This window comes from Chitinasiproducens palmae (assembly GCF_900095735.1).
Lineage (GTDB): Bacteria > Pseudomonadota > Gammaproteobacteria > Burkholderiales > Burkholderiaceae > Chitinasiproducens > Chitinasiproducens palmae.
This window is the reverse complement of record NZ_FNLO01000002.1, coordinates 13,626-244,311: the sequence shown is the minus strand read 5'-3', so window position 1 is coordinate 244,311 and position 230,686 is coordinate 13,626. Positions and strand designations below refer to the sequence as shown.

The 230,686-nt window shown below is 65.4% G+C and carries 200 protein-coding genes and 2 pseudogenes; 101 read left to right on the top strand and 101 right to left on the bottom strand.

Annotated features, from left to right (window positions below):
• Positions 1-447 precede the first annotated feature (447 nt).
• Both BLU54_RS04230 and BLU54_RS04225 read left to right on the top strand, forming a co-directional pair.
• Positions 448-2,310, top strand: a complete 1,863-nt coding sequence (locus BLU54_RS04230) for a clostripain-related cysteine peptidase (RefSeq protein WP_235837785.1) — start codon at positions 448-450, stop codon at positions 2,308-2,310.
• 793 nt (positions 2,311-3,103) lie between these two features.
• On the top strand, positions 3,104-4,474 hold the full coding sequence (locus BLU54_RS04225; RefSeq protein WP_091905112.1) for a pyridoxal phosphate-dependent decarboxylase family protein: 1,371 nt from the start codon (positions 3,104-3,106) through the stop codon (positions 4,472-4,474).
• A gap of 132 nt (positions 4,475-4,606) precedes the next feature.
• Here the strand turns inward: BLU54_RS04225 and BLU54_RS04220 are convergent, their stop codons facing one another.
• Entirely contained in the window at positions 4,607-5,545 is a 939-nt protein-coding gene (locus BLU54_RS04220) for a LysR family transcriptional regulator (protein WP_091905109.1), read from the bottom strand.
• Between the two features lie 108 nt (positions 5,546-5,653).
• On the opposite strand from BLU54_RS04220, the gene BLU54_RS04215 reads away from it, so the two are divergent.
• The 3 genes and pseudogenes from BLU54_RS04215 (at position 5,654) to BLU54_RS04205 (ending at position 8,233) form a co-directional block, all read left to right on the top strand.
• Complete coding sequence (locus BLU54_RS04215; protein ID WP_211435298.1) at positions 5,654-7,024, top strand: SGNH/GDSL hydrolase family protein; 1,371 nt, start codon at positions 5,654-5,656, stop codon at positions 7,022-7,024.
• Between the two features lie 547 nt (positions 7,025-7,571).
• Positions 7,572-7,868 (top strand): annotated as a pseudogene (locus tag BLU54_RS04210) (type II toxin-antitoxin system RelE/ParE family toxin).
• Between the two features lie 2 nt (positions 7,869-7,870).
• A complete protein-coding gene (locus BLU54_RS04205; RefSeq protein ID WP_091905103.1) occupies positions 7,871-8,233 on the top strand; it encodes an addiction module antidote protein in 363 nt (120 codons plus the stop codon).
• A gap of 218 nt (positions 8,234-8,451) precedes the next feature.
• Here the strand turns inward: BLU54_RS04205 and BLU54_RS24120 are convergent, their stop codons facing one another.
• The 3 genes from BLU54_RS24120 to BLU54_RS04195 form a co-directional block, all read right to left on the bottom strand.
• Positions 8,452-8,982, bottom strand: a complete 531-nt coding sequence (locus tag BLU54_RS24120) for a fumarylacetoacetate hydrolase family protein (protein WP_235837784.1) — start codon at positions 8,980-8,982, stop codon at positions 8,452-8,454.
• Entirely contained in the window at positions 8,894-9,388 is a 495-nt protein-coding gene (locus BLU54_RS24115) for a hypothetical protein (protein ID WP_235837783.1), read from the bottom strand. Before BLU54_RS24115 ends, BLU54_RS24120 begins: the two co-directional genes overlap by 89 nt.
• 568 nt (positions 9,389-9,956) lie before the next feature.
• Positions 9,957-10,409 carry a MarR family winged helix-turn-helix transcriptional regulator gene (locus tag BLU54_RS04195; protein WP_170845013.1) on the bottom strand — a complete coding sequence of 151 codons (453 nt, stop codon included), beginning with the start codon at positions 10,407-10,409 and terminating at the stop codon, positions 9,957-9,959.
• A gap of 399 nt (positions 10,410-10,808) precedes the next feature.
• Between BLU54_RS04195 and hppD the strand changes: the two genes are divergently transcribed.
• Together hppD and BLU54_RS04185 are read left to right on the top strand one after the other, a co-directional pair.
• On the top strand, positions 10,809-11,855 hold the full coding sequence (hppD, locus tag BLU54_RS04190) for a 4-hydroxyphenylpyruvate dioxygenase (protein WP_170845012.1): 1,047 nt from the start codon (positions 10,809-10,811) through the stop codon (positions 11,853-11,855).
• A gap of 1 nt (position 11,856) precedes the next feature.
• Entirely contained in the window at positions 11,857-12,180 is a 324-nt protein-coding gene (locus BLU54_RS04185; protein ID WP_091905095.1) for a YciI family protein, read from the top strand.
• A gap of 140 nt (positions 12,181-12,320) precedes the next feature.
• On the opposite strand, the gene BLU54_RS04180 is transcribed toward BLU54_RS04185, so the two are convergent.
• From BLU54_RS04180 to catA, 3 genes are all read right to left on the bottom strand, one after another.
• Complete coding sequence (locus BLU54_RS04180; protein WP_091905092.1) at positions 12,321-13,892, bottom strand: GTPase; 1,572 nt, start codon at positions 13,890-13,892, stop codon at positions 12,321-12,323.
• Positions 13,889-15,130, bottom strand: a complete 1,242-nt coding sequence (locus tag BLU54_RS04175; protein WP_170845011.1) for a GTPase — start codon at positions 15,128-15,130, stop codon at positions 13,889-13,891. The genes BLU54_RS04180 and BLU54_RS04175 overlap by 4 nt, the downstream gene beginning before the upstream one ends.
• Positions 15,131-15,605: 475 nt before the next feature.
• Positions 15,606-16,541 (bottom strand): catechol 1,2-dioxygenase, encoded by a 936-nt coding sequence (gene catA / locus BLU54_RS04170; RefSeq protein ID WP_091905086.1) that lies wholly within the window; start codon positions 16,539-16,541, stop codon positions 15,606-15,608.
• 175 nt (positions 16,542-16,716) lie between these two features.
• Here catA and BLU54_RS04165 point away from each other — a divergent pair, with 175 nt between their 5' ends.
• Together BLU54_RS04165 and BLU54_RS04160 are read left to right on the top strand one after the other, a co-directional pair.
• Positions 16,717-17,610 (top strand): LysR family transcriptional regulator, encoded by an 894-nt coding sequence (locus BLU54_RS04165; protein WP_091905084.1) that lies wholly within the window; start codon positions 16,717-16,719, stop codon positions 17,608-17,610.
• A gap of 141 nt (positions 17,611-17,751) precedes the next feature.
• Positions 17,752-18,870 carry a muconate/chloromuconate family cycloisomerase gene (locus BLU54_RS04160; protein ID WP_091905081.1) on the top strand — a complete coding sequence of 373 codons (1,119 nt, stop codon included), beginning with the start codon at positions 17,752-17,754 and terminating at the stop codon, positions 18,868-18,870.
• Positions 18,871-19,304: 434 nt separating this feature from the next.
• Here the strand turns inward: BLU54_RS04160 and BLU54_RS04155 are convergent, their stop codons facing one another.
• Positions 19,305-20,459, bottom strand: coding sequence for an ABC transporter substrate-binding protein (locus tag BLU54_RS04155; protein WP_235837782.1), 1,155 nt, complete (start codon positions 20,457-20,459; stop codon positions 19,305-19,307).
• A 246-nt stretch (positions 20,460-20,705) separates the two neighbouring features.
• Positions 20,706-21,248 (bottom strand): 4-hydroxyphenylacetate 3-monooxygenase, reductase component, encoded by a 543-nt coding sequence (gene hpaC / locus BLU54_RS04150; RefSeq protein ID WP_091905077.1) that lies wholly within the window; start codon positions 21,246-21,248, stop codon positions 20,706-20,708.
• 230 nt (positions 21,249-21,478) lie between these two features.
• Between hpaC and BLU54_RS04145 the strand changes: the two genes are divergently transcribed.
• Positions 21,479-22,108, top strand: a complete 630-nt coding sequence (locus BLU54_RS04145; RefSeq protein ID WP_091905982.1) for a response regulator transcription factor — start codon at positions 21,479-21,481, stop codon at positions 22,106-22,108.
• A gap of 86 nt (positions 22,109-22,194) precedes the next feature.
• Here BLU54_RS04145 and BLU54_RS04140 read toward each other — a convergent pair whose 3' ends face one another.
• From BLU54_RS04140 to BLU54_RS04130, 3 genes are all read right to left on the bottom strand, one after another.
• Positions 22,195-22,938 (bottom strand): SDR family NAD(P)-dependent oxidoreductase, encoded by a 744-nt coding sequence (locus BLU54_RS04140; RefSeq protein WP_091905075.1) that lies wholly within the window; start codon positions 22,936-22,938, stop codon positions 22,195-22,197.
• A 78-nt stretch (positions 22,939-23,016) separates the two neighbouring features.
• Complete coding sequence (locus tag BLU54_RS04135) at positions 23,017-23,403, bottom strand: hypothetical protein (protein WP_091905074.1); 387 nt, start codon at positions 23,401-23,403, stop codon at positions 23,017-23,019.
• A gap of 27 nt (positions 23,404-23,430) precedes the next feature.
• Positions 23,431-24,633, bottom strand: a complete 1,203-nt coding sequence (locus tag BLU54_RS04130) for an acyl-CoA dehydrogenase family protein (protein WP_091905071.1) — start codon at positions 24,631-24,633, stop codon at positions 23,431-23,433.
• 220 nt (positions 24,634-24,853) lie between these two features.
• Between BLU54_RS04130 and BLU54_RS04125 the strand changes: the two genes are divergently transcribed.
• The gene (locus tag BLU54_RS04125) at positions 24,854-26,329 is read left to right on the top strand and encodes an ATP-binding protein (RefSeq protein ID WP_091905980.1); all 1,476 of its coding nucleotides are present in this window, start codon (positions 24,854-24,856) and stop codon (positions 26,327-26,329) included.
• A 401-nt stretch (positions 26,330-26,730) separates the two neighbouring features.
• Here the strand turns inward: BLU54_RS04125 and BLU54_RS04120 are convergent, their stop codons facing one another.
• On the bottom strand, positions 26,731-27,489 hold the full coding sequence (locus BLU54_RS04120; RefSeq protein WP_091905068.1) for a GntR family transcriptional regulator: 759 nt from the start codon (positions 27,487-27,489) through the stop codon (positions 26,731-26,733).
• Positions 27,490-27,567: 78 nt separating this feature from the next.
• Here BLU54_RS04120 and BLU54_RS04115 point away from each other — a divergent pair, with 78 nt between their 5' ends.
• From BLU54_RS04115 to BLU54_RS04100, 4 genes and pseudogenes are all read left to right on the top strand, one after another.
• The gene (locus BLU54_RS04115; protein ID WP_091905978.1) at positions 27,568-28,842 is read left to right on the top strand and encodes an MFS transporter; all 1,275 of its coding nucleotides are present in this window, start codon (positions 27,568-27,570) and stop codon (positions 28,840-28,842) included.
• A complete protein-coding gene (locus BLU54_RS04110) occupies positions 28,839-29,753 on the top strand; it encodes an amidohydrolase family protein (RefSeq protein WP_091905066.1) in 915 nt (304 codons plus the stop codon). The genes BLU54_RS04115 and BLU54_RS04110 overlap by 4 nt, the downstream gene beginning before the upstream one ends.
• 13 nt (positions 29,754-29,766) lie before the next feature.
• Positions 29,767-32,454 (top strand): aconitate hydratase AcnA, encoded by a 2,688-nt coding sequence (gene acnA, locus BLU54_RS04105; RefSeq protein WP_091905063.1) that lies wholly within the window; start codon positions 29,767-29,769, stop codon positions 32,452-32,454.
• 512 nt (positions 32,455-32,966) lie between these two features.
• Positions 32,967-33,320 (top strand): annotated as a pseudogene (locus BLU54_RS04100) (EamA family transporter); the annotation flags it as partial.
• 140 nt (positions 33,321-33,460) lie between these two features.
• Here BLU54_RS04100 and BLU54_RS04095 read toward each other — a convergent pair.
• Positions 33,461-34,411: a LysR family transcriptional regulator gene (locus BLU54_RS04095; protein ID WP_170845010.1), complete on the bottom strand. Its 951-nt coding sequence runs from the start codon at positions 34,409-34,411 to the stop codon at positions 33,461-33,463.
• Positions 34,412-34,563: 152 nt separating this feature from the next.
• On the opposite strand from BLU54_RS04095, the gene BLU54_RS04090 reads away from it, so the two are divergent.
• From BLU54_RS04090 to BLU54_RS04045, 10 genes are all read left to right on the top strand, one after another.
• A complete protein-coding gene (locus BLU54_RS04090) occupies positions 34,564-35,229 on the top strand; it encodes an aspartate/glutamate racemase family protein (protein WP_170845009.1) in 666 nt (221 codons plus the stop codon).
• Positions 35,226-35,987 (top strand): cysteate racemase, encoded by a 762-nt coding sequence (gene cuyB / locus BLU54_RS04085; protein WP_211435297.1) that lies wholly within the window; start codon positions 35,226-35,228, stop codon positions 35,985-35,987. The genes BLU54_RS04090 and cuyB overlap by 4 nt, the downstream gene beginning before the upstream one ends.
• 11 nt (positions 35,988-35,998) lie before the next feature.
• Entirely contained in the window at positions 35,999-37,513 is a 1,515-nt protein-coding gene (gene hydA, locus BLU54_RS04080; protein ID WP_235837781.1) for a dihydropyrimidinase, read from the top strand.
• Between the two features lie 23 nt (positions 37,514-37,536).
• Positions 37,537-38,493 (top strand): N-carbamoyl-D-amino-acid hydrolase, encoded by a 957-nt coding sequence (locus BLU54_RS04075; RefSeq protein WP_091905051.1) that lies wholly within the window; start codon positions 37,537-37,539, stop codon positions 38,491-38,493.
• Between the two features lie 53 nt (positions 38,494-38,546).
• Complete coding sequence (locus tag BLU54_RS04070; RefSeq protein ID WP_091905049.1) at positions 38,547-39,764, top strand: MFS transporter; 1,218 nt, start codon at positions 38,547-38,549, stop codon at positions 39,762-39,764.
• 1,375 nt (positions 39,765-41,139) lie between these two features.
• Positions 41,140-42,051: a LysR family transcriptional regulator gene (locus BLU54_RS04065; RefSeq protein WP_091905046.1), complete on the top strand. Its 912-nt coding sequence runs from the start codon at positions 41,140-41,142 to the stop codon at positions 42,049-42,051.
• 170 nt (positions 42,052-42,221) lie between these two features.
• A complete protein-coding gene (locus tag BLU54_RS04060; RefSeq protein WP_091905043.1) occupies positions 42,222-43,541 on the top strand; it encodes an MFS transporter in 1,320 nt (439 codons plus the stop codon).
• A gap of 30 nt (positions 43,542-43,571) precedes the next feature.
• Positions 43,572-44,612, top strand: a complete 1,041-nt coding sequence (locus BLU54_RS04055) for an amidohydrolase family protein (RefSeq protein ID WP_091905040.1) — start codon at positions 43,572-43,574, stop codon at positions 44,610-44,612.
• Positions 44,609-45,277 carry an RraA family protein gene (locus BLU54_RS04050; RefSeq protein WP_091905038.1) on the top strand — a complete coding sequence of 223 codons (669 nt, stop codon included), beginning with the start codon at positions 44,609-44,611 and terminating at the stop codon, positions 45,275-45,277. Before BLU54_RS04055 ends, BLU54_RS04050 begins: the two co-directional genes overlap by 4 nt.
• Positions 45,278-45,344: 67 nt before the next feature.
• Positions 45,345-45,743, top strand: coding sequence for an eL43 family ribosomal protein (locus BLU54_RS04045; protein ID WP_091905036.1), 399 nt, complete (start codon positions 45,345-45,347; stop codon positions 45,741-45,743).
• A gap of 70 nt (positions 45,744-45,813) precedes the next feature.
• On the opposite strand, the gene BLU54_RS04040 is transcribed toward BLU54_RS04045, so the two are convergent.
• The 4 genes from BLU54_RS04040 to BLU54_RS04025 form a co-directional block, all read right to left on the bottom strand.
• Positions 45,814-46,938 carry an ATP-binding protein gene (locus tag BLU54_RS04040; protein WP_091905033.1) on the bottom strand — a complete coding sequence of 375 codons (1,125 nt, stop codon included), beginning with the start codon at positions 46,936-46,938 and terminating at the stop codon, positions 45,814-45,816.
• A 181-nt stretch (positions 46,939-47,119) separates the two neighbouring features.
• A complete protein-coding gene (locus BLU54_RS04035; RefSeq protein WP_170845008.1) occupies positions 47,120-47,662 on the bottom strand; it encodes a MarR family winged helix-turn-helix transcriptional regulator in 543 nt (180 codons plus the stop codon).
• 377 nt (positions 47,663-48,039) lie between these two features.
• Entirely contained in the window at positions 48,040-48,489 is a 450-nt protein-coding gene (locus BLU54_RS04030) for a PaaI family thioesterase (RefSeq protein WP_170845007.1), read from the bottom strand.
• Between the two features lie 23 nt (positions 48,490-48,512).
• Positions 48,513-49,472, bottom strand: a complete 960-nt coding sequence (locus tag BLU54_RS04025; protein ID WP_091905024.1) for a hydroxymethylglutaryl-CoA lyase — start codon at positions 49,470-49,472, stop codon at positions 48,513-48,515.
• 324 nt (positions 49,473-49,796) lie between these two features.
• On the opposite strand from BLU54_RS04025, the gene BLU54_RS04020 reads away from it, so the two are divergent.
• The 7 genes from BLU54_RS04020 (at position 49,797) to BLU54_RS03990 (ending at position 57,957) form a co-directional block, all read left to right on the top strand.
• Positions 49,797-50,570 carry an enoyl-CoA hydratase/isomerase family protein gene (locus BLU54_RS04020; RefSeq protein WP_091905021.1) on the top strand — a complete coding sequence of 258 codons (774 nt, stop codon included), beginning with the start codon at positions 49,797-49,799 and terminating at the stop codon, positions 50,568-50,570.
• The gene (locus tag BLU54_RS04015) at positions 50,567-51,766 is read left to right on the top strand and encodes a CaiB/BaiF CoA transferase family protein (protein ID WP_091905018.1); all 1,200 of its coding nucleotides are present in this window, start codon (positions 50,567-50,569) and stop codon (positions 51,764-51,766) included. The genes BLU54_RS04020 and BLU54_RS04015 overlap by 4 nt, the downstream gene beginning before the upstream one ends.
• A gap of 32 nt (positions 51,767-51,798) precedes the next feature.
• Positions 51,799-52,599, top strand: coding sequence for an enoyl-CoA hydratase/isomerase family protein (locus BLU54_RS04010; protein ID WP_091905016.1), 801 nt, complete (start codon positions 51,799-51,801; stop codon positions 52,597-52,599).
• Positions 52,592-54,256, top strand: coding sequence for an AMP-binding protein (locus BLU54_RS04005; RefSeq protein WP_091905013.1), 1,665 nt, complete (start codon positions 52,592-52,594; stop codon positions 54,254-54,256). The genes BLU54_RS04010 and BLU54_RS04005 overlap by 8 nt, the downstream gene beginning before the upstream one ends.
• 66 nt (positions 54,257-54,322) lie before the next feature.
• Positions 54,323-55,666, top strand: a complete 1,344-nt coding sequence (locus tag BLU54_RS04000; protein ID WP_091905010.1) for an MFS transporter — start codon at positions 54,323-54,325, stop codon at positions 55,664-55,666.
• A 54-nt stretch (positions 55,667-55,720) separates the two neighbouring features.
• A complete protein-coding gene (locus BLU54_RS03995; RefSeq protein WP_091905007.1) occupies positions 55,721-56,668 on the top strand; it encodes an NAD(P)H-dependent flavin oxidoreductase in 948 nt (315 codons plus the stop codon).
• Between the two features lie 275 nt (positions 56,669-56,943).
• The gene (locus tag BLU54_RS03990; RefSeq protein WP_211435296.1) at positions 56,944-57,957 is read left to right on the top strand and encodes a quinone oxidoreductase family protein; all 1,014 of its coding nucleotides are present in this window, start codon (positions 56,944-56,946) and stop codon (positions 57,955-57,957) included.
• A gap of 57 nt (positions 57,958-58,014) precedes the next feature.
• Here the strand turns inward: BLU54_RS03990 and BLU54_RS03985 are convergent, their stop codons facing one another.
• Positions 58,015-58,995 carry a LysR family transcriptional regulator gene (locus BLU54_RS03985; protein WP_091905004.1) on the bottom strand — a complete coding sequence of 327 codons (981 nt, stop codon included), beginning with the start codon at positions 58,993-58,995 and terminating at the stop codon, positions 58,015-58,017.
• 221 nt (positions 58,996-59,216) lie between these two features.
• Here BLU54_RS03985 and BLU54_RS03980 point away from each other — a divergent pair, with 221 nt between their 5' ends.
• From BLU54_RS03980 to BLU54_RS03960, 5 genes are all read left to right on the top strand, one after another.
• Positions 59,217-60,236: a PDR/VanB family oxidoreductase gene (locus tag BLU54_RS03980; RefSeq protein WP_091905001.1), complete on the top strand. Its 1,020-nt coding sequence runs from the start codon at positions 59,217-59,219 to the stop codon at positions 60,234-60,236.
• A gap of 188 nt (positions 60,237-60,424) precedes the next feature.
• Positions 60,425-61,735: an aromatic ring-hydroxylating oxygenase subunit alpha gene (locus tag BLU54_RS03975; protein WP_091905972.1), complete on the top strand. Its 1,311-nt coding sequence runs from the start codon at positions 60,425-60,427 to the stop codon at positions 61,733-61,735.
• Positions 61,735-62,238, top strand: coding sequence for an aromatic-ring-hydroxylating dioxygenase subunit beta (locus BLU54_RS03970; protein WP_091904998.1), 504 nt, complete (start codon positions 61,735-61,737; stop codon positions 62,236-62,238). The genes BLU54_RS03975 and BLU54_RS03970 overlap by 1 nt, the downstream gene beginning before the upstream one ends.
• A gap of 319 nt (positions 62,239-62,557) precedes the next feature.
• Positions 62,558-63,121: a nuclear transport factor 2 family protein gene (locus tag BLU54_RS03965; RefSeq protein ID WP_091904995.1), complete on the top strand. Its 564-nt coding sequence runs from the start codon at positions 62,558-62,560 to the stop codon at positions 63,119-63,121.
• Positions 63,118-64,275: an amidase gene (locus BLU54_RS03960; RefSeq protein ID WP_091904992.1), complete on the top strand. Its 1,158-nt coding sequence runs from the start codon at positions 63,118-63,120 to the stop codon at positions 64,273-64,275. The genes BLU54_RS03965 and BLU54_RS03960 overlap by 4 nt, the downstream gene beginning before the upstream one ends.
• Before the next feature lie 735 nt (positions 64,276-65,010).
• Here the strand turns inward: BLU54_RS03960 and BLU54_RS03955 are convergent.
• Positions 65,011-66,279: an MFS transporter gene (locus BLU54_RS03955; protein WP_235837780.1), complete on the bottom strand. Its 1,269-nt coding sequence runs from the start codon at positions 66,277-66,279 to the stop codon at positions 65,011-65,013.
• Positions 66,280-66,774: 495 nt separating this feature from the next.
• On the opposite strand from BLU54_RS03955, the gene BLU54_RS03950 reads away from it, so the two are divergent.
• The 5 genes from BLU54_RS03950 (at position 66,775) to BLU54_RS03930 (ending at position 71,627) form a co-directional block, all read left to right on the top strand.
• Positions 66,775-68,103, top strand: a complete 1,329-nt coding sequence (locus BLU54_RS03950) for an MFS transporter (RefSeq protein ID WP_091904986.1) — start codon at positions 66,775-66,777, stop codon at positions 68,101-68,103.
• Positions 68,104-68,160: 57 nt separating this feature from the next.
• Positions 68,161-69,384 carry an acyl-CoA dehydrogenase family protein gene (locus tag BLU54_RS03945; RefSeq protein WP_091904983.1) on the top strand — a complete coding sequence of 408 codons (1,224 nt, stop codon included), beginning with the start codon at positions 68,161-68,163 and terminating at the stop codon, positions 69,382-69,384.
• 18 nt (positions 69,385-69,402) lie between these two features.
• On the top strand, positions 69,403-69,954 hold the full coding sequence (locus tag BLU54_RS03940; RefSeq protein WP_091904967.1) for a flavin reductase: 552 nt from the start codon (positions 69,403-69,405) through the stop codon (positions 69,952-69,954).
• The gene (locus BLU54_RS03935; protein ID WP_091904964.1) at positions 69,923-70,630 is read left to right on the top strand and encodes an EthD family reductase; all 708 of its coding nucleotides are present in this window, start codon (positions 69,923-69,925) and stop codon (positions 70,628-70,630) included. Before BLU54_RS03940 ends, BLU54_RS03935 begins: the two co-directional genes overlap by 32 nt.
• A 76-nt stretch (positions 70,631-70,706) precedes the next feature.
• Positions 70,707-71,627 (top strand): LysR family transcriptional regulator, encoded by a 921-nt coding sequence (locus BLU54_RS03930; protein WP_091904961.1) that lies wholly within the window; start codon positions 70,707-70,709, stop codon positions 71,625-71,627.
• Positions 71,628-72,037: 410 nt separating this feature from the next.
• Here the strand turns inward: BLU54_RS03930 and BLU54_RS03925 are convergent, their stop codons facing one another.
• The 3 genes from BLU54_RS03925 to BLU54_RS03915 form a co-directional block, all read right to left on the bottom strand.
• Positions 72,038-73,405, bottom strand: coding sequence for a DUF4097 family beta strand repeat-containing protein (locus BLU54_RS03925; protein WP_139169475.1), 1,368 nt, complete (start codon positions 73,403-73,405; stop codon positions 72,038-72,040).
• A gap of 294 nt (positions 73,406-73,699) precedes the next feature.
• On the bottom strand, positions 73,700-75,421 hold the full coding sequence (glgP, locus tag BLU54_RS03920) for an alpha-glucan family phosphorylase (RefSeq protein WP_211435295.1): 1,722 nt from the start codon (positions 75,419-75,421) through the stop codon (positions 73,700-73,702).
• Between the two features lie 82 nt (positions 75,422-75,503).
• Positions 75,504-76,487, bottom strand: coding sequence for a 2-hydroxyacid dehydrogenase (locus BLU54_RS03915; RefSeq protein ID WP_091905968.1), 984 nt, complete (start codon positions 76,485-76,487; stop codon positions 75,504-75,506).
• Between the two features lie 546 nt (positions 76,488-77,033).
• Here BLU54_RS03915 and atpG point away from each other — a divergent pair.
• The 4 genes from atpG (at position 77,034) to BLU54_RS03895 (ending at position 80,767) form a co-directional block, all read left to right on the top strand.
• Positions 77,034-77,897 (top strand): ATP synthase F1 subunit gamma, encoded by an 864-nt coding sequence (atpG, locus tag BLU54_RS03910; protein ID WP_091904955.1) that lies wholly within the window; start codon positions 77,034-77,036, stop codon positions 77,895-77,897.
• Positions 77,898-77,965: 68 nt separating this feature from the next.
• Positions 77,966-78,394 (top strand): ATP synthase F1 subunit epsilon, encoded by a 429-nt coding sequence (gene atpC, locus BLU54_RS03905; protein WP_170845006.1) that lies wholly within the window; start codon positions 77,966-77,968, stop codon positions 78,392-78,394.
• Between the two features lie 92 nt (positions 78,395-78,486).
• Entirely contained in the window at positions 78,487-79,749 is a 1,263-nt protein-coding gene (locus BLU54_RS03900; protein ID WP_091904948.1) for an MFS transporter, read from the top strand.
• Positions 79,750-79,801: 52 nt separating this feature from the next.
• Entirely contained in the window at positions 79,802-80,767 is a 966-nt protein-coding gene (locus BLU54_RS03895) for a bifunctional enoyl-CoA hydratase/phosphate acetyltransferase (protein WP_091904945.1), read from the top strand.
• A 13-nt stretch (positions 80,768-80,780) separates the two neighbouring features.
• Here BLU54_RS03895 and BLU54_RS03890 read toward each other — a convergent pair whose 3' ends face one another.
• From BLU54_RS03890 to BLU54_RS03805, 17 genes are all read right to left on the bottom strand, one after another.
• Positions 80,781-81,497: an MgtC/SapB family protein gene (locus BLU54_RS03890; RefSeq protein ID WP_091904942.1), complete on the bottom strand. Its 717-nt coding sequence runs from the start codon at positions 81,495-81,497 to the stop codon at positions 80,781-80,783.
• Positions 81,498-82,649: 1,152 nt separating this feature from the next.
• The gene (locus BLU54_RS03885; protein ID WP_139169473.1) at positions 82,650-83,270 is read right to left on the bottom strand and encodes a hypothetical protein; all 621 of its coding nucleotides are present in this window, start codon (positions 83,268-83,270) and stop codon (positions 82,650-82,652) included.
• Between the two features lie 487 nt (positions 83,271-83,757).
• Complete coding sequence (locus BLU54_RS23105) at positions 83,758-84,672, bottom strand: flagellar motor protein MotB (RefSeq protein ID WP_170845005.1); 915 nt, start codon at positions 84,670-84,672, stop codon at positions 83,758-83,760.
• Positions 84,669-85,520 (bottom strand): flagellar motor stator protein MotA, encoded by an 852-nt coding sequence (motA, locus tag BLU54_RS03870; protein ID WP_091904932.1) that lies wholly within the window; start codon positions 85,518-85,520, stop codon positions 84,669-84,671. Before motA ends, BLU54_RS23105 begins: the two co-directional genes overlap by 4 nt.
• Positions 85,521-85,667: 147 nt before the next feature.
• A complete protein-coding gene (locus BLU54_RS03865) occupies positions 85,668-86,921 on the bottom strand; it encodes a flagellin N-terminal helical domain-containing protein (protein WP_091904930.1) in 1,254 nt (417 codons plus the stop codon).
• A gap of 217 nt (positions 86,922-87,138) precedes the next feature.
• Positions 87,139-88,218, bottom strand: coding sequence for a hypothetical protein (locus tag BLU54_RS03860; RefSeq protein WP_091904927.1), 1,080 nt, complete (start codon positions 88,216-88,218; stop codon positions 87,139-87,141).
• Between the two features lie 3 nt (positions 88,219-88,221).
• The gene (locus BLU54_RS03855; protein WP_091904925.1) at positions 88,222-89,133 is read right to left on the bottom strand and encodes a flagellin N-terminal helical domain-containing protein; all 912 of its coding nucleotides are present in this window, start codon (positions 89,131-89,133) and stop codon (positions 88,222-88,224) included.
• Between the two features lie 14 nt (positions 89,134-89,147).
• The gene (locus tag BLU54_RS03850) at positions 89,148-90,503 is read right to left on the bottom strand and encodes a flagellar hook-associated protein FlgK (RefSeq protein WP_091904923.1); all 1,356 of its coding nucleotides are present in this window, start codon (positions 90,501-90,503) and stop codon (positions 89,148-89,150) included.
• A 91-nt stretch (positions 90,504-90,594) separates the two neighbouring features.
• Positions 90,595-90,936, bottom strand: a complete 342-nt coding sequence (locus BLU54_RS03845) for a hypothetical protein (RefSeq protein ID WP_091904920.1) — start codon at positions 90,934-90,936, stop codon at positions 90,595-90,597.
• Positions 90,937-90,960: 24 nt separating this feature from the next.
• Positions 90,961-92,028, bottom strand: a complete 1,068-nt coding sequence (locus BLU54_RS03840; protein ID WP_091905966.1) for a flagellar basal body P-ring protein FlgI — start codon at positions 92,026-92,028, stop codon at positions 90,961-90,963.
• A 149-nt stretch (positions 92,029-92,177) separates the two neighbouring features.
• The gene (locus BLU54_RS03835; RefSeq protein ID WP_091904917.1) at positions 92,178-92,825 is read right to left on the bottom strand and encodes a flagellar basal body L-ring protein FlgH; all 648 of its coding nucleotides are present in this window, start codon (positions 92,823-92,825) and stop codon (positions 92,178-92,180) included.
• A gap of 164 nt (positions 92,826-92,989) precedes the next feature.
• Positions 92,990-93,775: a flagellar basal-body rod protein FlgG gene (flgG, locus tag BLU54_RS03830; RefSeq protein WP_170845004.1), complete on the bottom strand. Its 786-nt coding sequence runs from the start codon at positions 93,773-93,775 to the stop codon at positions 92,990-92,992.
• Between the two features lie 69 nt (positions 93,776-93,844).
• Complete coding sequence (locus BLU54_RS03825; RefSeq protein WP_091904907.1) at positions 93,845-94,567, bottom strand: flagellar basal body rod protein FlgF; 723 nt, start codon at positions 94,565-94,567, stop codon at positions 93,845-93,847.
• Between the two features lie 3 nt (positions 94,568-94,570).
• Positions 94,571-95,719, bottom strand: coding sequence for a flagellar hook protein FlgE (locus BLU54_RS03820; protein WP_091904904.1), 1,149 nt, complete (start codon positions 95,717-95,719; stop codon positions 94,571-94,573).
• On the bottom strand, positions 95,716-96,474 hold the full coding sequence (locus BLU54_RS03815) for a flagellar hook capping FlgD N-terminal domain-containing protein (RefSeq protein ID WP_091904901.1): 759 nt from the start codon (positions 96,472-96,474) through the stop codon (positions 95,716-95,718). Before BLU54_RS03815 ends, BLU54_RS03820 begins: the two co-directional genes overlap by 4 nt.
• A gap of 1 nt (position 96,475) precedes the next feature.
• Positions 96,476-96,883, bottom strand: a complete 408-nt coding sequence (gene flgC, locus BLU54_RS03810; protein ID WP_091904898.1) for a flagellar basal body rod protein FlgC — start codon at positions 96,881-96,883, stop codon at positions 96,476-96,478.
• A gap of 1 nt (position 96,884) precedes the next feature.
• Positions 96,885-97,223, bottom strand: a complete 339-nt coding sequence (locus tag BLU54_RS03805) for a flagellar basal body protein (protein ID WP_091904894.1) — start codon at positions 97,221-97,223, stop codon at positions 96,885-96,887.
• An 82-nt stretch (positions 97,224-97,305) separates the two neighbouring features.
• On the opposite strand from BLU54_RS03805, the gene flgA reads away from it, so the two are divergent.
• The gene (flgA, locus tag BLU54_RS03800; protein WP_170845003.1) at positions 97,306-98,034 is read left to right on the top strand and encodes a flagellar basal body P-ring formation chaperone FlgA; all 729 of its coding nucleotides are present in this window, start codon (positions 97,306-97,308) and stop codon (positions 98,032-98,034) included.
• Here the strand turns inward: flgA and BLU54_RS03795 are convergent.
• The 15 genes from BLU54_RS03795 to BLU54_RS03730 all read right to left on the bottom strand — a co-directional run bounded on the left by BLU54_RS03795 (position 98,012) and on the right by BLU54_RS03730 (position 110,342).
• Positions 98,012-98,875: a glucosaminidase domain-containing protein gene (locus BLU54_RS03795; protein ID WP_170845002.1), complete on the bottom strand. Its 864-nt coding sequence runs from the start codon at positions 98,873-98,875 to the stop codon at positions 98,012-98,014. The genes flgA and BLU54_RS03795 overlap by 23 nt on opposite strands.
• Positions 98,862-99,464, bottom strand: coding sequence for a hypothetical protein (locus BLU54_RS23590; protein ID WP_170845001.1), 603 nt, complete (start codon positions 99,462-99,464; stop codon positions 98,862-98,864). The genes BLU54_RS03795 and BLU54_RS23590 overlap by 14 nt, the downstream gene beginning before the upstream one ends.
• Positions 99,461-99,802 (bottom strand): flagellar biosynthesis anti-sigma factor FlgM, encoded by a 342-nt coding sequence (locus tag BLU54_RS03790; RefSeq protein ID WP_139169470.1) that lies wholly within the window; start codon positions 99,800-99,802, stop codon positions 99,461-99,463. Before BLU54_RS03790 ends, BLU54_RS23590 begins: the two co-directional genes overlap by 4 nt.
• Before the next feature lie 22 nt (positions 99,803-99,824).
• Positions 99,825-100,553: a FliA/WhiG family RNA polymerase sigma factor gene (locus tag BLU54_RS03785; protein WP_091904883.1), complete on the bottom strand. Its 729-nt coding sequence runs from the start codon at positions 100,551-100,553 to the stop codon at positions 99,825-99,827.
• A gap of 4 nt (positions 100,554-100,557) precedes the next feature.
• Positions 100,558-101,001, bottom strand: a complete 444-nt coding sequence (locus BLU54_RS03780) for a flagellar basal body-associated FliL family protein (RefSeq protein ID WP_091904881.1) — start codon at positions 100,999-101,001, stop codon at positions 100,558-100,560.
• Between the two features lie 62 nt (positions 101,002-101,063).
• Positions 101,064-102,317, bottom strand: a complete 1,254-nt coding sequence (locus BLU54_RS03775) for a flagellar hook-length control protein FliK (protein ID WP_091904878.1) — start codon at positions 102,315-102,317, stop codon at positions 101,064-101,066.
• The gene (locus BLU54_RS03770) at positions 102,314-102,670 is read right to left on the bottom strand and encodes a hypothetical protein (RefSeq protein WP_091904876.1); all 357 of its coding nucleotides are present in this window, start codon (positions 102,668-102,670) and stop codon (positions 102,314-102,316) included. The genes BLU54_RS03775 and BLU54_RS03770 overlap by 4 nt, the downstream gene beginning before the upstream one ends.
• Position 102,671: 1 nt before the next feature.
• Positions 102,672-103,070, bottom strand: coding sequence for a flagellar export chaperone FliS (gene fliS, locus BLU54_RS03765; protein WP_091904874.1), 399 nt, complete (start codon positions 103,068-103,070; stop codon positions 102,672-102,674).
• A gap of 22 nt (positions 103,071-103,092) precedes the next feature.
• Positions 103,093-104,436, bottom strand: a complete 1,344-nt coding sequence (gene fliD, locus BLU54_RS03760) for a flagellar filament capping protein FliD (protein WP_091904871.1) — start codon at positions 104,434-104,436, stop codon at positions 103,093-103,095.
• Complete coding sequence (locus BLU54_RS03755) at positions 104,436-105,002, bottom strand: flagellar export protein FliJ (protein ID WP_091904868.1); 567 nt, start codon at positions 105,000-105,002, stop codon at positions 104,436-104,438. The genes fliD and BLU54_RS03755 overlap by 1 nt, the downstream gene beginning before the upstream one ends.
• A complete protein-coding gene (locus tag BLU54_RS03750) occupies positions 104,999-106,306 on the bottom strand; it encodes a FliI/YscN family ATPase (protein WP_091904865.1) in 1,308 nt (435 codons plus the stop codon). Before BLU54_RS03750 ends, BLU54_RS03755 begins: the two co-directional genes overlap by 4 nt.
• Positions 106,303-107,061, bottom strand: coding sequence for a flagellar assembly protein FliH (gene fliH, locus BLU54_RS03745; RefSeq protein ID WP_091904862.1), 759 nt, complete (start codon positions 107,059-107,061; stop codon positions 106,303-106,305). Before fliH ends, BLU54_RS03750 begins: the two co-directional genes overlap by 4 nt.
• On the bottom strand, positions 107,058-108,392 hold the full coding sequence (locus BLU54_RS03740; protein WP_235837779.1) for a FliG C-terminal domain-containing protein: 1,335 nt from the start codon (positions 108,390-108,392) through the stop codon (positions 107,058-107,060). Before BLU54_RS03740 ends, fliH begins: the two co-directional genes overlap by 4 nt.
• A complete protein-coding gene (gene fliF / locus BLU54_RS03735; RefSeq protein ID WP_170845000.1) occupies positions 108,377-109,960 on the bottom strand; it encodes a flagellar basal-body MS-ring/collar protein FliF in 1,584 nt (527 codons plus the stop codon). Before fliF ends, BLU54_RS03740 begins: the two co-directional genes overlap by 16 nt.
• Before the next feature lie 55 nt (positions 109,961-110,015).
• Entirely contained in the window at positions 110,016-110,342 is a 327-nt protein-coding gene (locus BLU54_RS03730) for a flagellar hook-basal body complex protein FliE (protein WP_235837778.1), read from the bottom strand.
• Between the two features lie 741 nt (positions 110,343-111,083).
• Here BLU54_RS03730 and BLU54_RS03725 point away from each other — a divergent pair.
• From BLU54_RS03725 to BLU54_RS03690, 8 genes are all read left to right on the top strand, one after another.
• Entirely contained in the window at positions 111,084-111,944 is an 861-nt protein-coding gene (locus BLU54_RS03725; protein ID WP_139169468.1) for a hypothetical protein, read from the top strand.
• Positions 111,945-111,947: 3 nt separating this feature from the next.
• Positions 111,948-112,283: a FliM/FliN family flagellar motor switch protein gene (locus tag BLU54_RS03720; protein ID WP_091904850.1), complete on the top strand. Its 336-nt coding sequence runs from the start codon at positions 111,948-111,950 to the stop codon at positions 112,281-112,283.
• 113 nt (positions 112,284-112,396) lie between these two features.
• Positions 112,397-113,149: a flagellar type III secretion system pore protein FliP gene (gene fliP, locus BLU54_RS03715; RefSeq protein WP_091905962.1), complete on the top strand. Its 753-nt coding sequence runs from the start codon at positions 112,397-112,399 to the stop codon at positions 113,147-113,149.
• A gap of 2 nt (positions 113,150-113,151) precedes the next feature.
• Entirely contained in the window at positions 113,152-113,421 is a 270-nt protein-coding gene (locus BLU54_RS03710) for a flagellar biosynthetic protein FliQ (protein WP_091904847.1), read from the top strand.
• Between the two features lie 5 nt (positions 113,422-113,426).
• The gene (gene fliR, locus BLU54_RS03705) at positions 113,427-114,206 is read left to right on the top strand and encodes a flagellar biosynthetic protein FliR (protein ID WP_091904845.1); all 780 of its coding nucleotides are present in this window, start codon (positions 113,427-113,429) and stop codon (positions 114,204-114,206) included.
• Positions 114,196-115,341: an EscU/YscU/HrcU family type III secretion system export apparatus switch protein gene (locus BLU54_RS03700; protein ID WP_091904842.1), complete on the top strand. Its 1,146-nt coding sequence runs from the start codon at positions 114,196-114,198 to the stop codon at positions 115,339-115,341. The genes fliR and BLU54_RS03700 overlap by 11 nt, the downstream gene beginning before the upstream one ends.
• Positions 115,338-117,428, top strand: a complete 2,091-nt coding sequence (locus tag BLU54_RS03695) for a flagellar biosynthesis protein FlhA (protein ID WP_091904839.1) — start codon at positions 115,338-115,340, stop codon at positions 117,426-117,428. Before BLU54_RS03700 ends, BLU54_RS03695 begins: the two co-directional genes overlap by 4 nt.
• Positions 117,429-118,087: 659 nt before the next feature.
• Complete coding sequence (locus BLU54_RS03690) at positions 118,088-119,110, top strand: winged helix-turn-helix domain-containing protein (RefSeq protein WP_091904836.1); 1,023 nt, start codon at positions 118,088-118,090, stop codon at positions 119,108-119,110.
• A 66-nt stretch (positions 119,111-119,176) separates the two neighbouring features.
• Here BLU54_RS03690 and BLU54_RS03685 read toward each other — a convergent pair whose 3' ends face one another.
• A complete protein-coding gene (locus BLU54_RS03685) occupies positions 119,177-119,962 on the bottom strand; it encodes an AraC family transcriptional regulator (protein WP_091904833.1) in 786 nt (261 codons plus the stop codon).
• A gap of 258 nt (positions 119,963-120,220) precedes the next feature.
• Here BLU54_RS03685 and BLU54_RS03680 point away from each other — a divergent pair, with 258 nt between their 5' ends.
• Positions 120,221-122,395, top strand: a complete 2,175-nt coding sequence (locus BLU54_RS03680) for a TonB-dependent siderophore receptor (RefSeq protein ID WP_235837777.1) — start codon at positions 120,221-120,223, stop codon at positions 122,393-122,395.
• Positions 122,396-122,423: 28 nt separating this feature from the next.
• Here BLU54_RS03680 and BLU54_RS03675 read toward each other — a convergent pair whose 3' ends face one another.
• Positions 122,424-123,593, bottom strand: coding sequence for a cupin domain-containing protein (locus tag BLU54_RS03675; RefSeq protein WP_139169464.1), 1,170 nt, complete (start codon positions 123,591-123,593; stop codon positions 122,424-122,426).
• On the opposite strand from BLU54_RS03675, the gene BLU54_RS03670 reads away from it, so the two are divergent.
• Positions 123,592-124,068, top strand: coding sequence for a MarR family winged helix-turn-helix transcriptional regulator (locus BLU54_RS03670; protein ID WP_091904827.1), 477 nt, complete (start codon positions 123,592-123,594; stop codon positions 124,066-124,068). The genes BLU54_RS03675 and BLU54_RS03670 overlap by 2 nt on opposite strands.
• 329 nt (positions 124,069-124,397) lie before the next feature.
• Here the strand turns inward: BLU54_RS03670 and BLU54_RS03665 are convergent, their stop codons facing one another.
• Positions 124,398-125,189, bottom strand: a complete 792-nt coding sequence (locus BLU54_RS03665; protein ID WP_091904824.1) for an SDR family NAD(P)-dependent oxidoreductase — start codon at positions 125,187-125,189, stop codon at positions 124,398-124,400.
• A 137-nt stretch (positions 125,190-125,326) separates the two neighbouring features.
• On the opposite strand from BLU54_RS03665, the gene BLU54_RS03660 reads away from it, so the two are divergent.
• Complete coding sequence (locus tag BLU54_RS03660; protein ID WP_091904821.1) at positions 125,327-126,625, top strand: MFS transporter; 1,299 nt, start codon at positions 125,327-125,329, stop codon at positions 126,623-126,625.
• A 27-nt stretch (positions 126,626-126,652) separates the two neighbouring features.
• Here BLU54_RS03660 and BLU54_RS03655 read toward each other — a convergent pair whose 3' ends face one another.
• Positions 126,653-127,600: a dihydrodipicolinate synthase family protein gene (locus BLU54_RS03655; RefSeq protein WP_235837776.1), complete on the bottom strand. Its 948-nt coding sequence runs from the start codon at positions 127,598-127,600 to the stop codon at positions 126,653-126,655.
• Positions 127,584-127,931 (bottom strand): hypothetical protein, encoded by a 348-nt coding sequence (locus BLU54_RS03650; protein WP_091904819.1) that lies wholly within the window; start codon positions 127,929-127,931, stop codon positions 127,584-127,586. The genes BLU54_RS03655 and BLU54_RS03650 overlap by 17 nt, the downstream gene beginning before the upstream one ends.
• 198 nt (positions 127,932-128,129) lie before the next feature.
• Between BLU54_RS03650 and BLU54_RS03645 the strand changes: the two genes are divergently transcribed.
• A complete protein-coding gene (locus BLU54_RS03645; RefSeq protein WP_091904816.1) occupies positions 128,130-128,948 on the top strand; it encodes a helix-turn-helix transcriptional regulator in 819 nt (272 codons plus the stop codon).
• Between the two features lie 17 nt (positions 128,949-128,965).
• Here the strand turns inward: BLU54_RS03645 and BLU54_RS03640 are convergent, their stop codons facing one another.
• Entirely contained in the window at positions 128,966-129,355 is a 390-nt protein-coding gene (locus tag BLU54_RS03640; RefSeq protein ID WP_235837775.1) for a DUF2000 domain-containing protein, read from the bottom strand.
• A 256-nt stretch (positions 129,356-129,611) separates the two neighbouring features.
• Positions 129,612-130,559 (bottom strand): LysR family transcriptional regulator, encoded by a 948-nt coding sequence (locus BLU54_RS03630; RefSeq protein WP_235837774.1) that lies wholly within the window; start codon positions 130,557-130,559, stop codon positions 129,612-129,614.
• Between the two features lie 132 nt (positions 130,560-130,691).
• Between BLU54_RS03630 and BLU54_RS03625 the strand changes: the two genes are divergently transcribed.
• The 3 genes from BLU54_RS03625 to BLU54_RS03615 all read left to right on the top strand — a co-directional run bounded on the left by BLU54_RS03625 (position 130,692) and on the right by BLU54_RS03615 (position 136,696).
• Positions 130,692-134,150, top strand: a complete 3,459-nt coding sequence (locus BLU54_RS03625; protein WP_091904802.1) for a molybdopterin-dependent oxidoreductase — start codon at positions 130,692-130,694, stop codon at positions 134,148-134,150.
• Between the two features lie 102 nt (positions 134,151-134,252).
• Positions 134,253-135,188 carry a bifunctional Delta(1)-pyrroline-2-carboxylate/Delta(1)-piperideine-2-carboxylate reductase gene (gene lhpI, locus BLU54_RS03620; RefSeq protein WP_091904799.1) on the top strand — a complete coding sequence of 312 codons (936 nt, stop codon included), beginning with the start codon at positions 134,253-134,255 and terminating at the stop codon, positions 135,186-135,188.
• 68 nt (positions 135,189-135,256) lie between these two features.
• Complete coding sequence (locus tag BLU54_RS03615; RefSeq protein WP_091904796.1) at positions 135,257-136,696, top strand: short-chain fatty acid transporter; 1,440 nt, start codon at positions 135,257-135,259, stop codon at positions 136,694-136,696.
• 212 nt (positions 136,697-136,908) lie between these two features.
• Here BLU54_RS03615 and BLU54_RS03610 read toward each other — a convergent pair whose 3' ends face one another.
• Together BLU54_RS03610 and BLU54_RS03605 are read right to left on the bottom strand one after the other, a co-directional pair.
• Positions 136,909-137,820, bottom strand: a complete 912-nt coding sequence (locus tag BLU54_RS03610) for an alpha/beta hydrolase (protein ID WP_091904793.1) — start codon at positions 137,818-137,820, stop codon at positions 136,909-136,911.
• A gap of 108 nt (positions 137,821-137,928) precedes the next feature.
• Positions 137,929-138,876 (bottom strand): AraC family transcriptional regulator, encoded by a 948-nt coding sequence (locus BLU54_RS03605; RefSeq protein WP_091904790.1) that lies wholly within the window; start codon positions 138,874-138,876, stop codon positions 137,929-137,931.
• A gap of 96 nt (positions 138,877-138,972) precedes the next feature.
• On the opposite strand from BLU54_RS03605, the gene BLU54_RS03600 reads away from it, so the two are divergent.
• A complete protein-coding gene (locus BLU54_RS03600; protein ID WP_091904787.1) occupies positions 138,973-139,725 on the top strand; it encodes an SDR family oxidoreductase in 753 nt (250 codons plus the stop codon).
• Between the two features lie 467 nt (positions 139,726-140,192).
• Positions 140,193-141,542 (top strand): MFS transporter, encoded by a 1,350-nt coding sequence (locus BLU54_RS03595; protein ID WP_091904784.1) that lies wholly within the window; start codon positions 140,193-140,195, stop codon positions 141,540-141,542.
• Between the two features lie 263 nt (positions 141,543-141,805).
• Here the strand turns inward: BLU54_RS03595 and BLU54_RS03585 are convergent, their stop codons facing one another.
• Complete coding sequence (locus BLU54_RS03585; protein ID WP_091905954.1) at positions 141,806-142,831, bottom strand: methionine synthase; 1,026 nt, start codon at positions 142,829-142,831, stop codon at positions 141,806-141,808.
• 116 nt (positions 142,832-142,947) lie between these two features.
• Positions 142,948-143,931 (bottom strand): DUF1852 domain-containing protein, encoded by a 984-nt coding sequence (locus tag BLU54_RS03580; protein WP_091904778.1) that lies wholly within the window; start codon positions 143,929-143,931, stop codon positions 142,948-142,950.
• 858 nt (positions 143,932-144,789) lie between these two features.
• Here BLU54_RS03580 and BLU54_RS03575 point away from each other — a divergent pair.
• Positions 144,790-145,707: a LysR family transcriptional regulator gene (locus BLU54_RS03575; RefSeq protein WP_091904776.1), complete on the top strand. Its 918-nt coding sequence runs from the start codon at positions 144,790-144,792 to the stop codon at positions 145,705-145,707.
• 367 nt (positions 145,708-146,074) lie between these two features.
• On the opposite strand, the gene BLU54_RS03570 is transcribed toward BLU54_RS03575, so the two are convergent.
• The 4 genes from BLU54_RS03570 to BLU54_RS03550 form a co-directional block, all read right to left on the bottom strand.
• On the bottom strand, positions 146,075-146,320 hold the full coding sequence (locus BLU54_RS03570) for a hypothetical protein (RefSeq protein ID WP_139169460.1): 246 nt from the start codon (positions 146,318-146,320) through the stop codon (positions 146,075-146,077).
• A 492-nt stretch (positions 146,321-146,812) separates the two neighbouring features.
• Positions 146,813-147,196, bottom strand: coding sequence for a hypothetical protein (locus BLU54_RS03560; RefSeq protein ID WP_139169458.1), 384 nt, complete (start codon positions 147,194-147,196; stop codon positions 146,813-146,815).
• Positions 147,197-147,268: 72 nt separating this feature from the next.
• A complete protein-coding gene (locus BLU54_RS03555; RefSeq protein WP_091904764.1) occupies positions 147,269-147,781 on the bottom strand; it encodes a ferritin-like domain-containing protein in 513 nt (170 codons plus the stop codon).
• Between the two features lie 9 nt (positions 147,782-147,790).
• Positions 147,791-148,102: a hypothetical protein gene (locus BLU54_RS03550; protein WP_139169456.1), complete on the bottom strand. Its 312-nt coding sequence runs from the start codon at positions 148,100-148,102 to the stop codon at positions 147,791-147,793.
• Between the two features lie 190 nt (positions 148,103-148,292).
• On the opposite strand from BLU54_RS03550, the gene BLU54_RS03545 reads away from it, so the two are divergent.
• The 4 genes from BLU54_RS03545 to BLU54_RS03530 all read left to right on the top strand — a co-directional run bounded on the left by BLU54_RS03545 (position 148,293) and on the right by BLU54_RS03530 (position 153,344).
• Positions 148,293-148,940, top strand: a complete 648-nt coding sequence (locus BLU54_RS03545) for a LysE family translocator (RefSeq protein WP_091904758.1) — start codon at positions 148,293-148,295, stop codon at positions 148,938-148,940.
• Between the two features lie 284 nt (positions 148,941-149,224).
• A complete protein-coding gene (locus BLU54_RS03540; protein WP_091904755.1) occupies positions 149,225-149,734 on the top strand; it encodes a sigma-70 family RNA polymerase sigma factor in 510 nt (169 codons plus the stop codon).
• 3 nt (positions 149,735-149,737) lie between these two features.
• The gene (locus BLU54_RS03535; RefSeq protein WP_091904752.1) at positions 149,738-150,745 is read left to right on the top strand and encodes a FecR domain-containing protein; all 1,008 of its coding nucleotides are present in this window, start codon (positions 149,738-149,740) and stop codon (positions 150,743-150,745) included.
• Positions 150,746-150,857: 112 nt separating this feature from the next.
• Entirely contained in the window at positions 150,858-153,344 is a 2,487-nt protein-coding gene (locus tag BLU54_RS03530) for a TonB-dependent siderophore receptor (protein WP_091904749.1), read from the top strand.
• Positions 153,345-153,391: 47 nt separating this feature from the next.
• Here the strand turns inward: BLU54_RS03530 and BLU54_RS03525 are convergent, their stop codons facing one another.
• The 4 genes from BLU54_RS03525 to hisD form a co-directional block, all read right to left on the bottom strand.
• A complete protein-coding gene (locus BLU54_RS03525) occupies positions 153,392-154,417 on the bottom strand; it encodes a LacI family DNA-binding transcriptional regulator (RefSeq protein ID WP_235837773.1) in 1,026 nt (341 codons plus the stop codon).
• Between the two features lie 192 nt (positions 154,418-154,609).
• Positions 154,610-155,377: an SDR family NAD(P)-dependent oxidoreductase gene (locus tag BLU54_RS03520; RefSeq protein WP_091904743.1), complete on the bottom strand. Its 768-nt coding sequence runs from the start codon at positions 155,375-155,377 to the stop codon at positions 154,610-154,612.
• A gap of 113 nt (positions 155,378-155,490) precedes the next feature.
• Complete coding sequence (locus tag BLU54_RS03515) at positions 155,491-156,882, bottom strand: GntP family permease (protein ID WP_091904740.1); 1,392 nt, start codon at positions 156,880-156,882, stop codon at positions 155,491-155,493.
• A gap of 196 nt (positions 156,883-157,078) precedes the next feature.
• Positions 157,079-158,386, bottom strand: a complete 1,308-nt coding sequence (gene hisD, locus BLU54_RS03510) for a histidinol dehydrogenase (protein WP_091904737.1) — start codon at positions 158,384-158,386, stop codon at positions 157,079-157,081.
• A gap of 485 nt (positions 158,387-158,871) precedes the next feature.
• Here hisD and BLU54_RS03505 point away from each other — a divergent pair, with 485 nt between their 5' ends.
• Positions 158,872-161,004, top strand: a complete 2,133-nt coding sequence (locus tag BLU54_RS03505) for a C40 family peptidase (protein ID WP_091904734.1) — start codon at positions 158,872-158,874, stop codon at positions 161,002-161,004.
• Between the two features lie 264 nt (positions 161,005-161,268).
• Here the strand turns inward: BLU54_RS03505 and BLU54_RS03500 are convergent, their stop codons facing one another.
• The 4 genes from BLU54_RS03500 to BLU54_RS03485 form a co-directional block, all read right to left on the bottom strand.
• Positions 161,269-163,686: a catalase gene (locus tag BLU54_RS03500; protein WP_091904731.1), complete on the bottom strand. Its 2,418-nt coding sequence runs from the start codon at positions 163,684-163,686 to the stop codon at positions 161,269-161,271.
• A gap of 634 nt (positions 163,687-164,320) precedes the next feature.
• Positions 164,321-165,088 carry a LysE family translocator gene (locus tag BLU54_RS03495; RefSeq protein ID WP_235837772.1) on the bottom strand — a complete coding sequence of 256 codons (768 nt, stop codon included), beginning with the start codon at positions 165,086-165,088 and terminating at the stop codon, positions 164,321-164,323.
• Positions 165,089-165,131: 43 nt separating this feature from the next.
• Positions 165,132-166,436 carry an MFS transporter gene (locus BLU54_RS03490; protein WP_091904725.1) on the bottom strand — a complete coding sequence of 435 codons (1,305 nt, stop codon included), beginning with the start codon at positions 166,434-166,436 and terminating at the stop codon, positions 165,132-165,134.
• A gap of 664 nt (positions 166,437-167,100) precedes the next feature.
• The gene (locus tag BLU54_RS03485; protein ID WP_091904722.1) at positions 167,101-168,480 is read right to left on the bottom strand and encodes an NAD(P)H-dependent oxidoreductase; all 1,380 of its coding nucleotides are present in this window, start codon (positions 168,478-168,480) and stop codon (positions 167,101-167,103) included.
• A gap of 126 nt (positions 168,481-168,606) precedes the next feature.
• Here BLU54_RS03485 and BLU54_RS03480 point away from each other — a divergent pair, with 126 nt between their 5' ends.
• A complete protein-coding gene (locus tag BLU54_RS03480) occupies positions 168,607-169,500 on the top strand; it encodes a LysR family transcriptional regulator (RefSeq protein WP_091904719.1) in 894 nt (297 codons plus the stop codon).
• A gap of 125 nt (positions 169,501-169,625) precedes the next feature.
• Here the strand turns inward: BLU54_RS03480 and BLU54_RS03475 are convergent, their stop codons facing one another.
• Together BLU54_RS03475 and BLU54_RS03470 are read right to left on the bottom strand one after the other, a co-directional pair.
• Entirely contained in the window at positions 169,626-170,006 is a 381-nt protein-coding gene (locus tag BLU54_RS03475) for a lysozyme inhibitor LprI family protein (protein WP_091904717.1), read from the bottom strand.
• Positions 170,007-170,110: 104 nt separating this feature from the next.
• A complete protein-coding gene (locus BLU54_RS03470; protein WP_091904714.1) occupies positions 170,111-170,848 on the bottom strand; it encodes an N-acetylmuramoyl-L-alanine amidase family protein in 738 nt (245 codons plus the stop codon).
• A gap of 190 nt (positions 170,849-171,038) precedes the next feature.
• Here BLU54_RS03470 and BLU54_RS03465 point away from each other — a divergent pair, with 190 nt between their 5' ends.
• Positions 171,039-171,560 carry a TrbL/VirB6 family protein gene (locus BLU54_RS03465; RefSeq protein WP_211435294.1) on the top strand — a complete coding sequence of 174 codons (522 nt, stop codon included), beginning with the start codon at positions 171,039-171,041 and terminating at the stop codon, positions 171,558-171,560.
• 294 nt (positions 171,561-171,854) lie between these two features.
• Here BLU54_RS03465 and BLU54_RS03460 read toward each other — a convergent pair whose 3' ends face one another.
• A complete protein-coding gene (locus tag BLU54_RS03460; protein ID WP_091904707.1) occupies positions 171,855-173,417 on the bottom strand; it encodes an FAD-dependent monooxygenase in 1,563 nt (520 codons plus the stop codon).
• 305 nt (positions 173,418-173,722) lie between these two features.
• Between BLU54_RS03460 and BLU54_RS03455 the strand changes: the two genes are divergently transcribed.
• On the top strand, positions 173,723-174,481 hold the full coding sequence (locus BLU54_RS03455; RefSeq protein ID WP_091904704.1) for an SDR family NAD(P)-dependent oxidoreductase: 759 nt from the start codon (positions 173,723-173,725) through the stop codon (positions 174,479-174,481).
• 9 nt (positions 174,482-174,490) lie between these two features.
• Here the strand turns inward: BLU54_RS03455 and BLU54_RS03450 are convergent, their stop codons facing one another.
• Positions 174,491-175,375 carry a LysR substrate-binding domain-containing protein gene (locus BLU54_RS03450; protein ID WP_091905952.1) on the bottom strand — a complete coding sequence of 295 codons (885 nt, stop codon included), beginning with the start codon at positions 175,373-175,375 and terminating at the stop codon, positions 174,491-174,493.
• 321 nt (positions 175,376-175,696) lie between these two features.
• Here BLU54_RS03450 and BLU54_RS03445 point away from each other — a divergent pair, with 321 nt between their 5' ends.
• Entirely contained in the window at positions 175,697-176,986 is a 1,290-nt protein-coding gene (locus tag BLU54_RS03445) for a ribulose-bisphosphate carboxylase large subunit family protein (protein ID WP_091904701.1), read from the top strand.
• 13 nt (positions 176,987-176,999) lie between these two features.
• A complete protein-coding gene (locus tag BLU54_RS03440; protein ID WP_091904698.1) occupies positions 177,000-178,445 on the top strand; it encodes a four-carbon acid sugar kinase family protein in 1,446 nt (481 codons plus the stop codon).
• A gap of 464 nt (positions 178,446-178,909) precedes the next feature.
• Here BLU54_RS03440 and BLU54_RS03435 read toward each other — a convergent pair whose 3' ends face one another.
• The 4 genes from BLU54_RS03435 to BLU54_RS03420 all read right to left on the bottom strand — a co-directional run bounded on the left by BLU54_RS03435 (position 178,910) and on the right by BLU54_RS03420 (position 184,713).
• On the bottom strand, positions 178,910-180,811 hold the full coding sequence (locus BLU54_RS03435) for a TRAP transporter large permease (protein WP_091904695.1): 1,902 nt from the start codon (positions 180,809-180,811) through the stop codon (positions 178,910-178,912).
• On the bottom strand, positions 180,808-181,839 hold the full coding sequence (locus BLU54_RS03430; protein ID WP_091904692.1) for a TRAP transporter substrate-binding protein: 1,032 nt from the start codon (positions 181,837-181,839) through the stop codon (positions 180,808-180,810). Before BLU54_RS03430 ends, BLU54_RS03435 begins: the two co-directional genes overlap by 4 nt.
• 178 nt (positions 181,840-182,017) lie before the next feature.
• Positions 182,018-183,130 carry a zinc-binding dehydrogenase gene (locus BLU54_RS03425; protein WP_091904690.1) on the bottom strand — a complete coding sequence of 371 codons (1,113 nt, stop codon included), beginning with the start codon at positions 183,128-183,130 and terminating at the stop codon, positions 182,018-182,020.
• Positions 183,131-183,246: 116 nt separating this feature from the next.
• Positions 183,247-184,713 (bottom strand): aldehyde dehydrogenase family protein, encoded by a 1,467-nt coding sequence (locus tag BLU54_RS03420; protein WP_091905950.1) that lies wholly within the window; start codon positions 184,711-184,713, stop codon positions 183,247-183,249.
• A gap of 358 nt (positions 184,714-185,071) precedes the next feature.
• Between BLU54_RS03420 and BLU54_RS03415 the strand changes: the two genes are divergently transcribed.
• The 3 genes from BLU54_RS03415 (at position 185,072) to BLU54_RS03405 (ending at position 188,300) form a co-directional block, all read left to right on the top strand.
• Positions 185,072-185,983 carry a LysR substrate-binding domain-containing protein gene (locus tag BLU54_RS03415; protein WP_091904688.1) on the top strand — a complete coding sequence of 304 codons (912 nt, stop codon included), beginning with the start codon at positions 185,072-185,074 and terminating at the stop codon, positions 185,981-185,983.
• 176 nt (positions 185,984-186,159) lie between these two features.
• Entirely contained in the window at positions 186,160-187,317 is a 1,158-nt protein-coding gene (locus BLU54_RS03410) for a CaiB/BaiF CoA transferase family protein (RefSeq protein ID WP_091904685.1), read from the top strand.
• A 56-nt stretch (positions 187,318-187,373) separates the two neighbouring features.
• On the top strand, positions 187,374-188,300 hold the full coding sequence (locus BLU54_RS03405; RefSeq protein WP_235837770.1) for an HpcH/HpaI aldolase/citrate lyase family protein: 927 nt from the start codon (positions 187,374-187,376) through the stop codon (positions 188,298-188,300).
• Positions 188,301-188,478: 178 nt separating this feature from the next.
• Here BLU54_RS03405 and BLU54_RS03400 read toward each other — a convergent pair whose 3' ends face one another.
• The 3 genes from BLU54_RS03400 to BLU54_RS03385 all read right to left on the bottom strand — a co-directional run bounded on the left by BLU54_RS03400 (position 188,479) and on the right by BLU54_RS03385 (position 192,526).
• A complete protein-coding gene (locus tag BLU54_RS03400) occupies positions 188,479-189,273 on the bottom strand; it encodes an SDR family NAD(P)-dependent oxidoreductase (protein WP_268874490.1) in 795 nt (264 codons plus the stop codon).
• A 460-nt stretch (positions 189,274-189,733) separates the two neighbouring features.
• A complete protein-coding gene (locus tag BLU54_RS03390) occupies positions 189,734-190,981 on the bottom strand; it encodes an erythromycin esterase family protein (protein WP_328586093.1) in 1,248 nt (415 codons plus the stop codon).
• A gap of 216 nt (positions 190,982-191,197) precedes the next feature.
• Positions 191,198-192,526, bottom strand: coding sequence for an MFS transporter (locus BLU54_RS03385; protein WP_407919396.1), 1,329 nt, complete (start codon positions 192,524-192,526; stop codon positions 191,198-191,200).
• Between the two features lie 194 nt (positions 192,527-192,720).
• On the opposite strand from BLU54_RS03385, the gene BLU54_RS03380 reads away from it, so the two are divergent.
• From BLU54_RS03380 to BLU54_RS03370, 3 genes are all read left to right on the top strand, one after another.
• Positions 192,721-193,431: a GntR family transcriptional regulator gene (locus BLU54_RS03380; RefSeq protein WP_235837769.1), complete on the top strand. Its 711-nt coding sequence runs from the start codon at positions 192,721-192,723 to the stop codon at positions 193,429-193,431.
• 47 nt (positions 193,432-193,478) lie between these two features.
• On the top strand, positions 193,479-194,612 hold the full coding sequence (locus BLU54_RS03375) for an isocitrate/isopropylmalate dehydrogenase family protein (protein ID WP_091904673.1): 1,134 nt from the start codon (positions 193,479-193,481) through the stop codon (positions 194,610-194,612).
• A 94-nt stretch (positions 194,613-194,706) separates the two neighbouring features.
• Positions 194,707-194,994 (top strand): putative quinol monooxygenase, encoded by a 288-nt coding sequence (locus tag BLU54_RS03370; RefSeq protein WP_091904670.1) that lies wholly within the window; start codon positions 194,707-194,709, stop codon positions 194,992-194,994.
• Between the two features lie 70 nt (positions 194,995-195,064).
• On the opposite strand, the gene BLU54_RS03365 is transcribed toward BLU54_RS03370, so the two are convergent.
• The gene (locus BLU54_RS03365) at positions 195,065-196,483 is read right to left on the bottom strand and encodes an MFS transporter (protein ID WP_091904668.1); all 1,419 of its coding nucleotides are present in this window, start codon (positions 196,481-196,483) and stop codon (positions 195,065-195,067) included.
• 80 nt (positions 196,484-196,563) lie between these two features.
• Complete coding sequence (locus tag BLU54_RS03360; protein WP_091904665.1) at positions 196,564-197,715, bottom strand: mandelate racemase/muconate lactonizing enzyme family protein; 1,152 nt, start codon at positions 197,713-197,715, stop codon at positions 196,564-196,566.
• Positions 197,716-197,843: 128 nt separating this feature from the next.
• Here BLU54_RS03360 and BLU54_RS03355 point away from each other — a divergent pair, with 128 nt between their 5' ends.
• Positions 197,844-198,764, top strand: a complete 921-nt coding sequence (locus tag BLU54_RS03355; RefSeq protein ID WP_091905942.1) for a LysR family transcriptional regulator — start codon at positions 197,844-197,846, stop codon at positions 198,762-198,764.
• A gap of 655 nt (positions 198,765-199,419) precedes the next feature.
• On the opposite strand, the gene BLU54_RS03350 is transcribed toward BLU54_RS03355, so the two are convergent.
• The 3 genes from BLU54_RS03350 to BLU54_RS03340 form a co-directional block, all read right to left on the bottom strand.
• Positions 199,420-200,865, bottom strand: a complete 1,446-nt coding sequence (locus BLU54_RS03350; protein WP_235837768.1) for an FAD-binding oxidoreductase — start codon at positions 200,863-200,865, stop codon at positions 199,420-199,422.
• Positions 200,837-202,150 carry an MFS transporter gene (locus BLU54_RS03345; protein ID WP_091904661.1) on the bottom strand — a complete coding sequence of 438 codons (1,314 nt, stop codon included), beginning with the start codon at positions 202,148-202,150 and terminating at the stop codon, positions 200,837-200,839. Before BLU54_RS03345 ends, BLU54_RS03350 begins: the two co-directional genes overlap by 29 nt.
• 96 nt (positions 202,151-202,246) lie before the next feature.
• Positions 202,247-203,677 (bottom strand): sulfatase-like hydrolase/transferase, encoded by a 1,431-nt coding sequence (locus tag BLU54_RS03340; protein WP_091904658.1) that lies wholly within the window; start codon positions 203,675-203,677, stop codon positions 202,247-202,249.
• Between the two features lie 175 nt (positions 203,678-203,852).
• Here BLU54_RS03340 and BLU54_RS03335 point away from each other — a divergent pair, with 175 nt between their 5' ends.
• Positions 203,853-204,794 (top strand): LysR family transcriptional regulator, encoded by a 942-nt coding sequence (locus tag BLU54_RS03335; RefSeq protein WP_091904656.1) that lies wholly within the window; start codon positions 203,853-203,855, stop codon positions 204,792-204,794.
• Between the two features lie 57 nt (positions 204,795-204,851).
• Here the strand turns inward: BLU54_RS03335 and BLU54_RS03330 are convergent, their stop codons facing one another.
• The 4 genes from BLU54_RS03330 to BLU54_RS03315 are packed head-to-tail and all read right to left on the bottom strand — an operon-like array spanning position 204,852 to position 209,380.
• Positions 204,852-206,090, bottom strand: a complete 1,239-nt coding sequence (locus BLU54_RS03330; protein WP_091904654.1) for an NAD(P)/FAD-dependent oxidoreductase — start codon at positions 206,088-206,090, stop codon at positions 204,852-204,854.
• 55 nt (positions 206,091-206,145) lie between these two features.
• Entirely contained in the window at positions 206,146-206,499 is a 354-nt protein-coding gene (locus tag BLU54_RS03325; RefSeq protein WP_091904650.1) for a RidA family protein, read from the bottom strand.
• Positions 206,500-206,524: 25 nt separating this feature from the next.
• The gene (locus tag BLU54_RS03320) at positions 206,525-208,063 is read right to left on the bottom strand and encodes an amidase (protein WP_091904647.1); all 1,539 of its coding nucleotides are present in this window, start codon (positions 208,061-208,063) and stop codon (positions 206,525-206,527) included.
• A 30-nt stretch (positions 208,064-208,093) separates the two neighbouring features.
• Positions 208,094-209,380 (bottom strand): MFS transporter, encoded by a 1,287-nt coding sequence (locus BLU54_RS03315; RefSeq protein ID WP_091904644.1) that lies wholly within the window; start codon positions 209,378-209,380, stop codon positions 208,094-208,096.
• Between the two features lie 151 nt (positions 209,381-209,531).
• Between BLU54_RS03315 and BLU54_RS03310 the strand changes: the two genes are divergently transcribed.
• Positions 209,532-210,194 (top strand): cupin domain-containing protein, encoded by a 663-nt coding sequence (locus tag BLU54_RS03310; RefSeq protein ID WP_091904641.1) that lies wholly within the window; start codon positions 209,532-209,534, stop codon positions 210,192-210,194.
• Between the two features lie 298 nt (positions 210,195-210,492).
• On the opposite strand, the gene BLU54_RS03305 is transcribed toward BLU54_RS03310, so the two are convergent.
• Positions 210,493-211,392, bottom strand: coding sequence for a LysR family transcriptional regulator (locus BLU54_RS03305; protein WP_170844999.1), 900 nt, complete (start codon positions 211,390-211,392; stop codon positions 210,493-210,495).
• A 144-nt stretch (positions 211,393-211,536) separates the two neighbouring features.
• Between BLU54_RS03305 and BLU54_RS03300 the strand changes: the two genes are divergently transcribed.
• The gene (locus BLU54_RS03300) at positions 211,537-212,862 is read left to right on the top strand and encodes an MFS transporter (RefSeq protein ID WP_091904636.1); all 1,326 of its coding nucleotides are present in this window, start codon (positions 211,537-211,539) and stop codon (positions 212,860-212,862) included.
• A 155-nt stretch (positions 212,863-213,017) separates the two neighbouring features.
• Positions 213,018-213,713: a DUF1028 domain-containing protein gene (locus tag BLU54_RS03295; protein WP_091904634.1), complete on the top strand. Its 696-nt coding sequence runs from the start codon at positions 213,018-213,020 to the stop codon at positions 213,711-213,713.
• A 53-nt stretch (positions 213,714-213,766) separates the two neighbouring features.
• Here BLU54_RS03295 and BLU54_RS03290 read toward each other — a convergent pair whose 3' ends face one another.
• Together BLU54_RS03290 and BLU54_RS03285 are read right to left on the bottom strand one after the other, a co-directional pair.
• A complete protein-coding gene (locus tag BLU54_RS03290) occupies positions 213,767-214,027 on the bottom strand; it encodes a hypothetical protein (protein WP_091904631.1) in 261 nt (86 codons plus the stop codon).
• 114 nt (positions 214,028-214,141) lie between these two features.
• Positions 214,142-214,945, bottom strand: coding sequence for a GntR family transcriptional regulator (locus BLU54_RS03285; RefSeq protein WP_235837767.1), 804 nt, complete (start codon positions 214,943-214,945; stop codon positions 214,142-214,144).
• Between the two features lie 179 nt (positions 214,946-215,124).
• On the opposite strand from BLU54_RS03285, the gene BLU54_RS03280 reads away from it, so the two are divergent.
• The 15 genes from BLU54_RS03280 to BLU54_RS03210 all read left to right on the top strand — a co-directional run bounded on the left by BLU54_RS03280 (position 215,125) and on the right by BLU54_RS03210 (position 230,431).
• On the top strand, positions 215,125-215,958 hold the full coding sequence (locus BLU54_RS03280) for an alpha/beta fold hydrolase (protein ID WP_091904626.1): 834 nt from the start codon (positions 215,125-215,127) through the stop codon (positions 215,956-215,958).
• Positions 215,959-216,030: 72 nt separating this feature from the next.
• Complete coding sequence (locus BLU54_RS03275) at positions 216,031-217,389, top strand: metal-dependent hydrolase family protein (protein ID WP_091905941.1); 1,359 nt, start codon at positions 216,031-216,033, stop codon at positions 217,387-217,389.
• Positions 217,390-217,648: 259 nt separating this feature from the next.
• Positions 217,649-218,707, top strand: coding sequence for a substrate-binding domain-containing protein (locus BLU54_RS03270; protein ID WP_091904623.1), 1,059 nt, complete (start codon positions 217,649-217,651; stop codon positions 218,705-218,707).
• A gap of 7 nt (positions 218,708-218,714) precedes the next feature.
• Complete coding sequence (locus tag BLU54_RS03265; protein WP_091904620.1) at positions 218,715-220,346, top strand: sugar ABC transporter ATP-binding protein; 1,632 nt, start codon at positions 218,715-218,717, stop codon at positions 220,344-220,346.
• Positions 220,343-221,377: an ABC transporter permease gene (locus BLU54_RS03260; protein WP_091904617.1), complete on the top strand. Its 1,035-nt coding sequence runs from the start codon at positions 220,343-220,345 to the stop codon at positions 221,375-221,377. Before BLU54_RS03265 ends, BLU54_RS03260 begins: the two co-directional genes overlap by 4 nt.
• A gap of 120 nt (positions 221,378-221,497) precedes the next feature.
• The gene (locus BLU54_RS03255) at positions 221,498-221,914 is read left to right on the top strand and encodes a RidA family protein (RefSeq protein ID WP_091904614.1); all 417 of its coding nucleotides are present in this window, start codon (positions 221,498-221,500) and stop codon (positions 221,912-221,914) included.
• A gap of 139 nt (positions 221,915-222,053) precedes the next feature.
• The gene (locus BLU54_RS03250) at positions 222,054-222,935 is read left to right on the top strand and encodes a fumarylacetoacetate hydrolase family protein (RefSeq protein ID WP_091904611.1); all 882 of its coding nucleotides are present in this window, start codon (positions 222,054-222,056) and stop codon (positions 222,933-222,935) included.
• Positions 222,936-223,226: 291 nt separating this feature from the next.
• A complete protein-coding gene (locus BLU54_RS03245; protein ID WP_091904608.1) occupies positions 223,227-224,513 on the top strand; it encodes an aromatic ring-hydroxylating oxygenase subunit alpha in 1,287 nt (428 codons plus the stop codon).
• Positions 224,510-224,983 (top strand): aromatic-ring-hydroxylating dioxygenase subunit beta, encoded by a 474-nt coding sequence (locus BLU54_RS03240; RefSeq protein ID WP_091904605.1) that lies wholly within the window; start codon positions 224,510-224,512, stop codon positions 224,981-224,983. Before BLU54_RS03245 ends, BLU54_RS03240 begins: the two co-directional genes overlap by 4 nt.
• A gap of 74 nt (positions 224,984-225,057) precedes the next feature.
• Positions 225,058-225,708 carry a MarR family winged helix-turn-helix transcriptional regulator gene (locus tag BLU54_RS03235; RefSeq protein WP_091904602.1) on the top strand — a complete coding sequence of 217 codons (651 nt, stop codon included), beginning with the start codon at positions 225,058-225,060 and terminating at the stop codon, positions 225,706-225,708.
• Between the two features lie 27 nt (positions 225,709-225,735).
• On the top strand, positions 225,736-226,053 hold the full coding sequence (locus tag BLU54_RS03230; RefSeq protein ID WP_091904599.1) for a non-heme iron oxygenase ferredoxin subunit: 318 nt from the start codon (positions 225,736-225,738) through the stop codon (positions 226,051-226,053).
• Positions 226,050-227,366: an NAD(P)/FAD-dependent oxidoreductase gene (locus tag BLU54_RS03225; protein ID WP_170844998.1), complete on the top strand. Its 1,317-nt coding sequence runs from the start codon at positions 226,050-226,052 to the stop codon at positions 227,364-227,366. Before BLU54_RS03230 ends, BLU54_RS03225 begins: the two co-directional genes overlap by 4 nt.
• Positions 227,367-227,486: 120 nt before the next feature.
• Entirely contained in the window at positions 227,487-228,845 is a 1,359-nt protein-coding gene (locus BLU54_RS03220; protein WP_091904594.1) for a uracil-xanthine permease family protein, read from the top strand.
• A gap of 78 nt (positions 228,846-228,923) precedes the next feature.
• Positions 228,924-229,574, top strand: a complete 651-nt coding sequence (locus BLU54_RS03215) for a cysteine hydrolase family protein (RefSeq protein ID WP_091904593.1) — start codon at positions 228,924-228,926, stop codon at positions 229,572-229,574.
• A gap of 257 nt (positions 229,575-229,831) precedes the next feature.
• Positions 229,832-230,431, top strand: a complete 600-nt coding sequence (locus BLU54_RS03210) for a hypothetical protein (RefSeq protein ID WP_235837766.1) — start codon at positions 229,832-229,834, stop codon at positions 230,429-230,431.
• The last annotated feature ends 255 nt before the right edge of the window (positions 230,432-230,686 follow it).

Genomic DNA, 230,686 nt, shown 5'->3' with positions numbered 1-230,686 from the left:
GCCCGCACCGCTCACATGCGCTTTTCGAAGTCATGCAAAGCGAAAAATCAGAAGAAGAATGCGGATCAGGGAGACAGACATGACGAGCAGCCCCATCTTTGTGAAGCGACGAATGTCACGGCATGAAGCGGTTCCGCGTGCCGCAGGCCACGCCAGCTCAAAGCGAAACACGGCCTAACCCGTAGAGCCGGCGTGGCGCGAAGCGCGCCTCTCTGCTCAGGACGCAAGAGGCCGCTTCAGCGGTGCTGCCGGCACCAACTAGCAAGTTGCTTCATCGAAGGAAACGTACACGCTTCACGGCGGTCTTGACCCGCCGTGTCGTTGGACGCGTGCGTCCGTTCGCCTCGAAGGCTTTAGCGGACGCCGGGGCTCGGGCAGGGCGGGGCGTTGTACGCAGTGCATCGACATCACGTCGTGGATCTTTCAAACAACCAATCGGAGTTCAGCGTGAGAAGAGTCATCTTGAAAGCGGCCGTACTGCTGTCCGTCGCCTGTCTCGCTTCCTGTGGCGGAGACACGAAAGAGGCGCCGCCGCAGCCGCAACCGCAACCGCAAGCTGCGACGACCGTGATGGTCTATATGGTCGGGTCGAATCTCGAAAGCAACAATCAGCTGTCCGCGACAGGCAACCTGAAGGAAATGCTCCGCACGTCATTGCCGGCGAATACCAATGTTGTCATCGAGACCGGTGGCGCAAACGTGCAGAACAATCCATCGAGCCCGGTGCCGAACTGGATCAATGTGAAGCGGCACGTATTGTTGGGCGGACGCCTGCAAGAGGTGGCCGACCTCGGCACGCCCGATATGGGTGCGGCCACCACGCTCTCCGATTTCATCTCTTGGGCGGGCAAGACGTATCCGGCCACGAACTACAAGCTCATCCTCTGGGACCACGGCGGCGGCTGGACCGGCTATGGCGGCGACGAAAACAAGCCGGATGCGCTCGGAAGAAACTCGATGCTGTCGTTGACGTCGTTGTCGACCGCCTTGCAGACTGGCACCTCGAACGGCGCGGTTCACTTCGATGTGATCGGCTTCGATGCATGCCTGATGGCCACGGTCGAAGTGGCCGACGCGCTCAAACCCTACGGCGATTTCCTTCTCGCGTCGCAGGAGCTTGAGCCAGGTTCCGGATGGAACTGGACGACTGTCATCGCTTCAGCGGACCAGGACGCCAAGACGTTCGGCAAGACCGTCGCTGATGCCTATGTCAGCAAGCAGGCTGACGAGCAACAGTTCGGCACCTTGTCGCTGATCGATCTCACCAAGGTCGCCTCGGTGCAACGTTCGATCGAATCGTGGTCGGGCTCCGTGCTGAAAGAGGTGCAGGGCAGCGATACCACCTGGCCTAACCTGGTCTGGAAGCGCGCGGTCTCGATGGCGTTCGGCGGCACCGGCAACGGCACCGACAGCCGTGACGACCTCGATCTCGTCGACATCAAGCAATTTTCGCAAGCGATTGGCGACACCACGCCTGGCTCCAAAGACGTGGCCAACGCGGTCAGCGACGCGGTGATTTATCGCAACGCAACGGCTAACTACAGCAGTGCGTCTGGCTTGTCCCTCTATTTTCCGTCGCGTTCGCTGCGGAACACGCAGTCGTCTGCGGACTATCAGAAGAGTGTCGCCTTCTCGCCCGTCTATCGGAGCTTCGTCAAGAATTACGTGGCGGCGCTGGCTCAGAAGCCACATGTCTGGGACATCGACTCGTATGTCGGACAAGGCAAGCTCGTCGCCGATGCCCATAGCGATGCAGGCGTCATGTTCGTGGATACGCTATTGCTCTCGAGTGTCGATGCAAACGGCATAGCGACGATGGTGGGCAGCATGCCAACCTATCACAGCAACAACTTCGCGGCGAAGATCACCGTCAGTGCACCGCTGTCAGGCAACTGGCTGACCCTGCGGGGCAACCCGGTGATTCTCGGCTACATCGGCGCGGACGACAATCGGCAGTACTGGGGGGTGCCGATCGAGCTCAACGATACGCTGACGTATCTGATCTATACGGCGAAGCCCGGTACCGATGAGCAGGTGTGGACAGCGATCGGCACCACGTCCTCATTGAAGGACCAAGTGCCGCGTCTGATGCCGCTGCCGAGCGCGACGGACAGGATCCGACTGCTTGCCGCCAAGATCGATACGACGACGGCTCAGGCGAGCGACCTGCTGCCGAGCACGCCTGTTTTCTCGGCAAGCAACTTCGATCTGTCGATGAGCGCGGTACCGGCGGGGTACAAGCAGGCCGCAATGTTGACGGACGGCGTCTGGTCGACGAAGGTTTCGACCGTCTACTCGCGACTCGACTGAGCAGGACGAGCGACTCGGTCGAGAGAATCAATTGATCGGGTCGCTCGACCGGATGGCTCGCTAACGGTGGGGGCGCCACGGTTGCGGTGGCGCCCCCGTTTCACATGGCGTGGCGCGTGCCTGTCCGTGATGCTCGCAGACGCCGTGAGCCGCGGTGTCGTCAAGTCGGGCGGGGAACGGCGCACGCGTTCGGGCGTGGTGATGGTCGGCGAGTGAGATCGAAAGCGATGTACCGCTGATCTGCTTGGATAAGCGCAGCAGCGCTGAAGTGTGTTCGCTCGGACCGCTCGTCGTAAGAAGTTGATTGCATCGGTTGTACCTGCGCCATTCAGTGATAGAGGCGATCGCCATCTCCGCTCGTAACGATATATACTGACTTTAATACTGCAACCCAAATTTATAACTTGCGACGATCAACTATTGGCAAGGTCAGCAGACGTATCGCAGCGCGACGCCTTCACCCGAGCATCGAATCCGCCTATCCGCACGGCAGGTCGGCCCCACAACCCGACATTCCCATAGCCCCATAGCGAACGTGGAATAAACAGCTTCTCTTTGACCCGAACCGGGTGCTCGATGCGCCAACGGAACGTCAGCGCGGCACAAGGGGGGGCGTCGGCCTTCTGCTGGCACGGGTATTTGCTGGCACCATCAGTGACGTTGCCGGCCGTCAGGGCGTATGTGCGCTGGGGGCGACGGTCAGCGTGTTGGCGATATGGTTTTGGTGGATGACGCGGCACCTCACGTCCACCGTAGAGGGTCAAACAGAAAATACCGGTGGAGGGAATCTGGCATGAACGAAGTCGAGTTGTTGGCCGACGCCGATGCACGCGGCCGGCAGTACACAGAGGCCAATCGCAATCGTCGGGTCTTTCCGTCGGACCAGGCTATCGCTGCGTTGACTCGCTTTGACGAGCCGCTGCCAGAGGAGGGTGCCCGTTCCGAGGAGACATTGAGGTTGCTCGATGACGTCGGATCGCCGGCCACCACCGCATCCAACGGCCCGCGCTACTTTGGTTTCGTGATTGGCGCCTCGTTGCCCGCCGCCGCTGCCGTTGAACGGTTGATGCTGGCATGGGATCAATGCGCTTCGACTTTCGATAATTCGCCGATTTCAGCAACCCTCGAGCGCGTGGCCGCCGGCTGGATACTCGATGCGTTGGATCTGCCGCGCGAGAGTGCGGTCGGCTTCGGTACCAGTGCCACGGCCTGCACGCTGACCGCGTTGGCGGTGGCCCGGCGCGAGTTATTGGCGAGGCAGCATTGGGACTTCGATCGTCAAGGGTTGCACAACGCGCCGGCAATCAGGGTGGTCGTATCCGAGCTGGTTCACATCACCGTTAAAAAGGCATTGCGCGTGTTGGGGTTCGGGCTTGATCAGATCGTTTATGCGCCGGTCGATGCGCAGGGACGGGTCGACACCGCCCGGCTGCCCCTGCTGGACGCACGCACCATCCTGTGCCTGCAGGCGGGTGAGGTGAATACCGGCGCGTTCGACCCGTTCGACGAAATCATTCCTCGTGCACGACGGGCGGGAGCATGGGTTCATGTGGATGGCGCGTTCGGTCTGTGGGCGCGCGCCTCGTCGCTGGCTCGCCTCACGTACGGCGTCGAATTGGCCGATAGCTGGACGACCGACGCGCACAAGTGGCTGAATACGCCTTACGACTGCGCGATGACGATTTGTCGCGATGCGCGCGCGCTGGCCGAGTCGATGAACAGCGACGCTGTCTATGCGAGCGCCAGCGTGGACGCGCAGAAGAATCTGACGCTGGAGTTTTCGCGGCGTCCTCGCGGGATCCCCGTCTGGGCAGCGCTGCGCAGCCTGGGGCGACAGGGCGTTGCCGCGTTGATCGAGCGGCATTGCGCACAAGCGCGTCGGATCGGGGAGGGACTGGCGGCCATCGGACTGGAGGTGCTCAATCAGATAACACTCAATCAGGTGCTGTTCCGGTGCGCGAGCGATGCACAAACGCTGGCGGTGCGTGAAGCAGTGCAGGCATCCGGCGAGGCCTGGTTCGGGGGCACGATTTGGCACGGCCGACCTGCCATGCGCATCAGCGTGTCGTCCTGGCGCACACAGGACGCCGATGTCGAGACGCTATTGGCATTGATCGCCCGAACAGTGCGTCAGCTTCACGGCGATCATCCGTGCGGTCCGTGACCCAGTGCCCGCATCCGTGCTCTTATCGTCGAGCGGATTCGTCGAGCGGATTCGTCGAGCGCGCCGTGCGATCCGGCCGCGAAGCCAGCACGCCGTAACGGCGTCGGCCCTGGTATGCGTGACAGCTGTAGGTTAAAGCTGTAGGTGGACATCGGCACGCCAAGCGCTGCCGATGTCCACGTGCTCGGTCAGGAAGTCGAGGAAGGCACGCACGCGCAAGGGCAGGTGGCCACCTTGTCCGACATAGACAGCGTGCACTTCCTCGATGTCGCCGGGGTTGCACCCCTCCAGCACGGGTCGTAATCGACCCGCCGCGATGTCGTCTCGCACCTGGAAGGCCGCAAGTCTTGCCAGCCCCAAACCGGCGACCGCCAGGTGACGCAAGGCTTCGCCGTCACTGGCCTGTGCGTTGCCGGTAACTGGCACTACCACCGGCTGTGAGTCCCAGCGTAGCGGCCATCCGGCCTGGGCGCGCGCATAGTTGGCGCCGATCCGATTGTGCGTCAGCAACGCGTCCGGGGTAGTCGGCGTGCCGTTGCGCGCCAGATAGTCGGGCGAGGCAACGATAATCATGGGCGTACCGCCCAGTTTGCGCGCGACCAGGTTAGAGCTCTTCAGCGGACCGGCGCGTACGGCCACGTCCGTGCGTTGTTCGAGGATGTCGATCACCTCGTCGGTCAACACGAGGTCGAGCGTCACTTCCGGATGACGTGCGAGGAACAACGGCACCAAGGGCAGCAGGAAGTGGTGTCCGAACGGCACGTTCGCATTGACGCGCAAACGGCCACGAGGCGACGTGCGTTCGCCCGCACAGCGCTCCGCCTCTTCAAGATCAGCCAGAATGCGCACGCCACGCTCGTAGAAAGCGCAGCCTTCCGCGGTCAGCTGCAGGTGGCGGGTCGAGCGATTGAGCAATCGTGTGCCCAGCCGCCGCTCCAGCCGCGCGACCAGCTTGCTGACCGCGGAAGGCGTCATGTCGCAAGCACGCGCGGCAGCCGAAAAACCGCCTGACTCCACCACGCGCACGAACACCTCCATTTCGCCAGCGCGGTTGACGTCGAGTCGTGCCATCTCTGCTGTCCTTGAATTCGAAGCACAAGTGCTGTTCCCGCCGCAGTCTATCTGAATCTGGTCTTTCAATTCATCATTGATGCGTCCAAGGCAAACCGATTCACTTCAATGCGGCTGTTTCCAAATCGTTGTCTGCGTTCGATCCCGTCAATGTTGCTGGGCTTGCCGTTGAGTGCTGCCGTCGCGGCGACTCCGTCGTCGTCGGTCGAGCAGTCCGCGGCTCCCTCGGCAGCATTGTCAGCTACGTCGTCGGCGAGCTGGGTGGTCAGTTGGCAGGCAAGCCCCCAGCGCGTATGGGAGAGCGGCTTCCTGTTTCCAACCAATCTTCCCGCGACGATACAAGGACAGACAATCCGCCAGATCGCGCGGCTCAGCGTTGGAGGGCATCGTGCGCGCATCGTCCTGTCGAACGCGTTCGGGCGCGAGCCGGTATTCGTCGGCAAGACAACGCTCGCCCGAGTTGCTCCTGATGGCGCAGCGCTGAGCGACCCACCGCGCCAGGTGACGTTCGGCGGCAAGGAAGCGGTATTGATTCCGCCGGGCGCCTCCTGGCTCAGCGACGCGGTCGAGGTCCCGCTCCGGTCGCTGACACAGGTCGCGGTCAGCCTGTACTTGCCGCGCCCGACGCACGTCGAAACCTTCCATTGGGACGGACGACAGACCGCCTGGATCGCGCCCGGAGACCAGGCCGCCGCCATTTCGCTTACGCCTGCCAACGGCCCGCTGCTTGCAACGACCGCGCGTCCCTTGCTGGCCGGCATCCAGGTGGACAGCGATCGGCCCGCGCAAGCCGTCGTCGTGCTCGGCGATTCGATCACCGACGGCGCCACGGCCAGTGTCGACAGGGACACGCGCTGGCCGGACTTCCTGGCCAGGCGCCTCTGTGCGCGCGGCGTCGCCGTTGCAAACGCCGGCATTTCCGGTGCGCGCCTCCTCTCCGACGGGATGGGTACGAACGCGTTGGCACGCTTGGACCGGGACGTGTTGGCGCAGCCAGGTGTACGAAGCGTGATCGTGATGCTGGGCATCAACGACATCGCCTGGCCGGGAACGGCATTCGCGCGGCAAGCGCGAACGCCGACGCTCGACGAGCTGAGCGACGGCTATCGGCAGCTCGTGGCGCGCTCGCATGCACGCGGTGTCCGGGTGGTGGCGGCAACGCTTACGCCGTTCGCAGGCGCGTTGCCCGGCACACCGCTCGAAGACTACTTCAACGACCACAAAGATGCGCTGCGTGAGCGGGTCAACGATTGGATTCGCCACAGCGGCGTGTTCGATGCGGTTGTCGATTTCGATGCCGTCCTGCGCGATGTCGACCACCCGACCCGGCTCGCCCCAGCCTACGACTCAGGCGACCACCTACACCCGGGGAACGAAGGCAACAAGGCGATGGCCGATGCGGTGGACCTGGACATGCTGCTGCCGACCATCGGGAACGACAGGGCGGCTGCGTCGTGCCCCATCCTCAGCGGACGGTGAGCCATGCGCTTCGATTCCTAGCGTCCGGGACGACTTGAACTGCCGATCGCATCGTCATGCCACCGAGGACTCGGGCGCGGCCCGCGGCCGGCAATCTGCCGACGGCGCTGCTGGCTGTCCACTACGTCCAGCGCGCCTCGGCAGGCTTCATCGTCAGCGAAAGTACACCGGTCGGTCAGCCGGGGCGGCCGTATGCGTGGACGCCGGCATCCACACGCCCAAACAAATCACCGGCTGGCGGCGTAGCACCGCGACCGTCCATGCTTCCATCTTTAGAGATGCAGCGTCTAAGTGTAAGGACTGCCGCATTCCTTCGGTGTTGCATTCGCCCGCTACGCCCACGGCCCGGGGAACTGGCACCGCCCACGATCCGGTCGCCGGCGCGCAGCGATGAGTGGACGCCGCTTCGCTTGTCATGCCCGCAATACTCGTTGATTTGAATCAAATGCGTCCAGGTGCCAACACCGAGCCGCCCGCCCGTCCACGGTCCGACAATCTGATACAAGAGCGCGCAACATATGTGTCCCTCATGAGTTACATTCTAAGAATGTACAGCGTCCTGACCACCCCTCAGTTCGACAAGTGGTTCGTCGGGCTCCGTGACCCGATCGGCAGCGCGGCCATTTCCCTGCGCATCTAACGAGCCAGACTCGGCAATCTGGGACAATGGCGTTCGGTCGGCGCGGGCGTCAATGAACTGAAAATCGACGTCGAACCGGGCTAACGCGTTTATTTCGTTCAGCGCGGAAAGATCGTCATTGTTTTGTTGTGCGGCGGCAGCAAGTCCACGCAGAAGAAAGATATCAAGCTAGCGAAGCAAATAGCCAACGAACTGGAGGACTGAAGATGAAGGTCAGCGAACTGGCCGAATTCGACGGCTCGAAGTATCTGTGTGACGAGGAAACGATTCGTCAATACTTGGCACAAGCATTTGAACATGGCGAGCCTCGTTTAATCCAAGCTGCCCTTGGCAACGTCGCTAAGGCGCGCGGCATGACGGCACTCGCTCGTGAATCGGGCGTGAAACGCGAAGCCCTCTACCGTGCACTGTCCGAGAGTGGAAACGCGGAGTTTGGAACGATTATGAAGGTCATTGCAGCGTTGGGCATGCACTTGACGATTGCACCGACAGAACCGTCAGCGCCCGCTGCACCCACAGGTGTGGCGATGCCGAGACGCTCGCGCCCCCGCACGGCGGCACACGCTTAAACCTGCGTTGTCCGGGTCTGGCGGACGCAACGCAGACCTGTGAAAACGGCATACGCAGGCGCTTTCCGCAACCGGTCGCATGCGATATTCACGGCAGCCACCGTGACAAACCACGCCTTTGGAGGGCATCGCCCCAGGCGGTGGGCAATCGCACCGAAACCGCTCTCTCCGAGTCGCTCGGTGCGGATGCGAGGCGGTCGATCGGGGAATGCCGCGCGTCAAGACGCGCGACAACGCACACGTTGTTCGATACGGCCGAACACACTTGTGCCGTCCGCTGCGAAGGCTTCGATGCAGACCGTATCGCCGTTGGCGAGGTACGGAGAGGGCATCGCGCCCTCGATCATTTCGACCGCGCGACGCTCTGCAATACAGCCGTAACCGCTGCCCGGCCGGCGGTTCGACACAGTGCCCGCGCCCAGCACCGTTCCCGCGCACAGCGGTCTGGTACGTGCCGCGTGATGAAGCAGATCGGCGAACGAGAAATGCATGTCTTCTCCGGTGCGCAGGGTCCCGACGGTCAATCCGTTATGCGAGACGTGCAATGTTAGGTGCGCGCGTTCGCCGTCCCACTGCGGGCCTAGCTCGTCGGGCGTGACGAAGACTGGCGCCATTGCCGTGGGCGGCTTTCCATGCACGAAACCGAACCCTTTCGCAAGCTCATCCGGTATCAGCCCCCGCAGCGAAATGTCGTTGACGAGCCCGAGCAGCCAAATCGCCCGCGCGCATTCCGCTTTCGACGCGCCCATCGGAACGGGGCCCGTGACGACCACCAGCTCGGCTTCGAAGTCGGCCCCACCCTACGTCGAGGACGTCGATTGAATCGTTCCATGAGAGGAAAGGCGCCGACATCCCTTGATACATGATGGGATCGTCGAAAGCTAACGGTGGCATCGCGACGCCTCGCGCACGGCGAACCAGTTCCGCGTGGCGCAGGTATGCACTGGCGTCGAGCCATTGATAGGCACGGGGCAAGGGCGCGTCGAGCGCGTGCCAATCGAGCGCCTGTACGTGCGCAGCGGTCCGCTCCGTCAAGCTGCGGCAGTCGTGCTGAACCCGTAACGCGACATCGGACCAGCGGTCCAGCAGCTGCTGCAGGGAGCCGGCAGGGCCCGCGGTCGGCCGCATCTGCTGCAGTTGACCATCGACCAGCATCAGTTCTCCGTCGGGCGTACCGTTGCGACGCGTGGCAAGTCTCAAGCGCACCTGGGTGCTGTCGGATTGTGGAAACGGTGCAGGCTCAACGTCTCACGCCGGCACGCCGCAAACAGCATCATTTGCCTGCCGTTGCGACCGCGCTACACGGCGTCCCGTCACTGCCACACGGGGCGCGCGACGCTTGCCGAACGGTGTCGAACGGTGCCGAGAAGTGCCGAAGAGCTGTTGACGTATCGCGCCGGGATTCTCCGTCCGAACGACCGATCACCGCAATGGCGGCCGTCCTTCAGTCGAACGTGGCTGCGGGCCTGCGTTTAGCCAGCCACGGGTGGAGTCGTCGCCGTGCCGACACACCTGAGGCGCCGGCGTTCGCTGGCGGCTATCCAAGCGAAAATCTCCGTGAGCGCTGTACCGAATAGTAAATTCTCGATAAAACTATTGCAAAATGAAACTAATATGTCAAAAGTTTTGGTGCATGCCAGACCACGCGCTGTTGAGTGGACGAACATAGCGGACGGCTCCGACGTGCTGGAGCCGCCCTGCGATATCGCCCGTCAGCCCGCCATCAGTTGCCCTTTTCGACGTTACGCCACAAGCGCTGGGTAAGCGCGGCCAGGGTCTCTCGTTCTGCCTCGGACAAGCCTGCCAACAGGTCGCGTTCCGCCGCGAGGGCGACCGGGATGATCTCTTGATAGACCATATTGCCCTTTTTGCTGAGTCGGAGCGTGACACGCCGGCGATCGTCGGTGTCGATGCGTCGGATCAGCAAACCTAGGTCTTCCAACTGGTTCAGCGCACGGGTGACGCTGACGCTGTCCATCGCCGCACGCTGCGCGACCTCCTTGGCCGACAGCAGGGTAGCCGCGTCGCCGAGGTGCGCCATGACCCGCCACGCGGCGGCGGATATTCCGAATCGCTCGCTACAAACGGCATGAAGTTGCGCGCTTATGTGATTGACGATAAAAGATAATCGGTACGGAACCCATGCGTCGAGGGCAAGCCGTGTCGTGTCGGTCATGGCAAACATCCAAAACGGGATCGACGTAATTATTTCATAGCGAAAAGGATTTAGGGACACCTATGTTCAGGGGTGTCAGGACGTTTTCAGGTAGGTCGTCTGAGGGCCGCGACCGATGCCAGCATTGCTGCTTGCAAGTCGATGGCGACGCCTCCTTCGCACACCCTTGCATCCTTCGGACCGCATGCATGACGCTAGTCATCCATGCCGTGGCTCCTCCCAACACAACACCGGACAAATAATTGCAAAACGAAACTTATTGCATATGAAAACGATAGTTTCTATCATGCTGATGAAATGAGACGCGAGGTCGGCGAAGCGGCGCATGTGGCTGACAGTGCTTGCCACGGACGGCTCGATCCGTCCCGACGATCTCGACAATCCCCGGATGGAGGAGACATGGTCCAAGGCGAAGCAGTGGATGTCATCGATACCGCGTTCATGGAATTCGCGAGCCGCGATCTCGATGCGCTCGTCGAGACCTTCGAGCGTCTCGGCTTCAAGGCGGCGGGACGACATCGCGCGGCACGCATGGTCTGGATGCAGCAAGGCGGCGTGACGATCATCGCGAACGGTGAGCCGGGAACGCACGGTGCGCGCTTTGCCGCTGCGCACGGACCGGCCTGCGCCGGCATGGCTTTCCTGGTCGCCGACAGCGCGGATGCTATCGCAACGGCGCGCGGGCTTGGCGCCGAGTCGGCTATCGATGCCGCCAGCACACTTGCGCCGGGCGCAGCACTGCGCGGCATCGGCGATAGCGCGCTTTATCTGGTCGATGGGAAAGCACTGGACACGCTGAAGTCGCAGTTCGAACTGACTTCGGTGGCGCAACCGGTCGCGCCCTTCCTTCGCATCGACCATGTCACGCATTGCGTGCATCCGGGGCACATGGCCGAGTGGGTCGCGTTCTACAAGCGGATCTTTGGCTTCGAAGAGGTGTTCAAGTTCGTTGCAGGTGACGCGCAGAACGGCTTCGACACGGTCGCGGTGCGCGCGCCGGGTAATGCCGCCTGCGTGACTGTCATCGAGCCGATGGGCGCGGCTTCGCAAATTCAGGCGTTCATCGACGAATACTGCGGCGAAGGCATCCAGCATCTGGCGTTGGCAAGCGGCGATCTTTATCGGACCGTCGAACGCCTGACGAATGCGGGCATCGATTTCCTGCCAACGCCGGCTGCCTACTATGCGGCGCTCGACGAACGCGTGCCGGGTCACGGCGAAGACGTGGCGGAACTCCAGCGTCTGAACATGCTGCTCGACGGCGCGAATACCGGGGAGAACCCTGACGCAAGCGCCCGCTTGCTGCTGCAGATTTTCACCCGCACGATGGTGGGCCCCATCTTTTTCGAAGCCATCCAGCGCAAGGGCGATACGTCGTTCGGTGAGGGCAACGCCAAGGCACTTTTCGAAGCGATCAAGCGCGAGCAGCAGAGCGAGCAGGTCTGAGATGACGTATCTGATCGACTGCCTGTATCGTCCCGGCGGCGCCGAGGAACGGCTCGCGCTACGACGCGAACACATCCATCACATGCTCCAGTGGCTCGATCGCACGGTGTTCGGAGCCGCGCTATTGGGCCCCGACGGCGGCCAGCCCAAGGGCATGGTGGTGGCACTGAACGTGGCATCCGAGGCCGAGGCACGGCGTTTCGTCGCCGACGAGCCGTATAGCCGCGCGGGCCTGTTCGCAACGGTATCCGTCGATGCGCTGGCGCAGGTGACGCCGCCCTACACCGGGGACGTTCTCGCACGCGCGCTGCAGGACTGCGGATAGAGCGCCAACGCGGCGAAGCTCTCGGGTGCAAGTCGTCTCGGATAGTCGTAGCGCCACGCGCGGCCTGACGCTCGGTGAGCGAGCGCCGACGTGATCGACCGCCGATCCCCAGCGATCGATTCCGCCACAGGAAGACCCGCTCAGGTGTGTCTTAGCCGTTGCTTTACCGCCTCGAGGGCGTCGCACTGGGCTTCAATACGGTCGATGCACTGCCGACTCTCGCTGATGATCCTCTCGACGTGATCGCGGAAGATGCCCGCTGCGATGCCGGACAACGAGACGATACGCCGACGAATCAGCTCGGTGAGCGCAGCGTGGACACGCTGGAAGTCGGCGCTGATCGTGTCGGCTGGCAGGACGGCAGACCCTGCATATTTCGTCAGGATGCCGTCGACGTCGCCGTGGTCGGGGCGAAGATTCGCTGGCGGCAGGTCGCAGGCCACCTCGCACTCCGGCAGTTGCCGCGCCGTCTCGTCCAGCAACGAAGCATCCAGTGCGTTCGACACGCGTTGCAGCACATGCAACGCACCGCCGCCAGCCAGGGCCTCGTCGAGCCATTCGGGAAGTACCGGGATCAGCGTGCGCCAGACGCTGTTTGCCAGCGCCGACTGCCGATCCGGCAGAGCCAGCAAGAGTCCTTCGGCAACGCGCTGCGTTTCGACAAGCGCTGGGATGATCGTTTCGCGTAGCCGGCCGACCACATTTTCTTCAAGATGATGCAGGCGTACCTCGGCCGACTTGCGCCGTTTGTAACGGATCGCTGGCGCGACGAGCGCGGAGAGCGCCGCGAACAGAACCTCGAAGCCGGCGTCCGTCAGGGCCTGCGTGGTCTGGCCGCCCTGGCGGGCCATGTGCGAAGAAACCGAGACGGGCGTCGCGACCAGCGCTTCGTCGACTGCCATCTCGCGGAGCTTGTGCCTTGCCCTGGCCTTGACGTCGCGGGCCTGCTCGTCGCGATTCTCGGCGCTCTTGTTGCGAAGGCACTTGACGATCCTGCCGTCCAGTTCGTCTTCGTCATACAGGTCGCTCCGTGTAATCACAGGCAGCAGCGGCTTGTGGCGGCGCAGCTCATGGGCGAGGGCGTCGAGTTCCTGCACCTGTCCGGGCGACGCGGAGCTCGTCAGCCAAAGCATGCCGTCCGCGCTGTCCGTGAGACGGCGGGTCAACGACGCATTGTCCTCCGTTATCGAGTGCAGCCCGGGCGTATCGAGCAGAACCAGGTTGCCGCCGAGCCGCACGCCTTGCAGCGTCGCGGTCGTTTCCGTGGCGCCTTCCTCGAATCGAGCCTCGGTGTCGACCGCGCGCACGCCGTCGAAGCGGAAGAAAGACACGGACTCGCCTCGCGACAGAAAGCGCTCGGCCAGGAAATTGCAGAACGAGCTTTTCCCCGCATTGAACTTGCCGTAGACCAGGAGCAGTACCTTGTCGTCGAAGTGACCGGCGACGGTGTTGGCCAGCGAGCGCTCGTGCCACTGTGCGAGCCACGTCGACTCGCTTTGCCGCAGGAGCGTGGCCACATTTTCGATACAGTCGACGAGGCAACTGTCTTCGCGAAGGCCGCTTGCCGCAACCTCGAGCGACTGCAGGATTCGACGCAGGCCCGCGAACCAGGCGTCGAGATCGTCGACATCGCCCGCGCGCGGCGCGCCTGACACGCGCATCGTGTTCAGCTCGGCGATGAAGCGCGCTTCCTCCGAAACCGTGGCTTTCATCCGTTTCGTTCCAGGCGACGCAGTGCGTCCATCGCGCGCGTGAGCGCCGCCAACGACGCCGCTGCCGCGTCGATGCGAGCCGCCAGGGCCTTTCTGTCACGCGACAGCTCATAGTAGCGGGCGAACTCGCGCTGCAGCCGCTCCCGGCCGGTCAGCGAGGAGAATATCTTGCGAAGGTCGTCGCGGAATTTCACCGATACGCCCATCACCGCGACCACCACCGTGTTGAGCGCCCGGGCCACGGTTTCCTGGTCAGTCGGAATGGTGACCACACCTTGTCCTGCCAGGAACGCATCGATTTCGATACAGGCTCGGGAGTAGGCGACTTGAATCCGCGCACGCTCAACTTTTCCGGCGGTCAGGCGGTAAGCGTCCTTCGCTTTGTCCGGGATCACCGCATGGTCCTGTCCAAGCGACGCGAGCATGGACTCGATGTCCCGGCTGACCTTGCCGATGACTTTACTCAGCCCGAGATCGAAGGCTTGCCTTTGGCGATGCTGTCGTTCCCGGTCACGTCCGAGTGCCGCGTCCGTTTCATGAAGCAACGCGGCGACTTCGTCGGTCAGCTCTCCGAGCAACAGCGACGTCTCGTGCACGCGCGCCGCCGGGGTCGCGGCGACGGCCTCCTGGATCCGTCGCAGCAGGGAAGGCATGTCACTCTGCTCGATAAGGAGTCGCTTGCCGTCCTGTTGTCCCTTGCGGAAGCGCGTCGACGAGATCCGCTGAATCGTCAGGCCGGGCACCTGTCGCGCAATGTTGCCGACCACCTGGTCGAGTTCGTCGTCGCCCGGCAGCTGATCGATCTGCGACAGGACGAAGATGGTCTGACGTTGGGTTTGTGCTGCGTCGGCGAGCAGTTGACCGAGCAGGGTAAGCTCGGCGGCGTCGAGCTCGCCTTCCTTCGCCGCATGCACGAAAAGCCGAACGTCGGCGTGCAGCCATGCCGCATGCAGCGCCTGACGATCGTCGCCGCTTGCGACGTCGGCGTCGAGACCCGGCGCATCGAGCCAGAGCACCCCCTCATGTAGCGTATCTGCCAGCCGGACGGTTTCGCGTCGATCGGCCACGGCGAAGACTTCGCTTCCAACAAGCTCGTTGAGCAGGCGGCTCTTGCCGTGGTTGTATTTGCCAACCACCGTGACGACCGGCTCGCCGTTGCGGAGCAGCATGCCGAGGCGCGCAAGGGCGTCCGCCCGGTGCGGCAGGACGCGCAGGACGTCGCCGTTTGCATCGGTCATAGGGTTTTCGGATACAGCCATTTGCCAAATTCGGAACCGGTAGTGCAGGCTGGCTCCACTAGAGGCCACTTTTCAACCGGAGGCGGAGGAATCGGCGGCGGGAACGCACGCCGCCGGTCGACCTAGCGCGTTGCGCGCACCGACAGCGCACCGACAGCGCGACGTCACAGCGCATACTCGTCGATCCGCTCGGCACGCGCGGTTTGCATGCTCGCCAGCATCGCGGGTGCCCGTTGCGTCGGACCGGATCGCGCCCGACCGCAGGTCACGCGTCCGCCAGTCGCTAACGGGAAGGCTGTCGGCGGAAGCACGGCCCGACGCGTTCGCGTTTTTCGAGGCAACCGATGATCTGCCGATCGACGCCCGCTACGCCGCGGACGCGGACTGCCAGCAGTGCGCCGCGACCGGCTTGCGCGCGGTCTTCGCGTCCGACGCGCCGGCTCACTGCGCGCGGGCGCCGCCGTCGCAAGGCTGCTTACGCAGCCGCCGACGCCCGCAGCCGATTGACGATCTGCGTGTCCTTGCCCTGCACCAACGGCGTGAGCTGGATGTCGAACTCGATTTCCTTGTACGCGTCCGTCTTCAGGCCCAGCGCAGTGCCGCCGGTCTTTTCGGTCACCGGCGGCACCAGGTCCTCTCGCGTGGCGTAGGCGAAGTCATCCCAGATCAGCGGATCGCCTTCGATGTTGATCTGCGTCGTGAGCTTGCGGGTCCGCTCCGACGTGACAAAGAAGTGAACGTGCGCCGGACGGTTGCCGTGACGGGCCAGCACGTTGAGCAGTTGTTGCGTGGCGCCCTGGGGCGGGCAGCCGTAGCCGACCGGCATCAGCGTGCGAAATTCGTATTTGCCGTCGGGCCCGGTGCGGACCGCCCCCCGCAGGTTGAAGTCGCTCTGCGCGCCAGTCGGATCGAAGTGCGAGTAAAACCCTTTCGAATTGCCGTGCCAGCACTCGATGACCGCATTGTCGACCGGCTTGCCGTTCTGATCCTTGATCGTGCCGCGGATCACCAACGGCTCCGCATTCTCGTCCGGGTCGATATCGATCCGCGCAACGCCGTCGCGCACCGGGGCACCGTCCAAGTACAAGGGGCCCTCGATGGTACGGGGTGTGCCGCCCTCCAGACCTGCCTCCTTGTCCTGCGCGTCCATCCGGATGTCCAGATATTTCTCCAGACCCAGCCCGGCGGCCAGCAGCGCGGCTTCACCGTCCTGTCCCAATTTGTTGAAGTAATTGACGCCGGCCCAGATTTCGTCGGGCGTCATGTCCAGATCGTCGACGGCTTTGAACAGGTCGCTCAGCAGACGATGGATAATTTGCTTGGCGCGCGCGCTTCCGTCAGTGCCGTCTAGGTTCGCTGCTGCGCGCAGCAGCGCTTGCGCCTCGGCCGACTGCGATACTTTCACGCTCATGTCTTCTCCTACGTCTCTGTATTCTTTTGGGGGTTAACGCTGATCCATAAGGGCCGACATATGCTTATAAGGTATAGTCAAGCCGGCAAACAGCGGATGTTGGCAGGATAGAGGAGGCTGGAACGCCCGGTCCAACACCAAATGAGTATCGGTCCATATCTACGCGGTATCGTCAATGGAACTCAGGCACCTGCGTTACTTCGTGGCCGTGGCGGAGGAACGCAACTTCACCCGGGCGGCACAGCGGCTGCATATGGCGCAGCCGCCGTTGAGCCGTCAGATCCAACAGTTGGAGGAGTCGCTGGGCGTGCAGTTGTTCGAGCGCGACTCGCGGCCGCTCAAGCTGACCCAGACAGGCAAGTTCTTCTATTCGCATGCGGTGCAGCTCCTGCTGCAAAGCACCGAACTCGAATCCATGACGCGCCGCGTCGGCAATATCGAAAGAAGCCTCTCGATCGGCTTCGTGGGCTCGACGCTGTACGGCATGTTGCCTAAGATCATCCGGCGCTTCCGCAACGAAAACAAAAACGTCGAGCTCAGCCTCCAGGAGATGTCGACGATGGACCAGTTGCGCGCGCTCAAACACGGCAGGATCGATGCCGGGTTCGGCCGCATCCGGCACGAGGATGCGAGCATTCGGCGCATCGTCCTGCGCGAGGAACGGATGATCGCGGCGCTGCCATCAGGGCATCCACTGTCGCTCGAATCGCGCCCGCTGACCTTGCATGACCTGCTCGACGAGATGCTCATCATCTTTCCGGCCGCGCCGCGTCCCAGTTACGCAGATCAGGTGCTGGGCGCCTTCCGCGACCGGGGGCTGGAACCGCGGCAAACCTACGAGGTTCGAGAGCTGCAGATCGCGCTCGGCCTCGTGGCCGCCGGCGAAGGCGTTGCCGTGGTACCGACCAGCGTTCATGGATTGAAACGCGACGACGTCAGCTACAAGGAGCTGGACGATCCGACGCTGGTGTCGCCGATCATCATGAGCACGCGGGCGTTGGACGATACGCGCGAGATTCGCGCCCTGCTCGATCTGGCCGAGGAACTGAGCCAGCGCGACGACGTATAGCGCCGCTCGGCCAGCAGGGCGCGCGCAACGCGGCCGGTGAGCGACTATACGAAAAAGGTATCGCATGAGACCGGGATGGTCTTGGACAGGGGGCGCGCGCTCACGCAATACTCCGGTACGTCGTTCACCAAGCGTGCAAGAATGAGTCTTCAAATCTCGTCCGTCGAAGCAGTCCTGGTCGACCTTCCGACCATCCGCGCCCATCAGTTGGCGATGGCCACGATGCAGCGGCAAAGCCTTGTGATCGTCCGCATCCGTTCGAGCGACGGCCTGGAAGGGATCGGCGAGGCGACGACGATCGGTGGCCTGTCCTACGGCGAGGAAAGCCCGGAGGGCATCAAGCTCACCATCGACACCTATCTCGCGCCAGCACTCGTCGGAGAGGACCCGAGCAACATCAACGCCGTAATGCTGCGGCTCAACAAGGTTGCAAAAGGCAACCGCTTCGCCAAGTGCGCGATCGAAACCGCGCTGCTCGACGCACAAGGCAAGCGTCTCGGGGTACCCATCTCGACCTTGCTGGGCGGAGCGGTCCGCAAGACGCTGCCGGTGCTGTGGACGCTGGCAAGCGGCGATACGGCCCGCGACATCGACGAAGCCGAACAGCTGCTGGAAGCGCGCCGCCATCACACGTTCAAGCTGAAGATCGGACGCCGCAGCGTTCGTGACGACGTCAGCCATGTGTCGAAGATCAAGGCAGCCCTCGGGGACCGAGCCAAGGTGACGGTGGACGTCAATCAGGCATGGAGCGAGCTGGACGCGGTCGCCGGCATCCAGGCCCTGGAAGCGGCGGGTGTCGACCTGATCGAACAGCCCACGCCTCGCGAGAACCGCGCCGCGCTGGCCCGGCTCGCCGACCGCTTCGCGGTACCCATCATGGCGGACGAGGCGGTAGCCGGCCCGGAAGACGCGCTCGACCTCGTGCGGGGCGCGTGCGCGGACGTGCTTGCATTGAAGATCGCCAAAGCCGGCGGTATTTACAGCATGGTGCGAACTGCCGCGGTCGCGGATGCGGCCGGCATTGCGCTCTATGGCGGCACGATGTTGGAGGGCAGCATCGGCTCGATCGCATCGGCGCACGGCTTCAGCGCGCTGCCGCAACTGTCGTGGGGCACGGAACTGTTTGGTCCGCTGTTGCTGAAGGACGATATCGTTGCCGAGCGGCCGCACTACAGCGACTTCGATCTGCACATACCGGCAGGGCCGGGACTGGGGCTGGAGATCGACGAGGACAAACTCGCTCATTATCGACGCGCATAGTCCGTCGGCACATTCGTCTTGCGAGCCGTGCCGCAGCGTCTTCACGACTCCTCGGATGCGGTCGAAGGAAATCTCGAACAGCCTGACGCGCCGCTTTTCGCCGCTTTTCGCCAGTTCACGCCGCCTCACGCCGCCTCACGCAGCGCCGGCATCGGCGCTTCCAGAGCGGCGCGGCGCATCGTCCGTTGCTGCTCGCGCCCGCGAGTATTCGACGGCCCGATGGCCTCACCGTGGCCGCGCCCGCGCGCAATCAATGCGGACTCCGCTTGCGCGTGCTTGCGTGTAAGCGGTCGACGGGTAGCCGCTAACCTGCCACCGGCAATCCCGCGGCGCGAGGCCATCGGCCTCCCGATCGGGCGACGACGGCGCTGCTTTGTCCGTCGCCCTGTGGTGCGAGCGCACGACTCGGCGACGGACAGCATGACCTCGTGTCGTCACTGACTCACGTACTGGAACTTGCCGTTCCTGACCGTGCCCATCACCACGGACCGTTGATCGAGGCCGATATGATCCGTCGGACTGGTGTTGACGATGCCCTGCGGAATCACCAGATCCTTCGTGCTTTCGAGGGCGTCACGCAGCGCCTGCCGGAATGCAGGCGTGCCCGGCTGCGCCGTCTTGAGCGCACGCGCGACCGCGTCGTTCAGACGCGGGTAGACGCCAGCCGCATCGCCGGAGAACTGGTTGGCGGTGCCGGCCCCGTAGCGTTGCTCGTACGCGGTGACGAAGTCCAGCGCGGTTTTGCGTACAGGGTTGTCCGCCGGCAGCGACGTGGCGACCAGCACTGGCTGGGTCGGGAACAGCGTGCCCTCGACGTCCTTGCCACCGAGCTTGATGAAGTCGGGCGTACCGATGCCGGCGGTCTGATAGATCTGGCCCTTGTAGCCGTAATTGACGATGGTCCGCTGCGGCAGCACCGTCGGCGTGCCCGCGCCGGCGATCAGAATCGCATCGGGCTTGGCGGCAAGCAGCTTCAGCACCTGGCCGGTGACGCTGGTATCGGTACGGTTGTAGCGCTCCACTGCGACGAGCTTGATCTTGCGCTGCTCGGCGAACTTCCTCAGCTCCTTCAGCCAGTTCTCGCCATAACCGTCCGCGAAACCGATGTAGGCCAGTGTCTTGACGTTGTGCGCGGCCATGTACCGCGTGGTCACGTCGGCGAACGCCGAATCGGACGACGCCATTTTGAAGGCCCAGGTGCGCGATCCCGTCTGCGGTTCGACCACCGAGCCGGCGCCGACCAGCGCCAACATCGGTGTCTTCGCTTCCGCGATGACGTCAAGCGCCGCGAGCGCCGTCGGAGTGATCGTCGGCCCCACGATCACGTCCACCTTGTCTTCGGAGAGCAGCCGGCGGATGTTGCGCACCGCATTGCCGGGGTCGGTGGCATCGTCCAGGAAAATATACTCGGCCGGTTGACCACCCAGCGTCTTCGGCCACATCAGAAAGGCATTCTTGCTGCTGATGCCGATGGTCGCCGCCGGGCCGGTCGTCGACAGATCGACGCCGACCTTCACTTGCGCGTGCGCGGTGAACGCGACGGCACCGAGCAGCGCCGCGGTGAGGGAACGAAGGGTGTGGCGAGGCATGCTGAGAGGCTCCATAAAGCACTGCGTCGAAGAGATAAAGCACTGCGTCGAAGAGAACAACGTGTTGGCAAGGCAGCGCCGTCAGCCGGATCGAGACGCCGATCGGCAGCGGCGGGCGGGTTCTTCACGCCCGCGTCGGCGTGGCCGCGCAAGAACCATCCGCGAAACGACGGCCGACGATCAAGGCGCCGCCGTGGACAGCGTCCGCCGCAAGCAGGCGAGAGGGCCGCGCCACCGCGATGGGCATCAGCGGTGCGGCTGCGCCGCCACCGCGCGCGGCACGCGATGGAAGGCGCGGTCGAAGTAGATCAGGCTGTCGCCGTCACCGCGCACCCGAATTTCGGTCGCCTCGACGAACATGACGGCATGCGAACCGACATCCTTGGACTCGACCACCGTTCCCTGAATGCTCGCCAACGCGTCGCGCAAAACCGGCACGCCGTGTCCGCCCTCCGCCCAGCCTGGCAGTTCGAAGCGCTCGTCCATCGACAAGGCCGTCAAGCCCGCGAAATGACGAGCCAAGGTTTCCAGACTGGCGGGCAGGACGTTGACGCAAACGGTTCGGTTGCCGTCGAAGACCGCGTGCATTGCGCTCGAGCGATTGAGGCAGACCAGCAGCGTGGGCGGCGAGTCGGTCACCGAACACACCGCGCTGGCCGTGATGCCGCAGCGGCCCATCGGCCCCGCCGTCGTGATGACGTTGACTGCGGCACCCAGGTGCGCCATCGCCTGGCGAAACTGCATGCGTGCGGCGTCGCCAGCGTCTGCGGACAATTCAGGCTTCGACATAACGGCTTCTCCTTGGACATCGCTTGGACCCGCTGCGGTGCAACGCAGCCGTCGATGGCTTCTTGGCCCGGCTCGCAACGAGCGCATGGCGCGACGCTTGCCGCGTCTTCGCGAGCGACTTATGGCTGGTTATGATTGCTTTCATGAAAACGGACGGCGCCCTTGATTACAGTGCACGCGGCTTCCCTGAAGAACGGCACCGAGGCATGCGAATGCCCGGTCCCAAGCCCATGACGGTTCCGGTGCCCACGGTCTACATCGTCGACGACGATAAAGGGATGCGCACGTCGCTCGCCTGGCTGCTGGAATCGGTTGGCATTCACTCCGCGGGTTTCGCCAGCGCCGCGGCTTTCTTCGATGCCTTCGACGACGGCGTGCCGGCCTGCCTCGTGCTGGACGTGCGAATGCCGGAAGCGAGCGGTTTCGATGTCCAGGCTGAACTGAACCGCCGCCAGGCGACGTTGCCGATCATCTTCGTAAGCGGTCACGGTGATATTCCGATGTCTGTACGGGCGCTTCAACAGGGTGCGGTCGATTTCGTCGAGAAGCCCTACAATTCGCAGCAGATGCTGGAGCGCGTGCAGCGAGTCATGCGTCTTGCCACGCAGCGTCACGCGCAGCAACTTCGCCACCGCACGCTGCGCCAGCGCGTCGCTTTGCTCACCGCGCGCGAGAAGGACGTCCTGCGCGGCATCATTGAAGGGAAGGGCAGCAAACAGATTGCGTCCGACCTATCGATCAGCGTCAAGACGGTCGACGTCCATCGAGCCAGCATCAAGGGCAAGTTCGAAGTGGCGTCGATCGCCACGCTGGTTCGCGACGTGCTCGAAGTCTGGGATCCCGCGGCTGACCGCGCTTAGTTATGGCGCTTAGTTATGGCGCTTGGTGATCGCGCTTAGTGATGGCGCTTAGTGATCGCGCTTAGTGGTGGCGCGGCAGGCATGCCTCAGCGCATGAAGAGTCCTCCGTTCACGTCCCAGCACGCGCCGTTTGCAAAGTAGGCCTGCGCGGACGCGAGCAGTACCGCTACATCGGCGATGTAGCTTGCCGACCCCAGTCGCCCGACGGGGATGCCGGCTATGACCTTCTCGAGCCTGTCGGCCGGCACGCTTTCGTGCACGATCGGCAGGTCCAGCGGGCCCGGTGAAATTGCATTGACCGTGACGCCATGCTGTGCAAGGTCACGCGCAAACACCTTGGTCAGCGTGATGGTTCCTCCTTTCGCCGCGGCGTAGTGCGCACCGGTGGCCGAGCCGCCGTTCTGGCCGGCCAGCGACGCAATATTCACGATGCGGCCGCCACCGGTCGACGCGAAGTGCTGGCCGAACACCTGGCATGCGAAGAGCACGCTCCGCAGATTCACGTCGATGACCTGGTCGAACTGTTCGGCGGTGATCTCCATCAACGGCACGACCTTGGACGCACCGGCATTGTTCACCAGTACGTCGACGGCACCCCAGCGCCCGATCAGGGCGTCCCTTGCAGCCTCGAAATCGGCTTTCGAGGTCACGTCCAAGCGGAGCGCAAATGCAGTGCCGCCGTCCGGACTCAGTGTTCGTGCGAGTGCCGCCGCGTCATCGACGGCGATGTCGGCCAAGGCGACCCGATAGCCGGCTTCATGGAAGCGGCGCGCGATGACGGCGCCCAGTCCGCGTGCGGCGCCGGTGATCAAAACGACTCGTTGTGGCATGGCAAATAACTCATCTCGGGGAAGGCAACGGCGACAACCGCGACAACCGCCTCACGGCGGCAACGCGCGCGGTCGTACTCATGCACCGTTCGATGACGGCGGCGTTGCCGGCGGCACGGTCAGCGCGCGGCCCACGCGCGCTTCGATCTTCCCGTAGCGCCAGAGGTTGTAGTCGCCAACGGGCGTCGTGCGATACAGATTGCAGACCGCGACAGCCGTATCGAAGTCGGCGACGTCCGCCATGATGTAGAAAGTCCATGGCGCGCCATCGGCCTGACCGACCACCAGCCGATCGTCGTCCATGATGCCGAGAACACGCACGCCGTCCATCGCCTCCACGGCCGCCAACATCTTTCCATACGCTTGCCAGACCTCGCCGATTTGTTCGCGAGGCAGGTCGAAAAAATTCTGGCTGACGCCGCAGCAGAACAGCACGCGAAGCGGCAGGGATGGTGTGTCGGTCATGGTGAAACTCCGTATTCGTGTAGCGATTCAGAGATAGCCGGGGATTGGCGGTACGCCGACGAAAACGGCGCCTGCGCCATCGTAATTACCCTCGGCGAGGAATGCATGCTGGGTGACGACCATCGCATCGCGCACCAGTCGCTGAAGCGGGTGACTGCGATAAATTGCCAGCGTGCCGCCAAGGCGATACGCGCGCATCACCACGTCGGCGCCCTCGCGAGCAATTTGCGTGGCCGACAGGCGCAGCAGGCTTACCTGTTCGGGCGTCACGTCGTCGCCCTGCAGGATCGATTGCCAGACGGTCTCGGTCGTATCGTAAAAAAAGGCGCGGGCGGAGCGCAATTGCGCCTCGGCCTTGGCAAGCTCGATGCGGTAGTAGGCGCGATCGGCCAGGCGCGGGGCGCCGGTGGTCGTCTTCCTGCCACCGGACATGCTGTTGGCCACGTCGAGTGCCGCTCGCGCCAGGCCGAGGTTCACCACGGCAAGTACCTGGGCGGCGTAGGCGACGGTTGGATAGCGGTAGAGCGGTTCATCCACGGTGGCCGGGCCGCCGCGCACGAAGGTCCAGTCGTCAGCGACGAACTGGTCCTCGACACGCAAATCGTGACTGCCCGTTCCCTGCATTCCGACCACATTCCAATTCTCGACGATCTGAACCTGGCGGGCCTGGAACACGGCAGTGCGAGGTTTGCCGGGCGCTTCGCCCGGCGTGCCGGCGCCGATGCCTACGCCCAGCCAATCCGCGCCTTTGCAGCCACTGGCGAACTTCCACGTGCCGTTGACGCGGAAGCCGCCCGGGGTCGGGGTCGCGTTCTGCACCGGGAACAAACCGCCCGCGAAGGCTTGGTCCGGTCCGGTCGCGTAGATTCGCGCCTGCGTCGCCAGCGGCAACGCGGCCAGATATTGATTGGCCGAGCCGAAGCTGGCGACCCATGCGGCGGAGCCGTCCGCCACCGCGATTCTCTCCACCATCCGCAGGAATTCGGCCGGTGGGCGCGCGTCGCCGCCGAAGCGCCGCGGCGTGCCCGCGCGGTAGATACCCGCTCGCTTGAACATTGCGATGACATCGACGGGTATGTGCGACAGCCTGTCGAATTCGTCCTTGCGGCGAGCGACTTCCGAGATGACCTCGGCCAGCGGGTCCGCACATGTGTCGAGCGGCGCTTGCGGCACCGGAACCGGCGCTGCGACGGATGCGGATTGGCCAGGAGCCGACGCTAGGGTAGCCATGAAAATTCCTCTTGTTCGCTTTGCTCGGTGGCGATAACGGCCGCCGAACCTGACGAAGCTAGTCTAGGAATGCAAAATTGGGGGATCAATTGGGAAGAGGGAGGTCGCGATACGGACCTTTCCTCGGGCGAGTAAAGAATTCTTTAGATTTGCCTGCAGGGCGTCGGTGTTATGGTCGAGCGAACGATGTCGTTCCCTAATGCCGCCCGCGGCAACGCTCATGACCTTTCCCTCGCCCAGTCAGTTCCGCCAGATGTTCGACGCTCTGGATCAATGCGTCCTGCTTCACGACGCAGACACCAAGGCGATCGTCTGGGCGAACCAGGCTGCGTGCCGCGCGCTCGGCTATCGGCTGGATGAACTGCTGCCGCTGAAGGCGAATGACATGACGCGGCAAGACCCACGTTATCTCCGACAGATCGCGATCGACGCGATGGACCGTTCGAAGAACGACGGGCCGCAGGCGTATGAATGGTGCTACCGCTCGCGCGCCGGCACCGAGATGTTGTCCGAAGCGGTGGCGACCTTCGTCCCGTTGCGTGGTCGGGACGTCGTGATGGTGCAGTTCCGGGACATCAGCGCCGAAGAAGCGATGCGGCAGAAGCTGCGCAGCTATGAGGCGCGACTACGAGAGTACATGCTCGACCTGGCGGAGGGCGTGGCGCTGCTAACCCCTGCGGGAAAGGTTGCGTTCATCAGCGAATCTGGCCGGCGTGCGCTCGGCATCTCGCAGACCGACCGGTTGAACCGCTTGCGAGACTTTTGCTCGCCGGCGGAGCGCGAGCAATTCGCGCAGCAGCTTGGCAGCGCCGACCCGCGCCACACGTCCGAGCCATGCCGTTACCGCGTGCTGAGACGCGACGGCACGGAACGTTGCTTCAGCGTCACTTGCCGACGGGTGGCAATCGATCGGCAGCTTACGGGCGTGCTGGTCCACTTCCGGGACATCAGCGACGAGGTGGCGCTGGAGGAAGCACGGCGGGTCGAAGCGCGCATGCTCGAATATGCCGGCCGACACAACACAATGGGTGAAATGGCCACCGCCATCGCGCACGAGTTGAGTCAGCCTCTCGCCGCGGTACGCAACTACCTTGAAGGCGCCATTCGGCGGTTGCGTCGACCGGGCGCTGCGCAAAGCGCGCTGTTTGGCTTGCAGGCGGCCGACCGGCAGGCTGAACATGCCGCTGCGATACTGAAGAGCGTTCGTGAATTCGTCGGACGTCGTGAGCCGGTGGAAGCTCGCGCCGATCTGCGAGACGTGCTCGCCGACGTGGCGTACTTCATCGAACTGCGGGCGCGGGACGCCGGCGCCTCGGTACGCATCGTGCAGCATCAGGAGCCGGTGTGGGTACTGTGCGAGCGGGTCCTTATCGGCCAGGTCATTCTCAATTTGTCGTTCAACGCCGTGGAGGCACTGTCGGACGCGGACTGCGAGACCAAAACCGTCACGCTGTGCACGTCGGTTCGAGACGGGGCCGCTGAATTGCATGTCGTCGACAACGGCCCCGGCGTCTCCGACTATGCGCTCGGACGACTGTTCGAGGGCTTCTCGTCGTCGAAGCAGGGCGGCAACGGTATCGGTCTGTCACTATGCGCGAGCATCGTCGCGCGGCACAACGGACGCATCTGGGCACAGCGTGCCGACGGCGGCGGCTTGCAGTGCTGTTTCTCGCTGCCGCTCGACGCCAGCGCGTAGACCGGCGCCGAGCGCTTTTCCGCGCAGTCCGGCCAATCGCCCAGGCCCGACGAACCGTTGCTCATGGAAAGTGCGTCAGAAAGGCGCGACCTGCGCCTAGGCATAAAAGTCCAGGCGAGGAAACGACGGCACTCATGACCATGCGCTGCTGTGCCAAAGCAGGCAACGACGCCCGACCAACAGCGCCCTCTGGACGCTGGAAGTCAAGAGAATCCATGCGGTCCACCACCACACGTGAGCGGCAATCCGCCGCGATAACGCTGCCCGGAACCAGCGCCATCACAATCGAGAGAGCGAGCCTGCTTCCATCGGCCTCCTTGCGCCTGTCAGGTACGCGATTGCGTTGATCGCTACGGGACCGACCGCAAGCCGAAACGAGTCAGGGGTCCGTATCCGACGGCTCACGTGTTATGCGTCAGAGCGTATTTGATTTGATATTCCTCGCGATAGGCCGTTTCCCCCCAGAGCATCGCTTGTCCCTGCTGATCCAGAAAAGCATGGGCACGCACGAGCACCGGGCGGCCGCGCGTAAGATCGAGCAGTTTGGCAAGATCCTGCGGCACCAATGCAACGCGCACCGTGTTGACGATGCGTTCGATCTTCATGCCCAGCTGCTTCTGGAAGATATCCTGCAGCGTCAGTTGGGCAAGTGCATCGGTATCCATCATGCGCGCGATCGTCGATGGCACGTATCGCACCTCCACCGCGAGCGGCCGCTTCTCGACTAGACGCACGCGCTGGATGCGATGAACCGGTTCGTTGGGTCCGAGTTTCAGTTCGCCGCGTACGTGAACGCTCACCGCGACCGGTCCGAAATGCACGACGCGGTAAGTCACATCCTGCCCGCGCGCAAACAGGTCGGCTTCAAAATAGCCTGGTCGATGCGTGTCGTCGATGCCCGTGCTAATAGCAGGCGTGGCCACGAAGGTGCCTAGCCCGCGACGCTTTTCCACCAGTCCTTCAAAAACCAATTCCTGTAGCGCGTGCACCACGGTCGCGCGCGTCGTGTTGTAGCGCTTCGCCAGTTCCAGCTCGGAGGGCAAGCGTTCGCCGGGCGCGACACGCTGCTTTGCAATGGCGTCGCGCAGCGCATTCTGGATGGCCAAATAGACCGGTGTCGAGCCCGGCCGCGCTTTGCTTGACTTGGAATGACTAGTCAACTAATCTTCCTCTCACTATTAATAATAAAACGGCGCCACGCCGTCCGGTGCGATATCGCCGGAATTATGGAGGAGATCATGTTCGACTGGTACAAAAGCAGTGCCGCCGTAGAGCGTAAAACATTTTGGGCCTGCTTCGCAGGCTGGGCGCTGGATGCGCTCGACGTGCAGATGCTCGGCCTTATCATCCCCGCGCTAACAGCGGTTTTTGCGCTGACCAAGACCGAGGCCGGTCTCATCAGCAGTCTCACGCTGGTTGCATCGGCGCTCGGCGGGTGGATCGCCGGTTCCCTCTCGGACCGCATCGGCCGCGTGCGGACCTTGCAAATCGCGATTCTCTGGTTTTCCATCTGCACCTTCCTAAGCGGCTTCGCGCAGGATTACACGCAGTTCATCGCCCTCAAAACCCTGCAAGGCTTCGGCTTCGGCGGCGAATGGACGGCGGGGTCCGTGCTGTTGTCCGAAGTCATCGCGGCGCGCAATCGCGGCCGCGCAATGTCGGCGACGCAAAGCGCATGGTCGGTGGGCTGGGGCGCAGCGGTGCTGCTCTACGCGCTGGCGTTCTCGTGGCTCAAGCCGGACATCGCTTGGCGAGCCATGCTCATCGCCGGGCTGATCCCGGGGCTGCTGGTGCTGTATGTTCGTCGTCATGTTCCAGAGCCCAAGCGCATCGCGAGCGCACCCGAGGCACAGGCTAAGCTGCCGCTCACGGCCATCTTCGGCCCAAGAACGCTGCGGGTCACGCTGATCGGTGGTTGCGTCGGGCTGGGCGCACATGGCGGTTTCATTGTGCTGAGCACATGGCTACCGACATTCCTGCGCACCGAACGTCACCTGTCGGTGCTGCATACCAGCGGTTATCTCGCCGTGCTGATCTTCGCATTCTTCTGCGGATACGTATCAGTGGGTTATCTGCTCGACCGCTTCGGACGTCGTCCGACCATCATCCTGTTCGCCTTCGCTTGTACCGCGATGGTGGTGCTGTACACCTTGCTGCCATTGACCGATCACCAAATGCTCGCGATGGGGTTTCCGCTCGGCTTCTTCGCCGCCGGTATTCCTGGCAGCATGGGGGCTTTGTTCAGCGAGCTCTATCCATCCGGCATTCGCGGCAGCGGCGTCGGTTTCTGCTACAACTTCGGGCGCATTGCGTCGGCCGCTTTCCCGGTGCTGGTCGGCAAGCTTGCCGAGGGCAGCACGCTCGGCAACGCAATCGGCATCACGGCGGCGGTCGGCTACGGTATCGTCGCTCTCTCGGTTCTCCTGCTTCCTGAAACGCGCGGTCGCGATCTCGACACCGTCACGACAGCCGAAACGACGCCGCCTGCCGAGCTCGGTCCAACCTCACGATGATCGCCCACGACACCCACGCGCACGTCTTCGCGCTGACACTGCCTTTCGTCCAGCCTCGCCGCTATACGCCTGAGCGCGCTGCGCCGCCGTCCGATTACCTTGCGCAACTGGACGCGCAGGGCGTGGGCTGCGGCTGGCTGGTGCAGCCAAGCTTTCTTGGCTTCGACAATCGCTATATCGCCGAGACCATTGCGTGTTATCCGCGCCGCTTCGTCGGCGTCGCAGTAATCGACCCGGCGCTGGGCGTTGCGCAACTGGACCCGCTCGATCAGGCCGGATTCGTCGGCATCCGCCTGAATTTGGACGGTCAGCCCTTGCCGGATTTTGACGCGCCGGTGTGGCGCGCGCTGCTGCCGGAGTTACGTGCGCGCGGTTGGCATATCGAAGTGCATCGCGATGCGGACGATCTCGCCGCGCTGCTCGCGCCGCTCGTCGACGCGAACGTGAAGGTGGTCGTCGATCACTTTGGACGTCCGGATGCGGTGCAGGGCGTCGACGACCCGGGCTTTCGGCGACTGCTTGCCTTCGGCGCATCGCGCGGCGTGTGGGTGAAGCTATCGGCCGCGTATCGCAATGGCGGCGTACCGGTCGCACGCGGTGCGCAGACCACGCACGCCCCGTTCGATGTGTATGGTGTGGACGGCGCCGCGCGCGGCGAAGCGATCGCGCGGCAAGCGACGCCGCTTCTCCTTGAGCATTTCGGTGCCGAACGGCTGGTGTGGGGCAGCGACTGGCCGCACACGCGTTACGAAGCGCAGGCAGATTTTGCCGCGACGTATGCCGCACTGGAAGGCTGGGTCGCGGATCCCACGGCACGCCGGACGATCCGATGCGTCGCACCCGCCGCGCTACTCTCGGACACGCATGCGGGCGCCACTCTTGCTGACGCTTCCTCGCAACTGCTTAATTGAGATCACGAGTCCTATGAACGACCTGCGGCCCGCCGCGCTGCGTGAGACAACTCGCCGTGACCTGGCGCTCTCCGACGGCCGTACGCTCGCCTATTACTCGCTGCCCGCGCTTGCTGCGCACTTCGATATGCCGCTTGCACGCGTGCCTGTCAGCTTGCGGGTGATGTTGGAGTCGGTGCTGCGTCATCTGGACGGCCTACGCGCGAGCGAAGCGCATTTGCGGGCCTTGCTTGGCTGGCAGGCGCAGGCTGATCGCTATGACGAGGTGCCGTTTCTTCCGGCGCGGATCATCGCACCGGATTCATCGGGCGTGCCGCTGCTCGCCGATCTTGCGGCGATGCGCGATGCCGCGGCCGAAGCCGGCGCCGACCCGGGCGTGATCCGTCCACAACTTCCAGTCGATGTGATCGTCGATCACTCGGTACAGGTTGATCATTACGGCAGCGCCAATGCGCTGCTGCTGAATGAACAGCTGGAATATGCCCGCAACGGCGAGCGCTATGCATTCATCAAATGGGCCGGCGACGCACTCGCGCCGCTGCGCGTCGCACCGCCCGGCACGGGCATCATCCATCAGGTGAACCTCGAATACTGGTCGCCTGGCGTGGTCGAGCGCGACGGCGTGCTGTTTCCCGACACCCTGATCGGCGCCGACTCGCACACGGCGATGATCAACGGGCTTGGCGTGCTGGGGTGGGGCGTCGGCGGCATCGAAGCAGAAGCGGCGATGCTCGGCCAGCCGGTGATGCTGCTCATGCCCGACGTAATCGGCGTCGAGTTGCGTGGCGCGCTGCGCGAAGGCGTGACGGCGACCGACGCGGTGCTCAGCATCACCGAAAGGCTTCGGGCCGAGTCGGTGGTCGGCCAGTTCGTCGAGTTTCATGGCCAAGGTGCGGCAGCGCTCGGCGCGAGCGATCGCGCGACCATCGCCAACATGGCGCCCGAGTACGGCGCAACGGCCGCTTTTTTCCCCGTAGATGTCAATACGCTCGCCTACTATCGCGCGACTGGACGAAGCGAAGCGCAGGTCGACGCAATTCAGCGCTATTACGAAGCGCAGGAAATGTTTGGCGTGCCGCGCGCAGGGGAGTGCGACTACACCCGGTGCGTGATCGTCGACCTGAGCGCGATCGAACCGTGCGTAGCCGGACCGAAGCGCCCGCAGGACCGGATTGCGCTCGCCACGCTGCCGCAGCGATTTGCCGCGTTGTTGCAGGCGTCGCGCGATGCGGGTGGCTTCGCCGTAACGAACGACGCGCCCGCCACGGCGCTGCAGCACGGCGATATCGTACTTGCTGCGATCACGTCGTGCACGAACACATCGAACCCTGCGCTGATGATTGCTGCCGGCTTGCTGGCGCGACGGGCCACCGCGCGCGGGCTGCGGGTGCGCGACAGCATCAAGACATCACTCGCGCCGGGGTCCCGGGTGGTCACCGCGTATCTGTCGCGGCTCGGCTTGCAGGATGACCTCGACCGGCTCGGCTTTCAGGTGGTCGGCTACGGCTGCACCACGTGCATTGGCAATGGCGGTCCACTCGCCCCGGACATCGAAGAACAGATCAACCTCGGCAAGCTTGTCGTGTGTTCCGTGCTGAGCGGCAATCGCAATTTTGAAGCGCGGATTCATCCGGCGATCCGCGCGAACTTCCTGATGAGCCCGCCGCTTGTCGTCGCGTTTGCGCTCGCCGGCCGGATCGGCATCAATTTCGCCAGCGAAGCGCTCGGACGCGATCCAGCTGGCGAGCCGGTATATCTGCGCGACCTCTGGCCGTCGCAACAGGAAATCGATGCGTTGCTGCCGGCCACCCGCGCACCGTCGCTCTTTGACGAGGCGTATTCGACGCGCCGCCGCGATGCCGCATGGGATGCTGTGGCTGCGACGCCGGGCATCCGCTTCGCATGGGACGAAGCGTCGACCTATTTGAAGCGACCCCCGTTCTTCGACGGTTTCTCGCGCGAAGCTTCGCGCATCGAATCCATCGAAGGCGCCCGCGCACTGCTCGTACTCGGCGATTCGGTGACGACGGACCATATTAGCCCGGGCGGCATCATAGGCGAAGGGACGAGCGCCGGACGCTATCTGCAATCGATTGGCATCGGCAGTCGCGATTTCAACGGGTATATTGCACGGCGCGGTAATCACCATGTAATGATGCGAGGCACCTTCGCCAACGTGCGCTTGAAAAACCGCATGGCACTCGACGCGCCCGGGGGCACCACCGTGCACTGGCCTGACGGCGAACGTACAAGCGTCTACGACGCGGCATGCCGCTACCAGGCGGCGCATGTTCCAACTGTGGTGTTCGCAGGCGCCGAATACGGAACGGGGTCGAGCCGGGACTGGGCGGCGAAGGGCACGCGTCTGCTCGGCGTGCGTGCAGTGATCGCGCGCTCGTTCGAGCGGATTCACCGCAGTAACCTGATCGGCATGGGCGTGTTACCGCTCGAATTCGTCCGCGACGACAGCATCGACACGCTGCGGATCGACGGAAGCGAGCAGTTCGATATCGCGTTGCCCCATGCAGGTCTCGCGCCGCGCCAGATGCTTGAACTGGTGATCCGTCGCGCGGACGGTAGTCGCGCAAACGTAACCGTGCTAGCCCGTTTAGATACGCCGATCGAGTGCCTTTATTTCACGCACGGCGGCATCCTGCCATACGTGTTGCGCCAGGCGATTGCGGAGGGCCAGTCGAGCTGAATGCGCAGGTCAGGAACGGCAATCGAGTGGGGTAGTGGGGCGTATCGTAAAAAAGAGCAATGCGTTGCACATCGCTCGGAGTCGGCGCCTTCTGTTTCTTTCATATGAAATCAGCCGATCCGACGCCGGAACCGGATCTGACCGCAGCACCGCGAAGTCGTTGTCCGTCGAACGGGAGTGGGAAAGGGTCGCCAAGCGCCGTCCGTCGGCCGATGCCCGAATGCCCGCTCCGAACGGCGGTTGTTCAGCGCTTCCTGCAGGGCCAGCGTAGCGGCGTTGGTGGATTGGACCGTCCCAGTCCATTGCCGAACTGGGCAAGCAATTCGGCAGTAACCGGCGGCAGATCCGTCCGTGGCGGCCTTGGCCTGCGTCGCATGCCTTCCTCCGAACAGCATCTCAGCCGTTGCACGGAAAACTGCTGCCTGCCCCGTTAGCCACCCGTTGCGCCGCGACCCTCACGCTTGTCAATGTATTGTCCAGCACGACGGATCCTTCGCTCGCGTTGCGGTCCTAGCGGCTACGGCGGCTTCTGGGCGAGCATCGTCTAGCTAGTATTGGCGTGTACGCTGTTCTCCATCTTCGCGCAGAATTTCGCGGTCAAGCGCAGTCGCCCGACACGCGTCGCGCTGCTGATCGTCAGCGAGCCGGCATTCGGCGCGCTGTTCGCCTGTGTGTGGCTGGGCGAAGACTTGTCGGGCGCGACGCTGGTGGGCGGTGCGCTGATGATGCTGGCGTCCTTGTTCGCGACAGTGCCTTGGCAGGCTGCAGGCGTAACAGCGCGCAAGGTCCTGGCAAAGCCGAAGTCGAAAGCGAAGGCAAAGGCAAAGGCAAAGGCCCTACTCAGCGCATCTGACGGCGCTGGCTAGCGAGCATCGTCGGGAAATGGGTCGCCGCGGCCGAGCTTTATATCGATAATCCCCATTATGTCAAATTATTGATCTGCATCGAGGCGAGGCCGCTGCTGTAAAAGCTGAATGCCTGAAACCGTGCCGCGGCGTCGTGCCCACTACTTCGCAGACGTCACGCGCTTCGTGGCAAGATGCTGCTTGAGGACTTCATGCAGCATCTCGACGAAGCGACGTGCCACATTCGAGAGCGGCTCGACATGCGAATAAAGCAGACTGGCCGTGAGCCGATGATCGGCGTCAGCATGCAGCGGCACGACATCGAGCGCCGCGCGCATGTCCGCATCGATGCAGAACGGATCGACGATCGCCACTCCCACGCCTTCCTTCGCGAGCTGGCATGCGCTGATCGCCGAACGCACGCGCACGATCGGCTCGGGTCTTCGCGTGTTCGAGAACACCTTGCCGACAATGCGTCCGAGCGGCGTGTCGTGCTCATAGTCGATCCACGGCATCGCGGCGATCTGTCTGGGATCGAGCGTGCGTCGCCGCGCGAGCGTGCCCTTCTTCGCCACGCACCAGACGCGCCCGCTTTCCAGCGGGACCGTCACGATATTCGGATGCACGACTTCGAACATCGACACGCCGATATAGTTCTTGCCGAATAACACGCGTGGCACGAGATGGTTGTGCGTGAGCGGTTCGAACGCGATGGGCAACTGCTCGAACTCCGCATGAAATCGCGCGATCGCGAGCGGCACGAGGTGCACGCCGAGACTCGGGCTGCACACGATATTGAGCTTGCCGCTCGAGCCGTCCGCGAGCGAACGCACGAGGCTCTCCACGCGCTCGATGCCTTCATACGCACGCACCACTTCCTCGAAAATGCGCTTCGCCTCGGGCGTCGGATACAGCCTTCCACGCGCGCGCTCAAACAGCAGAAAGCCGAGGCGGCTTTCCGTCACCTGCAACACGCGGCTGACGGAGGGCTGCGCCACAAAGAGCGAACGCGCCGCTTCGCTGATGGAGCCGGTCATCATGATCGCGCGGAACACCTCGATCTGACGCAGGCTCATGGCGCGCGCGTGGGGACTTTCCTCGTCGTAGTTCATGGCACTGCTGGCGGAATCCGGTGGAAATGACGTCCACGCCAGTGTACCAACAAGCCCATGCATGTCGTCTATGGGACACGAAATTTGGACTATTTCACGGCGAATTTGGACGGGCGTATCGTTCGGTCAAGGTCGCATTTCACCGTCGAGCCATGTCCGAATCCATCGTATTCCTGAACCCGAACGGCCTCGCCGGCGTCACCCGCGCGATCGAAAACACTGTGCGCGCGCTGCGCGTCCCTCAAGACGTGCCGGCCGCGTGCGAAACACTGAACGCCGTACCCGGCGGCATCGAAACGCAGCGCGATGCGGACCGTGCCGCCGTCGCCGTCGCCGATTACATCGCCCGCCACGAAGCGAACGCCGCGGCCTTCGTGATCGCATGCTACAGCGATCCGGGACTGCACGCCGCGCGCGAAATCACAAAGAAACCCGTCATCGGCATCGGCGCGGCGGCCATGGGCGTAGCGCTCGCGCGCGGCTCGCGGATCGGCGTCATCGCAGCGAGCACGCGCGGCATGCCGCGCCACTGGCGCTCGTATCATGCGGCGCGTCTGGGCGATCTCGTCGCGGGCGAACGGGCGGTGAGTCTCGGCGTGGACGAATCCGGCAACCGCGATCTCGCACTCGGCAAACTCGTCGCGACAGGCCGCGCGCTGTGCCGCGAGGACGGCGCGGACGTCATCGTACTGGGCTGCGCGGGCATGACGCCGCTGCGCGCCGAGATCGAAGCCGCGCTCGGCGTGCCAGTGATCGATCCGTGTTCGACGGCGGCATCGTTGGCCTTTTCGGTCTGCCGCGAACGGGGTATCACATGAACGATGCAGTGATGCCGCTGCCGCTGCCGCGGCTTGGCGTGCTGGGCGGCATGGGACCGCTCGCCACCGCGGATTTCCTCGTCAAGCTGATTCAAGCAACGCCCGCCGCCTCCGATCAGGAGCACATGCCCGTCATCGTGCACAACGTGCCGCAGGTGCCGGACCGCAGCACTGCGTTTCTCGCGGGGTCGGATGCGCCATGGCCGCATCTGCTCGACGGACTGCGCACGCTCGAAGCCGCCGGATGCGCGGCCATCGCCATTCCGTGCAACACCGCGCACGTCTGGCACGCGCGGCTCGAGAAGGAAACGGCGTTACCAGTGCTGCATATCGGCGAAGCAGCGGTCGATGCGTTGCTGCGCCAGTCGCTTGGCGCGCGCAAGGTCGGCATCCTCGCGACCAAAGCGACCTTGCAGGCGCGCATTTATGATGACCAGTTGGCCGCAAATGCCATTGACGCCATCACGCCGGACGCTGCATTGCAGACCACGCATGTCTCCGCCGCCATCGGCGCGGTGAAAGGCGGACGCATCGACGAAGCGCGCGTGTTGCTCTCGCACGCGGCGCGCGCGCTGATCGCGCAGGGCGCGGATGCGCTGCTGCTCGCTTGCACGGAAATTCCCGTGGCGCTCGCGGGTGTCTCGCTCGATGCGCCCGCCATCGATCCGACCGATGCGCTCGCGCGCGCCTGCGTCGGATGGTGGCTCGACGCACGCAACGAACGCAACGCAAGCGCGCCCCTCGAATCGCAACCCTGAATCTCAAGCGGATGTACAAGACTATGGATCAATTCGACCTGACGATACGCAACGGCCTGGTCGCATCGGACAAAGAGGTGTTCGAGGCGGACGTGGGCATCGTTGGCGAGCGCATCGTCGCGGTGGCGCGCGGCCTGCCTGCCGGCAAGCGCGATATCGACGCGACGGGCAAATACGTGCTGCCAGGCGGAATCGACACGCATTGCCACGTCGAGCAGCGCTCGGGCATGGGCATCATGGGCGCGGACGATTGGTATTCGGCGAGCGTGTCCGCCGCGTGCGGTGGCACCACGATGATCGTGCCATTCGCCGCGCAACATCGCGGCCACTCGCTCAAGCAGGTCGCGGAAGACTATGCGGCACTCGCGACCGAGAAGTCGGTCATCGACTGGAGCTATCACCTGATCGTCTCGGAGACCGACCAGAAAACCTTGCAGGAAGATCTGGTCGAACAGATTCGCAAGGGCATTACGTCGTTCAAGGTCTACATGACCTACGAGCAATTGAAGATCGACGACTATCAGATGCTTGACGTGCTCGCGCTCGCCTCACGCGAAAACGCGCTCGTGATGGTGCACGCGGAGAACAACGACGTCATCAAGTGGGTCTCGCAGAAGCTCCTCGAAAGCGGCCGCACCGCGCCGAAGTATCACGCGACCAGCCATGTTGCGCTGGCCGAAGGCGAAGCGACGAACCGCGTCATTCAGCTCTCGAAGCTCTTCGACGTGCCCGTGCTGATCGTACACGTGTCCGCTCCGGATGCGATCGCGACGATCAGCGCCGCGCAACGTATCGGCGCGCAGGTCTTTGGCGAAACCTGCCCGCATTACATGTTGCTCACGGAAGATGCGATGGACCTGCCCGGCGTCGAGGGCGCGAAGTATTGCTGCAGCCCGCCGTTGCGTGACCGGGCCGCGCAAGCGGCGCTGTGGACCGCGCTCAAGGAAGGCGTGCTGCAAACCGTGTCGTCGGATCATGCCCCCTATCGCTACGACCACACCGGCAAGCTGCCGCACGGAGACGATACCACGTTCAAGCAGATGGCCAACGGCATGCCGGGCCTCGAAACGCGTCTGCCGTTGATGTTCTCTGAAGGCGTGAACACGGGCCGCATGACCCTGCCGGAATTCGTCGCGCTCACCTCGACGAATCACGCGCGCATGTACGGCATCGCGCCGCGCAAGGGGCTGATTGAAACCGGCGCGGATGCGGATATCGCCGTGTGGGACCCGAAGCACGAAGTCGTGCTGACAGCGTCCGAACTGCATGATCATGTCGGCTATACACCGTACGAAGGCATGAAGGTCACGGGCTGGCCGCGCACCGTGGTGAGCGCGGGCCGCGTGATCGTCGACGACGGCGCGTTCGACGCCGCGCCTGGCAGCGGCCGCTTCATCGCGCGCGGCACACCGTTGCCCTTTCAGAAAGAACGTCAAATCTCCGCACGCGGTCAGTTCTTCCGCGCGCTTGCCGACGGCAACACCGAAGGTCATACAGGCTTCGGCTACACCGATCGTCAACACTGAAACTGAAAACGAAAGAGGAAGTCATGACCAAGTCACGCAAAATCGGGCTCGCGGTAGCGCAGATGGGACCGGTCCATCTCGCCGACGATCGTCAGGCCGTCGTCAAGCGGCTGATCGACATGCTGATGGAAGCGAAGTCGCGCAGCGCGAAGTTCGTCGTGTTCCCGGAGCTTGCGCTCACGACATTCTTCCCGCGCTACTGGATGAGCGAGGAAGCGGCCATCGAACGTTTCTTCGAACGCACGATGCCGAACCCGGACGCGCAGCCGCTCTTCGAGGCGGCGCGCGCAGCGGGCATCGGCTTCTATCTCGGTTATGCGGAACTGACCTCGACGGGCGAAGCGTTCAACACGGCGATCATCGTCGACGACAGCGGCAAGATCGTTGCGAAGTACCGCAAGACGCATTTGCCTGGCCACGCGGACCACAAGCCGGACGCGCCGTTCCAGCATCTTGAGAAGAAGTTCTTCAGCGTGGGCAACACCGGCTTCCCGGTCGTCGAGACTATGGGCGCTAAGCTCGGCATGTGCATCTGCAACGATCGCCGCTGGCCGGAAACGTGGCGCGCAATGTCGCTGCAAGGCGCGGAACTGGGCGTGCTCGGCTACAACACGCCGTCGCTCAACATCCACTGGCCGGAACCGGTGCATCTGCGCATGCATACGCATCTCGTGACGCTGCAAGCAAGCGCTTATCAGAACGCGATGTGGATCGCCGCCGCCGCGAAGTGCGGCAAGGAAGACGGTTTCCACATGATCGGCGGCTCGGTGATCGTCGCGCCCTCGGGCGAGATCGCCGCGCAGAGCGTCACCGAAGAAGACGAAGTTATTTTCGCTAACGTCGACCTCGCCATCGGCGACACGTTCCGCGAGCACGTCTTCAACTTTGCGAAGCATCGCCGGCCAGAACACTACGGGCTGCTGGTCGAGCGTACCGGCGCGGGCGAAGCGCTGCCGCACGATCCCGAGGCACTCAACTGACGCGCACACGAGGGGACCATACGATGAATCATCACGCTGACCAGAGCGCCGCGATGCACGGCGCTCAGGACAAGTCCATGTTCGGGCCGCCGCATGTCCGCGCGCTCGTCGCGTCCATTTCCGGCTACGCGATGGACGGTTTCGACCTGCTGATCCTAGGCTTCATGCTGAGCCTTATCTCGTCGGACCTCGGCCTCACGTCGGCGCAAGCCGGCTCGCTCGTTACATGGACGCTCGTCGGCGGTGTGGCCGGCGGTATCGGCTTCGGCATTCTGAGCGACTATCTCGGCCGCGTGCGCGTGCTGACCTACACCATCCTGCTGTTCGCGGTGTTCACGGGTCTGTGTGCGTTCGCGCAGGGCTATCACGATCTGCTCGCATACCGCTTCATCGCCGGGCTCGGTCTCGGCGGCGAGTTCGGCATCGGCATGGCGCTCGCCATCGAGGCGTGGCCGGCTGAAAAACGCGGTCGGGTGTCGTCCTATGTCGGCATGGGCTGGCAGATCGGCGTGCTGATTGCAGCGCTCGTGACGCCGGTGCTGCTGCCGCATATCGGCTGGCGCGGCATGTTCCTGGTGGGTCTTGCGCCTGCGGTCCTGTCCTTCGTGATCCGCAAGGCCATCGGCGAATCGGAAATCTTCATTGAGAAGGCCGCACGCAAGAAGCATGAGTTTCCGCTCAAGACCCTGTTCCGCGATGCGACGACCACGAAGCGCAGCATCGGCATGATCATCATGTGCTCGGTGCAGAACTTCGGCTACTACGGGCTCATCATCTGGATGCCGGGCTATCTGACCAAGCAGTTCGGCTTCACGCTCGCGAAGTCGGCGACATGGACCGCAGCATCGATTCTCGGCATGCTGGTGGGCATCTGGATTTTCGGGCAACTGGCGGATCGCATCGGCCGCAAGCCGACTTTCGTGATGTACCAGATCGGCGCGCTGATCATGGTGTTCGTGTATTCGCGCATGACGACGCCCGAAGCGCTTTTGATCGGCGGCATGGTAGTGGGTGTGTTCGTGAACGGCATGATGGGCGGTTACGGTGCGCTGATGGCCGAGCTTTATCCGACGCATGCACGCGGCACCGCGCAGAACGTGCTGTGGAGTATCGGGCGTGCGGTGGGCGGGTTCGGGCCGCTCGCCATTGGTACGGTCGCGAGTTACTACTCGTTCGGCACGGCAATCGCGGCACTGGCATGCATCTATGTCGTCGATGTAATCGCGACCACCGTGTTGATTCCCGAACTGAAAGGCGTCGAACTCGAATAAGCCGACCAGTCCATCAACAAGCTCGATGAACGAAGCCGGGTGTCAGGCATGCAAAGTCTGACACCCGGGGTTTTATTTTCCCACCGCGCTTCGCACGCGAAAGCGCTTTGACGAGGCTCAGGTTTTGGGTTGCCTGACGCGGCGCGCGAAACGTCCTTCGAGCACCGCGATCGCCGAATCGAAAACGCGTGGTCAGCCGTTTCAACACGGGTAGCCCTCTCGCCCGCTCCGTCTGCCGGGGTGTCCGACGGACACCACTTCCTTGAACGTCGTAGCCGGCCGATAGTTCGAATTTCGAGATTATGGCGCTGCCGATCATCGGCCAGGGCGAAGTCGTGTTCGGCGCAATTCTCTGTCTGGCCTGAGCTTGGCGACACCAGCCGCAGTGATTGAAAGCCGAAGGTGGATTGCCACGACGCCAGATCGCATCTTTCGACGTGCATCGAAGCACTGGTGAGCGGGCGGTTGTCGCCAATGCAGGTACCGGATTGGTCAGGCCGGTACGCGCCGAGCAAGGTGGAAGAACCGACCTCGGCTTGATGTAAGGGAAAATCAGGATCGCTGGCGGCTTCGATGCACCTTTGCCAGATGACCTGCCGACGGCATCTGACAGACGGCTACGCGGCTGCTTGTCGACATGGTCGCGTGGACGTGGGCAATGAGCGGGAACAGGCAGCGTTCGAGACATGCGAAGGCGGCGCTTTCAGACGCCGAGGTCGTTTTCGTCAGCGCCGCGAGTCTTCGGTCTTTGCAGGATTTCGATCAGGTCCGGGCGCGGCAAGCGCGGTGTCGATGCAGGAGAGTTGATCGCCTGCATGCAAGACGTTGGCTTTGCCGACCTGCCGGTGACAAGCGTTCACGCCGGGTCGGTACGTGACGCGGCGGCGATTCACCGCGCCCCTCTTTGATTGCCGCCGGGTCGCACATACCCTTGGCGAATCGCCGGGCCTGTTATCCTGCAATGGCGGTATGGCGAAACGTCCCGATCCGGCCATCAAAGGATGAACAGGCCTGTCTGTTCGTTCCGAGGTGTCGAGCGGAGACGGGCACGGACGGCGAACGGTAATGGCCAACCTGTCCTCTGCCCTTCACTTCTGTCCGACCATGCAGTCAGTAAGCCGACTTGCTCTGCGTTCGCCCAGCGCGTCGCGACCGTTCCAGCGGGGTGGCGGCGCCCATATCCTTCCGACCAGTTCGGCCGCGCGATGGTACGCCGTGCACGACGACGTGCCAAGCATCTCCTTACATCGCGCGACCGGCACCGCTGGCCGATGCGCGTTCTCGCATGACATCATGGCTGCTGATGCGCACGCCCGGCGTGTTTGCGAAGGCCGCGATACGCACCGTGTTTGCCGCTGCCCTGAGGAGAACCATAATGAATTTCAGGTCCTTGCAGTGCTTCGTCATCCTCGCCGAGGAACTGAATTTCAGTCGGGCTGCGGAGCGACTGCACATTGCTCAGCCAGCGCTCAGCCAGCAAATACGGCTGCTGGAGGAACGTCTCGGCACGCAACTGGTCGATCGCGCCAGGCGACCATTGCGGCTTACGGAAGCCGGGCAATACCTACGCACCGAAGCCCGTCAGATCCTTGGCTCGTGCGAGCAAGCGAGTCTCGGTACCCGCGAAATCGGCATGGGACGCCGTGGCTGGCTGTCCATCGGCTTCACCCGCTCCGCGATGTACAGCATCCTGCCGCCGGCGTTGAAGGCCTTCCATCACGCCTATCCTGAAGTGGAACTGAAGCTCTTCGAGATGCTGACCGAAGAGCAAACCGACGCGCTGCGCGACGCCCGCATCCATGTCGGCATCGGGCGTCAGCCGCTTGAGATACCCGGCTGCACCGCCTATCCGCTGCTGCGGGAGCACATCGTCGTGGCGCTGTCGCCCGATCATCCGCTCGCGGGCCGCAAGAAGATCCGCATTGCCGAATTGGAAGACACGCCGCTCATCCTCTATCCGAAGCACCGCAACGCGCAATTCAGTCGCACTGTGCAAGGTCTGTATCGCGATGCCGGTGTCACCCCTTTCGTGGCCCATCAGGCGTACGAGATACAGACAGCCATTGCCCTGGTGGCCGCGGGGCTCGGCGTCGCTTTCGTCGGTGAGTCCGTGGCCAGGCATGGGCGAGCCGACGTCGTGTTTCGGCATCTTGCCGGCGCGGGGGGGGCGACATGGTCGACGCTTGTCGCAACCGTTCGCAGCGACGAGAACTCCGCACACCTACGGAGCTTCCTGGCGTGTCTTCCAACGCCGCAAGACCGGCCTACTATAAGGACGGACTTATAGAAGCATAAGGAACGCGTCTTGGACGCGGGCCGCCACGATTCTTATTCTTGATCCGGATAGCTCGTCTCCGTCGCACCCGCGGCCGGATGCGAGGCGACAGGCGGCACGGACCGCCCGCGAACAGGGCCACAGAGCCCTCGCGATCGGACGAACAAGAACGTGGAGACGGCATGAACGCATTCGACGAAGCGGCAACCATGCGAAAGGTTTACAGGCGGCTCATGCCCCTGCTCTTCGCAATGATGTTCTTCAACTACCTAGACCGCATCAACATCGGCTTCGCAGCGCTCGACATGAACAAGGCGCTGGGTTTCTCGCCCGCGGTGTTCGGTTTCGCTGGCAGCATCTTCTTTATTGGCTACATGGTCCTGGAGGTGCCCAGCAACTTGCTGCTGCATCGCGTCGGGGCACGCCGCTGGATTGCGCGCATCTTGCTGACCTGGGGCGCGGTGGCTGCCGCGACGGCCTTCGTGGTTGGCGACAAGAGCTTCTATTTCCTGCGTTTCCTGCTCGGGGTGATGGAAGCAGGTTTCCTTCCCGGGGTGGCGGTCTATTTGACGAAGTGGTTCCCGGTACGTTACCGCGCGCGGGCAGTGGGCGGCTACATCATCGCGGGTTCGTTCTCGGCAGTGCTGGGTGGGCCGATCTCGACTGTCCTGATGACCTACGCCAACGGCTTGCTCGGCTTGCAAGGCTGGCAGTGGATGTTCATCCTCGAGGGCATTCCGGCGATGTTGCTTGGCCTCGTGACCCTGCGCGTGATGACCGAGCGCCCCGCTGACGCCGACTGGCTCGACAACGCCGAAAAGCAATGGCTGGAGGCGACGCTCGCGGCCGAACGCGAAGAAGTTGGCGGCAGCACGCACTTCCCGCTGCTGCGGGTGGTCAGCGACATTCGTGTGTGGAGTCTAGCCTGCCTGTTCGGCTGCGCGCTGGTCGGGATCTACGGCCTCTTCCTGTGGCTCCCGCAAATCGTCAAGAGCCTCGGCAACCTGAGCAATATCGAGGTCGGCTTTCTGTCGGCCGCCCCACCGCTGCTCGGCGTGCTCGGCACATTCATCATCAGCCGCAGTTCGGACCGCACCGGCGACCGCAAGAAACATCTTGCCTTCGTCTACGGCATGAGCGCGATTGCGATCACCGGCAGCGCCTACGCACCGAATCCAATCGTCGCCTACGCCCTGCTGTGCGTGACGGGATTGTTTATCTACGCAGGCAACCCACTGTTCTGGAGCCTTGCGTCGTCGTTCAGGACCGGAGCGGCAGGCGCCGCCACCATTGCGCTGATCAACACCATCGCGCAATTCGGCGGCGTGGTCGGTCCCTGGACGATCGGTCTGGTGCGCAGCGCAACCGGCAACTTCCGATACGCGTTACTGACGATCGCTGCCTTCCTCGTGGTCGCGACCGTGATCGGGCTGGTCATGCGCGTCAAGCCAGCCGACGACGACGCGTCGGTGCCTGCCACGGGCCCGACCGCCCGCACCTGACACCGCCGCCTAACGACAGGAACACCACGCATGATCATCGATTGTCACGGTCACTACACGACGTCGCCGCCGCAGCATGAAGCGTGGCGCATGCAACAGATCGCGGCTTTGCGCGACGGCGCAGCGCCGCCCCCCCGTCCGGTCATCGGTGACGATGAGATCCGCGAAAGCATCGAGAGCGGACAGCTCCGCATTCAACGCGAACGCGGCACCGACGTGACCATCTTCTCGCCACGTGCGGCCGGCATGGGTCATCACCTTGCCACTGCGGCGGCCAACGCGGTCTGGTCGGCCGAATGCAACGACCTGGTCCACCGCGTCTGTCAGCTCTACCCGCGCAACTTCGTCGGCGTTTGCCAGTTGCCGCAGGCGCCGGGGGTGGGACCGGAAAACTGCATTGCGGAACTGCGGCGCTGCGTGGCAGAGCTCGGCTTCATCGGTTGCAACCTGAACCCGGACCCGTCCGGTGGACACTGGTCCGGCCTGCCGTTGACCGACCGCTCTTGGTATCCGCTCTACGAAGCGATGGTCGAGCTGGACGTACCGGCGATGATCCACGTCTCGTCGTCGTGCAATCCCAATTTCCATGCGACCGGCGCGCACTACATCAACGGCGACACGTCGGCGTTCATGCAACTGTTGAGCGGCGATCTGTTCGCCGACTTCCCGACGCTGAAGTTCGTGATTCCGCATGGCGGCGGCGCCGTGCCTTACCACTGGGGCCGGTACCGCGGTCTCGCGCAGGACATGCGCCGGCCGTTGCTCTCCGAATATCTGCTGAACAACGTGTTCTTCGATACCTGCGTCTACCATCAGCCCGGCGCCGACCTGCTGGCGAAGGTAATTCCGGCGAAGAACATTCTCTTTGCGTCCGAGACCATCGGTGCCGTGCAAGGCATCGACCCGGAAACGGGCCATTACTACGACGACACGCGCCGCTACATCGACGCCATCGAATGGCTCAGCGACGCGGAACGGCAGCTCATCTTCGAGGGTAACGCCCGCGCAGTGTACGGACGCTTATCGACGCAGCTCGAACGGCAACGATCAGACAAAGGAGTAACGAGATGAATGCAGCCGGATGGCGCGAATACCCATCGGCAGCCCAAGCGAGCCCTGAGACTCTCGCCGCGCTGCGCGAACTGGCGGTTTCTCTTCTGAGCGACAACATGGCGCGCGTGAGCGGTGCCACGGGCCTGCGCCCGTTCCATCGCCCCCGCCCAATGGCCGGCACCGCGGTCACCGTTCGAACACGCGGTGGCGACAATCTGGCAATCCACCGCGCCTTCGAGTACTGCCGCGCCGGCGACGTGCTGGTGATCGACGGTGCCGGCGAACTCACGCAGGCGTTGATGGGCGACATCATGGCCAGTTTCGCCGAGAGCATCGGCGTGCAGGGGCTGGTGATCGACGGCGCGATCCGCGATGTCGGCGCGTTGAGCCGGCGCGATTTCCCTGTCTACGCGCGTGGCGCGACGCATCGGGGGCCGTACAAGAACGGGCCTGGCGAAATCAACGTACCGGTATCGGTGGGCGGGATGGTGGTGCATCCGGGCGACATCGTCGTCGGTGACGAGGATGGCGTGCTCGCCATCGCGCCCACGGACGTGGAGACTGTCCTCGCCGGCGCGCGCAAGCAAGCCGCGAAGGAAGCCGAAGCACTCACTTCGATTGCGGAAGGGCGCTTCGACCGGGCATGGGTCGCAGCACAGCGCGACCGCATGATGAAGGGTTGACGGTCAGCCAGGATTGAACGCACGCGCGCATAATGACGGCACCTTAGATTTCTTGACGATCCCCGCCATGCCCGAGTATCTGTGTGCTGCCGAACTGATCGATCTTGCACGGCGGGCTGAGACGGCATCGCCAGCTGCGTGTGCGTGCACGAAGACGTCCCTCGTCGGATGGCAGTCACAGCCGGTCTCGCTCGACGAAGCCCAGTTGCGCGAGATTGCCACCTTGCTGCCGCCGGACGATCCGGAACCAAGCTTCGCCGAATACTTGCCCGGCAAGGTGAAGTACTGGTCGCCCGATGCGCCGATCGCGCCGCGCTACTTTCCGTACAATCGCTGTGGCATATGGGAATGCCGGCACTGCGGACGGCTTTACCTTCGCTATACGGAAGGCGGTGGCTATTTCGTCGATCGACGGATCCGCGCCCTCGATTCGGCCCTGATCGAAGACGTCCCGATTCAGGACTGAGCTTGCGCTGGGCCGCCGCACAGCGCTATCGGCTCGGCGTGACAACCTTGCTCCGCCTCCCGCGATGCGTTCACCGCTCTGCCGCGGCCTTGCGTCGGATCCAATCGGCGAATGCTTCGTCCTCGATCCGATAATCGCCCAGGCCCAGACGGGTGACCGCGTTGTCCTTCTCGAGCCGCCGCAGTGCATGTGAAACTGTACTCTTGCTGGCCGGCCTTCCGAGCATTTCGGACAAGCGGCTCAGCCCACTGCCGCTGTGTACGCCATAGTCGCTACGGGCGATCAAGATAAGCACCGCCTGATCGGCGGGATTGCGCGCGCTCCACTGCTTATGGAAGTGATCGTCGGAAAAGACGGTTGCCTTGGTATGACTCAGGGCGGCGTCGACACCCTGGACCTGGTAAAGCATGTAACGCTCGACAAACCGTTTGAAGAATTCCGGCGTCGAATGCAGCTCCGAGAATGCATGAATGCCCTGCTCCAGCTTCAGCCGGTTCCGCGCCATGCTGTTCATCAGTCTGACGGTATAGTCGACGAACTCCACGCCAAGGAGTGGAAACGGCTCGAGCGCGGCCCAGTTGTAAAACGGCTCTGAGGCGCGCGCGAACATTGTTCTCAAGGTAGTCTCGGAACTGCCGGCGAAGATCACCTTGATGCGATCCTTGCGGATGTCCAGACCGGCGCGCAGCGCGTGGGCGAAGTCGCCGTTACGCGCGTGAGCGAGCACCTGGGCCTCGTCAATGACCAGCAGCAACGGCTTTTTCTGCCTGTCGATCTGCTTGAGCACCTCGCGCAGCGCGAGGCTGCTCTGTTCGGTGCCTAACTCGGCTTCGAATGTTCCCTCGACGCTGCCCAGGATCTTCGCGCCCGCCTTCACCTTCCGCACCGGCCTGCCAAGCGCTGACAGGACAGCCTGCATGCCGTGAGGCGCCAGTGCCTCGGACAGCGCCGAAACCACGGCGCTGTCCGGCGCCGCCCGGCTTTCCCACAGGTTCGTGTAAGCGATGAGATAGCCGCGTTCTGTTGCAGCAGGCAGCAGGTCCTGCTGGAGGAACTCGGTCTTGCCCATCCGACGGCGGGCAAATAGACCGCGCGCGGACGACAGCTTCAGATCAAACGCATCGAGGTAGGCGGCCGCAAGCGAAGGCCGAGCAAAATGCCATGGGTCGGAGCTCGCTGTTTCGTCGAGTTTCATCGAGTTTCATCGAATGTGAGAAGTCTCAAATCGGTTGAGACTCGATGATACCGGCGCGCTCGCCTCGAAGGCAACGCGGCGCGTTCGCTCCATCGCGCTCCATCGCGCTCTATGACGCTCTGTCACGCTCCGCCACGGAGGTCACCCGTTATCATTCGCGCTGCCCCTGGCGGCTTCGCGCCTACCGTGCCGCGACCGCAACCTGCCCGAGCGTATCGGCATCAGACGGCTGTTGGTCGTCGAACGCAGCACTTCGCGCTTCTGCCTCTTCACGCTCCTGATCGAGCAACACCCTGGCCTGGTGCGTCAGCTTCTGAAGGATGCCGGGCAACAGTTCGCGCTCGGCGCGCGTCAAGCAGGACAGCAAACGCGCGTTGCGTTCCTCCGCGATCGGGAATACCTTCGACACCAACGCACGGCCCGCCTCCGTCAGCGTGATCACGACGCCGCGGCCATCGGTGGCATCGGCGCCTCTCGCAAGCAAGCCTCGTTCTTCAAGACCGCGCACGGTGCGGCTGGCGAGTCCCCTGTCAAACTGAGCATGCTCGGCGAGCCGGTTCATCGACATGCCGTGCCTGCCGTGCAACAACGCAATGCAGCGCCATTCGTTCATGGTCAGGCCAAAGCTTCGCTCGTACTCGCTCGACGATCCTTTCGTGTAGATGTTGGTCAGCTGCCGCAACTGGAACGAAACCAGATCGCGCAGATCGCCTACCGCAGTCATTTCATGCGCCTCCAAGGAGGCCGCCCGCGCGGCTTGCGCTTTTCTATTGTGGCCAATCGCTCCCACATTCACCTCCGGCGGACAAAGGGCATGCAACGCAACCCATTTGCATGACAACATCAAGCATTTTAACAGAAGCCGCTACGCCTTCAGGGGCTTCGGACGTCAGGTGGTTTCGACTAGCGTGCGTTGGGCCGGCGCCGTTGCTAATGGCGCGCGCTCTGCACGCGCGACCTGCCCGATGACTTCTTCCGTTGTAGGGTTCACCACGTCGATGGTGCAGTCCGCGGCACCCGCTTGCCACGCTCCGTTGATGTAGCGCCGCACGTTCTCGTACAGGGGATGCTTCTCCCGTGTCGGTATTCGATGAGTTGCCGCTACGCGTGGCTGGTCTCGATATCCGGCTTGCCGCCCGATTCGGTGCCCGATTCGGTGCCCGGTTCGGTGCCTGACCTGCCGCGAGGTGCGACGGCGAAGACCGCGCTCGCGGTGGCGACGATGTCGTCCGCGGCGTTGCGCACTTCGGCGTCGCAGAAAGCGAGCGTACGGCCACACCGTCGCACCTGCGCATGGGCCGTGACGCGGCCCGACGCAGGTTTGAGATAGTTGACGGTGAGACTGACAGTGCCCAGATTCTCGACGCGACCGCTGCTGCGCGTCGCAAGCCCCATTGCGGTATCAAGCAACGCGGCGATCACGCCGCCATGCGCATTGCCGTGCCGATTCTTTTGCCGGTCCTGCAGTTCGCAGACCAGGGTCGCGCTGGTGCCGTCGTACTCGGTCAACTCGAAGCCCTGATCGAGGCAGAACGCCGATTCGAGCGTCACCGGCTCCCTCGTCGCAGCCGTGCTCATGCGGCGCTGCCGGCGGCGGTGCGTTCGCGGCCGCCTGTCAGCATGGGGTTGAGCCCGGTACGAGCGACCCGGCTCGCCAATTGACGGCCCAGCGCGCGCTCGCATGCCTCCGACGCTCGCATCATGGCGTCAAGGTCGATGCCGGTGGCTACGCCCATGGTCTCGAGCACATTGACGAAGTCCTCGGTACAGACGTTGCCGGTAACGCCGCCGCCGTACTTGACCTTTGCCGGATGCCCGCCGACGCCGCCGAGCGCCACGTCGTAATGGCGCACGCCCGCTTCGAGCGCCGCCAGATAGTTCACGATGCCGGTGCCGCGCGTATCGTGAAAATGGGCGATCGCTTCGACTTCCGGAAAGCCACTCAGCATCGCGCTGAACAGACGCTGCGTGCTGGCTTGCGTCGCGACCCCGATCGTGTCGCCCAGCGTTACGTGATGGACGCCCAGGCTGGCAAACCGCTCGACATCCGTCAGTACGCTGGCTGCGTCGATCGCGCCCTCGAACGGACAGCCGAATGCAACCGAGATCGTACCGATCAGCCGAAAGCGGCCTCTGGCGGCATCCGCCATCGCCTCGACGCGCTGCCACTGCGCGGCGCGCGTTTGCTTGAGGTTGCGCTGTGAATGCGCATCGCTGGCCGACACGAGCAGGCTGATCTCGTTGGCGCCGATTCCCGCGTCTAGGTCCGCCAGCGCGCGCTCCACTGCCCGCAGGTTCGCGCAGGTCGCCTTGTAGAAGACACTCTCGGCGCGCGGCAGCATGCGCAGAAGCGCCGAGGCATCGGAGAACTGCGGCACGACCGCCGGATTCGAGTACGAGGTGGCTTCGACCCGAGCGAAGCCGGCGCGCGCGAATGCGTCGATCAGGTCAGCCTTCTCTTGCGTGGGAACGAAGTCGGGCTCGTGCTGGAGTCCGTCACGAGCAAAGCATTCGCATAGCGTTACGTCAGGCATGGGGCCCATCACTCGACGATTTGATTGACATTCGTCCAGATCAAACCATCACCGTGATGCGAAGTCAACTATCAGACGCACCCATTAGCGATTGCATCGCGTTCGGAAAAACTTCGGAATAGCCGCCGGAACATGCGTACGCCCATGCTTTTCGCTGTATTTTCTAGCGATACGGGGTTCGCTCCATACCTCAACGGCCACGCACGAGAAGGGTTTACACCTACCATAGCGCTGTATTTGTACGTAACTTTGTCACGCATATTTGTTTGACTCGATCAAACATGAGCATTACTCTTCAACTATCGCTTTCCGATGCCATCAAACATGACTGATACCGCCAGCCTGCTCGTCGAAGATCGGGCCTCAGTACGGGTGCTCACGATGAATCGCCCCGACAAGCGCAACGCGCTCGACAACGCCCTCACGCAGGCTTTGCTCGGCGCGCTGCAGGCCGCCGATCGCGATCCCGCCGTCAAGGCCATTGTCCTCGCCGGGGCTGGCAAGGCTTTTTGTGCCGGCGCGGACGTCAAGGAATTCGGCGGATTCGTCCATGCCGGCGGTGCCGACGATGCCAGCCGGGCCGCGCAGGCGGCGTTGGATCGGGCACACCTGACCACCAATCTGCACCGTGTGTTTTCGCAGATCGCGAAGCCTGTGATCGGGGCAGCGCACGGCTATGCAATGGGCGGCGGCGCCGGACTTGCGCTGGCGTGCGACATGCTGGTGGCCGGGGAGAGTCTGAAGCTCGGATATCCGGAGCTGAAGCACGGCATTGTCGCGGCGATCGTGATGGCCAACCTGGTTCGGCAAGTTGGGCGCAAGACGGCATTTGAACTGGTGTCCTTGGGCGAGACGGTGGACGCAGCGCGCGCGCTGGCGCTGGGACTGGCGAATCGCGTCGTCCCGGACGAGGCACTGCTGGAGACCGCCGTGGCCTTCGCCGAGCGCCTTGCGACCTTCGATGGCCCAGCAATGAACGCCACCAAGCGTCTGTTCCATCGCGTCGCGGATCTGCCGCTGCAACAGGCCCTGGATGCCTCGCTCGATACCAATCTGATGATGCGCAGCTTCCGCAAGGAAGGCGGGAAGGCCCAATGAGCGCCACCCCGACCAAACCGCTTGCGAATGTCACCGTCGTCGAACTGGCGCGCGTTCTCGCCTGTCCATTCGCTGACATGATCCTGGCCGAACTGGGCGCGACCGTCATCAAGATCGAGCAGCCCGGCGCGGGTGACGAAACGCGCAGCTTCGAGCCGCAGGTCGGCGACGAATCCGCATACTACTTCGCTTGCAATCGCGGCAAACAGTCGGTAACGGCCAACGTGAAGACCGAGTCCGGACGCCGCATCGTGCGCGAGCTGACGCAGCGTGCCGACGTGCTGATCGAGAATTTCCCGGTTGGAACGCTGGCGCGCTACGGGCTGGATCACGCAGCGCTGCGCGCCGAGAACGAGAAGCTGATCTACGTGTCATGCACGGGCTTCGGCCAGACCGGCCCTTACGCGAAACGCAAGGGCTACGACACCGTGTTCCAGGCGATGGGCGGCATCATGAGTTTGACCGGAGAACGCGGCGGCGGTCCCGTCAAGCCGGGCCTGCCGATTGCCGACCTGACCTCCGGCATGTGGATCGCGATCGGCCTGCTCTCGGCGCTCAACGGGCGCACGCTGACGGGCCAAGGCTGCCATATCGATTTTTCGATGCTGGACGGCCAGGTAAGCCTGCTCACGCTAGCGGCAGGACGGTACTTCGCGCTCGGCGAGGTGCCGCCCCGGCTCGGCACGGAGCACCCTGGGCGCGTGCCCTCGGCCACCTTCGCATGCAACGACGGTGCGTACGTTCACATCACATGTAGCGACCAGCACTGGCAGCCGCTGTGCGAACTGCTGTCGCTTCAGGCCCTCGCCGCGGATCCGACGCTGTCCACCAACGCTGGACGGGTCGAGCACCGCGAGCGTGTGATGGCGGCACTGACGAAGGCAATCTCCGGTTGGTCGCGACAGGCGCTTTGCGACGCGTGCGATGCGGTGGGCGTGCCGGCCGGGCCGATCAACAACGTCGCGGAGGTGCTTGCGGACCCGCACGTCCGGGCGCGCGGCATGGTGAGCGAGTTCGATCATCCGAGCGTTGGAACGTTCGGTGCCCTGCCCTTGCCGTTCAAGTTCGACGGTTTCGCCAACCCGGAGGTTGCTCGCCCGCCTCTGCTCGGCGAGCACACTGATCAAGTTCTGCGCGAACGCCTTGGCTACGACGAACAGCGCATCGCCGCGCTGCGACATGAAGGCGCGATCTGACGCGTCGGCGCTTATTCGATGAGAGAAACACGATGAATGACGAGCAAACGCTGGTTGTCGAACGCCTGGAAGGCGTGGCGGAAATCATCCTCGACCGTCCGGCGCAGCGCAATGCGCTCAACGCTGCAATGTGCGACGCATTGCGGTCGGCCGCCGAACGCCTTCGCCATGATGAATCGATCCGCTGTGTGATCGTCCGCGCCCACGGTCCCGTGTTCTGTGCCGGCGCCGACCTGAAGGAGCGCAAGGGCATGAGCGCCGACGACGTGCGCGCTCGGCGCCTGAAGGCGTTCGCCGCCTACGACGCAATCGAGAGAATCGGCAAGCCGTGCATCGCCCTGGTCGAGGGGCCGGCGGTCGGCTCGGGTGGCGAGATCGCGATGGCTTGCGATTTCATCGTGGCGACGGAGAAGACCAGCTTTCGGACACCCGAGGCACTATGGGGCACCGTAGGCGCAACGCAGCGCTTGCCACGCGTGGTCGGCAAGCGACTCGCGAAGGATATGGCGTACACCGGGCGCGCCCTGTCGGCCGATGAGGCGCTGCGCGTGGGTCTGGTATCGCGCATCGTGCCGGCTGAAGACGCTGTCGACGTGGTGCGCCAAATGGCAAGGGACATCGCCGCTGCGCCGCCGCTTGCCATGCAGTTGACACGCGACTGTATCGATCGCGGCGTCGAGACCGACCCGGCCGGTGCGCTTGCCATCGAGATCCTCGCCATCGATACGCTGCTGCAGAACGCGGACTGGAAGCAATCGATCTCGGCATTCGGGCAACGCGATGACGGGCCCCAGTCGCGCGCCGACGCGAAGACGGGGGCGCACCATGCCTGAGAACTATGAGCACTACGAACACTACGCGGAACGCTTCGGCTTGCGCCAGCCCATCACGCTGCCAGCGATTCTAGCGGCGCGCGCCGTTGACACCCCGGATGCGGAAGCCCTGGTCATCGACGGCGAACGCATCCGCTATCGTGAATTGGCCGAACGTGTGCAGGCTGCTGCGGCCCGGATGGTCGCCGCCGGTGTGCAACATGGCGAGCACGTCGGCATCCTGATGGGCAATTCCGTCGACTGGGTCGTGCTGTTCTACGCCGCGGCATCGATCGGCGCGGTCACCGTGCCGGTGAATACGCGGTTCAAACTCGACGAGCTGAACTACTGCCTGAAGCAAGGCGACGTACGCGTGCTGTTCTACGTCGACACCTTCCTCAACATCGACTACACCGCGCTGCTGCGCGAGGTCGAACCCGCGTTCGACAGCCAGCTGCCGGGCGAGGTCCTGCCGCTGCTGCGGCGCGCGATACTGATCGGCGACAGTGCGCGGCCGCTTCCCTCGGGCGTCGAGCGCTTCGAATCGCTTCCCGATACGCCCCGGTTGCGCGCCGAAGTCGCCGCGCGCAGCGGTACGGTGACGCCTGACGACACGCTGTTGATTCAGTACACCTCGGGCACGACGTCGTTCCCGAAGGGCGTGCTGCTGAGACACCGCAACATGCTGATGAATGCCGCGGCGTCCGCGCAGCGCATCGGCGTGCGATCGAACGACCGCTACTTCAGCGTTCGGCCCTTCTTCCACGTTGCCGGCACCACCATGTCGTTGCTCGTCGCGCTGGTGTCCGGTGCCTGCCTGTTGTCCGTACCGTCGTTCGACGTGGCGAGGGTGTTGACGATCCTGGATGAGGAACGCTGCACGCTCACGTCCGGCAACGACACCATCTTCCTGATGTTGATGGGCCATCCCGACTTCAGCCGGGAGCGCATTCACCTGCGCGGCGGCTGGGCGGCCGCGGGCCCCGAGATCATGCAGAAGATCCACGACGTGATGGGCGTCAAGTACATGGTTGGCGCCTACGGACAATCGGAGGCATCGCCGAACGTCGTTCTCAACGATTGGCGCGACCCGCTCGAATTGCGCGTCGGGGGCTGGGCCGCGCCGCATCCCGGCATCGAGATTCGTACCGTGTCGCCTGACACCGGGCGCGTCCAGGCGGCCGACGCGCCAGGAGAAATCCAGGTGCGCGGCTGGAGCGTGATGAAGGGTTACTACAACAAGCCGCAGGAAACCGAGAAGGCATTCAGCGAAGATGGCTGGCTGCGCACCGGGGACCTCGGCGTGATCGATGGCGAAGGCCGGCTGCGCATGCTCGGCCGGCTCAAGGATGTCTTCCGGGTTGGCGGCGAGAACGTCGCTCCCGCCGAAGTGGAGGAGACGCTGTTCGGCCATCCGGCGGTGCAACTGGCCCAGGTCGTCGGAGTACCTGATCCGCGTCTGGGCGAGGTTGCCGCGGCGTTCGTGGTGCTGCGGGTGGGCGCGCAGGCGTCCAGCGAAGAGCTGATCGCATGGTGCAAGGCGCGCTGCGCCAATTTCAAGGTACCGCGTTACCTGCGCCTGGTGCAGTCGTTCGACGACATCGGCATGACAGGCAGTTCCAAGGTTCAGAAAAACAAACTGCGCGACTACGCGATCCGTGAATTCAATCTCGCGTGATTGCCGCCGGACGGCTTTCGCCGTCCGCGCGTCGACGACAGAACACCATCCTGAAAGGAGGAGACAATGACCACCTATACGACCGGTGCGGTTGACCTCGCGCCCGCGTTGGACGCGGTGAGCGAATCGACATACCGGAAGATCGGGCGCCGCATTCTGCCGCTGCTGTTCGTCTGCTACATCATCAACTACATCGATCGCGTGAACATTGGCATCGCGCAGATCCAGTTCAAGGCCGACCTACATTTCAGCGACCTCGTGTACGGCATTGGCGCCGGACTCTTCTTCGTCGGATTCCTTCTTTTCGAGGTGCCCAGCAACCTGCTGCTGGCGCGGATGGGGGCGCGCAGGACGCTGTTGCGCATCATGGTGCTCTGGGGCGCCGTTTCGGCAGCCACCATGTTCGTGCGCACGCCGATCGAGTTTTACATTGCCCGGATGCTGCTGGGCGTGGCCGAGGCCGGCTTCTTTCCCGGCATCATCCTCTACCTCAGTTATTGGTTTCCCGCCGAGCGGCGCGCGCGCGTCACCGCGCTCTCTTTCATCGCCATCCCGGTGGCGACGATGATCGGCGCGCCGCTGTCGGGCTGGATCATGCACAGCTTTCACCGGCTCCACGGCCTCGCCGGCTGGCAATGGATGTTCCTGCTCGAAGGGCTGCCCGCGATCGTGCTCGGCGTCATCGTTTATTTTCGGCTCGAAGACCGCCCGGAGGCCGCCGCATGGCTGACGGCCGAAGAGAAGGCAAGTCTGGTGAGCGTGCTGGCTGCCGAACGGCGCAACCGCGCCGAGCCTGGCCACGGCCATGGCGGCATGCTCACGGCGCTGCGCGATTGGCGTGTCTACGTGGCGGGGCTGGTGTCGTTCTGCGCCTACGTGCTGGCCAGCACCATCGCCTTTTTCGCACCGATGGTAATTCAGGCCACCGGGGTTCGCGACGCGCTGCAGGTCGGTCTGCTTGCCGCGATTCCGCCCGTCGCGGGGATCGTCGCGATGGTGCTGGTAAGCCGCCATTCCGACCGCATGCGCGAGCGGCGCTGGCACGCCGCGTTGCCGCTGATGTGTGCGGCAGTCAGTCTCATCGCGCTGCCCTTCGCCCGCGGCGACCTGGCGTTCTCGGTATTGCTGCTGGCGATCGCCACGTCAGGCCATCTATCCAGCCTGTCTGTTTTCTGGACCATTCCGTCGACCTATCTGGGTCCGACGAGTGCGGCCGCCGGGATCGCGCTGGTGAGCAGCATCGGCTCGCTGGGTGGGCTCGTCGGACCGAGCATGATCGGCTACGTGAAATCGGTCTCCGGCAGCCTGACGCTGGGCATCCAGTTCGCAGGCTGCTTGATCCTGGCCGGTGGCGTCATGCTGCTGATCGGCATCCCGGCCCGCTTGCTGGCCAGCGGCCAGTCGCGATGAGGCCGCGACGGGCGGAGCCGAGATAGCCAACACTGAAACCAGAAGGAAGACACAATGACCCCGACCAGATTGACCCGCATGCTGAGCGTTCGATATCCGATCATCCAGGCCGGCATGAGCTGGGCGTCATCGAATGCGGCCTTGCCAGCTGCGGTCAGCAATGCGGGCGGGCTGGGCGTCATCGCTGCGGGGCCGATGTATCTGGACGCCTTCCGCCAGGCCGTGCGCGAGGTCAAGGCGGCCACCAACGGCGCCACCTTCGGTGTCAATCTGCCGCTGTACCGGCCCGCGGCGGCATCGTTCCTGGACGTCATCGAGGAAGAGCGGGTGCCGGTCGTGTTCGCGTCGCAAGGCGGGCCCAAAGCGCACCTCGAACGTTTCCAGCGCATCGGCACCCGATGGATTCATGTCGTCTCGACCATCGAACACGCGCGCAAGGCCGCCAATGCCGGCGTGGACGCGCTCGTGGTCGTGGGCAGCGAAGCAGGCGGCCATCCACCCGCCAACGGGGTCAGCACGCTGATTGCCGTGCGGCGTGCCGCCCAGGAATTTTCGATTCCCATCGTGGCCGGTGGCGGCGTTGCCGACGGCTTCGGCATCGCCGCGCTGCTCGCGCTTGGGGCGGACGCCGTCCAGCTCGGCACGCGCTTTATCGCGACGCGGGAGGCCGGGGTGCACGACAACTACAAGCGCGCCATCCTCGACACCGATGTCGCCGACACGGTGTTGGTAGGTGTCCGCGGGCTTCCGGTGCGCATGACCAAGAACCGTTTCGCCGACGCCGTGCTCAATGCCGACCGGCGCGAGACCGACGACGCGGCGTATGACGCACTGTTCAAGAGCAGCACGCTGAAACAGGCTGCGCTCGACGGCGATGTCGAGCGTGGCAAGGTGGAGTTGGGCCAGTCGGCGGGGCTCATCCACGACCTGCCCAGCGCTGCCGAGGTGATGGCGCGTCTGGTGCAAGAATACGAGCAGGCGGTGGCGCGTCTGGTGCATTGACCGCCAGGCTGTGCGGCATTGACGCCGCATTGTCCAAAGCATCAGCAGCCCGCGTTCGACATCTGACGCCTTGCTGTTTCCGAGACCGGCCGTCGCCGGAGCGACCGTCCTGGCCGGCGGCCAAGCAGACGTTCAACGATGCCGGCCGAAGCGCCCCGCGACGCGCGGCGGAATATCCGTAGCGACATGTGCAGAAACCCGCGCACAAACCCGCGCGTAAACGCTTGCGAGGAAACGAGATACGATTCGGGCACTGACGAAGAACAGAGACCGAGATGATGAACGCAACGATGCGGGTATTGCGAGTCCATGCCTGGGGGCAAACGCCCGTGCTTGAGGCAGCGCCGACGCCCACGCTCGGTCCGGGAGAAAGCCTGGTCCGCATCGAGGCGGCCGCGGTCAGCCATCTCGATTTGACGGTCCTGAGCGGACGGTTCAATGTGCGCCCCGCGCTGCCATACATCGGTGGCGTTGAAGGCGCGGGGACAATCGAGCGGTCGGAACGCTTTGCCTGCGGAACGAAAGTGGCCATTCGCGGCAACGGCCTTGGCTTGAGCCGCGACGGAACGTGGGCGGAATTCGTCGCCGTGCCCGATGCCGCGTTGCGCGAGATCCCGTCGGACCTCGACGCCGCGACCGCGGCTACCGCGTACAGTCCGCTGACCACCTCGTATATCGCGCTGCACGACATCGGACGTCTCGGCGCGTGGCGGATCGATCAAGCGACCTCGTCGGATATATCGGTGGCGGCGGACGAGGTCGTCGCCGTCATCGGCGCGGCCGGCGCGGTCGGTTCGGTCGCCACCCAGATGGCCCTGGCTGCCGGTGCACGGGTGATCGGCACCGTTTCGCGGGCCGAGCGGGTACCGTTCGTTCCAGCCGGCGCCGAGACACTGTCGCTTGCCGACGATGCAGCGACGGCACGCCTGGCGCGCGATCAGTCCGTCACCCTGCTCATCGATACGATCGGCGGCGCGGGTTTCTCACAACGGCTTGGATGGGTCCGGCCCGGAGGACGCGCGGTGATGGTTGGCTACACCGGCGGCACGGACGTCACCCTCAACCTCCCCAACTGGTTCCTTGGAGACGTTGCACTACTGCCGGTCAACATGCTGCGGCGCGAAGCCCGTGCCAACGCGCTGATCGGCGGCTTGACGGAACAGGTGATGCGCGGCGCGCTGGCGCTCGCCGTGGAACGCCACGCCATGCAGCATGCGGCCATCGCTTTCGAGCGCTTGCGGCGCGGGCAGGCGCGGGGCCGGCTCGCGCTGACATGGACCGACGCCTGACGTTGCCAAGGTCGGGCCAGTGGTCCGTGGCCCGCGGACGATACCGGACTGGGCGCGCTAGCTTCGCATCATCTGCATGACGTCGTTCAAGCGCGTGCGAAACCACGCATTGCCGTCGTCAGCGGCAAAATGGGCGTGCCAGTGCAGTGTGATTTCGACTCGCGGCAGCCTGACCGGCAACGCGAATATCTCGAAATCGCCCTCTTCGCGCAGGATCTCGGCCAGACGCCGCGGCAGCGTGGCGACGTGATCCGTCACGCGCAACACGCGTGGCACCGAGGCGAAGTGGGACAGGTCCAGCGCAACGTTGCGCTTGACGCCACGCGCGTGCAAGGCCACATCGATGCCGCCGTGACTCTGCTCCAGCGAACTCACGCGCAGATGGGTTGCGTCCCGATAGGTCTGCATCGACAGCAACGGATAGTCGGCGTGCGCCAGCCGGGCATCGGCGTCGTCCGGTTCGCCGCTTCGCCGGCGCGTCGCGGAGCGGTGGGCCGCGCCATGACGACGACGCATGCAGACATAATCCTCGTCAAACAGGATCATGTTCTCCGTCTCGGCCATCAGACCGGGGAGATTGCCGATCGCGAAATCCAGACGACTGCTGCGCAGGCGCTCGACGATTGTCTCGATCGATGACGGAAGGCTTTCCAGGCGAACGTGCGGCGCCTCGCGATGCAGCACTTCGCACAGCCGCGGCAGGTAGGCCAGTTCGCCCGCGTCGGACAGCGCCACTCGGAACGTCCGGCTGCTCGTCGCGGGATCGAAGCGCTCGGCGTGGCGCAGTGCCTCTCGGACCGACTCCAGGGCACGCGCGACGATCTTCGAAAGCTCCAGCGCCTTTGGTGTCGGCTGCATCCGCGAGCGGGTCCGGACGAAGAGTGGATCATCGAAGACCGCACGCAGTCGTCCCAGCGAATAGCTGATCGCCGGTTGCGACAGCCCGAGGCGGCGTCCTGCGCCAGTCAGGCTTTCCTCTTCGACAATGGCCATGAAGACCCGCAGCAGATTCAAATCGATGTGGTCGAGCGAAGGCATGGCACTGTCTCAAAAGGTTGGGGACCCATCCTGGTGCCGGCGTTGCCGGCACGGTTCGCCAGCTCAGCGGCGTCGGAAGGCACGCGCAGTGGTGGCGCGGGCTGAATCATAAGCGCGGCGGATCATGGGGGGCAATTTTAATAAATTTGAGCAATGTGCGTGCGCTCGCTATTCTGAGGTCATCGTCACCAGCAGTGACACGCAACGGCTGACCATCGCCCATGAGTGTGCAATCCCCTTCCCACGCCAAAGCAGGCACGATCAGCGTGAGAATCGACGCAATCGTCGACGAGACGCCGGACATTCGCGCCTTCCGCCTCGTGCGCAGCGACGGTGAACCGTTCGACCGTTTCGAACCCGGCGCCCATGTCGACGTACTGATCCCGGACGCACCGGTGCGCCAGTATTCGCTGTTCGGCGATCCGGGCGATCGGACCGCGTATTGGTTTGCCGTCAAGAAAGAACGCGCGTCTCGCGGCGGTTCGCTTGCACTGCACGAGCGCGTGCAGGTCGGCGACGAGATCCGGATCGGCGCGCCGCGCAATCTGTTCAGGCTCCAGCCCGAGGCGGCACGCCACATTCTGATCGCCGCCGGGATCGGCATCACCCCGCTGCTGAGCATGGCGCACCACCTGTTGGCACGTGACGACACCGCACGTCAGGACTTCACGTTGCACTACTTCGTGCGTTCGGAGCCGGAGGGCGCCTTCATCCCGCTGTTGCGCGAGGCACCGTTCGCCCGCCATGTGCAGATTCACGCCGGCATCGGCCGCGAGCGGCTCGATGATGCGCTGAACGTCCTGCTCGCCGACGTGCCGGCTTCGGCGCAAGTCTATACCTGCGGTCCCGCCGGCTTCATGGAGGCGGTGGTCGAAGCCGCGGCACGCCATCTTCCGGCGGACCACGTCCACCTCGAACGCTTCGGCGTCGAGCAAGCAAGCGGCGCACACGAACTGGCGACTGAAGGCGCCGCCAGCGCCTTCGACGTCGTGCTGGGAAGCAGCGGCCAGCGTGTCAACGTGCCAGCAGGGACGACCATCGTCGAAGCCCTGGCCACCGTGGGCATCGAGATCGACACGTCCTGTGGCGAAGGCATCTGTGGCACCTGCATCGTCGATGTCGTACAGGGAGAACCCGACCACCGCGACCACTGCCTCAGCAAAGCGGAAAAGGCCGGCAATCAGGTGATCTGCTGCTGTGTTTCACGGGCGCGAAGCGCCGAGCTGGTGCTGGACCTTTGATCGACGCGCAGCGCCGCCGCGCGGGCCGGTGAGCCGATCGGACGGACTGGCCGACCGAAGCGGGCGCAGCCCGCCCTGCTGCACGGCACGAGCGACGGCACGCCAACGAGACAAGAAAGTCGGGGACTGAACGCCCCGTCACAACAATGCGTCAGTTGCACGAACCCCATACCCACATGAGCCAATCGATGAGCAATACGCATCCTCAAACTATCGACTGCACCGGGCTTTATCAACGGGCCGAGTCCGACCGCATCGCGCCGTCGCTGTACTACGACCCGGCGCTGTTCGAAGCCGAGTTGGAAAACATCTTCTACAAGACATGGATCTGGGTGGCTCACGAAAGCGAGCTGCCCAACCCGGGCGACTTCCGTACCACGACCATCGGTCGGCAACCGGTCATCGTGGTGCGCGACCGGAGCGGGCAAGTGCGTGTCTTGCAGAACCGTTGCCGTCATCGCGGCGCAACGGTTTGCGAAAAGCAGAAGGGCAATGCGAAAGGCTTCACCTGTCCGTATCACAGCTGGAGCTATGCGCTCGACGGCACGCTCCGCGCCCTGCCGTATGGGGATGGCTACGAAGGCGTCGTGGACAAGTCGGAATTGCCGCTCGCCAGCCTGCGCGTCGGCATCTACAACGGTCTCATTTTCGCCAGTTTCAACCAGAACGTGGAACCGCTGGACGATTTCCTTGGCGGAGCCAAGCCGTGGATCGACCTCTTCATGAAGCAGGGCGCGGGCTACCCGGTCAAGACGAACGGCGAGCACAAATTCAAATTCAAGGGGAACTGGAAGATTCAGCTCGAGAACACGACCGATCTTTACCACTTCCCCGTCGTGCACAAGTCGTGGCTGAAGTCGATCGACGAGGAAACCGAGAAGATCATCACCAGCTTCATGACCAGTGATCAGGCATTCTGCCGCGCGCTGGGCAACGGTCACAGCCTGGCGGTGCTGATGCCGGAGCTGGTCGATCTCGATCAGGACGACGGCGCGCCGCTGCCGGAGCGCTTCAAGCCGCTCATCGAACAACTTTCATCGAAGCATTCTCCCGAAGCGGTGCGTCGCATCGTCCGGTCGCTGCTGGGCGTGGGCTTCAACCTGAACCTGTTTCCAAATCTTGCCTTGTCGATGGCGTTCTTCCGGGTGCTGCGGCCGATCTCCGCGGAGGAAACGGAAATTCGACACGTTGCACTGGGCATGGACGGCGGTCCCGAAGAAGCGAATCGCGAGCGGCTGCGCATCCATGAACACTTCCAGGGCCCGTTCGGCTTCGGCAGCCCGGACGACGCGGAGGCATGGGAACGCGTTCAACGCGGTTCCTATGCCGGTCCCGACTTGCCGATCCTGGTGAATCGCGGCCTGAACCGCGAAACGACCGCACCGAACGGTGAGAAGACAGCCCACTCGACGGACGAGACCGGGATGCGGGAAGCGTACGCCAAGTGGCGCGAGATGATGGCAGCGGCCGAGAGCGGCGCGGCAGGAGAAAAAGCATAATGGCTCAGCACGAGACAAGCGGCATGCGCCCGGCCTTCGCCGCCGCCATCGAACTGATCTGGCAAGAAGCCGAACTCCTCGACCGCAAGGACTATCGCACGTGGCTCACACTCTGGACCGAGGACGGACACTATGTGGTACCGATCGAGCCGGACACGACGGACTTTGCTGCGTCGCTGAATTACGTGTATGACGATCACGTGATGCGGAAGCTTCGCGCGGACCGGATGCTGAGCGGTTTCTCCGCATCGGCAAGCGACTCGGCGCGTACGGTTCGTACCGTCTCGCGCTTTGTGGAGCAGACGCGCGGCGACGAGGGCGGTATCATCGAAATCCGCTCGTCGCAGGTGGTCGTCGCCTGCAAGCGTGCGACGACCACCCTGTTCGCGGCCGATGTCACGCATCGGATTGCGTTCACCGACGGACAACCGAAAATCGTCGACAAGGTGATCCGACTGATCGACTCGCTCGAAGCGCTCAATTCGATCGGCTTCCTGTTGTAGCCGACGACACGCTCGCCGCCCACGCATGTCGCCGGGCGGCGAGCGTGTGCAGTGGTGCGCCGCTGCACACCGTGGCGCACGCCCGACACCGGCGCATGGAGCCGGCGCGTGACAGCTCGTTACAGCTCCTGGCAACACATGACGACACATGGCGACACGTGGCAGGAAGTGTGGACCCTGCCGATGTACGCGCTTGGAGTTGGCGCGTCCGCCACACACCGAGGTCCGGCATCTGCTTTCGCCTACCCAACCAGCACCGCCAGCACTGCTCCGCCGCTGTCACGACGGCGCGCTTTGCTCCGCTCTCTCGTTCGCGCCAATGAATTCTTCCATCGAAAACCTGGCGGCGCGTCTGTCCCGCCTCGAAGCAGAATCCGAAGTCCGACGCCTCTTTACCCGGTATATGCAGCTTTGCGACGTCCCGCAGCAGGAGGCGGATTTCGCGATGCAACTGCGAGCACTTTTCACCGGTGATGCCGTATGGGAGGGCGTCGGCGACTTCTACGCCGACAAGTTCGGACGCAACGAAGGGGCTGACCAGATCGTGGCAATGCTGCTACGCTATCTGCCGCCCACCGCGCATTTCGTGGTCAACGCGCATCTGCTCGGCTCCGAGCACATCGAGGTCGACACCGATGCAAGTCGCGCGGTCGGGCGTTGGATCATGCAACAAACGTCGATCTACGTCGACCGTGCGCCGCAGACGATCATCGCACGCTTGCGGATCGGGTTTGCAATCGACGCGGCGTCGAAGTCGATGCCCGATGCCGGCACGCCACCGCAGTGGCGCATCACGCACTTCCAGACGGAACGCATGCTCGACGCAAACTTCGATGCAGTGCCACGCACCAACCTTCAGCACGTCCAGGAACCGCGCTCATGAATGAACTGATTGCCCGCTTCGAACTCAATGGCGCCCACAGCAACGGCTTGACGATCGCTGTCAAGGACTGCATCGACATCGCCGGCATGCCGACGCAAGCCGGTAGCCGTGCGTTGGCCGACGCCCCGCCCGCCGCCCAGCATGCCGAGGTGGTGAGCCGCCTGCTTGCAGCCGGCTGGCAAATCGTCGGCAAGGCGAACATGCACGAGCTTGCCTTCGGCATGACCGGCATCAACGCGTTCACCGGAACGCCGACCAATCCGCAAGCACCGGAACGCGTGCCCGGCGGATCGTCGAGTGGCTCGGCGGCGGCCGTGGGCGCCGCATTGGTCGATGCCGCGATTGGCACGGACACCGGCGGCTCGATCCGCGGGCCGGCGGCCTTCTGCGGGGTCATCGGCTTGAAACCCACGTTCGGCCGCGTCAGCCGGCAGGGTGTCACGCCGCGCGAGAGCACGCTCGACTGTGTGGGACCTTTCGCGCGCGACATGAAGACGCTGGTCGCCGTCATGCAAGCGATCGCACCCGACTTCGACCTGTCGCCGGCGGCGGTCGACGACGCCGCGGCGCGCACTGGACAGCCGTTCACGCTGGGGGTGTATCGCGGCGAAGCCGATCCGGCGATCAATGCTGCTGTCGCGGCGGCGTTGGCACGGACCGGGCTGGCGCAACGGCCGGTCGATCTGACCGGCATCGAAGATGCATTCGATGCTGGCCTGACCGTGATCAACGCCGAGACCGCCCGCGCGTTTGGCGAGTTTGTAGGGCGCAATGTGCTCGGCGCCGACCTTGAGGCTCGCCTTGCACTCGCGCGCAACACGAGCGCGGACGACCTCGCTCGGGCCGAAACAGTACGCGAACGGTTCACGGCGCAGGTCGACGAACAACTGCGTCAGGTCGACGCGATCGTGCTTCCGACCATGCCGTCTTTGCCGATCACCGTCGACGAAGCAAGAAATGGCGTCCCGGTCATCAGAACCTCGTTCTTCATCCGACCATTCAATTTGACCGGTCACCCCGCGCTTTCACTGCCGATCCCAATCGAAGGCAGCGACATCAAGGCCGGCTTACAGATTGTCGGACGACACGGTGCCGACGAGAAAGTCTGCGAGATCGCCGCGTTCATCGAACGGGCAATCGCCAACCGCGCCTGACCTGACGTCGTCTTCGCCCGGCTGATCCAGCCGGGCGCTTTCATCTGAGCCTCGTGTCGAACCGGTGCGCGCACCTCACGCGGCAAGCCAATGCACTGCCTAACTCGGCTCTGCCGACTGCCCGGCACCTGCGAGCCCCAGCCCGGCACATTACCGCGATACCCCACCGCGACACCCCACCGCAACACCTCACCGCGCCGCGCGCTTGCGCTTCTGCTGAGGCCTTTATCGCCTCTATCGCCCTCAACGCCACCCGTCGCCTCCCGACGCCACCGGTCGTGCGTTGAACCCGACGAGGATGACCCGCAAAGTCTCGCGTCGATTCGCGGCACACACCGGCTGCGATGGACTGCATGCGCCGCGGAATGCGCCACGAGTTGCGACGACCGAATGCGTGCATCGCGCATCGTGTGGCCTGTCTCACGCAACCGATTCGACGACCGATCCCGGGCTTCCGCCCGACCGCTACCCAGCCTGTATTCGGCCTCTCGGCGGCTTCTAATCGGCCCCACGCGCTTGCATTGGACCGGTGTGGGGTCGGCCCCGGCTCGCTACGCGGCACCAACACGTCAAACAGAGCCCCGCTGGCCGCGGCCAGCCCGACATCGCACGCGCCCCCCAATGAGATACAGCAGCGCGACACAAGACCAGGCAGGCGACCACCGACAGCATAAATGGCAAGAGGCACATCCCACCTTGCGGATGCGCCCCTTGCCCGCTCCGAACGAAGACCGCTCAGGCCGTAACCCGGCTTGTGACGACTCGTCGTGGCTCGCGGCTGACCAGGAGCGTGATCACCGTGATCAGTCCAAGGATCATCAGGAACACTGCCACCGGCCAGGCCGCGTGATACCGCTCCAGCAAGGCCGTCGCGATCACCGGCGACAAACCGCCGGCGAAGACCGACGCAACTTCGTGTCCCAACGCAACGCCGGAGTAGCGCACCTCGGTCGAGAACAACTCGGTGATCAGTGCCGGCAGTGTCCCGATCATCGCGCCGTGGCACACGGCGGTGCCGAGGATCAGCGCGAAGTAGATCATCACGGGCTGACGCGTGTCGAGCAGCCAGAAGAACGGGAAGGCCACCACCATCAAGCCGACCGCGCCGATCAGGTAAACCGGCTTGCGACCGATGCGGTCCGACAGCCAACCCCACGCCAGCATCGCCGCCATCTCGACCACCATCGCGACGGTGACGCCAGTCAGCATGATTGCGTTCGGAATGCCGACATACTTCGCGTACACCAGCGAGAACGCCAGGAAGATGTAGGCGCCACCGTTTTCCGCGAAACGCAGCCCCATTGCGACGAGGATCTCCTTCGGATGGCGGCGGATCACCTCGACCACCGGCAGATGCGTCGTCTTGTCCTTCTGGGCCGCCTCCGCAAAGTCGTGGCTCTCAGGCAAACGGCGGCGGATGTAGATGCCCAGAACGAAGATCACGACGCTGCCGAGAAACGGCAGGCGCCATCCCCAACTCATGAACTGCTCGTGCGGCAGCGCCTGCACCGCGAGGAAAGCGGCGGAGGCGAGCACGAAGCCACCGCCGACGCCCAACTGACTCCAAGCCGACAGGTAGCCGCGGTTCCGCTCATCGGCATTCTCGCTGATCATCAATACGCCGCCGCCCCACTCGCCACCCGACGCGATGCCTTGCACCACCCGCAGCACGACCAGCAGAATCGGGGAAAGGATGCCCGCCGATTCGTAAGTCGGCAGCAGCCCGATCCCGAAAGTCGCCACGCCCATCAACAGCAGCGTCCAGACCAGCGACGTCTTGCGACCCAGTCGGTCTCCGATATGGCCGAACACGATGCCACCCAGCGGCCGCGCCACAAACCCCATCGCGAAGGCGGCAAACGCGCCAAGCGTGCCGATCAACGGGTCGCCGTTCTTCGGGAAGAAGAGCTGGCCGAAGACGAGGGCCGCGGCAGTGCCATAGATGAAAAAGTCGTACCACTCCATGGCATTGCCGGCAACGGAAGCGACGAGCGTTCTACGCATCACCGCTCGGTCATACGGACCGCTTGCAGTCGGCCCGGCGACTCGGGCACCGGTGTTCTCTGATGTCATGCGGGGCGTTTCCAGTTGTTATGGTCTCACCGCAGTCTAAGGACTAACAAAAAGCATTGGAAATTTATCAAATATAGGACCCGTCATTGATCGCATTGATGATGCGATGGCGCGCACTTCGCCCGTCGGACCAGGCGCCGTCGACGTGCGCCACGCCGACACGCCGCACGCCTGACGGACTGCATCTCGCCGTCGCGAGCAGCAGGGAAGCGCCGCCCCGCGCAAGCATGGCCACCCCGGGTTGTTACCGACATAAATCCGGTTCATGTCTCGTATTTTTGTCCCGAATTTGACCGCACCGCCCCGTCCTCCCTATCGTGTCTCACCCCTCCTCGACTCCAACCGCCGTCTTTGCGCTAGCGGATGCCTTGCGGAGGCCGCCAAAACCGCGTCTCCACGACATCGCCGCCAACAGTGAGCACACACATGAGCGCATCCACGACCGCGCAAGTCCCGTTGCAACGCAGCAGCATGTTGCGACGAGCCGTCGCCACCGCAGTGCTGGGCCAGATCCTCGAATGGTATGACTTCTTCCTCTACGGCACGGCCGCCGCCCTCGTGTTCGGCAAGCTGTTCTTCCCGGTCGGCAACGATCCGCTGACGGGCACGATTGCGGCATTCGGCGGCTTCACGGTGGGTTTCATCGCGCGTCCGATCGGCGGCATGCTGTGCGGCCACATCGGTGACCGATATGGCCGCAAGGTCGTGATGATGGCGACGCTTCTCACGATGGGGACCGCCACCGTGCTGATGGGACTGCTGCCGACCTACCACCAGATCGGTATCGCCGCCCCGATTCTCCTAGTACTGCTACGGATTCTGCAAGGCCTCGCCGCGGGTGGCGAGTGGAGCGGCAGCATCCTGTTGATACACGAGAATGCACCGCCGACACGCCGCGGCGCCCTTGCGGCGTGGAGTCCGTCGGGCGCCGCGTTCGGCTTCGTACTGTCGACCGGCGCGTTCCTGCTCGCGCAGCAATTGAGCGCCGATGATTTCCAGAGCTGGGGATGGCGCGTGCCGTTCCTGGCGAGCGTGGCTCTCGTCGTGCTCGGCTTGTGGATGCGCCGGTCGGTCGGCGAGAGCGCTGATTTCGCGCAGGTCAAGGAAACGCGGCACGAGAGCCGGATGCCTGTTCTCGACGTGCTGCGTCAATGTCCGCGCGAAGTGCTGACTGTGTTCGGCTTGCGTTTCGGCGAAGGCGGCGCGTCGTACATCTTCTTTGCGTTCTCGATTGCCTACGGCCAATTCCTCGGCATCAAGTCGAGCTGGATACTCGGCGGACTGACGCTGTCAATGCTGCTGATGATCCCGGTGTCCCTGCTCGTGGGTCACATCACCGACAAGGTTGGCCGCAAGCCGGTCTACCTTGCCGGCGCGCTGTGCATGGTGCTGGTCGCCTGGCCCTATTTCGTGCTGCTCGGCTCCGGCGAGCACTGGAAGATTCTCGCCGCGCTGATTTTGGCCAACAGCGTCACGCTCGGCATCCTGGAAGGTGCGCAGCCGGCCTTCATCAGCGAAATGCTGCCGGTCCATCTACGCTTTTCGGGCTTGGGCATCGGACGGGAAATCTCTTCCGTGCTCGGCGGCGGTCTGTCGCCCGTGATCGCCACCGCCCTGCTCTCGCACTATCGCAGCGGCGCGCCGGTCGCGATCTATCTCGGCGCCCTCGGCCTGATCACCGTCATCGCCACGTGCTTTGCACGCGAGACCTATCCAAAGGCGATGCGCGAACAGTTCCGCCGCGAGGCGCGCTGAACGCCGTGCGTGGCGCGGCAGGCATCCTGCAAAACATCTGCACTGAGGTTTCCGAGCATGCAAGCAATCGATATAAACACAGATCTCTCAACGGACAGCGCCGATGCGGGCGCCGAGCGTCGCGCCGCGGCGCGGGTTGACCGTCCCCGGCTTTCTCTGGATGTGCTGGTCGGCGAGATCGCGCAGCGACGCGGCGAGTTCGACGCACAATCGTACATCCCGCGTGACATGGTCGAGCGGATGAAAGAGGCGGGCATCTTCCGCTCCAGCACGCCGAAGCGGTTCGGTGGTGACGGCATGCCGCCGCCACGCTTCTTGGAAATCCTAGAACGCATCGCAATCGCCGACGGGTCCGCCGCCTGGGTGGCCGCGTTCGGCTCCGCAAACACTTATCTCGCGGCGCTGCCGGTGGAAACGCAGGCGCATATCTATGCATCCGGTCCGGATCAGGTGTTCGCAGGCGGACTGTATCCGTTGCAGAAGGCGAATCGCGTCGACGGCGGCTACCGGATCACGGGCCAGTGGCACTTCGCAAGCGGCTGCAAAGGCGCGGATTGGATCGGTGTCGGCATCGGTGGCACGCCGGCGCCGGACGGTGCGGCGGCGCCGCAAGCCGGCAAACCTTTCACGGCCGTCCTGCCGGCGAGCGAAGTGGAAATCGTCGACAACTGGAAAGTTGTCGGCTTGCGGGGGACCGGCAGTCACGATCTGAAGCTGGCGGACAAGTTTGTCGACGAGCGCTGGACCTTCGTGCGAGGCGGCGCGGCATGCATCGACGAACCGCTGTACCGCTATCCGGCGGTCGCCTACCAGGCGCAGGTCCACGCAGCGGTGAACCTGGGACTGGCCCGCGCGGCGCTGCAACTGCTGGCGGATCTGTCGGGCGTTACCAAGACGACGACCGGCGCGCCGCGTCTTGCGGATCGTCCGTACTATCGCATCGGGCTCGCCCAAGGCGAGGCGCAGTTGCGCAGCGCGCGGGCGTTCTTTCTCGAATCGTCCGAGCGTGCCTGGCAGACGATCATGCGAGGCGACCCGATCGATGCGACGGAGGCCAACCTGCTACGCCTTTCAGCCACCCATGCGGCTCACACCGGTGCCAGCGTGGTGATGCAGGCGTACAAGATGGGCGGCATCAATGCGATCTACCAGGAGAGCCGTTTCCAGAAGCTGGTGCGCGATTCGATGGTCGTCACGCAACACGCGTTTCTCGGCGAGGGAACCTACGACGCCGCGGGGGCACTGTTCGTCGGCATGCCGCCCTCTTCGCCCTACCCGTGACAGCGACGGAGCCACCTGATGAGTGAAGAAGCCAACAGGCAACGATTCCGCGATGCCATGGCGAGGCTGGCGGCGGCCGTCAACGTGATCACCACCGACGGGCCGCATGGCCGCTGTGGCTTCACCGCAAGCGCGGTGTGCTCGGTGACCGACAGCCCCCCGACCATGCTCGCGTGCGTCAACCGGTCGAGCTATTCGCACGCCGTTCTGAGCGGCAATCGGCATGTGTGCATCAACGTGTTGGCGGCCCACGATACCGACACGGCGAACCTGTTCGCCGGGAGGACCGGATGCACGATGGCAGACCGGTTCGAGCAGCGTGCGTGGATGTCAGGCGTGTTGGGTACCCCGGTGCTCGCCAACGCGCTGGTTGCCCTGGAGGGCAGGATCGTCGACAGCAAGACGGTTGGCTCGCACGCCGTGTTTTTCGTCGAGATCGACGACATCGCGATAGACGATGGCGCGGCCAGCCTGGTGTATTTCGACCGGCAGTTTCATCGGCTGGGCATGCCCGCCGCTACACACGGGAGCGCTGACCATGCAGCTTTGCCTATTCACCGCCGCCGCTGATGGCGGCGTGCCGGCACCGGACGTTCCGACGCTTCGGCAAGCCGCCGTCGATGGCACCGGCCTGCAACAAATCATCGTTCACCGTGCGATTGCAAGCGCGACCGGATTGGACCCCCGCATCAGCGAAAAAAGCGATGCGCCAGCCTGGGTGGTGCAGTGGTACTTCGATGCGCTTGACGCGCTGGAGCATGCCGCGCGCGACGGTGGCCCGATACAGCGTGCGTTGGCATCATCGCTGCCAGCACCGCATCATGCGGCGCTGAGCACGTATCAGGTAATGGGCGTGCGCCGCTACACGTTGGCGGCACCTGCACCAGCGCGTGATGCTTCGTCCCGCTGCAGCTACCTCGTGACCTACGAGGGTCCGGCACAGGATCCGCACGCCTGGCTATCGCACTACCTGGCGCATCATCCGCCGCTGATGCGCGAACTGCCCGGCCTGCGCGAGCTTGAAATCTACACGCGGGTAGACAGCGCCACATCACTACCTTTCACCCGCAGCGATGCGATGCAGCGCAACAAGGTCGTCTTCGACGACCCGGCCGCGCTGGCCGTCGCACTGGCCTCGCCGATACGCGATGCAATGCGACGCGACTTCAACGCGTTGCCGCCCTTCGCCGGCGGCACACCGCACTGTGCAATGCACAGCACTTACTGTAACCTGCTCGCACAATAGATCGCGATCGTCCGAAGGCAGGTGTTGAACGGTCAGCTTACCAACCTCAGACGGGGCCGGGCGCCGCTACCTTTCGATGAGCAAGCAGAATCCCGCCGCGACCGACCTGAACCTGCTGCGCGTCTTTCTCGCGATCTGGGATCTGCGCAGCCTTACCGCGGCAGGTCAGCGACTTGGCCTGACGCAGCCTGCGGTCAGCCACGCGCTGCGCCGGCTGCGTACCCTGTTCGACGACCCGTTATTCGTCCGTGCCCCGGGCGGCATGGTGCCGACAGACGCCGCCTATCGGCTGCACCCGCCGCTCTCGCAGGCGTTCGCGATCATCAACGAAGCAGTACAACAGTTGGCGCGCTTCGATCCAGGCACTGCGAAGCGTGTATTCCGCGTGTCAATGTCCGACATGTCGGAGTTCTACTTCCTCCCGCCGCTTATCGCACTGCTCGATCGCGAAGCCCGCGGTATCCGCGTCGAAGTGGTCAGCGTCGCATTGGACGGCCTCAGCGCGGCGATGCGCGCCGGCGAGGTCGACCTTGCGCTCGGCTACGTCCCAGGGCTCGACGCCGGCTGTATCAGTCACAAGCTTTTCGTCGACGAGCACGTCTGCGTGATACGCGCGGATCATCCGCTGCGCGAGGCCGCGCCTGATCGCAACGATCTCGCGTCCTTGCGCTATGTGTATGCCAGTACCACGGCGACCGGGCATCAGATGGTCGAGCACTGGCTGGAGCAACTCGACTTCAAACGCGACGTGACGTTGCGCCTGCCGCATTTCGTGGTCGCTCCGGAAATCGTCCTGCACACCGATCTAGCAGTGATCTTCCCAAAGAGCATCGCGCAGCGTTTCAATCGTGGCGATGCGTTCCGAATCCTGCCGCTCCCCTTCGACCTGCCACCGATCGAGATCCAGGTGCACTCCCACGCGCTGTTTGCCGCCGATCCAGGCATTGCCTGGCTGAGGGAAACGATTCGTGAGATGTTTCATCAGGCCGATGGCTGATCGTGTGCTGCGGGGCAGCGAGGCGCGCGAACGCGTGCGGCTCGACGTGATGCAACGCATGCATCATGTCCGCCACGTGCGGATGATGCGTCGTCGGTCTCGGCGACGAAAATCCTGCTTCGCGGCCGACACGCCGTGCTCGGGTTTGCGCGTTATCGGGGTGCCCGTCGAGGCGGCTGCCTCGATGGTCGGCTGTCTTGGGGATTTGAATACGTGCGCTTGATTCGTCGCGCGAATTTTCTGACAAGCATTTTTTTGTCGTTCTTCTTTGGCAGTATATAGCCAAGACCGCTCTCATCGCGAGCGCCATTGCGAGCCATTTTCTGCTCCGACGACTGCGGCACCCTTCACAGCTTTAGGAGCATCCGATGCCGGGCGCGCTTGACAACGACTGACCGGCAGGACGATGCTTAATCGGGATCGTGTGCCCCTGCCGTCGAGTCGTTTGTCGCTTCGACGGTGTCGCTCGCGTTGCGCTCAACGACCACCACGCGCAACCCCGGTATATCGGAAGAGCCGTGATAGGCAGCGCCCGCGTGCAGGGACAAGACGCAGGATTTCGCTTTGAAGGTCAACTGCTGCAATTGAGAGCGCGCACCCAACGTGACATGTTGAACGTCGGATCCAGTGGCGGATGCCGAATCGAGCGGCGGTCGGTCGCAGCCGGTTTGGTGGACTGTCGTTCGTTCTTGTCTGCCGCTTGGGACGTAATTTATTACCGGGTCGATGACCACGCTTCCCCCGAAAGTGCTCATGGAAAGCGCGGCTGGCTTGCGCAGCGCTATCGCGTTGAGGTGCGCATCCGCGCCTACCCTCAACTTGCTGCCACGGGCGATCACCGTGCCCCTGACGACTGAACTTTCTATCTTGAGCGTGCGCGCCGATGCGGATCGCACGTCTCCGGCAACGTCACTGCCTTCGCTAATTTGGATGCGGCCGTTGCTGGTCACGCCCGCGACACGCGTGCCGCGCAAGCGCGCCGAGCCATTGCCCACTTGAACCTGACCTAGCGTGGCTTCGCGCGCGACGACACTACCGGCCCCTACGCTCACGCGGCCGTCGACAGAAGCACGTGTCAATTGCACGTCCCCAGAGCCGATCGACAACGGGCCGCCGACCGATGAATCGGTAAGATACGCGTCTCCTGCTCCGATCGACACACGGCCACCGACCGATGCGTTCGTGAGACGCGCGTCTCCGCTGCCGATCGACACACGCCCTGTAACCGACGAACCCTTGAAGTACGCGTCTCCGCTTCCAATCGACACCCGGCCGCCGACCGAGCAATTTGTGAAGCGCGCCTCGCCCGTCTTGATCGACACGGCGCCATCGACCGACGAGTCCGTCATGCGCAGATCGCCGTTTCCGGTCGACACATCGCCTTCCAGACGAGAGCCATTCGAGACAGTAACCGGGCCACGCTTGCTTTCGAGCGCCAGCCTCGACGGCGGCCGTACGGTGCAAGCGGAAAGAGAGAGACTGTCCCCCCTGTGCACCAGCGTTTCCGTTATCGTACGGTCCGAGAACGCGAGTCGCTCGGCGCCACGCATCACGCCACGGATCTCTGGCGCAACCGAGATGGGCGTGTCGGGAAGCGCGTTGGCAGTGGTCGCGGTGTGATCGCCGACATTCGCTGGACGTTCGTCGGACGCTGACGCCCCGGCGATGTTTGTAGAAGGAAAGCAGCACCACATGTCATTGCCCCGGATCGTTTGGCCGACAGTGCGACGGCCGTACCACGTGCCATGCGCCTCGTCAGGAATGGTTCTGCAAGCCATCCATCAATGGCGAGGTACGCCGTGCCGGTCCGTGCGAACCGGCGATCGACATGAATGCCGATCCCGACACAGCCCGTCGACTGGAGCGTATAGCTTACGGAGGATCGCGCGCGGCATGTCGCCCGTCGAGACGATGCCTGACGTTTTCTGGACTAGAGGCCGTCAAGCCGTGCGCGGTACCGTGGACGGCATGCAGGCAGCCCTCGATCGAGGCTGCCCGAGCGCAACACGAACCTGGCTCGAAGCCGTCGCGTTGCGCGTTCCTGGCGCCGCGGGCGTCACCCGACGAAGGGATCAGCGGCGCAGATACGCGGCACTGACGTAGTCGCGCAGCATCCGATGACTGCTGAATTGCGGCGCCAGACGACCGATGGTCTGCTTCATGATGCGAAGCCAGGCGCCGCGGTCGCTTTCGTAACACGGCAGGACATCCTGCTCGAGCCTCGCGTAGAGACTGGCGGCATGCCCCTCCGGATCGCTGCCGTCGGCCTCGCCGATACGCCAGCCGGTGATGCCGTCCTCACAGCCTTCCATCCACCAGCCGTCCATCACGCTCAGACTTGGGACACCGTTGAAGGCGGCCTTCATCCCGCTGGTGCCAGATGCTTCGAGCGGCGGCACCGGTGTGTTGAGCCAGACATCGCTGCCCGCCACCAGGCGTTGTGCCAGCGAAATATCATAATTAGGCAGGAATACAAGCTGCAGGCGCCCGGCCAGCTCGCGCGACATAGCGACGATGCGCCCAATCAGCGCCTTGCCCTCGCCATCGTTCGGATGCGCCTTGCCGGCCATCACGACCTGAAACGGATGCGCGTCGGCGATGGCCAGCAAGCGGTCGAGATCGGTGAACAGCAGGTCCGCACGCTTGTACCCGGTCATGCGCCGTGCGAAGCCGATCACAGGCAAAGCGGGGTCGAATGTGACGCCGGTCGTTCGAGCGATGTGCTCGAGCAATTCGCCCTTCGCAAGCCCGTGTGCATCCCATAGCGCATCGTCGGCGAGCTCGTCGGCGCGGAACAACGTTTCGGGATGGCGCCGCCAATCGGCCGCAAGCGCATCGAAAAGGGAGGCGATGGCCGGATGCACCCACTGCGATGGATGGACGCCGTTGGTGATGCCATCGATCCTGTACCCAGGAAACATCTCGCGTGCGGTCTGCACGTGTCGCCGCGCCACGGCATTCGTATAGCCACTGAGGTTGAGCGCGAGACGCGTCATGTTCAGCGTTCCTTCGCCGCCGAACTCGCGAAGCGCGGGCACGTCGAGCGCCTGTCCCAGTTCACGCTCCAACGCGTCGTACTCGAAACGGTCGTGACCGGCCGCCACGGGCGTATGCGTGGTGAAAACGCAGGCGGCTCGAACGGCGGCCGCATCGTAGCGCTGTGCTGCACGGCCGGGCACCGCGGCGTCCGACACGCCACCGGCTCGCCGCTCATCGGTCGGATGCCGCTGGAGCAGCGAAGCGGCCAGAAATGCCGCGTGCCCCTCGTTCAGATGATAGTGTTCGACGCGGAAATCCAGCGCGCGCAAGATGTGTTCGCCACCGATTCCCAGCACCGCTTCCTGGCGAAGCCGGTGCGTCGCGTCGCCACCATAAAGACGATCGGTCAGGCCCCGGTCCTGCGCGTCGTTCTCCGGCAGGTCAGTGTCCAGCAGCAACACGGGAACACGGCCGCCGCCGCACTCCAGCTCATGCAACCAGGCGCCGATCCATACGGTCCGGCCGCTCAAGGGCAGCGCGACGCGCACGTCCAACGGTTGCGCCCAGTCTTCCGGACGCCATGGATCCGCCGAGTCGTGTTGCCCGTCCGCCTCTATGGTCTGTCGCACATAGCCTTGACGGCTGACCAGCGACACGAACACCATCGGCAAGCCAAGCTCCGCCGCGGAACGGGCCAGATCGCCGGCGAGCAGGCCAAGGCCACCGGAGTAGCAATGCATTTCGGCGCGCAGGCCGATCTCCATGGTCAGATAGGCAATGCGCGTGCGCGAGAGGTAAGCGTCAGGAATCGGCAAGGTGCAATCTCCGGTCGTGGCGACAGTGGTCAAGCAATCCAGGCAAGGCGGGCAATCCGGTCAGGCTGGGCAGCCGGCTCGATCAGCTCAGGCGGTTCTTCAGGGTCTGGCCAGCTTCGAAATCGCCGAGGCTGCGCAAGGTCGTCTGCGCGATCTCGGCCAGCGCCTCGCGCGTCAGAAAGCCCATGTGAGAAGTAACGAGCACCTTGCGGAACGTCAGCAGGCGCGCCAGCACGTCGTCGGGCAAGACGTCGTTCGACCAATCGGTGTAGAAAAACTTTTCTTCAAGCTCGTACACGTCCAGACCAACGCCGCCCAGTCGGTCGGCCTTGAGTGTCTCGATAAGCGCCAGGGTATCGACCAGCGCGCCACGGCCCGTGTTGATCAGCACGGCGCCCTCCTTCAGCATGGCAAGGCGCGCCGCGTTGATCAGATGCCGGGTCTGGGGAGTCAGCGGCGAGTGCAACGAGATCACGTCGCTGCGCGCCAGCAGGTCTTCGAGCGGCAGGTTCTCGACGTCGGCCGCCGTGTCCTTCACATACGGATCGTGGATGACCACGCGACATCCGAAGCCGCGCGCGATGCCGGCGACGACGCGACCGATCTGTCCGAAACCCACGATGCCGAACGTCTTGCCGCAAAGCAGCGAGCCGACCAGACCTTCGACGCTGAAGTTGCCGTCGCGCACGCGGGACACGGCGCGTGGCACACTTCTCAGAAGCGACAGCGTCAGTGCAAACACGTGTTCGGCCACTGCGTGCGGCGTATATGACGGCACCGTGACCACGGTGATGCCGAGACGCGTGGCGGCAGCGAGATCGAGATTGTTGTGCCCTGCGCAGCGCATCGCGACGAGACGCACGCCGCCGGCGGCGAGCCGTTCCAGGACGGGTTCGTCCAGATGATCGTTGACGAAGGCAATGGCGGCGTCGAAACCCTCGGCCAGCTTCGCGGTCTGCTCATCGAGGCGCACGTCCAGGAATGTCAACGCGTGTGTCCCGTTGGCGTTCGCCTCGCTCAGCGCACGTCGGTCATAGTCATGCGTGTCGAATACCACTGCCTTCATCTCGTCCTCCCTGTTCTCTTCGGCCGACGCCGGTGGCTGGCGGTCTGCCGGTCTGCCGGTCTGCCGGGCGAGAAACACCTGGCCGCCCGCGTTCCGCAGTCGTTGCGAATCCTGATCCGACCGTATCACGGCACCGCTCACGCCCGCTTGATGCCCATCAACGGTGCGACGCCACCGGCTACATTGACCGCCATCAACGTCTGTGTCGCGCAAGTGCGCTACGCTGCTGCCGAAGCCATGAACGCGCTGTCCCTGCATGCACCAACCTGTCGCACGAGGCGCGGCGCGGTCGACTTCGACCGGGGCGCGGCCGCGCCGGGCCGGCGTTGCAGCCCTCGCGTTGCAGCCCCCCTTCATCGCACCGAACAACCATGATAGTAGAGGTAAACGCGGAAAGGAAAAGCGCGACGCGGTAAACTGCTGACCATGTTCCTTTCGCTTTCGTTCGTCACGAAGCGATTTCACCTGCCGGCAGCACGGCGCCAACACGCCATGGCGCCACGGCCCGCAGCGCGATTTCCTTCCCGCGTCCGCCAGCCAAGACCTATGCACAGTCCGCGCGAAGTCAAGAACAAGATCACCAGCGTGCTCAACACGCGCAAGATCACCCGTGCGATGCAGATGATCGCGTCGATCAAGATGGCGGGCGCGCAGCGCCGCATGCGCAGCTTCAGAGCGTACGGCGAAAGCGCGCGCCGCACGGCAAAACGGCTGGCCGACGCCACGCCGGACTATCAACCACCCTTGATGGCGCGTCGGCCCCTGCGCCGGGTCGGCCTGATCGTGGTCACGACCGACAAGGGCTTGTGCGGCGCGCTCAACGTGCGCCTGCTGCAGGCATGCGTGCATCGCATGCGTGAATGGGAGCAGCGTGGCGCTGCCGTGCGGGTCACCGTGATCGGCGGCAAGGGCCTGGGTTTCATGCGGCGCACCGGCGCCGATCTGATGTCGAGCGCCGTCGACCTCGGCGAACCGCCGGCCTTCGACAAACTGCTCGGTGCGATCACCGAACCGATCATCCGCTTCGTGGCCGGCGAACTCGACGAATTGCACATCGCCAGCAACCGATTCGAGAACACGCTGGCCTACGAGCCGCAAGTCGAATGCATGTTGCCGCTGCCGGCGTTTGAAGCGGACGCGCAGCATCGTCACCCGGAACCGCCGATCTTCGAGCCCGCGGCAAAGCCGGTCGTCGACACCGTCCTGTTGCGGTATCTCGAATCGATGATCTACCAGGCAGTGGTCGAGAACAGCGCGTGCGAGCAGTGTGCCCGGATGGTCGCGATGAAGGCCGCGAGCGATAACGCCACGCGCGTCGCCGACGAATTGACACTCCTATACCATCGCACGCGGCAGGCCGCGATCACGCAGGAGATCAATGAGATCGTGGCGGGCGCGGCAGCCGTCTGACCTGTCGCATGTCACCGAATCTGTCGCACGCGGCGAAAAGGCTGGCGCCGCGACGTCTGGAGAAACCGATGGTCACTTCCTTTCATCTGGAAATCGTCAGCGTCGATGAGATGCTGCATGCCGGTGCCGTGCATTTCGCGGTGTTGCCCGGCGAGGCCGGCGCGCTGGGAGTGTTGCCGGGACATGAGCCGCTCGTGACACGCCTGCGCGCCGGCATGATCCGCTTCCAGCCAGTCGAGGGCGGTGAGCAGGCCCTGTTCGTGGCGGGCGGCGTACTCGACATCGAGCGCGATCGCGTCACGGTGTTGGCCGACCACGCAATGCGCGACGCTGCCTCCGACGCCGAACGGGCGGAAGCGGCACGCCGGTTTGCTGATCAGACCGTCGCGGAGCAGAAGCATCGCTTCGACTACGGTGCCGCCGAACGTGAATTCTCGGAGGACCTGTCGCGTTTCTTCGCGCTGGTCGTTGCCGAGCAGCGGCGTTCGGGCCATTGACGCCACGTTGACGGGAGAGGCCGGCCGCCGCTTCACCGTCACAGCGCACGTTCGCATCGCACGTTCACATCGCATCATCGGAGCACGCTGTCATGTCAGACCGCAACCTTGCCGGGTCGAGCAATCGAGGGCAAACCCACGTCGCTTTCATTGTCGCCTGGGCACTCTGCCTGCTGTTCTACTTCGAACAGTATGCGTTGCGATCCGCCCCTGGGGTCATGGTGCCAGAGCTGGTCAGCGCATTCGGACTATCGGCGCTGGGCGTCAGCGCGCTGGTGGGGCTCTATTACTACACCTACTCGTTGTTTTCGATTCTGGCAGGCGCGTCGCTGGACCGTTTCGGTGGAAAATATGCCATCCCGTTCGGCGTCGCGCTGCTCGCCGTGGGCGCTGCCCTGTTCGGCACCGGTAGCGTGGCGTCGGCGCAGTGGGGCCGCCTGCTACAAGGGGCCGGATCGGCTTTCGCATTCACTGGTGCCGTCTACTTGGCGACGCACGGCTTCCCCGGCCGCTATCTTGCAACCGCCGTCGGCTTCACGCAGTGTTTCGGGATGCTCGGCGGCTCGGCCGGCCAGTTCGTCGTCGCCCCACTGATTCACGGCGGCGTCACATGGCAGGCGTTCTGGCTGTACGCCGGCGCCGTGGCAGCGTTGATTGCCGTGTTGCTGCTGCTGGCAACGCCGGGTGGCCATGACGCGCGTGCGTCGAATCAGGATTCGATCTGGTCGATGTTCCGCCCGTACAAGGTCGTGTTACGGAATCCGCAATCGTATCTGTGCGGCTTTGCCGCCGGGCTGCTGTTCCTGCCGACCACGATCGGTGACATGATCTGGGGCGTTGCCTTCCTGCGCGACGGATGGCATCTCAGCTATATCGAGGCCGTGCACCGCGCGACCATGGTACCGCTCGGCTGGGTCGTCGGCTGCCCGGTGCTGGGCTACCTTGCGGACCGGATCGGGCGCCGCAAGCCGGTGCTGATTGGCGGCGCCCTGCTGATGCTGGTGTCGACCGCGGCCATCCTGTACCTGCCGCCGGATTCGGCCCCGCCTTACCTGCTCGGTTTCCTGTTGGGCTTTGGCTCGGGCGCCGCGATGATTCCCTATACCATCATCAAGGAAGTCAATCCCGATCACGTCAAGGGCAGCGCCACCGGTGCGATCAACTTTCTGGTGTTCACCTTCAGCGCGCTGATGGCACCCGTTTACGGCTGGCTGCTGACGCATATTTCGCAAGGACGCGCGATCAATGTCGGCGACTTCGCGCACGCGGGACTGATGGGCATCGGCGGCATCGTGCTCGCGATCGTGCTTGCAGCGTTTCTGAAGGAAACCGGACGAGCGGCCCGCGTGGCTTGAAGCCGCAAGCCGTTGCCAAGCGGAGCCAATCCAAGCCAAATGGAGCCAGCCTATGCCTCTCGAAACACCCGTGGTGGCAACCGTCGGACGTCATCGCAAATATGAAGCGCTGATCGAGGCGTGTGCCGCGCATCCCCCGTTGCCCACCGCCGTCGTTCATCCGTGCGACGATACCGCGCTAGGCGCGGCTATCGACGCCGCCCGTGCGGGCGTAATCGCGCCGGTGCTGGTCGGTCCCGCGGATCGCATCCGCGGCCTGGCACGCGAGCTGGACGTCGACATCGCCCCGTTCCAGCTCGTCGATCAGCCGCATAGTCATGCGGCGGCGGCCAAGGCGGTTGAATTGGTGCACAGCGGGGTTGTCTCGGCGCTGATGAAAGGCAGCCTCCACACCGACGAGTTGATGGCGGAGGTGGTCCGCAAGGAGACCGGTCTGCGCACGGCGCGCCGCGTCAGCCACGTCTTCGTGATGGATGTGCCAACCTATCCGAAGCCGCTCTTCATCACCGACGCGGCGATCAACATCCTGCCTTCGCTGGACGACAAGGCGGACATCGTGCGCAACGCGATCGGCCTCGCGCACGCGCTGGGCATCGCCCGACCGAAGGTAGCGATCCTGTCGGCCGTCGAAACGGTCAATGCCAAGCTGCCCTCGACGTTGGATGCCGCCGCGCTTTGCAAGATGGCGGATCGAGGCCAGATCGAAGGCGCGATCCTCGACGGACCGCTCGCGCTCGACAATGCAATCAGCCTGGCAGCGGCGCGAGCCAAACATATCGTCTCCCCGGTTGCCGGTGACGCCGACGTGCTGCTCGTGCCCAACCTCGAGGCGGGCAATATGCTGGCGAAGGAACTGACCTTCCTGGCGCAGGCCGATGCCGCCGGCATCGTGTTGGGAGCGCGCGTCCCGATCATTTTGACCAGTCGCGCGGACGACGTCCGCGCTCGCCTGGCAAGCTGCGCGATCGCCCTTCTCTACGCCGCCCACATCGGATATCAAAACCCGGTGCGGGCGTAATGCAAAGACAGCGCTATTCCTGGGTCTGGACTTCCCAACGCGCATGGCTCACCGCATGCCGCTCACCCAGATAGGCGACGACTCTGTCGAGGTCCGCATCGACGACGCTGGTGCTGACCAGCGTGGCTTCGATGTCGACCCGGTCGTCGGCCCGCTCGACCAAATCCGTGTCCGCGACCGGATAACGCATCAGTTCCAGGTGGTCGACCAGCAATTCACGCAAACGCGCCGCGTTGAGGGAATCGGTCGTGAGCGTGACCACATAGGTTGCCTCGATGCCGTGGCCTGCGAACGGCAGGCGGTTGATTGCGTCGACGGCAAAGCGCAGCAATGTATTGCCGGCCACCACGAACACGGTCAAAGTCAGCGACTCGGCTAACATGTCGGTGCCGGCGCATGCACCCACCGCGGCCGAGCACCACAACGTCGCGGCGGTATTCAGACCACGCACATTCATGCCTTCCTTCATGATGACGCCAGCGCCGAGGAAGCCGACCCCCGATACCACGTACGCAATGACCCGCGTTGCCTCGGCCGAGCCCGACAGCCGTTGCGCGAGATCGACGAAGGCTGCCGCGCCGAGTGCGACGAGCGCGTTGGTCCGCAATCCGGCATTGCGCTGGCGGTACTGGCGCTCGGCGCCGATGATCGCACCAAGTACAAGCGCGGCACCATAGCTGACGAGCGTATCCAGATAGGACTGAAGCTGGAAGGTTTCAAAAATCCGCATGATGATTACAATCTTGAATATGCCGTAAAGGCTTGTCCCCGCTGAACGGGCCTGCCCGCGCAATAATCGGCGACGCTAACAGATGTCTATGACACGTCGTGCTTCGCCGCATGAATACGTCGAACCGCGCGCCGCGTTGCTGCTGCCCACCGCGCAGCTGGCATGGTGCCCGTCCACCTGCGGGGGCCGTCAAAGCCGTGCCGGAAACCAGCCGACACCTGCGCCGATGCTGAACGCAGATCACCCATTTGTTTGATGCGTGGATGCCCGGTGCCTAGCGCATCGTGCCGATGGCAACAGACGGAACAAGATGACCACCGCGTAAGCTGCAGGACACACGATGACAGCACGCGCGCACCGGGAGCGCGCATCGGGGGCGTGCAAAGCCGCATCCAACGCAGCGAGCACGCCGTGTGATCAAAGCAATACAACCGACGTCGCTATCGAATGACAGGGCAAATCGCTTGCGGGCGCGGCGATCATGCGCAGACCCCGCCAGTCGTCGGCCAACCCAGCGACCCAGTTCGGCACGTTCGGCACGTTCGGCAGCAGCTTGCCGGAGACACGCCCAAGCCAGCCAGCGCTGATCGTGGGCGCGAGCGCCGGTCACTGATTGGCATCGCGATCCGGTCGCGCGTGCATCCGGGACAATGTCGACCGTTACTCGGTCGACACGCGACAGCGATAGTCCGGTGGCCCACCGCGCAGCGGGTGCTCACGCGTCGCAACCTGCCAGCAGCGTTGTAGCAGGCGAACGAGATGGATGGGCAGCGGGGACGGCTAGGACTTTCAAGCGCTTGACACCGCTTGAGATGACCGTCTCAGACGACTTGTTACGATCGATCGTTACCCAATCCGCCTGCCTCAAGCAACGCGGGGCCCTCGATGCCGCGAACTGCGGCATCGCGTGACACACGATTATGCCATCGCGATCGATGCGACTGCATCACCGATGCCGTTGTGACGGTCGCCGGCGACGACGCGATTTGCAAGATGGCACGCATTGGTCGCCTTCGTTGCGGCGCCGTGCCGTCGAAGCCGGCACTGCAAGCGACAATCCGACGCTGGTAGGCTGGTCCGACCCTGGTCCAGCGGATTTCTGCGCGCACTTGCCAGCGCTACACGCTCGCATTCGGCTGAGCCGCCCGTCTCTCACGGCCTGCCGTGCCGCGGCCGCCGCGCCGGGCCGCCCCACGTCGCGCCCGGCGGCTGCGGATCGCTATCCGCAGCGATGCATGTCGGGGGACAACGCCGCGTCAGCAAATGCCCGAGCCGATCGAGCTGATCGATGCAGTTCGCACCCGCGCCACTGGAAAAGGCATTGTCCCGCATGGTCTCCACGGCGTCGCACAGGAAGGTTGCCTGCTCGGGCCGGAAGGTGCCCGACATCTCCGGCAGCGCTGAACGCACCTGCTTGATCGCGCGGCGCAGGGCCGTCCTATCGAGGCGCACGCCGCTGCCGGTATCCAGCGAGCACTGCCAGACGGCATCGAGAATTGCGCAACGTGCCCTCGAATCTCGCTTCACGGATGCCAGCCGGCGGTCGAACGCCCTCGACGAGCCGCATCCGGCCGGCAGGAACAACCGGCCAAGAGAACGAGCAATCACATTGAAGGTGGCTTTCATGACGACCTCCGCTTTTCGGGATATCGCGTCGCGCGCTGCCCGACTGCAACAATCGGTCTGCGAAGAGTCCCGGCGGCGCGGGCCGATAGCGCCCGCCGCTGCCCAGCTCGGGCAAGCGACTGACATCGCCGTGCCGATGCGGATCACCGGTTCGTTTCAAACTGCGGAAAGCGGTCGGGGATGTCATCCTGGCGGGACAGTTGCCTACATTAAACAGTCCGCCCCCAGTTCGCGCGTTTGACAGCGTCGTCTTTGACACTTTTTAAGAAACGCATCGACGCCGGTCGAAAGCTGAGACCGGGTGGGGCCGCGCGGTAGCACACCTCGTAGTGCCGGCGGGCAGGCGTACGGGCGTACGGGCGTACGGGCGTACGGGCTTACGGGCTTACGGACCTAGGGACGTGTCATCGCGATAACACGGGTTCATGACGCCCGCTTCCGCCGAGGGGATCGCTTTTCGATAAATCAGTATATTGCCGCGTCGGACAGTTGGAAGCATCCCGGCTACAACCGGCAGACCGCGATGACGGGCCGCCCGGTCGGCCGTTGCAGCGCGGTAGCTGCTGCGTCGGCTGGTGTCTCGGGCTCGACCCGCCAGCCGCCTCGATTTGACTGGCCGGCGGCTCGGTCTCGGCTACGGCGCCGGCACCGCGAGCGCGTCGGCGTTGGCGTCAAGTGCCGCGGTCTCGCCGATGCCATGAGCATCGAGAATCGCCTGCCAGCTCGCATGCGTGCGCTCGCCCACAAGCACCAGCTCGATGCGTCGATTGCGGGCGTGATTCGGATCGCGCTTGATCGCCGGTTGGCTTGCGCCCATGCCGGCCACCTGGTACAGACGTGCCTCCGGCAGACCAGCGCGCAGCAGAATCTCCCGCGCGCGCAGTGCGCGTCGGCTGGAGAGCGCCCAGTTGTTGCTCCACACCCCCGGCGCCGCGAACGGCGTCGCGTCGGTATGGCCCAGCAGGAGCAAAGGTTCCGGCACGGTCTGAAGCACGGGGACCAATGCGTGTAGCAACTCGACGAACACCGGATGCATCACATCGCTGCGACGCGCAAACATGCCGGTTTCGCCGGCGTCATGAATCGAAATCCGCAGGCTGTTCGGTCCGACCAAGACGTCGACGTTATCACTCATCCCGCGTGCACTCGCTTCGCGCTGCACACGCTCGGCAACCCGTTGCATCCGCTGGGACCACTCGGCGCGATGCAACGCGTCCGCCTCGGTGTCGGGGTCTCGCTCACGCTGGCCGGCAGCCGACAGCGGCGCCGGCCGACGACTGGCCTTGTCGAACAGTCCGTCAGCGCCCGTCGTATGCAACTTGCCACGAAAGGCATCCGCGATCGTCTGCCGCTGCGCCGTGTTCGCGGAGCCGAGCACCCACAGCACCATGAACAGCGCCATCATGGCCAACGTGAAGTCGGCGAAGGCGACTTTCCACGCGCCGCCGTGCGACGCGTCATGCTCTCGCCGGACGCGTCGGATCACTGTCGTCGATGCATGCGCCGCCTCGACGCGCCGGGCGTTTTTATCGGGTTGCACGTCGCTCACAGCGCTGCTATCCAGGATTCGAGCTTCGCGAAGCTCGGCTTCACTTCGGGCGCGATCAGCTTGCGTCCGGCGTCCACTGCCAACAGCGCGGGCTTGCCGCCCAACTGTGCGCACAGCACGACCTTGACGCAGTCGAGCGCCGACAATTCGCTGCGCACGCGCCCGGCAATCGCGTTCGAGAGCGGTTCAAGGATGCCGTAGCACATCAGGATGCCGAGGAAAGTACCGATCATCGCCGCACCCACCTTGATGCCGATCTGCGCAATGTCGGCGTCCAGCTCGCTCATCGCAAGCACGATACCCAACACCGCGGCCAGGATGCCGAAGCCCGGCATGGCTTCCGCGCTCTTGGCCAACGCTCTCGACGGATGGAGCATGGCCTCCTGCATCGCCTCCAATTCCTGATCGAGCATGCTTTCCAACTCGTGCGGCGTGATGCGTCCCATCGCCATCAGCCGGAAATTGTCGGCGATGAAGGCGACCAGGCGCGGCTCGGCAAGTATCTTCGGGTACTTCTGGAACAGTGCGCTGTTGTGAGGCTCCTCGACGTGTTGATCGAGCGCCCTCAGTCCGCCATCGGCAACCGTGCGCAGCAGTTCGTACAGCAACAGCAGCAGTTCACGCTGGAAGTCCATGTCGCGCTGTCTGCGCGCGATCACCCATTTGAGCTGCAACAGGGTGTCCTTCAGGACGTGCCACGGGTTGCCGACCACCAGCGCGCCCAGGCCGCCACCGACGATGATCATGATTTCAGTGGGCTGCCAGATGACGCCGAGGCTGCCGCCGTGCAGCGCGAAGCCGCCGAAGATGCAGCCAAGGAGAACGAGAAAACCGAGAATGAGTTGCATGGATCGGTGGATGGCGGCGGACCGGCGACAGCGCGCGGGGCGCCGCGGCATTCGGTCCGCCACGATGAAACAGTCCCGCCGCGAACACGGCGGGATGAATGCACGCGTCGGCGACTCAGCTCCGCCGACGCGCGCGCAGCGCCGTGCTTAGCCGAGCAGTTGCAGGATTTGCTGGCTGCTGGCGTTGGCCTGCTTGAGCATCTCGCCGCTGACCTGCGTCAGGACCGACTGCTGCGCGAGATTGGTGGTATCGGTCGCGTAGTCGGTGTCCATGATGCGGCCGATCGATTCGGATGCGGCATTGACCATGTTCTGGAGGTTTTGAGCGCTGTAGTCGAGGCGCTTCATGCCTGCGCCGAAGCTCGCGCGCAGCTCGCCGACAGCAGACACCGCTTCGGTCACGTTTTCGAGCTTTTCCGACGCCAAAGACGGCGTTGACAGCTCAGGATCACCCCCGGCGGCCTTCGCGCCCTCCGTACGCCTCGTGCCCTCCGGGTTCTCCGGGTTCTCCGGGTTCTCTGGGTTCTCCGGGTTCTTGACCGCCCACAAGCCGTCTTTCGTGGTCTTCGCGACGTTTTCCAGCGCGCTCACAAGCCCCGTGAGTTGCTTCGAAACGTCGAAGTCCATCTTGTCATCTTTGCCCGCGCCGATCTGGAACTGCAGCGCCTTCGCGAACAGGGCGTCGCCCATCTTTGCCGGCTCCGCCGGCTTTCCTTCTTCACCGCCTGTCCCTGGTACTGCCGGTTTACCCGCCTCGGCATCCGTGCCCATGAACAGTTTGTCGCTGCCATAGCTGGCCGACTTCACCATGCTGGCCAATTCGCTGCCGAGCTGATCGAACTCCTTTTGCAGCGCTTCGCGGTCCGCCTTCGACGTTGCACCGTCGGCCGCCTTCGTGACGAGCGTTTGGATTCGCTGGAGAACGCCTTCCATCGTCGCGAGTGCGTCGTCGCCCGCTTGCAGCAGCGAGATCGCGTTGTTGATGTTCTCACCCGCCTGGATCATGCCGACGCGCGTGCTGCGCAGGCGCGAGACGATCTGCAGGCCGGCCGCGTCGTCCTTCGCGCCGTTCACGCGAAAGCCGGTTCCCAGGCGATGCTGCGTGTTCGAGCGGGCCAGCTCGTTGGCATTGTGCGCGGTGATGATGCGATTCGCGGCACTGTTGGTATGAATCGTGATCATGATGTGGATGGTTCCTCTGTTGAGCTTCCTGAACGTCGTATCTCCGCGTTCAAACGATAAAAGCGACTGGGCCGCGGAAAGGCTTAACAGCCTCGCGTACCGTAAGCGCCGCGCGACTGTCGCTGCAGATGCGTTCACGTGCGCGTTGCACAGCCCGAACGCGGCCCGCATGGCCGGCAACCGGCACACGGATGCGCGGCGATGGCGCGCTCGGCGCATGGCGCGCTCGACTCATGGCGCGCGACAACGCGGGCAGGCGCCGCCAACAATGGATGGGGGCAAGGCAGGAACGACGTAATTCGAGGGGACGACGTCGTGGCCGCGGCAGCGCGCGTCGCGCGCAGCGCGGCGACTGGAAAGGCGATTTGAACGCGCGCGTCGGTGGACCGCCGCTACGGCACCGGCCGTCACGGCCGGCGGCGTCGCACGCCACGAATCAAGCGAGCAATGCGCGCACGTGAACGGCCTTTGCGCTGCCGACCAGCGGCGCGAGCAGCGCCAGGCGCTGGAAGGAAGCAAGATGCGATCGTTCGCCAAACAGCGTGGTCAGCTCGCCCGGAAGCCCGGCGGCGACCGCCCCATCGCATTCGTTCAACGAGCGGTCGGCAGACGCGCGCGCCGCGTCGTATTGCTCGTGCGCCTGGACACGTGCAAGCTGGATGCGCCGCGCGCCTTCGCGCAACTGCGCTTGCGCGACCGTCCGGCCGCGCGGGTCGTCGAGACGCCACGCGTGCGGTTCGAATGCGCCGGGCATCACTTCGACGGCGAGGGGCGTCCCCTCGCCCGGCGGAAATCGAATCCCCTCGCCGCTCACCCGCAGGCTGGCGAGCAGCGCGGCCCCGCCCGTCTCCTGCAACGCGAACGAGAGTTCGCCGTGCTTGCCCGCCTGTACGCGCACGCCGCCGGCACGCAGCGCCTCGTCGCAGCGTCGTGCGGTTTCGTTCGGCGCCGCGCCGACAGGAAGATCGACCGCGACGGCCCGCAGCCCGCCGCCGACGGCGTGGAACACCAGCGTTTCAGCCTGCGCCGGGACGGCCAACGGAACTTCGAGCTGCGGCACGCGTACATGTATGCGCGCCGAACCGGCGGGACCGACCCGCAGCTCGGCGTCCAGCCGGCCGCCGGTGGCGGCCTGCCGAGCAGCCCAGGTCCGCCTGAGCCGGTCACACGCGAACTCCAACGCCGTCGCATCGCTCGTCGAATTGACGCGGCCGTCGCCGTCGCTGAACGCACGCAGCGCTCCGGCCGTTACACGCGCGGCATCCGCGAGTCGATCGAGGTAGCCGAGCACGGTCTGCGCGTCGGTCGCGCTTTCGTTCAACCTTTCCTGGACGAGCCGCGCGGCAGTGCCGTCGGCGCGGCCTCGCAGCGCCACGGCGCCGCCAACGCGCTGTGACGTCGACGTCGGCGTGTCGCGGAGCGCACTCGCGCGTCGTATCGCACCGCTGCGATGCTCAGCCCTATCGGCGTGGGTCCCGGTGCCCATATTGGCCTGTGCGATCGTATCGAGCTTCATCTGTCATCCAACGTAGTCGAACAGCGTGGTGCGGCCGAAGTGTGCATAGATCTGTCGAAGCATCTCTCCGGCAGCCGCAAGCTGGGACAGCTCCGTGGTCAAGGCCGTCTGATCGATACCACCCAGCCGCACCGCCTCCTCCTGCCACGCCTGCCCGACCGTCTGGTGACGCTCGCCTACCGCGTCCAGCACATTGCGCAGGTAACCGAGGTCGGCCACCTTGCCGCCGACGGCGTCCTGCGTCTGGCGCGTGCCTTCGAGCGCCGCTTCGAGGGCCCGCCTGGCGGTTTGGCCGCTCGCACCGGCCGGCGCTTCCAACGCGGCAATGGCGACGTCGAGCATGTTGAGCAGGTCCGCGACCTCCGGCAGGCTCTGCCCCGTCTCGACGACCTGGGTCACGTCGATCGCCACATGATTGCGTTCATTGTTACCGACGTAGGCGTAGCGTTTTCCCGCCTCCGCCGCCGCGTCGTAGCGGACCGCATGCGTACCACGGGCGGTCCCGGCAAAGATCGCGCGACCGTCGATGTCGGCCGTATTCACCAGACTTAGTACCTGGTCCCGCACCTCTGCCAACGCACGCGCCTTGATCTGTGGTGTGCCGGAGCTGGGATCATCGTTCAACGCGCCGGTGAGACGGGCCACCGCCACGTCGAGCTGTTCTATCAAACTCCGCATACCCGCTTCGGCGCGCTCCTGCCCCCCCGCGAGCGTCTGCACGACGCGCAGATAGCTGTTGCCGCGTTCGACCGCCCCCACCAGACGATCGACTGCTTGCGCCGCGCCGGGATCGTCCGACCAGCGCAGCAAGCGTTGGCCCGTGTTCATTTGAAGGATGGCCCTCTGCTGCGCCGCCACGGTGGCATTGAGCCAGGTCATCTGCTGACGGGCAAAACTGTACGACGTGATTCTCATTTTTCGCCTCCGTCTCAGATGTCACGAATCAGATCCGCGAACAGGTCTCGCGCGATGAGCATCGCTTTATTGTTCGCCGCGATCCACTTGCCGAGTTCCACGTACATCTCCTGTTCCTCTTCCGCGGACACACCGCTGATCTCGTCGACCGCCGCGCGAGCCGCCAGCACGTCGGCGCGGGCACGGTCCAGCGCGGCGGCGTTGGCGCTGTGGGCACTCGCGATTTCCCCGCGAATCGCGCCGTAGACGTCGGCCAGTTTATGCTTGCCCAGCCCCGGCACCTCGATTTCGGCATCGGCCAGTTTCTGCAATTCAAGCAGGTTGCCGCCGTCGCCACCGGCAGCCGACGATGCGAACGCCAAGTCCGACACGCCTAACGTCGGATCGACGCTCATCCGCCCGGTCGTCTCGTCGTACGTGAACAAGGGCTTGCCCGGCTTGCCGTTGCTGTCGAAACCCTTGGCCAGTTGCGCGTTGAAGCGTTCGACGAACGTCTTCGCAAACGCACGCATGTGCTCCCGCTGCGCGCTCACGATGCGCTCGCTGTCGACCACGCCCTTCAACTGGCCACCCAGGTCGCGCTCGGCCAGGCTCAGCGAAGCCTTACCCAATTGCAGGGTCAACTTGCCTTCGCCGGCCGCGTCGATCGCCAGACGCGCCGCGGTTTGTCCCGAAACGAGCGACGCGCCGCCCGGCAGGACAAGATCGATCGTGTCATCCGAACGCGGCACCACCTCCGCGCCGGTCAAGCCGTGCAGCGTTGCGACCAATGCGTCGCGCTGATCCAGCAGCACGAACGCTTGCTCGTCCTGGCCCGCCGCCCGTGCCGCGGCGATCTTGGCGTTCAGGTCGGCCAGTCCCGCGCTCGCATCGTTGATCTTGTCGACGGTGCCGCGCCACTGCCCTTCGGCGCTCGTCAGCAGGTCCGCCAGCCCGTTATCGAGACGAGAAAAATTCTCGGCAAGCGCCTTCGCCGCCGCCAGCACGCCTTGTCGGCCCTCGGTTCCGGTCGCCTCGCCGCCGGCATAGATGAGCCGGTCGAACAACCAGCGCATGCCCAGGCCGGTGCTCCCCGGCAACGGACTGGCCTGACCCATCGGCGGTTCCGCGCCGAACAGTCCCTCGAGTTGTTTCAGATTGCCTTCGGCGCCTTCAGCGACACCAAGGCTACCCATGCGGCGCCAGTACAAGCCGAGCGCGTCGGAGTCCGCCATGCGTCGCACGGTGGCGCGCACGCCGCCGTCGAGCGTCGTCACGAATTGCACCTGGCGCCGCGCATACGACGGCGTCGCGACGTTGTGAAGATTGGACGTGACAACCCATAGTCCAATCTGACCGGCGGTGACCGCCGAGCTACCGATACTGAACATGTTTGCGCTCTCCTCGCGCGGCCTGCATCAATCGAAATCGTGTCCGGACAGCGACGCTCGATTATCAGAAGCGACGCGCGCTGCGCCGGCCTTAAAAGTTCGCGCGATCCACGGCACCGGTGTCGCGGGCCTCTAGCAGAGGGGTGACGAATCGGGCGACGCCCAGCGCCTGGCGGCTGGCTAGGTGATCGGCGAGCAAGCTGTCGAGATAGGCGTCCAGTCCCTCGCGCCCGCGTGCGGCCGCCCGCTCCGATTCGGGCGCGAAGCCGTCGACGGTGCGCCACATCACTTTGAGCAATTGCTCGGCGAACAGACTTTCGAGTTGCTGTCCGGCGCGCGCGATGCGGACGTCCGGTGTGCGTGACGCGGCCCGCGGCGCCGGCGCCGGACGGTTCGCATGCAGCGTCGGTACCGCTGCGAAGGGTTCTGCCATGGTGCCTCCTGTCTTGTGGAAGGTTCAAATCACGATCAGCTCGCCGTTGAGGGCGCCGGCTTGATCCAACGCCTGCAGGATCGCCATGACGTCGTCCGGCCCCGCGCCGATCGCGTTCACGGTGTCGACGATGGTTTGCAGCTTGGTTCCCGCGGGCCATTCGAACATCCGGCCGCTCGCGGGCTCGATCTCGACATCGGACTCGGGCGCGACCACCGTCTGCCCGGACGAGAACGGGCCCGGCTGGCTGATCACCGCGCCCTCGCGAATCGTCACCTTCAACGCGCCGTGCGAAACGGCGGCCGGCGAGACGGTCACGCCTTCGCTGACCACCACGGTGCCGGTACGCGAATTGAATACCACCCTCGGCCGCGGCTTGCCGGTCGCGACGTCGATCGCGTCGAGCCGCGCCATGAACGCGACGCGGGCAGTCGGATCGGTCGGCGCAACCACGTCGACGCTCGTCGCGTCCCGCGAAGTGGCCAGACCGGGACCCAGCGCGCGCCCGATCGCCTTCACCACGTTGCTCGCCGTTTCGAAACTCGGCCGCGTCAAGCTCAAGCGCACGTACGGCCGCATGTCGAAGTCGGTATCGATGGCTCGTTCGATCGTCGCACCCTGCGGTACCCGTCCGGCGGCCGTCGCGTTGACGGTGACGCTGGTGCCCGAGCGGCCCTGCGCGCTCACACCTGGCACGACCACGCTGCCCTGCGCCAACGCGTACACCTCGCCATCCGCGCCGCGCAACGGCGTGAGCAGCAGCGTGCCGCCGCGCAGGCTCTTCGCGTCCCCGACCGACGAGACCGTGACGTCGATCTTCTGCCCGCGCGTATAGCCGGGCGGAAAGCTGGCACTGACCATGACTGCGGCCGCATTGCGCGCGCGCAGGCGGATGCCCTCCGGCATCGACAGGCCGAACTGCTTGAGCAGGTTGGCCACGGACTGGCCGGTATACCGGATCTGCTGGCCGTCGCCCGTGTTGGCCAGCCCGACCACCAGGCCATAGCCGATCAGTTGATTCTCGCGCACGCCCTCGACGTGGGCGAGGTCGCGCAGCGCCGTGGCCCGCGCCGCGGGCGCCGCCAGCGCCATCGTGAGCGCCGCGCTCCACCCGAGGACAACAACGAGTGAAACGCGCCGCCAACAAGCGCTCGCGCCACCGCCCGTCGCGCCCGATGCACCCGCCGCGCCCGTGGCGCGCATGCTCGATTCGATCATGATTTCGTGCATTGACTCCATGGCTAGAACGGCGCAAACGGACTGGTCAGCAGTCGCGTGAGCCAGCCCGCACGGCTGGCGTCGCCAAGCGGGCCCCGCCCGACATACCGCACCCGTGCATTGGCGATCCGGCGCGACGAGACGCGATTGTTCGTATCGATGTCGGCCGGTCTGACGTAGCCTGCCACCTGCAACGTCTCCTCACCCTGATTCAACACCAACACCTTCTCTCCCTTGATCTTGAGCAGCCCGCTCGGCAGCACGTCATGGATGACGACCGTGATCTCCCCATGCAACGCGTTTTGCTGCGACGAGCTGCCCCCGCCGTTGTATTTGCGCGAGGCGCCCAGGCTCGCATCGAGCGGAATGCTGCTGCCGAACAGCTTCGGTGCATCGATGCCGACCTCGGCATTCTTCTTCACGTTCGTGTCGGCGCGCTTGCTGGCCTGCGTGGCCTCTTCCAGCGTCACGGTGAGCGTGTCGCCCGGTCGGTACGCGCGTCCATCCGCGGCCAGCGCCCAGGCGGCCTGCCGCGTGAAGAGGCCCCCCGCGCCCGGGCGAACCGGATCGTAGGTCACGTTCGGCATGTCCGCTTCGTCAAAATCGGGCGTCGTCGGACCGTCCAACGTCGCGCAGCCTGCCAGGCCGAGCGGCAAGACGACGAGGAGCATCCGCAAGCGCGTCGCGAGACCACGAGGCGGGACGCGCGTGCTTGCGCGCGACCCGCACGGTCGAGCGGGGCATATAGCCCGGGCGTCGACGACTGCGACCGGTCGCGTCGGAGCCGCGCGCGCGCTGGCCGCAGCCCCGGCGTCGATGGAGCGCGCGTTCATGGCTACGCCACCTGCGCCAGTTGCTGAAGCATGTTGTCCGCGGCGCTCAGCACCTTGGTGTTCATCTCATACACGCGATGGGCGGTCATCATTTCGGTCATTTCCTCGACGACCTCGACATTGGAGTTCTCCAGCGCGCCCTGGCGCAGCGTGCCCATCCCGTTGGTGCCCGGCGCGCCCTCGGTTGGCGGCCCGCTTGCCTCCGTTTCGCGGTACAGGTTGTTGCCGAGCGCGCGCAGGCCGGCGGGATTGACGAAACTGGCGAGCTCCAACTGGCCGAGCTCGTTGGTGGAATCGTCGATCGCGGAGCGTGCCGTGACGCGACCGTCCGCGCCGATGGTCACGCGGCTGGTGCCTTCCGGAATCGTGATTTCCGGCACCAGCGGCATGCCCTGCGCGGTCGCGAGTATCCCTTCCGGCCCCGGCTGCAACTGGCCGGCGCGCGTGTAGGCGGTCTGACCGTCGGGCAACTCGACCTGCAAGAAGCCCTGTCCCTCGATCGCGACGTCGTACTGCTCGTTGGTGGTCTTCGCATCGCCATCCGTGAACAGCTTCTGCGTGCCGACCACGCGCGTACCGGTGCCCAATTGCAGACCGGTCGGCGACACCCGGTTGTCGTCGAGCTGCGCGCCCGGTTCGATCTGGATCCGGTAGAACAGATCCTCGAACACGACGCGATCGCGCTTGTAGCCCACGGTATTGACGTTCGCGATGTTGTTCGCGATGGCCTGCAACTTGGCCTCCTGCGCGTGCAGGCCCGTCTTGCTGATCCACATTGCTTGATTCATTGCATGCTCCTCATTCCTTAATCCTCATTGCCCGCCAGCGATGCCATCGGGTCGACGGCCGTCAGCCCTTCAGCCGCGGACCAGGCGCTCGCCGGCCTCGGCCATGCTGCCCGCCAGGCGATACAAGCGCATCTGCAACTCGAAGCTGCGGCTCGCCGACATCGCGGCGGCGAGCTCGTCCACTGGCGAGACGTTGCTGCCCTCCAGCACCCCGCCGAGCACCTTCACCGCATCGCTGGCGGGAAGGCTCGCGCCATCCGCACTGACAAGCAGTCCGTACTGGTCCTTGCGCAACGTGCCCGGGGCCGGGTCGACGAGCAGCAGGCGGTCGACGACCTGCGGCGTGGGCTCGTCCGGAACGGTCACCGACACGGTGCCGTCGTCGCCAACGAAGACCCGCTCGAACTCTGGGAGAACGATCGGACCGCCCATGCCGAGCACCGCGCGTCCGTGCAGTACCAACTGACCGGCACCATCGACGTCGAAGCCACCGGCGCGCGTGTACGCCTCGCCATCGCGACCGGCGACCGTGAAGTAGCCTGTGCCCTCGATCGCCAGATCGAGGTCCCGCCCGGTCCGTACCATCGTGCCGGCGTCCATGCTGCTGCGCGCTTGCGAGCGCACCATCCGGCGCGCGTCCAGGCGGCTGCCGGCGACCGGCACGTCCTCGGCCAGTTCCAGATCGGCACGGAAGCCGTCGGTCTCGGCATTGGCCAGATTGTTCGCATGCACTTCCAGCGAACGCATGGCGCGCGCCGCGCCGGCCATGCTCGTGTAGATGAACGCGTCCATCGCTTACAGCGCCTGCATCAGTGCCTGGGACATCTGCGCATCGGCGCTGAGCACCTTGGCGTTGGCCTGGTAGTTGCGCTGAGCGGTCATCAGGTCGACCATCTGCAACGTCAACTCGGCGTTCGAGCCTTCGAGCGATCCGGTGATCAGGTCCCCTGCCACCCCGCCGGCGGTCGTGTAAAGGGCATTGCCGGAATTGCGCGTCGCGGCGTAGGCTGAATCGTTTTGCGGGTCAAGTCCGGCGGCGTTGGCGAAGTGCGCCAGCGCCAGCGTCCCGACCGCCCGCTCCTGTTTGTTGTTGTACACCGCGATGATGTCGCCATTCTCCGCCAGCTTGACGCGAGCGAAGTCGCCCGGCGGATAGCCGTCCGGTTGATTGCGGGTTGCGTTGTAGTCGCTGGCATAGCTGGTCATGCCCGCGTAGCTCAGCTTGATCGACAGGGGCTGGGCGCCTGCCGGCGCGCCCAGTTTCAACTGCACGGGGTCGGTCGGTTCGGCCAGCTTGCCGCCCTCGAACGTCAGCGTGGTCGGCGTGGCGATCGGTGCGTTCTTGTCCAGCCGATAATGCACCTGGACCGTACCGTCCTCTTGCTTGATGAAGTATTGCGTGACGACGTGCTGGCCGCCAAGCGAGTCGTAGATCGTGGACGTGGCGACCTGGTTGTAGCTGTCCTCCTTGTCCGGATCGAACGGCTTCGTTGCGGGAACCGGCCAGTCGTGCTTGAGGTTGGCGCTGAATTCGATGTTCGCCGTCGCCTCAGGCGGCAAGCTGCCGGTCGGCACTTTCAGGTCGCCGAGCGCGCCGGACTGCAAGCCCTGCACCGGGCGCCCGAACGAATCGACGATGCGATCGTCGGGGCCCCTGCTGAAGCCCCCGTTGCGCGTATAAAGCAACTGTCCGAGGTTGTCGCGCACTACGAAGAAGCCCTTGCCATTGATCATCGCGTCGAGCAGCCCGCCGGTCACGTTCTGCGCGCCGAGCGTATCCATGCTCTGCGAGTACGAACCGATTCGCGTACCGCTGATCATCGCGGCGAAGTTCGCGCGGCGCGTCTTGTAGCCGACCGTGTTCGCGTTCGCGATATTGCCGCTGATCACATTCAGTTGATCGTTGATCGCTTGGATGCCGGAAACGGCGATGTTTGCACTCATGACAGCACCTGGTGGTTGCGGTTTGCGTCGGAGGAAAAGGCTCGCGCAGCGTGCCGCCCGGCCGGTACAGGACTGGCGTCGACACGCCCACGGAAGCGCACGATCTTCTCGAGGCCGACTTCTCCCACTCCCGCGACATGCGCCTTGATCGCGCCGTCGACAAGCGCGACTTCGGTCAGGACGCCCTCGACCTCGAACGGCACCTCCTGGGCGGGCTCGGCCCGCACGGACACCGAGTAGCGCCCAGGTTTCAACGCCGGGTTGCTTGGATCGATGTCGACGGCAACGCGTCCAGCGTCACGCGGACCCAGTTCGATCACGTGCTCGGCGCCGTCTTCGCCGGTCAGTACCACCTTTACATCGCTGACCGCCCGCTTCAACACGAAACCGCCGTTCAGCTTCGCCGCGTCCGTTTCTATCTCGTCCGCGTGCACGGAGATCCGACTGCCGACCTGCGCGCCGAGCGTGGTGATCAAGGTGTTGGTGAGTTGGTCGAGGTTGAGCTTGTTGATCGCCACGCCCTCTTCCTGTTTCGAGAGCTGCGCCAGTTGCACCAGTTGCGACACGTACTGGCTCGGGTCCTGCGGATTGAGCGGGTCTTGATTGCGGATCTGCGCCACCAGCAACTTGAGAAACATGTCGTTCGTCGCGGCCACCGTGCCGGCGCCAGCCGCCTGCGACGCGGTGCCCGCTCCCCGCTCGTGCGCCGCCATGGTCGCGGCGCGCGAGGTTGCCGCGATATCGGAATAGGTCATCTCAATCTCCCCGGCCGAGCCTGAGCAGGGCCTGTTGCATGTTCGTGCCGCGCGCGAGCAGGTCGACTCCCAAGGTGTAAGCGTGGGCGGCCGACATCATGTCGGTGACCTCGTCGAGCGGATCGACGTTCGGATAGAAGACATCGCCGTTCGCGTCGGCCAGCGGATGGCCTGGCTGGCTGACCCGACGCACTGGCGCATCGCTTTGTCGCACCTCGCGCACGGCGACCCTGGCGCTGCCCGGGCCGTCGAACGCTGCGGCAAATACCGGCCGGCGCGCCCGGTAGGCGCTCGCTTCGCTGGAGGCGGCGCTGTCGGCGTTGGCGAGGTTGCTCGCGATCGTGTTGAGGCGCAGCGTCTGAGCCTGCATCGCCGACGCAGCGATGCGGCCAAGTTCCCGGAAACTCATCTCATGCCACTCCGTCGATGGCGGCCTTAAGGCCCTTGGCGGTCAGTTCGACGAACGTCAGGCTCATTTCGTAATCCGCGGCGTTCTGCGCGTACGCGGCTTGCTCGACCGGCGTCTCCACCGTACTGCCATCGATCCTGCGCAGGTACGGTACGCGGTATTTCGCCAACGGGGCTTGCCCGTCGTCCATGCTCAATTCCATCTCGACGTCGAAATCCCGTGCCTGGTATCCAGGCGTGTCCGCGTTGACCAGATTCGCGGTCAGCACACGGGTTCGCTCCGCGCGCACATGCAACGCCCGCGCATGCACGCCCAACGCGTCGCTCAAGGTCCAACCCATCATTCACCTCCTTTGCACTAAACTTCGCACACTTAAACACCCAGGATGCCGTGTCATGACGTACTCCTTCGATCCATCTGCCATGCATAACCTGCGTTCCACTTCACCGTGCGGCCGACGGCTCGTCCGCCCCGTCGGCTTGTTGCTCGCCTTCGGCGCCGCTCATGCTAGCGCCACGGCCGTGCCCGCCGGCGCGCAGGCAGCGGTGCGCGAGACGCTGCTCTCGCAGGCGGCGGCGAGCGGCCTGCGCGACGCGACGCTGTCGGTGCACATCGCCGAACCGCAACGCGCCGTTGCCGCGTGTCCGGTGCCGCTCGACTTCCGGCTCAGCGGCCAGCACCTCTCGCGTCTGCGCCTGCTCGCACGTTGCGCGCCGCACGGCACCGTCACGGCGATGAACGTGCGCGCCGAACTGCTGGCCACGGTGGTGGTCGCGGTTCGCGGCATCGCGCCCCGCCAACCGTTCGACGCCGCCTCGGTCGCCACGCGGCGCACACGGCTCGAGTCGCTGTCGCGGCCGTTCGTATCGCTCGACGCCACGATCGGCCAGGTCAGCCGCCACCGCCTGCGGGCCGGCGCGGTCGTGCTGGCCGACGACATCGCGGCCGCCGAACTGGTGCGGCGCGGACAGGCGGTCCGCCTCGTCTCCGGCACCTCGACCGTCGCGGTGAGCGCCGCAGGCACGGCGCTGCGCGGCGGCAAGCTCGGCGACCTGATCGAGGTGCGCAACGACAGCAGCGAGCGCACGCTCCGAGCCCGCGTCACCGCTCCCGGCGAAGTGCAAGTCGTCACCGAACCGGCCGCTCCTTGAGCGTCCGACCGGGCGCCGCCTGCTCTCGCGCCGCGCGGCTTTCCCGCGCGGCGCGAGGCGCCGTACTGGCGCGGTAGCCTCCGATCTGCTCGGCGAGCTGCGCGAGCTTGCTCGCGTAGCGCGGGTCGGTGGCGTAGCCACCGGCCTGCAGCGCCCGGGCGAAGCGTCGCGCATCGCTGCCCGCGTTCACGAGTCCACTGTAACGGGAGTTTTCGAGTAGCAAGCTCGCGTAGTCGTCGAAAGCCGCGCTGAATCCCGGATAAGTCCGGAATTCGTCGCGGCCGCGACGCGCGGCGCCGCGCGCGAACTCGGTGGTCCAGGCCGCCGACGAGGCGCCGCGCCACGCGTCGCCGGCCTTGATCCCGAAAAGATTGTGCGACGACTTGCCGTCGCGCCCCGGGATCGGCCGCGTGCCCCATCCCGATTCAAGCGCGGCGTGGGCCGCTATCAGTTCGGGCGCCACGCCGAGCCGGCGCGCGACGCGTTCGGCATGCGGCAGGATCTGCCCGAGGAAGCGTTCCTGCGCGCTGCTGCCGGCGCGCGCGGGCGCGAGACGTGGCGTACGGGCGACGACGGTGGCACGGGCCGCACTGGCGTCGACGACGTTGCGGGCACGGGGTGCGGCAGTCACGGCCGGCGTCGGCTCGCGTGGCGCAGCGCGGCGCGGCAGCGGCGCGAATCCGAACGCCACCGTGCGAGCGATCTCCGCATGTAGACGTGCGTATTCGCCGCTGGCGCGGGTGTTCGGCGAGGCGATCTGCACGCTGCCGACCGCGCCGCCCGCGCCGACTTGCGCCGCGAGCGGCGCACGCGACGCGTTCATCGCTTCAAAGCGCGACATAGGTGTGCTTCTCTCCCAGCAGCCGCCGGCGCAACGGCTCGGCGCGCTCGTGCAATGCCAAGCCGTTGCGCGCCGCCTTTTCGCGACAGCTGCGCATCTCGCGCTCGACCGCATCCCACGCGGCAGTCAATGCGGCGCCCGCGCGTCCCTGCATCGCGCGGCTGAGCGCTGCGATGAGCGCCGCTGTCCGCATCCGCGACGGCGGCGCTCCCGCGCCCTCGGTCGGGGCAGTCCCGTCCCCCGCCCGCGATGTACTGTCGCGAATACTGTCGCGAATGCCGCCGCGCGGTCCAGCGCCGACCGCGGCGTCGCGGACGCCGGACGGGCCGTTGCCGGCATCGTCGACCGGTACGACGCTCATGCCGAGCGCTCGGGCGAGCGCGCACAGGCGGGACGCGCGCACCGTGTGGCGGCAACGCAGCGCGTGGTCGATCGTCGCAAGGCGGTCGACGTGTTCGGGTATCGAGACGAGTGCCGCGCCTCGCAACGCGTCATGCATGCGATCCAGCACTTCGCCCAATTCGACGAAACGTTGCCGATCGTCTCGCAGTTGCTCGAGCAGCGCCTGCAGCGCCCGTTCCGGTTTCACCGTCCGCCTCCATGGAAACGCTCGATCAGCGCCACCAGCTTGTCGGCGTCGAACGCGATGCGGCCTTCCAGCAGCGCCTCGCGGACCGCCGCCACGGACGCCTGCCGACTGTCCTCGCTTTCCACGCGAGCCAGGCGCGCCAACGCGAGCGTCTCGGCGAGCGCGCTTCCCGCCGCTGCGTCGAGCGGCTTGGCCGACGAGCGTGCGTGCCCGCCGGCGCCGTGCCGCGACGTCGCAGGTGCCTTCCGTGACGCCGCCGCGGCGGGCTGGGAAGCGCCCGCGTGTGGGTCCACCGTGGTCATGCCATCGGCCTGACGTTTTCTGCCGACCCGTGTCACGATTCCTGTCCTCGCGCGTTGCTCATCCGTTACCCGCCCTCGGTGTTTCGGTCAACGCCATGCGCATCTTGCGCAGCGCCACCTTGTTGATCTGACATATGCGCGCCTCCGTAAGCGCCATGACCTCTGCGATTTCCTTGAGCGTCATGTCAAATTCGTAGTAAAGCTGGATGACTCGCTGCTCGTTCGGGGCGAGATGCGCCAGCGCCTGCCGCAAACTCCTGCGTCTGAGCAGCAACTGTTCCGGTCCATCGTCGTGCCAGATCAGCTCCGCGTGCACCGCTTCGTCGAATTGCAGCATGGCTTCCGCGCACTGATCCATCAGGCTGCGCCGATACGCCTCCGAGGTGATGCCCAGCGACTCGCTGATCTCGGCTTCGGTCGGGTCCCGTCCTAGTGCGCGCCGAAGCGCGCGCTCCGCGTCGCGCTGTCGATGCGCGCTCTGCCGCACCCCGCGCGGGCGCCAGTCGGTTCGGCGCAACTCGTCGAGAATCGCGCCTCTGATGCGCAGGCGCGCAAACGAACCGAAACCTCCGTCTATCTCTCCGTAGCGCCGCAACGCTTCGAGCAGCCCGATCGCACCGATCTGCTCCATGTCCTCGCGTCCGATCACGCCGTCCATCTGCGAGGCCAGTTGACGAACCACCTGACGGACCAACGGCATGTAAGCCAGCACCAGCTCGCGCTCGCCGACGATCGGCGACGGCGGGGTGAACGTGGGCGGCCGGGCGTACCTGAGATCGGCAGGCATGGCGTCACTCGATGACGAGCGACGTCAGCATCACGCGCTCGATGCCAACGCGCGTACCCACTGCATGTTCGTGTTCCTGTATCGCCTTCTCGATTGCGCTGGTCACTTCGTCGACACTCAGCGCTCGCAGTTGCTCCGCGCTGTAGGCGGCGACCGCACGGAACACAAGACTGCGGATCAGCAGAAGTTCCTGCTTCACCTTTCCAAGCGCAGGCGTCTCGACTTCGAGCACCGCTTCGATCACGGCGTAGCGTGAGTTGCTTTCGCCGTTCGTTCCATGGAGCAGTACGACCGTCTTTCCCACGTCGACATAAGTCAGCGACTTGCCAGGTTTGGCCACCGGCGCCGAAGCCCCCTTATCCATGACTTCCGATAGGAGTGCGTACAATCCGGCGCCACCAAGCAGCGCTACTGCGATCGCGATGGCGACCAGATATTTGTTCTTCATTCTTCAGTGTGTTGTTTCGTGTCCCGCGGATGGGCGTGGCGTGCCAGCAGTCCGCGCCGAACTTAGTTGCCGACGTAGACAGGCTCGATAGCCAGGGCATCGTGCGCCGCGGCGAGCGCCGCGCTGGCGCGTCGAATGGCGGCGCGACGCTGGCCACCGTCACCGTGCTGCGGCGTGCCTTCGCGCGCCGTGCCCTCCCCGTTCGGCTCGCCTTGCTCCGGACCGCGGTCGCTTGGCGAGCGCGCGTCGTTCTGACCGGCATCGCTGCGCCAGCCGCCGCCCGCGCTCGCTGAACCAGCGTGGTTCGGCGCGGCGACGGCAGTCGCCGCCGCGCTGACGCCCGCCCGTATGGACAGGGTGATCTGACCGCCCTGTCGTTGCGTCAATTCCTCGCGGATCATGCCGCTGAGAGGCTGCAACGCGGCCGCGACCGACTCGCTGGCGGTACGCACGCTCACCGCCAGACCGCCATGCTCGCGACGCACGGTGACTTGGACAGTGCCGAGCAGCGGTGGGTCGAGGCGCAGCTCCGCGCGCTCCACCCCCTCACCGACCTGGTAGGCGAGGCGCGTCCCAAGCATGCGCGCCGCGCGCTCGGTGGCATCGTCCAGTGCGGTGCTCGCCGCGCGCGGGCCGGCCGCTTGCGCTGTCGGCGCGCCCGGCGCCGGATCGACCGTTCGCGGGACATGACTGGCCGTTGTCGTGCCGTGCTCTGCTGGCCGCGCGACGCCGGGCTGCACGCGCAGCGCGGAGGCATCCTCGCCAGTCTCGCTTGCGTCTGCGGTCGACGTTGCGGCGGCATCGGCAGTGGCGCGCGTCGGCGCTGACGTCGCGCGCTGCCATGGTGGGCGCGCACCAGACGGCGCGCGCGTGGCCGATGCATCGTCCCCCGATCCGACGCCTCGAACGATGGCCGCGTCGGCGGCACTCTCGTCGAAACGCGCCTCCGCGCGGTGCGCGGCCGCCGACATCCGGGCGCTGGACCGCTCCGGCTCGGCGAGCCGCGCGGCTTCCGGCATGTCCACTGCGCGCGCGGTCGCGTCGACGGCCGATTGCGCCACACCGTCCGGATCCCCGGCGGCGGCATCCGGCGCGATGGGCGCAGGCGCAGCCGAGAGCGCCACAGCAACGCTCGGCGACGCGGTGACGTCGCCCGACGATTCGGACGGTCGTTCGGGTTCGTCCTCGGCGTCCATCAGGTCGCCGAACCTCGCGCCGGTCGAGCCGGGCTCCCGCTCGTCGCGCGCGGTTGCCGGTGTACCGTGCGAGCGCGGCGGGCGCGTTGCGCCACCGATTCCTGCTATCGCCGCACTCATAGTCGCTCCACGCAGTGGTATGCCGACAAGGCCGGGCGCGTGCACTCCAGCGCGCGCAGCCGCTCAGCCAGCAGCGCGCCGTGGCGCGCGGTCAGGCCAAGGCATGCGCGGCAGTGCTCGCGCAACGTCGTCAAGCGCATACGCGCCGACGCCTGCTCGTGCGCCGGTGCAACCTTGCCGCGCTGCTTTTCGAGCTCCGCGGCGATCGTGCCGTCGAGTTGCGCGATCAGCGCGTTGGCGTCGTCCCAGCGCTGCTCTGTCAGGCACGATTCCAGACGCGCCGCAATGCTCGTTGCATCGCCGTGCTCCGGCGCATCGCCGCGGCGCGGCGCTTTGGCAAGCCAGTCGTGCATCCTAACGTCCCTCCTTCAGCGCGCTTCGCCAGGCATCGCGAAGCGCGGTCATCAACATCCGGGCGCGGTCCAACGGTACGGTCGAAAGTTCCACGCCGGCCTGGCCGACGAGCGCGCGGCAATATTGGTACAGTTCCGCGACTTGCCGGACCGGCTCGGATTGAGCCTCTTCATCCAACGCACATTCAAGGCCGACCAGGATTGCCAGACATCTGGATATGCTCTGAGCCTTTGCCTCGAAGCGTCGATTGGCGATATGACCGCGCAGGCGCTCGAACTCGTCGAGCAGCCCGTCGGTGAGCATGATCACCATCTGCAAGGGCGACGCATGGCCAAGCGACGCCTCGACGTGCGTCTGCCGATAGCGGTCGTATCCGGTTGTTGCGGTATGCGTGGGCATGGGCGATACGGTTGTGATGGGTTCATTTCGTCGGCGTGTCGAGCACGCCGTCCAGTCTCAATAGCGCGTCGTTCAGACGTTCCTGGAGCATGCGCACTTTCCAGAAGCGTGTGGTCAGGTCGCTCACCATGTGCTCGTAGCGCTCGTTGAACTTTGCCTTCTCCTTCTCGACCGCCTTCTCGGCTCGCTCCGCAGCGTCGGTGCGCTGCTTGATCAGGCTCTTGTCGCCATCCAGCCAACCCGCCACGATGTCGCCCAGGCGGGCGAGCACACCGTCGCCGCCCTTCTCGGCCTTGCCGAAGAAACGATCGAGCGCGTCCGGCGCTACCTTCAAGGTGGCTTCCAGCTTGTCCCTGTCCAGCGAGAGCGTCCCGTCCTTTTTCAGCTCCAGGCCCGTGCGAAGCAGATAGGCGTCGCCAACCACCATGTTCAGCGCACGCGCCAGTTCCCTGCGCAGGCCATTCACATCGGACTGTCCCTGTAGCGGGCCGCCGGCCTTGCCGCCAAGTACATCGCCCGGCTTGGTCAGGTCGGTGAGCACCTCATGCAGGGCGTTGTAGGCTTTGACGAACTTTTCCAGCCCGGCTCGCGTCCCGGCGGCATCGTCCTTCACGGTGACGGTGAAACTGCCGGTGTCGCGCGTGAAAAGAATCGTCGTGCCGGCATGCGTGATCGTGTTCGATCCGGACTTGAGCTTCGCCCCGCCATCGACGCTGTACAGCAGATCCTGCCCCGGTTCAGGTTTCCCTTCGTCGATGGCGTTCTTCAGGGCAGCGTCGCCGCCGTCGACGCTGAGCTTCACTTGCTGCTTGGCGCCCGTTTCCTTGCTTTCGACAATCAATCGCTCCTGGTCGTTCTCGTCGACTTCGGTGCGGGCAATCACTTTTCCCTTCAGATCGGGATCGGCGTTGATCGCTTCGGCGAGCGTGGCGAGCGTCGCCTTGCCGTTTTGGGAACCCAGTTTGCCGAGGTCGATCTCGGCAGCAGTCGAGCCGACCTCGACACGCAGCTTGCCGCCGGCCGCGGCGTCGAATTCGGCGAGAGGCGCGCTGTTGTAGTGCGCCGGCTTGGCCAACTGATACACGTGAAACTGGAACACGCCGCTCACGCTGGAGCCGCTGGTCGTCGCTACGGCCGCGTTCGGATCGGACACGGTGGCCTTGTAGGACACCACGGAGCCGCCGGACGTGACGTTGCGCATCTCGCTGCGGAAGTCGCGCAACGCGGTATCGAGGCTCGAGATGCCGTCCTTCTCGGTCTTCACCCGATCGGCCCGGCCCTGAACCATGCCGAAGACGTTCGCGAACGCCTTTCCCGCCAGCTCTTTCGCGTAAGCGGCAGGATCAACCAGCGCAATCTGTTTCATCAACCTTTCTCCCGTAATCGATGCGAGCGGTTTGCTCGATCGCCTTCGTCTGCCGACTTGCCACGGGCCCACTGCCGAGCCGCGGCTTCATCGTCGACGCGCTGCTCGGCCCGCGCGTGCCGCGCCGCGCACGCCTCGTCGCGCATGGCGCGCAGCCGCGCCCACAGCGCGCACTGGCGTTCACCGGCCTGCCACAACGCGCGGCTCGTGTCGACTTGCGAGCGCGTCGTCGCGATCGCTTGGTCAGCCTGACCGAGAAGCGACAACAACTGCAGCCGATGCGCCAGCCGGTTGCGCGCCAGCGCGCCGACCAACCTGCCCTCGTCGGTTTGCGCGGCGTCCTCGAACATGCGTCGCAGAAGCGCGCGCGACTCGTGCTGACGCTGTAGCCGTGCCTGCCATCGTGCGACCTCGGCAAGGAGACGATCGGCTTGCACGCGTCGCACCTCGTGCAGCGCCTGCACGCCGCGCATGCCGCTCTCGTCGTCGCCGCGCTCGCGCCCGCGTCGACTGACGCCGGCGCCGCGCGCCGCGCCGAACGGCGTGTCGCCGCCCGAGCTCGTCATGCGAGCAACGCCCGCAGCCGCTGCGCCGTCTCGTCGAAGCGTGTGCATTCGTCGATCTCCTGTTTGAGAAAGGCGTCGATCGCGGGGGCCAGCTTAACCGCCTGATCCGTCAGCGGGTCGGCGCCGGCCACGTAGCCGCCCAGCGGAATCAACTCGCGAATCGCCTCGTAACGCTCCATGTGCGCGCGCAGTGTGCGCACGCGTTGCAGGTGCGCGCGCTCGCATATCTGCGACGCGCACCGGCTCACCGAACGCGCGACGTCGATGGCGGGAAAATGACCGCGCTCGGCCAGCGTGCGCGCCAGAACGATGTGGCCATCCAGGATCGCGCGTGCCGTGTCGACCACCGGATCGTTCTGATCGTCGCCCTCCGCGAGCACGGTATAGATCGCGCTCATGCTGCCCGCGCCGGTGCCGTTGCCGGCCGATTCGACCAGCTCTGGCAAGCCGCCGAAGACGGACGGCGGATAGCCCTTGGTGGCGGGCGGCTCGCCGAGCGCCAGCGCGATCTCGCGCCGCGCCATCGCGTAGCGCGTCAGCGAGTCGACCAGCAGCAGCACGTGCTGGCCGTGATCGCGGTAATGCGCGGCAACGACGTGCGCCAGTTCGGTCGCTCGCACGCGCATCAGCGGCGATTCGTCAGCGGGCGCCACGATCAGCACCGATTTCGCCCGGCCGGCGGCGCCGAGCGCCTCGTCCACGAACTCGCCTACCTCGCGACCGCGCTCGCCGATCAGCCCCACCACGACCACGTCGGCGTCGGTGCCGCGGGAAATCATGCCGAGCAGCACACTCTTGCCGACGCCGCTGCCCGCCATCAACCCGACGCGTTGTCCGCGCCCCAGCGTGAGCGGGCCGTTGATCGCCCGCACCCCGACATCGAGCACTTCGCGCACCGGCCGCTTGCGCAACGGGTCGACCGTCGGCGGATGCGCGGCGAGCAGGTGCACGCCACCCAGCGGTCCCGCGCCATCGATCGGTTCGCCGAGCCCGTTGATCATCCGGCCCAGCCATTGCGGCCCGATGCGCGGGCGCTTGCGACGGTTGACCGGCTGCACGTCGGCGCCGGCGACCAGCCCCACCGGGCGCTTGAACGGCATCAGAAACGTCGCGTCCGCGCCGAAGCCGACGACTTCTGCTTCCAGCCACGTGCCGCCGGCTTGCTGCACGCGGCAGCGCGCGCCGGTGGGCAACGCGCATCCGCTTGCCCGCAGCAGCATGCCGGTGACACCGACCAGACGCCCTGTGGGTCGAGTCAGCGGCACGTCGCGCAGCGCGACGTCCTCGAACAAGCGCGCGCTCATGGTCCGCCGTCCGCGCGCCGTGCCGCCGTTCGTCCCTCGTCATCGGCGCCCGCGGCCTCTGACATGACATCCGGCACGACATTCGGCGCGACGTTCGCGTCGTCGGACGCGCTCTCGACCGCGTCGCGTAACTGTTCGAGGCAGGCCTGCAGCCGATGCGTGCAGCCCGCGTCGACTTCCTGCCCGCCGGCCCGCACCCGGCATTCGCCGGCCTGTAGCGCCCGGTCCGCAATCAGACGCCAACCATCGGCGCGCACCTGCCCGAGTTCGGCCAGCCTCGCGCATTCCTCCGGGGGCAAATGGATCTCGGGCGCCTCGTCGGTCGCGGGCAGCGCGCAGAGCGCCCCGTCGATCAACTTGAGCAACTGTTCCGGTTGCAGCGTCAGTTCGCACCGGATGACCTGCCGCGTCACCTTCTCGACCAGATCGATCAGCTCGCCCCGGCGCGCGTCGCAGTACTGCGCGTGGACGTCGCGCAATGCGGCCGCCGCGCGGTCGAGCGTGCGCAGGACACTGTCGAAGCGACGCGCGAGCGCGTCGCGCGCGGCGCGCTCGCCGGCCTGCCGCCCCTCGGTCAATCCTTCGGCCAGACCGACGCGCCTGCCCTCGGCGTGCCCCGCCTGCCGCCCGTCCGCGTAGCCGATCTCGCGGCCCGCCTCGTAGCCATCGGCGAGCGCCGGGTCGACCTGGCACACATCGTCGCGCGGCGACGGCTCCGCCAGCGCGGGGAAACGGTATAACGCATAGCGGGTCACGTCGCGTCCTCATCCTCTGGCGCCAGGCGCAGCTCGAATTCACCCGTGGCAGTCATCGCGCGGACCTGGCTCATGATCTGTTCGCGCACGCGTGCGCGCCTGGACGCCCCTATCGGTCCGGCCCTGCGCATCGCATCCGCGAAGCTTTGCTGCTGCCGCCGCGGCATCACGCGTTCAAGCGCCCGGCGCACTTCCGGATCCAGATCGTTGCCTTTGAGCGCCACCGCCCACTCGTCCAAGGACACGACTTCGAGCAAGCGAAGCAAGGTCTGCTCGGACTGCCACGCGATGACACCGATGCTGTACACGTTCTTCTCGATTTCGTCGGCGACGACCGGATCGCGCGAGCGCAACTGCTCGATGGTCTCGGCGCGGTCGCCACCCAGGCCGTTGACGATGTCGGCTGCATGTCGCATGCCCTCCACCTGCGTACCTTGCGCGCCGAGATCGCACAGACAGTCCTCGACCAGGCGGTCCACCTCCTCCAACATGGCGTGGTCGATCTCGTCGACCTTGGCGACGTTGAGAAGGACCAGTTCGCGCTGTGCGGCCGGCAGCGCGGCGACCACCGCACTGGCCTGCTCGGGCGGCAGCAGCGCGAGGAAGCAGCCCTGCATGCGCACGTGCTCGGTCGCTAGCCGCTCGGCGATCGCGCGTGGCGACAGCCATTGCAGCCGAGCGATGCGCGCGCGTACGCGACCGCCGTAGATGCCGTCGAGGACGGTATCGGCAATCGGCTCGCCCAGGGCGATGTCCAGCGTGCGCTGGAGAAAGCCGCGCGACGCGCCATGTATGCCACTTTGCTCCTGGTAATCGCGGAAGAACGCCCGCAACGCGTCATGGACGGCGTCCATCTTCACGCCGCCCAGCTCGGCCATCGCCTGGGTCAGCCTGAGCAGCTCCGGCCGGCTCAGACAGCGCATCACGCCCGCGGCCTGTCCCTCGCCCATGCACAACAGCACGATGGCGGCGCGGCGCAATGCCTGCGCGGCCGCGCTCGGCCCGGCTTCGCCGCCCGGCTCGCGCCGCACGTCGGCCGACGCGGCAGGTCCCGGCGCGCCCACGGCAGGCGCCTGCGGAGCCGACTCGGCGGACGAGGCAACGCCGCTCGCCGCCGTCGCCGGTGCGGATGTCGATGTCGATGCCGATGCCGGCGCGACCGCGCTGCTGGCCGACGACGCCGTATTCGCGCTGCCCTTGCGCTCTGGCGCAGTGGCGGGCTGATTCCGTTGCGCCGCGCTGTCGCCGGCGCCTTCGGCGACCTGTTGCGGCGCCGCGTCCTTCCGGCCGTCCCGGTCCTTCGATGTCTTCGCCATCAGTGTTTGATCCATTGCTTGACCACCTCGGCGACGCGCTCCGGCTCCTTTTCAGCGAGCTTCTGCACATGCGCGAGCATCTCGTCGGTTCCGGAATCGTCGCCGGGCAGCTCGACGCCGCGCAGCACCGTCAAACCGGCCGTATCGGCGTGAGCCAGGCCAACCTCGCGAGCCGCACCGGCCGCATGCGCGGCGGTCCCATTGGTGGCCACGCCGCCGAACGGTACGTGCGCGTAACGGTGCTGCACCCATTGCAGAAAGCCGCGCAGCAATGGGCGCACGACCAACAAGAAACCGAGCAGACCGAGCACGCCGTAGGCGCCGTAGCGGATCGCACGCTCGACGTTGTCCTCGCGTTGCCACCAGGGCAGCGGCGACGGGGCGCTCGGGAAACCGAGGCTCGATACCACCAACTGATCGCCGCGCGCGCTGTCCAGCCCGAGGCCGCCGCGCAAGAGCTTCTCGATCGACGCCAGTTGCTCGGCAGACCACGGCTTGCCCGCTTCCGGCGCGGCGCGGTTGTTCAGCACCACGGCAACGCTGAGCTTCTCGAGCCGGCCCCGCGCCCGCCTGATCTGCATCACGCTGCGGTCGTACGTGAACTGACGGGTGGCCGCGTTGCGCGCGAGTCCGATGCCCGGCTGCGCCGCGCTGGCCGCGGCCGGCGGCACCGGACGGTTGCTCAGCGTGCCCGGCACGCCCGCGGCGACCGGCTCGGTGTCACGTTCGTCACGCACCGCCTCGTTGAGCATCTTCGGCGCTTCGCCGTATTGCTCGCGCGTTTCCTCGACGCGGTCGGCATTGATCTCCGCAGTGACGCTGGCGCGGTAGTTCCCGGCGCCGATCACCGGCGCGAGCAAGTCGTGGATGTTGCTCAACGTGCGTTCGCGAATACGCTGGGCGCCGTCGCCATCGGTCAGCGTGTCGTCGTCCAGGTCGACGTGCGCCGAAAGCAGCGCGCCGCGCTGATCCACCAGCGCGACGCGTTCACGCGCCAGGTTGGGCGTACTGCCCGCCACCAGGCTGATTACGGCGGCAATCTGCTCCTTCGACAGCGTCTGGCCGGGCCGCAGCGTCACCACCACCGACGCGGAGCTTTTCTCCCCGTCCGGCGCGACGAACGAGGTCGAGCGCGCGATCGACAGGTGTACGCGCGCGGCCTCAACCGGTTCGAGCGCGGCGATGCTCTGCGCCAGCTCGGCTTCCAGCGCGCGCCGGAACCGCACCTGCTGCACGAACTGGCTGGTGCCCAACGGTCCGTCTTCCTCCACCTGTTCAAGCCCCGCCGGCAAGTGCGCGGTGACGCCCTTGCCGGCCAGCACCACGCGTGCACGCCCGAGCTTGCCGGCCGGCACCAGCACCTGCCCGGTGTCGGGGTCGAGGCGATAGGCGATGCCGTCCTCGTCCAGCACCGACAACATCCGGTCCGTCGGGACCCGCTCGCGCGCACCGAACACCGGCTTGTAGCTGGCCTCGTCAATTCGTAGATAAAGCGTGGCCAGAACGCTCAGCGCGATGGCCAGCACCACGAGTGGCGTGAAACGCGACAGCGCCGCGGCGCTCGGCAGTGGCGGCAGTCGCATGCGCCAATTCGACGCAGCGGTTCTCAGAGTTGCAAGCACGATAGTCGTCCCGCCCTCAAACCGGCATCTTCAGCAGATCGTCGAGCGCCGCCACCACCTTGTTGCGCACCTGCGTCAGCATCGCGAAGGACAAGGTGGCGTCCTGGCTCGCCAGCATCGCGCCGACCAGGTCGTCGCTGCGACCCGAGTCCACTTCCTGCATGCGGGCGGCGGCGGCGTGTTGCCGCGCGTCGATCGCGTGCAACGCGTCATCGAGGTAGGTGCCGAAGCTGCTTTTCGCCTGCGCGCCGTCGATCGACGCCGACACGGCCTGCACGCTGTACGGCGCCGATGCGGAACCGGCGACCCGCATGCTCTCGAAACTGGCTGTCATCGCTTGCACTGCTGCTCTCCCTTGTTGTTGATGCCGCGGCATCGACGGTCGCTACGGCGTGCCGCGCGTCGCAGCCGCCTGCCGCGAGGCTGTACGACGGCGGCGGCGGCACGTCCACCGTCGCCGACGTATCGGCCGCCACGTACAGCGGTCGAAGTGGATTATTCGGCCAACGGTTGCCGCGCCGCGAGTTAAAAACCATGAGGCGGCCGGATTAGTCGTGATGCGCGCCGCGCACGACCGCCCTCCGGACGGCGCCGTCCAGGCCGTCGAGCAGCGCCGCTCGACGCGTTCGCGCGACGGCGTGCGTCGCAGTGCGACGGCGCACTCGCCGCCTCGGCATACGCGCACCGGCGCTCGGCTGGGCAGCGCGGCGTGCGCAGCGGGGTGAAACCGCACACGCTGGGAGTCGCACGCGGTGGGAGTCGCATGCGGTGGGAGTCGCACGCGGGGCTAACACCCGGGGCTAACCGCGCGCGGTCGCGTCGTCGACGCAAGCGAGCCGTGCCGCTATAGCGGCACCCGATCGCCGTCAAGAAGACGCTTCCTATTCAGCTAATTTCCGGCGAGCAGCGATCCTGAGCGCGCGCTTCACGACTAATCGCTCGACATCCTGGCGTGTGGATTTTCATAATTCGTCAAAGCCGATCGGCAGATCACGTAGGCGGCACCGCGGCGGCAGCGTCCACCGCAAGGCTGTCGATGCCGCCCGCGGTGGGCTTGCCTGTCCCATTTCATTCAGTCATCAACATGGCACTACGCTGCGTCGCTCCCCCGTTCAACGCGACATCCTGTGTCGCGGTTCCTTCGCATCTGCTCGGCCGACCCGTGCACCAGCTGGCCCCCTTCGGCGAGGACCTGGCCGGTGACATCGCCCGCGTTCTTGCGCAGCGCTGCGCAAACTTGCCTGCGCACACCTTCGACGTTGCGAACATGCATCTGAGCGACGCTTCGGACGCGACGGACGTAGCGCCGAACGCCGTTGTCGTCGACACCGATCTCGACGGCGCGCAAGTCCGCTGGCGGTTCGATTCCGACCTGCTTGCACGGCTCATCGACGTTCGATACGGCACCGCGCCCGTGAGCGCGCTGGCGGCCGCAGCACCGCCACGCCGGCCCGATGCACCCGCCAGCGGCACGGCTCGCCGACTCGCGCAGTTGCTTGCCGAAGAATGTGTGCAGGCGCTCGGCCGTCGGTTGTCCTACGTTCCTGAACGTGCCACAACCCTGGCGTATGTGTTGCCGCCACTTGGGGCGAAAGGCACGGTGTCGATCGACGGCGCGCCTGTAGGCGCGGTGAGTATCGAATTGGACACCGCGGCGCAGGTGCGTCTGTTCTCTTCGCTGAGCGGCGGCCCACGCGATGCCGAGCTCCGACAGACCGGCGGACACGACCATGTCGGACGCCGGATTGCGCTGTGCATGCGGGCGCACGTGCTCGACTTGCGGCTGTCGATCGCGGAGATCCTTGACTTGCGTCCCGGACAGGTCGTTGCCACGTCCAATCCCAACGTGGCCACCGTGTGCATCGGCGAACAGGCACTGCTGCGTGGCCGCGTTCACGAGCGCGCCGGCAAGCTGTGCCTGACTTCCCTGGAATTTCTGGAGTAGAACATGAGCGAACCTAGTCTGAGCCAATCTGGCATGCCCGACGCCTTCGACGACCTACATGGCGGCGACAACGGCACGCCCCACTCGCGCGACGCGCTGCGCCTGCTCGCGCGCATACCGGTGAAACTCACGCTCGAGGTGGGCAGCGTCACGTTGATGCTGAGCGAACTGCTGGAACTCGGCCCAGGCTCCGTCCTGGAACTCGACCGTAGTGCAGGCACGCCGCTGCCGATCAAACTCAACGGCACCGAGGTGGGCACAGGCGAGACGGTCGTATCGGGCGATAGCTACGGTCTGCGAATCGTCTCCTTGCAGGACCTGAGCGATCTGGCGCCGTGAGACACCCGCTGCCGAATCGGCTCGTGCAAGGGGGCCGACACGCCGCGCGTCGCCGGGCCGCGACCACGCCATCGACAGCGCGACGCCCGGGCGCGGTCCGCACCGTCGCGGTTTTGGCGCTGAGCATCGCGCTGCTGGCGTGGACGGTTCCCGCCCTGGCGGCGCCCGGCGATGCCTTCGCCGATGCCGTCGCACCGTTGGCGGGCGCAACCGGCGTGGGCGCCGCGGCGGGCGACTTCAGCGTCAAGACGCAGATCCTTCTGTTCATGACACTGCTCGGCCTGTTGCCGGCATTGGTCATGGTGATGACCTGCTTCATGCGCTTCGTGATCGTGTTGTCGCTGCTGCGCCAGGCGCTAGGCCTGCAACAGGGCCTGCCGGCACGGTTGATCACCGGCATCGCGCTGATGCTGACCTTGCTGGTGATGCGCCCGGTGGCCGACCGCGTCTGGCAGGACGCCGTTCTGCCGTTCGATCGAAATGAAATCGGCTTCCAGGAGGCGGTGAAGCGCGCGGAACAGCCGCTTGCGCGCTTCATGCTCGCACAGACCAACAAGGCCGCCCTCGCGCAGATCGCACGGCTTGCCGGGGAAGGCGAGGTGACGTCGCCCGAGCGCTACAGCTTCGTCGTCAAGGCCTCGGCCTTCCTGCTCAGCGAACTCAAGACCGCGTTTCAGATCGGCAGCCTCCTGTTCCTGCCGTTCCTGATCATCGACCTGGTCGTGTCGTCGGTATTGATGGCCATGGGCATGATGATGCTGTCGCCGCTCGTCATTTCGCTGCCGCTGAAGCTTCTGCTTTTCGTGATGGTCGATGGCTGGTCACTGACTGTCAACACGCTGACGGCCAGCATCCAGGCTTATTGAAGATGTCACCCGACCTCATCGTAGAAATGATCGGCGGCGCGCTGCGCTTCGCCGCCATGCTGGTCACCGCGCTGATCCTGCCCAGCCTATTGGTGGGCCTCGCGGTCAGCGTTTTCCAGGCGCTCACTTCGATCAACGAGCAGACCCTGAGTTTCCTGCCGAGATTGCTGGTGACGTTGCTGACCGTCATCGTCGGTGCGCACTGGCTCGCCCGCTCGATGATGGAATATTGCGTCGAAGTGTTCACGCGCGCCACCGTCCTGATCCAGTAGCGACAATGGAGACCGTGCTCGCCTCCCTGCTGGATCTGGTCGGTCGTCTGTTCTGGCCCTTCTGCCGGATCGGTGCGGCGTTGGGCGCCGCACCGGTCTTCGGCGACGGCGTGGTGCCGATGCGTGCGCGGATGGGCGCGGCGCTTCTGCTCACCTGGCTGGCGCTGCCGGGCGCGACGCCGCCGGACGTCCCGCTCGTGTCGCTGGCCGGCGCGGTGCGCACCGTCGACCAGCTCCTCATCGGCCTGCTGTTCGGGATGGCCCTGCAGTTCGTCAGTGCGGCGTTCAGTCTCGCCGGCTTCGTGATTGCCTCGAAGTGCGGCTTCACCGTGGGCCAGATCAACGACCCGCTGAACGGCGTCGAATCCAATGTCCTGTCGAACTTTCTCACCCTGCTCTGCGGACTGATGTTCCTGGCGACCAATTCGCACCTGGTGCTGATCGATGTCGTGTACGCGTCGTTCCGCGTCTGGCCGCTCAATGCCGGCGTGGACGCGTTCGCACTGCGCAATCTTGCGTATCAACTGAGCTGGGTGTTCGCCAGTGCCATGCTCCTTGCCCTCCCCGCCGTCACGGTCACGCTCGCGATCCAGATCGGGCTAGGCCTGCTCAGCCGCGCCACGCCGACCATCAACGTATTCTCGCTCGGCTTCGCGGTCACGATCGCCGCGGGCCTGTTGACCTTCGCGATGTCCGTCGATGCGTTCCCGACCGCCTACGTCTCGCTGTCGACTCGCGCACACGACCTGTTGAGCGCGTGGCTCGGAGTCGCTGATGGCAACTGAGAAGCGCGAAAAGGCAACGCCGCGCAAGCTGCGCAAGGCACGCGAAAAGGGGCAGGTGCCGCGTTCGCGCGATTTCGCCGTCGCGGTCGGCCTGCTCGTCGCGCTACAGGTCATCTTGTTGGCGATGCCTGGCTGGCGTCGCCAGTTGGCCGCCTTGTTCGGGGTGGCGTTCGCCGCCCTGCAGTCCGCGCCGGGCGGCGAAGGGGGCGCGACGCTCGACGCGGCGCTCGATCTGGCCCTGCCCGCCGCCGCGCGATTGACCATGCTCATGCTGCTGCCCTTGCTGGCCACGCCGGTCTGCGTACTGGGCGGCAGTCTGCTGTGGGGCGGATGGACCGTATCGACGCACTCGCTCATGCCGCGCGTGCAACGCCTCAGTCCGCTCGCGAACGCCAAGCGGCTGCTCTCGATGCGGCACATCGGCACATTCCTGCTCGGCACGCTGAAAACGGTCACGCTGGCGTTCGCCCTCTGGCTGGCGTTGCGCGCGGGCTTCGCCGCGATGCTGCATCTGCTGACGTTGCCGCTCGGTGCGGCAGTGCGCACTGCCGGCGTGCAGCTGTTCGGCGTGATCGCCGCGCTGCTCGGGATCGTCATGCTCTTCGGCATCGCCGACGCGCCGATGCAACGTTTCCTCTTCATGCGCCAGCAGCGCATGTCCAAGCAGGAGGTGAAGCAGGAAAACAAGGATTCCGAGGGCAGCCCGGAAGTGCGCCGGCGGATTCGCCAGTTGCAGCGCCAGTTTGCGATGCGAGGTCTGCGTCGAAGCGTGCCGCAGGCGGACGTCGTGATCGTGAACCCTGAGCACTACGCGGTGGCCTTGAAGTACGACACGGCGCGCGCGGAGGCACCGTTCGTGGTCGCGAAGGGTGTCGACGAAATGGCCATGGCGATCCGCCGCATCGCCGAGGCCCATCACATCGAAGTGCTTCCCCTGGCGCCGCTCGCGCGAGCGGTCTACTACACCAGCCAGATCGATCAGCAAATACCCGCCGGCCTGTACCGCGCAGTGGCGATCGTGCTCAGCTACGTCATGCAGCTCGACGCATACCGGCGCGGCGAACGCCGGCGGCGGCCCGTGAGGCCGGCCACCGTCCCCGTGCCGGCGGCGCTAGTTCAACCCATCGAATCATGAAATCGATCAAGCAGCGTCTCGCTCGACTCAAGCCCGCCCGCCTGGGCACGCCGGCACTCGTCCTCGCGATCGTCGCGATGGTGATCCTGCCGCTGCCGCCCGCCGCGCTGGACTTTCTGTTCACCTTCAACATCGTGCTCGCGCTGGTGGTCGTGCTGGTCAGCGTCAGCGTGCGCCGGCCGCTGGATTTCTCCGCCTTCCCGACCGTCATCCTGGCGGCGACGCTGTTGCGGCTGAGCCTGAACGTCGCATCCACCCGCGTCGTGCTGCTCAACGGCGGCCACGGCACAGCCGCGGCGGGTCAGGTGATCGAAGCCTTCGGCAAGGTGGTGATCGGCGGCAACTTCATGGTTGGCCTGGTCGTGTTCGTGATCCTGATGATCATCAACTTCGTTGTGGTCACCAAGGGCGCCGAGCGCATCTCCGAAGTCTCGGCGCGCTTCACGCTCGATGCGTTGCCGGGCAAGCAGATGGCGATCGATGCCGACCTCAACGCGGGGCTCATCAATCAGGAGCAGGCTCAGCAGCGTCGCCGAGAGACCGCCCTCGAAGCCGATTTCTACGGTGCCATGGACGGCGCCTCGAAATTCGTTCGCGGTGACGCGATCGCCGGCATCCTCGTCCTGCTGATCAATCTGATCGGCGGCGTGGCGATCGGCATGGTCTCGCACGGTCTGTCGTTCGACGAGGCGCTGCGGCTGTACGCGCTCCTCACCATCGGCGACGGGCTGGTCGCGCAGATCCCTGCGCTCCTGCTGGCGGCGGCGGCAGCCGTGATCGTCACGCGGGCGGACGACGACCGCGGTCTCGAAAAGCAGGTTCACGCCCAGTTGCTCGCCTCGCCTAGCGCCTTCTACGGCGCGGCCGGCGTGCTGCTCGTGCTCGCGTTGATTCCCGGCATGCCGTGGCTCGTGTTTGGCGGCTTCGCCGCAGCGCTGGGATACGCTGGCTGGCGCCTGGATCGGGCCGAGCCGGCCGGGGTCGAGGAGGCGTCGCAACGTGCGATGGAGGTGATCGCGCAGGACGCCGCGCCGGCGCCGCTCGATTGGGACGCGATCACGCCCGGCGCGGCGGTGACGGTGCGGCTCGGTCATCGCCTGCTCGGTTTGCTTGACGAAAATCAAGGCGGCGCACTGCCGCGTCGGCTGGCAGGCGTGCGCGCCAGTCTGACCAACGAGCTGGGCTTCCTGCTGCCGCTTTTCGTGCTGCGCGACGACCTGCGTCTTCAGGCCAACCACTATTCGATCTGCCTGCACGACGTCGAGGTGACGGAGGGCAGCGTGCATCCGGATCGGCTCATGGCGATCCGTTCCGCAGCGGTGTATGGCGACATAGACGGCATCACCACGATCGAGCCCGCCTACGGCATGGAGGTACAGTGGATCGGTCCGGAAAGCAAGGGCGAGGCGTTGGCGCTCGGCTACCAGGTGGTGGACTGTGCGTCGGCCATCGTTACGCACCTCGAACGGGTCGTGCGCGACCACGCGGCCGAACTGTTCGACGTCGACGATGCGCTCGGTCTGTCGGAGCGGCTGCTGCCGGCGCGGCCGCGCCTGCGCGAGGCACTGGAAAAGGCCGTGAGCCTGCCGCAACTGGCCCGCATCGCCCGTGCGCTGCTCCAGGAAGGCGTTGCGCTGCGCAATGTCGGCTGCGTCGCCGAGGCACTGATCGAAGGGGCGGATAACGCGCAGGACATCCACGGTCTCGTGGCCCGAGCGCGCATCGCGCTGCGCCGGGAGATTGTCGTGAATCTGACCGGTTCACTGCAACGCCTGCGCGTGTGCAGCGTCGCGGGGGAACTGGAGAGCATCCTGCTGAGCGCATTCGGCCAGGTCGAGCAGGCGGGCAAGACGCCCGGCGACGACTTCCCCGTGGCGCCGAACGTCATGAGTCAGCTGCAAGCCGGCATGCTGTCCGTGGCCGAGAAGATGCGCAGCAGCGGCGCGCCGCCGGTGCTGCTCGTCGCGCCACCGTTACGGGGCTTCCTGGCACGGCACGCCCGGCTGTTTGCGCCGGGCCTGCATGTACTGTCGTACGCGGAGGTCCCCGACGAGACGGAGGTCGAAGTCGTCGGTTCACTCAGTTGAGCGGCATCATGACGTCGAGCGGCACTGCGCGCGCCCTGTCGCTGCCTGTAGGGGTCGAGGCGCGCGCGCAGCGCGCGCCTCGACCGCGTCTTGCAGGGCGTGCATACGCTTGGCCTAAAGGTAAAACACGATTACTTTTTTGCGACCGGCGCGGCTCGCGTCGTCATACGGCACATAGAATAGCCGCTCATGCGGTGCAGTGTGCCCGCGGCAGCGAACCCTCGCGCCGGCAGCGGATTTTGCGACAGCCGCCGTCGCTTTCGAGATGCCTGATGCGCAGCATCGGTACCCGATGTCGAGCGTGCGCGATGCGAGGTCGCCGAATCCCATGCCGCATTGCTGGCAACGCGGGACTCTGCCGATCCGCACTGGACATCGCGCCCTTCCCCCGCAAGCGGGCGCCGCCTTCGGCGTGCGTTCCCGTCAGCGCATTGCGCGCGATTCGAGCCAAGGCCGGTCAGCACGCTTCGCCTGCGCAGTCGGCAGTGTGCAGCGATGCGCCCGCGCGGGCCGCGGCGCGCGCCGCCGGGCAGCGTCCCCGCGTTCAGCGCACTTCCCACAGCTCCGGCCTTCCCGCAGCTCGCCAGCTCTCCCATTTCTTCCGCGATGACACGCATCGCGCAGCGACCTTGCGTCGTTTTCTGTGTCAGGCGATCCCAATGATGAAACGTTACCTGATTGAAAACCGTTTGTTCTTCGACAGCCATTTGATGACGCTGGAAAGCGTCGGTCAACGATCCGAACTGACGGCAAACGAAGCCGAATTGCTTTGCCTGGTCCTCGATGGCGAAGCCAGCAAGGCGGCCGTCATGGCCCGTGTGTGGACCGACAAGGGCGTCATCGTCACCGACAGCAGCTACCACCAACTCACCCGTGCATTGCGCCTGCGCCTGGCGGAACATGGCATCGCACCGGCACTGCTCAAAACGCTGCCGCGCCACGGCGTGCGTTTCATGGGCCAGGTGCGGCGGCTCGAAGGGCGCGACGGGCGGGAGGCACTCGATGGACGTGCGGGCGCCGGCGAGCCTGGCGGTCCCGGTGGTCCCGGTGGTCCCGCCGACCTCGAGTCCGCACCGGAAGCGGCACCTCTGGCACCGTCGCCTGCCGCGCAGCGTTACGCGACGCCACGGCTGACAATCCCCGGCCTCGATCGGACCATGCGGCGCAACGCAGGCGACGAAGCCAATGCCTCGCACGGCGGCTCGCCGCCCACGCGCGCGGAGGCTGCATGGCCCGGTCCGCTCTGGCGCACGCACGAACGGCAGCAACGCCTGCGCGTCGCGCTGCGGAGTTGGCAGGCGCATCGAATCGCGCTGTTGCTGCCGTTGACGATCGTCACCGTCGGCAGCGCGCTTGCGTTATCGCTGGCGCTGTCTCGCTTGCCCGATACCGAAGCCTGGCTGGGACGCGTGATGCTGCTCGCGCTGATCGGCCTGCTGATGCCAGGCACGCTCGCCGGCAGCGTCAATCTGTGTCGCGCGCTCGTCGGTGCCGACCGGGTCGGTCGCCTGAGGGCACATGGCATACGCGGCTGGCGCGCGGTGCAGCTTGCGGGGCCGGTCGCCACGGCCTTGCTGGCGCACGCTGGCGCGAGCGACCCGCTGGCGCTGCTGTTGGCGATTGCCGTCGGCGCATTCACCCTGCTGCTGATCGTCACGCTCACGCATCATCCGTCACCGTGATCGAATGCCGACGCGCCGCGGCCGCGGCCATCTCGATCATGACGTCGGCATGCCCCCCTCGCCCGCTCAGGCAGGGGAGCCATAGCGACGCGGCGAGTCTCCCACCACTTGCCGGAACATGGCGATGAACGCGCTGGCGCTGCGGTAGCCCAGCTCGGCAGCGATACGCGAGACCGCCTCGCCCTGCGCGAGACGACTCATCGCCTCGGCGACGCGCAGGTGCTGGCGCCACTGGCCAAAGGTCAGGCCGGTCTCCGACTTGAAACGGCGCGCCAGGGTGCGGCTGCTCGCACCAAGGCGCTGTCCCCATATGTCGAGCGACGCGGCGCTCGACGGCTCGCTCATCAAGTGCGCGCAGATTGCCTGGAGGCGGCTGTCGCGAGGCAGCGGCAAGCCGCTCTCCGGTAAGGGTGTCAGGTCGCCGAGTATTTTCAGGATCAGCGTCGCCATCAGCGCGGCCTGCCCCCCCTCATCGTAAGCAGGCCCGCCGGCGCTGATGCCGTGCATCAGCTCGCGAATCAGCGCCGTGGCGACGACCGGACCTGGCTCGCGCCAGCGCAGCGGCAACGCTTCCGGCTCGATATACAAGCTGCACAGTTCGAGGGCTCCAAGTGCATGGATCTCGTGCTCGACCGAGGATGGAATCCACAGCGCTCGCGACGCCGGCAGGGTCCAGGTGCGCTTCGGCGTCAGCACGCGGACGATGCCGGTCAGCGCGACAACCATCTGCGCCTGCTCGTGCTGGTGCCAGAACAGGCGGTCGCCATGCTGCAGATGGACGACCTTCGCGATGACCGGCCTCAATTGGGGCGTGCGAGGCTTCGGGTAACGTCCGACCAGGAACTCTTTCATTTCCCTTCCAAACTGTCCGAAATGCTGGCGATAGTGAGAAAACGACAGAACTAGTCCGTTTCTCGACGGAACTTGGCAACAGCAGGAGCGGTGTGCCGAATATCCTGTGCGGCATGCAGCCTCCCTTGACGGACGGCGCCCACTTCAAAAAAGAATGCGTCTCATTTTGTCCGCGGCCGACATTGTATCGCCGTGGCATGCCGCTGCGCCGTCCGCTGCGCCGCCAGTCATTAACGTCAAAAACCGATCGGGGTTCAAGTGAGCTTATTCAGTATCCGCGCCGACATCGCGCAAACCGCCCGCGCCGTGGTCACGGCGAGCGGGCGCCCCTATCTTCTCCTGCTGCCGGTCGCTGCAGCGGTACTGAGCGTTTGGAGCGTCGACGCAAATGCGCAGATCGACGAGCCCGCTAGCTTGCCGGAGGTGAAAGCACAGGCTAGACGCACGCTGGACGCGACCAGCGAGGGCAACGGCAGCTACACAAGCAACGCCGCAACAGTGGCCGGCAAAACCGCTACGGACCTTCTCGACGTGCCCGATTCAGTGTCGGTGGTGACTCGGGAGCGAATGAACGACCAGAACATGACGACGGTCGAAGAGGCCCTGCGCTATGCCACCGGCGTGACGGCGGTGACTTACGGGGACAGCACCGCTTACTACACCGCACGCGGCTATCCGGTAGGCATCGAGTTCGACGGCATCGCGATTGCCAGCGGCCTGCAGTATCAACCACAGTTCGACCTGGCCTTTTACGATCGCGCCGAAGTGTTTCGGGGACCCGCCGGCCTCCTCGATGGGACGGGCGAGCCGGGCGGCACCGTTAACCTGGTCCGCAAGGCGCCGGCGGACACGTTCCATCTCGAAAGCGAGACGATGGTCGGCTCATGGTCGAACTATCGACAGATGCTCGACGTGACCGGCCCGCTGACCCCCGACGGCGCGCTGCGCGGTCGCGCCGTCGTCGTCGCGCAGGACCGGCACTTCAACGTAGATCATTCGCGCAGCAAGAAACTCGCGCTGTACGGCGCACTGGCCTACGATTTCTCGCCGCGCACAACGCTGACCGTGTCGGCCGCGCATCAGGTCAACACGCTGCCGGCCTTCGATTACGGGCAATCGCTTTATACCGACGGCCGGTTCCTTGCAGGCGACGTGTCGCAGAACTACAGCCCGAGCTGGAACTATGGCCGGACCTCGATGCAGGAAGCGAATGCCAACCTGATCCATCGCTTCGACAACGGCTGGACCGCACAGGCTACGGTGTTCTATCGCCACCTGCTCAACACCGGCACGTATGCCTACGCGGGAGGCGGTGTCGACCCCGACACCAATCTCGTCGATTACTCCGGCCAGGCGCAACGGATGACGACCGACTGGTTCGGCGTCGACGTGCACACGACGGGAACCGTCGAACTGTTTGGCCGCCGGCATACGTTGCTGTTCGGCGCAGACTACCAATCCGTCTGGACCGATTCGCTCAGCGCATATCAGGATCTGGGCTACTTCGACGCTTTCGCACCGGATACCGTTCCGCAGGCCAATCTGCCCTTTGACAGCCACACCAAGCAGCGCCTCGAACAATTCGGCGTGTACGGACAGGCGCGCGTGCAGTTGCTGGACCGCCTGACGTTGGTGCTGGGCGGGCGCGAAGCATTCATGAACCAGCAGAGCCAGTCGCTGTTCCCGACCGTCGAAGACTGGTCGGTCAACGCCCGCGTCAACCACAAGTTCATCCCGTATGCCGGACTGGTGTACCGCATCATGCCGGATGTCTCCGTGTACGGCAGCTACACGAAGATCTTCGCGCCGCAGACCCAGACGACGTACGACGGCAACGCGTTGCGCCCGCGCAGCGGTGAGCAGTACGAAGTGGGTGTCAAGGGCCGCTTCCTCGATGGCCGACTGAACGCGACCGTGGCCGCGTTCCGAATCAACGATACCGGCCGCGCGGTCGCCGATCCCGCGCACGCGACGGGCTCGGTCGCAGCCGGCGAGGCGCGCAGCCAGGGTTGGGAAGCGGAGCTCAGCGGCAACCTGACGCCGAACTGGAGCGTCTATGCGGGCTATACGCTGCTCAACACACGCTACGAAAGCGATCCCTACTCTCTCGGCCAGACCTTGGACGGCGAGGAACCACGTCACCTGTTCAAACTGTGGACCAGTTATCGGCTCGCGCAGGGCGCACTGGAAGGCGTGCGCATCGGAGGAGGCGTGCGCGTCATGAGCTCCACCTACCGGACGCCGGAAGCCGTCCAGGGCGGCTATGCGCTGTTCGACGCGCAGCTTGGCTATCGTTTCAATCGCTATCTCGACGCCACGCTGTCGGTCAACAACATCTTCGACCGCCGTTACTATGCGCGCGTGCCGTCAAGCTACTTCGGCATCACCGGCGATCCGCGCAACGTACTGCTGACACTGCGCGCCAGTTACTGACCCCCACGCCGCGCGGGGTACCGGCCGCTCAGCCGCGCGGCACGTCGGCCTGGTCGAATGAAGTGGGTGCGCGATTCCCGAACCGCAAAGGATCGCCATGCGCGGCCGTGAAGCCGTACAGTTCGGGGGCGGCTGGGCCATCCTCCCAGGTCGACGGCCCGTCAGCCCACACCAGCAGGCTCGCACCATAACGCGTCTCGAACGTCACCTGCGCGTCCGGCTCCATCACCACGAAATCGCTCGTCTTGGCGGAATGCCGGGTGCCGTGCGCCGCGATCTGCAGATCGCCTGCCAGCACGTACATGTCGACCAGCGCGCCGAGCCGATGGCACGGCACGACCGTGCCCGGCAGCAGCAGCATCTGCGTCATGCGTCGTTCCGTGCGGGCGTGCGCGTAGTCATAGACCAGGCGGCGCGCAAGCCCTGCAACCCGCGTGGGCGACACCTGTACTGCGTCCAGCGAGACGCTGAGATCCGGTAGATGGTCCGGAAACGCATTCTCGAAATTGCCGTGCCGATTTCCCGCGTGCAGTGAATGGGTCACGTCGGCGCCATAGGCAACCGGCCCCTCCATCCGTCCGACCGTGAGCGTCGGCTGGTAGGCGATCGCGTCATGCGTCGAGCCCGCGAAGTTGATCCCGAGTTGCCCGGCAGACGTCGTACCCTGGTAATCGGTCAACGAGCCAGCAAGGAAATAGCTGAAAGCAGTGCCGAGGTGCTGGTGCACGCCGGTACGGGTCAAAGTGTCGAACGACATGAAGCCGAACGAATGCCCGGTCCGGTCGTCGCGGCGCACGATCTTCTGCGCGAGTCCGCTCTTGCCGACGCCCTGCCAAGGCCGCTCCGCAACATCGAAAACATACACGCGCGGATCGCGCAGCGCCGCCGCGCCCGTCTGCGTTGTCGAGGCGACAGCCTCGCCGGCGTCGGATCCGGATTGGCGGCGGCCTTCGGTCGTCAAGGTCGGTTGATTATCCTGCGTCACATCGTGTGCGATATCCAAGGTCTTGGCTCCTGCCAATGTGATAGCGATTGCAGCGACCCCGGCCACCTGACCAGGACCGGACACGCGCCGGCATCTATTATCTTTTGATAATATATCGGTGTCGAAGTCGCGGCCAGTCGGGGCTATCCCTAGCGCCGCGCAGGCGGTCGCGTCACGGTCATAATGCGTTCTTCGCCGCACCATCACCGCCATGCGTTTCCAAGACCTTCCCGCATATCAGATCCGCAGCGTCGCCGAGTCCATCCTCGACATGGCAGAAGCGTTGTTCGAGCGACACCTCAACATACGCGCGCTGGACTGGCGCGTGCTTGTCAAACTCTCTGAAACGCCGGGTAGCATGTCGACCGCGATCGCGCGCGACATGTTGTTGACGCCGGTACAGACCGGCCGTTCGCTGCAGCGCTTGCGCGAGTTGGATCTGGTGATCGGCGCGCCCGACCCGGACGATGGCCGGGCCATGCGTTACACACTGACGCCGAACGGCGAGAAGGTGCACGACACGGGCATGCGTATCGTCGTGGCTGTGCAGGAGTTTGCCCTACGCGAGTTCTCCGCTGTCGAGCAAGTGGCCTTGACAGGCCTGCTCGAACGCCTGATGGAGACGACGAACTTCACCGCCAACGACGTCGACCGACTGTCCGAACGTCTGTTCGAGACCCGGGCCTGATTGAGCAAGCTGCATGCGCAACCTGCATGCGCAATTTGAAGCAGGTAACGGACCCCACTGGCGCACATCGCTAGCCCAAGCGACAAGCCGAGGCTGCGGGCACCTTGCAGCGCCGCTTCCGACACAGGCACCGCAGGTACGCCCTGCCTGCCGATCGTTGCACTGCCTGCGGACGCCATGTGCGATTCCCAGACGAGCGCTGCTCTACGCAGCGCGTCGGCACTGGTCGAACACCGCGCGGAAGCTGACCGCGCTCACCGGCCGCGGCCGGCATTCAGGGAAACCCGAATTCGTCCAGTAGGCAGGCGTGCACTAAGCCGCCTGCCGTCTCACTTTTCCCGGGCGGCACGATAGGCGGCGTAGGACGTGCCCGTGACCAACGACAGGCCACCGTCGATATCGAGCGTGGTGCCCGTGATCATGCGGGCCAGTGGACTGCCGAGGAACAGGATCGCGTGGGCGACGTCTTCCGGCGTCGACCACTCGCCCAGCGGCACCATCTCCGCCACTTGTTGCCGGGCGGCCTGCGTGGTGGCGTTCAGTGTCATTGCGGTGAGTACCGGCCCTGGGCACACGGCGTTGACGCGAATGCCGTGGGCAGCCAGTTCGAAAGCCGCGTGCCGTGTCAGGCCCAGGACGCCGGCCTTCGCGGCGGTGTACGACGCGCCACCCGTATGGGAGACGCGTTTCGCCGCCAATGACGCGACATTCACCACGGCCCGCCCGGTACCGGCGCGCAGTAGCGGCACCATCTGCTGAAGGCACAGGAAGCTGCCGGTGAGGTTCACCGACAGCACGCGTTGCCAATCGGCAAGCGCGGTGTCCTCGAACAGGCCGCGCGAAACGATGCCCGCGCTGTTGACCAGCAGATCGATTTTTGGAGAGAGGGTGGCGAGCCGTGCGACCACGTCTCGTATCGCCGCTTCGTCCGCGAGGTCGACCGGCAGCGTCGTCAACGGCCAGGCACGCTCGGAGAACTTCGCCTGCATTCGTTGCAATGCAGAGGCGTCGCGATCCAGCGCGATGACCTGCGCGCCGCGTTCGGCGGCGGCGTGGGCGGTGGCTAGGCCGATGCCACTGGCCGCACCGGTCACAACTACATGGCAAGCGGTGTAATCCATCACCCCTCCAATAGAGAAATCGACAATCGCGTGCTAGGGAATGTCCCAACGGCGCCAGGCTCCCAAGCGGCGGCGGCACGGTTTATATTATCAAACGATAACAATTATCGCCAATCCGCTTGTGTTGGGAGACACTCATGTCCGATGCGCTGCAGCCCCGCATGGCGGTCACCGCCGACCGTTCGATCGATTCGAAAACCTTCTGGCGGCTGATACCGATCATCCTCGTCAGCCTGGTCGTCAACCAACTCGACAAGGTCAATGTCGCCTTTGCCAAGTTGCAGATGGCGCCCGACATCCAGTTGTCGAACACCGCATTTGGTCTTGGTGCCGGCATCTTCTTCATTGGCTATTGTTTGTTCGAGGTGCCGAGCAACATGCTGTTGCACCGGATCGGCGCGCGCGTCTGGATAACCCGAATCCTCGTCACCTGGGGACTGCTGTCGGCGGCCACGATGTTCGTCACCGGGCCGGGCTCCTTCTATCTAGTGCGTTTCCTGCTCGGCGTCGCCGAGGCAGGTTTCGCCCCCGGCATCATGCTTTACGTGTGCCAGTGGTTTCCGGCGCGCACGCGGGGACGCATCATCGCCATCTTCATGACGGCCTTGCCGATTTCCGGGGTGATTGGTAGCCCTCTGTCAGCCTGGCTGATGACTGCCGTCCCGTCCGTCCTGCCGCTGCGGGGGTGGCAATGGATGTTCTTCTGCGAGGGGCTTCCGGCGGTTTTGTGCGGGCTCGCCTTTTGGCGGCTGGTGCCGAACCGCATCGACGACGCCGCGTGGCTGACGCAGGAAGAGAAAACCGCGTTGCAAGCGGAAATCGGCACCGTCTCGCAGCATTCCGGCAGCTTCGCAGCCGGCCTGTCCGACGCGCGGGTCTGGCTGCTGTGCTTGATCTACTTCTGCTTCGTCGCGGCGTTGTACGGCGTGAGCTTCTGGCTGCCGACCTTGATCAAGGCGCTCGGCTATGCCAATCTGCGCGACATCGGCGCGATGACCGCCATTCCCTATGCCGCGGCGGTGATCGCGATGTTGACGCTGGCCTGGCATTCGGACCGCACTGGTGAGCGACGCAAGCACCTGGCGGCGGCGGCTCTCGCCGGCGCGGCAAGTCTTGTCGCCAGCGTCGCGCTGCGCGCGCACCCGACCGGCTCGTTCATCGCCCTCACGCTGGCAATGGCCGGCATCGTGTCCACGGTGCCGTTGTTCTGGAACCTGCCGACCGCTTTCCTGAAAGGGGCCACGGCCGCCACCGGCTTCGCGCTGATCACCTCGATCGGCAACCTGTCGGGCTTCGTCGCGCCATTTCTGGTCGGCGTGGTGACCGATGCGACGGGCAGCACCGCTTCGGGAATGTACGCGCTGGCCGCGGCGGCAGTGGTCGGCCTGGGCCTGGTCTTCGCGGTGCCGGGCCGCTTGGTCGAAGGACAGCGCTAAGCCCGCAGGCCGCGGCGGCGCCCCGCCCTATGCGCTGTCCGCGCTGTCTGGACAGGCGCTTGCAGCGCGGACGCTGGCGATGCTGCGGCCGGGGTCGCTTCGCAACGTGCGCAGCGCGTCGCGCGCGGCCGCCAGTGCGTCGCGCAACGCCGGCGCCACGCCCATGATCGGCGCGCGCGTCTCCGGCCGGATCAAGCCGTCGAGCGCCAGCCATGCCTTGATGGCGGCGGGATTGGGTGCTGCGAACAATAGTGTGAGCAGCGGTCGCAAGCTGTCGAAGAGGTCGATGGCAAGGGCCCGGTTGCCCGCATTGAACGCCACCTGCACCGCCAGCAGAAAATCGAGACAGATGTTCGCGCTGGCCAGGACGCCGCCACGTCCACCTGCGACCAGGCAGTCGACGAACGCTTCGTCCGTGCCACAGAACAGTGCAAGCGGCCCCTGTCCGAGCGATGCATAGCCGTTTGGCTCGCACGCCTTGATCGCGCTGACGTTCGGATAGACCGCCAGCGATTCGGCAACTCCCGGTGCGATGCGTACACCGGTGCGGTGCGGCACGTCGTACAAGACGATCTGTCGGTCGGTCGCGCGTGCGATTTCGCCGAAATGCCAGCGCAGGCCGTCCGCATCGGGGCACACGTACGCGGGCGGTGGCACCAGAAAGCCCGCGACGCCCCAGTGTGCGCACCGTTCGATCTCTCGCACGAACGCGCGCGTTTCGAAGCCGGCAACGCCTGCCAGCACCGGCACCCGGCCGGCCGCGACATCGCAGATCGCCTGTAGCACCGTGGCACGCTCGACCGCGTTCAACAGCGGTGCCTCGCCGGTCGTGCTCAACGCCACGAGACCGGTCACGCCACCGCGGATTGCCCGCTCGGCCAGACCCTGCAGCGCGCATACGTCGACATTGCCGGCCACGAACGGTGTGACGAGCGGCAACCAGATGCCGGCTGGCAGGTCAATCGCGTGCATCATGGCTGCTCACCGCGCCGATGGTTGCCGCCGGCAGCGTCGCTACCAGCGTGTGGATCGCGAAGTCGATGTCGCGCGACGCAACTTCGATCCGGACACAGAGCCGCCGGGCTCGCAGGGCCGTTTGCGCGACATACACACCGAGCGGCGAGTGCAGCAGGGCCGCGAGGCGCGACCGCGCGATGTCTAGCGTGGCGCCATCCAGACACACGTCGATGTCGATCCGCTGCGCCACGCATCGCGGACCGCGCAGGGCCGCATCGCTTGCCCCCTCGCGCGCGGGCAGCTGGGGCGGGTGGCCGCGCCAAGGTGGATCGGGTCGCGCCGCAGTCATGTTCAAGGTCTTTCCCCGCACTGTCGATAAGCACCCAGCGTAATGCGCGGCGTATCAATATGGCGTAAAAATGGGCGCGGTGATTTGCCGTCGGCGTGCTCGTGCCGGAGACCTTCGACGATCTCATTCAGCCTGAGCGCGCGATACCCTGTGCTGGCCTATACTTCGACGATCCGCTTTCACTGATCCCAGCCCGGCATGTCCGACGCAAAAACCGACGTTCGCCTGTGGCGCGCCCCTGAACTGGGCGCGCAGCTTCTACGCGGGCGCTTTCGCGGGTTCTCGTACGATATGCACAGCCACGACACCGCCTGTTTTGCACTGATCACCCATGGCGCGATCCGGATTCGCATGCGCGGTACCGAGTTCATCGCCCGCCAAGGCGACCTGTATGCGATCGAAGCCGACGAAGCCCATGCGGGTTGGGCCGTCGACGACGAAGGGTGGCGCCAGCGCACGCTTTACGTCGACAGCAGCCGGTTACGCGGGCTGCTCGGCGACACGTCGAACACCGCCCTCTCGTTGCAGGGGCCGCTGATCCGTGACGCCACGCTGACCGCGCTGTTTCACGGCGTCCATCATTGTTCCGACGTGCAGGGTGCCGCGTTGAAGCGCGAGACCCAGTACGTGCGCTTTGCCCAGCGACTGCTGAGCCGGCACGTCGGCGCGCGCGCGCCGGCGGCGGCCGCGGGCCGCGAGCCCCGGGCGATCCGCATTGCGCGGTGTTTTCTCGATGAGAACATCGACCGTACCGTCCATCTGGACGATATCGCGAAGGCTGTCGACCTGCCGGTGTTCACGTTGTTCCGTGCCTTCGAACGGCATCTCGGCGTGACACCGCACGGCTACCAGCGCCAGGCGCGGCTGCGCGCGGCGCAGCGGCTGATTCAGACGGGACATGCGTTGAGCGCTGTCGCCGCAAGCGCGGGTTATGCGGACCAGGCGCATTTGACGCGCGCGTTCAAGCGGGCGCTCGGCGTGACGCCGGCCGTCTATCGCAAGGCACTGCAAGGTTAGCCGGCGGCCGCGCCGGGTTACTTCAGCAGCGCGAAATTGGCCACGAGCTTGCCGATCGCCTTGCGCGGCCCGACAAGCGCCAAGCCCACGTAGCGCAGCTCGGCCGTCGTAACGACGGCGACCGCGCGCTGGAAGGCCTCGTAATCGGTCGTCTGCTGGCCTTGCACCGGGAAGTCGACGACATCGCAACCGATGGCCACCGCCTTCGCACGAATGGCGGTCAGCGCGCCCTGCTCGGCGGCAAGCACCGCGATGCCGATCGGGATCAATCCCGGGTGGGCGACCTGCGAAGCATCGATCAGCGGCGCGCCGACGAGCCCGGGATGACGCTGTCCCACGGTAAGCGCAATCACCGCGGCGGCGTTGGCGGCGCGGCCGACTGGCAGCGCTGCGTCGACGACAATCACGCATCGTTCGGGAACGGACGACGGTGTTCCAGCGGACGGGACAACAACGGCATCGGTCGCCATTGCAGCGGTTGACGTCGGGTCCGTTGACGTCGGGTCCGTTGCTGTCGAGGATTGCGGCACTGGCATGGCATTGGCGGCTTCGTTGGATCGAGACCATCATGATGCCGGGCCCGCACGGCCGCGTCTTGAACCGTATTGCACCGGCGCATCCTTCGTCGCAGCGGTCCGACGCGTTGCGCTATTGCGCAATGGTCTACTGAGCGATCCGCTTCCAGTTGCGCAGGAAGTCGAGTAGCGCGGTGGTTTGCAGGCTGGCGCTCCCTGCCCGCCGCCAGACCGCTCCCACGTCCATGGTCGGCACGGGAACGCTGAGGTCGCGTCGGCTGATCCGGTTGCCCTCCAGCGACCACGGCCGATACACCAGGTCGGAAAGGATGGTCACGCCCTGGCCCAGGGCCACGAGGCTTCGGACTGCCTCGATCGAGCGACTCTGCATGCGGATCCGGGGCGCGACGGCGTAACGCGCCCAGTACTTGCCGACCGTACGGACGTGCTCGTCCATGTCGAGCAGCAGAAAATCCTCGCGGGCGATGTCATCGAGCGTGACGCGCGGGGCCTCCTGCAACGGGTGTTCCGGATGCGTCCACAGCCGCCGAGGCGAGCGCAGCATGGTCTCGTAATGCAGCGCATCGTGCTGGGACGTATTGGAAACGAGCAGCAGGGCAAGATCCAGCGCTTCGTCGAGCAACGCGCGTTCGATCGTCTCGCGGTCCTGCTCCACCACCTCCACCTGGAGATTGGCGAAGCGCTGGCTCAGCGAACTCAGCAACGACGGCATCAGATACGCCGACACCGTCTCGGTCACGCCGAGGCGGACGCGTCCGGCGATCTGCTCGGGCTCTTCCTGCGCAGCGACGATGGCACGCTCGACCGCCAGCGGCGCCTGGCGCACATGACGGAGGAAGCGCTCGCCGGCGTCGGTGAGCCGCACGCCTTTCGGATGCCGGACCATCAGCACGGCGCCCACGGCATCCTCGAGATTCTGCAGGGCGACCGTCATCGACGACTGCGACACCGCGCACAGCTTGGCGGATTGCGAGATTCGTCCGGTGTCGGCCACCGAGACGAAATACTCGATCTGGCGAAGCGTGATGTGAAGCGCCACAGGCAGGTCTAGGCGGGATGTCGGGAAGCGGGCCATCATAGCATCGCCATAAATTGCCACGGCGCCGCCCGCCATCGATTAAATCGATGGCTACGCTTCGCAAATATGAATTAGGCAGCGCTATTTCGGCTACATAGCATCGCCGGACGGAATGGAGATGCGGTGCCGATGGAGTTCGAGGAGAAAAAGGGTTATTGCACGCTGTGTCGGTCGCGCTGCGGGACTGTCAACACGGTACGCGGCGACATGATGCTGAAGGTCCGTCCGGATACCGATCACCCGACCGGCAATGCCATGTGCATGAAGGGCAAGGCCGCGCCCGAACTGGTGCACAGCCCGAACCGAATCCTGTACCCGATGCGGCGAACCGCGCCCAAGGGTGCGGCCGATCCGGGCTGGCGGCGCATCAGCTGGGACGAGGCGCTCGACGAGACCGCGCGCAATCTCGATCTGTTTCGCCGCACCAGCGGCCCCGAATCGGTCGTGTTCGGCGTGACCACGCCGAGCGGCACCCCGATGAGCGACAGCATCGACTGGGTGGAGCGTTTCGTCTGGTCGTTCGGCAGCCCGAACATCTGCTACGCGACGGAGATTTGCAACTGGCACAAGGATGTTGCGCATATCTTCACGTTTGGCTGCGGCATGCCGACCGCCGATTACGCGAATGCCGACGTCATCGTCCTGTGGGGTACGAACCCGGCCAATACGTGGCTGGCGCAGGCTGACGCGATCGCCAAGGGGCGCCGACGCGGCGCGCGTTTGATCGTCGTCGACCCACGCCCGACCGCGCTGGCGCTGGAGGCGGACCTGTGGCTGCGCGTCCGGCCAGGCACCGATGGCGCGCTGGCAATGGCCATTGCCGCGGCGATGCTCGACAGCGACGCCTATGACCATGCGTTCGTCCGTGACTGGAGCAATGCACCGTATCTCGTGCGTCGCGACAACGGCCGCTTCCTACGCGAGCGGGATTTGGCTCCCGAGTCCGCCAGCAACCGCTATGCGGTGTGGCACCGGCGCCGAGAGCGTGTCGAATTGGTCGACGCGGCGCGCACCATCGGTGTGCCCGATGCGGACCTGACGGACGCGCATGCGGTCCGGGTGCGTGACGCCGCCGGTCGAACAGTGGAAGTGATGTGCGACCCCGCCTTCGTACATTACCGGCGGGCCGTAGGCCAGTTCGACGGCGCTCACGCGGCGGACGTGACAGGTGTGGATGCGGAAAGCATTCGCGCGGCGGCCGCCATGCTCGCGCCCGACCAGGCGATCGCCTATCACGCGTGGTCGGGCGTTGGCCAGCACAGCAATGCCACGCAGACGGAGCGCGCGATCGCGACGCTGTACGCGTTGACCGGCGCGTTCGACCGGCAAGGCGCCAACCGCGAATTCGTCAAGCAGCCCGCCAACGCAGTGAGCGACTTCGGCCTGCTCGCGCCGCAGCAGCGCGCGAAGGCACTGGGCCTGCAAGCGCGTCCGCTCGGCCCGCCCGCGCAGGGCTGGGTCACCGCGCGCGACGTCTATCAAGCAATCGTCGCCGGCAAGCCGTACAAGGTGCGCGGCCTGCTCGCGTTCGGCACCAACTTCCTGTCCTCGCAGGCCGACGCCGATGCCGCGCACGAGGCACTATGCGCGCTCGATTTCCACGTGCACTGCGACCTGTTCGAGACGCCGTCGGCACGCTACGCCGACATCCTGCTGCCGATCAACACGCCGTGGGAACGCGAGGGCCTGCGGCTCGGCTTCGAAATCAACGAGCGGGCGGTTGAACTCGTGCAGTTGCGCCAGCGCATGGTCAGCCCACGGGGCGAATCGCGCGCCGACTACGACGTCGTGATGGGCCTGGCGACGCGACTCGGCATGAGCGCGCAATTCTTCGATGGCAGCATCGAGGCCGGCTGGAACCACATGCTCGCGCCGCTTGGCCTCGATGTCGCGCAACTTCGCGCGCATCCGGAAGGCATCGTGCGCCCGCTGCAACAGCATGAGCGTCAGTACGCGCGCACGGGCGCCGACGGCATCCGTGGCTTTCGCACCGAAACGCTGCGCGTCGAGCTCTATTCGGAGAAGCTGCTGCGCCACGGCTATCCGCCCGTGCCGGAGTATGTCCCGCCTCAGCATGGCCGACAGACGACGCGCAAAGGCGCGCCAGCTGCGAAACCGGCGTTTCCATACGTGCTCACGTCGGTCAAGCACGGTCTGTACTGCCACAGCCAGCATCGCAGCCTGGCCAGCCTGCGCCGCCGCGCGCCTTATCCGAGCGCCGACCTCAGCGCGTCGCTGGCGCGCGAGCGTGGCATCGTCGAAGACGACTGGATCGTGATCGAGACCACGCAAGGCAGAGCCCGCTTCCGGGCCCGGATATCGGCCGAACTCGCGCATGACGTGATCGTGGCTGAATATGGCTGGTGGCAGGCATGCGACGAGATGGGCCTGCCGGCCTTGCCGGTGCGCGGTGCCGGCAACAGCAACTTCAACAGCCTGGTGTCGGATGCCACGCTCGACCCGCTGAGTGGCGCGTCGCCGCTGCGCTCGCTGCCGTGCACCGTCGCCCTCGATCCGTCGGTCGACCCGGCCCGGCGTGCCTGGCAGGGATGGCGCGATTTCATGGTCTCGGCGATCCACGACGAAGCGCTCGGCGTGCGCACCATCACCTTGCGAGCGGCCGACGGCGGACCGCTGCCCGACTACCTGCCGGGTCAGCACATTACCGTGCATCTGCCTTCACTTGGCGACGGCGGCACCACGCGCGCCTATTCGCTGGTAGGACCGGCCACGGTAGTCGACCGTCGCAGCTACACGATCTCGGTCCGTCATCAACGCGGCACGGCCGCGGACGGCAACACCTTCGAGGGCGTGATGTCCGCCCATCTGCACCGCGCGCTGCGCGCCGGCGACGCGATTTCGCTCCGACCGCCGGGCGGGACCTTCATCGTGCCGCCCGCGTCGCCGCGTCCGGTCGTGATGTTCGCCGGCGGCATCGGCATCACGCCGTTCATCTCCTATCTGGAAACGGTGCATGCCGCCGACCAGCCCGCCCCGCCCTCCTGGCTGTTCTACGCGAATCAGAACAGTCGCACGCACGCGTTCCGCGAGCGCATCGCTGCCTTGGCCGCCGCGATGCCCGCGCTGCATGTGGTGAATTGCTACAACCAGGCCGAGCACGAACTGCTGGGCCGGGATTTCGAGCTGTCAGGTTATCTGACTGCCGACGTGGTCGATGCGGCGCTGATCCGCCGCCGTGCGCGCTTTTACCTGTGCGGCCCGGAACCGATGATGAACGCCATCACCGAGGGCCTGGTCGCGCGCGGCGTGCCGCCCTTCGACATCTTCCGCGAGGCGTTCCGCTCGCCGTCGAAGCCGCGGCTCGACCCGACGCAGCGCTTCGTCGTCTCGTTCGCGCGTTCGAAGAAACAGGGCGAGTGGTCGCCGGACAAGGGCAGTCTGCTGTCATTCGCCGAAGACCTGGGCGTGCGCCTGCCGAGCGGCTGCCGCGTCGGCCAGTGCGAAAGCTGCGCTGTGCGGGTGGCTGCCGGCAAAGTGGAGCATATGAACGGCCAGCCCCCGGAGGATGCGGACCTCTGCTTCGCGTGCCAGGCCATTCCGGTGAGCCCGGTGACCATCGATGCTTGAACCGATGCCCACGCCCAGGCGCGGGCTGGCGGCGCCGGCCCCAGGCGACTGTGAACCGGCCAGCGCCGCTGCTGCAACCGTATCGCTTTCAGGAGAACCAGCATGAAGTTTTTCGATACCACCGCCACGCGCGACGCCTTGCCGTTCGATGCGCTCGTCGCGTCGCTGCGGCGGATGTTCACGGCCGGTTGCCATGTTCCGCTGCGACATTCGCACACGGTCAAGGTAGGCGACGACCAGCAAGGCACCGTGCTCATCATGCCGGCGTGGCAGGACAACGGCTATCTCGGCATCAAGACGGTCAACATCTTCGCGGGCAATGCCGCGCGCGGGCTGCCTGGCCTGCACTCGACCTATGTGCTCTACGACGCCAGCACCGGAGCGCCGCTGGCCCAGATCGACGGCAACGAGATCACCTCGCGCCGCACCGCGGCGGCATCCGCGCTGGCGGCCAGCTACCTTGCGCGTCCCGACGCATCGCGCATGGTGCTGCTCGGCACCGGCCGCGTCGGCAGCCTGCTGCCGGAAGCCTATCGCGCCGTCCTGCCGATTCGGCAGGTCGATGTGTGGAACAGAACGCCCGCCGAGACCGCGAAACTCGTCGCCCATCTCGAAACGCTCGGTTTCGAGGCACGCCCGGTCGATGATCTTGCCGCGAGTATTCACGAGGCCGACGTGGTCACCTGCGCGACCTTGGCCACCGCGCCCATCGTGCGAGGCGCCTGGCTGCCCGCTGGCAGCCACCTCGATCTGATCGGCGGCTTCACGCCGCACATGCGGGAATCGGACGACGACTGCTTTCGCGGTACCGAAGTGTTTGTCGATACCGAGGAAGCGGCGCAAAAGTCCGGCGACCTGCTCGAGCCGCTTGCCCGCCATGTGATTGCGCACAGCGATCTGGAGCGGACCCTGGCCCGGCTGTGTCGCGGCGAGGTCGTCGGCCGTGCCAACGCATCGCAACGTACCGTTTTCAAGGCGGTCGGCACCGCCCTGGAGGATCTTGCCGCTGCCATCCAGGTGTACGAAAGCGCGCAGTGAAACGCAGTCCCGAACAGGCCCGGCGACATCAAGGCCCGCAACAACATCGAACAACCCAAGGACCTGTCATGAAAGACCTATCGAAGGACCCTACGTCACCGCACAGCGCGGGGGCGCTGGAACGCATGGCGGCCGGCGTCACCCGCTGGTCGGAGAAGTGGTTTCCGGACGCATACATCTTTGCCGCGATCGCCGTGATTGTCGTCGCCGCCGGCGCGTTGGCGATCGGTGCGCCGATCCAGCGCGTCGGGGTGGCGTTCGGGGACGGCTTCTGGAGCCTGATTCCATTCACGATGCAGATGGCCATCGTCGCGATCTCCGGCTACGTGGTGGCGGTCTCGCCACTGGCGTCGCGCGTGATCGCCTGGCTCGCGCGCCTGCCGTCGAGCGGCAAGGCGGCCGTGGCCTTCGTCGCGTTCATCAGTATCGGCACTTCGATGTTCAACTGGGCGATCAGCCTGATCTTCAGCGGCCTGCTGGTGCGGGCGCTGGCCCGGCGTACCGAGCTGCGCATGGATTACCGTGCGGGGGGCGCCGCTGCCTACCTCGGCATGGGCGCCACGTGGGCGCTCGGCCTGAGCTCGTCGGCCTCGCAGCTGCAAGCGAACCCGGAAAGTCTGCCGAAGACACTGCTCGCGATCACGGGTGTCATTCCGTTCTCCGAGACCATCTTCCTGCCACAGTCGATGCTGATGGCGGCCGTGCTGGCGGTCGTGTCGATCGCGATCGCCTACCTGTCCGCGCCTGGCCCGGCGCGTGCGCGAACCGCGGCGGACCTCGGCGTCGCGCTCGACGAACGCGAACTGGCGGTAAGGAAGCCGCAACGGCCCGGGGACTGGCTCGAGTACAGCCCACTCGTCACGATATTGATCGTTGCGCTTGGCGTCATCTGGATCTGGCACGAGTTCAGCACGAAGAATCCGATTCTCGCGATCTCCAACCTGAACACATACAACCTGGTGTTCCTGCTGATCGGCATGCTGTTGAACTGGCGACCGCGTCGCTTCCTCGACGCGGTGGCAAAATCGGTACCGTCGGTCTCTGGCGTGCTGATTCAGTTCCCGCTGTACGGCGGTATCGCCTACATGCTGACCAAGGCGTCGGCCACGGGCGGGCTGCCACTGTCCGACCACCTGTCGCACTTCTTCGTCGCGATCTCGTCACATAGTTCGTTCCCCGCGGTGATGGGCATCTACTCCGCCGTGCTGGGGTTCTTCGTTCCCTCCGGCGGCGGCAAGTGGATCATCGAAGCGCCTTACGTGATCGAAGCGGCGAAGGCATTGAACGTTCACCTGGGTTGGGCCGTCACGGTCTACAACGCCGCAGAGGCATTGCCGAACCTGATCAACCCGTTCTGGATGCTGCCGCTGCTCGGCGTGCTGGGTCTGCGCGCTCGCGATGTGGTCGGCTTCACCTTCACGCAGTTGATCGTCCACCTGCCGCTGGTGATCTTCATGCTGTGGGCGCTTGCCGCGACGCTGACCTATCATCCGCCCGTCATGCCATGACGTAACCGGCAGCCGGGTGACGCCGCTCGCGCTCGCACTCGCACTCGCGCTCGCGGCGCCGGTTCCTGTTGCGTCGGTGGCGCGCCCAGACAGCCGCTGCCGCCTGTCCAGCTTGCTGGCCGACTGTAAGATGCTTCGGTCCGCTAGCCGGCAAGCCACCATGCGTCGCGAGTGCGCTCAGCGCGCCGCCACGCGAAAGCCTAGCCGGTCCCTCATCGATCGCCCGCGACGTTCGTGATGAACGCGACGATCGCCGGCCCGATGCGCGGGCCCAGCGGTAGCGATGGGTCCGCATACGTCGCAAGATTCGCGGCCCGCTGATCCGAACCAACCTGTTTCAGTACATGATTGGTGTCCGGCAACACGACGCATTGCGTGTGCGGCCCGGCGTTGGCCAACAGGCGCGCGTCGTCCAGACCGACCTGCAGGTCTTGATCGCCCTGCACGACCAGCACGGGCCGTGCGACGGACGCGACAAGCGCGACCGGATCGAGGGTCATTTCGTCGATCAGGAAACCCTGCACCGACGGTGCGAAGAGGGGCAGCAGCGCCGGATGCAAGCCCGCCGTGTCGAGATGCCGACCGGTTTCCAGATGGGCGAGCGCACACAGCGCTTGCGCGAGCAGGTCCGAATCGTCAAGCGCGCGATGTAACTGCTCGCGCAGAAGCGTGCCCACCGGCCGACCGGCGGTCGCGACCAGGATCAATCCATTGATGGACGCGGCGTCGCTGGCCGCCGCTGCCAGTGCGACCAGACCACCTTCGCTATGCCCCAATAGCCAGACGCCCGACATGCCGAGCCTCTGCCGGATCACGTCGATCCATGCATGGACGTCCGCCGCATAGTCGCCGATCGTCACGTCGTTCGGGTCGGGCACGGCCCCGGCACTGCCGAACATGCCACGCTTGTCGACGCGCACGGAAGCCACGCCGCGCGCGGCCAACTCCTGTGCGAGCAGCCGCAACGGTCCGGCGTGAATGCCGCTCGGACTGTTGCCGTCGCGGTCTACCGGTCCCGACCCCGGCAGCATCAACACGACGGGCGCGCCGCCGCCCTTCGGGGCGAGCAAGGTCCCGCGCAGCCATCCGTCCGGACCAGGCGCCGCGATTTCTGTGGTGAACATGGCCGCGACTCCGTTTCGACCTGGGCTCTTGGGGTGGCATGGCGCGGCGCGTCCTGTCGATCCGGCCCACGCGTTGACCTGCGGGCAAGCGCACACACCAGTGCAGCATCAACGTTGCCCTGCTTCGAACCGCAGCGCGTCGGGCAGCACCGTCTCGCGGGACAGGCCCGCTTGCCGGTAACGCGCGGGCGGCTGTCCGACATGCCGGGCGAAAGCGACGCTGAATGCACTGGCGGAGCCGTAACCGACGCGTTCGGCCACCTCGGCAACGCTCACGGTTTCGGTGCGCAACACGTGCTTGGCGAGCGCCATGCGCCAGGCTTGCAGGTAGGCCATCGGTGCGATCCCGACCGCGCGGGTGAAGTGCTCGAAGAACGCAGAGCGCGACAGTGCCGCCGCTTGTGCCAGGCGAGTCACGGTCCAGGCGTCGTCGGGATGCGCGTGCATGCAGCGGATGGCCGCGCCCAGCCGAGGGTCCGTCAAGCCACGCACCAGTCCCGGGCCCGCGGTGGGATCGGCAGCGCGAAGCGCCTCGATCAGCAGGACTTCGAGCAGGCGCGCGAGGATCACCTCGCGCGCGGGCCTTCGTTGACGCGCCTCCTCGCCGAGCAGATGCACCAGGGTCGTCAGCCGCTGGTTGCCGCGGACGTGCACGACCCCAGGCAGGAGCGGCACCAGCAGGTCGGCATCGGACGATGCAAAGACGCAGTGCCCGATGAGCAGCCGTTCGGTCGCCGGACCGTCCCGGTCGCCGAGCCGAAAGACCCCATCGGCGAGCGCGATCGGCACATCATCGACGTCGCCCGGCGGCTCCGGCTCCGCGCTCGACATGGCGAAGCGCTGCGCCGACGGTATCAGCACGAAATCCCCGGCCGCCAGCTCGACCGCCGGCCGCTCCGCGATGCGCAGCCGACAGCGGCCTTCGACGACCGCGCAGTAAAAGGTTTGGCCGGCTTCGGGGCGACGAACGCGCCAGGCCCCGGCACCCGTGACGACCTTCGACGCAGCGGCGGTGGGCCGAAGCAGCGTCACGACCTCCGATAGCGGATCGTTCATGCCGGACGATTACGAAAGAAAAATGGACTTTGTATTGTATCCAGTCCGAGATGCGCGCGCTATTGTCTGCCTTCGGTTCAGTCAAAGGGAAACATCATGAAGACAGTCCTGATAACCGGTTGCTCGTCCGGCTTTGGTCTCGAAACCGCCGGACTCTTTCTCGAAAAAGGCTGGCGGGTCGTCGCGACGATGCGACAACCGCGTGCGGACCTCCTGCCCGCATCGGAACGTTTGCGGATCTTGACGCTCGACGTAACGGACCCCGACAGCGTGTCTCGCGCCGTGGGCGATGCCGGCCCGGTCGACGTGCTGGTGAACAATGCCGGCATCGGCGTCCTGAACGCGCTGGAAGGGGTGACGATGGACGCGGTGCGCGAGGTCTTCGAGACCAACACACTCGGCACGATCGCCCTCACGCAGGCCGTGCTGCCGCAGTTTCGCGCGCGCCGCTCGGGCGTCATCGTGAACGTGACGTCCACCGTCACCCTGCGGCCGTTGCCACTGCTGTCCGTGTACACCGCGAGCAAGGCGGCGATCAATGCGTTCACCGAATCGCTGGCGCTGGAATTAGAGGCGTTCGACGTGAGGGCGCGGCTCGTTCTACCGGGCCGCGCGCCGGCGACGCAATTCGGCGAGAACGCGCGCGCGCGGATGGCGGGCGGCTTCCCGGATGCCTATGCGTCGCTGGCCGCGAGCATCTTCGACGGATGGCAGGCATCCGACCCGGTCACGCATGCGCGCGACGTGGCAGAGGCGGTATGGCGGGCCGCGACCGAGCCGTCCTGTCCGATGCGCACGCCGGCGGGCGCCGATGCGGTCGCCTTGGCGCGCGAGGTCGCGTCGCGCTGAGCGGCGCGTCCGGCAAGCCGAGCGTCTGGCATGCCTGGCATGTCCCGCGTGCCGATGATGGCGGAGGTGCGGGCCGCGCACCCGCCGATGCATGCCGCGCGTGCGTCGTCCACTGCGCGAAGCCTGCGCGGGCGTGAGCGCCCATAGCATGGGAATCGCGATCGGTCATCGAGCTTGCTCATCTTTGCTTCTAAAAATAAGCGAACTTGATACCGTCGGGCATGACATGGGCTTGCGCCACGCTGACGCCACGACGAGTCCCCGCGGGATGCGCAGCATTCGGCGCGTCGCCCGGCCGATGCGCCATTGCCGGCTGTTGACATCGCGAGCGATGCGCGAAACGCACATACTGTCCAGATGCCTCGTGCGGGCGGTGCTTCCGGCGCAGGCCATCGCGCGTTCGCCCACCGCCATGCGGCACGGGGCACGCCGACAGCCCGTCTATCCGCCAAACGATCGAGACCACCATGCCCGAGCGTGACGACCCGCGCCAGTCCCGCCTCGAACCACAACAATCGGATGCCGATGCCGATGCATCGGCGCAGCTAGACGGTGCGTCCGCGGCGGCCGGGGCGCCCGTTGGCCCGCTGGCGAGCGCGTCGTTCACCGGCACCCGGCGCACCGACACGCTGACACCGTCGGCAAGCGCGTCGCCACTTGCGCGCGCCGCGCTCGCCGGCCTGATCGTGAGTTTCGCGCTGATGGTCGCCGGCAATGGCCTGTTCCAGACAATCGTCCCGTTATGGGTGTTGGACACCGGACATTCGACGTTGCTGATCGGATTGATCCAGTCGTGCTACTACGCCGGCTTCATCGCTGGTGCGCTCGTCAACCGTGTGTTGATCCACCGCATCGGCCAACATCGCACTTTTGTCGCCTATGCCGCGGCCGCCGCGATTCTGGCGTTGGCCTTCGGGCAAAGCCATTCACCGACGGCGTTCGCATTGGTACGCGCGATTTCGGGCTTCGTCTTCATGGGGCTGTACGGCTCCTGCGAAAGCTGGCTCAACAGCTACGCCGGAAACGAGAAGCGCGGACAGCTGTTCGGCATCTACTCGACCATCAATTATCTGTCGCTCGGCAGCGGACAGTTTCTGATCAAGCTGCAGAACGGCTTCAGCGTGCAGCAGTTCACCGTTGCGGCAGCGCTGTTCGCAAGCGCAGTGATCCCCGCCACCCTGCTCAGCGGCGGTGAGAAGCGCGAGGCCGCGCCGCCGCCGTCAATGCCGGCGGTCAACTGGAAAACCAGTCTCGGGGAGATGCTCAGAGACAGCCCGCTGGCGATACCCGGGGGCATACTCACCGGTTTCCTGTACAGCTCCTTCTATTCGCTGGCACCGGTCTACCTGGTGGGAAACGGTTTCTCCACCGCCGACCTGTCGGTGTTCATGGGCGTGGCGTTGATCGTCGCATTGCTGCCGCAGTGGCCGATGGGTCGCCTGTCCGACAGGATCGACCGCCGACGCCTGCTGAGCGGCGTGGCTTTGCTGTCCGCCGCGATGAGCGCGGCGCTGCTGGTGTCGTCCACCCGCAGCGTCATCTGGTGCGCGATGCTGGCCTACGTCGCGGTCACCTTCACGCTGTACGGCGTCGTCATCTCGCACGTGCAGGACTGCACGCAGGCGCGTTACCGGCTCTCCATGTCGATCACGCTGCTAGTGCTGTTCTCGTTCGGCGGCATGACCGGCCCGGCCCTCGCGTCGCTGGCGATGACGCTGATCGGGCCGAGCGGCTTCTTCGTCTTCAATCTATGCTCTTGCGTGCTGTTGGCATGGGCTGCCCGCGCGGTCGGCCGGCCGCCGAGCCGCAACGCGTAGCCGTCGGCGCGAAACCGGCAGACTGCGCTGCGCTGCGCTGCGCTGCGGTGTGGTGTGGTGTGGTGCGGTGTGGTGCCCGCGTGCAGTGACGCGCGACGCGTGTCGACGCGCGGGACAGGCGCGCATCGACACGCGTCGCGCGGGACAGGCGCGCGCGTCGGTCCAGCCATTGCAGCAACGCGGTTGGCCGTATGTTGCTCGCGTCGCGTCGTCCGCCTACTTCTCGGTGGACAGGCAGATCGGGCGCGACCACCGGAACGACGTCATGGCGTGGTGAGGCGCTCCTTCGCGAGTTGCGTACCGGCAGCCAGCGCTTGCAACTTGCGCCACGCGACGTCCCGCCCCATCGGCGCCAAACCGCAATTCGTGCACGGGAACAACCGCTCCTTCGGCACGAACGCCAGCGCGCGGCCGATCGTGTCGGCCACTTCCTCGGGTGTCTCGACCACATCGCTGGCCACATCGATCACGCCGACCAGCACGTCCTTGCCGGCCAGCAACGCCATCAGGTGAGGCGGCACGTGGGAATGGATGCATTCCAGGCTGACCTGGTCAATGCAGCTACGGGCAAGCGCTGGAAATACCGTCTCGTACTGACGCCATTCGTCGCCGAGGGTCTGCTTCCAGTCGGTGTTGGCCTTGATGCCATAGCCGTAACAGATGTGCACGGCCGTCGTACAGGTCAGCCCCTGTGCCGCGCGTTCGAGCGCCCGCACGCCCCAGTCGGCGGCCTCCTTCATGTAGACGTTGAAGGCTGGCTCGTCGAATTGGATGATGTCGACGCCGTCGGCCTGCAGCGCCAGCGCTTCCTGATTGAGCAACTCGGCAAAGGCGAACGCCATCTTGACCCTGTCGCCATAGAAGCGGTCCGCGACGGTATCGACGATGGTCATCGGACCCGGCAACGTGAACTTCAGTTTTTTCCTGGTGTGCGCGCGCGCCAGTTGCGCCTCGAACGCATGCACGCGCCCCTTCAAACGTAGGGCCGACACCACCTGCGGCACCATCGCGTCATAGCGGTTGTCGCGAATGCCCATTTTTACCTTGTGTTCGAAGTCGATACCATCGACCTGTTCGAGAAAACCATGCACGAAATGCTGACGCGACTGCTCCCCGTCGCACACGATATCGAGGCCGGCGTCTTCCTGCGCTTTGATCCACAGCAAGGTGGCGTCGGCCTTGGCTTGGCGAAGCGCCTCTCCCTCGGCTCGCCACTGCGGCCAGAGCTTGTTGGTTTCAGCCAGCCAGGCAGGCTTCGGCAGGCTGCCGGCGACGGACGTTTCGAACATCATGGGTTCCTTTCAAACAAAAACGGGATTGAGGGCTGCAACCCGGCGTTGCTGTGCACGAGCGGACGGGGTCAGCCGTGTTCCGCACCACCGGACGGCAGCGACGATGCGTGTGGTCAGAGTGCGTAATTTGCCGCCCATTGCTCAAGGACGGTCTTGTACGGCCGAATGAAGTGCGCCTCGGCAAACTTCCCTTGTTTGACCGCCAACTGGCTGCGTTCTTCCCGGTCATAAACGATCTGCGTCAACGAGTAATCCCGGTTCTGCAGGCTGGGGCGATAAACGCTTCCCGCGGCGGAGTTGGCGTTGTAGATCTCGGGACGATAGATTTTCTGAAAGGTCTCCATCGTGGCAATGGTGCCGATCAGCTCGAGGTTCGTGTAATCGTTCAGCAAGTCGCCGTGAAAGTAGAAGGCCAGGGGCGCAACGCTGTTCCGAGGCATGAAGAAGCGAACCTGCATCCCCATCTTGGCGAAGTATTGATCGGTGGAAGACGATTCGTCTTGCTGGTATTCGATCCCCAGTACAGGGTGTCGGTTACCCGTCTGCCGATAGGTCTTGCTGGTCGATGCGCTGATACAGATCACCGGGGCCTTGCTGAAACGGTCTTTGTAAGTGCTCGAATTGGCGAATTGCTTGAACAGCTTGCCGTGCAAATCGCCAAAATCGGCCGGCGTGCCGAATTGGACTCGGTCGACGTTGTAATCGGGAAGCAACACGCTGAAGTCGTAGTCGCGCACGTAGGACGAGAAGTTGTTTCCCGCGATACCGTCGATGCGCTTACCCTCTTTCTTGTCGAGGATGCAGGTTTCCAGTATTTCGATCAGCGGAAACACAGCGCCGCTGCACGTCGCGTCGAAACGCATCTCCACGGAGATGATGTTCAGTTCGATCGAGTACCGATTTCCGGTCGGATTGTCCCAGTGCGCCAGCTCATTGAAACGGTTGTCGATCATCCTGAGCGTGTTCCGCAGGTTCTGTTGCCGGCTCTCGCCACGGGCCAGGTTGGCGAAGTTGGTGGTGATCCGGGTACTGTCCGACGGTTGGTAGTGTTCGTCGAAACAGATGCTCTTGAGATTGAAGGTGAGTTCTTCGTTCATCGCGATCCAGCGACCTAAGTTATTGAGAAAATTATTGAGAGAAGCGGATGCTGTTGCAGGCCACGGCCAATTCGTGTGCCGAAGTGGGCGGGGTGCATCGCGTTGCCGCTGCCGCTGCCGGTTCCAGCGCCACGGTGCCGGGCGAATGGGCGCATGGGCGCGCCGCCCCCCGCCGCAGGGCCACCGCGGGAGCCGATCCGGCTTCATCAAGCGGGAGCCGCGCTGCACCGCCTCGGCAGTCACGTCGAGTCGGCGCGCTGCCCGGGCCGCGACGAAGGCGGAACGCTGGGCGCTACAGTGAACCGCCGAACGACCGATCGAGCGCCTCATTGTCTTCGCTACGGTTCATCGGGCAGCGGCGGCGTTCGGCTTCACTTCCGCCCGGTTGCTTGCGCTCGCGGCAGTCGCGGTTCGTGGTTCACGCGCTGTCGCCGAGTCGCGCTCGACCGCCTCATAGACAGGCTCAAGCAACTGCCCCCCTACCGCTACCACCTCCGCCTCCGCTTGGCGCCGGTGCGTTGTTCATGCCATTCATGCTCCTAGCGCAGCTCGTGCTGTTCATATTGTTCGCCGGGCCTAAGGCAATCGCTCGGACATCTCCGTGCACTGCCTGATCGACCCCGTAGTCGACCCCGTAGTCGACCCCGTCGAAGCCCAGCCGGCGTTGGCTCGATCACTGTCGGCTGTTAATGAGGACGAGGCCGCGCGGCCGCGTCTAAAACGCCGTCTACGCGGTCCGAGCGCGGCCAGCCGCTGTCGCAGACAACATAAATTAAGCACCTGAGACGGATGCTATCGACCTGCATCAATGAAGTAAAATGGATTTATCTCATCTATCCATGAGTGGGGATCATACAAATGCTTGAGCGGCTCCACCTCAGCATCGTTCGCCAGGTCGATAAACAAGGATCGTTGACCGCCGCCGCTAGTGTGCTGAATCTCACTCAGTCGGCCCTGAGCCACAGCATGAAGAAGCTGGAGCAGCAGTTGGGCACCGATATCTGGTTGCGCGAAGGCCGCAGCCTGCGGCTGACGCAGGCCGGTCAATACTTGCTTGCAGTGGCAAACCGGGTGCTGCCGCAGCTCGACTTGGCAGAAGAGCGCCTCGGCCAGTTCGCGCAGGGCGAGCGCGGCGCATTGCGCATCGGCATGGAATGCCACCCTTGCTATCAGTGGCTGCTGAAAGTGGTGTCGCCGTATCTGGCCGCATGGCCCGACGTCGATGTGGACGTCAAGCAGAAATTCCAATTCGGTGGCATCGGCGCGCTCTTCGGCTACGAGATTGATCTCCTGGTAACGCCCGATCCGCTGTACAAGCCTGGGCTGGCGTTCGAACCCGTGTTCGACTACGAGCAGGTGCTCGTGGTGGCCAAGGGCCATGCTCTGGCGTCGGCGTCGTATGTGCAGCCCCGACAGTTGACCCAGGAAACATTGATCAGTTATCCCGTCGACATCGAGCGCTTGGATATCTACAACCAGTTCTTGCTGCCCGCTGGTGTCACGCCCCGGCGTCACAAGACGATCGAAACCACCGACATCATGCTGCAAATGGTCGCCAGCGGCCGTGGCGTGGCTGCGCTACCGCGCTGGCTCGTGGAGGAGTACGCGGCCAAGATGGAGGTGGTGCCTGTGCGGTTGGGCGTAAGCGGCATCGCCAAGCAGATCTACCTCGGGGCACGCGAGGCCGACACCGCCATCGACTATGTGCGGGCGTTCATCGAACTGGCTCGGCAGCCAGCCGCCACCATCGCCATGGCGCAAGGCGCCAACGCTTGAACCACTTCATCAACGGCAGACCGTTGACGCCATGCGGTGGTCACAACAAGGTAGCGCTGCATCCCTGCTACGCGCTGCTGCGGTGAAGTGATAGAGGCGATGCTCGCGGCCGGCAACGTGACAGCTTGGCGATCGAGCGGTCGAGACCACCCAAGTCTGTCGCAGCACCGGTGTGCCTGAGCGAGTGTCGCTGACGGGCAGTTTCAGCCTGCGCATGCCGGCAAGTGCACTGCGCGTTGCTCGCCCGTTCGCCGCGGCACGCCTGGCATGTCCAGCGATCAGCGTAGCACCGTCCTGACACGCGCCGGCATGGCGACTCGACATGCAAGGCCGGCAACCGCACGACGGCGTGTCGCTGCAACGGGCGTCACTCGTGGACAACGAGATAGCGGCGATCGGCGGCCCCGCTGTCGGGACCGAGCGTAACGGTAGTGTGCCAGACCGACACCTCGCCATGATCGTCGAGACGGCGAAAGATGCTGGTGGCAACCGACAACACCACATAGGCCCGCACGCGCAGCGCGTTGTCGGGGCCCGACGGCATGAGCCGGACGATTTCGCCGATGCGAGGCACTGCAGCGCCCGGCGGCAGCGCGATTGGGACGTCAGTCACTTCACCACCGGCGGTCGGCGCATGACCGGTCGGTTCCAAGTACTGGAAAGAAAGGGTTGCCTTCATCCGCGTCCGTAAAATGTCACCTGCGTGGTCCGACCGTGCGTCCTACCGCTGCGCCGACCGCCTTTCGTCGCGGCGTAACGAGGCAGCTTCGTGAGGCAGTGCCGTGAGGCAGTTTTTATGCGCGGCAGCTTTCTGCAGCAGTTTGTGTGGCAATCCGGTCGCGATCGTGCGGCTCCTCGCCAGCGGTCACGCACCGCGGCAGCGAGCCCGGGCTGTGTGCCGCGCAACCTGCATGAAGCCATGCGCGCGGAAACGCGCTCTGTGCGCAAGCGCACACTCGCAATTGTCGATGGTTGACCCGCACGATCCGACCACGCCTTCCGTCCGCGCCTTCGGCCCGCATAGACCGCTCACGCCGCCTGCCGGCCTGGGCCGGCGTAGCATGCGCCCGCGTCAACGCTCGCGCTGCCACAACGCTGGGAAGCGTCAAGCCTCGCGTTCGTCGACCCGGACCGCACGCTGCTGCAGATGGGCTCGTGCCGCCGCGGCGTGCGCGGGATCGTCGTCCACGGTCACGATCAATGCCACCGCGTCCGGTCCCGCGACGCCACCCTCTGCATCGTCATCAGCGCCGTCGCCGGTCAATCGGCTGGCGATGTCGGCAACAAACGCTTGTAGGTGACCCAACGGACCTTCGTGGTTCACCACTGCTTCCGCGCCTTGGACTTCCGACGCGTGCCCGCCGTCGACGGTTTCTTGCAGTGGATGCAATTCGACGCTCCGCACGGGGATCCCGGCAGTGTTGAGTTCGTTACGCGCCGCTTGCGCGGCCTCAGGCGAGTCCAATACGGCAATCAGCATCCTGGCCATGGTCTTCTCCAAAACGTGAATCGATTGCTGCCCCGCTCGTCCAGATGCATTGCGAGCGCGCTGGCAGATGCATCAGCGCCGAGCGGTCTCGCCTGGCGTCTCCGAACGCAGCAGGGAAGTACGCGTCATCTCCGGCAGATGCGCGTTCAGCCACGTCGACACCGCTTTCTCCTGCAAGCGGATAGCCTCGCCAGCTCGCTTCGTTTCCGGATCGCCCGCTGCATCGGCAGCATCGATCAACACCGTGTACGTTGCCCGTTCGATGTTCTCGAACACGTAGCCGAACATTGCGCCTTTGACCATCTCGTCGGTCATGATCATGCCGCCGACAGCCTGGCCGAACGCAGCAATCTTGCCGGCGGCGTCCTTCAGCACCGACGCGCTGCCGCCGAGGGGTTGGATACAGCGATCTATCTGTTGCTGCTGATCGAGCGTCTCTTCGCTGTGCTGCTCGATGCGGGCCCTCGACTCAGGATAGTTTTCGAGCCGGCTGGCTTGGGACTGCAGCATCGACTCAGCCGGTTGCTCCATCGCGCGCGCATCACGAAGCCAGTCGAGCAAGTGCGCAGTGCGTTCCGCTGTCATGGCGAATCTTCAATGGATGAGGCTGACATCAACGCCACCAAGCTGCCGCAACGCGCGTTCCCGCAGCACGGCCGTGCTGCTGACTTCGGAGCCGATCATAGTCGCGCATGGATTCCGCCAGATCAGATAAGCCGTTCCCGTGGCGATCGCAACGCACGGCGCCGTCTCGTGGGTGTCGTGTGCGTCGTGTGCGTTGTATTCCCAGCCCCGGAAATGTTCAAGCGAAAGGCGGCGGCAGATTCGTGCGGCCGCGCACATTGCGCGGCGACGCGGCGAAAGGAAGAGACAAAAAAGCCAAGGTTGACCGACGGTCGCCTGCATCAAAAATCCGGATCGGCGGAAACGCAGGTGAGTTTCACGGGTAAGATACACACGACCCGCTGCCTCGCGCTGGCGGCCAAGCACCAAGCATTTCACGGTCCGGCCGACCCGCACCTTGCACGGTTTTCAGTCAGCGCCGGAACGGGTCGTCCGCGGTGGCGATGCGCCAGCACAAGCACTTCTGCCAACGATGACGCCCCACGCACAAGTCAGCGCGAGCCTGATGCTCGTATACACGACCTACCTGTTCGGCGTCGCCAGCCCGGGACCGAGCAATCTTGCGATCATGTCGATCGCCGGAACGGCCGGGCGCCGGGCCGCGCTCGCATTCGCGGCCGGCGTGATGTCCGGCTCGTTTGTGTGGGCCGTGCTGGCAACCCTCGGCCTCTCCGCGACCCTCGCCGCCTATCCGGGTTTTCTCGCGGGCGTCAAACTGTTCGGCGGCGTCTACCTGTTGTGGCTCGCGATCAAATCGGCACGCAGCGCACTGCGCCGGCCGACGTCTGCGGCGACGACCCCGGTGGTCACGCCGCAAACCACCGCGCTCTATACGCGCGGTCTCCTGCTGCATCTGACGAATCCGAAAGCCGTCCTGGTCTGGATTTCCGTTGCGGCGCTAGGCTCGACAACCGACGGGACCGACGGGACCGCCAGCCGCATGCTCGCGGTCATGGCTGGCTGTCTTGCCATCGGCGCCTCCGTATTCGGCGGGTACGCACTGGTCTTCTCGATGGGATGGGCACGGCGGCTGTACGCTCGCGCGCAGCGGCTGATGAATGGCACACTCGCGCTGGTCTTTGGCAGCGCCGGCGTCCGGCTGTTACTTTCGGCTCGGTGACACCGGGATCAGGTTCCCGCGATTGCTCGCTCGCATAGCAGACGCCTTGCGTACGCCTTAGCGAACGCTTTGGCGAATGCTTCAGCGAGCGCCATATTGGGCGCGATATCGAGCGCCATATCGAGCGCCGTACTGAGCGCCGTACTGAGCGCCGTACTGAGCGCCGTACTGAGCGCCGTACTGAGCCCGTTAGCGAGCGCCAGACAGCCCGCTCGTCCCGGGTCCAGCCTCGACGAATCAGTTCTTCGCTATAATGCGAACGATTCTTATTATATTTTCGCATCATGACCTCCCTGACGCCCGCCGGCCAAGAGGAAGTGCAGACCTTCTACGTTAGCCATCATGGCTGGCTGCAGACCTGGCTTCGAGGCAGGCTGGGCAATGCGTGCGATGCCGCCGATCTGACGCACGACACCTTCCTGAGCGTGATCAAGGCAGGCACGCTGCAAGAAATCCGCGAGCCGCGCCCCTTCCTGGCGACCATTGCGAAACGCCTGCTTGCGCACCGCTACCGGCGCCAACTGATCGAACGCAGCTACCTCGAAGCGCTTGCCGCGTTGCCCGAGGAGACTGCGCCCCCTCCCGAAAAGCGTTTGATGGTCCTCGAGGCACTTCAGGAGATCGACTCGGCACTCGATGGGCTGCCATTGCGCGTCAAGCAGGCGTTTTTGCTGGCGCACCTGGAAGCGCTGACCTATCAGCAAATCGCGGAACGCCTGAACGTCTCCGCCAGCTCGGTCAAACAATACCTGTCTCGCGCCAATTGCCAATGTCTGTTCCGTCTCGCCGCTTGACGCATGGCTCGTGACACTCACGTGGCGATCCCGCTGCGGGCAGGCGGGCTGCCGATCGACGAAAACGTGGCCGCCGAGGCTGCCGCGTGGTTCACCGCGCTGATGGCAGGCGAACTGTCCGGCGAGCAACGATGCCGCTGGCAAGCGTGGCGAGCGGCGTCGCCGGACCACGAGCGAGCTTGGCGCCACCTTGAGGCGGTGAGCCGCCGGCTGCGTGACATGGATCCAGCGGCACGGCATGCGCTGAACGATCCCGCGCTGCAACTGCCCGAGCGGCGCCGCGCGCTGCGCGGCCTGATCGTGATCGCGGCCGCGGGCGCGATGGCTTATGGCGGCTCGCGCACACCTTTCGGCCAGCGCGTGTTGGCGGATTACCGCACCGGCACCGGGGAACAGCGCCACGTGACACTTGCCGACGGAACGACGCTGTTGCTGAACACCGGCACTGCGGTGGACATCCGCTTCGATGCCGCATCGCGCGAGATTGTCCTGCTTGCGGGCGAGATCATGGTGACTACCGGCCATCTCAAGGTTGCGGGGCAGCCCGAGCCCGGCCTCCTGCGCGTTCGCACGGCGGAAGGCAGCGTCGTGGCGCTGGGCACTCAGTTCGTCGTTCGGCAGCGAGACGGCACTACGGCTGTCGCCGTGCAAACCCATCGCGTACGGCTGGAACCGCGAGACACGATGCAGGCTCGCGTATTGGAGGCCGGACAGCAGGCCACATTCACACCGACAAGCACGTCCGAACCCCAGCCGATCGACGTCGCAAGCGTCGCCTGGACGCATGCGCAGATCGTGGCCGACGACATGCGGCTGGCGGATTTTCTAACGGAACTGAGCCGCTACCGGAGCGGCGTCCTGCGGTGCGACCCTTCGGTTGCCGACCTGCGTTTTTCCGCGGTTCTGCCGTTGCGCGACACCGATCGGGCGCTGGCGATGCTGCCGAATACCCTGCCCGTCCGCGTGCGCGCACGCACGCGCTACTGGGTCGTGGTGGAAGCGGCGCGCTGAGCAGCGAGGGTGCCGAGCAAGAATTCTCGAAAAACGACTGCCCGACTGACCGGCTCGCGGCACCTACCTGACGAGGCCCTCATTTCGAGGCGCAGCGAATATGGGGAAAGTCATGTCTTCCGGTCAGCGCAGTCCAAGAAATTCCACCGAAAGCGCGCGGCCCGGCCGCCATGCCGCGACGTCGCGGCGCCGACGCCGGGCCGTGCGCCAGACGGTCGTGGCGTTGCGCCGCACGGGCCTCGCCGCGGGCCTGGCGGCAAGTCACGGCGTACCGGCGTTCGCTCAGGTGCAAGCGCCTTCACAACAGCATTATGAGATCGCGGCGGGCGCGCTCGCCCCAGCGCTGCGCGCGCTGGCCAGTACCGCGGGCGCCCCGATCACCTTTACGGCAGTCCAGACGTCAGGGAAGACCACCGCCGGCCTGCACGGTGAGTACGGGATCGACCAGGCCTTCGCAACGTTGCTGAGCGGCACGGGACTGGCGGCGGTGCGGAGGGAAAACGGCGGCTATGTGCTGACGCCGGCCACACAGGGCGACGTTCGCAGCGACGCACGTGCGCTTGAACCGGTGCACGTCACCGCCGGCGCGGACGCTACGAAGACCGAGGGCACCGGCTCGTACACGACCGGCGCGACCGCCGCGGCCACCGGGCTGCCGCTCGCCCTGCGAGACACGCCACAATCGGTGAGTGTGGTTACGCAGCAGCAGATTCGTGACCAGGATCTGCAGACCCTGGCCCAGGCGCTGCGCAACGTGACCGGCGTGGCAGTCACCACTTGGGACAGCGAACGCTCCTTCTTCAATTCGCGCGGTTTCGCCGTGGACAACATTCAATATGACGGGGTGCCGACAAGTCTGCGCAACTCCTATTACGGCGAGACGCACAACGATCCGATCATCTACGACCGCATCGAGGTAGTCAGAGGCGCGACCGGCCTGTTGACCGGCGCCGGCTATCCGTCGGCCTCGATCAACCTGGTCCGCAAACGGGCAGATAGCAAGACGCTGGCCGGATCGGCTTCATTGGGACTCGGCACCTGGAACCGCCGTCGGGCGACGGTCGATCTGTCGACGCCGCTGAGCAGCGATGGCGGGGTCCGCGCGCGGGTGGTCGCGATGGCACAGAGCAAGAACTCGCAACTGGACATGTATCACAGCAACAAGCAGGTGTTCTACGGCGTCGTCGAGGCTGATCTGAGCCCACGCACCACGTTGAACGTCGGCTTTGATTACCAGCGCAACCGGCCGACCAGTGTCACCTGGGGCGGACTACCGCTGGTATTCAGCGACGGCACCTACGCGGAGTGGGACAAGTCGAAGACGATGGCCACGCCATGGACATACTGGTCGATGACCAATCAGACGGCTTTCGCCAATCTCGAGCACCGCTTCGAGAACGGCTGGAAAGCCAAGCTCAATCTCGCCCATCGCAAGAGCGAATACGACGCGCGGCTGCTCTATCTGTCTGGCAACATGAATCGTCTGACCGGTCAGGGACTGACGCCGCTGGCCAATTACACGACCGACTTCTTCCAGCAAAACAGCCTGGATGCGCAGGCCACCGGACCGTTCACACTGCTTGGCCGGCGCCATGAGTGGGTGATCGGATTCAATTTCAGCCAGTCACGCGACGTCCAGATCTCGCACGCCGCGGCGACGCCACTTCAAAGCACGGGCAACTTCTACGCATGGGACGGCTCGTACGCCGAGCCGAGCTGGCGCGCCGGCGCGATTGCCTCGGTCGACCGGACTCGGCAAGTCGGCGCGTACAGCGCGCTGCGTCTGTCGCTGACGGACCGGTTGCGCTTCATTCTGGGCGCCCGGCAGACGGACTGGCGCAACGAAACGCTCACGGCGACGCGCAGTCACAGTGCGTTCACTCCGTACGCCGGCGCGATCTACGACCTGAATGAGGTCTACTCGGTCTATGCGAGCTACACCGATATCTTTCTGCCACAGAACTATCGCGACGTCAGCGGCAACTATCTGTCGCCGGTCACCGGTACCAATTACGAGATAGGCATCAAGGGCGAGCATCTGAACGGACGCCTGAACACCTCGTTCTCGCTGTTCAAGATCGAGCAGGACAACGTGGCGACGCGGGACGGCAGCAACATCGTTCCCGGCACCACCAGCTTCGCCTACATCGGCGCAAAAGGCGTGACGAGCAAGGGGTTCGAGGCGCAGGTTGCCGGCGAGCCGCTGCCGGGCTGGAACGTGGTCGCCGGTCTGTCGCGAACGATGGCAGCGCAGGCAAGCGGGACCCCGTACAACCCCGACATCCCGACCACGCAGTTCCGATTGTTCACCACATGGCGGTTGCCGAACACCTGGCACGCATTGACGGTGGGCGGCGGCTTCAACTGGCAGAATCGTACGTACACGACCATCGCAACCAGTCTCGCCGGCAACGTCGTCTACGAGCAGAAGCCCGTCGGCGTCGCGGAATTGATGGCTCGGTACGAATTCACACCGAAGATTTCGCTGCAGATCAACTTCAATAACATCTTCAACAGGAAGTATCTCGTTTATCTGTCGGGACAGGGCACGTATGGCGAGGGCCGCAACGCGATGGCCACGCTGACGTACAAACTGTAACGGTCGGGAACGACCGCCGGGGCGCTGGCGCCGCAGCGGTCGGCGGCTCAGTCGCTCGCCCGCCAGATTTCGCGCCCGTCGTCGAGACGCTCGACGCCGGACGACGGGCGCCGCGCCGAGCGCCTCACGATCAATTCGCCCCGCACCACATGGTGCGTCGCTTGCACGCCTCCCTCCAGCTGCGCAACGATGCTCTCCAGCACGTGCGCCACCATCGGCTGCACCGGCTGTGCATAGCTGGTCAGGTCTAGCATCGGCCACGCGGCAAGGTCCGTGTCATCGAAACCGACGATCGACAGGGTCTTGCCGATGTCGAGCCCGTACTCCGCACGTGCCACGTTCATCACGGCGAACGCCATATCGTCGTTGGCACAGAAGATCGCATCCGGGCGGCTCCTGCGTGCAAGCAGTACCCTCGCCGCCTGCGCCGCGCCCTCGGCGGTGTAATGGCCCGACTGGCGCTCGACGCCGTCGACGCCCGCCTGCGCAAGCGCCGCAAAAAAGGCTGCCTCGCGATCGCGATTGGTCGAGGAGGTTTCGAGACCGGCGACATAGGCGAAGCGCCGATGCCCGCCTGCGAGCAGAAAGGCGGCGATCGCGCGCGCGCCACGGGTGTTGTCGCCCGTCACCGACGACACCGCCGCGCTGTCGGTGCGCCGGTTCAGCAGCACGACCGGCACGCCGATCTGCATGCACTCCTCGGCGAAGTGAGAGGACAGACTGGTCGAAATCAACACGACGGCATCGACCTGATAGCGCAGCACCTCCGCGAGGATCGGATCGCTACCGGCAACCGGGTCGCTGGTGAACAGCAGGATCCGGTACCCGATCCTTGCAAATTCGACCGATAAAGCGTTCAACGCATTGCGGTAGAAAGGATTGCCCGTGTTCGGCATCGCCACGCCGATGATGTTGGAGCGGCGCGTGATCAGCGAACGCGCGATCTGATTGGGTCGATAACCGAGCTGGGTTGCCGCGGCCATGACTTTCTCGCGCGTTGCCGGCGAGACACTGGCACCGGGCGAGAAAGCCCGCGAGACCGCCGACTGGCTGACGCCGGCGAGGCGCGCCACGTCGTGTGCGGTGGCAGGACGTCGCGCGCCCCTTTCGTTCGATTCTGTCACTGGGCAGAGCGTTGCAGAGAACGCATGGGAAGCGATTCGCCTATTCTAAAGACGGTGAAGCCGACCTTTCGTTGCAAGATGTCAGAAATCCGTCTGCTCGGCCGGAAGTGGCGGGTGGCGGGTGGCGGGCCGGGGTGCCGCTCACGCAGCGGTCCAGCCACCGTCGAGCATCAGCGCGCTGCCGGTCATCAAGCTGGACTGCGCACTGGCCAGAAAAACGATGGCGCCCATCACTTCGGCAAGCTGGCCGGGTCGTCCCAGGGCAATGCGCGACCGCACCCAGTCGGCGAACCCGGCCTGCGCGAACATCGGCGCGGTCATCGCCGTCTCGATAAAGGTCGGGCACAGGCTGTTGACGCGAATGCCATGCTCGCCCAGTTCCCACGCGAGCGCCTTGGTCATGCCTTCGATCGCGTGCTTGCTCGCGCAGTACAGCGTGCGGCCCGGACTGCCGACGTGGCCCATCTGCGAGGACACATTGATGATCGCCCCGCCCTGTCCGCGCGCCACCATCTGGCGACTGACCGCGCGCGTCACGTAGAACACGGCCTTGACGTTCAAGTCGAGCACCGCATCGATGTCGTCGTTGCTCAGCTGCGCGAGCGGCTTCGGCCGATTCATCCCTGCGTTGTTGACCAGGATGTCGAATGCCGATGAAGCAGCTACCGCGGCATCGACGCTCTCCGGGTCCGTCACATCCAACGGCAATCCGCAACAGTCGATGCCCTCGCCGCGCAGCACATCGCAAGCGGCTTCCAGCTCGGCCGGCCGACGCGCCGCCAGTGTGACGCGTGCGCCGGCCCGGCCGAGTGCCGCGGCAGCCGCCAAACCGATGCCGCTGCTACCACCCGTAACCAGCGCGTGCTGACCATCGAGCGAGGCAGAAGGTGTGGCGGGCAGTGTCGACATGGCGGGCAGGCGCGTGAGCAATGCGGAGACGGGCGGTTCGAGTAAGGGACGGCTTCAGGGACAGCTTCAGGGACGACTGCAGGGACGCCCGGTACGAGAATGCAATGCTGCGTTCAGACCAGCCCGGTGGTGTAGAACAACGCGATCACGAAGAACGATGCGGCGATCTTGATCAGCGTCATCACGAAGATGTTCTTGTAAGCCTCGCGATGCGTCAAGCCGGTGACCGCCAGCAGGGTGATGACGGCACCGTTGTGCGGCAACGTGTCCATGCCGCCAGCGGCCATCGAGGCGACCCGATGCAGCACCTCCAGCGGTATGTGCGCCGCGTGCGCCGCGCTGATGAACTGGTCGGCCATCGCCGCCAACGCGATGCTCATGCCGCCTGACGACGAACCGGTGATGCCGGCCAGCAGGTTGATCGTGATGGCTTGATTGATCAGCGGATTCGGAATGACCCGCAGCGCGTCGGCCAGCAGGATGAAGCCGGGCAACGCAGCGATGATCGCGCCGAAGCCATACTCCGACGCGGTGTTCAGCGTCGCGAGCATCGCGCCGGCCACCGCGGTCTTGCTACCGTCGGCAAGGCGCGCCTTCACCACGCGGAACGACGTGATCAACACCACCAGGATGCCGCTGAGCAGCGCCGCCAACACGGCCCAGATACCGACCAGTTTCGAGACGTCGACGTCGATCGGCGCCGGCAGGCCGGGCAGGCGCAACGGATAGTGTCCCGGATACCAGGTCGGGATCCAATAGGTGAACAGCAGGTTGACCACGCCCACCAGCACCAGCGGCGAGAGCGCGAGCAACGGATGTGGCAGCGCAATGTGTTCGGGCGTCTCCGGTTCGTTGCGCAGGATGTTTCCGTAGCCCTCGCCGGCCGCCTTCGCGCGGCGACGGCAGCGTTCCAGATAGACCACGCCCAGGATGAACACGAACAGCGAGCCGAGCGTGCCGAGCCACGGTGCGGCCCAGGACGTCGTGTTGAAGAAAGTCGTCGGAATGATGTTCTGGATCTGCGGCGAGCCCGGCATCGCGTCCATCGTGAACGTGAACGCGCCAAGCGCGATCGTCGCCGGCATCAGCCGCTTCGGGATGCCGCCCTGGCGGAACATTTCCGCCGCGAACGGATACACCGCGAACACCACCACGAACAGCGAAACGCCGCCATAGGTGAGCAGCGCGCAGACGATCACGATGACCGGGATGGCCCGCTCGCGGCCGAGCAGCTTTACCACCGCCTCGACGATCGCACGCGAGAAACCGGACAACTCGATGAGCTTGCCGAACAGCGCGCCCAGCATGAAGACAGGGAAGTAGAGCTTGATGAAGCCCACCATCTTGTCCATGAACAAGCCCGAAAACGCGGGCGCGACCGCGGCCGGTTCGGTCAGGAGCACCGCCGCGAGCGCGGCCAGCGGAGCGAAGACGATGACGCTGTAGCCCCGATAGGCCGCCAGCATCAGCAGGCCGAGGGCCGCAAGGGCAATGACGATACTCATGACTGTTCTATGTCTTGTAATGTTGAACGAACCGGTCGGACTTGCCAGGGAACGGCGCCGCGGGCACCGCGACGACGGATCGTCTCGCGCGGTGCGCTGGAAGCGCGGCGCCGCTCGTGGTTCCGACCGGTGGAAACGCTGCGGGCGTGGTCTCCGCAAGGCACTGCAGCGCCTTCACCCCCGCGCCGGCCGCGCGTCAGCGCGCCGCGCCACCGTATGGCACATCCTTGTGCCCGTACCGGCGCACGCGTACATTCGCCTGCTCGCCGTGGCCGGCGAAGCCTTCGAGCGCGCACAGGCGGGAACAGTACTCCCCAACCAGGGTCGATGCCTCGTCGGTCAACACGCGCTGGTAGGTACACGTTTTCAGGAACTTGCCGACCCACAGGCCACCCGTGTAGCGCGCGGCGCGCTTGGTGGGCAGCGTGTGGTTCGTGCCGATGACCTTGTCGCCGTAAGCGACATTGGTGCGGGCGCCGAGAAACAGCGCGCCGTAGTTGCGCATGTTGTCGAGGAAGTAATTCGGATCGCGCGTCATCACCTGCACGTGCTCGGAGGCGATCTCGTCGGCGATAGACACCATTTCCGCATCGGATTCGGCGACGATCACCTGGCCGTAGGTTTCCCACGCCCGGCGCGCGATCTCGGCGGTCGGCAGGATCTTCAGCAGGCGCTCGACTTCTGCAAGGGTGTCGCGTGCCAAGGCCTCGGAAGTCGTCAGCAGGATGGCCGGGGAATCCGGACCATGTTCAGCCTGACCCAGCAGGTCGGTCGCACACAGCTCGCCGTCCACCGTCTCGTCGGCAATCACCAGGGTTTCGGTCGGCCCGGCGAACAGGTCGATGCCGACGCGTCCGAACAATTGACGCTTCGCTTCGGCGACGAACGCATTGCCCGGTCCGACCAGCATGTCGACCGCGCTGATCGACGCGGTGCCGATCGCCATCGCGCCGATCGCCTGGATCCCGCCCAGACAGTAGATCGCGTCGGCGCCGGCCAGATGCTGCGCGGCAACGATCGCCGGCGCGGGTTTGCCCTGATACGGCGGTGCGCAGGTGATGACGCGTGGCACGCCGGCGACCTTGGCGGTGATGACCGACATGTGCGCCGAGGCCAGCAGCGGATACTTCCCGCCAGGCACGTAGCAGCCGGCCGCGGCGACCGGGACATTCTTGTGACCCAGCACGACGCCCGGCAGCGTTTCGACCTCGATATCCTTCATTGAATCGCGCTGATGCTGGGCGAAATTGCGAACCTGGGTCTGCGCGAACTGGATGTCGTCGAGGTCGCGCTGGCTGAGCTGATCCAGGCAGGCCTGGATCTCGGCATCGCTCAGGCGATAGTCGTCGCGCTCCAGCTTGTCGAAACGAACCGACAGTTCGCGCACGGCGGTGTCGCCGCGCTGCTCGATGTCGGCCAGCAACTGCTCGACCGTGTCCCGAACCTGTCTGTCGGCACTTTTCACTGCTTCTGCGTCGGCGCCCTTTTTGAGCCATACAGCCATGATGTTCTCCTTCTTGTGAGGAACGTTATGCGTATTGCATACGTATGCAATCCATGGCCGCAATAGTAATAAGTGGGTCAAACAGTCAGCAAGCAGGGTTTTCCCGAACGTCGATACCGACGTCCTCGCGAGTGTCGATACCACGGTGGATACCAACGTCGGCTCGCCGGTCGATTCGCCGGTCGGCAGTTGCATCGTGTAGCGCGCAGTGCGCCGTCAGCGGCGTGCCACGTAGGGGCGACTTTGCCATTGAAGATGGCCTAGCTTGGCGGCTCAACCGCGCGTTTACACGTATGCGGTCGGACCCCGCCTGAGCAATTCTTGCCGCAACAGTTACCCAGCACTCCAAAAAAATTTCAGTTTTCCGTCGGTTTGACGTAGACCAAGCTGCGCCGCCCCGCGTTAACCGGAACGCAGGCGACGCTTGCAGCTTCGGCTGCCCCCGCCGGCGGACGGATCGCCGTCCCCCGCTTCCAGGATATGAGATGACGAAAAAACCCATCGCGAGCGCGCTCTGTGCGCTCTTCGCCGCCTTGGCGCTGGCCGCCTGCGGCTCGTCGAGCAACTCGGTAACGGACAACAACGGCACGACCACCGGTGGCATCGACGGCAAGGTAGCGCTGGCCAATGCCACCGGCATGCAGGTTCGCCTGTATGCAGTCAACGCCGACGGTTCGATCGCCACGACGCCGCTCGCATCGACCACGGTGGACGGCTCAGGCAGTTTCCATCTGCCGGCGCCCACCCAGTGGCCGGTCATCATCGACGCAAGTGGCGGCAGCTACACCGACCTGGTCAGCGGCGCGACGCTCAGCCTGGGGAGCGATCACCTGCAGGCGGCGCTCGACGCCGCGCCAGGCGCGACGGTGGCCCTTTCGGTCTATTCGACCGCGTCGGTCCGTCAGGCCGAGGCGATGAGCGGCGGCTTGACGGCGAGCAACATTACACTCGGCCAGCAGCAGGTCCAGGCCTACCTCGGCGGGTTGGATGCCCAGGCCACGTTGCCGGCTGCCAGCTCGACCGACAGCACTGCCAGCACGACTGCCGTCAGCGCCGACCTGACCGATGGACAGAAAGCCGCGTTCGTCCAGGGCGTCGCGTCCCAATATCAGAACGACAGCAGCGGCGACACCGGAGCGACGGTTCGGCAGATCAGCGCGGACATTGGCAACGGCAGCACGCTGACCGCGTGTTCGGCGGGCGCCGGCGATCCGCAGGACGACGGCACGGTCGGCGCGGCCGGCACGGGCAGTTGCGGGCTTGCAAGCTCCGCGGCCACCTTCGTGAACAGCGCCGCCAACGACACCCCGGTTACCAGCCTTGCGCAATTGAACGCGCCGGCCGACGAAACCAATCCGGACTCGTTGAGCGCGGCCGCGTGTGCCTCGCCGCAGGCGCTCCTCGCCGCCTACCAGGACAAGTTCGACTTCCGCCGCACGCACATACAGGCGGCGACCACCAGCACGGTCAACTCGAAGAACTGGCGCGACGTGGTCGCCGGCGTGAACAGCTGGGGGCCGGTAGCGGTCAACTATGCACGCTACGCCACCCCGGCGAGCACGGCGAGCTGCGACCGCCACGAATGGCAACGCAACCTGTTGATGGCCGCGGTGAATTACTGGGTCGACCAGGACATCAACTATTGCCATCACCACATCCCTGGCTGGTCGCCGTACGAGAAGCTGTCGGCCTATCTGAGCGGCAAGGGCACGGCTGACGAGGTGAAGCAAGCGAAGCTGTTCCTGAATTTCTCGAGCGGCAGCACCGGCGGCGGCGACTCGTCGGGCATGAAGTGCACGCCGTCGCGGTTCGCCGACGGACACCAGGCCGTCAGCGACAAGACGGGCGTGCAGTCGGAAACCGCCACGAAGGCCTCGGAGGTCAAGTGGAATGGCGTCGATTGCTCGGACTTCACCTCGTGGGTATACAACTTTGCCGGTATCACGGGTAACGCGTTGTCCACCGGTGTCGCCACGCAGGCCTGCCAGACGAATCGCGCGGGCGATTCGCGCACCTACGCCACCGGCGTGCTGCTCGACATCAATGCGACGAACATCGATACCTTCGAAAGCCAGCTGCAGCCGGGCGACCTCCTCTACATTCTCGACAAGAATGCGGCGGGTTCGCGCAACCTGGCACACGTGATCATCTGGACCGGGCTGCGGTGGAACGATACGCAGGCCAGTTCGTATGCCGATCGCGCGAAGTTCGACATCGCCAAGCGGGGACAGGTCGGCTCACGCCTGGGCGGCGACTTCCTCGCGCACGGCGTGAGCGAGGCAAACCTTGCGACGAAGAACCCGTACCTGATCGTCGACAGCCATTTCGCCGGGCCGGCCTATCGCCCGTTCAGTGGCTGGTATGTGGCCAATGTGTCGCAAGTGCGCCGGATCATCAATGCACGCGCGGTTCGTCAAGATGCGACGCTGGCACCGTACATCATGAGTCTGGCGGATCTCACCACGCCGATTACGCTGCCGCACGGTAAAAAGACCGAGACGTACACGCAGTTCCTGCGAGCCGAGCGCAATGCCGGCCGTCAGGCGCAGACGGGCTACGGCGATCTGGCCAATACGGGCGACAATGCCTGTATCCGCGACGCCAACTTCGCGCAGTAAGCGTGGCGCAGCCGGTGCGGCGCGGCCCCGACCGGGCCGGGTCGCACGGCCGGCGCTGCGTTGCCTGCTTCGTGCGCGGTTCGCCGCGCTCGACATGACGGTTGCAACGGTCGCCGGCCGAGTGTCGCGACCGGTGTTCATAATGGGTCGCGACACTCGGCCGGATCTCGACGAAAAAAAACGCCCTGCCATCTTGACGATGGCAGGGCGTTTTTCTAGTCCGATGCCTCGCGCTGCCGAGGCATCCAGGACGTGCCGACCCGCTTAGATCAACGGCGGATCGGAATCGCGCACCGCGTGCCGATGCTGCGCAACGGCGGCGACGAAGGCGGCCACGACGTCGTCGTCAAGGCTGTCGGCGACGAGCAGGCCCGGGTCGTTCTGTCCGTCCGGCAGCGTCTGCGAGATGCCGAGCTTGTCGAACAATTGGCTCGATGCGCCGAGCGCCAGAATCGTCTTGCAGTGTCGATACTGGTCCTTGAGGAACTCCAGCGTGTGACCGTCGGCGAGCAGCGCGTGGACGCCTGCCTGGCCGTCGGGCAGGACCAACGCATCGAACAGGACCGCGGGCGTGTTTTCCATCGAGGCGTCGGCTTCCACCGCATCACCGTCAGCGGTCTTCACGGTGCCAAGCCGTACACCCACCAGACGCGGCACGGCCCCCTGTCCGACCAGTGCGGTCTGCAACGTCGCCAGCGGTGCGCCAGCGACGCCGTTCGCAACCAGCAGGGCGATTTTACGGGTACGTATACCGCCCTCGCCCGGCAACGCGGTCAGCGAGAGTGCAGGCGACTGCTCGACCTCCGGCGCGGCCGGATTCGGCAGCGCCCGCGGCAGCGGTTCCGGCAGTTCCATGCCCAGCCCCTCGGCGACGCGCTGCGCGAGTTCCTCGGAGGCATTGCGCAGACCGGCCACCATGCGCTGGCGGATTGCCGGCACGGTTACCCGGCTCAGCTCGAAGCGGAAGCCGCCGACGATGTGCGCCTTCTCGTTCTCGGTCTGGCTGTTGTAGAACAGCGCCGCCTGTGTGTAGTGGTCAGCAAACTTCTCCGGCTTGCCACGCACCTTGTCTTCCTGCACCGGCGCCGGGAACGAGACGAAGCCAGTCATCTTGCCAGTCTGGAACGGGCAGCCGCCACCGAGCGAATTCGGCTCGTAGGCCACGCGCCCGCGGTGGATCGCCTGGCGATGCATGCCGTCGCGCTGGTTGTTGTTGACCGGCGCGATCGGCGAGTTGATCGGCAGCTCGTGGAAGTTCGGGCCACCAAGACGCGAGATCTGCGTATCGACGTAGGAGTGAATCCGACCGGCGAGCAGCGGGTCGTGGCTGAAGTCCAGCCCAGGAACGATGTGCGCGGTACAGAACGCAACCTGCTCGGTCTCGGCGAAGAAGTTGTCGGGGTTGCGGTTCAGCACCATCCGCCCGATCGGCGTGACCGGCACCACTTCTTCCGGGATGATCTTGGTCGCATCGAGGATGTCGAAACTGAACTGGTCGGCCTGCTCTTCGGTGAAGATCTGGAAGCCCAGTTCCCACTCCGGATACTCGCCTGCCTCGATCGCTTCCCACAGGTCACGGCGATGGAAATCGGGATCGGCGCCCGCGATCTTGACCGCTTCGTCCCATACCAGCGAATGGGTGCCCAGCCGCGGCTTCCAGTGGAACTTGACGAAATGCGAGACGCCTTCCGCATTGACCAGGCGGAAGGTATGCACGCCGAAGCCCTGCATCATCCGATAGCTGCGGGGAATTGCGCGGTCCGACATGACCCACATCAGCATGTGCGTGATTTCCGGGCTGAGCGACGCAAAGTCCCAGAAAGTATCGTGCGCGCTCGCAGCCTGTGGCATGCCGTGGTGTGGCTCTGGCTTGACTGCATGGACCAGGTCCGGGAATTTCATCGCATCCTGGATGAAGAACACCGGAATGTTGTTGCCCACCAGATCCCAGTTGCCTTCGTCCGTGTAGAACTTGACCGCGAAGCCACGCACATCGCGCGCCGTGTCGATCGAGCCGCGCTCACCCGCGACAGTCGAAAACCGCACGAACACCGGCGTGATCTTCCCGGCTTCCTGAAACGGCGCAGCGCGGGTGAGCTCAGTCAGCGGCGCATAGTTCTCGAAGTAGCCATGGGCGCCCGATCCGCGCGCATGGACGATCCGCTCCGGAATGCGTTCGTGATCGAAGTGCGTGATCTTCTCGCGCAGAATGAAGTCTTCGAGCAGCGCTGGCCCCCGCAGTCCAGCCTTCAGCGTGTTCTGATTATCGGCAATGTGCACGCCCTGATTGGTCGTCAGCGGCTGGCCAGACGCGTCGGCGCGCACGCGGTCCAGCGGTCCGATGGTGGCGTTGCGCCCCAGCGGCGGCTGACCGGCACCCGTTTTTTCCGACGGATTGTGTTCGCTCAACGTGCTGCCGGTGACGTCGGGAGAGTCCGGCGAAACGGTCTCCCCCGCCTCCGGATTGACCGCGCTGTCGTGACCGTGATCCTTCAGGGAGAGTGCGTTGTAAGGTCTACCAGCCGACAGGCTCTGCGTGTCCGTCATCTTTTTCGCGAGCGCGTCGCCGCCCGCGTCGCTCGCCGGATGCGACGGAGCGCTTTCCGTGTTGCGCGACGCGGCCTTCGCGGCAGCTGGTTTGCGGCTCGCCGGGCGGGCGTTTTCAGGCTTCGACTTTGGCATTGCGGGTTCCTCGCGATTTTTTGGGCTGACTGCTCGATGACGAGCGCAAGGCAGCACGGCAATGCGCCAACGTCGCCAGTGACGGGCGCCGCCACGGCAGCATTGACATGCGTGAGCCTTGCGCGCCGCGCGCCAACGTCGCCGCATCGCGGCGGTGACATCGTGCTTCGCGACGGAAACCTGTGAGCAAGAAGCAATCCAGAGAGCGAGCCACCATCGGTCGCGGGCGCGGCATCATCGACCAACCCGCGCGCGGCCTTCGGTACGTATGCGTTTACCCGTAGACAAGCCGCACCACGAGGCAACGCCGACGAACGGATGCGGCGGACGGCGCAGCGCTATCGACAAGGCGACGGTGCATCCGCAGCACACCGGCGACGCGCTTCCAAGCTGCGGCGCTGGTCCGCTGGACCGCTGGGACGGCGCAACCCCTCGAAACCTTCGCGGTGCAACGAGCGAAGCCACGCGGCGTCAGGGGTCAGGAGGCAGGGGTCAGCGGTAATGCGCGGCTGCGACGATATCGGCGGACGCTGACCCTGCGGCGCGGCGAGCGGTCAGGGCCATGCAGGGAGCGCCGGTTGACGCTGACCGTTCGAACCAGTGCGCGCCACTGCAGGGTCGAGACACCACTGGCTCAGCTTTTCAGGATCGGATACAGAGAGAGGACGAGCAGGCCAGCCGTGCCGAGATTGAAACAGCGCAACAAGCGGGGATCGCGCAGGAAACGCTGCATACCTGCACCAAACCCGGCCCATACGCCGACACATGGCGCATTCACGATTCCGAATACGAGCGCGAGCAGCAGCACATCGGCAAGACCGAACGCCGTCGGCAAGAAAGTCGTCACCGCGCCGATCGCCATGACCCACGCCTTCGGGTTGACCCATTGAAACGCAGCGGCACTGATAAAACGCATCGGCCGTTTCGCCGAGACGCCTTTGTTGTCCAAGCCGTGGGCGCGCGCCAGTTGCCATGCGAGCCACAACAGGTACGCGGCACCGACGTATTTCAGGACAGTCTGCAGAACAGGAAATTCAATGAAGACCGCGTGCAGCCCCAGCCCCGTGACGAACACCATGAAGGTGAAGCCCAACGTGATTCCGGCAAGATGCGGCAGCGAGCGCTTGAAGCCATGATTCAGGCCGGAGGCGAGAATCATCATATTGTTCGGGCCGGGCGTAACGGAAGCGATCGCGGCGAACGTGCAGAAGGCAAGGAGTTGGTCGGGCGTCATGATTGGCGGCAAGCGGTGTGGTCCGGCTTCTCGTTCTGGAGACCAGAGCTTAGCGCACTGTACCGTTACTGAACCGGTACAATTTCGCGTATCGACCACTCCATCCGTATCGGCGCCGCGACCGGTACAGCGCGCGCAGCCAGCACCGCGTCCGGGTCGGGCGCGCATTGCAGTCGCATCTTCAACGCGCACCCGGTTTGTCAGCGGTTTGTCAGCGGTCCGCCAGCCGGCCCGGAATCGCCCGCACCGCCACCGCGCCGACGACCATCAGGATCGCAACCGCATACAACCCAATTCGGTTGTCATGGGTGGTGACATTCAGCCAGCCAACCATATAAGGCGAGACGAAGCCGGCCAGATTGCCGACGCAGTTAATCCCGGCGATGCCGGCTGCGGCCGAGGTGCCGGCGAGAAATGCCGACGGCATGCCCCAGAACAGCGACAAGCCGGACAGAATGCCGGCCGCCGCAACGCAGAGGCACACGACTGCCAGCGCGACGTTCTGACCAACGTAACCACTCAGTGCGAAGCCGACCGCACCAATCGTCAGCGCGACCGAGAAGTGCATCCTTCGCGACCGGAATCGGTCGGCGCTGATGCCCGAATAAACGATCACCGGAATCGCCACGAGGTACGGCAAGGCCGACAGCCAGCCGATCGTAGCGACGTCGCGCAGGCCGCTATCCTTGATGATCGATGGCAGCCAGAAGCTGATGCCGTACAAGCCGATGATCTGGCAGAAGTACACAGCGCACAGTTTCCAGATGTTCACGTCCGACAGGAAGGCACGCGTATCGGAATGCGTCGTCTTGCTTGCGTCCTCTGCGTCGATCGCCTGCGTCACGGCGGTCTTTTCCGCATCGCTCAGCCACTTCGCCTGCTGCGGCCGGTCCACCATCAAACGCAGGACGGCCACCCCGGCCAGCAGGGCCGGCACCGCTTCCAGCAGGAACAGCCACTGCCAAGCGGCCATCGTCGAGGAGCCGGCGAAGGCACTGAGAATCCAGCCAGACAGCGGACCGCCGACGACGCCGGCGAGCGGAATGGCGATGTAGTAGAGACCCAGCGCGAAGCCTCGTTTCTTCGCCGGGAACCAGTAAGTGAGATAGAGCATGATGCCGGGCGAGAAGCCGGCCTCCGCCACGCCGAGTAGAAAGCGCACGATGTAGAACTGCGTCGGCGTTTTGACGAACAGGGTCAACGCGGAGATGACCGCCCAGCTGACCATGATGCGCGCGATCCAGCGTCTCGCGCCGACGCGATGCAGGATCAGATTACTTGGCACTTCGAAGAAGAAGTACCCGATGAAAAAGATGCCGGCGCCGAACCCGTACACCGCATCGCTGAAGCCGAGGTCGCTCAGCATCTGCAGCTTGGCGAACCCCACGTTGACGCGGTCCAGATAAGCGCAGACGTAGCACAGCACGATGAATGGCATGATGCGCCAGGTAATCTTCCTGTAGACGTCGCCCGCAGCCGCGGCGCCGACCGGCATCGTATCGCTTAGATGAGTCATGTCTCCTCCTCGCCCTTTTGCGGGCGTTATCAAGAATCGCGTGTAATCGACGTGCGAGAGACGCATGCCCGACGAGGCCCCGCCCGGGCGACCAACGTTGCAGCCAGGGGCTGCGCGACGGCACGATCAGCATCAGCCGACTACGCAGAACGCAGAGCGCCGAACCGTCCTCTCGGCGGCCCTTAGCGGCCCCTTAGCGGCCCCTGCGCGCCCTGCAGCGGCACCGCGTTGCATGAAGCGGCACGCAGCCCGAATCACTCCCGATCAGCGGAAGGACGACGCGCGGCCGTTCCTGCCGCGGACTCGGCCGGCACGCCCTCGGTGTCCGTTTGACCCTGCCCGTTTGACCCTGCCCCTTTGACCCTGCCCGTTTGACCCTGCCCGTTCGATCCTGCCCGTTTGACCTTGCCCGTCTGACCTTGCTGGTCCGGTTGCGCGACGCGCGCATCCGCACGCTCCGGCATACGCCGCGGCCGCGTTGGCCGTGTCGTTGCCGGTCACCTCGCCAGCCTGTCACCGCCGAGGTCTCCGCCCGTCGCTGAGCTGCCGCTGCCTCGGAGCCACCGAGACCAACGAGACCACCGGGCGCGACCCGCAGGCTTCGCGAACGTGATGCCCAAACCAGCAGCGAGGCGGCTGGGCCCGCAGCTACGCTCGACAATGATCAGCTGGCCAAGCGCTCGGGCGGCGCGGTGACGCCCAGCGCGTCCCGGAACACGTCCTCCATTTCGCGCCGCACGCGGATCGCTTCCTTGCCCGCGTCGAACGCGACATCACTCCAGCGCACCGGCTCGCCCGCGCGCACCGGCCGTTGCAGGACCATGTTGTGAGCCAGACCGATAGGCAACGCCCCAAGCGCAAGCGAATCCGCTGCCGGCATCAACTTTCCGTAGACGGTGAAGCCGCCCTCGCCGTCGAGCCGCTCGCCCGCGCGCAGGTCGCGCTTGGCCGTCGCTGCAACATCGCCATGGAAGCCACCGGTGGCACCTGTCGCCTCGCCTCGCACCGCAATGCTCGCGATCGAGACGCCAAGCTCCAGGCCGATCAAGTGGTAGGGCTTGTACATCGCGGCGAAGCGGCCACTGTCGTCGGTCTTCAAACCGTATTGTGCGAAGCAATCGCGGACGTAATCGCTCGGCGCTTCGAACACCGCGTACACGCCCCAGCGCAGATCCCGGAACACCGGGCGCCCGTCGCGCTCCAGCGACGACACCACCTCCACCGTGCCACGATCAGCCAGTATTCCGCCGTCGCCAACCGGACGCAGCAGATTCGGCAGGTCGTCGACGCCGCAGGCCGGGAAGGCGAGTCCGTCACGCGGCGGCCTCAGATCGCAGGCGTTGGCTACCGCCGCCATTTCGAGCGCCGACTTCGTTCCGTCAAGAAACGAATTGAACATCTGCGCATTGAAGTCGCCGGAGCCGACCTGCTCGGCACTGAAACCGTAGTGCCCCCAAACGGTATCTGGCGTCGATTGATGGTAAGCAGGCAGGTACTTGGTGCCTTTGCCCGCGCAGATCACTTCGAAACCGGTGGTGCGCGCCCAATCGACCAGCTCGGCGATCAACGCCGGCTGGTCGCCTGACGCCATCGAATAGATGATGCCGGCCTCCTCCGCACGCCGCGCCAACAACGGGCCGGCGAGGACGTCGGCTTCGACGTTGACCATCACGATATGCTTGCGATGCTTGCAGCACAGCAGCGCGTGATGGATACCGGCGGCCGGGCTGCCGGTGGCGTCGATCACGATATCCACATAGTCGCTCGCGATCATCGCGTCTGCATCGTCGGTCACGTACGTGCCGCCGCTTCGCAATGCATCGTCGAAGGACCGCGCAGCGAATCGTTCGGCGGGCCAGCCGACGCGCGCAAGGGCGGCGCGCGCCCGCTCCGGGGACAAGTCCGCCACTGCGGTCAGGTGGATGCCGGGCGTGCGAGGTGCCTGCGACAGATACATCGAACCGAACTTGCCGGCGCCAATCAGCCCGACTTTCACCGGTGCGCCGGCTTCGGCGCGCGCTTTCAATTTCGCGATGAGCGACATGCATGTCTCCGTGTACGGCAGTTGACGGCCTCGGGCCCACTGCCTTGTTGAGGTTGGAGACACGATAGCAGCGAGTTTATTGCAATAGAATGCGCAAATCGACAAGCAATCTGTGCACAAAACCACATGCGTGATTTCGACTGGGATGACGTGCAGGCTTTCCTCGCGATTTCACGCGCCGGGCGACTGACCGTAGCAGCGCAGCAGATGGGGGTCGATCACTCCACCTTGAGCCGCCGGATCGCCGCCCTCGAAAAAGCGCTGGGCGTACGATTGTTCGAGCGGCGACCAAGCGGTTTTCTGCTGACTGCGGAAGGCGAGCGCGCGCTCGGCGACGCCGAAGCAATGGAGAGCATGGCGCTGCGGCTGCGGCACCGGATGGACGACGCGTCGTCCGGATTGACCGGCAGCGTGCGCATCGGTACGCCGGAAGGGTTCGGGACGTATTTTCTGGGACCACGCATTGCAGCGGTGTCCGCGGCGCATCCGCAACTTGAAATCGAGCTGATTGCGAATCCACGCATGTTCAGCCTGTCGAAGCGCGAAGCCGACCTGGCCGTCAGCATGACGCGGCCATCGCAGGGACGGGTATACGCGCACAAACTCACGGACTATGCGCTCGGCGTCTATGCATCACGCCGCTATATCGAAGCTCATCCGCCGCTGCGTTCCCGCGACGATCTGTTGCATCATCCGTGGGTCGGCTATGTCGAGGATCAGATGTGGTCCGCCGAGTTGAACTATCTGCCGCAGATATCGAATGCGTTGTCGCCGATCGTGCGCATCTCGAATGTAATCAGTCAGATGAGCGCGGTAGCGGGCGGCGCCGGGCTGGGTGTCCTGCCGTGCTTCATGGCCCGCACCGAGCCGCAACTGGTGCGTCTGCTCGCCGACGAGATCACGCTGACGCGCGCTTACTGGCTCGTCACCCTGGCGGAGACGCGTGACGTGGCACGCGTCAAGCTGCTCGCCGATTTCATTCGCGCCGAGTGCGCCGAGACGGTTTTTTGGGACGAGTGAGCGACCGGTCTCCGCAAGCCGCAAGCCGCGGCCCACGTCGATCGACCGCGCCTACGCGGCCGCGGCCGCTAAAGCGCGACCGATCGCGGATCATGCGCGCTGCTCACGCGCGCTCTTGGGCGCCGTTATTTCCCAAGCTCGGCATGCACGCATCCGGTGCTGCGGCACTCGCGCTCGCGCGTCTTCAGGAAGGACAGACGCGACTGCGTCGTTTCGATCGCACAGCTCAGATCGACGAGGAAAGCGTTGCCGCGCTGCTCGCCACACTGCGAGTCGCGCTGCTTGATCCAGGCCAGTTGGCCCTGCTTCAACGCGGCCTGGTCATTCGCGTTCAATTGCTTGCGCAGGCGCGTATAGGTGTCGTTCAGCTCGTGATCCGACTGCGCGTACACGGTGCTGAGACAGTAGGCCTGGTCGAACGGCGTGCGCGGCGTCTCGCATCCGCCGGCCGCGTGCGCCGCGCCGGCAATCATGCCCAACGCACAAGTCAGAAGCAGTCGTTTCATCTTGTCTCCTATGGTCACTGGATCGGGTACTGCGTGGTTTTTGATTTGCCGCGCACCGCATGATCGATCAACAGCGGTTCGATCGCGCACGCGCGTGTGATCGATCATAGCCGACTCGCGGTTCTCGAGCAGTCCAGCACGCCGGCGGAGATTGCGCCGGCAACACGCGCAACGGTGGCAGGCTGCTGCAGACGCGCTTCCTCGTCGGGATTCGCGATCACACCGGCTTCGATCAGCAATGCGGGCATCCGAGCGGTACGCAGCACCACGAGATCATCGAAACGATGAATGCCCAGCGTGCCGTCGATGATTGGGCGATTCTCGCCGCGAATCGGCTCGGCGTGATAGAGCGATGGTTGCTGCCCGGCTGCCCGCAACCGCGCGCCGATGGCTTTTGCACAGCGCAGGCTTTGTTGATAGTCGGGATTGCGTGCCGAGACGAAAATGGCGAAACCGTGAAATTCGCGCTGACGGCCAGCGTCGATATAGGCTTGCTGCATGGAGTCGTGATGGAGCGACACGAACAGGTCGGCGTCCGGCACCCGACTGCTACGTGCCTGAAGCGCAATCTCCTCGTCGTCACCTGCCGTGTAGGCAACGCTTGCACCGGCGGCACGCAGATCGTCGGCGACACGCGCGCGCAATGTCGTGTTGAAGCGGTGTTCCGGCGCCCCGCCGGCGCTGCGTGCGCCCGGTTGCGCCGGGCTGTGTCCTGCATCGAGCGCTACCCTGGGGCCGGCAGCCAAGGCACTCGCCGGCGACACGGCCGCATGGAGCAGCGTGGTTGCCGTGCACGCGATGCCGATCCAGCGCGCGCCGCGGTGCAACGAGAAAGTGGTCATCCTGATTCCAAGAAGCCGAGCAACGAACACTTTATCAAGAACCGCCACGTTGCAGGCAAGCGCCGACCCGCTGGTGGCGCGGCGCGCCCGCTTCTTGCATGGGTGCGATACCGGCCTCCCGCACCAATGCGACGAGGCGACCGGCAGGGCGATTCGTAACGACCCGACAATGAGAAAACCGGAGGTCATGATGGTCAGCAGAAGCCGTACGAATACCGGACCGAGCCGCTTCGAGACAAGCGCCAACCGCTTTACCGAAACCGCGCGCAAGAAAGTCACCGATACGAGCGCCGTCACCCGCGACGCGAAACGTCGAATCGCCGAGGCCGACGCGACCCTGCGCGCAGCGCTGCGGGATGCACGAGGTGCACGTGGCGGACGCAGCGCAGGCGTCGCCGGCGTACCGCGCCGCGCCGCGTCCGGCGGCAGCGTCGCCAGCCCACGGACCAACGGCAAGGGTTCGCGCAGCAACGCAGTCGCCGGCAGCACGGTCACCGGTAGCGCACGCAAGGCAAGCCGCAAGACGACGCACACCTCGTCCCGCACTGGCACTGCAAGCCGGCCGGCCAATTCGCCGCCGGATCTGCTGCCGCCGCAGCAGGCCAAGCGGGCTCGCACCGCTGCGCGCCACGGCGCGACGGACGCCGCCATGGCACTCAAGCCGCCGGCACCCCGCTCGCGCACAACGCGCCGTTCGAACGCAACAGGTTGAGCGCATTGTCACGCGCTGACAGACCGGTCACTGGCTGTCAGCGCCGGGCAGCGCTTCGGAGCGCCGGGGCGTCGTGGCTTCGTGGTGTCGTGACGGCGTCCTCGCGGCACTGCGGTCGCCGTTCGTTACCAACGGATCAAGCTTAGCGATTCGTCCGTGGCCGCCCCAGCAACACTGCGATGGCACGCCGCTGCGCCATCGCAGCGCGCAGGGCGCAGCCGACCGTCAAAGGTGGCGTGTCGCGTCGTCGATCACCGTTGCCGTCACGCCCGTACCGCCGCGTATCTTCAGCAGTCACGCCCCCAAACCTCCGCCAGCCGGCGCAGGTCCGACCTGCAAGCGATGCACATCAAGATAGCGTTGGAACGCCGCAGGATCGCCGCTTGCCGAGGCGCAAGCAACATAGGTGTCGGGCCTGACCAAATACGCCGCGTTTTCTTGCAAGCCGGCCGCTTCGTGGGCACGGTGCCATGGGAGTGCATGCAGCGCCACCGCGTGCCCCGCACACCAAGCGCGAAGCGACGCCTGTGGCGTGCCGTAAACATGGACTTGCCAGACCGGCTGACGCAGCGGGTCGAAGTTGTCGGCTTCGGGCGCCGGCGCCCACGGCAGGCGGTCGCCACCGTGCACGTCCCCCGCCCGTCCGTCGGCCAGTGGCCCGTCCCGGTAGTTCAGCATGGTCTGTGACACCGCGCGAAACACATACTCGCGAGCGGCTGCGACATGCGAGGCGAGCGGCAGTACGAGTGGCGCAAGCCGAGTTCGGACCAACGTCGCCAGCCTGCCCTCTGCGGTCGCAGCGCTGAACGCGCGATCGGTGGTGTCCACCAGCTTATGCGCGAACGGCATGCGCTCCGCCTCGTAACTGTGCAGCAGCGCCTCGTCTGCGCGGTTGCCGAGCACCGCGGCAAGCTTCCACGCGAGATTGACTGCATCCCCGATACCGGTGTTCATGCCCTGGCCGCCAGCCGGACTGTGCACGTGTCCCGCGTCGCCGGCGATGAAGGCGCGGCCGGCATGCAAGCGACTGGCGACACGGTGATGCACATGATAGGTCGAGAACCAATTCACCCGGTCGACATGCATGTCCAGGCCGCGCAGCGCAGCGCCCGCGACGTCATGAAAATCGAGTTGCCCGCCGGCGGCGCTTCGCTCATCGCGTACCAGGCCGACGAGGCGACCGCGTCCGCCGCCGTCCATGCCGAACACGGCGAGGAAGTCCGCGCGATCCAGATCGACGTGAACCTCGCCGTTCAGCGCCGGTCCGCTGCCGCTGACATCCGCAACATAGAACAACTGCTGGTAGGTTCCGCCGTCGAACGTCGCGCCGATGGCCTTGCGCACCATCGAGTGCGCACCGTCGCACCCGACGATGAATTGTGCCTCGGTAAGCTGCTCAGGCGCACCGGGCGCATCCGCTGGGCGATGGAACGCGCAGACATGCGTGCCGTGATCGATGAAGCGCGTTACCTCGGTTGCGCGCTGGACCTCGACGCCGGCGGCAGCCAACCGCTCGATCAGCAGTCGCTCGTGCCGGTCCTGCGGAAACACGTGGACGAAGGGAAAAGGCGTCAGGTGTGCGCCCAACGCATCGAGTTCCAGGCGCGCCTTGCGTTTGCCCTCCACCCAGAGATTGACGGCCTCGGCGCGATGGCCACCGGCCAGCACCGCGTCGGTCAGGTCGAGCTGCCGATACAGTTCGAGCGTTCTGGCCTGCACGGCAAGCGCGCGTGAAGTCGTGCCCGGGCCCGCCGCCTTGTCGATCACGCGCACCCGCACGCCGAAGCGCGCGAGTGACAATGCCAATACCAGTCCAGTCGGCCCTGCGCCGACGATCAATACCTGTACTTGCTCCATCGCTGCATGGCTCCGTGGATGAGTCGGGCAAAAAACGCGGAGGTCCTGCCAGGGCTAGCCGCTCGCGCCGACCGACCCGTCTCCAACCTCTGCCACAGCGTAGCGGAACATCGGTCGGCGCGCCGGCACGGTGACTTTTCGTCGAGCGGCGGCGAAAACAATTCGTTTGCTGCGTCGCGGTCGGCCCGGCTATATTTGGACGGCCCGGCGCTCGCCCGTTTGGAAATCGCGGCGTCGCGCAACGACCTAGAACGCCATCGAACCACATCGAAACGCGTCGAAACGCATCGAGACAGGAGTGAGACATGAACCAACCAGCACCGGTCGCCATCGTCACCGGCGCGGCGAGCGGCATTGGCGAAGCCACTGCGAAGCTGCTCGCGGAGCGCGGTTATCGCGTCGCCGTCGCCGACTTGCGCGAGGAAGCCGCCGAGCGCGTCGCGTCCGCACTGCGCGTCGACGGACGCGACGCGCTGGCGGTGGCCGTCGACGTCGCCGACGAGGCGCAGGTGCAACGGATGGTGGCGCAGGTGGTCGAGCATTGGCAACGACTGGACGTGCTCGTCAACAGCGCCGGGCTCGAAAGCGCAAAGCCGTTTCTCGATATCTCACTGGACGAATTCCGCCGCGTCATCGATGTCAACACTGCCGGCACCTGGCTGTGTTGCCAGCAGGCGATCCCGCAGATGCTGAAGCAAGGCAGCGGCGCGATCGTCAACGTCAGTTCGATCGCCGGACAGAAAGGCGGCGGCTTGCTCGGCACCGCCGCGTACGCAACCTCGAAGGGCGCCGTGATTGCACTGACCAAGTCGCTGGCACGCGAGTTCGCGAAAGCTGGCATCCGTGTCAACGCGGTGGCACCCGCCTTCACATTGACAGACTTCGTGCGGCGCCAACTCGACACCAAGCCGGAGGGATTCGTCGACACGATCTACGCGGCGACCCCGATGGGACGGGGCGCACAGCCACGCGAGATTGCCGCCGTGATCGCCTTTCTGGCGTCGAACGACGCATCGTTCGTCACTGGCCACGTCTACAACGCGGACGGCGGAACGGCCATCTGAGCGGCGGCCTCAACCGTCACGGTCTTCGGCGCGGCGCCACTCGGCCTTGAGCCAGTCCACCAGCGCCATGGTCTGCGGCCGGTCGCGCAGATGCGGCGCAACCCACAGTACCAACCGCCTGGGGCCGCGCACGAACCCGAACGGCGCGACGAGCGCGCCGGAACCCAGCTCGTCGCGGACCAGCATGCGCGGCACTGCCGCGACGCCCAGGCCACACTTGGCTGCCTGAATCAACAGGTAAAAGTGCTGGAACGATTCCGCCAGCGGCGGGCGCGTCGCGGTGCAACTGGCAGCCTCGAACCAATCGTGCCAGGCGGCCGGGCGCGTGTCACTCGCCAGCAGCCGCGTGCGCGCCAGGTCGGCTGGCGTGCGCAGCTGCATCGCGCGCAGGTATTCCGGTGCACACACCGGACCGATCCATTCGTCGACAAGCGGCTCGGGTTCGATGTCGCGTGGCACCCTGATCGTGCTCAGGCGGATCGCCACGCTCACCGCATCCCGTGAAAAATCCAGTTCGCCAGCCGCCATGTGGAAACTCAGCTGCAACGACGGGTGCCGCGCGTGCAGGTCGCCGAGCCGTGGCAGCAGCCAATACATCATGATCGATGTCGAGCACGACAGCGTGAGCGGACCGGGCGTGACCTGTTCCACGCTGCTGTCGATCAGACGAAAAGCGCGGGACAGGCCTTCGGCCAGGCGAGCGCCTTCGGGCGTCGGCTCGGTCGCGTGCGCATTGCGTGTCAACAGCAACACGCCGAGGGTGTCCTCAAGCGAACGGATGTGCCGGCTGACCGCACCATGCGTCACGGACAACTCCACGGCAGCCTCCCCAAAACTTCGCAGGCGGGCGGTGGCTTCGAAGGCGCGCAGGGCGTTGAGCGATGGACGAGGCACGAATGGCTTGGCGAGGAGGACAGTGTCCGGCGACGCGGACGCCCGCAATGCGAGACGTGGCGAACCGTGGCGAGACGTGGCGAGCGGTGGCGCACCATTTCAGGACAGCAATACAGCGTGGCGACGCGACGGTGAGTTTTTGGCAAGTAACGCGGAAATCATATCGTTTGATCGTCGCGCCCGTCAAACCTATAGTCGTCCAGGAAACGCCGACGGTTCGCGCTACGCGCTACGCGCTCGGCAGCCGCTGCCTTTGCTTTCGCCTTGCAGCGCCGGCTCGGCGCTCGCCTGGCAACCCGTGCCTTCCCCAGCGACCCACCGATGATCGACTCTTCTCAGCCCGACCTCAACCGCCGCACAGAATTCACCGCGCGATATTTCGTCGAGAGCTCGGCGCCGGTCGCCAAGGTGGCCGACGTCATCGCCGGCGAGCAGTCCAGCGGCACCTTCCTCGCGCTACCGGGCGAGACCGATGAATTGAAGGAACGCGCACGGGCTCGCGTCACCGATGTGCGCGCGCTAGCACCGGTAATGGAAGCGTCGCTTGCCAGCGCCTACGTCGCACGTCGAGAAACCCCGCAACTGTTTCATCGCGGTGAAATCGAGATCGCGTTTCCGGTCGACAACGTGGGCCCGAATCTGCCGACGCTCCTGTCGACCATCGCGGGAAACCTGTTCGAACTGGGCGAGGTCACGGGCTTGCGCCTGCTCGATCTGGACATGCCGCCAGATTACGCTGCCGCTTTTCCGGGGCCGCGGTTCGGCATCGCGGGGACGAGAGACGCCGCAGGCGTGCATGGCCGACCGTTGATCGGCACTATCATCAAACCCAGCATCGGCTTGCTGCCCGAGCAGACAGCAGAGCTGGTCGATCAACTATGCGCGGCCGACATCGACTTCATCAAGGACGACGAGCTGCTTGCCGATCCATCGTATGCCCGCTTCGAGGCGCGTCTGGCGGCGGTGATGCCCGTGCTCCGCGGTCACGCAGAACGTCTCGGCCGGATGCCGATGTACGCGATCAACATCTCCGGCAGCATCGACGACATGCTGCGACGCCACGACGCCGTCCTGGCCGCCGGCGGGAATTGCGTGATGGTGTGCGTGAACTGGGTTGGCTTCGCCGGCGTCGCCCATTTGCGTCAGCACAGTGAACTGCCGATCCATGGCCATCGCAACGGTTGGGGCGCGTTCACGCGATGCCCACAGCTCGGTTTCGATTTTCGCGCGTATCAAAAACTGTGGCGGCTGGCTGGCGTGGATCAGTTGCACGTCAACGGTATCCGGGGCAAGTTCTGGGAGCCGGACGCTTCGGTAATCGCGTCGGCACGCGCTTGCCTGGCACCGTTCGCCTCAGTGCAGCCCGTCATGCCAGTGTTCTCGTCCGGGCAGTGGGCGGGACAGGCGCCGGACCTGTATGCGTCGCTGAACTCGGTCGATCTGATGCACCTGGCCGGCGGCGGCATCATTGGTCATCCGCAAGGCATTGCCGCAGGCGTCGCAAGCATGCGCGAAGCATGGCAGGCCTCGGTCGAGGGGATCGCGCTGCAGGACTATGCGCGCACCCGCCCCGCGCTGCGCGCGGCGCTTGAACACTTTCAAGCCCTCTGAGCCGAGCCTGCCGATGTCTTCTTCGTCCCAGCCGAGCGATCGTCAACCCGATTGGTCTGTCGCTTCGGAACGTCAGCCCCCCCTCCGCCTGGTTTTCTACGGCGACGACTTTACCGGCTCCACCGACGCGCTCGAAGTCCTGGCCCTAGCCGGGCTCCGGTGTGCGCTATTCCTGCGCGTGCCCAGCGTGGCGGAACTCGCGTCGCTCGGCGGCTTCGACGCGATCGGCATTGCGGGCGACAGCCGCGCCATGACACCCGACGAGATGCGCGCGTCGCTGCCGTCGGTGTTCATCGCGATGCAGGCGCTCGCCGCACCGCTGCTGCACTACAAGGTGTGTTCGACGTTCGACAGTGCGCCGGGCATCGGCAGCATCGGCACGGTGATCGAGATCGCTCGCGACACGCTTGGTGAAAGGCCGCTGCCGATCGTCGCCGGCACGCCCGCGTTGCAACGCTTCTGCGTGTTCGGCAACTTGTTTGCGCGCTCGGGCACGGATGGACAGATCCATCGCATCGATCGGCACCCGATCATGCACGCCCATCCGGTCACGCCGATGGCCGAAGCCGACCTGATCCGCCATCTCGGCAAGCAGACCAGCCTGCGTGTGGCCGGCTTCGACATCACCCAGCTCGACCGTCCGGCGACGGCGATGAACGCCGCGTTCGATGAGGCGCTGGCCGCGCAACCGGCCGCCTTGCTGATGGACACCGCGAGCGTCGCGCACCTGACCGAGGTCGGACGCCTGCTCGATCAGCAAGCTATGCGCAGCGGCCCTCTGTTCTGCATCGGATCCTCCGGTCTGGAGTACGCACTGACGCAATGGTGGGCGCGCGATGCACGGATGCCGGGGGCGCCGCCAGAAACCCGGCTGTCGCCGGCATCGCCGCTGCTGGTGCTCTCCGGCAGCGCTTCGCCACTCAGCGCGACGCAGATCGACACCGCCGTGCAGGCCGGTTTCGCCGATGTCGCCCTGGACGCCGCTGCCCTGGTGTCAGAAGACATGGCACCACAAGCCGTCGAGGCGGTTGTCGATCAGGTCACGGGGCGGCTGCGCGACGGCCAAAGCGTCGTCATGCACACCGCGCGTGGGCCAGCCGATCCACGCATCGACGCGATGATCGGCACCTTCGTGGCACGGGGCGCCAGCCGGATGGATGCCACGCACGCGGGCGGCCGTCTGCTGGGCCAACGCCTTGGCCAGATCGCGCAGCGCGTGCTCGATGGCGCGCCGGTGCAGCGGCTCGTGCTCTCGGGTGGCGACACGTCCAGTCAGGTCACGCAGGTGCTCGCGCCCGACGCGCTGGAAGTGAAAACTCGCCTGTCCCCCGGCGCGCCGCTGTGCCGCTTCCTGTCCCATAAACCGCGTCTCGATGGCCTCGAAGTGGCCCTGAAGGGCGGCCAGATGGGCGGGGCCGATTATTTCGTGCGAGCGCGAGACGGCGATCGCACGGCTTGAACTTGCCTCCCCGGCTGGCGCCGCGATGGTCGTTTGAACCGCCTTCGAGCTGTCGGCGGCAACTATGCAGCGCGATGCGCTGCCGAACCACCGGGGAAGCTCGATCCGTCAACGAAGCGTAATCGAATTGCCACGTGCGGTCGAGGCTCCGCGTCCCGCGCGCGGCGGTTTGTGCCCGATAATGTGGCCGATCGGCAGGCAAGCTACGCGTGTTTCGCCGTGCTTTTCGCCGCATTCGTGGCCGCATCCTCGGCCACGTTTATGGCCGGGTTCGTCGCCCCGTTTGCCCGGTTGATCCCGCGTCACGCGGCACCACACCTCGGAGATCGCGCCGCCGGCAAAGGCGTACCGCGGGCGCGGCACCGCGGCACGTATGCCGGCTCCGAGGAACGTCGATACCGTCGGCGGGCAGACGACGCTGGGTTTGCGCCGGGTTTGCGTTGGGTCCGCCGCCTGCCCTTCGGTCACCGCGTCGGCAGAAAGCCTGTCGAGATCCAAGGCACCGCCGCGATGACGACGATACCGATCAGCAGCGCGATCATGTAACCAATGATCGGCTTCACACCCTCGTCCGGGTGGATCTTGCTTACCGCGCAGGCACCATAGTAGCCCACCCCGAAAGGCGGCGAGAACAGTCCCAAGCCCATCGACAGGATCACGACCATCGCATAATGGACCTCGTGGATGCCCACTTCACGTGCGATCGGAAACAGCAATGGTCCGAACAGCACGATGGCGGGAATACCTTCGAGGACGCTACCGAGCACGACGAACATCACGATCGACACGGCCATGAAACCGATCGCGCCGCCCGGCAAGCCTTCCATGAAGGTGGCCAGACTGTGCGAAAACCCCGACTGTGTGAGTGCCCACGCCATCGCGGTCGCGGTGCCGATGATGATCAGGATCGCGCCGGACAGCGCGGCCGTCTCCACCAGCATCGGGCCAAGACGGCGCAGGTCGAAGCGACGGTAGATGAAGATGCCGGCCAACGCGGCATAAACGATGCCGACCGTCGACACTTCGGTGGCGGTCGCAATGCCCTCGACCACCGCGAAGCGGATCACGAGCGGCAGCGCCAGTGCCGGAATCGCCGCGATGAACGCCTTGCCGATGACGCCTGCGCCTGCCCGTGTCGCAGACAGCGGCGCGCGGGCGCGCGAACGCCACCAGACCAGCATGCAGAGCGCGAACGCCAACACGAAGCCCGGCAACAGGCCGCCGGTGAACAGCGCGGAGATCGACACGCCGGTGACCGAGCCGATCGTGATCAAGACGATGCTCGGGGGCACTGTTTCGGTTTGCGCGCCAGTTGCCGACAGCAAGGCGACCAGCTCGCCCGGCTTTTCGCCACGCTGTTTCATTTCCGGGAAGAGAATCGGCGCGACGGCCGCCATGTCGGCCGCCTTCGAGCCGGAGATGCCCGAGACAAGATACATCGCACCGACCAGCACGTAGGACAGGCCACCCCGCACGTGCCCGAGCAAGGACGCGAGGAAGCCGATCATCGCGCGCGCCATGCCGGTCATCTCGATGAGCAGACCGAGAAAGACGAACATCGGCACGGCGAGTAGCAGCAATTGCGACATGCCTTCGTCCATGCGGCTCACGACAATTTCCAGCGGCATCGCGGTCGACAGGGCGAGATACGAGAAGACGGCAAGCCCGAAGGAAAACGCGATCGGCATGCCGCTCAGCACGGTAAAGCCGACCACGCCGACGAAGAAGATCAGCAGGTTGAGGTTGCCGAGCGACTGCAGGACCGGGCCTGCAAGTTCCAGTCCGATCACCACCACCGCCGAGACCACGATGCCGGCGAGCGCCGCCCGCCACCCTCGCGCAAGCAGCTTGACCAGACACATCAACAGCATGCAGCCGGTCGCGTAAAGGATCGAGATGACACGCCAGGCGTCGTTGATCTCCAGCGCCGGCGTCACGATCATCCACTGCTGCTTCAGATACGCATAGGCCGGCAATGCAATCAGCCCGAGGAACACCATCGTCGCGACCAGCGCGACGGTATCCCAACGCTGGCGCCAATCATCGCTTGCACGATTGACCAGCGCCGTCATGCGCATGTGGGCACTGCGATGCAGTGCGGTCGCGGCACCCGTCATGGCCAGCCACAGGAACAGGATGGCCGCCAGCTCGTCGCCCCAGACGAGCGGGTCGTGGAACGCGTAGCGCGCGCATACGCCCCAGAACAACAACACGACCTCGGCCAGGACGAGCAGCGCGGCCGGCACCGCCACCAGCAGACCAAGCGCGCGGTCCGCGAAGGCGAGCCAAGGCGGCACGCCCGGCGCGGTCCGCATCGCGCCGTCGTGGCCGGGTACCCGGGGAGTCTCGACGGCGTGGCTTCTCATGCTAGTTTCCCCGTTACCTTTTCGAGCAACGCCCACTCCTCCTCGCCGAAGAACTTCTTTTGCTCGGCGTAGAAGCCGGAGGTGCGCAGCTTCTCGCGGAACGGCGCGAGGTCCGGCGTATTGAATTTCAGGCCCTTGCCTTCCAAGGTCTTCTGCAGCGAGGCGTTGAGTTGCGCGACATCCTGGCGCTGTCGCAGCGCCGACGCGTTGAGGTTCTTGGATACGATGTCGCGGATGTTGGCCGGCAGCTTTTCCCATGCGGCGCGATTGCCGAGGAACCAGAAGCCATCCCACATATGGCTGGTCAGCGAGCAGTACTTCTGCACCTCGTAGAGCTTCGCGGTATCGACCACCGCCAACGCATTCTCCTGCCCTTCCACGACCTTGGTCTGCAGCGACGAATACACCTCGTTGAAGCTGATCGACGTCGGCGCCGCGGACAGCGCGCGGAACAGCGAAATCCACAGCCGGCCCGGCGGCACGCGAATCTTCATGCCTTGCAGGTCGGTCGGCGAGGCGATCGGCTTGGTGCTGCTGGTGATCTGCCGGAAGCCGTTGTCCCACACCTTGTCCTGCACGACCAGGCCGGCCTTGGTGATCAGCCCGCGCAGATGCGCGCCGAGTTCACCGTCGAGCGCGCCGAAGACCTGGCCGTAGTCCTTGAACGCGAAACCGACGCCGGAGATCGCGGTCTTCGGCACCAGAGCCGACAAGGCGTTGGCGCCGGACAGCGTGAAGAATTCGAGCGCGCCCGCACGCAGCTGGGCGAACATGTCCGGATCGCCGCCCAACTGATTGTTTGGGAACACCCGAATTTCCATCCGGCCATCGGTCTCCTTCTTGATCGCACTGGCCGCTTCCTGGATCCGCACGTTCAGCGGATGCGACGCAGGCAGGTCCGTACCGACCTTATAGGTGAATTCCGCTGCGTGAGCACGCCGGATCCAGGGAGCCCCGACGAGGCCAGTGGTGGCAACGGCCAGCGAACTGGCGCTGGTGACGAGGAAGTCGCGACGGTTGTACGCCATGGAAGTCTCCTTTTTTGCGTGACCGGCGGCTGCCGGCCTGTCGATTGCGTCTCTGCGGACGCTGGGTGTGAAGCGGTTCGGCCTGTGTGCTTTGCCCTTTTGCTTTCCTGATGTGTCTGTCTCGCCGGCTGGCGCGGCCGCGTCGGTACGTGACGCACCCATTGAAGGTGCGACCGTCTCAGTCCACCGTGATGACCGGCTTGATCTCCTCGAAACGGCGCATCCGTTCGAGGGCGACGTTGACCTCGTCGAGTTTGTATCGGCCGGAAATCATCTTCTCGAACGGAAAGTCGTGCTGATGACGCTCGACGAACTGCAGCGCCAGCGAATAGCTGCGCGCATCGCCCGAGAACGAACCGATCACCTGCAGGTTCTTCTTGACGATCATCGACGGCTGGAGCGAGGTGGCGGCCTCGCCCAATTGCCCGACCACCAGATAGCGGCCGCCCTTGCGGGCGAGCGCCAATCCTTCGGCGAACGCGGACGGCACGCCGGTGAATTCCATCACGATGTCAGCGCCGCGACCTTCGGTGTGCGCAAGCACGGTGTCGAGCCGCTCTTCGGCGGTCGTGCCCTCGACGGGAATGCACAGGTCCGCACCGAACGCACGCGCCATTTCGAGCCGCGGGGCCGGCGAGCCGACCACGATGATCTTCTTCGCGCCACGAACGCGCGCATTCGCCGTTGCCAGCAGACCCAACGGGCCCGCGCCCTGGATCAGCACGGTTTCGGTCGGCTCGATCTCGCCCAGTTGCGAGAATGCGTTCATCACCGAGCGCAGTGCGCAGCTCGAAAGGCTCGCAAGTTCGTTCGGTACCGAGTCCGGCACACGCAGGCGGCCCGCCTGCGGCAGCACGTAACCGTATTCCGAGAAGCCGCCGAGCAGATAAGGCGGCGCCTCGATGTTCTCGTACATGTACGCGCGCCGATTGGTGCACAGCGTGGGCTTGCGCGCGGTGGTGCAGAAATAACAGCCGCCGCAGGAAGTGTGCGTATACACGACCCGGTCGCCGACCTGCAACGGGGTGCCGACGGAGTCCGTGGTGACGCCCGCGCCCGTGCGGATCACCCGGCCGACCATCTCGTGTCCGATGATCACCGGCAGATTGACCTTCAGCGAGAGCGAGCCTTGCCACAGATGCACGTCGGTGCCGCAGATCGAGCACATCTCGATCTTGACGAGCGCGGCGAACGGCTCGGTCTCGTCCGGAATCGGCACTTCCTCGATTCGCAGCGGGGCCTTGAACTCGCGCAGCACGGCGGCGCGCGAATATGCGGGAATGGCGGTCATGCGTTGTGTCTCCTTGCTGTTCTGGGGTTCGCGCCGGTCAGCCGCGATGGCCGTGACAGCCGCGACGAGCCCGCCGCGCCCGACGAGCCCGAGCCGCGCGCTCGATCGCGGCCACGTCAGTCGTGCCGCAACACGATGGTCTTCGCGACGGTGTACTCCTTCAAGGCCTCCAGCCCCTTCTCGCGTCCATGCCCGCTGCGCTTGACGCCGCCGAAAGGCAACTCGATACCGCCGCCGGCGCCGTAGTTATTGATGAACACCTGACCGACGCGCAACTTCTTCGCGACGCGCATCTGGCGCGCACCGTTTTCCGTCCACAGCCCCGCCACCAGCCCGTAGGCCGTGCCGTTGGCGATCGCGATCGCTTCGGCTTCGTCCTCGAACGGGATGGCGGCCAGCACCGGACCGAAAACTTCGTCTTGCGCAAGCTCGTGCGTGGTCGGCACCGGACCGAAAAGGGTTGGCACCACGAAGTAGCCGCCCTGGACCGCGCTCTCGTGCAGGCTGCCCTCCGCCAGCACACCGATGCCAGTCTCGCGCGCGCGCGACAGAAAACCCTTCACCTTCTCCGCCTGTGTGGCATTGATCACCGGGCCGCACTGCAGGTCCGCATGCGGCGCGCCCACCCGGATGGCTGACATGCGCTCGGCCAACAGCCTGGAGAATCGCTCGTACACGGATCGCTGGATCAGCACGCGGCTACCGGCAGAACATGTTTGCCCCGCGTTCTGCGTGATGACGCCGACGATGGTCTGCGCGGCACGTTCGAAGTCCGCATCCTCGAACACGATCTGTGGCGACTTGCCACCCAGTTCCAGCACGCAGGGCACGTGGTTGCGCGCCGCGGCGGTCTGGATCAAGGTACCGACTTCTGGCGAACCGGTGAACGAAAGAAAATCGACGTCCGGATGTTGCGACAACGCAGCACCCGCTTCCTCGCCGAGCCCGGTCACCAGATTGAGCACGCCCGCAGGCAAGCCCGCCTCGGCAGCCAACGCGGTCAGCCGCACGCAGCTCAGGCTTGCGTCCTCCGCGGGTTTCAGGACGACCGTGTTGCCGGTTGCCAAGGCCGGACCGACGGTGCGGCCGAACATCGAGGCCGGATAATTCCACGGAATGATCAGGCCGACGACGCCACGCGGCTCACGCTGCACGGTGACCTGATAGCCGTCCAGGAATGGCAGCACGTCGCCGAGAATCTTGTCCGTGGCACCTGCATAGAACTCGAAGTACCGCGCCGTCGCGCGAATGTCGGTGCGCGCCTGCGTGAGCGGCTTGCCGGTATCCTGCGCTTCCAGTTCGGCAAGTTCGTCGATGTGCGCGAGGATCGAATCGGACAGCCGCGTCATGATGCGCCCGCGTTCGAAGCCTGCCAGCTTCGACCATTCGCCTGCCAAAGCGCGGCGCGCGGCGGCCACCGCGCGTTCGACCTCGACCTTGCCGCCGCGCGCCACCGCCGCGAAGGTCTCGCCCGTGCTGGGCGAGCGCACGTCGATGCGTTCACCGGCATCCGCATCGCACCACTCGCCGCCGATGAAAAGCGTGCGACCCGCTCTGCCCGTCTGTGCTGCCTGCGTCGTCATGCCCGTCTCCTGATAGCTATCCTGTTTTGTCATCGTCCGTGCGCCGCACTGCCCGCGCGCCGGCGCTCGGCGCTGCGCGTCACCGGCTTGCACCGGCCGGCACCGCTTCGCACGATTTGGCACCGGCAGTTCCCGGGCGGTGCCTTCCGCCAACGGCACACCGCGTTTTCGCGCCGCCCAGCGGCTGTCGAAAAAAGTATAAGGACCGTGCCACGCGCGCTACAAATACGAATTGACAATAGATGGTATAAACTCGGCCTATACCCCCACCCCACCCCACCCCACCCGCGCCCGCACCCGGACCCGTCTCGTCTGGATCTCGCGCTGCGCGCCCGCCAGTACACAGGAGGCCAGACCGATGGACGTCAGACAGATGCGTTACTTCGTGGCGTGCGTCGACGCCGGCAGCCTGTCGAAGGCGGCCGTCGCGCTGTCCATTTCGCAGCCATCGCTGAGCCAGCAGATCGCCGAAATGGAAGACGACCTGGGCGTGCCGCTGTTGCTCCGGAACTGGTCTGGCGTCGCACCGACGGAGGCGGGCACCGCGCTGTATCGACACGCTCAGTCGATCCTCAAGCAGATGTCGCAAATGCGCAGCGAGGTGCGGCGCGGCGGCCATGCGTTGTACGGGCAGGTGGCGGTCGGACTGCCGACCAGCATCGCTTCCGTGTTGGCGGTACCGCTCTTCGAGCGGATGCGGGCACGCTACCCGGGCATCCAGTTGCAGATCTTCGAGAGCATGAGCGGTTATCTGAACGAGCTGCTCGCCAACGGCCGCCTCGACATCGCTGTCCTGTTCCGCGATGCGGAGACCCGCGGCGTGTCGGTGCTGCCGCTCTTCAACGAGCCTCTGGCGGTGCATGGGGCTGCGTGGATCGGCGACCCGCAAGCGCGCACGCTGCGCCTGTCGATGCTGGCTGGTGTGCCGCTGGTATTGCCCGGCCGCGCACACGATCTGCGACTGCAGATCGAACGCGGTTTCGCCAGCGCCGGCGCGGAGCTGAACGTCGTCGCCGATATCGAGTCCCTGCCAACGATGCTCGAACTTGCACGCCGCGGCGAGGTCGCGACCATCCTGTCCGGGTTCCTCACGCTCGGCGACCGCAAGTCGCTGCCGACGCGGTACCTCGTCGAGCCGTCGCTGGAACGGCCGGTTGCGCTTTGCCGCTTGAACTCGGTCCCGCAAACCGCGGCGTCGCGTGCGGTGCAGGACTGCATGCAGGAGATCGTCGCCGACCTGATGCCGACCCTGCCCGCTCTGTCCACCTGAGCGTCCGGGCCGGGAGACGACGGCGGCGCGACGCCAGCCGCGCGGTCGGGACATTGGCTTCACCTATGCCCCCTAGTTCCAAACAGTATTTCCTCTCCGAACGTCGCGCGCGCTAGCATTTCCGGAAAAAGCAGCCCACGCTGCCACTCACCTGCCCGCACCCAAGGAGACAACCCATGTCGTTGCCGCTTTCCGGCATCAAAGTGGTTTCGCTCGAACAAGCCATTGCCGCCCCGCTCGCTTCCCGCCACCTTGCCGACTGGGGCGCGCGCGTGATCAAGATCGAGCGGCCCGGCAAAGGAGATTTCTGTCGCGATTACGACCACGTCATGAACGGCATGTCCAGCCAGTTCGTGTGGACGAACCGCTCGAAGGAGAGCGTCGCGCTCGATATCAAGACGCCGGAGGGCGCCGAAGCGCTGCACGCATTGCTCGCCGGCGCGGACGTATTCGTCCAGAACCTCGCGCCCGGCGCGGCGAAGCGGCTGGGACTGGATGCGGCAACGCTGGTCGAGCGCTATCCGAGGCTGATTGCGTGCGACATCTCGGGATACGGCAGCGGCGGCCCCTACAGCAACAAGAAAGCCTACGATCTGCTGGTGCAGTGTGAATCCGGTTTCGTCGCGATCAACGGCAGCGAGGAAGAACCGGCCAAATGCGGTCTCGCGATCGCCGACATCGCCACCGGGATGTACACGCTGCAAGGCGTGTTGATGGCGCTGTATCAACGGGAGCGCACCGGCCAGGGGACCGCGTTCGAAGTATCGCTGTTCGACTCGATGACCGAGTGGATGAGCTACCCGGCCTTCTACACCTTGGGGGCGGGCGCGCCGCTGAAGCGCAGCGGCATGCGTCACGCGACGATCGCGCCGTACGGACCGTTCCGCACTGGGGACGGCCAGCGTATTTTCTTCGGCATTCAGAACGAGCGCGAGTGGCAGTCGTTCTGCGGCGTCGTGCTTGGCGACGCGTCGCTGACCACGGATCCACGCTTCGCCGGCAACCCGAATCGCCTGCAAAATCGCCCCGAACTGGAGGCGCTGATCGAGGCGCGCTTCGCCGCCTGGTCGAGCGATGAAGTGCTCGCCCGCCTCGATGCCGCCGCCATTGCCAATGCACGGATGAACTCGGTCGAGCAGTTTGCAGCGCATCCGCAGATCGCGGCGCGTGGCCGCAGCCGCACTGTCGATTCGCCGAACGGCCCCCTCGACGTGTTCCTGCCGGCGGTGACGATGCCCGGCGTTGAACCGGTGATGGGCGCGGTGCCCGCGGTCGGCGAACACACACGTCAGGTTCTCGCCGAGTTGGGCCTGGCCGATCGGAGCGCGGCATGAGCGCGGCCGATGCGAATGCCACGAGGTCGCCGAGCCCTCCATCACGCGCGCCTCGGGTGACGCGCACCGTTCTCGCGGTGCCGGCGCACCGTCGACGGCTCGTCGAATCCGCTGCCAGGTCGGCGGCCGACGCGGTCTTCCTCGACCTGGAAGACGCCGTGCCCGAAGCGGAGAAAGCCCAGGCGCTCGACGCTGCATGCGCCGCGCTGCGTGAACTCGACTGGGGCGGCAAGACCGTTTCGGTACGCGTGAACGCGGCCGACGGTCCGCTGCTGAACGGGGAGATCGCGCGCCTGGGCACGTTGGACCGCCTCGACTCGCTGATTCTCCCGAAGGCCGAGCGGGTCGCCGAGGTCGCCCGCCTCGGCCAGGCGCTGCGCGAAGTCGGCCGCGCGCGCAACCGCGGCCCTCTCGAACTGGAACTGTTGATCGAGACTGCGCTTGGTCTGGTGAGCGTCGAGACGTTGGCACAGGCCGACGAGCGCGTCCGCGCATTGCATCTCGGGGTGGGTGACTTCGCCGGCTCGATCGGCGCGCGCAGCGCCGAGATCGGCGGCTCGCCGGCCGGCTACCGGCAGACCACGTGCGAGGCCGACGGCGGCTATCTCGATACGCCGCTGGACCTGTTCGCCTACCCGATGATGCGCTTGCTGGTCTGCGCGCGCGCATTCGGACTGCGCGCGATCGACGGTCCCTGCGGCGCGTACCGGGACGAGAGGCTGACCCGCGGCTGGGCGGCCCGCGCCGCGGCAATGGGATTCGATGGCAAACAAGTGATCCACCCCTCGCAAATCGAAGCAACCCGTGATGCCTTCATGCCGAGCGCGGACGAACTTGCGTTCGCGCGACGCGTCGTCAATGCGATGCGTGATGCGCAGACAGAAGGCAAAGGCGCCGTCTCCGTCGACGGCAAGATGATCGACTACGCCAATGTCCGGATGGCCGAGCGCATGCTGGCGCTGGCCGCGCATGGCGCCTTGTAGCGGCCAACGCCCCTTGTAGCGGCCAACGACGAGGGCCGCTCGATTCCTCGGCGGCCGCACGGCGCCGCGACCCGGTCCGGTGCGGTCCGGTGCAAAAGCGGACTGCCGTTCGACTGCCAAGACCCGCGCACATGCGCGCCGTGCGCGCCGTACGCGTCGCGAGAGGGCGAGCCGAGGGTCAGGTCGCGCCGGCGCCCCAGGCGAGGAAGCCACCGTCGACCGGCAGCACCACGCCGTTGACGTAGGCGGCCTCGTCGGACGCCAGGTAACAGACCGCCGCGGCGATCTCGCCGGTACTGCCGTAACGCTTCATCGGAATCGCCCGCGTGTATTCGTCCCGAAATTTGTCGGTGTGCAACACGCGCGTCATCGGCGTGTCCACCGGGCCGGGCGCGACGGCGTTCACGGTGATGCCGTGCTCGCAGAGCTCGACGGCCATCTGGCGCGTTAGCGCGATGACCGCGCCTTTCGACGTGCCGTACGCAGTGCGGCCCGTGCCGACCGCGCGCACGCCCGCGACGGATGCAATGTTCACGATGCGGCCCCAGCCTTGCTGGACCATCAGGCGGGCCGCGTGCTGACCGCAGAGCAACGCGCCCGTGACATTGATCCGCATCGTCCATTCGAATACGTCGAGCGGGTAGTCGAGGAACGGCAACACTTTCGCCACGCCGGCGCAGTTCACCAGCACATCGCAGCGTCCATGCTGGCGGGCGACGGTGTCGAAGCCTGCCGCGATCGACTTCGCATCGCCGACGTCCATTTGAACGGCGGATGCGCTTACCTCCTGCTTCGCAAGTGCCTGCACCCTTTGTTCGGCCGCGCCGTGGTCCAGATCCGCCAGCACGACATGGTAGCCGGCGGCACCTAGCCGCTGCGCCGTGTCGGCGCCAATGCCCATCGCGCCGCCGGTCACGACGGCTATGCGGCCAGCACCGGCCGCCTGGCTCTCGCTCCGTGTATTTTCGCTCACTGTGTCTCCTTGTTATGACGCGCGGCCTGGCGCGCGCTGCATGGGCGCTGCTTGCCTGCGGCGGGCTGGACAGGCGTCGCAGACTGCCCGCTGCGGCGCGCTGAATTCATTATGGGAGACACCGTGGCGCGACCTCAATCGAGATTAAGGCGGCACCGTGTGAGAAAAAGTCAACGCGTTCTCAGACGCGCCGTTTCTTCCATTCGTGGTCCGCGGGCGGATCGCCGCCCCCCGGGCGTCCGATCGACGCGGGATGCGCCGAGCACGGCGCGACGAAGCCACTCGGCTCACCGGCCCGTTGCCGCGCGCGCAGCGCTCCCGTGCGCGCCAGGGCGGCGCGCATCGCATCGCTGGCGAAGGATCGACAATGCGGCAGCCACGCCGCGCTCTCGAATTCACACCAATCGACCGGGTACCTGGCATCGCTCCGAAACCCGCGGCAGCAGCACGGCACTGGCGGTCAGACGCCGAATGGGAACAGATCCAATGTACCGTCGTGCGCGGGTTCCATCCCCACCGGCGTGACGGCGGTGGTGCGATCGAACCAGACATAGGCGTAGAACTGGCTGGCCAGATCGGCTTCCGCGTAGTGGCTATGGTATTCGGTCTCGGGGCGGTAGATCACGCCTATGAACCGTTCGAGCCGCGCGGCATGCAGCGCCAGGCGCAGCCCGGGATGGGCCAAGGTGCGCAGATCGAGCAACGCGCGCGACAGGCCCGCTTCATGAAAACGAGATTCTTGACTGTCCGGTCGCGCTGGCAGAACGCGCTTGATCTCCAGCGGCCCATCCCAATCGCTTGCCGCGGCGACCTCGCCGGTGTGGGTGCCGAAGCCGACGAGCGCGGCCTGCTCGCCGAAGCGCTCACGGCACAGCTGGCCGAGGTTGAGCTCCCCCTCGTCGCGGCCCATGCGCGTCGCGCGCGCATCGCCGATATGCGAGTTGTGCGCCCAGACGACGGCGCGAGAATCCGGTCCGTGCGCGTCGAGCACCGCGCACAGGGTCTCGAACATATGCGTGTCGCGCAGGTTCCAGCTGTCGGCGGAGCCGCGGTACATCTCGCGATAGTAGCGTTCCGCCGCCGCCACCAGTCGCGCGTTCTGCGTGGCGTCAAGCAGCGCGGCGTCCGTGCCGTCGGCCAGCCGTCGCGCAAGCATGTCGCTCAATTGCGCGACGACGGCTGCCTCGCAACGGCCAAGACCGTCGTGCCGCGCGGCACGACCGTACACCGCAGGATCGCGCCGCCACGGCGTCAGGCAGGCGTAGCGCGACCGTGCGAGCGCCGCCGCGCCGGGATCCGTCGCGTCGAGGTAAGCCACTACCGCTGACATCGACGCGGACAGGCTGTAGAGATCCAATCCGTAGAACGCGGCGCGCGCGTCCGCCGGCCGCGATCGATTGATTTCGCGAAGCGCCGCGACGAAGTCGGCGAATTCACGGTTTCGCCACATCCAGAACGGAAAGCGCTGAAAGGGAGACGGTGCGGCAACGGCTGCGCGGTCGCGCACATACCGTTCGATCGCAGCGGCATCGGGCCAATCGGCCTCCACCGCGACGATGGAGAAACCGTGCGCCTCGATCAAATGGCGCGTGATGGCAGCGCGCGCCCGGTAGAACTCCGCGGTACCGTGGCTCGCTTCACCGAGCAAGACCACGCGGGATGCGCCGAAACGATCGAACAAGCGGCCGAACGCGGGATCCTCGGGCATGGCAGCGGCTCGGCGCGTCGGCCAGCCATGCATCGCAGTCATCACGCGAATGATCGTCAGTCGCCGCGCCGAGTCTTGTGCGCGTTGGTGGCTGGTTCACTGCCGCCTCCATTCCGTCAACACCAGACCAGGGGGCAGCAACGCGCGTGCCGACGGCGGCGGCCCGGCGATGCGGCGAGGCGGCGGGGCGGCGGCGCCGAAGCGGCGCCAGCTAGGTCAATGCAAGCCAGCAGGGCCGGACGACGCGGCCGGCGCCCGGTGGCGTCGCGTCGCCATCAGCAGCACGAAGCCCATCAGTTGCAGGACCAGCACCGGCGCGAGTGCGAGCGCGTAGCTGCCGGTGGCGTCGCGAATCACGCCGATCAGGAAGGTGCCGCCGAAGCCGGCCAGATTGCCGACCGCATTGATCTGCGCCAGGCCCGCGGCAGACGCTTCCGGACCCAGCCGTTCGGTCGACAACGCCCAGAATGGCCCCTTGAACGCGTAGGTTCCGACCAACGTCAGGACCAGGAACATCACGGTCGGCGCGAGCTGTGTCATAAACAGGCACGCGCCCAGCGCGCACGCCGACAGTGCAAGCGGAATCGCCGTGCTGGCGACGCGCTCGCCGGTGCGGTCCGACCGATTGCCCCACCAGATCATCGCAATCGACGCAATCGCGAATGGCAGCGAGTTGAGCCAGCCGGTCTGCGCATTGGTCAGGCCGAAGCTCTTCAAGATCTGCGGCTGCCACAGCGACAGCCCGTTGCTGGCGGCCGACGTGCCAGCGTACACCAGCGAGAGCAGGAGCACCTGGGGATGCATCAGAACGCGCCACGTGCGGCGCTCGCGCACCGGCGCCGTTTCTTCCTGCAGACGCCGCTCCGCCTCGAGCCGCGCGCTCAGCCAGCGCTTTTGATCGTCCGCCAGCCAACGCGCATCCGCCGGGCCCTCGGGCAACCAGAAGAAGGTGACCGCCGCCAGCAGCACGGCGGGAATCGCTTCGATGATGAACAGCCATTGCCAACCGTGCAGGCCGCCCATTCCCTCCAGCCCGAGCAGCGAGGCCGAGATCGGCGAGCCGACAAAGCTCGACAGCGGCACGGCCACATAGAACAGACTGACGATGCGGCCGCGGTTCTCCGCGGGGAACCACTGCGTCAGGTAGAGAATGACGCCGGGGAAAAAGCCTGCCTCGGCCGCACCGAGAAGGAAGCGCACGACATAGAACGAGTAGGGACCGGTGACAAAGGCGGTGCAGCCGGAGATCAGGCCCCAGCTCAGCATGATGCGGGCGATCCAGCGTCGCGCGCCGTACTTGCGCATGGCCAGGTTGCTGGGCACTTCGAACAAGAAGTAGCTCAGGAAGAACAGTCCCCCGCCGAGGCCAAACACCGATGAACTGAGCCCGAGGTCCTTGTTCATCTGGAACGCGGCGAAGCCCACGTTCACGCGGTCGATGAACGAGACCAGGTAGCAGAACATCAGAAACGGGATGAGAACGGTCGTGACGCGCCTTACGGCCGCCTTGCCGACTACGGATGAGTCCATCGCTGGTGTCTCCAGATTGATTTTGGTTCGTGCCTGGCGTCACCGGCCGATGGCTGGACGCGTTACGCCAATGCAACTGCACAAGTTCTATGAATATGCTAACGTATACGTTAATGAATGTGTCATGACACTCGCGCTAAATTTCGCATTGACGTCCGAGCAGACTGCGTCGACATTCGCCTGCGTGATCTGAAGGAGATAGCAAAGGAATGGACACCACGCGTTTGATGGCACCGCTCGAAGGCATGACGGGCAGGGAGCCGAGCGGCAAGATGACGGACTCCGCCTACCTGTCGATGCGTCGCAATATTCTCGACAACGTGTGGCCCGCGGGACATCAGGCAACCGAGGCCGAGATCGCCGCGTCGTTGGAGATGAGCCGCACGCCGGTACGCGAGGCACTCATGCGCTTGCAGCAGGAAGGCCTGCTCCGCGTCATGCCGCGCCACGGCATGCGGGTGCTGCCCGTCTCGCCAAGCGACATGGCGCAGATCTACCAGATCCTGACGTCGCTCGAAGCCACGGCTGCCGAACTGGTCGCGGCGCGCGGCCTGAGCGCCGCGCAGCTCGGTCCGCTGCGAGCGGCGACCGACGCGATGGATGGCGCGTTGCGCGAGGACGATCTGACCGGTTGGGCGGCGGCCGACGAACAGTTCCACGCTTGCCTGCTCGACCTGTGCGGCAACGCTTATCTGCGCGACGTGGTCCTGAATTTCTGGGACCGAGCGCATCGTGCGCGAATGGTCACCTTGCGGCTGCGACCGAAGCCGGTGCATTCGACGCAGGAACACATCGAACTCGTCGCCGCGCTGGAGGCCGGCGATGCGGTACGTGCCGGACGCGTGCAGCGCGCCCATCGCGAGCGAGCCGGCGCGGAACTTCTGAACTTGCTCAAACGGCTCGGGTTGAACGTGCTGTAACACGTTGCCCGCCACTCTCGACCCTCGACCACTGTAGGAACACAAGCATGTCCCAGATCAGCCCCTCGGTTTACGAAATCGCCGTCCTGCCCGGCGACGGCATCGGCGTCGAAGTCATGGACGCGTGCGTTGCGCTACTGGAAGCGGCGCAACGGCAAGACGGGGGGCCGTCGCTGCGCCTGACGCGTTACGAAGCCGGCGCACAACACTATGCGAAGTGCGGCGACGCCCTGCCGGAGCGGACCCTTGACGCGGCCCGTGCCGCGCACGCCGTGCTGTTCGGCGCGATGGGATGGCCGAACGTCCGTTATCCGGACGGCACTGAACCGATCCCGCAACTGGACCTGCGCATGGCGCTGGATCTGTACGCCGGCGTGCGTCCGATTCGCTGGTTCGAAGGATTGCCGCGCGTGCTGGCGAACGAAAAGGCGCGCGACATCGATTTCGTTCTGGTTCGCGAGCAGACCGAGGGACTGTTCTACGCGCGCGGCCGCGGCGAAGTGAACGCGGCTGGCGAAGCCTACGACACGATGCAAATCACGCGCGCCGGCACCGAGCGGGTCAGCCGCTTCGCGTTTCAACTGGCGCAGCAACGCAAGGCGCGTCGCGGCCAGGCCCGCGTCACCTGCGTCGACAAGGCCAACGTGTTCACCTCGATGGCGTTCTTCCGGGAAGTGTTCAATGGCGTGGCGGCCGGACATGCCGACATCACGTACGACCACGCCTATGTCGACGCGATGGCTCTGACGATGGTCGCGAAGCCATGGGTGCTGGACGTGCTGGTCACCGAAAACATGTTCGGCGACATTCTGTCGGATCTGGCCGCCGGCTTGATCGGCGGCATGGGCATGGCCCCGTCGGCCGATATCGGCGACAACCACGGTCTGTTCCAGCCCGCGCACGGCACCGCTCCGGATATCGCGGGTCAGGACAAGGCCAATCCGGGCGCCATGTTCCTGTCTGGCGCGATGATGCTCGACTGGTTGGCGGACCGTCATCAGCAGCCGGCACTGGCTGCGCGCGCACGCACCATCGAGACCGCGGTGGAGTACGTGCTGTCGAGCGGCATCGCGCGCCCGATGGAATATGGCGGCACGGCCGGCACCAAGGCGATGGCCGACGCCGTGATCGCCGCGTTGCCGCACGCGGCACAACGCGTCAAGGATACGCAGGCCGCCTGATGCCGCCCGTCCGGACCGACGCCGCGCCCGCCGCGCCCGCGGTGCCCAATTGGTCCGGGCGTGTCGGTCACCTTCCGTCACCACAACGTACGCCATGCTGATCGTAGCCGTAACCTTCGACATCCTGCCCGCGCACCGGGCGGACTTTCGCGACGCCGTGGTCGAGAACGCGCGCGTCTCGCTCGAACGCGAGCCGGAATGCCACGTCTTCGACGTATGCGAGGACCGCGATGCCGCGCGCTTCTTCCTGTACGAACAGTACACCGATGATGCGGCTTTCGACGCGCATCTGGCCACGCCGCACTTCCAATCCTTCGACCGCCTGAGCGCGCCCTGGATCGTCGGCAAGACGGTCGCCCGCTACGCGCTCTGCGCCGGCTGACCTCGCCTGCCCGAACGAACACGGTGTTCGAAAGGAGGGGACAGGCCGTCTCGCCCTGCCCCACGCCGCGCTAGGCGCGATCGCCTCGTGCGGTCGCCGGTTCGCCCGACGGTTGCCGGCCCGACGCGCGTGCCGTTGCTCGGGCGTCGTTTCGGGCTGCAACTCGCGCAGCATTTCGGACCTCTTCTCGGACCTCTTCTCGGACCTCTTCTCCGACCTCTGCCCGGGCCTCGCGCGTGCCTCTGGCAAGCGCGATCGCGATGCCGCCAAGAATGGCGCTGGCGCCGATCGTGACGAGCGACAGGAAAAAGCCGGTCGAGATGCCCTTCATATAGCCGACGATCAGCGGCCCGAGCACCTGTCCGATGAAGTTCCCCAGGCCACTGACCAGGGCCACCGCGGGAATCGCCTTTCGGGTCGGCAGGATCTCCGTGAGTCGTGAATAGATGATCGGATTCAACATCTTCAGCGTGAAGCCGACCAGCACGAAACAGAAGATCTGCAGAAAGTAGAGCCGGATCGGCACGAACGCCGCCGCGATCATGAACACGCCGGTGAGCATGGTCGGTATCGCGGCGTGCCAACGCCGCTCCTGTCCGTGCCTGTCCGAACGCTGGCTGATGTACCAGATGCCGAACATCGACGCGACATACGGTGCGCCCGAGCACACGCCGATCGCAAACTCGCTCAGGCCACCGTACGACTTCATGATGGTCGGCAGCCACAGCGTCGTGCCGTACATGAGTACGCCGTTGAAGGCGACACCCAACGTCAACAGCCAGACGACGGGCTCGCTGAGGATCTTCCACCACGGATCCGCTTCCGGCGAAGCATAGTTGGCCTGCTCGGCGCTCAGGTTGGCGCGGATCACCTCGCGGTCGGCATCGGACAGCCAGCGTGCGCTGTCGAAGCTTTTCGGGATCGCGGCGAACCACAGCGCGCAGAACAGCCATGCGGGCAAACCTTCGACGATCATCATCAACCGCCAGTCGTAATGCGCGAGCAGCGCACCGGAGATCGGCCCCGCCAGGAACGCGCCGGCCGGCAGCGCCAGGTTGAAGATGCCGAACGCCCTGCCCCGCTCTGACTTCATGAACCATTGCGCGAGGAACATCGACGTGGCCGCGTAGATCGGCCCCTCCGCCAGGCCCAGCACGACGCGCACCGCGAGCAGCTCCTGATACGTGCGGACCATGCCGGTGGCGACAGCCGCGCCGCCGAAAAGCACCAGCGCGATGCCGATCAGCCGGCGTGGCTGGAACTTCAGCGCCAGGAAGCCGCCGCCAATCTGCGTGAACACGTAGCCCCACGCGAAGGCCGAGCCGATCAGCCCGGCCTCGACGGAGGTCAGTCCCATCTCCTTGACGATGTGCGGCAGCGCCATGCCGATGTTCGTTCGGTCGAAGAACGAGATCGTATACATGACGAAGGCTGCCGGCAAAACGATCAGCCACCGTTTCCTGCCGATGCCACTTTGTGTTGTATCCATGAGCGTACCGCCCTGTCTCCATTATTGTGATGAAGCGCGCCGAACGCGGCGGCGCACAACCCGGCGCACAACCCGGCTTGTCAATCGATGCGGTAGCGCTCGATGACCTCGGGACGCAGGCGGATGCCGAAGCCCGGTTCCTGCGGCACCTTCATATAGCCGTTGGCGATGTCCGGGAACCCGTCCGGCAGCTCCCACAGCAAAGGATCACGACGCTTGTTCGCGAAGATTTCGACGAACAGGCCGTGCGGATTGGCGGCGATGAGGTGTATCGCGACCTGCGGCTCCTCGTGGTGGGCCATCTCGACATTCATCAGCTTGGCCATGTCGGCCACGCGCTGCCATTCGGTCACGCCGCCGCACAACGTGCAATCGAGGTTCAGGATCGAGACGCCCCCCTTCTGGATCAGGTCTCGGCACGCGCGGCCGCTGATCTCGCCTTGTCCAACGTTGATCGGGATCGTGGTGCGCGTGCTGAGCAGCATCAAGCCATCGGTCTGGTCGTACCACTTGATCGGCTCTTCCATCCACCGTACCCCCAGGTCGGCGCGCTCCATCGCGACGCAGAACTTGATCGCGTCGAGCGGATCCCAGCCCTGGTTGGCGTCGACCGTGATCACGAAATCCGGTCCGCCGGCCTGGCGGGCGGCGCGCACCCGCGCCAGATCCTCTTCGAGGCTCGCGCGTCCCACCTTCATCTTGATCCCCATGCAGCCGACCGAACGAACCAGATCGACCTCCGCGGCGATCGCTTCGGCGGGGTCCTCGCCGTTTTTCGGATAATAGCCACCGATCGAGATCACCGGCACGCTGTCGCGCGAGCCGCCAAGCAGCTTGTAGACCGGCACCCCGTACAACTTGCCGCGCGCGTCCCACATCGCGTTGTCGAGCGCGCTGATGGCCTGCAGCAGGATGCCGCGCGGATGCATGTCCAGCTGATGCAGGCCGCGGTTGCCGAGGTCGACGTTGACGTTGAACATTGCCTCCCACAGCCGTTGGAAGTCGCGCACGTCCTGGCCGAGCAGCAGCGGCGCGAGGTGGTCGCGCATGACCGAGACGATCTCCGTCTGCGTGTGGAATTCGTCACCGCCATAGGTTTCGCCGACCACGCCGTTCGCAAGGTGAACGCGGGTGACGATGGTGGGACGCGAAGCGACCTGATAGGTACCGCCCTTGAACACCTCTTCCAGTTGCATGTCGAGCGGGATCGCCTCGATATGTTCGATCTTCATCGTTCTGTCTCCGTGAACGTAATGGGCCGACCGGCGGTCGTGCCTTCGATTGAAGCCGCCGCGGCAGCGGCGGCGTGTGCGGTACTATCGCTGTCCGGTCCGGCCTCGACGGACGCGATGCCGTGAACATGGACAAACTTCCCGATCTGCAGGACCTACAGGTGTTCTGTACCGTGGTGCGCCATCGCAGCTTCGCGCGCACCGCGCTTGAGCTCGATGCATCGACGTCGTGGGTCAGCAAGCGCATCGGCTTGTTGGAGCGCTCGCTCGGCACGCGACTGCTGCATCGCACGACCCGCCAGATGACGTTGACCGAGGACGGCGAAGCGGTCCATCTGTGGGCGCAACGCGTGCTCGGCGACATTGGCGAAATGCAGGGTGCGGTGAGCAGCGTGCGGACCGAGCCGCGCGGCACGCTGCGGATCAGTTCGAGCTTCCGACTGGGACGCGCGCTGATCGCGCCGACCGTGGCGGAGCTGGTGCGCAAGCATCCGCTGCTCGACGTGTCGCTGGTGGTGCTCGACCGCCCGGTGGACCTGATCGCGGAGAGCCTCGACCTTGACGTGCGCATCGGCGCCGTGCCGGAACCGCATCTGATCGCGCACTCGCTCGGCACCAGCCAGCGCGTGCTCTGCGCCTCGCCCGCCTATCTGGCGGCTCGCGGTATTCCGGACACGCCGGACGATCTTCGCCACCATTCGTGCCTGGTGTTTCGCGAGCGGGATCAGCCATTTGGCATCTGGCGTCTGCAGCGCGGCGGCGACATGCGCAACGTACGCGTCAGCGGCGCGCTGGCGTCGAACAGCAACGACATCATCTGGCAGTGGGCACTCGCCGGCCACGGCATCATGCGCGCGTCGGCGTGGGACTGCGAGGCCAGCCTGGCAAGCGGCGAACTCGTTCGCGTGTTGCCGGACTGGGAATGGCCGGCCGATATCTGGGCCGCGACGACCAGTCGCCTCTCCCAGTCCGCCAAGGTTCGCCTGTGCGTGCAGGCGCTGCGCGACCGACTGGGGCGCCTGCCATTCATGGCGCGCGCGCCTGTCTGAGGTCACCCGATCGATCGCTGCTTGCCGGCTGCGGCGTATCGCGCTTTGCTTCGTAGTGCAGATCGAGGAATGACAGGCTCGGCCAGCCCGGCCCACACCCTCGGCGGAGTGTTGCGCGAAAGGGCGCCGGTTCGGGCGCGGGTTCGGGCTCAGGTTCGGGCTAACGCTCGGGACAGGCACCGAACGGCGTGCGGAGCGGCGCCCGTCACGCGCGGCGCGCGCTTCCGCGAGCCTGCGCGCGCCGCCATGAAATGCGCCCGCCGCTGTCTGTGCCATCTCCGTCTCCTTGCGAATACGGACCCAACGATAGCAGAGGACAAACATTGTGCGGCCAGACGGCCGGCGACACTCCGTGCACGATTCGTGGACAATCGGCGCGATGCGAACCAGGCGCTGCGGCGCGCCACTGGAGCGGCGCGTTGCACCGCGCGGGCGACGCGTCGGCGGGCGGCGACGGTACGGCCCGCTTCAACGGTGGCGGGCGGGCGCGATGCCCAGCGCGGGGAGCGGCGTCTGGTCCACAGACCGTGGGCACCGAGCCAAGCGCTCCGGCTGCCTTTGGCGCTCGCATGCCGGCGCGGACAGCGCGTGCCGGAATACCGGCGCGGCGCAGGGGACGCGCCGCGCGCCAGGATGCGCGCCCTGCCTGCCCCCCCTAGGCGTCAAGAATCCGGCCGACGTTGAGAACGCGTTGCGGATCGAACAGTGCCTTTAGCGCGCGCATCGTCGCCAACTCGCCCGCAGACCGGCTCAACGGCAAATAGGGCGTCTTCAGCACGCCGATGCCGTGCTCGCCCGAAATGCAGCCGCCAGCGCGTGCCACGGCGCGATAGACGCAGGTTTCCACATCGTGCAGCGTGGCCGCGTCGCGATACGGTCCCGACAGCAGGTGCAGATTCCCGTCCCCGAGGTGACCGAAGAAAAGATGCGTGCTGTCGGGATAGCGAGCGGCCAGCGTTGCCCGCATGTTCGCGACAAAGGAAGCCATCTTCTCCATTGGCAGCCCCACGTCGAAGGCCGCGTGCGGCTTGAGAGCGGCGAGCAACTCGCCGACGGCTTCGCGGTACTGCCAGAGCTGTCGCGCGTGTTCCAGCGATTGTGCGACCACTGCGTCGGCCACGATTTCATCTTCGAGCGCCCGCGTCAACACCCGTTCCAGTACCGCACTGTCGTCATCGGCGTTTAGCGTCTCGATCAACGCATAGAGGGGATAACGCGTATCGAACGGTGCGCGCGCCCCGGTCAGTTGCGCGGCGGCATCCGTGAAATCCTGCCACATGAGTTCGAACGACGAGAGGCCCGGCAATCCTGCGCGCAAGCGCTTGAGCAGCCGGGTTGCCTGCTCGAAATCCCGCATCGCGCACAGCGCGGTACTGCTTCGTTCGAGCGCCGGCACGAGCTTCAGCACAAGCCGCACGATGATGCCCAACGTGCCTTCGGCGCCAATGAAGAGCTGCTTCAGGTCGATCCCGGTGGTGTTCTTCTGCACCCGATTCATCATCGACAGCAGCGTTCCGTCCGGCAGCGCGACCTCGAGGCCCAGCACCTGTTCGCGCATGGTTCCGAAGCGCACCACGCGGTTGCCACCCGCATTCGTCGCCGCGTTGCCACCGATCTGGCAACTGCCGCGTGCCCCCAGGTCGAGCGGAAAGAACCAGCCGGCGGCTTCGACGTACTGCTGCAGCGTCGCAAGCGGCACGCCCGCCTGGACGGTCACCGTGCCGCCGGCTTCGTCGAACGCTTCGATCGCATCGAGCCGCGCCAGTGACAGCGCAATCTCGCCTTCGCGCGGCGTGGCGCCGCCCGCCAGGCCCGTCATGCCTCCTTGCACGACGACGTGCCCACCGAAGGAACGCACGCAGTCCAGGGCCGCGGCGACCTCCTGCGGCGAACGAGGCATCACGATCCATGCGGGCGCAACGCGCGGCGCGTCGCTCCAGTCGCTCGCATGGGCGTCCCTGACCGATGCGTCGCTGCTCAAGCGGTCTGCGCCGAGCCGCTCGACGAGGGTCCGGTACAACGCGTCGTCCGTGCTGGCCGGACCATCGCCCTGGCCCGCAGCGTTATTGAATTCAAGCTTCTCGTTGGTCACTTTCGCCACCCGCAATTTGTCCTCCCAGGCGCCTCAGACACAGGCTCGCGCAGAGCGCCACCAATGCCACGCCGCACATGAAGATGCCGGGCGCCGTCGGCCCGACGCTGTGCAACAGTCGGGTTACGAGCAGCGGCGTGATGCCCGTGAAGACGACGGTCGCCAGGTTCAAGGAGAGCGCGATGCCGCTGAACCGCACCTGGGTCCTGAATAGGTCGGCAAGCAGAAAGGCATAGGCGCCATTCACCAGTCCGCCAGCGCTCCCTATCACGACGAAGACTGCGATCGGGTCGATCGCATGCGCGGCGACCAGACGGTAGAACGGGTAGCTGCCGAGCAGGAACACGAGCACGCCGAGGCGGTGCCAGAAGCGGGGGGCGATGCGGTCGCCGAGCCACGCCACGAGCAGCAGCGATGCCGACATTGCCGCTATGCCAAGGTTCTGGCCTGCGCTGACCAGGCTGGCGGAGTGATGCAGGACGGCCGTCATGTACGACGGCAGCACGACGAACAACAGACTGTTCGCGGCATTGACGATGCCCGCCACACCGACGCCGACGGCAATCTGCGCGGGATAGCGACGCAGTACCTCTCGGAATGGCCGGCGGCTCTTGTGGCCACGCAACTGCTGGTACTCACTCGATTCTTCGAGCGACGTACGCAGCCAGTAAGAGAGCAGCCCGATCAGCCCGCCGAAGATGAAGGCGATGCGCCAGCCGTAGTTCACTACGTCTGCCGCGCTGAGCAGCGCGTGCAGTGCGAGGCTGATGAGGGTGGCGGTGAGCACCCCCGAATTGAGACAGAACACGACCAGGCCGCTGACCAGACTCGCGCGCCGCGGCATTTCCTCGACGACGTAGGTGATCGAGCAGGGGAGCTCGCCGGCCAGGAAAAAGCCCTGGGACAGCCGCAGCAACACCATCAGGATCGGTGCGGCCATGCCGATGGCGGCATAGCTGGGCACCAGGCCGATCGCGATCGTCGATGCGGACATCGCGAGCACCGATACCAGAAAGATGATGCGCCGCCCGAATCGGTCACCAAGGCTGCTCAGCACGATGCCGCCAAGCGGCCGCGACACGTAGCCGATCGCGAACACGCTGAACGTCGCGATCAACGACGCGAGCGGGTCGCTCGCCGGAAAGAACTGCTGCGCGATCTCCCGCGCGAAGATGCCGTAGATGATGAAGTCGTAGATCTCCAGCGAGCCGCCCAGGCTCGCCAGCACAACGGTTTTCCATTTCTGTCTGAGCGTCGGCACATGCTGCGCCGACGCGCTGTGCGTCAGTTCCATCTCTGTCTCCTGGGGGAACGCGCAGCGTTGCGCTGCCTCGTGACGGCTCTGTCGGCCGCTGCGTCGATGCTCGCCGAATGCCGGCGGCCTGTCCGTCTACTCGACGGGCACGGGCGTGGCCGCCGGGGTACCGGTGCGCAGCGCGACGTCCCGCCCGCCGAAGGACTCGATCAACGCGCGCTGATCCGCCTTGGCGGCACGGTCCGTTGCCTCGGGATCCAGCAGTGCACGAAGCGCTGACTCGAAATACGCGCGCACGTCCGCATAGCCAGGCTCGCGCGCCACGTTGCGACGCTCCTCCGGATCGCGGTCCAGATCGAACAGCTCGTCATCGTAGCCGACGTAGAAGTGATACTTGTAGCGCGCATCCGCCAGCATGTAGGCGGCGCTGTCCGAACCTACCGCGTGAAACTCGCTGAAGGCGAGGCGCTCGGGCCGGTCGGGCTCCGCCGCGAGCCGGGCCAGCGACACGCCCGGCCCCGACTGCGCGGCCTCCGGGCAGCCGGTCCGCTCCAGCAACGTGTTGCTCACATCGATCAACGACACCGGTGTCTCGCTGACCTTGCCGGCCGGAATGCCCGGGCCGGCCATGATCATCGGCACGCCGGTCGATTCACGGTACATCAGGCATTTGCTCCACATGCCGCGCTTGCCGAGATTGTCACCGTGGTCGCTGCTGTAGATCACCGTGGTGCTGGCCTCCAGCCCGTTCTCCTGCAATGCCGCGAGCACGCGGCCGACCTGCGCGTCCATGAAGGAGACCAGCCCGTAGTAACAGGCGATTGCCAGGCGGCGGCGAGCGTCCGTCCCCATCGCCTCGTCATGGTCCATGTGCCGCGCCTGTTTCTCCACCCACGGATGGCGCACGTATCCCTGCGACGGATGCATCGGCGGCAGCGGGAGCGAGTCGACGTCGTAGAGATCGAGATAGGCCTGAGGCACGACCAGCGGGAAATGAGGGGCGACCAAGCCTACGAAGAGCACCCAGGGTGCGGCATCGTTCGCGTGCTCGGCCAACCAGTCCACCGACGTGTCGGCCACCCGCGCGTCGAAGCGGTTGTAATCGGACAGGCCCGCGCCCATCTTGTCGAAGAGCGCCGAACGGCCCATCGTCTCGGGCATCGGATCGCGCACGGAACCCCATACCTGGCCGATTCCGTCGAGGATGTGCACCGGCAGATGTTGGGTCTGCAGGCCGACCGGCGATGCTTCGCCCCGATAGTGCAGTTTCCCGATCGACTCGACGCGTTTTCCGTGCTCGGTCAGGCGGTGCGCCCAGCCTTCGGGGTCGCCGTCATAGGCGATGGCATTGTCCCAGCAGCCGATGTCGTGCACATAGCGGCCGGTGGCGAGGCTTGCCCGCGCAGGCACGCAGATCGGCGACGGCGTGTACGCGTTGCGGAAGCGCGTGCCGCGCGCGGCCAGTGCGTCGAGGTTCGGCGTCGTGATGAGCGGGTGTCCGGCGCATCCCATCAGGTCATGCTGATGTTCGTCGGACAGAATGAAGAGAACGTTGGTGGCTGGCATTGATGTCGTGACGGATCAGTGGGAACCATTCCTGTCGGCCCGGCGCGCTGGGTCGAGCGCGGCCTCGTTTGCCGCAGGTGCCTTGCCGAGACAATCTTGGTCCGGCCGCGCATGACGCACAATTGACATTTTTTGAGAAACGCATAACCTCTGGTTATTTTCATGGTTAGCCCTGATGGATCCGGTCGAACGTTTCTTCCAGTCGGGACTGAAGCTCAGCCACCTGCGGCTGCTTACGCTCTTCGATGCGGTCGGGCAGATCCGTCTGGTCGCGGAAAGGCTGAACCTGACCCAGCCCGCGGTTTCCAAACAGCTCGCGGAACTCGAGGCAGGCATCGGCGCGCCAGTGCTCAAGCGCGTCGGTAACAGACTCTTTTTCACGCCGCTGGGCGAAGCGCTGCTCAAGCGCGCGCGCGAAGTCTTTCACCAGATCGAACAGGCCCGCTTCGAAGTCGATGCGTTGACCAGCGGCATCCACGGCAAGGTCAGCGTTGGCGCGGTGGCCACGGTAATGCCCGTCTTCGCCCCGGAGTTGGTCGTCGAATTCAAGAAACGTGCGCCGCACGTCAGCGTGTCCTTGCACGAGGCCACCAGCGACCGCCTGTTCCCCATGCTGTCGGCCGGCGCGCTCGATTTCGTCCTCAGCCGCACGGCACCGATCGGCACCGCGGAGCGCTTCGCGTCGCGCACGCTCCTCGACGATCCGATCGTCGTCGTATGCGGACGCGACCATCCGCTAGCCGGCCGGCGGAAGCTCGTGCCAGCCGATCTGGCCGGATTGCCGTGGGTGTTGCCGCCGCGCGAAGCGCCGACTTTCGTGGCGCTGAGCCGCTGGCTGGAACGCGCCGGCATCGCCTTGCCCGACGGCTGCGTACAGTCGATCTCGCTGGAAGCCAATGCGGCGATGATCGCCAGCTATCCGTTTCTGGGACTGATGCCGCTCTCCGCGGCGCGGCGCGCGGCGCCGCGAGCGTTGCTGACCGTGCTGCCGTTGCGCGGGGCGCGCTTTCTCAGCGTGGTCAGGCTCTATTACACCGCCGCGTCCGCGAATCCGGTCCTGCCAGTGGCGCTTCGGTGCGTCGCGGCGGTCGAGCGCAAGTTCATCGACGGCACGTGATGATCAACGAAGGTCCGTTGGCCTGCGCGTCGGCCGCCGAACGTCGGTCGCCAGCCACTACCGCCGCACGGCGAACGGCGTGATGTCGACCGCGGTCCGCTCGCCTTGCATCGCTGCCGCGAGCAGCTCCCCGGTCGCGGGTCCCAGCGTGAAGCCTTGATGACCGTGCCCGAAGGCCGCCCACAACCCGGCGTGGCCCGGCAACTCACCGATGACCGGCAGCATGTCGGCCATGCACGGGCGATTGCCTTTCCATGGCATCTCGTCGACACGCTCGCCGAGCGGGAACACCTGCCGGGCCACCCGCTCGGCGGCGTCGAGCTGCAGCGGGGTGGCCGGGCTTTCGATAGCGGCCAGTTCGGCGCCGGTCGTGAGCCGCACGCCGCGTTGCATCGGCGCGATCAGGTAACCGCGTTCGGCGTCCAGGATCCAGTGCCCGAGTCGACGCTCCGGCAGCGGCGCGTAATGCATGTGGTAGCCGCGCTTGACGAACAGCGACGGCGCGTACCCGAAGCGGCGCGTCAAGGACGGCGACCACGGTCCGAGCGCTATCACCGCGCGATCGGCGCGCAGCGCATCGCCCTCGAACGTCGCGACTTCCCAGTTCGCGCCACGCCTCAAGGTGGCGGCGTCGCCATGGACGAACCGTCCACCTTCACGCAGGAACAGTTGCGCGTAGGCGCGCACGAGCGCACCGGGGTCGCGTACTGTCCAGGGCTGCGTCCAATGCACGGCACCGGCATGGCGTCCCGCCAAGCCCGGTTCGAGGGCGGCGAGTTCGGCACCGTCGAGCTTCCGATGCGTGACGCCAAAGCGTTCGGCGACCTCGTCCGCTTCGATGAATGCCTCGTCGCGACGGACCGCGGTTCGCATCAGCATCAGGAAGCCCCGGCGCTCGATGAGCGCATCCGCTTCGGTGTCGCGAAGCAGCGTCGCGTGAGTGTCGAGCGCCAGCGCGGTGAGCGACGCGTATGCATCGCAGATCTCGGCATATCGTCCCGTCGCGGAATTGCGGTAGTAGCGCATCAGGCGCGGTGCCAGCGCCGGCATGTCAGCGGGGTGGTAGCGCACGTCCAAGCGTCGATTGCCAAGCACGCTGAGCACCTCGCCGGGCGCGCGTGGGCACGCATAGGGCCGCACCGCTTCACGCTGGATGATGCCTGCATTGCCGAACGATGTTTCGAGACCCGGCTCGCGCCGATCGACCAGGACAACGGACAGGCCACGGCGTTGCAGGTGGATCGCACTCGCCACACCGACCATGCCGGCACCCAGCACCGCTACATCGTATTTCATCACTGGCTTCCTGGAAGTACGGGATGCCGGGGCCCGGCCCGGCGACGCGACGTTTTCAGACGAGCGCGACGATCGCCACCTCGACGTCGCAGCCCGGCTTCATCAACGGCGATTGCACGCAGGCGCGCGTGGGCGCCTGTCCCTCCGGCACCCACGCGTCCCACACCGCGTTGAATTCGCCGAACTGGGATGCATCGCCGAGCCAGACATTGGCGGAGACCAAACGGTCGTGGCCAATGCCGTGCGCCTTCAGCAGCGCGTCGATCTTGCCCAGCACCTCCTGCGTCTGTTGCGTGATCGACGCGCCGGCCGTGTCCGGAACCTGGCCGGAAAGGAACGCGAAACCGTTCGCGATCACCACCTGGCTCATGCGCGAGTTAGTCTGGAAACGTTGGATGGTAGCGGACATATTGCACCTGTAGTGTGGAAAAAGGTCAGACTGCCGACGTGCCGTCCGCGGCGGCGTCGCCGTCCACGCGGCGCGCATCGAGGACCGGCGCTGCCGTCACGATGGACGTCAATGACGGGTTGGGCGCGCGCAACCTGTCGAGATCCGGCCGTGGTCGCTGCAAGCCTGGCAGCGACGCGAACAACTGCTCCAACGCATAAGCCGCAGCCAGCGTCTGCTGGTCACCGCGGTACGGCCCGACGACTTGCAGCCCGAACGGCATGTTGGCCTCGTCCACGCCGCAAGGCAGGGACAACGCCGGGTTCGTGGTCAGCGTGACCACGTAGGTCAGCGCCAGCCACCGATAGTAGTTGGCTTGCGGACGCCCTTGCACTTCGTCGGCGTACAACGACGTCCATGGAAAAGGCGACACCGGCGTGGTCGGTGCAAGGATCAGATCGTAATTCCGAAAGGCCTGCTGGAAACGTTGAAACAGCCGCGTCTGCTCGACCTGCGCCCACGCGCAGTCGGCCAGGGTCATCGCCGCACCCATCTCGTAATTGGCGCGTGTATTGGGACCGAGCGCGGACGGATCCCGCGCGTAAGCATCGCGCAGTCCGGCGACGAAACTCTCCGCGCGGATCACGTCGAAGCAACGATGCGCGTCGCCCATGTCGAACCGCACCGCTTCGCATGTCCTGACGTGGGACGACAGCGCGGCGATCCGCTCTCTGAATACGCGCCGAATATCGTCGTCGACATCGCAGCAATCGAAGTCTTCGGTGTAAGCGATGCGCAATGTCGAAGGATCGACTCGGCCCAGGGCGAGGAACGCCAGCGGATCGACCGCATAGCTCAGTGGGTCGCCGGTCGACTGACCGGCACTGGCTGCGAGTTGCAGCGCCGTGTCGGCGACGTCGCGCCCCATCGGCCCCACGACCGAAATCGGCGTCCAACCGAGGCGTCGCCGGGAGTTCGGCACCAGGCCCGGTGACGGCCGGAAACCAACCACGCCGCATTTGGCGGCGGGAATGCGCAGCGACCCGCCTGTATCCGAACCCGTGCAAACCGGCAGCATGTCGCACGCGAGCGCGACCGCCGAACCGCCGGACGAGCCGCCGGCGTTGCGCGTCGGATCGAAGGGATTGCCGGTGGCGCCCCACACTGGATTGCGTGTATTCGCGCCCGCGCCCAATTCCGGCACGTTGGTCTTTGCGGTCACGATCGCGCCGGCAGCGCGCAAGCGCTCGACCAGCACCACATCCTTGCCCGGCACATGGGCACGCGCCATCGGCGAACCATAGGTCGTGAGCAGGTCGGCGGTATCTTCCAGATCCTTCACGCCCAGCGGCAGACCGTGCAGCAGGCCCAACGGCGCGCCGGCCATCACGGCTTGCTCGGCCCGACGCGCGGCCGCGCGCGCCGCATCGAAATCGGTGGCGGCCAATGCGTTGACCGCCGGATTGACCGCTTCGATGCGCGCGATGCAGGCGTCCAGCAATTCGACCGGGGAAATCTGGCGGGTGCCGATCAGCCGGCGCAATTCGACAGCCGAGCGTTCGGCCAACGTGCCCTTATCGTCCATGACTCTTGCCTCGTTTCAATTCGTTGATGGTCAGCCCAGCGCTTCGCCGGTGCGGTCGCGCAACCAGGCCAACGGCAGCAGCGAGATCGCGCACGCGCCGGCGACATACCAGGCTGGCGCCAGCGGATTACCCGTGCGCTCGATCAACCAGGCGGCAATGAACGGCGAGAAGCCGCCGAAGAACGAGGCGCTCACGACGTAAGAAAGCGCGATACCCGTCGCGCGCACACGCTTCGGAAACAGTTCAGGGATCATCACGAGGACTGGCACGATCTGACCGGTGACGAGCAGCGCAAGTAGTCCCGATACGACACACAGCGCAAGCGGCGACGGATGCGCGCCGAGCAAGATGAACGCCGGATAGATCAGCGCGAGCATTGCGACCCGGGCAATCACCAACACGCGCTTGCGGCTAAAGCGGTCGGCAAGCAGCCCGGCAACCGGCGCCGAGATGAACAGCACCAGCGCGCTGACCACGCCGGAGGCGACCGCAGCGGTGGACGTCAGATGCAGCACGCGCACTGCATGGCTTGGCAGGAAGAACGCGGTGATGTAGATCGATACCGAGCCGCCCAATTCCGCGAAGGTGCTGAGCAGCGTCAGCCGCAGATGCCGCGTCAACGCGAGCTTGAGCGCACCGTCGCCGTGGCCGGCCTTCTGGGACGGTTCGCTCAGGGTCTCTTCCAGCCGTCGACGGATCAGCATTCCGACAGGCGCGGCGATGATGCCAAGCAGAAACGGGATGCGCCACCCCCAGTCAAGCACCTGCTGCTTGTCCAGCGACGCGTTGACAAGGGTCGCGACCAACGCGCCGAGCGCCAGGCCGAGCGCGGTCGCCGCGAAGTTCCAACTGGCAAAAAAAGCGCGGCTTCGGTCGTCCGCATACTCGACGAGCAGCGTCGTGCCAGGCCCGAACTCCCCACCCGCCGCGAAGCCCTGGATCAGGCGCGCGGTCACGACGATCACCGGTGCGAGAATGCCGACGCTGGCATAGGTCGGCGCGAACGCAATCAATGCGCAGCTCAGCGCCATCAGCATGATGGTCAGCACCATGGCCTTCTTGCGGCCCGCTCGATCCGCGTAAGCGCCGATGATGACGCCACCCAACGGCCGTACGACGAAGCCCACGCCGAATACGCCAATCGAGAGCAGGAACTGGTTGACCGGCGAGGCGCTGGAGAAAAACAGCGTGCCAATCTGAATCGCAAAGAAACTGTAGATCGAGAAGTCGTAAAATTCCAGCGCAGTGCCCAATGTGGTCGCGGCGATCACGTGGGTTTTCGAGGGAGCCGCTCGTTGCATGGCGAGTGTCGACACGATGTCGGTCCGTTTCAGTGAGAACGGTCAGGGGCCGGCAGTCAGGCAACATGCCGGTTCGAAAACGAGTACCGCGCGCCGCGCGGTCCCGCAAGACGACGTGGCTTATCATATACGAGAAAAAAACAATTCTCGTATTAGAGAAATCAAAATGAAGAAAGCGGTGGCTTCCCCGCAGCAGGAGCAAACGGCGTCCATCGCGCAAGGCCTGGACACACTGTCGCTCGAACCGGGCAAGGTGGGCGCGCGTCTGCGCTCGGTCCGCAGGGCGCGGCGGCTGACGCTCGCGGCTGTCAGCGAGCGTTCCGGCATCGCGCTGTCGACCATCTCGAAGGCAGAGCGCGGCGACATCACCCTCACCTACGACAAACTCGCGGCGCTCGCGCACGCGCTGGAGCTGGATCTGTCGGCGTTGTTCATCCGCCGTGCGGAGGCCACGACGTTGCCGATCGAGCCGACCTTCACGCCATCCGGCGCACAGGTGATCTACGACACGCAGAACTACGCGTACGGCATGCTGGCGACCGAGCTCAGCGGCAAGCGGATGGTGCCGATGCGCGGCAGGGTGCATGCCCGCAAGCTGGAAGACTTCGCGGACTACATCCGCCACGCCGGCGAGGAGTTCGTCTTCGTTCTGGGCGGCGCACTGCAGATACTGTTCGAAGACGGTCGACACTTCGCGTTGAAGACCGGCGACAGCCTTTATTTCGACAGCGCGGTCGGCCACGTCTATCTATCGCGCGGCAAGACCGACGCGGAAGTGCTGGTATGTTGCGTCGATGCGCCCGGTGGGCGTGGGCCTGGCGCGATCTGACGCAACAGCGGAAGCAACAGCGGACACAACAGCGGACACAACAGCGCGACCGACAACGTCGGGCAGGGCATGCAAGCCGGCGGCAATGCAGATGCCGCCAGTCGGGCGTCGCGCGTTTTCGTTCCGTTTTCGTTCCGTTTTCGTTCCGCGTTCGTTCCGCGTTCGTTCCGCGTTCGTTCCGCGTTCGTTCCGCGTTCGTTCCGTTTTTGCTCTTTTCGTGCTGCCGTTTCGCGGAGCGACCTGGATTTCCAGTACCGGGATGCGGCCGCGTTGGTTCAGTCGCGTCCGCGCCGGCGGTTCAGGCAGCCGTGTCGCCGGCGCATGCGAGCAGATGGGCGACAAGCGTTTCCGCCGAGGATGACAAGGCGGCGCGCCGTTTGATGCAAAGCGTCGCGTCGTACCGCCCCCACTCGTCGTCGAGCATCGCCTGGTTCAGACCCATCGCGGCGAAGCGCCGAGCGATGCGCTGCGGGACGATTGCAATGCCTGCCCCTGCCGCCACGAGGCCGCAGATGGCATCGAGATTTCGGGCCTGCACGCGATGGCGCAGCGGGCGTCCGATTTCGCGAGCATGCGCTTCGAACACCTCCTGCAAGCGGCTCGCCCGTCCTAGTCCGACGAAGTCGTGAGCAAGCAAGGACTCGAAGCGGACGCGACCGCTGGCGGCGAGCGACGCCGACGCGGCCGAGATCGCGACCAGCCGATCCGAGCACAGCGGCAAGGTTTCCAGGCCGCCAGCATCCACGAAGTGACCGACAATGCCGATCTCGGCGCTGCCGTTGCCGACGGCGTGGATCACGTCCTCGCTCAGATGTTCCTCGACCGTCACGTCGGCGTCGGGACAGTCGACGATGAAGCGGCTGATCGGCTGTGTCAGCAATTCGAGCACGGCGTAGGTGGTCGCATGCAGGCGCACGTTGCTGCGCGTCCGGTAGGTATATTGTGCAAGGTCGTCGTTCATGAAGTCGACCTGGCGTAATACCTTCGACGCGTGGTGCAGCAACACGCGACCGGCCTCGGTCGGTGTCACGCCGCCGCGGCCGCGACTGAGCAGCGGCACGCCGACGTCTTCCTCCATCTGCTTGATGCGTTCGCTTACCGAGGCGAGCGTGCGATGCACGCGTGCGGCGCCCGCCGTCATGCTGCCGGCTTCGACCACCGCCCTGAACAATCGTAGATCGGCGACATCGACACGCATCGAACGCATCCTTCGGAAAAAGCCAAGCTGCCCATGGCGATTTCCAGATTGTAAAGCCGTTTTTGACCGCGAAAACTGGCGCCTCGCAAGCGACAACCGTCTCGCTCCCCGGCCGATCGGTCCTCAAGACACGCAACACCGACCATGACCCCAACCCCAGACCTCGCCGCCAACGCGCGCGCCGGCAACCGTCGCCCGCTTTCCGGCGCGGAAGTGATCGTTGTCACCACGCTTGGCAACGCGCTCGAATTTTTCGACTTCACCGCGTACAACTTCTTCGCGATTCTGCTCGGCAAGCTGTTCTTCCCCAGCCTGAGCCCCTTGTTTCAGTTGGTCATGTCGACGGGGATGTTCGCGGTGGGCTACTTCTTCCGCCCGCTTGGCGGTGTGTTGATCGGCATCTATGCGGACCGCGTCGGCCGCAAGGCCGCGATGACACTGACCGTGGCGCTGATGGCGATCAGTTCGGCAATGATCGGCCTCGCCCCCACCTATGCGCAGATCGGCGTGCTCGCGCCTTGCATGATCCTGCTCTCCCGGATCATGCAAGGCATCTCGGCGGGTGGCGAAGTGGGGGCGTCGACGGCGCTGCTGGTGGAGTACGCCGGCAAGCGACGCCGCGCGTACTTTGGCAGCTTCCAGTTCGCCAGTCAAAGCCTCGGCATCGCGCTCGGTGCCGTGGTCAGCGCGGCGCTGGCCTACGGCCTTGCGCCCGCGTCGCTGGAGTCGTGGGGCTGGCGCCTGCCCTTTCTGATCGGCACGATCATCGCCCCGGTCGGCATCTATATCCGCGTTCGCTTGATGGAAACGCTTCATCACGGCAGTCACGAAGGCGCTGCCGAAGCGACCGGCTCGGTGCTACGCGCGATGGCCGAACACGCGAAAGCGTTGCTTACTGGCACCGTGCTCACCTTTGGCGGCACGTCGGCCAACTTCATCATCCTGTTTTCGTTGCCCATTATCGCCGTGAAGTCGCTCGGCATGGCGCAGGCCGACGCAGTGCTGGCCGGCGTGGTGACCGGCCTGACCGGCTTCGTCGTCAGCCCGCTGGGCGGCCTCGTCGCCGACCGGTTCGGCCGCAAACCGGTGATCCTGCTGTCGCGCCTGTGCGTGATCGCACTGGTGGTGCCCCTCTTCGTCTGGCTGGCGCACGTCCCTACGCTGGCGACACTGCTGGTGGTCGAGGGCATCCTGGCGGCGGTCGCGGCATTCGGCGGCGCGACGGCAATCGGCTCGATGACCGAACTCTTTCCGCGCGAGGCGCGTGCCACGGGCATGGCGATCATCTACAGCGTCGGCGTGGCGCTCGCCGGCGTGGTCGCGCAATTTGTCGCCACCTACTTTGTCGGCATCAGTTCCGACATCATGCCGGCGGCCTGGTATGTCGTCGTGTGTACCGGCCTGACGTCGCTTTCGCTGCTGTGGCTACCCGAGACTGGCGGTCCACGCCCTGCCGTCGCATTCGAGTAAACCGCGAGATGGCCGCGAAGCGGCCGTGAACCTGCCACGGTCGGCTCCAACGCCGACGGCACCACGCCCCGGCCGCCCAACCCTTTCACCTCCGCCTTGCCGCACGATCGAGCCTGGACGAGCGGCATCGCATTTTCAACAGGAAACTGACCGACATGACTTACAGCATCATCGCGCGCTGCCCGGACACCGGCCGCTTCGGCATCGGCATCGCGACGTACTCGGTGGCAGTGGGCCAATGGTGCCATGGCGTCGACGACCGCGCTGGCGTCACGATGAGCCAGGCATTCGTTCGCTACGTCAACAACGATCTTGCGCTGTCGCTCCTGCGCCAGGGGTTCTCGGCGGCATCGGTCACCCGAGCGCTGCTTGAAGACGACGATTATCCGGACTACCGCCAAATCGGTACCGTGTCGCGCGATGGCCGCGCGTCCTGTCACACCGGTCCGGGCGCGCGCGGCTGGGCGGGGCATCGGCTCGGCGACGGCTACGTCGCGATGGGCAATGTCTTGTCCGGCGAGCCCGTCGTGCAAGCGATGGCGGTCAGCTTCGAGGATGGCGCAGGGCAAGTCCTGGAAGCTCGCCTGCTCGCCGCCCTGGCCGCAGGGCGCGACGCCGGCGGCCAAAGCAACGGCGTCCACCCGCTCGGCGAACGTTCGGCCGCGCTGATCGTGTCGGCGTCCGACGCGCTGCCTCGCACCGACCTGCGCGTCGACCTCCATCAGCAAGCGGTGGACGAGCTGGCGCGCGTGTATGCGTTCTGCAACCGCTATGCGCATTACTACAAGGCGCGCGGCCTGCGCCCGGTCGATGCCCCCGCTCAAGAGGCTTTCGAGAAAAGCTTGGCCTGACCGATCGGGACCGCGGCTGAGGGCGCGCCGCAGTCCCGATGCAGGATCGCGTGTTATTCCTTCTTGGCCGAATCCAGCTTTGCCTCGGCGTCCTTTTCATCGGCCTCGTTCTGCGCCTTGGTCTTCGCCTTGTCCGCCTTGGCCTGAGCGACATCGCTCTTCTTGTCGGCCTTCTCCTGAGCCTTCTGCGCCTTGCGTTCCTTATGCGTCATCGCCGTCGTATCCTGCGCCAGCACCTGAGCCGCGGCGGACGTGCCGAGCGCGAAAGCGAGCGCAGTGGCGGCGAGTTTCAAGACGTGGGCGGATTGTTTCATGCGGGCCTCCGGTTGCTGCCGTCGTGGATCGACTGCTCCGATCCATTCTAGCGCGTCGCGGCGGCACGGGTCGGCCGACGGCCCCGTCCTGAAACCAGGCCGGCGCAATGTCTTTCAGGCCTGTCGCGCCGGCTTGCGGGCAGTGCGAGTGACGGCCGCCAGCGGCCGGGATGGCGCGCTCTCGGCAGGCGCCTTGCGAGGCCGGCCGCGGCGTGGCGCGACGGTCTGCGCTGTATCGTCCACCTCAACCGTGACCACCGGCGGCGTTTCAAGAAAAGGCAACATCAAGTCCCGCATCTCTTCGAGATGATGGGCCAGGATGTTCACCGACGCGTCGGGATCGCCGCGCAAGATCGCGTCGAGCAATTCCGAATGCTCGCTGTTCAGCTCCGCCTTGGTCTCGATGCAGGGCAGCAATGCGCGCTGATAGATCGCAGTCGCTTCGGCCAGTTGACGCACGATCTGATAAAGGCGCGGACTGCCGCAGCTCTTCATCATCGCGAGATTAAACTCTTCGTGCCGCGCCAGCCAAAGCGGATTCATGCGGTCCGGCGCATGCGGCTCGGTAATCGGCGTACGGCTGAGTTTGTGGTGCGCGGCGACCAATTCGGCTTGCCAGTCCAGATCGCCCCGACCGATCGCCTGCCGCAAGGCCACGCCTTCGAAGATGATGCGCTGACGCACCAGATCGCGCAGATCGTCGCTCGACAGGCCGCGCACCGCGAAACCAATCTGTGGCACGACCTCCACGAGTTGCTCGCCGGCCAATCGATTGAGCGCTTCGCGCACGACGTTCAGACTCACGCCATTGTTTTCGGCGATCTGCGAGACCTTCAGGCGCTGGCCAGGCAGCAGCTCGCCGGTCAGGATGGACTCCTTCAAGCGGCCGAAGAGCTCGCCGTTCAAGGTCTGTCCCACTTTCGCTCGTCCCATCTGGCGGCCCGCCCCACTTGCTTGTCGACCACGCATTCTAGCATGCGGGCCGCCGCACTGATCCATCACTGCACCTTGGAATACCCTGAGACGTTTTTATTTTTTTTCACGTCCCAAAATCCATTTTTGAAAATACAATCGATCGAAAGCGAATGGGGGACTCGATGGCAGCGCACAGCTTGCAAGAGAAGACTTTCGAATTCGAAGGCATGGAAGTCGCCTATCTACAGGGTGGCACCGGCAGCCCGCTGCTGTTGATCCATGGTTCCGGGCCGGGCGCATCGAGCCTCGGCAATTGGCGAACGGTGCTGCCAGCACTCACGGCGCGCCACCAGGTTTTCGCGATGGACCTGATCGGCTTCGGACGGAGCCCACGGCGGCCGACGCCGCCCTATTTCGACCTCGCGCTATGGGTCCGCCAAGCCAGGGCCATGCTCGCCCGCATCGACGCGCCGCGCGTGGGCATCATCGGCCATTCGATTTCGGGCGCCATCGCGCTGCGGCTCGCGGCGCTCGAAAAGCGCGTCGCGGCCGTGCTGACCACCGGCACGATGGGGCGGCCGTTCGAGGCGACCGATGCGACGCGTCGCTGCTGGACCTGTCCGACCGACCGGCAGACGCTGATCGCCACGCTGAGGGGTTTGATCCACGATCCGAGCGTGATCGACGAGCCTTATCTCGCGGCCCGCGAGCCGGTGTTGTTCGCACCGGGCTATGCCAATTATTTCGACGCGATGTTCGAGCAGGAACCGGCGCACTACATCGCGCAGACCGTGCTCGACGACGCCACGCTCGCGGCGATCTCCTGCCCGGTGACGCTTCTGCACGGCCGGGACGACGTGGCGTTTCCGCCGTCGTCCTCCATCGGAATCGCCGCGTCGCTGCGGCGCGCGGACCTGGTCCTGCTGAGCGAATGCTCGCATTCAGTCGCGTTCGAGCGCACCGACATGTTTCTGGCATGCGCCGAGACATGCTTCTCCCGACTTGCACTAGATTGAATAGTTGTCCTTCGCACAGTTCTTGAAGAATTGTTCAAAATCGGCGAGACGCCGACCTTCCTGACGATTGCTATGCAAACCAAACCTGGCTACATCTTGAAAGGCCGCGTGATCGACGGCACGCTGGACGATCCGGTCGAGGACGGCGCAGTGGTGCTCGAGGGCGAGCGCATCGGCTGGGTCGGCCCGCGCGCATCACTGCCCGAGCACTACGCGAGAAGCGGTTTCGAGACGATCGATCTGCCCGGACGCAGCATCATGCCGGGACTGATTGACGGCCATACCCACATCTCGTTCGGTGAATCCCGCTCCGAGGAAGAGAATGCGCTGTACACATCGGTGGAGTTCCGCACCGCGAAGGCACTCTATTACGCGAAGAAGGTGCTGCAGGCCGGCGTGACGAGCGCCTTCGACGCGGCGACCACCTACAACGTGGCGCAGGCCGTTCGCGACGCCATCGACTCAGGCATGTTTCCCGGCCCGCGGTTCACTGTGTCAGGAAAGCAGTTGACCAACCATCAAGGCCTGGAGGACTCGTTTCCGAACGAGATGCAGTTTCCGCCCGGGCAGAGTGCGGTGCTGGTGAAGAACAAGGACGATCTGATCGAGAACATCCGTCTGCAGATCAAGGACGAGGTCGACGCGATCAAGGTCTCTGGATCGAACGACAACCTTATCACGCCGGATGCCCTCGGTTCCTCCGCATTCACGCTCGACGAATTCCGCATCATCGCCGACGAAACGCATCGTCTCGGCCGGCTGTGCAGCGTCCATGCGCGCTCGCGCGAGTCCGCGCTCTACGCCGCCCAGGCAGGTTTCGACAATCTGTTTCACGCCTCCTACATCGACGACGAGGGCATCGACGCCTGCGTGAAGAACGGCTGCGTGATCACGCCGACGCTGACCTTGCTGGTGAACTTGCTGGAGGCCAAGCAATCCAGCGCGGGGGTCTCCGGCGCATCGGCGTTCGCTCGTGAACTGGAGGCAGCATCGGTGAACTTGAGGCGCGCTTACGAAGCCGGGGTGCCGCTGATCTGCGGCAGCGAAAGTGGCTGGTCACCGGTGCCTTACGGACAGTGGCATGCGCGTGAGATGGAAATTTTCGTGAACATGCTGGGCTTCACGCCGAGACAGGCGATCCACGCCGGCACGCTGGCCGCGACGCGCCTGCTGCCCCGCTACGGCGACCAGGTCGGCAAGCTCGAAGCAGGCCGCCTGGCGGACGTCCTTGTCGTGCCGGGTAATCCGCTGGAGGACATCACGCTGCTGCAGAAGCCGGCGCGCTTCGATCACATCTTCAAGGGCGGCACGCCTGTCGACCGCACGCCGCCGGCCCCGCGCCGACGCATGTGGTATGAGCGCACCAAGATCTTCCTGGCCGGCTTGTACGAGTTCGACGAAGCCGCTGGCAAGGGCCGCTTGGTGCCATGACAACCGCACCCCGCGCGCGCGGCGAGCGGCGCCCGTCGCGCGCAGCAGATCGCGACGCCGGCGGCACCAATGCCACGCGCCATCGAGGCGCCCGCCGGCGCCTGCCCTGCCGCACCAGTTGACGCGCCACTTACCGCGCCACTTACCGCATCACGCGCCGCACCGGTTACCCCACTACTCACGCACCCCACCGCCTCTACCCTGGAGACTACAGATCGTGGCGATCTTCGCGAGTTTGTCCAAAGCTGGAACCCCCGCCATGTCGAGGCTGGCCCGCGCCTGTGCGGTGTCGGGTCTGCTCGTCAGCAGCCTTCTCGCCGCGACCGGTGCGCGCGCCGACACCGATCCCCTGCTTGGGCTCATACCGAAAGCAAGCGCGCAGAAGCCGTTCAAGATAGGCGTTGCGGTGGTGCATCTGAACGACGACTTCTACAAGGGCATCGTCTATGGCATTACCGACGAAGCCAAGCGCAGCAACGTCCAGGTCGTGCAGGTATCGGTCGCCGGCGCCTACGGCAATGTGCAGGAACAGTTCGCGCAGCTCAACGCCTTCAAGACACTCGGCGTCAACCTCCCGGTGCTGGCGCCCGCCGCCTACAACGGCTTCGATCCGGTAATTCGCTCGCTGAAGGACGCTGGCATGAAGGTCGCGTCGGTCGGCATCCCGGTCAACAGCAAGAACGTGGACTTCGGCGTGCTGCAGGACGACCGCTCGATCGGCACGGCGCTGGCCGACGCCGTGTGCAAGAGCGGTTCCGGCCAGAAAACGGTCGCGATGGTAGCCGGACCGGCCGGTGCCGAATGGGTCAGGCTCCGCTATACCGGCTTCATGGACGAAGCCGCGAAATGCCCGACCATCAAGACGATCCCCGCATCGTTCGGCGGCGGACTGGACATTGGCGAGGGCATGTCGCGTGCCTCCGATCTGCTGCTGCGCGACGGCTCGATCAACTTCATCTACACGCCGGTGATCTCGCTCGGCATGGGCGCCGCACAGGCGATCCGGCAACAGAACCGCAAGGCACAGGTCGTGAGCAGTTCGATCGTGCCCGAGGCGATCCCGATGATCAAGGACGGACGCATCCTGGCCGTCGTATCGGAACCCGGCATCATCATGGGTCGCATGATCGTCCAGTATGCGATCCGCGCGATGGAAGGCAAGCCGCTGCCGAACCTGCAGCCGCCCTCGCCGAATGGCCTCGGCTATCCACATTATGACGTGCCGCCGACGCTGGTGACCGCGAAAAATGTCGCGTCCCATCCGTTGAACGTGTACGAGATCCCGCCGGCCTCGTGGACCATGCCGGCGCGGCAGTGAGGCACGCATGAACCCTTCCCTCATTCATCCCGGCGCGGACGAGCCGGCGCTGCTCGAAGTCCGCGGGCTGAGCAAGCGCTTCGGTGCGACCCGTGCGCTGGCCGGCGTCTCGTTGCGCTTCGCGGCCGGTCGCGTGCACTGCGTGCTCGGCGAGAACGGCGCCGGCAAGTCCACGCTCGGCAAACTGATCGGTGGCCTGTATGACGCCGACGAGGGCGAAATGCTGCTCGACGGCAGACCGATTCGCCCGACCTCGCCACGCGACGCGCGCGCGGCCGGCATTGCAATCGTTCACCAGGAGCTCGCGCTGGCGCCGCATCTCTCCGTGCGCGCCAATCTCTGGCTCGGCAGCGAAGCGCGTCGCGCGCCGTTCGCATTCCTCCCACGGCAGGCCGAGACGGCGCGCGCCAGGGAAGTGATGAACCGACTCGGGCTCGCCCATATCGATACGGAACGACGGCTGAGCGAGCTGCCGATGGCGGTTCACCAACTTGTCGAGATAGGCCGGTCGCTGATGTTCGACCCGCGTGTGATCGTCTTCGACGAACCGACCGCGATGCTCGGCGCGGTCGAGAAACAGCGGTTCTTCGAGGTCGTGCGCGCGCTGAAAGCCGACGGCATCGCCGCGATCCTGATCACGCACCACACGGACGATGTGGTCGAAACGGCAGATCACGTCACCGTCATGCGCGATGGACGCGTCGTCGACAGCTTCGCGATGCACGACGCGATCACTGGCGAGACGGTCGTCGCAAGACTCACTGGCACATCCACCGGAACGCGTGCCGAAGTGCGACCGGTAGCAGCGGCCACGACGTGCGTGAGCGAAAACCTGCCACCGCCTCCGGTGGATCGCGACCCGCTGGTCGACGCGCCGATGCTGGAGATCGAAGGCCTCGCGTCGGATGCCGACGACGACACGCTGCGGCTCGCCGCTGGTCAGATCGTCGGCTTCTACGGCGTAGTGGGATGCGGCGCCGAGAAGATCGTGCAGGGGCTGGTGGGTCTGCACGCGGCCGGCTCGCCGCTTCGCTTCCGCCTGGCCGGTCGCGCCTATCGGCCGCGCAGCCCGGCCCACGCGTTGGCACAAGGCGTCGCCTATCTGCCTGCCGGACGCGCGCGCAATGGCGTCCTGCCCAGCCGGTCGATCCGCGACAACCTGTTGTTGACGCAATGGCCAGGCGTGGGACGCTGGGGCTTCGTCGCACCATCACGGGAACGCGCGCTCGCCCGTGCGTTGCTGGGTCAATGCGGCGTAAAGTTCGACAGCGACGACAGCCCGATCACCAGCTTGAGCGGCGGCAATCAGCAAAAGGTATTGCTGGCGCGTGCGATGGCCGGCGCCAGCCGCTTGTTGCTGCTCGAGGAACCGAGCGCCGGCGTGGATATCGACGCCAAGCGCCAGATCCACGCGCGCGTGCGGGCGCTCGCCGAGCGGGGCGTGACGGTGCTCGTGCTGTCGAGCGACTTGCCGGAGACGCTCACGCTCTGCGACACGGTGATGACGATGTTCGACGGACGCATCGTCGGCCGCTACGACGCGCCAGGCGCACACGATCATGCCGCGATCGTAGCCGACGTGCTCGGCCAACGCCCACTTCATTCCGCCCACCTGCCCTCGTTGACGCCCATACCATGAAGAATCATCCTTTCGCGACTCAGCAGTTGGCGCGGGATCAGCGCCGCGCCCACGCTTCCGTCAATGCGGCAGCCGACCCGGATGCGGCGCGCGCCGGCGGCGCGCACGGCGTGCTGTCGGAGTTGATGCTGCCAGCGCTGATCGTCGTCATCGCCATCGTCGCCGGCATCGTGCAGCCGCGCTTCTTCAGCGCCGACAATCTGATCAACCTTGCCAGACAGGGCGTGCCCCTGATGGTCCTCGCGCTTGGCCAGGCGGTAGCCATCATCCGTGGCGGCCTGGACCTCTCGATGGCATCGGTGATGTCGCTGGCCGGCGTCGCCGGCGTGATCACCATGAATCATTTCGGCATCGGCGCGGGTATCGGTGTGATGCTTGTCACCGGCCTGCTGATCGGACTGGCTTCGGGCTTCGTGATCGCCTGGTTTCGCACCACGCCGCTGGTCGTCACGCTGGGCATGCTGTCGGTTGCGCAGGCGATCGCGCTGATCCTGTCGGGTGGCGTGCCGATATACGACGTGCCGGCGGCCTATGTGCAATCGATCGGCTTTGGCACGGTTCTCGGCATTCCGGTGACGGTCTGGATCGCCGTGGCGCTAAGCGCCGCGATCTTCGTACTGCTCCGCTACACCGTATTCGGGCGTTATCTGTATGCGATGGGATCCAGCGAGAAGGCAGCCGCGAAAGCCGGTGTCGATGTGCGCTTCAATACGGTGATCGTCTACGGCATCAGCGGCCTGTGCGCGGCAATCGGCGCGGTGGTCCTGACCGCATGGGTCAGCTCCGCGCAGCCGATCGCCGCGCCCACGCTGACGCTGCAATCGCTTGCCGCGGTTGTGCTCGGCGGGGTCGCATTGACCGGCGGCGCGGGCGGCGTGCGCCAGGTCTTCACCGGCGTGCTGGTGCTGACGTTGCTCTCCAACGTGATGAACATGGTCGGCGTGTCGGCGTATTACCAGACTTTGACGGTCGGCATCGTGATCATCGTCGCGGTCGTGCTCGACCGGCTGCGGCGCAAGGAGCGAGACTGACCGCGGGCGCACCGCCGCGCCGGCCCTCGCACACGGTCGACGCAAGGCGCAGTGACAACGCGAGCCGTTCCGCATCGGCCGCATCAACGTATCACCGCAGTTCAACCAGGAAGGCAATCGATGAGCGCTAATCTCGAATATGTGAATCCCGAAGGGGCGTGTCCCGCGCAGGGGCTGTACTCGCACCTGACTCGCGTCAAGGCCGGCGAGCTGATCTTCGTGTCCGGACAATTGGCGGTCGGTGCGGACGGCAGCGTCGTCGGCGTCGGGGACTTCGACGCACAGTTCAAGCAGGTCTTCTCGAACCTGAAGGATGTCCTCGCCGGCGTCGGCACCGATTTCAACGACGTGGTGAAGTTCACCACCTTTCTCGTCGCATCGCAGCACATCCCGTCGTTCATGCGCCTGCGAGCCGCGTTGTTTCCTACGCTTTTCAGAACCGACATGTACGCGCCCAATACCTTGCTGGTCGTCGACCGGCTGGTCAAGGAGGACTTCCTGTTGGAGGTCGAGGCAGTGGTAAGGGCCCGCGACTGAACGCGACGACACCTGTCCGCGTCATCGCGAATTGCCGTGGCGCAGCAACGGATATTGCGCACAAGGCGGTGGAACCGCGTGACGGACGCGCGAAAGGAATAGTGAAAAGCACATTGCAAAGCGTACAAGGAACAGACGCATGAAATTCGTTACTTTCGAGAAGGATGGACAACGCCGCGTCGGCGCGTTGCGCGACGACGATCGCATCGTCGACCTCACGCCCGCGGTGGGCGAGCGTGGGCTGGCGGCGATCATCGGCGCGTACGCGTCGCTCGCCGAGCCCATTGCCGCGGCGATCGAGACCGCAAAAGAGACCTTCGACGTCAACGACGTGACGCTGCGCGCGCCGGTGGACCGCCCGCCGCGCAATGTATTCTGCGTCGGCAAGAACTACCACGAACATGCGCACGAGTTCGCGAAAAGCGGCTTCGACTCCAGCGCCGCCGCGGGGGCGGTACCGGCAGCCCCGATCATCTTCAGCAAGCCGCCGACTGCCGTGTCCGGTCCGTATGCCGACATCGACGTGTCGCTCGACCCGACTGGAACGGTGGATTACGAGGCGGAATTCGCCGTGGTGATCGGCAAGGCTGGACGGTGCACCGATGCCGACGATCCATGGTCGTTCGTGTTCGGCTACACACTGGTCAACGACGTGACTTCGCGCGAGCTACAGAAACATCACAGCCAGTGGCTGCTCGGCAAGGGTATCGACGGTTTTTGCCCGATGGGCCCCGCACTGCTGACTCGCGACGAACTGCCGGTTCTCGACGATCTCGAAATTACTTGTGAAGTGAACGGGGAAGTGCGGCAGCGCTCGCCGTTGAAGAACCTGATCTTCGACATCCCAACGCTGATTCGCACGATCGGGCGCTCGATCTCGTTCGAGCCAGGAGACGTGATCGCAACTGGCACGCCGGCGGGTGTCGGCATCGGCTTCAAGCCACCCAAATACCTGAAGCCGGGCGACATCGTCACGGTTGCCATGTCGCCGATCGGCGCGCTCCGCAACAGGGTCGTCTGACGTCCGTATCACCGGCAGCGCATTGCGTTGCGACGCTTGCCGTCGTCGTTGCGAAGGCCGCCGCACGCCTGCCCCGGTGCGGTGCGCGGCATCAATGCAGCAGCTTCATCGCATCGTTTTTTTGCATCCTGCTCTTTTCTTTTTTTATGCAGTACGCTGCATATCTGCCGCGTCAGCGCGCACCGGCGGAGACCGGTAGCCGACGCCCAGGACAGCAGACCCCGGCTTCGGCCAGATACACAGTACACGTCATAAACAAGCGTTGTCAGCTATCACGGAGGCGTACCTGTCATGTCAGTGTCCCCAATCACCTGGCCCGCGAAAGACTTCTCGCGCGTCCCCTTCTCCATCTACCACGACCCGGCGGTCTACCTGGACGAGCTGGACAAGATCTTCCATGGTCCGACCTGGAACTATCTTGCGCTCGAAGCCGAGCTGCCGAATCCCGGCGATTTCATCACGACGCTGCTCGGCGAAACGTCGGTCATCGTCAGTCGCGATGCCGAGGGGCGCGTGCACGCGTTCGTGAACCGCTGCAAGCACCGGGGCGCCACGCTGCGGCGCGAAGCGTGCGGCAACGCCAAGTCGCACACCTGCATCTATCACCAGTGGGCGTACTCGCTCGACGGGCGTCTGCAAAGCGTGCCGTTCGCGAAAGGGATGAAAGGCGAAGGCGGCCTGCCGAAGGACTTCGACAAGTCGTCGATCCGGCTCGATATGTTGACCGTCGAGGTCTACAAGGGCGTCGTCTTCGCGAGCTTCTCGCCTGCTGCGGAACCGCTCGCGGATTACCTCGGCCCGGCGGTGATCGCCGAACTCGATCGCCTGTTCGCGCGCAAGGTCAAGGTGCTCGGCTACCAACGGCAGCGGATCTTCGGCAACTGGAAGCTCTACAACGACAACGTGCGCGATCCGAATCACGGCGGACTGCTCCACATGTTCCACGCAACCTTCGGCTTGTATCGGCTCAGTCAGGTCGGCGGCGCAAAGATGGACGGCAAGCATCGCCACAACATCACCTACAACCAGCTCGGCAGCGACGACACCGCCGACAACGCCGGCTACGACGGCACGACCAAGGTGTTCCAGGAGGGTTACCAGCTGCTCGACAAATCGATGCTCGAATACAAGCGCGATTATCCGGACATGGTCAGCCTGGTGATCCTGTCGGTGTTCCCGAGCGTCGTCTTCCAGCAGATCGCGAATTCGCTGTGCACGCGTCAGATCCGGCCGCGGGGTGTCGACGAGGTCGAGCTTTACTGGACCTACTTCGGCTACGAGGACGACAGCGAGGAGATGACGCGGCACCGCCTGTTGCAGGCCAACCTCGCAGGGCCGGGCGGCTACATCTCGATGGAGGACGGCGAGGCGGTCCAGTTGGTGCATGAAACCAGCGCCCGTGCACAGGCGCAGCACGCGCTCGTGGAGATTGGTGGAACAGGCGAGATCAAGGACGCGAAGAACCTGATCAGCGAGGTGCCGATCCGCGGCTTCTGGTCGTACTACTGCGAGTTGATGGGGTTCGAGGCGGGCACGCCGCGCAACCAGGCGCGCGTCGTGAATCAGGAGGCAGCATGATTGCGTTCGATACCTGGCAGGCAATCGTCACCCTGCTCGCGAAGGCGGGCAACACGGTCGACGCCGGTCGCCTGGACGATTGGCTGGACTGCTTCGCGGAACACGCAACCTATCACGTTCTGTCGCGTGAGAACTACGAGCGCAAGTTGCCGCTGACGCTGTTCCAATGCGACAACAAGAACATGATGCGCGACCGGGTGCTCTCGCTGCGCGAAGCCAATGTGGTCAACATCCACCGCGACCAGCATGTGACCGGTCTGCCCGAGATCACCGACCGCGGCGATGGCAGCTTCGACGTGACCAGCGCCTATGCGGTCTACCAGACCGACCAGGGCGGTTTCAGCCGCCTTTTCAGTGCCGGGGTCTATTACGACAACGTGTCGGTGGCGGATGGACGTGCGGCCTTCAATGCAAGGCGCGCGGTCGTCGACACCTTCGCGATACAGAACATGCTGTCGACACCGATTTGAACGCAGTCGTCACGGCGTGGCGCCGCACCGCCGGCAGTGCAGGCCGGCGGTCCGCAGACTTACCAAAACGAACCATGCACACCAAACGAAAGACATCCCCACGACAGATCGCCGCCGGCCCGCCTGCCGGCGCGGCACCTGCAGCCGCATCGGGCGCACGGGCGGCGGCGCTGCGCCGCCCTCGCGGCGGCACCGCGCGTGCCGGCGGGCGTGGCGGCGGCGAGCCGGGCACCGGCGCGCCAACCGACGCACCATGGCAGAGCGAGAAGCACCTGTTATGGGAGCGGCCCGGCTTTCTGTTGCGACGCCTGAATCAAATCCACTACGCGCTGTTCTTCGAGCACTGTCAGGCCTACGGCGTGACGCCGGTGCAGTACGGTTTGTTGACCGTGCTGGCGCATGCCGGGGAAGCGATGGACATCACCGCGCTGTGCGCCGAAGTCGGCGTCGACCGCACTACCGTGGCCGACGTAACGCGTCGTCTCACCGAACGCGGACTCGTGTCCCAGCATCGCAGCCTGCTCGACGGCCGTCAGAAGCTGACGCGCATCACGCAGGCGGGACTGGACGTGACGGCCGCGAGCTTCGTCGACATGAAAGCAGCGCAGGCCGCCATGCTCGCGCCGCTTCCCCCCGCGGAACGCCGTGCATTCCTGAAGTCGATGGCGCGACTGGTGGCAGCGCACAACGACCTCGGGCATACACCGGTCAAGGCGTTCGCATGAAGCCGCTCTCTTCCTCAAGGAGTTGACATGGCCGAAGACTTTCACCGCGTGGCGCGGTTAAGCGATATCGCCGACGACGAGCCGCTGGGCGTCGACCTGAACGGTCGGCAAATCGCGCTGTTTCGGATCGATGGCGAAATCCACGCGACCGACAATATCTGCCCGCACCAGTATGCGCTGCTCAGCGACGGCTATGTCGAAGACGGCTGCGTCGAATGTCCGTTGCACCAGGCACGATTCGATATCCGTTCCGGCGCCGTGCTATGCGGTCCCACCGATCGCGCGCTCACCGTGCACGCGGTGAGGATCGACGAAGGCGACGTGCTCGTCGCAATCCGCGCATGAGCGCCGCGCCGCGGCACATCGCCATCGTCGGCGCCGGCCAGGCGGGGCTGCGCTGCGCCGAGACCCTGCGGGCGAACGGCTTCGACGGCCGGGTGACAATGATCGGCGATGAACCGCATCTGCCATACGAGCGCCCGCCCCTCTCGAAAGGGGTGCTGGCCGGACATGGCGATGCCGGCGCAATTCACCTGCGCGCGCGCGACGCATTCGGCAAGGAGGCCGCGCAGCTCGATGTCGACCTGCTGCTCGACCGCGAGGTCACCTCGCTGGACGCCACCGCCAGGCGCCTAACGCTGCGGGACGGCATGCGGATCGATTTCGACCGATGCATCCTGGCCACCGGCGGACGTGCGCGGCCATGGCCGAACACGGCGCGGCACGGATCGATCGTCACGCTCCGCTCGCTAGACGACGCGTACCGGTTGCGCGAGCGGCTCCGACCGGGGCAGCGGATGCTGGTGATCGGCGCTGGCTTCCTGGGTCTTGAGTGCGCGGACGCGGCGCGCGGACGTGGCGTCGCCGTTACCGTGGTGGAGCGCGGCGAACAGTTGCTGAACGGCAGGTTGCCATCGACCGTGGCGGCACAATTGCGCGGTCGCCATCAAGCGAACGGAATCGCCTTTCGATTCGGCGCGACCATCGCCAATCTGGCCGAAAGGGCCAACCGGACGCCTGGCGGCGCTAACGACGCCAACGCCGCATCGACACCGGCGGTACGTTTGACGTTGGGCAGCGGCGAAGTGCTCGACGGCGACTTCTGCCTGGTTGCGACCGGGCAGGTTCCGAACGATGCGCTCGCGGCCCGCGCCGGCCTTGCCACCGCCGACGGCATCGTGGTCGATGGCTGGTGTCGTACCTCGAGCCCGCACATCTTCGCGGCCGGCGACTGCGCCCGCTTCCCGTACGGCACGCCACCGCGAACCGTGCGGCTGGAGTCCTGGCAGAACGCCGAGCAGCAGAGCCGTGTCGCCGCGCGCAACGCGATGTGTGCAGACGGGCAGGCGGTCCGCTATGCACTGCTGCCCTGGTTCTGGACCGACCAGGCGGGTTGGAACATTCAGATGCTGGGCTGGCGCGGGCCCGACGAGCCGCCGCTGACCTGGGTGGTACGTACCGCAACGGGCTCGGAGAACGAGCGGTGCGTCTGGTTCGGGCTCGAGGATGGGGTGCTCGTCGCCGCCGTCGCAATCAACAGCGGCGCCGACGTCGCCCCGCTACGCACCCTGATCGGCGCCCGCGCCCGCTTCGACGCGACGCAATGGCTGGACGCTGGCACCAGGTTGGCCGCCCTCAGCCGCGCGTTGAAATCCTGATTTAGTGCTACGTAGCAATCGATGTTCGAAGCTAGGTATGACGTTGCAGCAGCAGTGCAGTGCCGGGCGCGAGCTGACGCACGCCCCGTTTACCCGTACATCATCGAATCGGAGCGCTCCATGGAAGCCAGGCAATCCCCGCTCATCGTCGGCATCGAGGACAAGCTGCCGCTCGGGCAGACCTTGATCTTCGCGTTCCAACACCTGTTGGCTCTCACCGGCATCTGGATCTTCCCGGTGATCATCGGTCATGCCGCCGGCATGAACAATACCGAGATAGGCGGACTGGTGGCAGCGTGCTTCATCACCACGGGCGTCGTCACGATCCTCCAGTCGAGTCGGGTCGTGCGCCTGCCGGTCGTACAGGGGCCGACGGCCGCCTTCTTCGTCGCCGTGCTCAGCTCGGTCCATACCGTTGGCCTGGGCACGGCGTTCGGCTCGATGACCGTGGCCGCGCTGATCTTCGCCGCGCTGGCCATTCCGTACAAGAAGCTCGGCCTGCTCGGGTTGCTGGTCAGATACATTTCGCCGCCGATCGTGTTCGGCACCTTGCTCGTCATCATCGGTGCGCAACTGGCGCAGATCGGACCGATGGGCTGGTTCGGCGACTCGGGCAACCCGGCCGATATCTCGGCGAGCGCCATCACGACGCTGGTCACCTTTCTGGTGGTGTTGATCTGCATGACCCTGGGGCGGCAAACGCTGGTGAAGCGCGGCGCGCTTTTGTGGGGCGTGATCGTCGGCACCGCGGTGTACGCAGTGCTTGGCGACTACCATCTGCCGGCGCTTGGCGAGACGCGATGGTTGGCGGCGCCGCGACTGTACCCGTTTGGGTTCGGCGTCTCGGCACCCGTCGTGCTGATGATGTTGCTGGCGTTCCTGCAGGCCGGCGCGGAGGCAATGGGCATGTACACGCTGCTCTGCCAGTGGGGCAACAAACCGCTGCCGGTGCACGTCGTCAACCGCGGCTTGTTCACAGAATTCCTCGGCTGCGCGTTGGGCGCGGCGGCAGGTGGACTGGGAACGACCAGTTACCCGGAGAACGTCGGCATCATTCGCGTCACGCGCGTGGGCAGCCGCTATGTCACGCTGACCGCGGGGATCTTGTCCTTGGCTCTTGGCTTGATTCCGAAGGTCGGCCTGCTGATCGCCAGCCTGCCCGCGCCGGTTCTGGCAGCCGCGTGCACCCTGCTGTTCGGGATCATCGCGATGAGCGGTATCGGCATGCTGTCCCGGATCGAATGGGACGATCTGAACATCGTCGTGGCGGCGCCGGCGTTCATCATCTCGCTTGGCACGATGTACCTGCCGAAGAAAGCCGTCGCGCTGTTTCCTGAAATTCTGCAGGGCATCGTGACCCAGCCGATGGTGGTCGGCATCGTCATGCTGATCGTCATGAACGTGCTGGTCAACGTCTGGATCCGGCCGATGATTTCCAAGAACGCACCGGCGCTGGTGCCCGCCAACCACGACTTCTAGCGCGATCGACCGCACAAGCGGGGGGCGCGCCGCGCGTCGGCCTCGCCCCGAGTCACCCACCATTCCAACGAGGCTGCGATGTCCAGCAAGGCCAAGATCCGATGGACGCTCGACCCCAGACGTACCGCGCTGATTGTCGTCGACATGCAGCGCGCGTTCTGCGAACCGGGCATGCCCCTCTACGTTCCCGATACCGCGGACATCGTCGACCGCATCCGGGCCCTGGCGGAGACGTCGCGCGCTGCCGGCGTACCCGTGGTGTTCCTGCGCCACATCGTGCGAGGCGACGGCTCGGACACCGGTCGACTGCTCGACCTGTATCCGGATATCAATACCGCCCTGGCGCGGGGCCTGCCCGCGGTCGAAGTGATCGACGCGCTGCCGACCGAAACCGGCGACATCGTCGTCGACAAGCTCTTCTACAGCGGCTTTCACAATACCGACCTCGACACCATCCTGCGGCGGCGCGATGTCGATACGATCATCGTCTGCGGTACGGTGACCAACGTGTGCTGCGAGACCACCGTGCGCGACGGCGCCCACCGCGAGTACAAGGTGGTGGTCGCCGCCGACGCAGTGGCGGCGATGCCCTACCCTGACATGGGTTTCGGCGCACTCACCGCGGCGCAGGTGCAGGCCGTGTCGCTGACCACGATGGCGTATGAATTTGCCGAGGTGACCGACACTGCCGACCTGTTGGCCCGGCTGAACGAACGCGCCGCGCCCTGAAACACGCGGCATGCGCGGCAGGATGCACCGACGCGCAGGGACGTGCGCTCGAAATGGCGGCCGGGGCACTGCGGGAGCGTGCTGCCGTCTGGTCCGAGCGGGGCGCGCTTGCCATGCCTTACAATCATTCTCCGGTCTGCAGCCCGCCGCCGCGGCGTCATGGTCGCGCCGGCTTGCCGCGCCACGCGCGTCATGCGATGCGGCACCGCAACCGAAGCGGACGTGCTGACGGAAACCCGTGCACTGGAGAAATCGATTTGAAGTCAAGAACTGCCTGCCTCGCGATGCTTGCCGCTTGCGTCGTCGCCTCGCCGGCGCGCGCCGAGCCGCCGCGCTCGGTCGACGCGCGTGCCCTCGATGTCGCCGGGGTCAAAACCGGGATGGACTACAACGAAGCATTGCAGGCGGCGGCAAAGCATTTCAACGTGCCGACCGGACAGATCAAGCCGGACCCGTTCCCCGGGCAGAACATCGTGACCGGGACCAAATTGCCGACATACTTCGCGTACGAGAAAGACGGCGCCAAGCTGACCGTGCATTTCGAGGGCCGCGTGCCACCCGATCCGACACGGCCATTGGTCGCATGGCTCATCGATTACGAGGTACCGTGGTCGAAGGACAACGCCGATGCGATGGCGAAGGCGGCGGTCGCCAAGTACGGCAAGCCGTCCAACGCGCCGAACACGCTGCCGATGCAGTGGTGCGCGCAGCCCAGCGCGAACCCCGGCATCGGATGCGCGAACGCACAGGCGGCGCTGGAGTTGAGCCAGGTGCACATGAAGCTGACCGACCAGGCCTGGCAGCAAGCCCGTATCGCATTCGTGAGCAAGCGCACGGCGGTCAAGCCGGCCTTCTGACGCAATGACGCGCTGACCTGTTGATCTGGCGGCGCCGGGCGGCGCGGCGCGAGCACCGGTCATCGCAAGCTCGGCGCGCGTGGCCGCGACTGGTGTGAGCGCCGCGGCGCGGACGCACGGCATCGTCATGGCTGCGGCTTGGCGAAGGCCACTGGCTGGCCGGCAGCGTCAGGTGGTCTGTCGCCGCCGAGCATACCGTGGCGGTCATCCTGCGACGCTTTCCGCTTTCCGCTTTCCGCTTTCCGCTTTCCGCTT

Bases quoted from the DNA above. Each gene is read 5' to 3' on its own strand.
- BLU54_RS04115 (WP_091905978.1), top strand. From the start codon at position 27,568: ATGTTCGACTGGTACAAAAGCAGTGCCGCCGTAGAGCGTAAAACATTT.
- BLU54_RS03860 (WP_091904927.1), bottom strand. From the start codon at position 88,218: ATGAAGCTCGATACGATCGCACAGGCCAATATGGGCACCGGGACCCAC.
- BLU54_RS03515 (WP_091904740.1), bottom strand. From the start codon at position 156,882: ATGAGTATCGTCATTGCCCTTGCGGCCCTCGGCCTGCTGATGCTGGCG.
- hisD (WP_091904737.1), bottom strand. From the start codon at position 158,386: ATGGCTGTATGGCTCAAAAAGGGCGCCGACGCAGAAGCAGTGAAAAGT.
- BLU54_RS04000 (WP_091905010.1), top strand. From the start codon at position 54,323: ATGACCACCTATACGACCGGTGCGGTTGACCTCGCGCCCGCGTTGGAC.
- BLU54_RS03720 (WP_091904850.1), top strand. From the start codon at position 111,948: ATGAGCGAACCTAGTCTGAGCCAATCTGGCATGCCCGACGCCTTCGAC.
- BLU54_RS03465 (WP_211435294.1), top strand. From the start codon at position 171,039: ATGGTCAGCAGAAGCCGTACGAATACCGGACCGAGCCGCTTCGAGACA.
- BLU54_RS03265 (WP_091904620.1), top strand. From the start codon at position 218,715: ATGAACCCTTCCCTCATTCATCCCGGCGCGGACGAGCCGGCGCTGCTC.
- BLU54_RS03345 (WP_091904661.1), bottom strand. From the start codon at position 202,150: ATGGAACTGACGCACAGCGCGTCGGCGCAGCATGTGCCGACGCTCAGA.
- BLU54_RS04015 (WP_091905018.1), top strand. From the start codon at position 50,567: ATGAGCGCCACCCCGACCAAACCGCTTGCGAATGTCACCGTCGTCGAA.
- BLU54_RS03970 (WP_091904998.1), top strand. From the start codon at position 61,735: ATGGCTCAGCACGAGACAAGCGGCATGCGCCCGGCCTTCGCCGCCGCC.
- BLU54_RS03470 (WP_091904714.1), bottom strand. From the start codon at position 170,848: ATGACCACTTTCTCGTTGCACCGCGGCGCGCGCTGGATCGGCATCGCG.
- BLU54_RS03645 (WP_091904816.1), top strand. From the start codon at position 128,130: ATGTCCGACGCAAAAACCGACGTTCGCCTGTGGCGCGCCCCTGAACTG.
- BLU54_RS03945 (WP_091904983.1), top strand. From the start codon at position 68,161: ATGCAAGCAATCGATATAAACACAGATCTCTCAACGGACAGCGCCGAT.
- BLU54_RS03695 (WP_091904839.1), top strand. From the start codon at position 115,338: ATGAAATCGATCAAGCAGCGTCTCGCTCGACTCAAGCCCGCCCGCCTG.
- BLU54_RS03625 (WP_091904802.1), top strand. From the start codon at position 130,692: ATGGAGTTCGAGGAGAAAAAGGGTTATTGCACGCTGTGTCGGTCGCGC.
- BLU54_RS03290 (WP_091904631.1), bottom strand. From the start codon at position 214,027: ATGAAACAATCCGCCCACGTCTTGAAACTCGCCGCCACTGCGCTCGCT.
- BLU54_RS03560 (WP_139169458.1), bottom strand. From the start codon at position 147,196: ATGGCCAGGATGCTGATTGCCGTATTGGACTCGCCTGAGGCCGCGCAA.
- BLU54_RS03710 (WP_091904847.1), top strand. From the start codon at position 113,152: ATGTCACCCGACCTCATCGTAGAAATGATCGGCGGCGCGCTGCGCTTC.
- BLU54_RS03240 (WP_091904605.1), top strand. From the start codon at position 224,510: ATGATTGCGTTCGATACCTGGCAGGCAATCGTCACCCTGCTCGCGAAG.
- BLU54_RS03305 (WP_170844999.1), bottom strand. From the start codon at position 211,392: ATGCGTGTCGATGTCGCCGATCTACGATTGTTCAGGGCGGTGGTCGAA.
- cuyB (WP_211435297.1), top strand. From the start codon at position 35,226: ATGAACGATGCAGTGATGCCGCTGCCGCTGCCGCGGCTTGGCGTGCTG.
- BLU54_RS04050 (WP_091905038.1), top strand. From the start codon at position 44,609: ATGAATGCAGCCGGATGGCGCGAATACCCATCGGCAGCCCAAGCGAGC.
- BLU54_RS03220 (WP_091904594.1), top strand. From the start codon at position 227,487: ATGGAAGCCAGGCAATCCCCGCTCATCGTCGGCATCGAGGACAAGCTG.
- BLU54_RS04165 (WP_091905084.1), top strand. From the start codon at position 16,717: ATGGAACTCAGGCACCTGCGTTACTTCGTGGCCGTGGCGGAGGAACGC.
- BLU54_RS03630 (WP_235837774.1), bottom strand. From the start codon at position 130,559: ATGGCCCGCTTCCCGACATCCCGCCTAGACCTGCCTGTGGCGCTTCAC.
- BLU54_RS03650 (WP_091904819.1), bottom strand. From the start codon at position 127,931: ATGACTGCGGCGCGACCCGATCCACCTTGGCGCGGCCACCCGCCCCAG.
- BLU54_RS03935 (WP_091904964.1), top strand. From the start codon at position 69,923: ATGCAGCTTTGCCTATTCACCGCCGCCGCTGATGGCGGCGTGCCGGCA.
- BLU54_RS03380 (WP_235837769.1), top strand. From the start codon at position 192,721: ATGGACACCACGCGTTTGATGGCACCGCTCGAAGGCATGACGGGCAGG.
- BLU54_RS04140 (WP_091905075.1), bottom strand. From the start codon at position 22,938: ATGCCACAACGAGTCGTTTTGATCACCGGCGCCGCACGCGGACTGGGC.
- BLU54_RS03540 (WP_091904755.1), top strand. From the start codon at position 149,225: ATGACCTCCCTGACGCCCGCCGGCCAAGAGGAAGTGCAGACCTTCTAC.
- BLU54_RS03225 (WP_170844998.1), top strand. From the start codon at position 226,050: ATGAGCGCCGCGCCGCGGCACATCGCCATCGTCGGCGCCGGCCAGGCG.
- BLU54_RS03685 (WP_091904833.1), bottom strand. From the start codon at position 119,962: ATGAAAGAGTTCCTGGTCGGACGTTACCCGAAGCCTCGCACGCCCCAA.
- BLU54_RS03235 (WP_091904602.1), top strand. From the start codon at position 225,058: ATGCACACCAAACGAAAGACATCCCCACGACAGATCGCCGCCGGCCCG.
- BLU54_RS03865 (WP_091904930.1), bottom strand. From the start codon at position 86,921: ATGCGCCGAGCGCGCCATCGCCGCGCATCCGTGTGCCGGTTGCCGGCC.
- acnA (WP_091905063.1), top strand. From the start codon at position 29,767: ATGAACGACCTGCGGCCCGCCGCGCTGCGTGAGACAACTCGCCGTGAC.
- BLU54_RS03360 (WP_091904665.1), bottom strand. From the start codon at position 197,715: ATGAAGATCGAACATATCGAGGCGATCCCGCTCGACATGCAACTGGAA.
- BLU54_RS03600 (WP_091904787.1), top strand. From the start codon at position 138,973: ATGAAGACAGTCCTGATAACCGGTTGCTCGTCCGGCTTTGGTCTCGAA.
- BLU54_RS03755 (WP_091904868.1), bottom strand. From the start codon at position 105,002: ATGACGAGCTCGGGCGGCGACACGCCGTTCGGCGCGGCGCGCGGCGCC.
- BLU54_RS03555 (WP_091904764.1), bottom strand. From the start codon at position 147,781: ATGACAGCGGAACGCACTGCGCACTTGCTCGACTGGCTTCGTGATGCG.
- BLU54_RS03420 (WP_091905950.1), bottom strand. From the start codon at position 184,713: ATGACGACGCAGGCAGCACAGACGGGCAGAGCGGGTCGCACGCTTTTC.
- BLU54_RS04180 (WP_091905092.1), bottom strand. From the start codon at position 13,892: ATGAAAGCCACGGTTTCGGAGGAAGCGCGCTTCATCGCCGAGCTGAAC.
- BLU54_RS03610 (WP_091904793.1), bottom strand. From the start codon at position 137,820: ATGTTCACCACAGAAATCGCGGCGCCTGGTCCGGACGGATGGCTGCGC.
- BLU54_RS03670 (WP_091904827.1), top strand. From the start codon at position 123,592: ATGCGTTTCCAAGACCTTCCCGCATATCAGATCCGCAGCGTCGCCGAG.
- BLU54_RS03330 (WP_091904654.1), bottom strand. From the start codon at position 206,090: ATGAAATACGATGTAGCGGTGCTGGGTGCCGGCATGGTCGGTGTGGCG.
- BLU54_RS03950 (WP_091904986.1), top strand. From the start codon at position 66,775: ATGAGCGCATCCACGACCGCGCAAGTCCCGTTGCAACGCAGCAGCATG.
- BLU54_RS03675 (WP_139169464.1), bottom strand. From the start codon at position 123,593: ATGGCGGTGATGGTGCGGCGAAGAACGCATTATGACCGTGACGCGACC.
- BLU54_RS03430 (WP_091904692.1), bottom strand. From the start codon at position 181,839: ATGGCGTACAACCGTCGCGACTTCCTCGTCACCAGCGCCAGTTCGCTG.
- BLU54_RS03300 (WP_091904636.1), top strand. From the start codon at position 211,537: ATGACCCCAACCCCAGACCTCGCCGCCAACGCGCGCGCCGGCAACCGT.
- BLU54_RS03500 (WP_091904731.1), bottom strand. From the start codon at position 163,686: ATGCCAAAGTCGAAGCCTGAAAACGCCCGCCCGGCGAGCCGCAAACCA.
- BLU54_RS04110 (WP_091905066.1), top strand. From the start codon at position 28,839: ATGATCGCCCACGACACCCACGCGCACGTCTTCGCGCTGACACTGCCT.
- BLU54_RS04175 (WP_170845011.1), bottom strand. From the start codon at position 15,130: ATGACCGATGCAAACGGCGACGTCCTGCGCGTCCTGCCGCACCGGGCG.
- BLU54_RS03390 (WP_328586093.1), bottom strand. From the start codon at position 190,981: ATGCCCGAGGATCCCGCGTTCGGCCGCTTGTTCGATCGTTTCGGCGCA.
- BLU54_RS03375 (WP_091904673.1), top strand. From the start codon at position 193,479: ATGTCCCAGATCAGCCCCTCGGTTTACGAAATCGCCGTCCTGCCCGGC.
- motA (WP_091904932.1), bottom strand. From the start codon at position 85,520: ATGCAACTCATTCTCGGTTTTCTCGTTCTCCTTGGCTGCATCTTCGGC.
- BLU54_RS03480 (WP_091904719.1), top strand. From the start codon at position 168,607: ATGCGTGATTTCGACTGGGATGACGTGCAGGCTTTCCTCGCGATTTCA.
- BLU54_RS03960 (WP_091904992.1), top strand. From the start codon at position 63,118: ATGAATGAACTGATTGCCCGCTTCGAACTCAATGGCGCCCACAGCAAC.
- BLU54_RS03700 (WP_091904842.1), top strand. From the start codon at position 114,196: ATGGCAACTGAGAAGCGCGAAAAGGCAACGCCGCGCAAGCTGCGCAAG.
- BLU54_RS03965 (WP_091904995.1), top strand. From the start codon at position 62,558: ATGAATTCTTCCATCGAAAACCTGGCGGCGCGTCTGTCCCGCCTCGAA.
- BLU54_RS04125 (WP_091905980.1), top strand. From the start codon at position 24,854: ATGACCTTTCCCTCGCCCAGTCAGTTCCGCCAGATGTTCGACGCTCTG.
- atpG (WP_091904955.1), top strand. From the start codon at position 77,034: ATGCACAGTCCGCGCGAAGTCAAGAACAAGATCACCAGCGTGCTCAAC.
- BLU54_RS04055 (WP_091905040.1), top strand. From the start codon at position 43,572: ATGATCATCGATTGTCACGGTCACTACACGACGTCGCCGCCGCAGCAT.
- BLU54_RS03545 (WP_091904758.1), top strand. From the start codon at position 148,293: ATGACGCCCCACGCACAAGTCAGCGCGAGCCTGATGCTCGTATACACG.
- BLU54_RS03820 (WP_091904904.1), bottom strand. From the start codon at position 95,719: ATGAGTGCAAACATCGCCGTTTCCGGCATCCAAGCGATCAACGATCAA.
- fliR (WP_091904845.1), top strand. From the start codon at position 113,427: ATGGAGACCGTGCTCGCCTCCCTGCTGGATCTGGTCGGTCGTCTGTTC.
- BLU54_RS04090 (WP_170845009.1), top strand. From the start codon at position 34,564: ATGTCCGAATCCATCGTATTCCTGAACCCGAACGGCCTCGCCGGCGTC.
- BLU54_RS03855 (WP_091904925.1), bottom strand. From the start codon at position 89,133: ATGAGAATCACGTCGTACAGTTTTGCCCGTCAGCAGATGACCTGGCTC.
- BLU54_RS04010 (WP_091905016.1), top strand. From the start codon at position 51,799: ATGAATGACGAGCAAACGCTGGTTGTCGAACGCCTGGAAGGCGTGGCG.
- BLU54_RS03725 (WP_139169468.1), top strand. From the start codon at position 111,084: ATGGCACTACGCTGCGTCGCTCCCCCGTTCAACGCGACATCCTGTGTC.
- BLU54_RS03245 (WP_091904608.1), top strand. From the start codon at position 223,227: ATGTCAGTGTCCCCAATCACCTGGCCCGCGAAAGACTTCTCGCGCGTC.
- BLU54_RS04075 (WP_091905051.1), top strand. From the start codon at position 37,537: ATGACCAAGTCACGCAAAATCGGGCTCGCGGTAGCGCAGATGGGACCG.
- BLU54_RS04130 (WP_091905071.1), bottom strand. From the start codon at position 24,633: ATGGCTACCCTAGCGTCGGCTCCTGGCCAATCCGCATCCGTCGCAGCG.
- fliD (WP_091904871.1), bottom strand. From the start codon at position 104,436: ATGAAACAGATTGCGCTGGTTGATCCTGCCGCTTACGCGAAAGAGCTG.
- BLU54_RS03340 (WP_091904658.1), bottom strand. From the start codon at position 203,677: ATGCCAGCCACCAACGTTCTCTTCATTCTGTCCGACGAACATCAGCAT.
- BLU54_RS04225 (WP_091905112.1), top strand. From the start codon at position 3,104: ATGAACGAAGTCGAGTTGTTGGCCGACGCCGATGCACGCGGCCGGCAG.
- BLU54_RS04025 (WP_091905024.1), bottom strand. From the start codon at position 49,472: ATGCCTGACGTAACGCTATGCGAATGCTTTGCTCGTGACGGACTCCAG.
- hydA (WP_235837781.1), top strand. From the start codon at position 35,999: ATGTACAAGACTATGGATCAATTCGACCTGACGATACGCAACGGCCTG.
- BLU54_RS03980 (WP_091905001.1), top strand. From the start codon at position 59,217: ATGAGTGTGCAATCCCCTTCCCACGCCAAAGCAGGCACGATCAGCGTG.
- BLU54_RS03840 (WP_091905966.1), bottom strand. From the start codon at position 92,028: ATGGCGCTGGCGGCGCCCGCGGCGCGGGCCACGGCGCTGCGCGACCTC.
- BLU54_RS04220 (WP_091905109.1), bottom strand. From the start codon at position 5,545: ATGGCACGACTCGACGTCAACCGCGCTGGCGAAATGGAGGTGTTCGTG.
- hpaC (WP_091905077.1), bottom strand. From the start codon at position 21,248: ATGTCGAAGCCTGAATTGTCCGCAGACGCTGGCGACGCCGCACGCATG.
- BLU54_RS03915 (WP_091905968.1), bottom strand. From the start codon at position 76,487: ATGAAGGCAGTGGTATTCGACACGCATGACTATGACCGACGTGCGCTG.
- BLU54_RS04160 (WP_091905081.1), top strand. From the start codon at position 17,752: ATGAGTCTTCAAATCTCGTCCGTCGAAGCAGTCCTGGTCGACCTTCCG.
- BLU54_RS04065 (WP_091905046.1), top strand. From the start codon at position 41,140: ATGAATTTCAGGTCCTTGCAGTGCTTCGTCATCCTCGCCGAGGAACTG.
- BLU54_RS04215 (WP_211435298.1), top strand. From the start codon at position 5,654: ATGCGGCTGTTTCCAAATCGTTGTCTGCGTTCGATCCCGTCAATGTTG.
- BLU54_RS03255 (WP_091904614.1), top strand. From the start codon at position 221,498: ATGAGCGCTAATCTCGAATATGTGAATCCCGAAGGGGCGTGTCCCGCG.
- BLU54_RS03270 (WP_091904623.1), top strand. From the start codon at position 217,649: ATGTCGAGGCTGGCCCGCGCCTGTGCGGTGTCGGGTCTGCTCGTCAGC.
- BLU54_RS03940 (WP_091904967.1), top strand. From the start codon at position 69,403: ATGAGTGAAGAAGCCAACAGGCAACGATTCCGCGATGCCATGGCGAGG.
- BLU54_RS03655 (WP_235837776.1), bottom strand. From the start codon at position 127,600: ATGATGCACGCGATTGACCTGCCAGCCGGCATCTGGTTGCCGCTCGTC.
- BLU54_RS03985 (WP_091905004.1), bottom strand. From the start codon at position 58,995: ATGCCTTCGCTCGACCACATCGATTTGAATCTGCTGCGGGTCTTCATG.
- BLU54_RS03890 (WP_091904942.1), bottom strand. From the start codon at position 81,497: ATGCGGATTTTTGAAACCTTCCAGCTTCAGTCCTATCTGGATACGCTC.
- flgG (WP_170845004.1), bottom strand. From the start codon at position 93,775: ATGAATCAAGCAATGTGGATCAGCAAGACGGGCCTGCACGCGCAGGAG.
- catA (WP_091905086.1), bottom strand. From the start codon at position 16,541: ATGAGCGTGAAAGTATCGCAGTCGGCCGAGGCGCAAGCGCTGCTGCGC.
- BLU54_RS03310 (WP_091904641.1), top strand. From the start codon at position 209,532: ATGAAGAAAGCGGTGGCTTCCCCGCAGCAGGAGCAAACGGCGTCCATC.
- BLU54_RS04060 (WP_091905043.1), top strand. From the start codon at position 42,222: ATGAACGCATTCGACGAAGCGGCAACCATGCGAAAGGTTTACAGGCGG.
- BLU54_RS03495 (WP_235837772.1), bottom strand. From the start codon at position 165,088: ATGCGCGCCCGACCCGGACGCGGTGCTGGCTGCGCGCGCTGTACCGGT.
- BLU54_RS03585 (WP_091905954.1), bottom strand. From the start codon at position 142,831: ATGTTCGAAACGTCCGTCGCCGGCAGCCTGCCGAAGCCTGCCTGGCTG.
- BLU54_RS03505 (WP_091904734.1), top strand. From the start codon at position 158,872: ATGACGAAAAAACCCATCGCGAGCGCGCTCTGTGCGCTCTTCGCCGCC.
- flgA (WP_170845003.1), top strand. From the start codon at position 97,306: ATGCATAACCTGCGTTCCACTTCACCGTGCGGCCGACGGCTCGTCCGC.
- BLU54_RS03410 (WP_091904685.1), top strand. From the start codon at position 186,160: ATGTCGTTGCCGCTTTCCGGCATCAAAGTGGTTTCGCTCGAACAAGCC.
- BLU54_RS03990 (WP_211435296.1), top strand. From the start codon at position 56,944: ATGATGAACGCAACGATGCGGGTATTGCGAGTCCATGCCTGGGGGCAA.
- BLU54_RS03370 (WP_091904670.1), top strand. From the start codon at position 194,707: ATGCTGATCGTAGCCGTAACCTTCGACATCCTGCCCGCGCACCGGGCG.
- BLU54_RS03595 (WP_091904784.1), top strand. From the start codon at position 140,193: ATGCCCGAGCGTGACGACCCGCGCCAGTCCCGCCTCGAACCACAACAA.
- BLU54_RS03795 (WP_170845002.1), bottom strand. From the start codon at position 98,875: ATGTCGCGCTTTGAAGCGATGAACGCGTCGCGTGCGCCGCTCGCGGCG.
- BLU54_RS03770 (WP_091904876.1), bottom strand. From the start codon at position 102,670: ATGCACGACTGGCTTGCCAAAGCGCCGCGCCGCGGCGATGCGCCGGAG.
- BLU54_RS24120 (WP_235837784.1), bottom strand. From the start codon at position 8,982: ATGGGCGCGTCGAAAGCGGAATGCGCGCGGGCGATTTGGCTGCTCGGG.
- hppD (WP_170845012.1), top strand. From the start codon at position 10,809: ATGGTCCAAGGCGAAGCAGTGGATGTCATCGATACCGCGTTCATGGAA.
- BLU54_RS03665 (WP_091904824.1), bottom strand. From the start codon at position 125,189: ATGGATTACACCGCTTGCCATGTAGTTGTGACCGGTGCGGCCAGTGGC.
- BLU54_RS04035 (WP_170845008.1), bottom strand. From the start codon at position 47,662: ATGACTGCGGTAGGCGATCTGCGCGATCTGGTTTCGTTCCAGTTGCGG.
- BLU54_RS03445 (WP_091904701.1), top strand. From the start codon at position 175,697: ATGATCGACTCTTCTCAGCCCGACCTCAACCGCCGCACAGAATTCACC.
- BLU54_RS03455 (WP_091904704.1), top strand. From the start codon at position 173,723: ATGAACCAACCAGCACCGGTCGCCATCGTCACCGGCGCGGCGAGCGGC.
- BLU54_RS03435 (WP_091904695.1), bottom strand. From the start codon at position 180,811: ATGAGAAGCCACGCCGTCGAGACTCCCCGGGTACCCGGCCACGACGGC.
- BLU54_RS03975 (WP_091905972.1), top strand. From the start codon at position 60,425: ATGAGCAATACGCATCCTCAAACTATCGACTGCACCGGGCTTTATCAA.
- BLU54_RS03605 (WP_091904790.1), bottom strand. From the start codon at position 138,876: ATGAACGATCCGCTATCGGAGGTCGTGACGCTGCTTCGGCCCACCGCC.
- BLU54_RS04070 (WP_091905049.1), top strand. From the start codon at position 38,547: ATGCACGGCGCTCAGGACAAGTCCATGTTCGGGCCGCCGCATGTCCGC.
- BLU54_RS03280 (WP_091904626.1), top strand. From the start codon at position 215,125: ATGGCAGCGCACAGCTTGCAAGAGAAGACTTTCGAATTCGAAGGCATG.
- BLU54_RS04040 (WP_091905033.1), bottom strand. From the start codon at position 46,938: ATGAAACTCGACGAAACAGCGAGCTCCGACCCATGGCATTTTGCTCGG.
- fliS (WP_091904874.1), bottom strand. From the start codon at position 103,070: ATGCCCACGCATACCGCAACAACCGGATACGACCGCTATCGGCAGACG.
- BLU54_RS03900 (WP_091904948.1), top strand. From the start codon at position 78,487: ATGTCAGACCGCAACCTTGCCGGGTCGAGCAATCGAGGGCAAACCCAC.
- BLU54_RS03575 (WP_091904776.1), top strand. From the start codon at position 144,790: ATGCTTGAGCGGCTCCACCTCAGCATCGTTCGCCAGGTCGATAAACAA.
- BLU54_RS03750 (WP_091904865.1), bottom strand. From the start codon at position 106,306: ATGAGCGCGCGCTTGTTCGAGGACGTCGCGCTGCGCGACGTGCCGCTG.
- BLU54_RS03485 (WP_091904722.1), bottom strand. From the start codon at position 168,480: ATGTCGCTCATCGCGAAATTGAAAGCGCGCGCCGAAGCCGGCGCACCG.
- BLU54_RS03460 (WP_091904707.1), bottom strand. From the start codon at position 173,417: ATGGAGCAAGTACAGGTATTGATCGTCGGCGCAGGGCCGACTGGACTG.
- BLU54_RS03930 (WP_091904961.1), top strand. From the start codon at position 70,707: ATGAGCAAGCAGAATCCCGCCGCGACCGACCTGAACCTGCTGCGCGTC.
- BLU54_RS03295 (WP_091904634.1), top strand. From the start codon at position 213,018: ATGACTTACAGCATCATCGCGCGCTGCCCGGACACCGGCCGCTTCGGC.
- BLU54_RS03850 (WP_091904923.1), bottom strand. From the start codon at position 90,503: ATGTTCAGTATCGGTAGCTCGGCGGTCACCGCCGGTCAGATTGGACTA.
- BLU54_RS03215 (WP_091904593.1), top strand. From the start codon at position 228,924: ATGTCCAGCAAGGCCAAGATCCGATGGACGCTCGACCCCAGACGTACC.
- BLU54_RS03365 (WP_091904668.1), bottom strand. From the start codon at position 196,483: ATGGATACAACACAAAGTGGCATCGGCAGGAAACGGTGGCTGATCGTT.
- BLU54_RS03550 (WP_139169456.1), bottom strand. From the start codon at position 148,102: ATGCAGGCGACCGTCGGTCAACCTTGGCTTTTTTGTCTCTTCCTTTCG.
- BLU54_RS03690 (WP_091904836.1), top strand. From the start codon at position 118,088: ATGATGAAACGTTACCTGATTGAAAACCGTTTGTTCTTCGACAGCCAT.
- BLU54_RS03995 (WP_091905007.1), top strand. From the start codon at position 55,721: ATGACCCCGACCAGATTGACCCGCATGCTGAGCGTTCGATATCCGATC.
- BLU54_RS03780 (WP_091904881.1), bottom strand. From the start codon at position 101,001: ATGAAGAACAAATATCTGGTCGCCATCGCGATCGCAGTAGCGCTGCTT.
- BLU54_RS03535 (WP_091904752.1), top strand. From the start codon at position 149,738: ATGGCTCGTGACACTCACGTGGCGATCCCGCTGCGGGCAGGCGGGCTG.
- flgC (WP_091904898.1), bottom strand. From the start codon at position 96,883: ATGAGTTTCCGGGAACTTGGCCGCATCGCTGCGTCGGCGATGCAGGCT.
- BLU54_RS04155 (WP_235837782.1), bottom strand. From the start codon at position 20,459: ATGCCTCGCCACACCCTTCGTTCCCTCACCGCGGCGCTGCTCGGTGCC.
- BLU54_RS03275 (WP_091905941.1), top strand. From the start codon at position 216,031: ATGCAAACCAAACCTGGCTACATCTTGAAAGGCCGCGTGATCGACGGC.
- BLU54_RS03805 (WP_091904894.1), bottom strand. From the start codon at position 97,223: ATGGGTTGGACCTTGAGCGACGCGTTGGGCGTGCATGCGCGGGCGTTG.
- BLU54_RS03260 (WP_091904617.1), top strand. From the start codon at position 220,343: ATGAAGAATCATCCTTTCGCGACTCAGCAGTTGGCGCGGGATCAGCGC.
- BLU54_RS04045 (WP_091905036.1), top strand. From the start codon at position 45,345: ATGCCCGAGTATCTGTGTGCTGCCGAACTGATCGATCTTGCACGGCGG.
- BLU54_RS03895 (WP_091904945.1), top strand. From the start codon at position 79,802: ATGCCTCTCGAAACACCCGTGGTGGCAACCGTCGGACGTCATCGCAAA.
- BLU54_RS03845 (WP_091904920.1), bottom strand. From the start codon at position 90,936: ATGGCAGAACCCTTCGCAGCGGTACCGACGCTGCATGCGAACCGTCCG.
- atpC (WP_170845006.1), top strand. From the start codon at position 77,966: ATGGTCACTTCCTTTCATCTGGAAATCGTCAGCGTCGATGAGATGCTG.
- BLU54_RS03475 (WP_091904717.1), bottom strand. From the start codon at position 170,006: ATGAAACGACTGCTTCTGACTTGTGCGTTGGGCATGATTGCCGGCGCG.
- BLU54_RS04020 (WP_091905021.1), top strand. From the start codon at position 49,797: ATGACTGATACCGCCAGCCTGCTCGTCGAAGATCGGGCCTCAGTACGG.
- BLU54_RS03415 (WP_091904688.1), top strand. From the start codon at position 185,072: ATGGACGTCAGACAGATGCGTTACTTCGTGGCGTGCGTCGACGCCGGC.
- BLU54_RS03925 (WP_139169475.1), bottom strand. From the start codon at position 73,405: ATGGCTTGCAGAACCATTCCTGACGAGGCGCATGGCACGTGGTACGGC.
- BLU54_RS03335 (WP_091904656.1), top strand. From the start codon at position 203,853: ATGGATCCGGTCGAACGTTTCTTCCAGTCGGGACTGAAGCTCAGCCAC.
- BLU54_RS04185 (WP_091905095.1), top strand. From the start codon at position 11,857: ATGACGTATCTGATCGACTGCCTGTATCGTCCCGGCGGCGCCGAGGAA.
- BLU54_RS03355 (WP_091905942.1), top strand. From the start codon at position 197,844: ATGGACAAACTTCCCGATCTGCAGGACCTACAGGTGTTCTGTACCGTG.
- BLU54_RS03325 (WP_091904650.1), bottom strand. From the start codon at position 206,499: ATGTCCGCTACCATCCAACGTTTCCAGACTAACTCGCGCATGAGCCAG.
- BLU54_RS03955 (WP_235837780.1), bottom strand. From the start codon at position 66,279: ATGCGTAGAACGCTCGTCGCTTCCGTTGCCGGCAATGCCATGGAGTGG.
- BLU54_RS03835 (WP_091904917.1), bottom strand. From the start codon at position 92,825: ATGCTCCTCGTCGTCTTGCCGCTCGGCCTGGCAGGCTGCGCGACGTTG.
- BLU54_RS03825 (WP_091904907.1), bottom strand. From the start codon at position 94,567: ATGGACGCGTTCATCTACACGAGCATGGCCGGCGCGGCGCGCGCCATG.
- BLU54_RS04095 (WP_170845010.1), bottom strand. From the start codon at position 34,411: ATGAACTACGACGAGGAAAGTCCCCACGCGCGCGCCATGAGCCTGCGT.
- BLU54_RS03530 (WP_091904749.1), top strand. From the start codon at position 150,858: ATGTCTTCCGGTCAGCGCAGTCCAAGAAATTCCACCGAAAGCGCGCGG.
- BLU54_RS03520 (WP_091904743.1), bottom strand. From the start codon at position 155,377: ATGTCGACACTGCCCGCCACACCTTCTGCCTCGCTCGATGGTCAGCAC.
- BLU54_RS04205 (WP_091905103.1), top strand. From the start codon at position 7,871: ATGAAGGTCAGCGAACTGGCCGAATTCGACGGCTCGAAGTATCTGTGT.
- BLU54_RS04005 (WP_091905013.1), top strand. From the start codon at position 52,592: ATGCCTGAGAACTATGAGCACTACGAACACTACGCGGAACGCTTCGGC.
- BLU54_RS03320 (WP_091904647.1), bottom strand. From the start codon at position 208,063: ATGGACGATAAGGGCACGTTGGCCGAACGCTCGGCTGTCGAATTGCGC.
- BLU54_RS03740 (WP_235837779.1), bottom strand. From the start codon at position 108,392: ATGGATCAAACACTGATGGCGAAGACATCGAAGGACCGGGACGGCCGG.
- BLU54_RS03815 (WP_091904901.1), bottom strand. From the start codon at position 96,474: ATGACCTATTCCGATATCGCGGCAACCTCGCGCGCCGCGACCATGGCG.
- BLU54_RS04135 (WP_091905074.1), bottom strand. From the start codon at position 23,403: ATGACCGACACACCATCCCTGCCGCTTCGCGTGCTGTTCTGCTGCGGC.
- BLU54_RS04195 (WP_170845013.1), bottom strand. From the start codon at position 10,409: ATGACCGACACGACACGGCTTGCCCTCGACGCATGGGTTCCGTACCGA.
- BLU54_RS03230 (WP_091904599.1), top strand. From the start codon at position 225,736: ATGGCCGAAGACTTTCACCGCGTGGCGCGGTTAAGCGATATCGCCGAC.
- BLU54_RS03785 (WP_091904883.1), bottom strand. From the start codon at position 100,553: ATGCCTGCCGATCTCAGGTACGCCCGGCCGCCCACGTTCACCCCGCCG.
- BLU54_RS03660 (WP_091904821.1), top strand. From the start codon at position 125,327: ATGTCCGATGCGCTGCAGCCCCGCATGGCGGTCACCGCCGACCGTTCG.
- BLU54_RS03250 (WP_091904611.1), top strand. From the start codon at position 222,054: ATGAAATTCGTTACTTTCGAGAAGGATGGACAACGCCGCGTCGGCGCG.
- BLU54_RS03425 (WP_091904690.1), bottom strand. From the start codon at position 183,130: ATGACCGCCATTCCCGCATATTCGCGCGCCGCCGTGCTGCGCGAGTTC.
- BLU54_RS03775 (WP_091904878.1), bottom strand. From the start codon at position 102,317: ATGAGTGCGGCGATAGCAGGAATCGGTGGCGCAACGCGCCCGCCGCGC.
- fliF (WP_170845000.1), bottom strand. From the start codon at position 109,960: ATGCGACTGCCGCCACTGCCGAGCGCCGCGGCGCTGTCGCGTTTCACG.
- BLU54_RS03440 (WP_091904698.1), top strand. From the start codon at position 177,000: ATGTCTTCTTCGTCCCAGCCGAGCGATCGTCAACCCGATTGGTCTGTC.
- BLU54_RS24115 (WP_235837783.1), bottom strand. From the start codon at position 9,388: ATGCTGGTCGATGGTCAACTGCAGCAGATGCGGCCGACCGCGGGCCCT.
- BLU54_RS03490 (WP_091904725.1), bottom strand. From the start codon at position 166,436: ATGACTCATCTAAGCGATACGATGCCGGTCGGCGCCGCGGCTGCGGGC.
- BLU54_RS03615 (WP_091904796.1), top strand. From the start codon at position 135,257: ATGAAAGACCTATCGAAGGACCCTACGTCACCGCACAGCGCGGGGGCG.
- BLU54_RS04145 (WP_091905982.1), top strand. From the start codon at position 21,479: ATGACGGTTCCGGTGCCCACGGTCTACATCGTCGACGACGATAAAGGG.
- BLU54_RS03580 (WP_091904778.1), bottom strand. From the start codon at position 143,931: ATGAACGAAGAACTCACCTTCAATCTCAAGAGCATCTGTTTCGACGAA.
- lhpI (WP_091904799.1), top strand. From the start codon at position 134,253: ATGAAGTTTTTCGATACCACCGCCACGCGCGACGCCTTGCCGTTCGAT.